The 230,686-nt window shown below is 73.6% G+C and carries 106 protein-coding genes, 2 pseudogenes and 3 riboswitches (1 of these 111 cut by a window edge); of the genes and pseudogenes, 28 read left to right on the top strand and 80 right to left on the bottom strand.

The window, feature by feature from the left end; translation table 11 throughout:
• The 7 genes in view from BAW75_RS00535 to BAW75_RS00505 are tightly spaced (at most 52 nt apart) and all read right to left on the bottom strand, a layout consistent with a single transcriptional unit that may run on beyond the window.
• Nucleotides 1–63, bottom strand: partial view of a sensor histidine kinase gene (locus BAW75_RS00535; RefSeq protein WP_167435505.1) — the 5' end (the start) only. 1,218 nt of this gene lie to the left of the window's left edge; the window shows 63 of its 1,281 coding nt (coding positions 1–63); the start codon lies at nt 61–63; its stop codon lies off the left edge, out of view.
• Nucleotides 63–734 (bottom strand): response regulator transcription factor, encoded by a 672-nt coding sequence (locus BAW75_RS00530; RefSeq protein ID WP_104112254.1) that lies wholly within the window; start codon nt 732–734, stop codon nt 63–65. The genes BAW75_RS00535 and BAW75_RS00530 overlap by 1 nt, the downstream gene beginning before the upstream one ends.
• 52 nt (nt 735–786) lie before the next feature.
• Nucleotides 787–2,055: a cation:proton antiporter gene (locus BAW75_RS00525; protein ID WP_104112253.1), complete on the bottom strand. Its 1,269-nt coding sequence runs from the start codon at nt 2,053–2,055 to the stop codon at nt 787–789.
• Nucleotides 2,052–3,386 (bottom strand): cytochrome P450, encoded by a 1,335-nt coding sequence (locus BAW75_RS00520; RefSeq protein WP_104112331.1) that lies wholly within the window; start codon nt 3,384–3,386, stop codon nt 2,052–2,054. Before BAW75_RS00520 ends, BAW75_RS00525 begins: the two co-directional genes overlap by 4 nt.
• Nucleotides 3,383–4,456, bottom strand: a complete 1,074-nt coding sequence (locus tag BAW75_RS00515) for an alpha-hydroxy acid oxidase (protein ID WP_104112252.1) — start codon at nt 4,454–4,456, stop codon at nt 3,383–3,385. The genes BAW75_RS00520 and BAW75_RS00515 overlap by 4 nt, the downstream gene beginning before the upstream one ends.
• A gap of 1 nt (nt 4,457) precedes the next feature.
• A complete protein-coding gene (locus tag BAW75_RS00510) occupies nt 4,458–6,023 on the bottom strand; it encodes an NAD(P)-binding domain-containing protein (RefSeq protein ID WP_104112251.1) in 1,566 nt (521 codons plus the stop codon).
• A gap of 11 nt (nt 6,024–6,034) precedes the next feature.
• Nucleotides 6,035–7,522, bottom strand: coding sequence for an HAL/PAL/TAL family ammonia-lyase (locus tag BAW75_RS00505; RefSeq protein ID WP_104112250.1), 1,488 nt, complete (start codon nt 7,520–7,522; stop codon nt 6,035–6,037).
• Nucleotides 7,523–7,585: 63 nt separating this feature from the next.
• On the opposite strand from BAW75_RS00505, the gene BAW75_RS00500 reads away from it, so the two are divergent.
• The 3 genes from BAW75_RS00500 (at nt 7,586) to BAW75_RS00490 (ending at nt 12,413) form a co-directional block, all read left to right on the top strand.
• On the top strand, nt 7,586–9,130 hold the full coding sequence (locus BAW75_RS00500; protein WP_104112249.1) for an NAD(P)-binding domain-containing protein: 1,545 nt from the start codon (nt 7,586–7,588) through the stop codon (nt 9,128–9,130).
• Complete coding sequence (locus BAW75_RS00495) at nt 9,120–10,553, top strand: class I adenylate-forming enzyme family protein (RefSeq protein ID WP_104112248.1); 1,434 nt, start codon at nt 9,120–9,122, stop codon at nt 10,551–10,553. Before BAW75_RS00500 ends, BAW75_RS00495 begins: the two co-directional genes overlap by 11 nt.
• Nucleotides 10,554–10,895: 342 nt before the next feature.
• Nucleotides 10,896–12,413 (top strand): copper resistance CopC/CopD family protein, encoded by a 1,518-nt coding sequence (locus BAW75_RS00490; RefSeq protein ID WP_104112247.1) that lies wholly within the window; start codon nt 10,896–10,898, stop codon nt 12,411–12,413.
• A gap of 27 nt (nt 12,414–12,440) precedes the next feature.
• Here the strand turns inward: BAW75_RS00490 and BAW75_RS00485 are convergent, their stop codons facing one another.
• The 7 genes from BAW75_RS00485 to BAW75_RS00455 all read right to left on the bottom strand — a co-directional run bounded on the left by BAW75_RS00485 (nt 12,441) and on the right by BAW75_RS00455 (nt 17,246).
• Nucleotides 12,441–13,364, bottom strand: a complete 924-nt coding sequence (locus tag BAW75_RS00485) for a M56 family metallopeptidase (RefSeq protein ID WP_104112246.1) — start codon at nt 13,362–13,364, stop codon at nt 12,441–12,443.
• Entirely contained in the window at nt 13,361–13,723 is a 363-nt protein-coding gene (locus tag BAW75_RS00480; protein WP_082930889.1) for a BlaI/MecI/CopY family transcriptional regulator, read from the bottom strand. Before BAW75_RS00480 ends, BAW75_RS00485 begins: the two co-directional genes overlap by 4 nt.
• A gap of 87 nt (nt 13,724–13,810) precedes the next feature.
• Nucleotides 13,811–14,470 carry a DUF305 domain-containing protein gene (locus BAW75_RS00475; RefSeq protein ID WP_104112245.1) on the bottom strand — a complete coding sequence of 220 codons (660 nt, stop codon included), beginning with the start codon at nt 14,468–14,470 and terminating at the stop codon, nt 13,811–13,813.
• Nucleotides 14,471–14,546: 76 nt separating this feature from the next.
• Entirely contained in the window at nt 14,547–14,960 is a 414-nt protein-coding gene (locus BAW75_RS00470; RefSeq protein ID WP_104112244.1) for a DUF6153 family protein, read from the bottom strand.
• Between the two features lie 110 nt (nt 14,961–15,070).
• Complete coding sequence (locus tag BAW75_RS00465) at nt 15,071–15,556, bottom strand: DUF3237 domain-containing protein (protein WP_051610848.1); 486 nt, start codon at nt 15,554–15,556, stop codon at nt 15,071–15,073.
• Nucleotides 15,553–16,020, bottom strand: coding sequence for a MarR family winged helix-turn-helix transcriptional regulator (locus BAW75_RS00460; protein ID WP_198033248.1), 468 nt, complete (start codon nt 16,018–16,020; stop codon nt 15,553–15,555). The genes BAW75_RS00465 and BAW75_RS00460 overlap by 4 nt, the downstream gene beginning before the upstream one ends.
• The gene (locus BAW75_RS00455; protein ID WP_244205984.1) at nt 16,017–17,246 is read right to left on the bottom strand and encodes a flavin-dependent oxidoreductase; all 1,230 of its coding nucleotides are present in this window, start codon (nt 17,244–17,246) and stop codon (nt 16,017–16,019) included. Before BAW75_RS00455 ends, BAW75_RS00460 begins: the two co-directional genes overlap by 4 nt.
• Nucleotides 17,247–17,484: 238 nt before the next feature.
• Between BAW75_RS00455 and BAW75_RS00450 the strand changes: the two genes are divergently transcribed.
• The 6 genes from BAW75_RS00450 to BAW75_RS00425 are packed head-to-tail and all read left to right on the top strand — an operon-like array spanning nt 17,485 to nt 25,977.
• Nucleotides 17,485–18,462: an ABC transporter substrate-binding protein gene (locus BAW75_RS00450; protein ID WP_069088323.1), complete on the top strand. Its 978-nt coding sequence runs from the start codon at nt 17,485–17,487 to the stop codon at nt 18,460–18,462.
• Nucleotides 18,463–18,469: 7 nt separating this feature from the next.
• Nucleotides 18,470–19,240 carry an ABC transporter permease gene (locus BAW75_RS00445; RefSeq protein ID WP_104112242.1) on the top strand — a complete coding sequence of 257 codons (771 nt, stop codon included), beginning with the start codon at nt 18,470–18,472 and terminating at the stop codon, nt 19,238–19,240.
• The gene (locus BAW75_RS00440) at nt 19,237–20,052 is read left to right on the top strand and encodes an ABC transporter permease (RefSeq protein ID WP_104112241.1); all 816 of its coding nucleotides are present in this window, start codon (nt 19,237–19,239) and stop codon (nt 20,050–20,052) included. The genes BAW75_RS00445 and BAW75_RS00440 overlap by 4 nt, the downstream gene beginning before the upstream one ends.
• A complete protein-coding gene (locus BAW75_RS00435) occupies nt 20,045–20,863 on the top strand; it encodes an ABC transporter ATP-binding protein (protein ID WP_043322950.1) in 819 nt (272 codons plus the stop codon). Before BAW75_RS00440 ends, BAW75_RS00435 begins: the two co-directional genes overlap by 8 nt.
• A 56-nt stretch (nt 20,864–20,919) precedes the next feature.
• Nucleotides 20,920–23,514 (top strand): bifunctional acetaldehyde-CoA/alcohol dehydrogenase, encoded by a 2,595-nt coding sequence (gene adhE, locus BAW75_RS00430; protein ID WP_244205978.1) that lies wholly within the window; start codon nt 20,920–20,922, stop codon nt 23,512–23,514.
• 33 nt (nt 23,515–23,547) lie between these two features.
• Nucleotides 23,548–25,977: a phosphoketolase family protein gene (locus BAW75_RS00425; protein ID WP_104112239.1), complete on the top strand. Its 2,430-nt coding sequence runs from the start codon at nt 23,548–23,550 to the stop codon at nt 25,975–25,977.
• Nucleotides 25,978–26,042: 65 nt separating this feature from the next.
• Here the strand turns inward: BAW75_RS00425 and BAW75_RS00420 are convergent, their stop codons facing one another.
• On the bottom strand, nt 26,043–28,007 hold the full coding sequence (locus BAW75_RS00420; RefSeq protein WP_104112238.1) for a right-handed parallel beta-helix repeat-containing protein: 1,965 nt from the start codon (nt 28,005–28,007) through the stop codon (nt 26,043–26,045).
• A 27-nt stretch (nt 28,008–28,034) separates the two neighbouring features.
• Nucleotides 28,035–29,699 (bottom strand): CocE/NonD family hydrolase, encoded by a 1,665-nt coding sequence (locus BAW75_RS00415; RefSeq protein ID WP_104112237.1) that lies wholly within the window; start codon nt 29,697–29,699, stop codon nt 28,035–28,037.
• A gap of 80 nt (nt 29,700–29,779) precedes the next feature.
• Between BAW75_RS00415 and BAW75_RS00410 the strand changes: the two genes are divergently transcribed.
• On the top strand, nt 29,780–31,309 hold the full coding sequence (locus tag BAW75_RS00410; RefSeq protein ID WP_104112236.1) for a glycoside hydrolase family 43 protein: 1,530 nt from the start codon (nt 29,780–29,782) through the stop codon (nt 31,307–31,309).
• Between the two features lie 17 nt (nt 31,310–31,326).
• On the opposite strand, the gene BAW75_RS00405 is transcribed toward BAW75_RS00410, so the two are convergent.
• The 4 genes from BAW75_RS00405 to BAW75_RS00390 all read right to left on the bottom strand — a co-directional run bounded on the left by BAW75_RS00405 (nt 31,327) and on the right by BAW75_RS00390 (nt 36,394).
• Nucleotides 31,327–32,196 (bottom strand): carbohydrate ABC transporter permease, encoded by an 870-nt coding sequence (locus tag BAW75_RS00405; protein ID WP_043322941.1) that lies wholly within the window; start codon nt 32,194–32,196, stop codon nt 31,327–31,329.
• Nucleotides 32,193–33,146 (bottom strand): carbohydrate ABC transporter permease, encoded by a 954-nt coding sequence (locus BAW75_RS00400; protein WP_051611455.1) that lies wholly within the window; start codon nt 33,144–33,146, stop codon nt 32,193–32,195. The genes BAW75_RS00405 and BAW75_RS00400 overlap by 4 nt, the downstream gene beginning before the upstream one ends.
• Before the next feature lie 71 nt (nt 33,147–33,217).
• Nucleotides 33,218–34,474, bottom strand: coding sequence for an ABC transporter substrate-binding protein (locus BAW75_RS00395; RefSeq protein ID WP_043322939.1), 1,257 nt, complete (start codon nt 34,472–34,474; stop codon nt 33,218–33,220).
• Between the two features lie 393 nt (nt 34,475–34,867).
• On the bottom strand, nt 34,868–36,394 hold the full coding sequence (locus BAW75_RS00390; protein WP_104112235.1) for an alpha-N-arabinofuranosidase: 1,527 nt from the start codon (nt 36,392–36,394) through the stop codon (nt 34,868–34,870).
• A gap of 155 nt (nt 36,395–36,549) precedes the next feature.
• On the opposite strand from BAW75_RS00390, the gene BAW75_RS00385 reads away from it, so the two are divergent.
• Genes BAW75_RS00385 through BAW75_RS00375 form a run of 3 tightly spaced genes read left to right on the top strand, consistent with a single transcriptional unit; the run spans nt 36,550 to nt 38,803 of the window.
• Nucleotides 36,550–36,945 carry a GntR family transcriptional regulator gene (locus BAW75_RS00385; RefSeq protein WP_043322934.1) on the top strand — a complete coding sequence of 132 codons (396 nt, stop codon included), beginning with the start codon at nt 36,550–36,552 and terminating at the stop codon, nt 36,943–36,945.
• On the top strand, nt 36,942–37,841 hold the full coding sequence (locus tag BAW75_RS00380) for an ABC transporter ATP-binding protein (RefSeq protein ID WP_104112234.1): 900 nt from the start codon (nt 36,942–36,944) through the stop codon (nt 37,839–37,841). Before BAW75_RS00385 ends, BAW75_RS00380 begins: the two co-directional genes overlap by 4 nt.
• Complete coding sequence (locus BAW75_RS00375; RefSeq protein WP_104112233.1) at nt 37,838–38,803, top strand: ABC transporter permease subunit; 966 nt, start codon at nt 37,838–37,840, stop codon at nt 38,801–38,803. Before BAW75_RS00380 ends, BAW75_RS00375 begins: the two co-directional genes overlap by 4 nt.
• Nucleotides 38,804–38,832: 29 nt before the next feature.
• Here BAW75_RS00375 and BAW75_RS00370 read toward each other — a convergent pair whose 3' ends face one another.
• Complete coding sequence (locus tag BAW75_RS00370; RefSeq protein ID WP_043322924.1) at nt 38,833–39,861, bottom strand: acetylxylan esterase; 1,029 nt, start codon at nt 39,859–39,861, stop codon at nt 38,833–38,835.
• A gap of 67 nt (nt 39,862–39,928) precedes the next feature.
• Here BAW75_RS00370 and BAW75_RS00365 point away from each other — a divergent pair, with 67 nt between their 5' ends.
• Genes BAW75_RS00365 through BAW75_RS00340 form a run of 6 tightly spaced genes read left to right on the top strand, consistent with a single transcriptional unit; the run spans nt 39,929 to nt 47,796 of the window.
• Nucleotides 39,929–40,858: an ABC transporter permease gene (locus tag BAW75_RS00365; RefSeq protein ID WP_104112232.1), complete on the top strand. Its 930-nt coding sequence runs from the start codon at nt 39,929–39,931 to the stop codon at nt 40,856–40,858.
• Nucleotides 40,855–41,793: a carbohydrate ABC transporter permease gene (locus tag BAW75_RS00360; protein ID WP_233514679.1), complete on the top strand. Its 939-nt coding sequence runs from the start codon at nt 40,855–40,857 to the stop codon at nt 41,791–41,793. The genes BAW75_RS00365 and BAW75_RS00360 overlap by 4 nt, the downstream gene beginning before the upstream one ends.
• A 42-nt stretch (nt 41,794–41,835) precedes the next feature.
• On the top strand, nt 41,836–43,479 hold the full coding sequence (locus tag BAW75_RS00355; protein WP_104112231.1) for an ABC transporter substrate-binding protein: 1,644 nt from the start codon (nt 41,836–41,838) through the stop codon (nt 43,477–43,479).
• A complete protein-coding gene (locus BAW75_RS00350; RefSeq protein ID WP_104112230.1) occupies nt 43,476–45,002 on the top strand; it encodes a GH39 family glycosyl hydrolase in 1,527 nt (508 codons plus the stop codon). The genes BAW75_RS00355 and BAW75_RS00350 overlap by 4 nt, the downstream gene beginning before the upstream one ends.
• Nucleotides 44,999–45,688: a YesL family protein gene (locus BAW75_RS00345; RefSeq protein ID WP_104112229.1), complete on the top strand. Its 690-nt coding sequence runs from the start codon at nt 44,999–45,001 to the stop codon at nt 45,686–45,688. Before BAW75_RS00350 ends, BAW75_RS00345 begins: the two co-directional genes overlap by 4 nt.
• Entirely contained in the window at nt 45,685–47,796 is a 2,112-nt protein-coding gene (locus BAW75_RS00340) for an alpha-glucuronidase (protein WP_104112228.1), read from the top strand. The genes BAW75_RS00345 and BAW75_RS00340 overlap by 4 nt, the downstream gene beginning before the upstream one ends.
• 10 nt (nt 47,797–47,806) lie before the next feature.
• Here the strand turns inward: BAW75_RS00340 and manD are convergent, their stop codons facing one another.
• From manD to BAW75_RS00325, 4 genes are all read right to left on the bottom strand, one after another.
• Complete coding sequence (manD, locus tag BAW75_RS00335) at nt 47,807–49,015, bottom strand: D-mannonate dehydratase ManD (protein WP_064445464.1); 1,209 nt, start codon at nt 49,013–49,015, stop codon at nt 47,807–47,809.
• An 84-nt stretch (nt 49,016–49,099) separates the two neighbouring features.
• Nucleotides 49,100–49,270 carry a hypothetical protein gene (locus BAW75_RS32190; protein WP_013287071.1) on the bottom strand — a complete coding sequence of 57 codons (171 nt, stop codon included), beginning with the start codon at nt 49,268–49,270 and terminating at the stop codon, nt 49,100–49,102.
• Between the two features lie 129 nt (nt 49,271–49,399).
• Nucleotides 49,400–52,108, bottom strand: a complete 2,709-nt coding sequence (locus tag BAW75_RS00330; RefSeq protein ID WP_104112227.1) for a caspase, EACC1-associated type — start codon at nt 52,106–52,108, stop codon at nt 49,400–49,402.
• Nucleotides 52,095–52,481, bottom strand: a complete 387-nt coding sequence (locus BAW75_RS00325) for an effector-associated constant component EACC1 (protein ID WP_146074780.1) — start codon at nt 52,479–52,481, stop codon at nt 52,095–52,097. The genes BAW75_RS00330 and BAW75_RS00325 overlap by 14 nt, the downstream gene beginning before the upstream one ends.
• A gap of 523 nt (nt 52,482–53,004) precedes the next feature.
• On the opposite strand from BAW75_RS00325, the gene BAW75_RS00320 reads away from it, so the two are divergent.
• On the top strand, nt 53,005–54,507 hold the full coding sequence (locus BAW75_RS00320; protein ID WP_244205975.1) for an RICIN domain-containing protein: 1,503 nt from the start codon (nt 53,005–53,007) through the stop codon (nt 54,505–54,507).
• A gap of 20 nt (nt 54,508–54,527) precedes the next feature.
• Here BAW75_RS00320 and BAW75_RS00315 read toward each other — a convergent pair whose 3' ends face one another.
• From BAW75_RS00315 to BAW75_RS00255, 13 genes are all read right to left on the bottom strand, one after another.
• Complete coding sequence (locus BAW75_RS00315) at nt 54,528–55,382, bottom strand: ECF transporter S component (protein WP_051610840.1); 855 nt, start codon at nt 55,380–55,382, stop codon at nt 54,528–54,530.
• Complete coding sequence (locus BAW75_RS00310) at nt 55,379–57,010, bottom strand: ABC transporter ATP-binding protein (protein WP_104112224.1); 1,632 nt, start codon at nt 57,008–57,010, stop codon at nt 55,379–55,381. The genes BAW75_RS00315 and BAW75_RS00310 overlap by 4 nt, the downstream gene beginning before the upstream one ends.
• Nucleotides 57,007–58,251 carry an energy-coupling factor transporter transmembrane component T family protein gene (locus tag BAW75_RS00305; protein ID WP_104112329.1) on the bottom strand — a complete coding sequence of 415 codons (1,245 nt, stop codon included), beginning with the start codon at nt 58,249–58,251 and terminating at the stop codon, nt 57,007–57,009. The genes BAW75_RS00310 and BAW75_RS00305 overlap by 4 nt, the downstream gene beginning before the upstream one ends.
• Nucleotides 58,244–59,140, bottom strand: coding sequence for a hypothetical protein (locus BAW75_RS00300; RefSeq protein WP_104112223.1), 897 nt, complete (start codon nt 59,138–59,140; stop codon nt 58,244–58,246). Before BAW75_RS00300 ends, BAW75_RS00305 begins: the two co-directional genes overlap by 8 nt.
• Nucleotides 59,137–60,591 carry a prenyltransferase/squalene oxidase repeat-containing protein gene (locus BAW75_RS00295; protein WP_104112222.1) on the bottom strand — a complete coding sequence of 485 codons (1,455 nt, stop codon included), beginning with the start codon at nt 60,589–60,591 and terminating at the stop codon, nt 59,137–59,139. Before BAW75_RS00295 ends, BAW75_RS00300 begins: the two co-directional genes overlap by 4 nt.
• Before the next feature lie 137 nt (nt 60,592–60,728).
• A riboswitch (cobalamin riboswitch) is annotated at nt 60,729–60,844 on the bottom strand.
• Nucleotides 60,845–60,950: 106 nt separating this feature from the next.
• On the bottom strand, nt 60,951–61,403 hold the full coding sequence (locus BAW75_RS00290; protein WP_208635149.1) for a hypothetical protein: 453 nt from the start codon (nt 61,401–61,403) through the stop codon (nt 60,951–60,953).
• A 68-nt stretch (nt 61,404–61,471) separates the two neighbouring features.
• The gene (locus tag BAW75_RS00285; RefSeq protein ID WP_104112220.1) at nt 61,472–62,515 is read right to left on the bottom strand and encodes a peptidase; all 1,044 of its coding nucleotides are present in this window, start codon (nt 62,513–62,515) and stop codon (nt 61,472–61,474) included.
• Between the two features lie 98 nt (nt 62,516–62,613).
• Nucleotides 62,614–62,737: riboswitch (cobalamin riboswitch) on the bottom strand.
• A 213-nt stretch (nt 62,738–62,950) separates the two neighbouring features.
• Nucleotides 62,951–64,111 carry an alkaline phosphatase PhoX gene (locus tag BAW75_RS00280; protein WP_104112219.1) on the bottom strand — a complete coding sequence of 387 codons (1,161 nt, stop codon included), beginning with the start codon at nt 64,109–64,111 and terminating at the stop codon, nt 62,951–62,953.
• A gap of 214 nt (nt 64,112–64,325) precedes the next feature.
• Nucleotides 64,326–65,960, bottom strand: a complete 1,635-nt coding sequence (locus BAW75_RS00275; protein WP_104112218.1) for an Ig-like domain-containing protein — start codon at nt 65,958–65,960, stop codon at nt 64,326–64,328.
• Between the two features lie 120 nt (nt 65,961–66,080).
• Nucleotides 66,081–68,330 carry a 5-methyltetrahydropteroyltriglutamate--homocysteine S-methyltransferase gene (gene metE, locus BAW75_RS00270; RefSeq protein WP_104112217.1) on the bottom strand — a complete coding sequence of 750 codons (2,250 nt, stop codon included), beginning with the start codon at nt 68,328–68,330 and terminating at the stop codon, nt 66,081–66,083.
• Nucleotides 68,331–68,446: 116 nt separating this feature from the next.
• A riboswitch (cobalamin riboswitch) is annotated at nt 68,447–68,665 on the bottom strand.
• Nucleotides 68,666–68,777: 112 nt separating this feature from the next.
• A complete protein-coding gene (locus BAW75_RS00265; RefSeq protein ID WP_104112216.1) occupies nt 68,778–70,370 on the bottom strand; it encodes a beta-1,3-glucanase family protein in 1,593 nt (530 codons plus the stop codon).
• A 102-nt stretch (nt 70,371–70,472) separates the two neighbouring features.
• Nucleotides 70,473–73,013 carry a magnesium-translocating P-type ATPase gene (gene mgtA / locus BAW75_RS00260; RefSeq protein WP_104112215.1) on the bottom strand — a complete coding sequence of 847 codons (2,541 nt, stop codon included), beginning with the start codon at nt 73,011–73,013 and terminating at the stop codon, nt 70,473–70,475.
• A 39-nt stretch (nt 73,014–73,052) separates the two neighbouring features.
• Entirely contained in the window at nt 73,053–73,709 is a 657-nt protein-coding gene (locus tag BAW75_RS00255; protein WP_104112214.1) for a DedA family protein, read from the bottom strand.
• A gap of 119 nt (nt 73,710–73,828) precedes the next feature.
• On the opposite strand from BAW75_RS00255, the gene BAW75_RS00250 reads away from it, so the two are divergent.
• Nucleotides 73,829–76,168, top strand: coding sequence for a lysylphosphatidylglycerol synthase domain-containing protein (locus BAW75_RS00250; RefSeq protein ID WP_104112213.1), 2,340 nt, complete (start codon nt 73,829–73,831; stop codon nt 76,166–76,168).
• 92 nt (nt 76,169–76,260) lie between these two features.
• Here the strand turns inward: BAW75_RS00250 and BAW75_RS00245 are convergent, their stop codons facing one another.
• Together BAW75_RS00245 and BAW75_RS00240 are read right to left on the bottom strand one after the other, a co-directional pair.
• Nucleotides 76,261–77,976: a tetratricopeptide repeat protein gene (locus BAW75_RS00245; protein WP_244205974.1), complete on the bottom strand. Its 1,716-nt coding sequence runs from the start codon at nt 77,974–77,976 to the stop codon at nt 76,261–76,263.
• Between the two features lie 227 nt (nt 77,977–78,203).
• The gene (locus BAW75_RS00240) at nt 78,204–79,361 is read right to left on the bottom strand and encodes an alkane 1-monooxygenase (RefSeq protein WP_104112211.1); all 1,158 of its coding nucleotides are present in this window, start codon (nt 79,359–79,361) and stop codon (nt 78,204–78,206) included.
• 129 nt (nt 79,362–79,490) lie between these two features.
• On the opposite strand from BAW75_RS00240, the gene BAW75_RS00235 reads away from it, so the two are divergent.
• Nucleotides 79,491–80,090 (top strand): TetR/AcrR family transcriptional regulator, encoded by a 600-nt coding sequence (locus BAW75_RS00235; protein WP_064445449.1) that lies wholly within the window; start codon nt 79,491–79,493, stop codon nt 80,088–80,090.
• A gap of 109 nt (nt 80,091–80,199) precedes the next feature.
• On the opposite strand, the gene BAW75_RS00230 is transcribed toward BAW75_RS00235, so the two are convergent.
• The 8 genes from BAW75_RS00230 to BAW75_RS00195 form a co-directional block, all read right to left on the bottom strand.
• A complete protein-coding gene (locus BAW75_RS00230) occupies nt 80,200–80,784 on the bottom strand; it encodes a hypothetical protein (protein ID WP_104112210.1) in 585 nt (194 codons plus the stop codon).
• Between the two features lie 94 nt (nt 80,785–80,878).
• Nucleotides 80,879–81,901, bottom strand: a complete 1,023-nt coding sequence (locus tag BAW75_RS00225) for a lytic polysaccharide monooxygenase auxiliary activity family 9 protein (protein WP_104112209.1) — start codon at nt 81,899–81,901, stop codon at nt 80,879–80,881.
• A 182-nt stretch (nt 81,902–82,083) separates the two neighbouring features.
• Nucleotides 82,084–82,779 (bottom strand): urea ABC transporter ATP-binding subunit UrtE, encoded by a 696-nt coding sequence (gene urtE, locus BAW75_RS00220; protein WP_244205973.1) that lies wholly within the window; start codon nt 82,777–82,779, stop codon nt 82,084–82,086.
• Complete coding sequence (urtD, locus tag BAW75_RS00215) at nt 82,776–83,552, bottom strand: urea ABC transporter ATP-binding protein UrtD (RefSeq protein WP_104112208.1); 777 nt, start codon at nt 83,550–83,552, stop codon at nt 82,776–82,778. Before urtD ends, urtE begins: the two co-directional genes overlap by 4 nt.
• Nucleotides 83,549–84,679: an urea ABC transporter permease subunit UrtC gene (urtC, locus tag BAW75_RS00210; RefSeq protein WP_104112207.1), complete on the bottom strand. Its 1,131-nt coding sequence runs from the start codon at nt 84,677–84,679 to the stop codon at nt 83,549–83,551. The genes urtD and urtC overlap by 4 nt, the downstream gene beginning before the upstream one ends.
• On the bottom strand, nt 84,676–85,563 hold the full coding sequence (gene urtB / locus BAW75_RS00205) for an urea ABC transporter permease subunit UrtB (RefSeq protein ID WP_104112206.1): 888 nt from the start codon (nt 85,561–85,563) through the stop codon (nt 84,676–84,678). The genes urtC and urtB overlap by 4 nt, the downstream gene beginning before the upstream one ends.
• 65 nt (nt 85,564–85,628) lie before the next feature.
• Nucleotides 85,629–86,873, bottom strand: coding sequence for an urea ABC transporter substrate-binding protein (gene urtA, locus BAW75_RS00200; protein WP_104112205.1), 1,245 nt, complete (start codon nt 86,871–86,873; stop codon nt 85,629–85,631).
• A gap of 404 nt (nt 86,874–87,277) precedes the next feature.
• A complete protein-coding gene (locus BAW75_RS00195; RefSeq protein ID WP_043322855.1) occupies nt 87,278–88,360 on the bottom strand; it encodes a substrate-binding domain-containing protein in 1,083 nt (360 codons plus the stop codon).
• 96 nt (nt 88,361–88,456) lie between these two features.
• Between BAW75_RS00195 and BAW75_RS00190 the strand changes: the two genes are divergently transcribed.
• Nucleotides 88,457–88,933, top strand: coding sequence for a MarR family winged helix-turn-helix transcriptional regulator (locus tag BAW75_RS00190; protein WP_064445445.1), 477 nt, complete (start codon nt 88,457–88,459; stop codon nt 88,931–88,933).
• On the opposite strand, the gene BAW75_RS00185 is transcribed toward BAW75_RS00190, so the two are convergent.
• The 6 genes from BAW75_RS00185 to BAW75_RS00160 are packed head-to-tail and all read right to left on the bottom strand — an operon-like array spanning nt 88,920 to nt 93,473.
• Nucleotides 88,920–89,657: an urease accessory protein UreD gene (locus BAW75_RS00185; RefSeq protein WP_064445444.1), complete on the bottom strand. Its 738-nt coding sequence runs from the start codon at nt 89,655–89,657 to the stop codon at nt 88,920–88,922. The two genes, BAW75_RS00190 and BAW75_RS00185, sit on opposite strands and share 14 nt — an antisense overlap.
• Nucleotides 89,657–90,415, bottom strand: coding sequence for an urease accessory protein UreG (gene ureG / locus BAW75_RS00180; protein ID WP_208635141.1), 759 nt, complete (start codon nt 90,413–90,415; stop codon nt 89,657–89,659). Before ureG ends, BAW75_RS00185 begins: the two co-directional genes overlap by 1 nt.
• Complete coding sequence (locus tag BAW75_RS00175; protein ID WP_104112203.1) at nt 90,405–91,094, bottom strand: urease accessory protein UreF; 690 nt, start codon at nt 91,092–91,094, stop codon at nt 90,405–90,407. Before BAW75_RS00175 ends, ureG begins: the two co-directional genes overlap by 11 nt.
• Entirely contained in the window at nt 91,094–92,797 is a 1,704-nt protein-coding gene (locus tag BAW75_RS00170; protein ID WP_104112202.1) for an urease subunit alpha, read from the bottom strand. Before BAW75_RS00170 ends, BAW75_RS00175 begins: the two co-directional genes overlap by 1 nt.
• Nucleotides 92,794–93,174, bottom strand: a complete 381-nt coding sequence (locus tag BAW75_RS00165) for an urease subunit beta (RefSeq protein ID WP_051610833.1) — start codon at nt 93,172–93,174, stop codon at nt 92,794–92,796. Before BAW75_RS00165 ends, BAW75_RS00170 begins: the two co-directional genes overlap by 4 nt.
• Nucleotides 93,171–93,473 (bottom strand): urease subunit gamma, encoded by a 303-nt coding sequence (locus tag BAW75_RS00160; RefSeq protein ID WP_043322840.1) that lies wholly within the window; start codon nt 93,471–93,473, stop codon nt 93,171–93,173. The genes BAW75_RS00165 and BAW75_RS00160 overlap by 4 nt, the downstream gene beginning before the upstream one ends.
• Before the next feature lie 754 nt (nt 93,474–94,227).
• Here BAW75_RS00160 and BAW75_RS00155 point away from each other — a divergent pair.
• Complete coding sequence (locus BAW75_RS00155; protein WP_244205972.1) at nt 94,228–95,865, top strand: lipase family protein; 1,638 nt, start codon at nt 94,228–94,230, stop codon at nt 95,863–95,865.
• Between the two features lie 82 nt (nt 95,866–95,947).
• Here the strand turns inward: BAW75_RS00155 and BAW75_RS00150 are convergent, their stop codons facing one another.
• The 12 genes from BAW75_RS00150 to BAW75_RS00095 form a co-directional block, all read right to left on the bottom strand.
• A complete protein-coding gene (locus BAW75_RS00150; protein WP_146074779.1) occupies nt 95,948–96,334 on the bottom strand; it encodes a DUF7144 family membrane protein in 387 nt (128 codons plus the stop codon).
• Between the two features lie 748 nt (nt 96,335–97,082).
• Nucleotides 97,083–97,619, bottom strand: coding sequence for a phosphatase PAP2 family protein (locus tag BAW75_RS00145; RefSeq protein ID WP_167435504.1), 537 nt, complete (start codon nt 97,617–97,619; stop codon nt 97,083–97,085).
• A gap of 45 nt (nt 97,620–97,664) precedes the next feature.
• Nucleotides 97,665–97,799 carry a hypothetical protein gene (locus BAW75_RS33180; RefSeq protein WP_255361247.1) on the bottom strand — a complete coding sequence of 45 codons (135 nt, stop codon included), beginning with the start codon at nt 97,797–97,799 and terminating at the stop codon, nt 97,665–97,667.
• Nucleotides 97,796–98,650 carry a DMT family transporter gene (locus tag BAW75_RS00135; protein ID WP_146074778.1) on the bottom strand — a complete coding sequence of 285 codons (855 nt, stop codon included), beginning with the start codon at nt 98,648–98,650 and terminating at the stop codon, nt 97,796–97,798. The genes BAW75_RS33180 and BAW75_RS00135 overlap by 4 nt, the downstream gene beginning before the upstream one ends.
• A 40-nt stretch (nt 98,651–98,690) precedes the next feature.
• Entirely contained in the window at nt 98,691–99,812 is a 1,122-nt protein-coding gene (locus BAW75_RS00130; RefSeq protein WP_420914971.1) for an MGDG synthase family glycosyltransferase, read from the bottom strand.
• Nucleotides 99,813–99,953: 141 nt separating this feature from the next.
• The gene (locus BAW75_RS00125) at nt 99,954–102,056 is read right to left on the bottom strand and encodes a hypothetical protein (RefSeq protein ID WP_244205971.1); all 2,103 of its coding nucleotides are present in this window, start codon (nt 102,054–102,056) and stop codon (nt 99,954–99,956) included.
• Between the two features lie 178 nt (nt 102,057–102,234).
• Nucleotides 102,235–102,798, bottom strand: a complete 564-nt coding sequence (locus BAW75_RS00120) for a dihydrofolate reductase family protein (protein ID WP_064445438.1) — start codon at nt 102,796–102,798, stop codon at nt 102,235–102,237.
• Nucleotides 102,799–103,258: 460 nt separating this feature from the next.
• Entirely contained in the window at nt 103,259–103,639 is a 381-nt protein-coding gene (locus BAW75_RS00115; RefSeq protein WP_104112199.1) for a VOC family protein, read from the bottom strand.
• 20 nt (nt 103,640–103,659) lie between these two features.
• Complete coding sequence (locus BAW75_RS00110) at nt 103,660–103,902, bottom strand: DUF5988 family protein (protein WP_104112198.1); 243 nt, start codon at nt 103,900–103,902, stop codon at nt 103,660–103,662.
• A 254-nt stretch (nt 103,903–104,156) separates the two neighbouring features.
• Nucleotides 104,157–104,894 carry an ABC transporter permease gene (locus BAW75_RS00105; RefSeq protein ID WP_043322827.1) on the bottom strand — a complete coding sequence of 246 codons (738 nt, stop codon included), beginning with the start codon at nt 104,892–104,894 and terminating at the stop codon, nt 104,157–104,159.
• Nucleotides 104,891–105,832 (bottom strand): ABC transporter ATP-binding protein, encoded by a 942-nt coding sequence (locus tag BAW75_RS00100; RefSeq protein WP_043322824.1) that lies wholly within the window; start codon nt 105,830–105,832, stop codon nt 104,891–104,893. Before BAW75_RS00100 ends, BAW75_RS00105 begins: the two co-directional genes overlap by 4 nt.
• A gap of 304 nt (nt 105,833–106,136) precedes the next feature.
• A complete protein-coding gene (locus BAW75_RS00095) occupies nt 106,137–106,802 on the bottom strand; it encodes an HAD-IA family hydrolase (RefSeq protein WP_104112197.1) in 666 nt (221 codons plus the stop codon).
• A gap of 197 nt (nt 106,803–106,999) precedes the next feature.
• Between BAW75_RS00095 and BAW75_RS00090 the strand changes: the two genes are divergently transcribed.
• Complete coding sequence (locus BAW75_RS00090) at nt 107,000–108,412, top strand: acyl-CoA synthetase (protein ID WP_104112196.1); 1,413 nt, start codon at nt 107,000–107,002, stop codon at nt 108,410–108,412.
• Here the strand turns inward: BAW75_RS00090 and BAW75_RS00085 are convergent.
• On the bottom strand, nt 108,409–109,071 hold the full coding sequence (locus tag BAW75_RS00085) for a 4'-phosphopantetheinyl transferase family protein (protein ID WP_043322816.1): 663 nt from the start codon (nt 109,069–109,071) through the stop codon (nt 108,409–108,411). The two genes, BAW75_RS00090 and BAW75_RS00085, sit on opposite strands and share 4 nt — an antisense overlap.
• A gap of 156 nt (nt 109,072–109,227) precedes the next feature.
• Between BAW75_RS00085 and BAW75_RS00080 the strand changes: the two genes are divergently transcribed.
• The gene (locus tag BAW75_RS00080) at nt 109,228–109,665 is read left to right on the top strand and encodes a cold-shock protein (RefSeq protein WP_104112195.1); all 438 of its coding nucleotides are present in this window, start codon (nt 109,228–109,230) and stop codon (nt 109,663–109,665) included.
• Between the two features lie 42 nt (nt 109,666–109,707).
• On the opposite strand, the gene BAW75_RS00075 is transcribed toward BAW75_RS00080, so the two are convergent.
• Nucleotides 109,708–111,081 carry an AMP-binding protein gene (locus tag BAW75_RS00075; RefSeq protein ID WP_104112194.1) on the bottom strand — a complete coding sequence of 458 codons (1,374 nt, stop codon included), beginning with the start codon at nt 111,079–111,081 and terminating at the stop codon, nt 109,708–109,710.
• Between the two features lie 1,272 nt (nt 111,082–112,353).
• Here BAW75_RS00075 and BAW75_RS00070 point away from each other — a divergent pair.
• Together BAW75_RS00070 and BAW75_RS33175 are read left to right on the top strand one after the other, a co-directional pair.
• Nucleotides 112,354–115,209: a helix-turn-helix transcriptional regulator gene (locus BAW75_RS00070; protein WP_104112193.1), complete on the top strand. Its 2,856-nt coding sequence runs from the start codon at nt 112,354–112,356 to the stop codon at nt 115,207–115,209.
• 513 nt (nt 115,210–115,722) lie between these two features.
• Complete coding sequence (locus BAW75_RS33175) at nt 115,723–118,545, top strand: helix-turn-helix transcriptional regulator (RefSeq protein ID WP_104112192.1); 2,823 nt, start codon at nt 115,723–115,725, stop codon at nt 118,543–118,545.
• Between the two features lie 109 nt (nt 118,546–118,654).
• Here BAW75_RS33175 and BAW75_RS00060 read toward each other — a convergent pair whose 3' ends face one another.
• From BAW75_RS00060 to BAW75_RS00005, 12 genes and pseudogenes are all read right to left on the bottom strand, one after another.
• A complete protein-coding gene (locus tag BAW75_RS00060) occupies nt 118,655–119,494 on the bottom strand; it encodes an ABC transporter permease (RefSeq protein WP_030498870.1) in 840 nt (279 codons plus the stop codon).
• Nucleotides 119,491–120,543 carry an ABC transporter ATP-binding protein gene (locus BAW75_RS00055; protein WP_104112191.1) on the bottom strand — a complete coding sequence of 351 codons (1,053 nt, stop codon included), beginning with the start codon at nt 120,541–120,543 and terminating at the stop codon, nt 119,491–119,493. Before BAW75_RS00055 ends, BAW75_RS00060 begins: the two co-directional genes overlap by 4 nt.
• A gap of 87 nt (nt 120,544–120,630) precedes the next feature.
• Nucleotides 120,631–126,090: pseudogene (locus BAW75_RS00050) on the bottom strand (type I polyketide synthase); the annotation flags it as partial.
• Nucleotides 126,091–126,115: 25 nt separating this feature from the next.
• Nucleotides 126,116–135,613, bottom strand: coding sequence for a type I polyketide synthase (locus BAW75_RS00045; protein WP_104112189.1), 9,498 nt, complete (start codon nt 135,611–135,613; stop codon nt 126,116–126,118).
• 46 nt (nt 135,614–135,659) lie between these two features.
• A pseudogene (locus BAW75_RS00040) lies at nt 135,660–140,651 on the bottom strand (type I polyketide synthase); the annotation flags it as partial.
• Nucleotides 140,652–140,690: 39 nt separating this feature from the next.
• The gene (locus tag BAW75_RS00035) at nt 140,691–150,923 is read right to left on the bottom strand and encodes a type I polyketide synthase (protein ID WP_479680893.1); all 10,233 of its coding nucleotides are present in this window, start codon (nt 150,921–150,923) and stop codon (nt 140,691–140,693) included.
• A gap of 71 nt (nt 150,924–150,994) precedes the next feature.
• Entirely contained in the window at nt 150,995–165,640 is a 14,646-nt protein-coding gene (locus BAW75_RS00030) for a type I polyketide synthase (RefSeq protein ID WP_104112186.1), read from the bottom strand.
• A gap of 43 nt (nt 165,641–165,683) precedes the next feature.
• Complete coding sequence (locus BAW75_RS00025; RefSeq protein WP_104112185.1) at nt 165,684–175,754, bottom strand: type I polyketide synthase; 10,071 nt, start codon at nt 175,752–175,754, stop codon at nt 165,684–165,686.
• 349 nt (nt 175,755–176,103) lie between these two features.
• Nucleotides 176,104–205,923, bottom strand: a complete 29,820-nt coding sequence (locus BAW75_RS00020) for a type I polyketide synthase (RefSeq protein WP_104112326.1) — start codon at nt 205,921–205,923, stop codon at nt 176,104–176,106.
• Between the two features lie 26 nt (nt 205,924–205,949).
• On the bottom strand, nt 205,950–228,521 hold the full coding sequence (locus BAW75_RS00015) for a type I polyketide synthase (protein ID WP_104112184.1): 22,572 nt from the start codon (nt 228,519–228,521) through the stop codon (nt 205,950–205,952).
• A gap of 325 nt (nt 228,522–228,846) precedes the next feature.
• Nucleotides 228,847–229,695, bottom strand: a complete 849-nt coding sequence (locus tag BAW75_RS00010; protein ID WP_043331321.1) for a metallophosphoesterase family protein — start codon at nt 229,693–229,695, stop codon at nt 228,847–228,849.
• Nucleotides 229,696–229,936: 241 nt separating this feature from the next.
• Nucleotides 229,937–230,686 (bottom strand): acyl carrier protein (locus BAW75_RS00005; RefSeq protein WP_244205969.1); only part of this gene is annotated, 750 nt, incomplete at its 5' end.

Genomic DNA, 230,686 nt, shown 5'->3' with positions numbered 1-230,686 from the left:
GCCGACGAGCAGGCCGATCCGTAGCCGGGCCCGTCTGACGATCGCCTTCTCGACCGCCTCCATCAGAGGGTCCCGAGGCGGTAGCCGAGACCGTGCACGGTGCGTACCACCGCGCGGCCGAGCTTGCGCCGCAGGTAGTAGACGTATGTGTCCACTATCGATGCGCCGGCGGCCTCCTCGAAGACCTTGCGGCGCAGCACGGCTCGCGGATGGACGGCGTTCGGCCGGGCCGCCAGCACCCGCAGCAGCTCGAACTCGCGGGTGGACAGCGCCACCCGGGTGCCGTCGGGCAGCACCGCCTCGCGCGGTCCCAGGTCGAGCCGCCCGGCACCGATGCGCAGCACGTCGGTCGGCTCGGGCCGGCGCCGGCACAGCGCCCGGACCCGGGCGCTCAGTTCGTCGAGGTCGAACGGTTTGACCAGGTAGTCGTCGGCGCCCGCGTCCAGCCCGGCGATCCGGTCGTCGACGGTGCCGAGGGCGGTGAGCATCAGGGTCCGGGCCGGGACCGCCCGGGCGCGCAGGCGGGTGACCAGGTCGAGGCCGTCGAGCGCCGGCAGCATCCGGTCGATGACCATCACGTCGTACGGGCGGGTCAGCCCGAGATGCAGCCCGCGCTGGCCGTCGAAGGCCTGGTCGACCAGGTAACCTTCGTGGCCGAGCGTCTCGGTGAGCATCTCGGTCAGATCCGCGTCGTCCTCGACCAGCAACAGCCGGTTCGATGTTCCGCCCCGCATATGTTAACGATCTCATAGATGGTTGACGATGGAAGGGTCAGTACTTGCCTCTTCAACTATCTGAAACCGCCAGCGCGGGCGTCCGTACGCCGTCGGGCTGCCGCGCCTCCCGGCGCTCGATCCAGCTCAGCGCCGGCGTCGTCATCAGCGTGGTGACAAGCGCGACCAGCACCAGCACGGTGAACAGGGCGGGGCTCACGATGCCCGCCTCCAGCCCGACGTTCAGCGCGATGAGCTGCATCAGGCCACGGGCGTTCATCAGCGCGCCGACCCGCATCGCGACGCTCGACGGCTCACCCCGCAGCCGGGCCGCCGCCCAGCAGGCGCCGAACTTGCCGGCGATCGCCGCCGTCACGCAGGCCAGCGCGAACAACAGCACCGGCGGCGAGGCGAGCAGGCCGAACTCCGTACGCAGGCCCGAGTAGGTGAAGAACAACGGCAGGAAGAGCGTCGCGGCGACCGGTGTGAGCGTGTCCACCACCTTGTCGGTGTTGTCGGTGCGCGGCATCACCACGCCGACCGCGAACGCGCCGAAGACCGCGTACAGCCCGATCTCGTCGGTGTACCAGGCGACCAGGAACAGCAGGGCGACGGTGCCGAGCAGCCGGGCGCGGTCGTTGAGGGCCCGGTGGGTCATCAGCGTGGCGGCGGCCGCACGCCCGCCGAACCAGAGCACCAGCCCGAACAGGACCGCTCCGCCCGCGGTGACGATCGCCGGACCGGCCCGGCCGGACGCGACCGCCAGCACGGCGGCCAGCATGATCCAGGCGACCACGTCGTCGATCGCGCCGCTGGCCAGGGCGAGCGTGCCGTGCCGGGTGCCGGCGTGCCCTTTCTCGGTGATGATCCGGGCCAGCATCGGGAACGCGGTGATGGCCAGGGCGACGCCGACGAACGCGGCCGAGACCCCGAGTGACGTCCCGTCGGCCTGGATCGGCACAACGCCCGCCGTCACCAGCACCAGCAGCGCCCCCAGCAGCAGCGGCGCGGTGACTCCGGCCAGCGAGATCACGCCGGCGGTGCCGGCGAGCCCGGTGACCCGATGGCTGCTGAACGCGTACCCGGCCTGGAACATGAACAGCACCAGGCCGACCTGACCCACGATGTAGAGGACCGGGAGCAGGGGGGCCGGGAACAGGGCGTTCTGCACGTCCGGCAGGAGGAGCCCGAGCAGCGACGGGCCGAGCAGTACGCCGGCGAGCATCTCGCTGACCACGGCGGGCTGGCCCGCCTTGCCGAGCAGCCACGCGACCCCTTTGCAGAAGATCAGGATCACCGTGACCGCGATGAAGAACCGTGGCGCCAGCTCCGTTGGTGTCATCGGACAGCCCTCTCGAAGTAGTCGGTGCACAACCGCTGCCGGCGGGCGTCGACCACCATCCAGGTGCCGAACACCAGTTGCCGGATACTGCGGCCCACGTCGGCCCACCGGTCCCGCGACCGCATCGCGGCCAGCCGCAGCCGCCCCGGCGGGGGGCTCCCGACCGGTGTCAGATACGCCGGGCCCCGGCTGGGCAGCGACCGGGTGTGTGAGACGGAGGAGGTCAGCACGTAGCGGCGCAGCACCTCGCGGGTCGCGGCGCGCATCATCACCGGCGCGACGCCGCGGGCCGGGCAGGCGCGGTTCGCGGTGACCCCGTACGGGATGAAGTGCGCGTCGCCGCGCTTGAGCGTCAGCCACCGGTCCGGGTCGAACCGGTCGTCACCGGCGGCCCCACCGCGGTGGAACGCCAGGTAGTTGAAGAGCAGCACCGTTCCGGCCGGCAGCGACACGCTGGTCGCCACCGTGATCGGCGCCGAGGTGATCCGGTGCGCGACGCCGAAGAGCGGGTGCACCCGCAGCGTCTCGTCGATCACCCGGTCCAGCGCGTCGTCACCGTCGAGTCCGCGCTGCACGTCGGGGTGCGTGGCGAGGGCGAGCAGCACGTGCGCCATCGCCTCGGACATCTGCACCACGGCGGTGTTGAAGAACGCGCCCTGGAGATACCAGGCCGTCTCCTGGGCCCCGACCGGCGGCGGCAGCGTCACCGGGCAGGTGCCCGCCTCGATCCGGTCGCGCAGATACCCGGTCAGCCGCTCGCGCCGCCACATGTGCCGCAGTCCGGTGCACTTCAGCCCGCTGACCACGTCGTCGGCGTTGGCGACGATCAGCGCCCGCGCGTGCGGCGGGCACGCCTCGCCGAAGACGAGCTCGTAGTAGACCTCGGCCCAGACCGGCATCATCAGGTCACGCAGCCGGACGTGGCTGGTCCGGTCGGCCGGCAACCGGTCGAGCACCCGCCGGGTGGCGGCGGTGGCGAGAGCGTCGCAGCGCTCGCGGCGTACCGCGAGCACCCGCCGGGTCGTGGCGGCGACGGTGCGGTAGCGCTCCCCCGGCTCCAGATGTTCCTGGTGCATGTGCGGTCCGGGCGCCAGCCAGTACCAGAACAGGTCCGACAGCCCGGCCCCGCGGCTGCGTCCGTCCGCCGCCGGATCGGCGTACACCCGCTCGAAGTGCTCCATGCCGACGACGGGGCCCGGCACCGGAACGCCTTCGACACCGTTGACTCTGACGAACACCCACTCCCGCAGCCGGACCACGGTGCGGGGCAGCCAGTACGGCACGGTCCACCCGATCCCGGCCAGGACCAGCAGGACGATCAGGGCGCTCATCCGCACGCCACCGTGGCGACCAGGTCGTCGCGCAGGTCGGCCGGCCCGGTGACGCCGGCCAGCGTCAGCGTCCGGTCGAGGTCGGCGTGGAGCAGGTCGAGCACGTGGCGTACCCCGGCGGCGCCGCCCACCGCGAGCCCCCACAGCACCGGGCGGCCGACCAGCACCGCGCTCGCGCCGAGCGCCAGCGCCACCAGGACGTCGGCGCCCCGGCGGACACCGCCGTCGAGCAGCACCGGCAGCCGCCCGCCGACGGCCTCGACCACCGCGGGCAGCGCGTCCAGGGTGGCCAGCGCGCCGTCGAGCTGCCGGCCCCCGTGGTTGGAGACCAGCAGACCGTCGAGACCGTACGAGACGGCCAGCGCCGCGTCCGCCGGATGCAGCACCCCCTTCAGCAGGATCGGCAGCGCGGTGATCTCGCGCAGGCGGGCGATCCGGGTCCAGTCCAGCCCGGCGTCCATCTCGATGTCCCGCACCCGGCCGGTCGCGTCGCGCATGTTCTCGCAGCTCAGCCCGGCCGGCAGGTCGACGAAGCCGTGCCGCAGGTCGCGTTCGCGCCGGCCGAACACGGGCGAGTCGACGGTGACGACCAGAGCGCTGCACCCGGCCGCCTCCGCCCGCCGTACCACCGTTGCGGTGAAGTCGAGGTCCGGCTGCGGGTACAGCTGGAACCAGAGCGGCCCGCCGACGGCGGCGATCTCCTCGACCGGGCGGGTGGCCGCCATGCTGACCACCATGATCGTGCCCGCCTCGGTGGCGGCGCGGGCGGTGGCCACCTCGCCCTCGGGGTGGGCCAGCCGGTGGAACGCGGTCGGCGCGATCAGCACCGGCATCGAGATCCGGCTGCCGAACAGGGAGACCCGCAGGTCGCGCCGGGCGGCGCCGCGCAGGACGCGGGGCACCAGGTAGCGCCGGGCGAAGGCCGCCTCGTTGGCGCGCACCGTACGTTCCTCGCCGGCTCCGCCGGAGAAGAAGTCCCAGTGCACCGGGTCCAGGCGGCCCCGCGCGTCGGCGGCCAGCTCGGCCAGGTTCAGCGCCGGACCGTCCAGCGCCGCGTCGAGCGGGCGCATCTCAGCTCTCGGCACTGCTCAGGCAGCTGTCGACGAACGCGACGAGCGGCGCGACATGGGTCTCCGGCCGGTCCCATCGGTTCTCCAGGTTCTCCGCCAGGTGGTGGGTGGCGACGACCCGGCCCGCCCGGTGATGGCGGACGACCGGATGCAGGTAGGCGGCGTCGTGGGCCTGGCCGGCGACGTCCTGGGCGACCCGGTTGACGGTGACGTCGAACGGGTCCACCTGGTCGTGCTCGGGACCGTACTCCAGGGTGACCACGAAGGCGTGCTCGTAGTCGTGGTCGGGGGTACGCAGGCCGGTGCCGGTGAAGTACTCGACGGGCACCTCCTCGTGGTAGCGCGCGTCGGACCCGGCGACGGTGACCACGTCGGCGAGGAAGCCGAACTGCTGCCACAGCGCGGAGGTGCGGTTGACCCGCGCGACGACGGCGTCGGCGATCAGCTCTCCGGTGGCGTCCAGCTTCTCCGCCGGCCACGGCGTGTCCCCGTACCGCCGTTCCAGGATCCGGTGCAGCGCCCGGACGGCGTACCGGAAACCGTGGATGAAGCCGCTCGTCGAGCGTTTGAAGTCCCGCTCCTGGCTGATCGTGCCCGCGAAGTAGAGGCCGGGCACGTTCACCGACTCCCACTCCGGGGTCTGCGCCGGAAAGCGGTCCCGGATGGCGAGTTGCGGACGGCAGGTGTCGTCGAAGATGGACGCGTCGAAGGCGAACCCGGTGCAGGCGAGCACCCGGTCGTACCGCAGCTCCTTGACCACCTCGTCGGCGCGGGAGAACGAGAAGGTCACAGTGAAGCCGTCGCCGTCGCGCTCGATCCGCTTGACGTCGCCGTCGAGGATCGCGTTCGCCGACTTCAGCTGGTAGGTGTCCAGGAAGTTGTTGTTCACCGCGCGCAGGTGTCCCACGTAGTGCGTGCGCCAGGCCATCCGGATCGAACTCGGCCCGGCCACGTGGATCAGCGTGGTGGTCTCCATCAGGTTGTCCGCGGTCTCGAACGCGGAGTTCCCCTTGCCGATGATCAGCACCTTCTGGTCCAGGTAGTCGCGCGGGTCGACGGACATCTCCGCGTACTGCTCGGCGAGTTCCAGGCCCGGGATCTCCGGCCGGTACGGCTGCGAGACGCCGGTGGCGACGACGAGCCGTCGCGCCCGGAACACCTCCTCCCCCGCCCGGACCTCGAACACCCCGTCGACCTTGCCGACCGACGTCACGCGGCAGCCGTACCGGACACGCGCCCCCGTCTTCGCGGCGAAGTCGGCCAGGTAACGGACCATCACGTCGGCGTCGGGGAAGTACCGCTCGGTGTAGCCGGTGAACCGCAGCGCCGGGTCGTCGCTGAGCAGCGAGTTCCAGTCCAGCCGCAGGTTCAGCTCCGGATCGTCGGAGCCGGTGTGCGGCTTGTTGATGGAGATCAGTTGCCGGTGGCGGGGGAAGGTGGCGAAGAACGCCCCCGGTATTCCCGCCTGTTCCAGGACCAGATAGTCGCGCTTGCCGTCGGCCTCCAGCAGGGCCGCGAGCTGCAGGCCGGCCGGTCCGGCTCCGACGATCAGGTAGTCAAGCGTCATGTGCGTCCACCTCAGGAGAAGGAAACGGAGAAATCGGCGATCACGTCGGCGGCGCGCCGCACGTCGGCGTCCAGCGGCCGGTCCGGGTCGATCGGCGGTACGACAGCGGCCACCGCGGCCAGCGCCTCGGCACAGCCGGGCGCGGTCGGCGCACGCGCGCCGACGTACGCCGCCTGGCGCAGTCCCACCGCGAGCGATCCGACGATCAGGTGCAGCAGCCGGGCCTGGTCCAGCGCCCGCAGCGCGGCCTGGGTGCCGAGCGGGACGACGTCCTGGTTGTGCAGGTTGGTCGGCACGCTCTGCATGCTCGCGGGCATGGTGTCCCGGCGGATCTCGGTGATCAGGGCGGTCGCCGCCAGTTGCACGCCCTGGAGCCCGTGCTGCTGTCCCGGGCCGGCGGCCAGCATCGGCGGCAGGCCGCCGTTGCGGTTCGGGTCGACGAGCAGATCCAGTTGCCGTTCGGCGAGGTTGCCGACCTGCGCCACGACCATCGACAGCACGTCGGCGGCGAACGCGGCCGGCTGCCCGAAGAAGTTGCCGCCGTGCACGACGAGGTCCTCGTCGGGAAAGAACAGCGGGTTGTCGGTCACGCTCGCGAGGTCGGCCCCGACGACGGCGTCGACGTAGCGCAGCGCGTCCTCGGCCGCGCCGAGCAGTTGCGGCGCACACCTGATGCTGTACGGCTCCTGCAACGGGCGCGCCCCGGACGCGACGATCCCGGCGCCGACCCGCCGCATCCGCGCGCCCACGTCGACCGCGCCCGGATGGCCGTACGCGGCCAGCAGCCGGGCGTCGAGGAACTGCGTGTCGCTGCCCAGCAGATCGGCGAGCAGGCAGGTGAGCACCTGGACCGCCCGGTGCGCGCAGCGGGCCGCGTCCAGCGCCCGCGCCGTCGCCGCGGTGGTCAGCGACGTGCCGTTGACCAGGGCGAGCGCGTCCCGCCCGTCCAGCGGCAGCGGTTCCAGGCCGGCCCGCTGCAGCGCCTCGGCCGCCGGTAGCCGTACCCCGTCCAGGTAGGCGTGCCCCCGGCCCCGTAACGCCTGGGCGGCGGCGCCCAGCGGGATCAGGTCACCGCTGGCGCCGACCGAACCCAGCCGGGGCACCGCGGGGACGAACGTGGTCGCGAGCATCGCCGCGAGCGCGTCGATGACGTGCGGGGAGACCCCCGACGCGCCCCGGGCCAGCGACGCCGCCCGCAGCAGCAGAGTCGCGCGGACCACCTCCGGGTCGAGTTCCGGGCCCTGCCCCGCGCCGAGGTGGGCGAGCGTGTTGTCGGCCTGGTCGCGCAGGTCGGCGCGGCCCGCGTACCCGACGAGAGCGCCGAAGCCGGTGGTCGCGCCGTACACCGCGCGGTCGTCGCCGAGCACCGCGGACAGGAAGGTACGGGCGGCCGTGACGCGCTCCCTGGCCTGTGCTCCGACCACGACCTTGACCGGGTCACGGGCGGCACGGAGGTCGGCGATCCGCAGTGGGACATCGAGGTCCACCTCTGTCGTCATGCGATCGCACCCTAGAGACGAATTCTCAGAACGCTCTGAGATCGAGTCGCTACGTTGCGGCGCATGACGGTCGACTATCTGATCATCGGAGCCGGACCGGCCGGGTTGCAGCTCGCTCACCTGCTGGAGCGCGACGGCCGCGACTACCTGGTCCTGGAGGCCGGCCCGGCGCCGGGCACGTTCTTCACCACCTACCCCCGGCACCGGCAACTCATCTCGATCAACAAGGTCTGGACCGGGTCCGACGATCCGGAGTTCAACCTGCGCGCGGACTGGAACTCGCTGCTCACCGACGATCCGGCGCTGCTGTTCAAGAACTACAGCCGCCGGTACTTCCCGGACGCGGCCGACCTGGTGCGCTACCTCGCCGACTTCGCACGCGGCCTCCGGGTCAGGTACGACACCCGGGTCACCCGGATCGCGCGCGACGGCGACCTGTTCACCGTCGACGCCGGCGACGACACCCTCACCGCCCGCCGGGTGGTCGTCGCCACCGGCGTGTCCCAGCTGTACGTCCCGCCGATCGAGGGCGCCGCGCTCGCCGAGCGGTACGACACGGTCAGCGTCGACCCGGACGACTTCACGAACCAGCGCGTCCTCATCATCGGCAAGGGCAACTCGGCCTTCGAGACCGCTGACGCCCTGGTCGAGACGGCCGCTGTCATCCACGTCGCCGGCCCGCACTCGATCAAGCTGGCGTGGCAGTCGCACTACGTCGGGCACCTGCGCGCGGTGAACAACAACTTCCTCGACACGTACCAGCTCAAGTCGCAGAACGCGGTCCTCGACGGCGTCGTCGAGCGGATCGCCCGGCGCGACGACGGCGGCTACCGGATCGACTTCCGGTACGCCCGCACGGTCGAGGCGATCCGGCAGATCGACTACGACCGGGTCATCCTCTGCACCGGATTCCGGTTCGACGCGAGCATCTTCGACCCGTCCGCCCGGCCGCGGCTGGTCATCAACGACCGCTTCCCCGAGCAGACCCCGGCGTACGAGTCGGTGAACATGCCCGGCCTCTACTTCGCCGGCACCCTCACCCAGCAGCGCGACTTCAAGCGCTCGACGAACGGGTTCATCCACGGCTTCCGGTACGGCGTGCGGGCCCTGCACCGGATCCTCGGCGCCCGCCACCACGACACCCCGTGGCCGGCCACGCCGCTGGAACCCACCCCGGAGGCGATCGCCGACGCGGTCATCGCCCGGATCAACCGCACCTCCGCGCTGTGGCAGCAGTTCGCGGTCCTCGGCGACGTCGTCGTCGTCGACGGCGACACCGCGCGCTACCACGAGGAGGTGCCCGTCGCGTACGTGCACGACGGCGGCCTGGGCCCGGAGCCGTTCGCGTTCGTGGTCACCCTGGAGTACGGGCCGGACCACGACCAGGTCGACCCGTTCGACGTCACGGTGCCGCGGATCGCCGAGAACGACGCCGCGCACGCGCACGACGCCAGCTACCTGCACCCGGTCGTCCGGGTCCATCGCGGCGGCCGGGTCGTCGCGACGCACCACCTCGCGGAGAACCTGGAGAACCACTGGAATCTGCCGGACGTGCACCACCAGCCGCTCGTGCTCTTCGTCAAGGGCGTGCTCTCCGATGCCGGCTGAGGTCTGGCCGCAGCCCGTGCTGGACCTGCTCGCCACCGGTGACGACCGGCCGGTCTTCGAGGACGGCGACCAGACCGTGACCACGGCCCAGATGTACCGGCTGGTCCGGCGCATCGCCGCCGGGCTCCGGGCCGCGGGGGCCGGCCCCGGCGTCGGGGTGGCCCTGCGGCTCGGCGTCACCGCGGAGGCGTTCGCGGCGATCATCGCGGCGTTCGCGGTCGGCGCCCGGGTATCCGGAATCCGCCCCGACCTGACACCGGCCCACCGCGCCTGGCAACTCGGCGAGAACACGCTGCTGGTCGACGACGCCCGGGTCGCCGAGTTGGCGGGCACCGCCGACGACGGAAGGCCGCTGATCGCCGCCGGTCGCCCGGACGACGTCGCCCGGATCGTCTGGACCAGCGGCAGCACCGGCAGCCCGAAGGGCTGCGCGCAGACGTACGCGGCGATGAGCGCCGCCTGGGCGCCGTACCCGGACCGGTGGCCCCCGGCGATCGCCGACCTCGCCACCCGGCTCCAGCGTTACCTGGTCTTCGGCTCGCTGAGCAGCCAGGTGATGCTGGAGTACGGCATCCTCACCCTGGCCGCGGGCGGCACCCTCGTCGCGGCCCGGCCCCCGGGCTTCCCCGGCATGATCGCCCGGCACCGGGCGACCGCCAGCGTCATCACCGTGGGCAAGCTGTACCAGCTCGTGCGCGACCAGCGCGCCGATCCGGTCGACCTGAGCAGCCTGCGGGCCCTGCTGGTGTCCGGCTCCCCACTCCCACCGGGCCGGCTGTCCGAGGCGCTCGACGTGCTCGGCCCCGTCGTCTTCCACGGCTACGGCCAGACCGAGACCGGGATGATCACGATGGTGACGCCGGCCGAGATGCTGGCGTCCCCGGCCGCGCTCGCCTCGGTCGGCCGCCCACCGGCGGTGACCGCGCTGTCCATCCGGGACGCCGACGGCCGGCCCGCCACCGAGGGGGAACTGTTCGTGCGGACACCGGCGCAGGCCACCGCCTACTGGGACGACCCGGACGAGACCGCCGACGTGTTCGTCGACGGCTGGGTGCGCACCCGCGACCTGGCCCGGCTGGACGGCGACGGCTACCTGCACCTGCTCGGCCGGATCCGGGACGTCGTCATCGTGCACGCCAACCTGGTGTACGCCGGCCCGATCGAGCGGGTCCTCGCCGCCGATCCCACGGTCGCCGAGGCGTACGTCGTCGGCCGTCCCGACGACGTCACCGGGGAGGCGGTGCACGCGTACGTGGTGCCGGCCGCCGGTCACGACATCGATGCCGGGCGGCTGCGTGCCGTGGTGACGGAGGCGCTGGGCGACTCGTCGGCACCGAAGACGATCCAGGCCATCGAGCGGGTTCCGGTGGCGGCGAGCGGCAAGCCGGACAAGCGCGCCCTGGCGTACCCGACACCCACATGACCTTCACCGGTCGTCACGGTCGGCGCGCTCCTGCTCGGGTACGCGCTGATCGTGCCGTGGATCTACGCGGGAGTGCAGATCTGAGGCCCGGAGCGCGAACACCTACGTGACGCGGTAGGCGGTGTAGCGCACCGGTCGGCCTCGCGGATCGCCGACGCCACGAAGACGCACTGCTCCGTTGACCAGGCCAGCTCTCTACTACCAACTGCTAGTAGTTCCCTTAGGATGGCGACCGCATCAGGTCGGAGCGATGGGCGCCGGCTCCACGCCTCCTCGACGAAGGGATCAGCGGTGCCTTTCCCGGGGCGTCATCGGTCACCGGCGCGCGGCGCGGCACGGTGGATGCTGCTGGTGTGGCTGGCGTGCTGCCCCGCCGTGTTCGTGGTGCTCGGGTTCGCGTCGCCCGCCGCCGCGCACTTCAAGCTGCTCAAGGTCGTACCGGCGGACGGCACGCGCGTGGACGCCGCGGTCGCGGAGATCCGGCTGACGTTCAGCGCCCCCGGCACGCCCACCGCGGCCGGCTTCCGGCTCTCCCGCGAGGGTGCGGCCGTTCCGGTGACCACTCACACCCCCGACGGGGGCCGTACCTGGCTGGTCCACCCCTCCGCCGCGTTGACCGACGGGGAGTTCACGCTGCGCTGGAGCGTGGCCGCCCCGGACGCCCATCCCCTGACCGGCGATGTCACGTTCACCGTGGTCCCGGCCGACGCGCCACCGGGCGCGACGGCCACCCCCCGGCCCACGGCCGGTTCGCACGGGCACACCGGTCACGGTGGACCGGCCGTTCCGTCGGCGTCCCCACCGGCCCATTCCGCTGGGCACGCGGTGGGTCACACGGCTGACGCCGACCAGGGTTCGGTGCGGTTCGTCGGCACGGCGGGGCGGTGGCTGTCCTACGGGGCGATCCTGCTCGGTGTGGGTGGTCTGGTCTTCGCGCTGACCACACTGGTGGGTACGCGCAGCGACATCCGGCTGGTCCAGGTCTGGGTACGCGTCGCCGGGCTGACTGTGGCGGCCGGTGTGGTGCTCGAACTGGCGGCCCTGGCGGCCGTGTTCGGCGGGGGCGGTCTCACCTCGGCGGTCAGCGTACCGGCGCTGACCGCGCTCGGCCGTACGCCGGTGGCCGCCGGGCTGGGCCTGCGGTTCGCCGGTGCGGCCGGGTTGCTCGTGGCCGGTTCCCTGGAAGCGGCGCTGATCCGGGGCCGGCACGCGGTCGGGCGGCATGCCGTGGCGACGGTCGCCGCGATCCCGACCGCCCCTCGTCCCCTGGCCGTGCCGCCCGCCGGTGACGTGAGCGGCGGCGAGGCGCAGCGGATACGCGCGCGAGCGGTCCGGCCGGTGCTCCTCGGTGTCACAGTGGCGCTGCTGCTCGGTTCGTTCCTGTTCGACGGGCACACCGTCACCGCGGGACCGCGGATGATCGTCGTGGCGGCGGACGTCGCGCACACGTTCGCCGCGGCGGTGTGGGTCGGCGGGGTTCTGCTCCTGGCGGCGTTGCTGTTCGGGCGTGCGCGTCTCGGTGTGCCGACGGGCGCCGCCGAGATGGCGGTGCGATTCTCCGTTCCGGCCAGCGCCGCCGTGGCGTTGACGGGTGCCGCAGGCGTCGCACTGACAGTGGCGATCCTGGATCGACCCGGTCACCTGGTGAGCACCGGTTGGGGACGGGTGCTCCTGGTCAAGGTCGCGTTGGTGGCGGTCGTGGCCGTCGTCGGGCTTTACAACAGCAGGCGGGTGGTGCCCCGGCTGGACGACCCCACCCCGGACGGGATGCGTCGCCTGCGCCGCACGGTGCTGGCGGAGGCGGTGTTGATGGTGGCTGTCCTGCTGGCCACCGCGATCCTGGTCAACACCGGCACGTAGGCCGCGACGCCCGGGTGGTCCCGGGGTCTACAGGCAGAACAGGATGCCGGTGACCACACCGGCGCCCAGCGGGGCCGCCAGGGTGGTCGAGGCGAGCACGGCACGGGCGAGCAGGTTACGGCGGTGCGGGCGGCGCCCCTGGAGGCGCTGCAGCCGGATGGCCACATCGGCACCGGCCATCGACAGCGCGGACGGCGGGTGCGGCGCGCCGGCGAAGGTCAGCAGCGCGTCGCGGACGGCGGTCGGGCCGCACTCGCGGACGGCGGCGGCGTCGGCGCGCAGTTCGACGAGCAGGCGCACGGCCGCGGGCGCCTGGCGGGTCAGGGGCAGCCACGGTACGGCGGCGGCGAGCCCTTCCACGGCGGCCACCAGGAGGTGGTGACGCTCCCGCAGGTGTGCCCGCTCATGGCTGAGCACCGCGGCGAGCTGCTCGGCCGGCAGGTCACCGGCGGCGCTGGCCAGCACCGTCAGCCCGCCGGATCCGCCGAGGCTGTAGGCCATCGGGGTCGGATGGGGGATCCACAGCACCGCCGCCTCGCCGCGCTCCGACGGGTCGCCGGCGAGCGTGAGCAGGTCGGCGTGGGCGCGGCGGGCACGGCGGGCGCGCAGCGCCCGGCGGGTGCAGGTCGCCGTGAACCGGGCGAGCAAGGCCAGCAGGAGCAGCGCGCCGGTCGCCCCGACGATCTCGTCGACGGCGGGCGGCCGGCTGGGTTGCGCCCAGTGCCAGCAGATGCGGGCGAGATCGTGCAGCGCCCACTGCCGGGTGCTGCCCGGCGCGAGGAGCATCACGGTGGCGAGGACGAAGGTGGCGAACACCGCGACGATCAGGCCGAGCCAGCCGAGCAGCATCGCGACGGGGTCGGCGACGTGCCGGAAGCACAGCCGCAAGGCGGCGGGGCCACACCAGGCGACCATCGCCGCGCCGGTGACGAGGGCGAGCGCGAGGCTCACTTCCCGGACTCCCGCTCGTCCAGGACCTGCCGCAGGATGTGCAGCTCGCGGTCAGAGGCGGATCGGGCGAAGTGCAGGAGCACCAGGTCGGGGTGGGTGCTCGTCTCGACGACCCGGCGCAGTGTCCGCGCGATGATCTCCTCGCGGGTACCGGCGGCACGGTAGCGGTAGGCCTTGCCGTCCTTCTCCCGTACGGCCCAGCCCTTGCGGTGCAGGTTGTCCAGCACGGTCAGAACCGTCGTGTACGCCAGGACCCGGTCGGTGGTCACCGCGTCGAGGACGTCGCGCACGAGCACGGGCTCGGGCGCACGCCACAGGACGTCCATCACTGCCGATTCGAGTCGGCCCAGTTCCGCCACGCGCTCTCCCTTCGTGCCGGTCAGGGTACGTCAGGTGTCGTGGCGGTGCGGCCGGTCCCGACGCCGGGGCCGGCCGCACCCGGTCGCCTACAGGCGGTCGAGGATCTTCTGCAGGGTCTGCACCTCGGCGGCCTGATCCGAGGCGATCCTGGCGGCCAGCGCCTTGGCCTCGGGGTTGCTCCCGTCGGCCTGTTCGGTCCTGGCCATGTCGATGGCACCCTTGTGGTGGGCGATCATCATCTCGGCGAACATCTTGTCGAAGGCAGCGCCGTTCGCCGCGGCGAGGTCCTTCATCTGCTGTTCGGACAGCATGCCGGGCATCCCCGAGTCCATCCCCGGCATGCCGTGCCCGGGCGTGGCGCTCATGCCGGGCATGTTGTGGTCGCTGGGCAGGTCCGTGGGCTTGCCCCAGGCCGTGAGCCACCCCTTCATGGTGGCGATCTCCGGATCCTGCGCCGCCTTGATCTTCGCGGCCAGGGCCTTCAGGTCGGGGTCGCTCGCGCGCGTCGGGGCCAGGTCGGCCATCGTGACGGCCTGCTGGTGGTGCGGGATCATCATCTGGGCGAACATCACGTCGGCGTCGTTGACGGTGGCGCCGGCCGAGGGCGAGGCGCCCGCCGCGGAACTGCTGCCGGTGCCGTGCGTCATGCCGCCGGTGTCGTCCGCGCCGCCGCAGGCGGCGGTGGCGATCAGGGCGGACAGGGCGACGCCCGTGAGGGCGGCGCGGCGCAGGATGGTCGGTTTCATCAGTACGTGGTCCTTGTCGTGAGGTGTTCCGGAACGGAGTCGTCGGGTCCGGGCGAGACGCCGGACCGTGCTCTCCTCACGTCCGCAGGACCGTTACGGCTCGCAGTCGCAGCCCGATGGCCGGCCGGGGTGGACCCCGGTCCGGGCGGTTCACCCGGGACCAGGGGCCGGTCGGTGTGCCGGTGCCCCGGCGGCGTCGGCGCAACAGGGCCAGGACGCCGAGGACCAGGGCGCCGCCCAGCACCGCCAGGCACACGGTGAACGCGTGCGTCCCGTCGCGGTGCCCGGGCGAGCCGTCCGGTCCGTGTGCGGCGTCAGGCGCGGCGGCGATCTCGTGGGCGGCGCCGGCGTCGTGGCCGGTGCTTCCGTGTGCGGCGCTCGCGTGGGCGGCGTCGGGTCCGGCCGGGTGGCCGAAGGTGTGCATGCCGAACACCCCGAACGCCACGGCGACGAACAACGCCAGCCGCAGCAGGGGGTGAGTGCGTCCCATCCCACCCCCTCCGCAGGCTCGAGCATCTACTACAGGCGCATAGTAGATGGGATAGCACAGGGGCCGGGCACGGGGAGGGCGATCGCGCACAACCCGCCGCCCGGGACCACCTAGGTGACGCGGTAGGCGGTGTAGCGCACCCGGTCGGCCTCGCGGATCGCCGACGCCACGAAGATCGACTGCTCCAGCGCGGCCAGCGCGGGCACCGACGTCTCCAGTCGTACGCCCAGCCGGAAGTAGTACTCGGCGGGGTCGACCGCGTCGCCGCGCAACAACGCCGCGAGGATCTCAGGGCGGCCGCTGCGGACGCCGAACGTCCGGAGGTAGACGTGGCCGCCGTCGGCGGTACGCGCCGAGTAGCGCGTGTCGATCTCGATCGCGCCGTCGGGGCGGACCAGCTGCCAGTCGGCGCCGCCGGGCAGGATGTCGGCGTCGAACAGGCCGGTGACCCGGCCGCCGACGACAGGCACCACGCGCCGGTGGCCCGCGCGGGTCACCCCGTGGTCCTCCAGCGCGCCGAGCCGCACCTCCACGTCGAACGCGGCCTCCAGTCCGGGCACCGCCGGGGCGCTGACCGCGGGTCGACGCGTACTCATGGGGTGTCCTTGGTGTCCGCGAGCGCGTCCCGCAGGCGCTCCAGCGCGGGCACCGCGGCGGCGAGGGCCGCGCGGTCCGCCGCCGACAGGGTGGCCGCGGCGCGGGCGACCAGGTCTCCGCTCGCGAGGTCGAAGCGGTCGAACAGGTCGAGGGCCTTCGGGGTGGCCAGGACGTCGACGTGGCGGTGGTTGCCGGGACGGGGGCGGCGCTCGACCAGGCCGTTGCCCTCCATCGTGGTGAGCAGGTTGCTGACCGTCGAGCGGCTCAGGCGGAGTCGTTCGGCCAGCTCACCGGGGCCGGACACGGTGCCGCGGGGCAGTGCCCGCACAATCTCGATCTGCGCGTCCGGGATCTCCGGCAGGTGCTCGGCGGCCCGGGCGGCGGCGAGCAGCGTGCGGCGCAGCGGTGAGATGACCGAGGCCAGGCGTGCCGCGTCCAGTTCGGCCGATTCGGGGCCGGTCACGGCAGGACACCGGAGAAGACCGTCGGCGTCAGGGAGGCGCGTTCGTTGAGATCGGCGGGCAGGAAGCCGGCCGCCTTCTTGTAGCCGGTGGCGATCTCGGTGAGCTCCTCCGGCGGGATGACGTCGTGGATGTGCGCGAACCCGTCCGGCGCGCGCTCGCGGGCGAGCACCATCACCTGCTCCGGGCCCTGCCGCCGGTTGCTCAGCACGAGCGCGGTGGTCGCCGGCCGCCGGTCCGCCTCGTAGGCGTCCAGCGCCGCCGGGACCGTCGTCGCGGTGGCGAGGTGGAAGGCGAGGGTACGCGCGTCCAGGATCGCCTGCGACGCCCCGTTGGAGCCGTTCGGGTACATCGGGTGTGCCGCGTCTCCGAGCAGTGTCGTGTTCCCGTGGGTCCACGTGTCGATGGGGTCGCGGTCCACCATGGGGTATTCGAGGATCTCGTCGGCGGCGGCCAGCAGTTCCGGCACGTCGAGCCACGGGAAACGCCAGTCCGCGAAGAGCGCGACGACGGGCGCGGGGTCGACGGTCCGGTTCCAGTCCGCGTTGGGCCCGGCGAAGCCGGGGCCGCGCCGCTCGGCCACGACGTTGATCACGCCGGGACCGATCGGGTACGCGACGAACTTCTGCTCCGCGTCCCCCGCCATGATCATGGTTCGCCCGTCCAGGAATCCGGGTGCCCGGGCCGTCCCCCGCCACAGTGTCAGCCCGTTCCAGATCGGCGGCCCTTCGTCGGGCTGATGTTGCCGGCGCAGCGCGGAGTGGATGCCGTCCGCGCCGACGATCAGGTCGGCCGCGACGCTCACCTCTCCCGCTGCCGCGGCGAAGCGTGCGACGCCGTCGTGGACGCCGACGAGCCGGTGCCCGGTGCGCACCACGTCGGCGCCCAGCCGTTCCCGCACCACGGCGAGCAGTTCCATCTGGAACCGGCCGCGGTGCACGGAAAGCTGCGGCCAGCGATATCCGGCGTCCAGTCCGCGCGGCTCGCTCCAGATCTGCTGACCGTGCCGGTTGTAGTAAGCCAGTGTGCCGGGTGCGGCGCCCAGCCTTTCCACGCGTTCTCCGAGACCCAATTCGGTCAGCTCTCGGACGGCGTGCGGAAGCAGATTGATCCCGACGCCGAGTGGGCGCAGCGCGTCGGCGCGCTCATAGACGGCGATGTCACGGAAGCCGGCCCGGTGCAGGCTGAGCGCGGTGGTGAGGCCACCGATACCAGCGCCCACGATCACGATCGCCAAGTCGTCGCCCCCTCCGCCACCGCACAGTTTGGTCACAAAATCGTCGTTCGTCAAGACGCATTGTCATCGAGGTCGGACCGCTTCGGGCGCAATGCGAGTCGCCTTATCAGAATTCTTGACAATCAATCAACTCTGCACGACGCTGATCGACGCGGTCGGATGGTTCACCTCTGTTCGCCGGCCCCCACTCCTCCGGATGCACCAGCGCTTCGCACGGAAGGGCTCGTCCATGAAGAAGGTCACCGCCCTGGCTGTTCTCGCCAGCGTCGCGATCGCCCTGACCGGCTGCACCGACTCCGACGCCACCGACCCGTCCCCCGGGTCCAGCGGCGAGCTGCGCAAGGTCCGCGTGGCGGCACTGCCCATCAGCGAGACCGCCGCGCTGTGGGGCGGCATCAAGGCGGGCATCTTCCGGGAGCAGGGGCTCGACGTGGAGGTGGTGCCCGCACAGGGCGGGGCCCAGGCCATCCCGGCCCTGATCAACGGCGACATCGACTTCGCCATCGGTCAGCCGTTCGGCCCGTTCCGGGCCGACCTGCAGAACCTCGGCGTGGTGATCATCGGCAACTACGCGTCGTCCTACGCCGACGGTGACGACATCAACGCCGTGCTGGCGTCGGCGAAATCCGGCATCACCCGGCCGTCCCAGCTCGCCGGGCGCAAGGTGTCGGTGAACAGCCTGGGTGCCGCCGGCGACGTCACGATCATGGCGGCGGTCGAGAAGGACGGCGGCGACCCCACCAAGGTCAAGTTCGTCGAGGTGGCCTTCCCGGACGCGCCCGCCCAGCTCGCCGCCGGCAACATCGACGCCGCCTGGGTGACCGAGCCGTTCATCACCCAGATGCGCAAGCGCGGCGACGTCCTCGTGGTCGCTCCGTACCAGGCCACCGTCCCCGGACTCACCACCCTGACGACGATCACGTCGAGCAAGCTGAAGGACTCCGACGCCGCCCTGGTCGCGGACTTCTCGGCGGCGATGAAGAAGACGCTCGCCTGGGCCAAGGATCCGGCCAACGAGAAGGATCTGCGCCAGGCCATCAAGGACAACCTCGAACTGCCGGAGGCGGTGGCGGACTCCGTGCGGCTCCCGTCGTTCGGGTGGGAGCTCGACCGGGCCGGCCTGGAGCAACTGGCGACGCTCGCCCAGAAGTACCGCGTGCTCGACCGGCGCCCCGACTTCGACCGCCTCATCCAGCAGCAGCAGTAGCCGGCCGATGCGCAAGATCCTGCTGGGCGCCGTCGGCCTGCTGGGGTTCCTCGTCGTCTGGCAACTGATCCCGGCGCTGGGGCTGGTCGACCCGGACTACCTGCCGTACCCCACCGACGTGTTCGGACGGCTGGCCCAGGAGGTCCGCGACCTGGCGTTCTGGCGTCGGGTCCGGCTCACCATGACGTCGTGGGCGATCGGTCTGACGGTGGCGACGCTCGCGGCGGTCGCGCTGGGCACCGTGGTCGGGATGGTGCCGTTCCTGCGTCGCGCGACCCACACGACAGTCGAGTTCCTGCGACCGGTGCCGTCGGTCGCGCTGATCCCGCTGGCCGTGCTGATGTTCGGCCTGCAGATGCGCGCCGCGCTCGTCATCATCGTCTACGCGGCGTTCTGGCAGGTGTTCGTGCAGGTGATCTACGGCGTCGCCGACGTCGACAGCGTCGCCCGGGACACCGCGCGGAGTTTCGGCCTCACCCGCGCCGAGCGGCTGCGCTACCTCATCCTGCCGACCGCTCTGCCGTACCTGATGACCGGCCTGCGCCTCGGCGCGGCGGTCGCGCTCATCCTGCACGTCACCGCCGAGATGGTGATCGGCAACCCCGGCCTCGGTCGGATGATCGAGCTGTCCCGCTCCGCCGGTGACGCCGTCGGCCTGTACGGCCTCGTCGTGGTCACCGGGATGCTCGGCCTGCTGGTGAACGTCGTGTTCCGCTTCGTCGAACGCCGCTCGCTGGCCTGGCACCAGTCGGTGCTCGCGGACGAGGCGGCCCGATGACCGCCGTCGGCGCGACAAAGGCCCGCCCTCGTGACCTGGGCGTCAGGGTCGCCGAGAACCTCCTGTTCGCGGTCGGCCTTCCGGTCCTGGCCGTGGGCCTCTGGGCGGTCTGGTCCACCCGGTCGACGAGCCGGTTCCTCGTCGGCCCCGGCACGCTCCTCGACGCGTTCCGGCAGACCTGGATCGGCCCGGCGTTCGTCGAGGACGTCCTGCCGAGCGTGTACCGGCTCCTGATCGGCCTGTTCGCGTCGATCCTGCTCGGCGTCGCCGCCGGCGTCGTCATCGGCCGGCTCCGCCCGCTACGCGAGATGCTCGAGCCGCTGCTGGAGTTCTTCCGCGCGATTCCGCCGCCGGTGCTGATCCCGGTCGCGATGCTCCTGCTCGGCATCACCGACACCATGAAGGTCGTCGTCATCACCTCCGGCGCGATCTGGCCGATCCTGCTGAACACGATCGAAGGCGTCCGGTCGACCGACAGCGTGATGCTGGAGACCGCGCGCTCGTTCCGGATCTCGCGGTGGGACCGGCTGTGGCTGCTGATCCTCCCGGCGGCGAGTCCGCGCATCATGACCGGCGTACGGCAGGCGCTCTCGGTGGCCCTGATCCTCATGGTCATCTCGGAGATGTTCGCGTCGTCGGCGGGCCTCGGCTACCGGATCGCCTACTTCCAGCGGAACTACCTCATCGCCGAGATGTGGAGCGGCATCCTCCTGCTCGGCCTCATCGGCGTCTTCCTCGCCGTGGCCTTCGGTGTCGTCGAACGCCGCGTCCTGCGCTGGTACCACGGAATGAAGGAGATCACCCGTGCCTGACGGGACCCCCCTGTTGCGGGTCGAGCACCTGCGGAAGGTCTACGCCTCCGGCCGGGGCGAGGTCGAGGCGATCGGGGATCTCAGCTTCACCATGGATCCCGGTGAGCTGCTGTGCGTCGTCGGTCCCTCCGGCTGCGGCAAGACCACGCTCCTGAAATGCCTCGCCGGACTGCTGCGGCCCACCAGCGGCCTGGTCGAGATGGAGGGCTCGCCGGTGACCGGGCCGAGCCCGGCGATGGCCGTGGTCTTCCAGGAGTACGGCCGCAGCCTCTACCCGTGGCTGACCGTCCGCGGCAACGTGGAGCTTCCGCTCCGCCACAAGAAGCTCTCCCGCGCCGAACGCGCCCGGCTGGTCGCCGACGCCCTCGACGCGGTCGGGCTGCCGCAGTCGGCGCGCAGCCACCCGTGGCAGCTCTCCGGCGGAATGCAGCAACGGGTGGCGATCGCCCGCGCCATCGCGTACCAGCCGGACGTGCTGATCATGGACGAGCCGTTCGCCGCGGTGGACGCGCAGACCCGCGCGGACCTGGAGGACCTCGTCCGCGAACTGCACCTGACCCGGGGGATCTCCACCGTCTTCGTGACGCACGACATCGACGAGTCCGTCTACCTGGGCCAGCGCGTGCTCGTCCTGTCGAACTCACCGACCCGGGTGCAGGAGGACCTGGTGATCGACCTCCCGGCGGAACGCGATCAGCTCACCACCCGGGCCCTGCCCCGGTTCACCGAACTGCGGACCCACGTCTACGAGCAGATCCAGCGGGCCAAGCGCGGGCCGGTGGTCCCGTCCTCGCGGGCCCACCGGCCATAGTCGCATCGATCACCGCGGATCTATGTTCGGGGTGACGACCGATGGAGGGCGGAAGCATGATCGGAACCCTGGTGGAGAACGGTCTCACGGCGTTGGCCGCCTACGACTCCTACGGCCAGGAACAGATCGACGGGATCGTGAAGAAGGCGTCGGTGGCGGCGCTCGGCCGGCACGCCGAACTCGCGATGCTCGCGGTCGAGGAGACCGGTCGCGGCGTGTTCGAGGACAAGGCGGTGAAGAACATCTTCGCCTGCGAACACGTCACCAACCACATGGCCGACGTCCGCACGGTCGGGGTGATCGCTCAGGACGACATCACGGGCATCACCCAGATCGCCGAGCCGGTCGGCGTGGTGGCCGCGGTGACGCCCGTGACGAACCCGACCTCGACCACCATCTTCAAGGCGCTGCTGGCCCTCAAGACCCGCAACCCGGTCATCTTCGCCTTCCACCCGGCGGCGCAACGGTGCAGCCAGGAAGCGGCCCGCACGGTCCGCGACGCCGCCGTCGCCGCCGGTGCGCCGGAGCACTGCATCCAGTGGATCGACGAGCCGTCGGTGGCCGCGACGAACGAACTGATGCGCCATCCCGACGTCTCGGTGGTCCTGGCGACAGGCGGCAACGCCATGGTCCGGGCCGCCTACTCCACCGGCAAACCGGCGCTGGGCGTCGGCGCCGGGAACGTCCCCGCGTACCTGGAGGCGTCGGCCGACGTGGCCCGCGCGGTGAACGACGTGGTGCTGTCCAAGGCGTTCGACAACGGCATGATCTGCGCCTCCGAGCAGGCCGTCATCATCGACGACGCGATCCGGCCGGCCGCCCTCGCCGAGTTCCGGCGACTGCACGCCCACATCGCGACGCCGGAGGAGAAGTCGCTGCTGGAGAAGCTGCTCTTCGGCTCCGGGAAGCTCAACCCGGACGTGGTCGGGCAGCCGGTGACCTGGATCGCCGAACACGCCGGATTCCCGGTCGACCCGGACACCTCGGTCATCCTGGTTCCGGTCGACCGGGTCGGCCCGGCCGAGCCGCTGACCCGGGAGAAGCTCTGCCCGGTGCTCGCCCTGCTGCCCGCCACCGGCCACGACCAGGGATTCGAGTACGCCGAGCAGATGGTCGAGTTCGACGGCCTGGGGCACAGCGCCGTCATCCACACGCGCGACGCCGACCTGGCCGAGGCGTACGGCCGCCGGGTCAAGGCCGTCCGGATCATCTGGAACGCGCCGGCCTCGCAGGGCGGCATCGGCGACATGTACAACGCCTTCCTGCCGTCGCTGACGCTGGGCTGCGGAAGCTACGGCCACAACTCGGTGTCGCACAACGTCACAGCGGTCGACCTCATCAACATCAAGCGGGTGGCCCGGCGGACGAACAACCTGCAGTGGTTCAAGGTGCCGCCGAAGATCTACTTCGAGCCGAACGCGATCCGCTACCTCGCCGACATGCCCGGCGTCCGCCGGGTCACCGTGGTGACCGACCACACCATGACCAGACTGGGGTACGTGGACCGCGTGCTGTCCGTGCTGCACCGCCGCCGCGAGCAGGTCGCCCTGCAGATCATCGACGACGTCGAGCCGGAGCCCAGCGTACAAACGGTCGACCGGGGCGCCGAGTTGATGCGCTCGTTCCGGCCGGACACCATCGTCGCGCTCGGGGGCGGTTCGGCGATGGACGCCGCCAAGGTGATGTGGCTGCGCTACGAGCACCCCGAGGTGGTCTTCGCCGATCTGCGGGAAAAGTTCTTCGACATCCGCAAACGCGCCTTCAAGTTCCCCACCCTCGGCGCGCTGGCCCAGCTCGTCTGCGTTCCGACCACCTCCGGCACCGGAGCCGAGGTCACCCCGTTCGCGGTCATCACCGACACCGATTCCGGCAAGAAGTACCCGCTCGCCGACTACGCGCTCACCCCGAGCGTGGCGATCGTCGACCCGGTCCTGGCCGCCGACCTGCCGGCGGTGGTCACCGCGGACAGCGGCTTCGACGCGCTCACCCACGCCATCGAGTCGTACGTGTCGGTCTACGCCAACGACTTCACCGACGGTCTGGCTCTGCACGCCGTCCGGCTCATCTTCGGCAACCTCGCCCGGGCCGTGCACCAGGGCGCCGCGGACCCGGTGGCCCGCGAGAAGATGCACAACGCCGGCACGATCGCCGGCATGGCGTTCGGCAGCGCCTTCCTCGGCATCGTGCACGCCATGTCGCACACCCTGGGTGCCACGTTCCACGTCGCACACGGGCGCACCAACGCGATCCTGCTCCCGCACGTCATCAGGTACAACGGGACCGTGCCGAGCAAGCTCACCGGCTGGCCCAGGTACGAGACGTACCGGGCGCCGCAGCGCTTCGCCGACATCGCCCGTACCCTCGGGCTGCCCGCGGCCACCGACGCCGAAGCGGTCGAAGCCCTGGCCACGGCGATCGAGCGCCTGCGCGACGAGGTCGGCATCGAGCCGTCGTTCGCGGCCGTCGGGGTGGACGAGCGGGCCTTCCTCGCCGCGCTGCCGCAGCAGGCGCTGAACGCGTACGAGGACCAGTGCGCGCCGGCCAATCCGCGGATGCCGATGCTCGGCGACATGCAGGAACTGATGCGCGCCGCGTACTACGGATCGAGAGGGCCGAAGGTCCCGCGGCTTGCGGTCTGCGGCCCCCGGTGAACGAGCCCGGCTGGGCCTAACCTGGGTCCGGACATGACGAGATCAGTGAAAGGAAGCACGGTGACCGCGGTCGAATCCGAAATCCGTACGCTCGCCGAACTCGACGACACCGAACTCGCCCGTCTGGACGCGTGGTGGCGGGCGAACAACTACCTGACCATCGGGCAGATCTACCTGCAGGGCAACCCGCTGCTGCGCGAGCCGCTGTCGACCGAGCACATCAAGCCGCGCCTGCTCGGCCACTGGGGAACCAGCCCCGGCCTGTCGCTGATCTACGCGCATGTCTCCCGGCTGATCCGGCACACCGGTCAGCAGGCGATCTACCTGGCCGGCCCGGGCCACGGCGGGCCGGCGCTGGTGGCCGCCGGCTATCTGGAGGGCACCTACAGCGAGATCTACCCGGACGTCCGCCAGGACGAGGCCGGGATGCTGCGCCTGTTCCGGCAGTTCTCCAGCCCGGGCGGCATCCCGTCGCACGTGTCGGTGACCACCCCGGGCTCCATCCACGAGGGTGGCGAGCTGGGCTACGTCCTGGTCCACGCGTTCGGCGCGGTGATGGACAACCCGGACCTGCTGGCCATCGCGGTGGTGGGCGACGGCGAGGCCGAGACCGGGCCGCTCGAGGGCTCCTGGAAGGGCGTGTCCTTCCTCAACCCCGAACGCGACGGCGCCGTCCTGCCGATCCTGCACCTCAACGACGCCAAGATCTCCGGTCCCACCGTACTCGGGCGCAAGGACCCCGAGGAGGTACGCCACCTGCTGCGGGGCCACGGCTACGACGTCATCGAGGTCGAGGGCTCCGACCTGCCCGGCATGCACCACCGCTTCGCCGCCGCGCTCGCCGCCGCGTGGACGAGGATCCGCGACATCCAGACCGCCGCCCGTGACGGTTCCTGGGACGGCACCCGCCCGACCTGGCCGCTGATCGTCCTGCGGTCGCCGAAGGGCTGGACCGGCCCGGACACCGTCGACGGGACGCCGGTCACCGGCACGTGGCGCTCGCACCAGGTGCCGCTGTCCGGCGTCAAGGACAACCCGGAGCACCTCGCGCTGCTCGAGCGCTGGCTCAGGTCGTACCGTCCGGAGGAGCTGTTCGATTCCACCGGCGCGCCGGTGGCGCTGATCCGGGACCAGGCCCCCGACGGCGACCTGCGGATGAGCGCCAGCCCGCACGCCAACGGCGGACTGCTGACCCGGGACCTGGACCTGCCGGACTTCCGGTCGTACGCGATCGAGGTGCCCCGGCCGGCGCAGCAGCGGGCCGAGTCCACGCGCAAGCTGGGCGAGATGATCCGCGACATCTACACGCGCAACGCCGACCGGTTCCGGTTGTTCTGTCCGGACGAGACCAACAGCAACCGCCTCGGCAGCGTCTTCGACGTCTCCGACCGTGCCTTCATGGAGCGGGTGACACCGGAGGACGTGGCGATCGGCCGCGACGGCCGGGTGATGGAGGTGCTGAGCGAGCACAACTGCCACGGCTGGCTGGAAGGCTACAACCTGACCGGCCGGCACGGCATGTTCGCCACCTACGAGGCGTTCGCGATGGTCAGCGCCTCGCAGACCGTGCAGCACGGCAAGTGGTTGCAGGAGGCCAAGCACCTGCCCTGGCGGGCGAAGGTGCCGAGCCTCAACGTGCTGCTCACCTCGACGGCGTGGCGCAACGACCACAACGGCTTCTCCCACCAGGGGCCGGGCCTGATCCAGGTGGTGCTCACCCAGCGGGGCGACGTCGCCCGGGTCTACCTGCCGCCGGACGCCAACACCCTGCTGTCGGTGGCCGACCACTGCTTCCGGTCACGGTCGTACATCAACCTGATCGTCATCGACAAGCAGCCGCAGCTGCAGTACCTGTCCATGGACGAGGCGATCGAACACTGCGCCCGCGGCGCGGGGATCTGGGAGTGGGCCGGCACCGACGACGGCACCAGCGATCCCGACATCGTCCTGGCCTGCGCCGGCGACGTCGTCACCATGGAGACGGTCGCGGCGGCGCAGATCCTGCGCGAGCGGCTGCCCGGGCTCAAGGTCCGCGTGGTCAACGTGGTCAACCTGATGACCCTGGTCCGGCCCAAGGACCACCCGCACGGCATGAGCGAGACCCTGTTCACCGAGCTGTTCACCGACGACGTCGACGTGATCTTCTCCTTCCACGGCTACCCCGGCGCGATCCACCAGCTCGTCCACGGCCGCCCGGACGCGGACCGGTTCCGCGTGCGTGGCTTCATCGAGCAGGGCACGACCACCACCCCGTTCGACATGACGGTGCGCAACAAGGCGTCGCGGTACCACCTCGTGATGGACGCCATCAACAACGCCAAGCGCCTCCCGCGCGGCGCCGCCGACCTCAAGGCGTGGTGCCGCAGCCAGCTCGACCGCCACGAGACGTACGTGGTGGAGCACCTGGAGGACATGCCCGAGGTGCGCGACTGGGCCCTCGGCGACTGGGCCGCGCGCGGCTGAGGCAGGCGGAGACGGTGACGCCGCCCGGCGTCACCGTCTCCGTTCGCGTACGGGCGGGTCCGCCGTCAGAGGACGCGCGTGCGGCGCGACCCGGACGCGAGGCCCGCGATCGGGCCGACGACGCCGTTGCGTCCCGGTTGCCGGGGTTCCCCGACCAGGTCGACGCCCATGACGGCCGGGCTGCCGTCCGCCTCCTCGAAATCCGCGTCGGCGCACCGGACCCGTTCCAGATCCCGGCCGGTGACCACACCGACACGGGCCTCGTCGAACGTCTCGGGCAGATCGGTGACGAGCCAGACCGCGTCGCCCTCCGCGACGACCGTCACCGTCGCGGCGCCCAGCACCCATGGCTCACGCTCGCCCGCGAACGGCCGGGCGCCCGCGGCGTAGGCGTTCGCCCGGGCGTACACCGGCTGTTTCACGTCGAGGTACTTCTTCTGGTCGCTGGGCGGCTGCTCGTCCAGGCGGGCCAGGTACTCCGCGAACGACGCGGGATGGCCGTCGTATCCGGCGGTGCCGCCCAGCGGCGTCCCCCGACCCTCCGCACCCGCCGCGTAGGCCGCGCCCGGATCGCCGCCCAGGAAGAGGTTGCCCACGTACCTGTCGTCCCCACCGTAGATCACCGCGTACCCGGCGACCTGCGTGCTGTGCGGCAGGTGGTACGGGGTGGCGCGGTCCAGCACCGGCTCCAGCCGCACCGTGCCGCAGATCAGGTTGTTGACGAAGGCACCGCCCTGGCTGAACAGCTCCAGCGCGGCGGGTGAGCCGAAGATGTTGTGTTCGACCAGGTAGGGGCCGTGGCTGACCTCGACGAAGAGGTCCCGGCAGTTGTCGTGGTAGACGTTGCGGGAGACCCGGGTGCCCTGCGCCTGCCAGTCCAGCCAGGTGCCGAGCGAGCAGTCGTGAATACGGTTGTGCCGGATCACCACGTCGATGGCGGCGTGCAGCTTGATGCCGGCGATCTCGTACCCGTAGAACTCGCGTTTGACGCCGATGCGGTGGATGTGGTTGTCCTCGATGGTGGAGAACGCACACCCGAGGTGACCCACTATCGCGTTCTGGCCGCAGTCGTAGATCGTGTTGCGGCGGATCACGTGCGAGCCGATGTGCTCCCGGTCCCACCCGATCCGGCGGGCCGCGAAGACCGACTCCAGCTGGTACTGGTAGCCCGGCTTGTCGCCGCGCAGAGCGGAGAAGTTCTGCCCGGTGGAGCCCTCCTTCCCGATCGAGATCGCCGAGCACTTGGCGTCGTGGATCACGTTGTCCTCGATGACCCAGCCCTTCGCCCAGCCGGGTCCGATCAGGCCCGGCTGGTCGGCGGTCGGTGGCGCCCACGGGCTGGCCGCGTGCGCCAACTCGAAGCCACGGACGGTGATGTAGTCCAGGTGCGGCTGTTCCGGGTAGAAGACGCTGCGGCGTACGTTGATCTCGACCAGTTCCGTGTTCGGGTCGGCGCCCTGGAAGTTGGCCCAGATCGTCGTCTGTTCACCGACCTCGGCGTACCAGACGAGCCGGGTCTGGTCGGGATCGCCGACCGGACGGGTCACCCCGGTCCAGTCGTCGACGACCTCGGTACGCCGGGGCGGGTCCTCGACCTCCGCGCGGCTCCCCACCTCGAAGAAGCTCAGGCCGTTCAGGTAGACCTCGCCGAGGTGCTTGGGTGGCGTGCCGGTGCGGTGGACGATCCAGTCACCTGTCACCTCCTCGGCGAACGGATTGAACGAGCCGAACAGCGCGTTGTCGACTCGTGCCCGCCACACCGTCCCGCCGAGCGGCTCCCAGCCGGTGACGCGCTCCGATCCCTTGATCACCACGTGCTCGCCGGGCGCGGCCTCGTAGGTGATGCGGCGGGAGTCGCTGAGACCGCCGTGGCGTGGCTTCACCCACTCGCGGTACTCCCCCGCGTGCACCACCACCGTGTCACCGGGCTGGGCGACGCCGGCCGCCCGGTTGATCGTCCGGAACGGCCGCTCGGCGCAGCCGTCGGCGCGATCGGAACCGCTTGTCGCCACATGGAATACGGATGCCATCCGGGGGTCCCTTCTGGAGATGTCTGTTCAGGTCCATACCGGCAGGTCGATCCGGGACGGGTGGTCGCCGCCGTGGGAGATCTCCTGCTCCGCCCGTACCGTTTTGGCCGCGGTGGCGGCCGGCTCGCCGGTGCCGGGATTGCGGGCGTAGCGCGGATGCGCTCCGGAACTGACCTGCACGGCGACGCGGTGGCCGGCGGCGAAGCGGTGGAACGCCGGCCACAGCGGCACCTCCAGCTCGACGAACCCGTCCTCGTCCGGTTGCGGGTCGGTAGTCGCGGTACCGACGCCGCCGACGCGGCGGATCCCGTCGCTCACGCTCATCGAGCGGCCGTCGGGGTGCACGTCGCAGATCCGCACGAACACGTCCGCGCTGGCCGCCGTCGAACGGAACCGGACATGGGCGGTCGGCTCCCCGGCGAGTACGAGCGCGTGCGCCAGCGGTGGACTGCGGAAGACGGCCACGTCCGCGCGGCGTTCGTGGGCGCTGTTGTCGACCGGCCCCGGGGACGGGCCCATGCCGGGGCCGCCGAGCGCGGGCGTGGGCCGGTCGGGATCGTAGGGGTAGCGGGTGCTGCCCGCGCCGGGGACGGCCGGGTCGAGCAGCCCGGAGGGGTGCAGGTGCCACCGCTGCGCCACGGTGCCCGGCGGTGGCCACGCGGGCAGATCGTGCCACTGCTCCGCGCCGGTGAGGAAGGCGCGCACGGGCGCCGGCCGGGTCGTGGGCGCGCCGGCGAAGTGTTCCTTGAGGAACGCGATGGACTCGGTGAGGAACGGGCTCTGCGCGCTGCTGTGGCCCCACGGGCCGATGGTCAGCCGGGGCGGGCGGCCGGCCGCGGCGAGTTGGGCGTAGTTGCGCAGCTGCCAGGGCAGGAAGATGTCGTACCAGCCGGTGGCCATGTACACGGGCGCGGTGACGTCGGGCACCGACGCGGTGTGCGACTGCCGGGTCCAGTAGTCGTCGGTGAGCTTCTCGTGGGCCAGCCAGTCCTGGTACCAGCTGATCGGGTGGCCCGCCGCCGCGGTGTCGCCACCGGACAGCGGCAGCACGTCGAAGGCCGCGGCCAGCTTCCGGTCCGGCCGCCGCGCGAGCCACGCCCGGACCAGGGCGCCGCGCAGGCCCCGCAGGTCCATCCGGCGCGACCAGCCGAGCGAGCCCTCCAGCGAGAACGCGCCGTTGGTCCAGGTGATCGGGCCGAAGTCGGCCATCGTGACGTTCAGGCACAGCGCGTCCGGGGCGTTGCCGGGGTCGTCACGGCACATCCGTCCGGCCACCGCCCACTGGGTGTAGCCGAGGTAGCTCTCCCCGTACGTCGCGACGGTGCCGGTGCACCACTGCTGGCGGCGTACCCACCGGTGGGTGGCGATGCCGTCGCGCTCCTCGTCGAGCTGGGGCCGGAAACTGCCACCGGAGCCACCGGTGCCGCGGCAGCTCTGCACCAGCACCGTGAACCCCGCGCGGGCCAGCGCCGGCGCGTGGGTCAGCGAGCCGTGCCGGCCGTACGGGGAGCGGACGACGATCGTGGGCAACGGCGGTTCCACCACGCCGACCGGCTGGTAGAGGTCGGCGACCAGTTCGACGCCGTCGTCCATCGGCACGCGCAGCCCGCGCCGCACGGTGAAGGTGTACGGGAACTCCGTGGCCGCGTCGCGACGGGGGCGCCGGGACAGGAGGCGGCCGAGAACTGTCATCGCCCACTCGCGGGTTGTCCGATACGGTTCGCGACATCGACACTCGTGGAGGCGTTGTGCCCGTACGAGAAGGAGCGGAAATGGAACCGGAGCCTGCGGACGACGGCTACCGCAACCCGATCCTCCCGGGCTTCTGGCCCGATCCGAGCATCTGCCGCGCCGGTGACGACTACTACCTCGTGTGTTCGAGCTTCGAGTACGCGCCCGGTGTGCCGATCTTCCACAGTCGTGACCTGGTCAGCTGGCGGCAGATCGGCAACGTGCTGGACCGCGCCGATCAGCTCCGTTTGCCGGCCGACACGCTCGCCTCGCGGGGCATCTACGCGCCGACGATCCGCCACCACGACGGCCGGTTCTGGGTCGTCACGACGAACGTCACGCTCGACCGGCACCTGATCGTCACGGCGACCGACCCGGCCGGCCCGTGGTCGGACCCGGTCTACCTGGATCTGCCCCACGTGGACCCGTCGCTGGCGTGGGACGACGACGGCACCTGCTGGATGACGGTGTCCGGGGTCGAGTCGTACCGGATCGACCCGCGTACCGGAGAGGTCCTGGAAGGGCCGGTGCCGATGTGGTCGGGGACGGGCGGCCAGTACCCGGAGGCGCCGCATCTGTACCGGATCGGCGACTGGTGGTACCTGCTCCTCTCGGAGGGCGGCACCCACACCGGCCACGCGGTGAGTGTCGCTCGCGCCCGCTCGCCGCGCGGGCCGTTCCAGCCCGGGCCGGCCAATCCGATCCTGACGCATCGCGGCACCGACCGGCCGGTGCAGGCGACCGGGCACGCCGACATGGTCGACGCGGCCGACGGCAGCTGGTGGATGGTTCTGCTGGGGATCCGGCCGAAGGGCCAGTGGCCGCCCTACCACGTCCTGGGACGGGAGACGTTCCTGGCGCCGGTGCGCTGGGTCGACGGGTGGCCGGTCGTCGACCCGGTCTCGATCGCCAACGGCCCGGATGGGCCGAGCCGGTGGGCCGAGCGGGACGACTTCGACGACGAGCGGCTCGGCCCACAGTGGATCTCTCCCCGTAGCCGGCCCGACTCGGCGTGGTCGTTGACCGACCGGCCCGGCTGGCTGACGCTGCACGCGACCGGCGACAGCCTCGACCGCAGTGGCGCCACCGTCGTCGGCCGCCGCCAGCAGCACCACGACTGCCGGGTCAGCGCCCGCATCGATCCCGGCTCCGGCCGGTCCGGCCTGACGATCAGGATCGACGAGGCCCACCACTACGACCTGGAGCTCGCCCGGGGGCAGGCCCGGGTCGTCGGCCGGGTCGGACCGTTTCGGCAGGTGTTCGGGGAGTGCCCGGTGCCCGCGGGGGCGGTGACCGTGGCGCTGGCCATCCGGACCACCGGCGTGCTGCCCCCGACGGTCACCTCGTCCGGCGACCTGGCGCGGGCGGGCCTCGTCGGCGTCACGGCGGCCGGCAGTGACACGATCAGCTTCGAGGTCGAGACCGGCGACGGCTGGTCGTGCCTGGCGGAGCTCGACGGGCGCTACCTGTCCACCGAGGTCGCCTCCGGGTTCACCGGCCGGGTCATCGGCATGTACGTCACCGAGGGAAGCGCCGGTTTCGACTGGTTCGACTACCGGCCGGCCGGCTGACGGGACCGAGACGGACCTCACCCCTTGAATGCGCCTTCCATGATTCCCTGCACCAGACGGCGTCCGACGAACACGAACAGCACCAGCAGCGGAATGGTGGCCAGGAACGAGCCGGACATGGCCAGCCCCAGGTCGATGTCCCGGTTCTGCTGCAGCGCCTTGATGGCGATCTGGACGGTGTAGTTCTCCGGCGACTTCAGGACGATGAACGGCCACAGGAAATCGTTCCACGCGTAGACGAACGTGAACAGCCCCAGCACGTACGCCGCCGGGCGGACCAGCGGGAACGCGATCCGCCAGAAGATCTGCCAGGTGGTGGCGCCGTCGACACGTGCCGCGGCCATCAGCTCGTCGTCGATGGTGCTGCCGATGTGCTGACGCATCCAGAAGATACCGAACGCGCTGACCAGACCGGGAACGATCACCGCCTGCAGGGTGTCGACCCACTCCAGCTGGGACATGATCAGGTACTGCGGCACCACCGCCAGCTGCGCCGGCACCGTCATGGTCAGCACGACGATGAGGAACAGCGTGTTGCGGCCGGGGAAGGACAGCTTGGCGAAGGCGAACCCGGCCAGCGCGCAGAGCACCGCCTGGCCCACGGCGATCGTGCCGGCGACGATGACGCTGTTGAGCAGGGACTGCACGAACGGCACGATGGTGAAGACAAGCTCCGCCAGGTGCAGGAAGTTGCCGCCGGGTGTGATCGTCGGCGGGAGGGTCGTCGCGGTGGCGGAGTCCGTCGTCGCCACCACGAACATCCAGTAGAGCGGGAAGACGCTGGCGAGCGCCACGAGCGTGAGCAGCGCGTACACCGCGATCGAGACGCGGTTGGCCGAGCGCCGCCGGGTCCGTACGGGCGCGGCTGTCGAGGGTGCGGGCTTCATGGGCGCTCCGAGCGGACGCGGGTGGCCAGCAGATAGTTGAGTCCGGAGAAGGCGACCACGATGACGAAGAGCGCGACGCCGACCGCCGCGCCGTAGCCGAAGTGGAACTGCCCGAAGGACTGCTCGTAGAGGTAGAGGGTGACGGTCTGGCACTGCCGTGCCGCCCCGCACGTGAGCCCGCCCACCGGGTTGGCCAGCAGCGGCTCGGTGAAGACCTGCAACCCGCCGATGGTCGACGTCACGACGGTGAACGCGATGATCGGCCGCAACGACGGGATGCTGATGTGCAGGAACTGTTTCCAGCCGTTCGCGCCGTCGGCGGCGGCGGCCTCGTACAGCTCCCGGGGTACCGACTGCAGCGCGGCGAGGTACAGCAGCGTGTTGTACCCGGTCCAGCGCCAGGCGATCATCGTGGCGATCATGACGTGGCTGCCCCAGAGCGAGGCAGTGAAGTCGATGTGGTCGAAGCCCAGCAGCCCGAGGAACCAGTTGATCATGCCGTAGTCGCGGTCGAACATCTGCGCGAAGACGATGGTCGTGGCCGCGACCGAGGTGACGTAGGGGACGAGCACCGACATCCGGAACAACGCGGCCAGCCGCAGCCGCGCGTGGTTGAGCAGATGCGCCAGGCCGAGCGCCAGGAGCAACTGCGGCACCGTCGACATCACCCAGATGCTGAACGTGTTTCGCAACGCGCCCCAGAAGCGCGGGTCGTGCAGGAGTTCGGTGAAGTTGTCCAGCCCCACGAAACGGTGCTCACCGATGGGATCCCAGTCGAACAGGGAGATGTAGAAGGTGAACAGCAGCGGGAAGAGACCGAAGATCAGGAAGAGCACGAAGAACGGCGCGATGTACGCGTACGGCGCCAGGAACTCCCGTACGCCCTGCTGGATCCGCCGTCTGCGATGGGGCCGCCGGAGGTCCGGCGGGGCCGTGGCCGGGCTGAGCATGGTGGTCAAAGCGTCACCTCCGCGATGGGCGGCAGCCGGGCGGTGCCCGGCTGCCGCACGTCAGCCCTCGGTCATTCGCGTACGGCGTTCTTGACGTTTGTCAGCGCGGTGTCCCAGGCCTTCGCCGGGCTCACCTTGCCCTGTTCGACGCTGGTGAGCGTGTTGAGGAACTCGGTGCCGATCGGGCCGTCCTGCGGGCCGAAGTAGAAGGGCTTGATCCCCAGCACCGACTGGGTGTAGATCTTGCCGATCGGCGCGTTGCTGAAGAACGGGTCGGTCTTTCCGACCAGCTGCGGGTCCGTGTAGACCGACGGCGTGGTGGGCAGCGACCCCTGCATCAGGAAGTGCTCGAGCTGGCCCTTCGGCGACTGCATCTCGGAGATGTAGTTCCACGCCGCTTTCGCGTTCTTGGCGCGCTTGGGGATGGCGAGGAAGCTGCCGCCCCAGTTCCCCGAACCCCCGGGAATGGTGGCGATGTCCCACTTGCCGTTCGTCTCGGGGGCGTTCGTCTTCATCTGGCTGAGCATCCAGGACGGTGAGCACACCACCGCGTAGTCGCCCTTCTTCATGGCCGCGGTCCAGCCGGAGGAGAACGACCCCTGCTTGGCGGAGATGCCCGCCTCGAAGGCCTTCAGCGTCACGTCGAACGCCGCCTTGACCTGCTCGTTGTCGTAGTCGAGCTTGCGGTCGGCGCTGTAGTAGCGCTGGCTGCCCTGGTTGACCGCCTGGAAGAAGACGCTGGTCGGCGTGTTGTCCACGAACGGTTTCCCGGTCTTCTGGACGTACTGCTTACCGACGTTGATGAACTCGTCCCACGTCGGCCAGAGCTTGGCGACCTCGTCCCGGTCGGTGGGCAGGCCGGCTGCCTTGAACAGATCGGTACGGTAGGCGACCGCCAGCCCGCCGACGTCGGTCGGCACCCCGATGATCTTGTTGTCCTTGGTCGTCGCCTGCGACATCACCCAGTCGAGGTAGTTCCCCTTGATGTCGCCGGCGCCCAGCGTGGTGAGGTCGACGAAGTTGTCCGGCGACTGCATGAACTTCGGCAGGTCGTCGGCCTGGATGAGCACCAGGTCGGGCACCTTGCCACCGGCCAGCGCGGCGGTGAGCGCCTGCGCGGTCTCGGTGGTGCTGCCGACCTCGGTGAGCTTGATGCGCACATCGGGGTGCGCCTTGGTGTAGACGTCGACGTCGGCCTTCTGGTTGATGTTGGCAAACGACCAGAACTCGAAGGTCTTCGAGTCGGATTCGCCGTCTGATCCGCCACATCCGCCGAGGAGGAGCGCGGCGGTGGCGATGATGGCTACGGTGCTCCGGACGCGTTTCAACGGCCCTCCATGCGGTAATCGTGCGCGGCGGTGGTCGGGTGACCGCGGCGAATCAGCGCGACGGTCCCTCCGGCGGTGGGCACCGCAGGCGAGGTCGTCGTCTCCGAAACTTATCGAGATATTTACATGCCAGGATTGTGTGCGCTGAGGCTACTAAGTGCCCCGCCATCCGTCAACGACCCCGCTGCCTGCGGTAGCACCGAGCAAGAGGCAGACGTTCCGACCGGCACAGCACCGAAAATTATCGGACCGAGCAGCGCGCCACTGGGCGAACTCGATCGACCGAGGTCACTGGCGATTTCCTGGCCCCAGGCGCCGGAGTGAGGAGAGGAACGCAGGCGTCACCAGACCGCTGTCGTCACGCGGCCGTGCGCGGAGCCGTGTGTCCGGCGGTCAGGCGAGGTCGAGCGCCACCGTGACGTACGCGTGCGGCGGCAGTTCGACCTCCAGGCCACGCGGGTGGTCCGTGACCCCGGCGTGCTCGCGGGGCGCGACGCCCGTGGTCGACGGCGTGTTGTGCGCGTCGAGCGCGTCGGCGGTCAGGACGGTGGCACGGTGGGAGGTGACGTCCCGTCCGCGCAGGTCGAGGACGACTGTCGCCGGACGCCGCGCGTCGAGGTTCGACAGCGAGACCAGCGCCGTGTCGCCGCGCGTCGAGGCGGACGCCGAGAGCGTCGCCAGGTGATCCCCCGCCACCTCGCGCACCGGAACGTCGCCCTTGAAGGTCACCGCGAGCGACGCCGCGTCGTGGTGGGCCCGGTTCATCGCGAACACGTGGTACGAGGGCGTGAGCACCAGCGCGCCCGTCTCCGGGTCGGTGAGAATCATGGCCTGGAGCACGTTCACTGTCTGCGCGATGTTCGCCATCACGACGCGCGCCGCGTGGCGGTGGAACGTGTCGAGGTGCACCGCGGCCACCAGCGCGTCGCGCAGCGTGTTCTGCTGATACAGGAAGCCGGGGTTGGTGCCCGGCTCCACGTCCCACCAGGTGCCCCACTCGTCCACGACGAGGCCGACCTTGCGCTGCGGATCCCAGCGGTCCATGACCGCCTCGTGGCGCGACACCAGCTCCTCGATCCGGATCGCGTTCCGCAGCGCCAGGTACCACCCCTCCTCGTCGAAGCCGGTCGCCGCGCCCTTCGACGACCAGCCCCGGGTCATCGTGTAGTAGTGCAGCGAGACGGCCTGGAACGGCCAGGCGCGGGAGTCCGGTGCCGCGAGGTCGTCGAAGGAGCGCATCAACGTCTCCGTCCAGTGGTAGTCGTCGCTGTTCGCGCCCGCGGCGATCCGGTAGACGGTGTTGTCGCCGTGGTCGCGGACGTAGGTGGCGTACTGGCGGGCCAGCGAGGCGAACTGCTCGACGCGCAGGTTGCCGCCGCAGCCCCACGCCTCGTTGCCCAGTCCCCAGAACGGGACCCGCCAGGGCTCGTCGCGCCCGTTCTCCCGCCGCAGGGCGGCCATCGGAGAGTCGTCGCCGCGGGTCAGGTACTCGACCCACTCGGACATCTCCCGCACGCTGCCCGAGCCGACGTTGCCGGAGACGTACGGATCCGCGCCCAGCAGCTCGCACAGCGCCATGAACTCGTGCGTGCCGAAGGAGTTGTCCTCGACCACGTCGCCCCAGTGCGAGTTGACCATGCGGGGCCGCAGCTCGCGCGGGCCGATCCCGTCGCGCCAGTGGTAGTCGTCGGCGAAGCAGCCGCCCGGCCAGCGCAGGTTCGGGATGCCGATGCGGCGCAGCGCCTCCACCACGTCGAGGCGGATCCCGCCCTCGTTCGGGGTCGCGGAGCCCTCCCCCACCCAGAAGCCGCCGTAGACGCAGCGCCCCAGGTGCTCCGCGAAGTGGCCGTAGACGTGGCGGGAGATGGTGGGGCCGGTCAGGTCGAGGTCAATGACGGCGGTGACGGTGGAGGCGGTCATGGTCGTCCTTGCTGGAAGCGGCCTGCGGGATGCGGCGTCGGCAACGATACAGCCATCGGCGATCATGTCGATCCCCCAGCCGCGGCCAACCCGCCCTTCTTGACCGCCCACCTGCTGCTTTACTACGGTACTAGTAAAACAGCGAAGGGCTACCAGTGTTCGTCTTCCGGCTCGACACCCACTCCGGCGTGCCGCCGTACCTGCAACTCGTCCAGCAGGTTCGCCAGGCGGTGCTGCTGGGCTTCCTCCAACCCGGCGACCGCCTCCCGCTCATCCGCGAGGTGGTCGAGGACCTGGCCATCAACCCGAACACCGTGGCCAAGGCGTACCGGCAGATGGAGCAGGAGAACCTGGTCACCGGCCGGCCCGGCCAGGGCACGTTCGTCACCGAGCAGCAGTCGGCCGCGATGTCGCCGTCGACGTACACGTCGCTGCGCCGCGGCCTGGCGACGTGGCTGCGCCGCGCCTACGAGGCCGGCCTCGACGAGCAGGCGGTCGACGCGCTCTTCACCTCCGTCCACCAGCAGACGAGAAACGAGGACGTGGCGTGACAGACACCGAGATCGCGCTGCGCACCGACGGCGTGGGCAAGCGGTACCGGAAGGGCTGGGCGCTGCGCGACTGCACCCTGACCCTGCCGGCGGGCGGCGTGATCGCCCTGGTCGGGCCGAACGGCGCGGGCAAGACCACGCTGCTGCGCCTGATCGTCGGGCTGCTGGCGCCGAGCACCGGCACCGTCGAGGTCCTCGGCCACGACGTCACCGCCAGCACCCCGCAGACCCTGTCCCGGATCGGGTTCCTGGCCCAGGACCACCCGCTGTACAAGCGCTTCACCGTCGCCGAGATGCTCCGCTTCGGCCGGGCCTGCAACCTCCGCTTCGACCAGGGGCTGGCCGAGCGCCGGCTGGCGAAGCTGGGCATCCCGCTGGACCGCCGGGCCGGCTCGCTCTCCGGCGGGCAGCAGGCCCAGGTCGCGTTGGCCCTGGCCCTGGCGAAACGGCCGGACCTGCTCGTCCTCGACGAGCCGGTGGCCAGCCTCGACCCGCTGGCCCGGCGCGAATTCCTGCAGGTCCTCATGGGCGCGGTGGCCGACGGCGGGGTGACGGTCCTGTTCTCCTCCCACGTCGTGCACGAGCTGGAACGTGTCTGCGACCACCTGGTCGTGCTCAACCACGGCCGGGTCACGCTCACCGGTGACATCGACACCCTCCTCGCCGAGCACCGGCTGCTCGTCGGCCCGCGCACGGCCACCGACCTCGACCGGGCCGGCGCCGTCGTGGAGGCCGTCCACGGCGACCGGCACACCACCCTGCTGGTACGCGACGGCGGCATCCCGGCCGCCCCGGGCTGGCAGGCCCAGCCGGTCGGGCTGGAGGACCTGGTGCTGGCGTACCTGCGCCGGCCGTCCGAGCCGGGCGCCGCGGTCCCGTCGGAGGTGGCGGCATGACGTGGTTGATCTGGCGCCAGCACCGCACCGAGGTCTGCGTCCTCGGTCTGCTCCTCGGCGTGTTCGGCATCGCCCTGCTGGTGCTCGGGACGCAGGCCCACGACCTGTTCCCCGGCGGCCCCGCCCGGTGCGCGGGAACAGCAGGCGCCGGCGAGACGTGCACGGCCGCCTTCCGCCGGCTCGACGAGGAGTACGGATACGTCGAGAACCTCCTCGCGGCCTTCTACCTGGTGCCCGTCGTCATCGGCGCGTTCCTCGGCGCGCCGCTGCTCGCCCGCGAACTGGAGGACGGCACCTGGCAGCTCGCCTGGACCCAGGCCGTGCCGCGGATGCGCTGGCTGGTGGCCAAGCTCGCCGCGCTGGCCGGCGTCACAGTCGCGCTCACCGGCATGTTCACCGCCGTGCTCACCTGGTTCCGTCAGCCGTTCGACGCCTGGGAAGGGCGGTTCCAGTACGACGCCTTCGACCTGGAAGGGCTCGTTCCGCTGGCGTACGCGCTGTTCGCGTTCGGCGTCGCCACCGCCGCGGGGGCGATCCTGCGGCGCAGCCTGCCCGCGTTCGGCGTCGCGTTCGGGGCGTTCCTCGCCGCCCGGATGTCGGTGGCGCTTCTGGCCCGTCCCGCGTACGCCACGCCGCTCACCACCATGGAGCCGGTCCCCGCCGGCGGCACGAAGGGTCAGGCCGGAGCCGGCGTCGCCGACTGGGTGATCGAACGCGGCTACGCGGACGCCGCCGGGCGCAGGCTGAGCTCGACGGAGTACTACGAACTGGAGGACGCGGCCAACCAGGCCGGCACGAACCTCAGCCAGTTCCTGCACGAACGCGGCATCCAGCGGTTCGGGGTCTACCACCCGGCCGACCGGTTCTGGACCTTCCAGCTCATCGAGGCGGCGGTGTTCGTCGCGGTCGCGGCGATCCTGATCGGCGTCGTGGTGTGGCGGGTGCGGCGCCGGGTGATCTAGCGCCCTGCATCGGACATCCGGTGAGTCCGTCAGCCGGCTGCCGTCCCGGCGGAACGCATCACCGCATCCAGCCAGCGCAGCTGCCGCCGGACGTGGACGGCCTCCCCGCCCTCGTGGCCGTTGAACGGGTACGTGTGCATCTCCCGTAGCGGCGCCGCCGATCCGCTCGCGGCGGCGTACTGGTTGTAGGCGGCGAAGCCGGTGCTCGGTGGGCAGACCTCGTCGCGCAGACCGATCCCGAAGTGCGCCGGTGCGGTGGCGCGCCGGGCGAAGCTGACGCCGTCGACGTAGGACAGCGTGCGCCGGACCGGCTCCTCGGCCTCGCGGTGCACCGCGAGGTAGCGGGCGATCTCGCCGTAGGGGGACGCCTCGGTCACTTCGATGGCGCGCTGGATGTCGCACAGGAACGGGGCGGTGACCAGGAGCGCGGCGAGGCCGTCGACGAGGCCCGCCGCCGCGAGCGCGAGTCCACCACCTTGGCTGTTGCCCACCGCGGCGACGCGGGCCGGGTCCACCCCGGGCAGTACGCGGACGGCGTCGATCGCGCGGACCGCGTCGGTGATCAGGCGGCGGTAGTGGTAGTCGTCCGGGGACAGGATCCCCCTCGTGGCGGGGCTGGGCCCGCCGGGAGCGTCGTGCGGGTCCGGGGTGTCACCGCGGCTGTACAGGCCGGCCTGTCCCCGGTTGTCCACCAGCAGGTGGGCGTAACCCGCCACCGGCCAGGTGAGCCGCTCCCCCGGCAGGCCACGGCCGCGCCCGTAGCCGGGGTACTCCACCACTGCCGGCAGCGGCGTGGCTACGCCCGCGGGACGGGTGTACCAGGCCCGCACCGGTTCGCCGGCGAACCCGGCGAACGTCACGTCCCACACGTCGAGCAGCCGCAGGTCGGTGGGTTCGGGGCGGACGTCGACGAGCACCGGGCTGGCCGCGGCGGCGGTGAGGGTGGCCCGCCAGAACCGGTCGAAGTCGGCGGGCTCGACGACAGCCGGCGTGTAGCGGCGGAGCTGGCCGAGGGAGATATCAATCGACGCTCTTGACACGAAGATAACGATACCCATAAATTTCCGAAAGGCTTACGACGTATTACCGGAAACGTTCCGGCCGACGGTCAGGGGGAGGACGAGCTTGGCAGCCCCGACCCCGCGCAGTCGCCGTACGCCCTGGCTGCGGGCCCTGCGCCGGGACTGGCAGCTCTACTCGCTCGCAGTCCTGCCGCTGCTGTTCTTCCTGACGTTCCGCTACCTGCCGATGCTCGGCAACGTGATCGCGTTCCGGCGCTTCCAGCCGGGCGGCAGCCTCTTCGGCGAGTACTGGACCGGGCTGCGGTACTTCCGGTTGTTCTTCACCGACCCGACCTTCTGGAGCGTGTTCACAAACACGCTGGTGCTGGGCGCGCTGACGCTGGTGTTCTGCTTCCCGCTGCCGATCGTGCTCGCGCTGCTGCTCAACGAGGTGCGCAACCGCGCGCTCAAGCGGTTCGTCCAGTCGGTGTCCTACCTGCCGCACTTCCTGTCGATAGTGATCGTGGCCGCCATGGTCCTCCAACTGCTGTCGGTGGACGGCACGGTGAACCAGATGGTGCGTGCCGTGGGCGGCGAGCCGGTGGCGTTCATGCAGCAGGCCGGATGGTTCCGGACGATCTACGTCTCCTCCGAGGTCTGGCAGACCGTCGGCTGGGGCACCATCCTCTACCTCGCCGCGCTCACCACCGTCGACGGCGACCTGTACGAGGCGGCCCGCATCGACGGCGCCAACAGGTGGCGGCAGACCTGGCACGTGACGCTGCCGGGGATCCGGCCGACGATGGTGACGCTGCTGATCCTCAACATCGGCACCTTCATGGCCGTCGGCTTCGAGAAGATCCTGCTGCTGTACAACCCACTCACCTACCCGACGGCGGACGTGATCTCGACCTACCTGTACCGGGTGGGCATCGTCTCCGGGAACCTCAGCTACGCCGCCGCCATCGGCCTGTTCGAGTCCGTGATCGGGCTGACGCTGGTGCTGTCGGCGAACGCGATCTCCCGGCGCACGGTGGGGACGAGCCTGTGGTGAGCACGCAGGCCCGCGCCCAGGCCCGCACACGGAAACCGGTGGCCCGGCCGCGTGGCCCCCGGCCCACCCGCGGCTACCGGGTCTTCCAGGTGGTGAACGCCCTCGTGCTGACCGGCGTCGTGGTGGTGACCCTGTATCCGTTCCTCACCATCGTGGCCCGCTCGCTCAGCGACAACGCGTACATCGTCGCGGGCGAGGTGAACCTCGTGCCGCGGGGGTTCAACCTGACCGCGTACCGGGTGGTGACGTCGGACCCGACGTTCTGGGTCAGCTACCGCAACACCGTCTTCTACACGGTGGTCGCCACGCTCGTCTCCGTCGTGCTGACCACCTGCTACGCGTACGTGCTGTCGAAGAAGCACCTGCGGGGCCGGACCGCGCTGGTCGGGATCGCCGTGTTCACCATGTTCTTCACCGGCGGCCTGATCCCCAACTACGTCCTGGTCACCAGCCTCGGGCTGAAGAACACGGTGTGGGCGATCGCCCTGCCCAACGCGATAAACGTGTTCAACCTGCTGGTGATGAAGGCGTTCTTCGAGAGCCTGCCGGTCGAGCTGGAGGAGGCGGCCGCCGTCGACGGGCTGAACACGTACGGCACGCTGCTGCGGATCGTCCTGCCGCTGTCGAAGGCGATGGTCGCCACGATGGTGCTGTTCTACGCCGTCTCGTTCTGGAACTCGTGGTTCGCCGCGTTCCTCTACATGGACCGGCAGGACCTGCTCCCGGTGACCGTCTATCTGCGCAACCTCATCGCGGGCGCGACCGACGCCACGCAGACCGGCGGCGGCCTCGGCAGCGCCGGCGACGTCGTCCAGTCCGCCGCCACCATCCAGTCCGTGACGATCGTGCTGACGATCCTGCCGATCCTCGCGGTCTATCCCTTCATCCAGCGCTATTTCGTCTCCGGAATCATGCTCGGCGCCGTGAAGGGATAGCCGCCGCCCGCACCACCACCCCACCACCGGAAGGAAGAACCCATGGCCCAGCTGTCCCGGCGCCAGGTACTGCTCGCCAGCGGCGCGGCCGCCGTCGTCGCCCTGGCAGGTTGCGGCGACGACACCCCGGACAAGAAGGACCTCGACCGCAACCGTACGGGCGCGATGGACAAGTACGGCATCGGCGACCAGTTCAAGGCCACCGAGCCGGTCACGTTCTCGATCCTCTACAACAACCACCCGAACTACCCGCTCAAGCCGGAGTGGCTGTTCTGGACCGAGCTGGCCGGGCGGACGAACGTCAAGCTGGACCCGGTCGCCGTGCCGCTGAGCGACTACGAGCAGAAACGCAGCGTGCTGGTCGGCTCCGGTGACGCCCCGATGATCATCCCGAAGACCTACCACCCGCAGGAGAACTCGTACGTCTCCTCCGGCGCCATCCTGCCGGTCAGCGACTACCTCGACCTGATGCCGCACTTCAAGGACAAGATCGAGAAGTGGAAGCTCCAGCCGGAGATGGACACGCTCCGGCAGGAGGACGGCAAGTTCTACCTGCTGCCCGGCCTGCACGAGAAGCCCTGGCAGGACTACACGCTCGCGGTCCGCACCGACGTGCTGGAGCAGCTGAAGATCCCGTCCCCGACCACCTGGGACGAGGTGTACGCCATGCTCAAGGCGATGAAGGCGGCCCACCCGGACGTCATCCCGTTCTCCGACCGGTTCGGCAAGCCCAACCCGGCCGGCAACCTGCTGAACATGCTGGCCCTCGCGCACGGCCTGCCCGGCGCCGGCTGGAACTACCAGCCGACGAGCTGGGACTCCGGGGCCGGGAAGTACGTCTTCACCGGCGCCTCGGACGGCTACCGGCAGGTGGTGGAGTACCTCCACAAGCTGGTCGCCGAGGGGCTGCTCGACCCGGAGACGTTCACCCAGACAGACGACCAGGCCCGGCAGAAGCTCGCCAGCGGCAAGTCCTTCGTGATCAGCACGAACGCGCAGACCCTGGTGAACGACTACCGCCCGGACATCGCGAAGATCAACCCGAACGCCCGGCTCGGCAAGATCCTCTTCCCGGTCGGGCCGGCCGGAGCGGTCAACCCGGCGAGCCGGCTGGAGAACGGCGTGATGATCTCCAGCAAGGCGCGCGACGGCAAGAACTTCGTGGCCATGATGCAGTTCGTCGACTGGCTCTGGTACTCCGACGCCGGCCAGGAGTTCGCCAAGTGGGGCGTCGAGGGAACCACGTACACCAAGGACGGCTCGGGCAAGCGCACCCTCGCCCCGGACGTCAACGTCATCGGCCTCAACCCCAAGGGCACCAAGCATCTGCAGAAGGACTTCGGCTTCTACAACGGCGTCTTCGCCTACGGCGGCAAGCTCGACCTGGTGCAGTCGTTCTTCTCGCCCGAGGAACTGGAGTTCCAGAAGGAGATGAACGCCCGCAAGGCCGCGCCCTGGGTGACGCCGCCACCCGCGCCGCTCAGCGACGAAGAGCGGGAGCAGACGACGCTCTGGGCGACCGCACTGAAGGACCACGTCACCCAGAACACGCTGAAGTTCGCCCTCGGCCAGCGGCCGCTGAGCGAGTGGGACGCCTACGTCTCGGAGCTGAAGGGCAAGAACGCGCAGGCCTACATCGACCTGGTCAACAAGGCGTACGACCGGTACCGCAAGAACCACGGATGACGCGGCTCCTCGTCCCCGACCGGCCTGCCGGCCGGCTGACCGACGCCTGGCGTACCTGCGTGGGCACCGGCCGGTTCGACCTGGCTCTGCGACGTGACTATCAGGACTCGCTGGCGCTGGTGCAGCAGGACATCGGCTTCCGGCACATCCGCGGCCACGGGCTGCTCAGCGACGGCGTCGGCGTGCACCGCCCGTACGAATACCGGGGCGAGCGCCGGGTGCGGCACGCCTTCACCTACGTGGACCAGGTCGTCGACGCCTACCTCGCGCTGGGCATCCGACCCTTCGTGGAGCTGGGGTTCATGCCCTCGGCGCTCGCCTCCGGCGACCAGACCGTGTTCTGGTGGCGGGGAAAGGTGACGCCGCCCCGGTCGTACACCGAATGGGGTGACCTGGTGCGCGCCACGGTGACCCACCTGGTCGACAGGTACGGCCTCGACGAGGTGCGCGGCTGGCCGATCGAGGTGTGGAACGAGCCCAACCTGCCGGCGTTCTGGCAGGGCGCCGACCAGGACGCCTACCACCGCCTGTACGAGGTCTCGGCGCACGCCGTCAAGGACGTCGACGCGGCGCTCCAGGTCGGCGGCCCGGCCCTGTCCCCCGGCGCCGACGAGTGGCTGAAGCCGTTCGCCGAGTTCGTCACCGACCGCGACGTACCCGTCGACTTCGTCAGCCGGCACGCCTACACCTCCGGCCCGGCGCGGCACCTGCCGTTCGGCACCCGGCAGACCCTGGCTCCGGCCACGGAGCTGCTGGAGCAGTTCGCCGCGCCCCGCCGGCACCTGGCCGGCACCGCGCTGGCCGACCACCCGGTGCACATCACCGAGTTCAACTCCTCCTACCGGCCGGACAACCCGATCCACGACACGGCCTTCCACGCCGCCTACCTCGCTCCGGTGCTGGCCGGCGGCGGGTATCTGGTCGACTCCTTCTCCTACTGGACCTTCAGCGACGTGTTCGAGGAGGAGGGGGTGCCGACCGCGCCGCTGCACGGCGGCTTCGGCCTGCTCACCCACCGGCAGATCAAGAAACCCACCTACCATCTGTACGCGTTCATGGCCCGGCTCGGCGACGAGGTGCTCGCGCGCGGGCCGGACCATCTCGTCACCCGGCACCCCGACGGCCGGGTCGCGGTCCTGGCCTGGGCCCCGGTGGACGTGACCGGCCGCGAGCCGGTACCCGAGCGGCACACCCTGTCGCTGTCCGTTCCGATCGGCCCGCCGGGCACCGCGTCGGCGTTCCTGCTCCGCTCGGCAGTGAGTGAGGACGCCGGCAACGCCTTCGCGGCCTGGCGGGAGATGGGCAGCCCGCACTCACCCCGGCCACGGCAGCTCGACGCGTTGCGGGAGGCCGCCGAGCCGGCCCGTACCCATCGGGCAGTGCCGGTCGCGGGCGGGCGGGCGGACCTCGACCTCGTCCTCGCCCGGCACGAGGTGACTCTCGCCGAGCTGACCCCGGTAGTGGACGAGACGCCGCCGTGGTGGGACGACAGGTTGCTCGACCCGCACGAGGACCGACGGTGACCGGCGCGACCGGCGGGCTGCGGGAGTTCGGCGACGGGCCGTTGTCGCGGGCCGCCGCGACGGTCCACACCCTGCTCGTGGTCGAACTGCTGCTCCTGGTGAGCACGCTGCCCGGTCTGGCCGTGCTCGTGCTGCTCGACCGCGACAGCAGCAACCTTCCACTGGTCGCCGCCGCCGCGCTGCCGGTCGGTCCGGCCGTCTCGGCCGCGCTGCACACGCTGCGGCACCAGCGCCCCGACCTGACCGATCTCCGTCCCGCCGCCGCGTTCCGCCGGGCCTACCGGGAGAACCTGGCGGGCGTGCTGCGCGTCTGGGCGCCGACGCTGCTGTGGCTCGCAGTCATCGCGCTCAACCTGGCGAACCTGCCCGCCGCCGCCGTCCCCGGCTGGTGGGCCGTGCCGCTCGTCGTGGTCGGGGCGGGGGTGATCCTGGTCGGGGTCAACGCGCTGGTGATCGTCTCGCTGTTCACCTTCCGCACCCGCGACGTGCTCCGGCTCGCCGTCTACTACGTGGCGCGCAAGCCCGGCGTCACGTTCGGCAACGTCGCGCTGCTGGTCGCCGCCGCCGGCGTCACCGCGGTGTTCTCCGAGGCGGTGCTCGCCCTGCTCGCCGCGCTCCTGGTGCTGGCGCTGCTGCGGATCGGTGCTCCCATGATCGACGACATCCGGGCGGAGTTCACCGCGTGAGCGTCCCGGTCACCGGCCGCTTGTCGGCCGACAGCGGCGAGTCGGCCTGGCACGCCGCCTGGCTCCCGCCCGCGGTCTTCCGCGAACTCGGTTCCCGGCCGGTGCTGGTGCACGGGGACGGGCTCCTGGTCGACACCGTCCTCGACGAGGTGAGCCGGGCCTGCGCCCGCTACGGCGGACGGCTCTGGCACGGGCCACCGTGGCCTGTCGACGCCGACCTGGTGCTGGCCCTGCGCGGCGCCGGCCCGGTGCCGAACGCGGCGGCGGAGGCGGCCCGGCTCGGCGCGACACCGGCGGTGAACGGCACCGGCGACGGCGCGCTCGGCGACGAGGGGTACCTGCTGACGCGGGCGAGCGGCGTGACAGTGGTCCTCGCCGACGCGCCGGCCGGCCTGCTGTACGGGATGTTCCACGTGGTCCGGCTCGGCGCGGCGGCCTTCCACGACGGCCTTCCGGCGAGTCGGCACCGGCCGGCGCTGGACCGGCGCATGCTCGACCACTGGGACAACGTGGCCGTACACCCGGTGTCGGGCCAGGTCGAGCGGGGCTACGCCGGCGGCTCCCTGTTCTGGCGCGACGGCGCCACCCGGCGCGAGCCCGCCCGGCTCCGCGACTACGCCCGCCTGCTCGCCGCCTGCGGCGTCAACGCGATCTGCGTGAACAACGTCAACGTGCACGACACCGAGGCGCTGCTGCTGACCGACCGGCTCGGCGACGTCGCGGAGATCGCCGAGGTGTTCCGCCCGTACGGCATCCGGGTGCATCTGGCGGTGACCTTCGCCGCCCCGGTGGTCCTCGGCGGCCTGCCCACCGCCGATCCGCTGGACGAGCGGGTACGGGACTGGTGGGCCGCCGCCACCCGGCGGGTGTACCGGCGGATTCCCGACTTCGGCGGCTACCTGGTGAAGGCCGACTCCGAGGGCCGGCCCGGCCCCTTCGCGTACGGGCGCGACCACGCCGACGGCGCGAACCTGCTCGCCGAGGCGCTCGCGCCACACGGCGGCGTGGTGCGCTGGCGGGCGTTCGTCTACGACCACCACCAGGACTGGCGGGACCGGTCGACCGACCGCGCCCGGGCCGCCCACGACCACTTCGCGCCGCTGGACGGACGATTCGCCGACAACGTGATCGTCCAGGTGAAGTTCGGCCCGATCGACTTCCAGCCACGCGAACCGGTGTCCCCGGTGCTCGCCGCGATGCCTGCTACCCGGCTGGCGGTGGAGGTGCAGGCGACGCAGGAGTACACCGGCCAGCAGCGGCACGTCTGCTACCTCGGCCCCTGGTGGAGCGAGGTGCTGCGGTTCCGGCCCCGGGGCGCGGCCGGCGACACGATCGCCGACATTGCGGCCGGACGGGCGGGCGCCGGTGGCGGCCTGGTCGCCGTGTCCAACGTGGGCGACGACCCGTTCTGGACCGGGCACCCGCTGGCCCAGGCGAACCTGTACGCCTTCGGCCGGCTCGCCTGGGATCCGCTGCTGGATCCCGGCGCGATCCTCGACGAGTGGATCGACCTGACGTGGCTGCCGGTGACCACCGGCGACCCGGAAGCGCTGCGGCGCACGATGCACGCGATCATGGACGATTCCTGGCGCACCTACGAGCGCTACACCGCCCCGCTCGGCGTCGGGTTCATGGTGCGGCCCGGCCACCACTACGGCCCGGACGTGGACGGCTACGAGTACACCCCGTGGGGCACCTACCACTTCGCCGACCGCGACGGCGTCGGGGTGGACCGGACCCGGGCGACCGGGACCGGCTTCACCGGCCAGTACCCGCCGCCGTGGTCCGAGGTGTACGAGTCCCGCGAACGCTGCCCCGACGAACTGCTGCTGTTCTTCCATCACGTGCCCTACCGGCACGTGCTGCACAGCGGCCGTACCGTGATCCAGCACATCTACGACACGCACTTCGCCGGGGTCGAGGAGGTGATGGCGATGCGGGAGCGGTGGCGGCTCGTCGCCGGGGCGGTCGACCCGGCCGTCCACGACCGGGTCGCCGAGCGCCTCGACGAGCAGCTCCGCAGCGCCGTCGAGTGGCGGGACCAGATCAACACGTACTTCTTCCGCAAGTCCGGGATCCCGGACGCGCACGGTCGCCGCATCCACTGAACCGGCGCGCTCACCAGGGGTGCACGGTGCCGTCCGTCAGCCGGTTCACCGGCAGGTAGGCCGGCGCGTACGGGTAGCGGGCCGCGGCCTGCTCGTCGATGTCCACGCCGAGCCCCGGAGTCTCGGCCGGATGCAGGTAGCCGCCGTCGTAGTGATAGCCGTGCGGGAAAACCTCGTCCGTCGCCTCGGTGTGCCGCATGTACTCCTGCAGACCGAAGTTGGGGATGGCGATGTCCAGGTGCAGCGCGGCGGCCATGCAGACCGGGGAGAGGTCGGTGGCTCCGTGCGAGCCGCTGCGGACGTGGTGCAGCGCGGCGAGGTCGAAGATGCGTCGCAGGTGGGTGATCCCGCCGGCGTGGACCACAGTCGTACGCACGTAGTCGATGAGCTGTTCCCGGATGAGCTGGGCGGCGTCCCAGATGCTGCTGAAGACCTCGCCGACGGCGATCGGCGTGGTGGTGTGCGAGCGGATGAGCCGGAAGCCCTCCTGCAGGTCCGCCGGGACCGGATCCTCCATCCAGGTCAACGCGTACGGCTCCAGGCTCTTGCCGAGCCGCGCCGCCTCGATCGGGGTGAGCCGGTGGTGCACGTCGTGCAGCAGCCGGAGGGTGGGCCCGAACTCCTCTCGGACCCGGGCGAACACGCCCGGCACGTGGGCCAGGTACGCCTCGGTGGACCAGGTCGTCTCGGTCGGCAGTGCAGCGTCGGCGGGCTCGTAGAACATCTTGTCGGCGCTGACGCCGTACGTCCGGGGCAGGCCGGGCACGCCGCACTGCACCCGCACCGCGCGGTAGCCGAGGTCGACGAAACGGGCGACCTCGGTCAGCACCTCGTCGACCGTCTCGCCGTTGGCGTGCCCGTACACGGTCACGCCCTCGCGGGACCGGCCGCCGAGCAACTGGTAGACCGGCAGCCCGGCGACCTTGCCCTTGATGTCCCACAGCGCGGTGTCCACGGCGGCGACGGCGCTCATCGTGACCGGCCCGCGCCGCCAGTACGACCCCTGGTAGAGGTACTGCCAGGTGTCCTCGATCCGGGCCGGGTCCCGCCCGATCAGCAGCGGCACGACGTGGTCGCGCAGGTAGGACGCGACGGCCAGTTCCCGGCCGTTGAGGGTGGCATCACCGACGCCGGTGACTCCGGCGTCGGTCACGACCTTCAGGGTCACGAAGTTCCGGCCGGGGCAGGTCACGATCACCCGGGCGTCGACGATTCTCATCCGGTCTCCCCTGCGGTCCGCGCGCCGGTCACCGCAAGATTATCCACCATCGTCGATCTATCGGGCACCCCGGCGCCGGGCCGGTCAGGCCGGTTCGGGCACACCCCCGGGCTCCCCGTCGTCGGGCATCGGCTCGACCGGCGCCTCGGGCAGCTCACCGGGCGTGTCCGGGAGGAGTTCGCCGGGATCGTCCGGCACGTCCTCACGCGGGTCGATCGGCGGGTACACCTCGGGATCGAGGTCGGGGTTGGTCATCGACCCAGTATCCGACGCCTCCGCCGCGCCCGCCCGCCGAGCGCGACGACGGGCGGCGCTCGCCGGTGTGACACCCGGAGGAGCGGCGCGCTACGCACGATGAAAGGGCTCAATGGATGACCCGGCCTCTCAGGATCGATAGCCACCCATGTGCCGTTTGACTCCAATGCGCCAGCCCCACGGCATTGCGCTGAACAAGGTTTTTCCCCGCACCCCAAGGCAACTGAGCCATTCGGCGGCAACCTCCGCACGAACGACCGTCAACACCTTCACCGCCACGTCGCTCGGAAGAACGACCAGAATCTCACCGATCTCTTCCGGCGACCACATCTGGAGCCACTCGACGATCTCTTCGCCAGGCATGGCGGTCAGCATGCGCGCCGATTCTCGCTCGGGAAGGAGCCGCAACCAACTTACTGCCTGATCCTTCCCGGCGTATTCGATGATCTCCCTGGCCCGCGTAGTCGGGGTTGCCTCCAGAATGCGGGCCGCCAATTCTTGCGAGACGGCGGTCAGCACTTTGACGGCACGATCGGGTGTCGTCGGTCTAATGAGGCTGGCTCCTCGACTCGCCCCCACCAGAGTCACCAGTCCAGCCAATGATGCCGGGTCCAATAATTCGGCAATGGCCCTGTTGTTTGGAATCAGCATAAAGTCCGCGACCACCTTGGCGATCTCTCCGGAAACGATCGGCAGGTTTTCTGCTGACACGAGCGCAGCGACGGTCTCCGGACGGACGGCCACCAGGTACGTTGGAGCCGCCTCGGGGCCGACCTCGTCAAGGAGTTGCGCGAAACTTGCCGGATTCAGCCACTCCAGTATCTTAGCCACTAGTGCGGCGTCATTATCAAGCAGCAGCGACGCCAAACCGCCTCCGTGCCTTTTGCTGCCGACTATCAAGTCGGAAACGGCCTTGGATCTGCCGGTCGACAGGAGCCGACTCAGTACCTCTTTTACGATCTTTTCCTGGTGCAGGATGGCAATGAGCCGGTCGAAGTCGGCACCCTTGCCCCGCTCGCTCAGCAGCGCCAGGAGGTCTGCGGCGACGTGCGGCCGAGGCGAGTGGCCACCGGCAGAATTCAGCATTCTGTTGGCGTCAAGGGGGCGCCCCTCCTCCCGCAGACGCTCGACGAGCGACAGCGTTTCCGCCGCCGACAGGTGGACCGCCGCGCGGGCACACACGTCGCTCGACTCCCGATGGTGACCCGCCTCTCGGAGCAGCCTTGCGAGTGATCCCACTTCCTCCGCCGTCGCGGGGATCCAGTAGCTCAGGAGCATGTTTTCTGCCACCACCGCGTCGAGGACGGCCACGTTGCTGAAGAGTTGCCGGAGCCGGACCGGATCGCCTGCAGCCCCTCGCACGGCAGTCCGGAGCAGGCTGTCCGCCTGGGTCAGTTTTCCTGCCTTACGCATCGCGAAGGCGATCGACGCGACGTCGCTTGGTTCTCTGGAGGCAATCTCCTCCGTCGCACGGGCGTAGAGCCTGAACGCCTCATCCTCCCGGCCTGCCGTGCGGAACGCGTCGCCGAGTTCGACGACGAGGGCCGTCGTGAATCGCGACGCGTTGCGCTCCAGGAGACTGTCGACCTCGCCCTGCAGCCCGGAAGTCCAGAGGGCGGTGATGAGTGCCACAAGGGGTGCCGCGCTGCTGGCCCGACCGACTGCAGCATCGAGCAGATCGGGGATCAAGTCGGACTTTCCGGCTTGTTGGAAGTCGCGGGCCACGGCAGCGATATGGGAACCAGAGGAGTCCGCGAGGTGATGAATCAGCCGCTTGGCCGCGACATGAAGATCCATCTCATGAAAAGCCGACAGCAACGGGGCAAGATCCTGCCTGGACCGCAGGGCCGCCGCCCGCAGCAACCGGTCGACGTCCCCGTGGCATGAGCGCTCGCCGAGCACCGCGACCAGCGCCGCGACCTCTTGGTCCGGCCGTCGAACAGCAAGGGCATCGAGTAGGCGGTCGGCCTGCGCCGACTCACCCTGCTGACGCATCGCCGCCAGGTCCGCAGCCACGGTCGGTGGCGGGGCCCACAGCGCCGCCTCGTGCCCGACAGGAAGCTCCGGCAGACCGGGGTCCGAAACATTTGCCGTTTCAATGGGGGCATCCAAAAATCTGTTACGAGCAAGAACGATCTTGCGTCCTTCATTTCTCGATCGCTGGTGCGGAATAGGAAAGTTCTTTGCTCCCAACTCATTGCGCAAGTGAAAGTACAGCGAGTCGACGTCGATGAGTTCGGGCGCATCGGGCAGGCCCGAGGCGAGGGCACCGATCAGCTCACCAGTGAAGGCGGTGTAGTCGGCGTCAGCCGGGGCCATCGCCGCATCTCTATGCGACGTGGAGGTCATGACGTACGTGCCCTCAATGCGACTCTGTTCGGCGACATGGGCCTGCTCGTCACTCATCGCGTTGATTGCACTTCCACTGTAGCAACAGTCCAGGATGACCACTTTCCGCTCACACCTGGAAGCGTTGATCAGCCTTCGAAGATCGGCATATCGCACCGTCTTGTGGAGGTTCGCGGGATCACCGTCGGGCAGGCACAAATGGAGTTCGGCAGTCCTGCCATCGAGTACACCGTGACCCGCGAAGTAGATCAAGAGGGTGTCCTGCGCAGCCGTCGCTGACCGATGCACCACATCGAGCACCTCGTCCACCGTCTTCGGATCGAGGCAGAGCACACAGTTCTCGGGCGCTATTCCGAGGAGGCTGCTGTCGGTGAAGAGATCCTGCAAAGCGAGCAAGTTGTTCCTCACCGTCGGTAGCGAAGGCATCCGGTTATAGGCAGAAACACCGAGGAGAACGACCCAGGACCGTTGTGCGTCAGGAAGCTTCATCGGTCAGGCCCGGCCCCTCACTCTCAAGTTCCTTCAAGCGCTGCAAGAACTGCTCGATCGGTTCGCGGTAGTCCTTTAGAGAGCGAATTTCGTCCAATTCAATCTCTGCCTTACCAACCCGTAGCCGCGCGCCAGAAACCTGGCGATGTGCCGCCTGACGCCACTGCAGGTAGGCGGTGACCAAACTGACGACGCCGGCGAGTTGGGTCAGCACAACAGTGACAACCTCGCCCGCACCCATACTGCCGACCGCAGGCGGTGCCAGTTCGGCGTGTCCGTAGCGGCGTAGCTGTGGATCGTCGCGCAGCCATGAGGCGAGACTGTTGGCTTCCCAGGCCGATTCCGGTCCCGTCAGACTGATTGCTGCACGCATCGCCATCCTCGCAAATCGGCTTATTCGGGAGCGCCAGCGCTGGCCGCATCAGCCCTCCAAGATCTGTGTCAGGTAAGCCAAGCCGATGCACCTCGGCGTGCACAGTCAGATCTTGGACACACTGGCTGCTTACCGCAGCCGGACACGACCTCGATCTCCCAGCAGCTCGTCCGCGCCGAGATTGGGGCTCCCGATCACATTGGCGGCACAGAGAGGGCAGCGCAGATCTCCCCCAACGCGGGGACAGGAACGAGATCCGTCGATTCCTTGACGCTCCAAATGCGATAGCCAACACTTGTCCGCAACGCGCACTCAACAACCGGATGACATGCGCCCGCCTCGGAGTGACGCGCCGGACATGCTCGGGTGGCACGTCAACTACGCCAACCACGAAGCCCTGGGCTGCGTATGATTTATCCATGTTAGCGTTAACAAGGGTCGCAGGCGGGGAGGACTTGCACCACGGCGGGCAGCAGCGGCCTCGGCGATCAGTCTGATGTCCGAACCCAGGGAGGCCGGATCAGTGATTGACCACTTCTCGGCGCGGAGCACCAGGTCACTACGCCGGCTGCTGATCGTGTTGGTGGCCGCGACGACGGCGATGGTCGGCGGCGGCGTCGTCATGTCGTCGCCCGCCGTCGCCGCCACGAACCAGTTCCGAGGCATGAACTGGGCCGTGCTGGGTGACAACTTCAGCACCGGTCCCCTCGTCGTGCAGGGCCTCAGCTCCTCCGACAGCAACGCGACGGTGCGGGCCAAGGCCAACGCCCTCTACGACGACATGGCTTCCACCATGGGCGTCAACACCGTCCGGCTACCCATCAACACCCACACGGTAGGAACGGCGTGGTGGGAGGCCTACCGGGGCGCCATCGACGCCGCCACCGCCCGCGGTTTCAAGGTCATCCTCGCCTACTGGGAGGACGGCGCCGCCTCCGGCGGCCGGATCACGAACCTCGCCGCGTGGAACGCGATGTGGTCCACGGTGACCAACACGTACGGCTCGAACTCCAACGTCTACTTCGAGCCGATGAACGAGCCCCACGGCTACAGCTCGACGGAGTGGCGCAACGTCGCGGCCAACTGGCTCAGCTACCACTACTCGGCGGTGCCCAGCCGGGTGCTCATCGGGGGCACCGGGTTCAGTCAGGACCTGCGCGACATCTGCAACGACAGCCGATTCGCCTCGACGCTGCTGTCGTTCCACCACTACGCCTTCTTCTACGGCGAGATGACCTACGACGCCTTCCGGAGCCACATCCAGACCCGCCTCGGCAACTGCGCGTCGCGGGCGGTCGCCACCGAGTTCGGCGCACCCATGAACGACGGCCGCAACTACGCCGACGCGAACAGCACCGACAACTTCGTGCGCCACATCCGCGCCATGGCCCAGGTCATGCGCGACAACCGGATGGGCGGCACCTACTGGCCCGCGCTCGGCGGCAAGCCCGGCACCATCGGCTACGACTGGTACTCGATGTACTCGCTCAGCGGTAGCGGCACCGACCTCAACCTGACCGTCCGCAACACCTCCGGCGCCGACCAGATCCGGTACGCCTGGGGCGACACCATCGACGGCGGCCCCACGACGCCCCCGCCGTCGACTGACACGTTCTACCGGATCACCGTGCGACACAGCGGCAAGGCCATGGACGTCCAGCAACCGAACACCGACAACGGCGCGCGCGTCGGCCAGTACACGTACAACGGCAACACGTGGCAACAGTGGCAGTTCCAGGACGCCGGCAACGGCTACTGGCGACTCGTCAGCCGCAACAGCGGAAAGTGCCTCGACGTCGTGAGCGCGTCCACCGCCGACGGCGCCGAACTGATCCAGTACACCTGCGGCACCGGCACCAACCAGCAGTTCCAGATGGTCACAGGCGGCAGCTACTTCCAACTCCGGGCACGGCACAGCGGCAAGTGCGTGGACGTACCGGCCGCATCGACCGCTGACGGTGTGGTCCTCAAGCAGTACGCGTGCAACACCGGCGCCAACCAGCAGTGGTCGCGTACGACCGTCTGACCGACCCTCCGGCCGGCGCCCTACGTCGCCTGCGAGGAGGACTGCGGGATGCCGGTCACCTTCGCCGCGGGCCTGTCGGACGCCGCGGCGAAGGTGACCGGCGCGCCGAACGCGGCCCGCCGGACGGCGCGGCGCAGCGCGGCGAGGACGGCGGGACCGGCGAGGACTATCGCCACGGCGGTGGTGATCGCGCGGCCGGTGTCCCAGCCGAAGGTGGACGTGACGGCGGTGAACAGGGCGAGACGGTGCAGGTTCTCCAGTACGGGGGCGCCGGCGACGTAGGACAGCTGGGTGTCCGCGCCGACGCTGAACGGCCAGAACCACAGGTTCATCAGCAGGCCGTAGCCGTAGGCGGCGAGCATCCCGTACCCGGCCAGGACGGCGACCTCGGCGCGGCCTCGCAGCCGGGCCGGAAGCAGGCCGGCGCCGAGGCCGATCCACGAGGCGCAGAGCATCTGGAACGGCAGCCACGGCCCGACGCCTGCGGTGAGCAGGGCGGAGGCGAACAGCGACGTGGCACCGAGCAGGAACCCGAACCCGGGTCCGAAGACCCGGCCGGCCAGGACGAGCAGGAAGAACACGGTCTCGATGCCCGCGGTCCCCGCACCCAGGGGGCGCAGGGCGGCGTTGACGGCGGCGAGTACGCCGAGCATCGCCAGGGCTTTGCTGTCGATGCCGCCGGAGGTGAGTTCGGCGAGGACGAGCGCCACGAGTACCGGCAGCATGACGATGAAGACCAGCGGCGCCTCGCCGGTGCGGGCGGTGCTCTCCGGGTGTGCGGGGACGAAGAACGGCCAGGTGAAGGTGGCCAGCGCGGCGGCCGAGGCGAGGGTCAGCACCACAGCGGTACGCGGGGCGACCCGCAGCACGCTCATGCCGGTGCCCTGGTCTCGTCGAGCGCGGCGGCGACCTGTTCCACTGTCAGCCAGGGGGCGGGGGCGAGGACCTTGGCCACCTGCGGCGCGAACGCCGGCGAGGCGAGCATGACCTCTGCGGTGGTGCCGTCGGAGACGATCTCCCCTTCGGCCATCACGATCACCCGGTCGGCGAGGGTCGCGACGAGTTCGACGTCGTGGGTGGCGACCACCACGGCTCGGCCGCTGCCGGCCAGCATCCGGGCGACGGCGGTGAACTGCCGCTTGGCATGGTAGTCCAGGCCGCGGGTCGGCTCGTCGAGCAGGACCACCGGCGGAGCGGCGGTGAGCTGCACGGCGAGTGCGAGGGCGAGCCGCTGTCCCTCGGACAGGTCCCGGGGGTGCCGGTCACCGGGCAGTCCGGGGACGAGCTGGTCCACCAGCGCCCGGCAGGTGCCGGCCGGCACGCCGGTCTCCCGGTCGGCCTGGGCGCACTCCGCGTCGACTGTCTCCAGGTAGAGCAGGTCACCGGAGTCCTGCGGGACGAGGCCGACGTGCCGGCGGGCCTGACCGGCCGGCAGGGCCTTCGGGTCGACGGTGCCCTTCGGCCCGGTCACGGCGACGGTGCCGCCGTGGCGTGGGCCGCTGCCCTGCACCGCCCAGAGCAGGCTGGACTTGCCGGATCCGTTGCGGCCCATCAACGCGACGACCCGGCCGGCGCGCAGATCGAGGTCGACGCCGGCCACCGCGACGGTGCCCGGATACCGTACGACGATCTTCCGCGCGGTCAGCGTGGGACCGGTGTCCGCGCCCGCCGGGACCGGCGGCGGCGCCACGCCGGCGAGCCGGTGCCGGAGGTCGGACGCCCGTCGGCGGGCGTCACGGACCGACAACGGCAGCGGTGTCCAGCCGGCGAGGCGACCCAGCTCGATCAGGGGTGGCGCGATGTCGATGTGGGCCAGCCCGGTCGCCGGCGTCCCGTCGTGGACATGGCCGTCGCCGGGGAGGTACAGCAGCCGGTCGGCGTACTGCAGGACGCGCTCCAGCCGGTGCTCGGCCAGCACCACTGTCACTCCGAGGTCGTGCACCAGCCGGGTGACGGTGGCGAGCACGTCCTCCGCGGCGGTGGGGTCCAGCGCGGAGGTGGGTTCGTCGAGCACCAGCACACGGGGGTGCGCCGTGAGCACCGCGCCGATGGCGACCCGCTGTTGCTGACCGCCGGACAGCGTCCGCAGGGGCCGGTCGCGCAGGTCGGCGATGCCGAGCAGGTCCAGCGTCTCCTCCACCCGCTTACGCATCACCGCGGGTGGCAGGGCGAGCTGCTCCATCCCGTACGCCAGTTCCTCCTCGACGGTGTCGGTGACGAAGCCGGCCAACGGGTCCTGGCCGACCACGCCGACGACGTCGGCGAGATCGCGCGGCGGGTGCGTGCGGGTGTCCCTGCCGTCGACGGTGACGGCGCCGTGCAGGGTGCCGCCGGTGAAGTGTGGGACGAGACCGTTGATCGCCCGCAGCAGCGTCGACTTTCCGGCACCGGTACGGCCCGCGACCAGGCAGAGTTCACCTTCCTCGACGCGAAACGTCACATCCCGCAACGGTGGCGGGCCGCCCTCGGCATAGTGGACGGTGACCCGGTCGAAAGTGATCATGGGCGGTCTCCCGGTGTCGATGCCCTCGCGGCGCGCACTCCGTCTGCCGGCACGTCCGTGACGGGGATGGGCCGGTCCACCGCCGGCGGGCGTCCGGCACTTACTGTCGGCGGTGGTGGCGGCGCCAGCCAGGCGGGTGCCGCCGCGACGCCGACGGCGAGAAGCATCAGCGGGGTCAGCTGGGGCCAGGTGAGCGGGCTGACCGGCGGGTAGAGCAGTTCCGGGTCCACCGAGCCGGCGAGCATGGTCAGTGCCGCGGCGGCCACCCCGCAGCCGGCCACGAGCAGCTCGGCCGGGCGCCAGCGGTCCGGTCGGTACCGGCTGCGGCGGACCCGGCGACCGGCCAGCAGCATGCCGGTCACGGCGGCGGTCAGTCCGGCCAGGAGCATCGGCAGCCCCAGGTAGCCGGGTGCGGCGGTGTCGAGCAGCCCGTAGGTGCCGGCGCAGACGCCGACCAGCCCGCCGAGGACGAGCGCCCCGGTGACGGTTCGCTGCCCGGCGGGCACCGCCGCGGTGCGGCCGTAACCACGGGAGTCCATCGCGGCCGCGAGGGCCAGGGACCGGTCCAACGCGTCGGCCAGCACCGGCAGGGCGATCCCGCGCAGCGCCCTCATCCCGCGGGCGGACGCGCCGCGCAGCCGCCGGGCCCGGCGGACCCGTAGCACGCTCTCCACCAGCTGCGGGGCGACCGACAACGCGACCACGACGGCGGTGCCGATCGCGTACAGCGCTCCGGGTACGGCCTTGAGCAGCCGCTTCGGGTTGGCCAGGGCGTTCGCCGCACCGAGGCAGATCAGCATCGTCGCCAGCCGCAGCCCGTCGTAGAAGCCACCGAGGATCTGCTCGGCGGCGACCGGTCCGAACAGGCGGATGCCCGCCGCCCACGCGGGCAGCGGGATCTCCGGCAGCCGGACCAGGATGTGGTCGCCCTGGCCGCCGCCGAACACGATCCGGAACACCACCCGCATCGTGACGATCACCGCGCCGAGCCAGACGTACATGCGGAACGCCAACGCCCACGGCGCGTCGCCCCGGCGGCGCCCCAGCACCCGACCGGCGACGGCGACGAGCAGGGCCAACGGCAGCGGGTTCGTGGTGTGGCTGGCCGCGGTGGCCAGGCCGAGCGCCCACAGCCACCACGCGCCGGGGTGCAGCCCCCGGGGCAGCCACCACATCGGCCACCGGCCCGGCAGACGACGGGCGTCAGCCGGCCGCGCCCCGGTGACCGTGACGTCAGTCATCCGGGTCGGCGGCACGGCGTCGTCGGGCCGCGACCAGCGCGCCGGTGGCGAGCAGGGCGAGCAGAAGCACCCCGGCGATCGTGCCCAGTGGCAGGCCGTCGTCGTCACGGGACGCGGCGACATCCGTCACCACCGGCTCGTCGGAGGAGCCCTGCGGTGCCGTGCCGATGGCAGCGCCCGGCGTCGCCGTCAGGGTCGGCGTACCGGCCGTCGGTGACGTGCCGGCGGAGGTCGGCGGGCCGGCGGAGACCGGCGGGCCGGAGGTGCCGCCCGGCCGGGTGGGCTCGCCGGGCCGGCCACCGGCGACCGGCGGCGGTGCGACGGTTCCTCCCGCCGGTGGTGGCGCCGCCGGCTCACCGCCCGTGGGCGGCGGCGGTGGTGGCGGTAGCGGTGCGGGGCGTTTCGGCGCGACGCCGGGACGGGGCGCGTCGTCGGCGTTACGGTTGAGGGAGAACGACCAGCCCTCGAAGCTGCCGGCCGCCGGCTTGCGGTTGAGCACGCCCTTGTCGCTGTACGTCCAGTTGCCGCCGTTCGGGGCGTGCCAGTACGACCAGTAGGCGCTCGCAGGCGGGGTGTCGACGCACTTCTCCGTCGCAGCCGACGGCTTGCCGTCGATCCGGCAGATGAACCCCTCGCCCCAGCGCAGGGTTCCGGTGATCGGGAAGCCCGCGTTCTTGAGCGCCGCGAGGCCGGTGGCCTGGGTGCCCGGCGCGCACCGCACCACCGTCCCGCCGCCGAGTTCGTTGAAGTCCACCACGACTGTGACCCCGGAGGCGTCCGGGCAGTAGCCGGCCGACCCGGCGGCCACCGCAGGACTGCCCGGTCCGATCGTGGTGCAGGCGGTGACCAGGGCGACGGCCAGCGCGCCACGGGCGGCGCGGAGGCTCATCCCGCCCGCCGTCGGCCGAGCACGAGCAGTGTCACTCCGCCACCGATCAGCAGCAGCGCGATCAGCAGGTAGCTACCGATCGCCGCGCCGGTCGTCGGCAGCCCGCCCGGCCCGGACGCGGCCGGGGTCGTGCTCGGCGGCGCGGCGGTGGCCGGCGCCGCGGTCGTGGGCGCGGGTGTCGCCGCAGGGCTGGTCACGCTCGGCGTCGGGCCGGCGGTGCCGGTCGGTGGAGGCGACGTGGTGAGCGTGGGAGACGCGGAGGGCGTGGACGGCGCGGTGGGCGAGGCCGTGCCGGTCGGGGTGGGAGTCGACGTGGGCGGCGGGTCGAGGCCGATCCGGCCCAGCGGGACCTGGGCCAGCCCGAGCAGGGCCTGCGCGGTGGCCCGGCGCCACTGGTCCCGGTCGGTGTCGGTGATCCCGGCCGCCGAGGCAGCCGTGAATCCGTCGGTGTTGTAGGCGATCGCGCCGGCGTCGGCGGAGGCCGCGCCACCGTTGCCCGCGGTGAGCTGCAGCGCGGCCAGGGCCGTCGCCGCCCGGGCGGCCTCGTCGTCGCGGCCGGCGGCGGCGAGGGCCTGCCCGGCCAGGCCGGTGCTGTTGGAGTTCGCGCCGGTGGTCGGTCCCGAGCCGCCGAAGGAACCATCGGCGTGCTGCTGGGTGACCAGCCAATCGGCGCCCTTGCGGGCGGCGTCGCCGGCGCCCGTGGCGCCGTCCTCGGCGGCGGCCAGCAACGCCTGCACGGCCATCGCGGTCGAGTCGACGTCGAGGGTGGCGCCGGGCTGGTCGTCGCAGGACGGCGACGGCCCGTCGGCGGCGTCCGGGTAGAGCCGGAAGCCGCCCGCCGCGCACTGCTGCCGGATCAGGAAGTCCACCGGATCCTGTGGCAGGTCGCCGCTGCGGGCCAGGCCGAGCACGGCGAAGGACTGGTCGAAGGTGTTGCTGGCGTCCGGGCCGCTGTCGGCGGTGGTACGGCTGGTGATCCGTCCCCGCTGGTGCCCGGCGTCGGCCGTGGCGATCAGTGACAGGGTTTCCGCCCGCAGGTCGTAGCCGCCGAAGTCGGTGGGGTCCGCGTCGGCGGCGGCCGCGGCGTAGAGCAGTTTGGCGGTGGCCCCGCCGTCGGTGAAGCCCTCGATGCCCCAGTCGTCGTAGCTGTTGTAGGACCGTACGTGTGTCGCGACCTGCGCGGTCGCCGCCTGCCGGGTCGGTGCGTCGACGCCGGTGACGGACAGCGCGACCAGGCCGTCGATGGTCAGCCCCCAGTCCTCGGGGGCGAACGGGCCGGGCAGCGCCCCGTCGGTGAACTCGCCGGCCAGCCAGGAGGCGGCGTCGCGGGCGGCGGTGACGTGGGCCGGGGCGGGTGCCGCGACAACGGCCGACGGAGCGCCGGTGATCGCGGCGAGAGCCGTCACCGTGGCTGTACCGAGACCGGTGGTGAGACGCCGGGACAGGGGCATCAGGGGTGCCTTTCGCAGAGCGGTCGGTGAAACCTCCGGAAAGCACCCCGAGAGACGGACACCCCGCTCCGCGTGCTGCGGTGGGCGGGGTGGTCGGACCTCGGCGGCCCGGACTTCACCCTGTAGACCTCGACAGTGGAAGCCGCTCGTCCCGGGCGGGGCATTCCGGCTCGCGAAAGGGACTCTCGCTCACGGTTGCGGGTCAGCGCCGGCTTCGAACCGGCTTCCCCCCACACGGGACGTATGCAGTTGTGCCCGGCGCACCGGGTGCCGACACCGTACCGCCCGGGCGCGCGACGACGCCAGAGCAGCTGCCGGTACCCGGCGCGCCGCTGGTCACACCGTTCGCAGCCGGCGGGTCAGGGAGCGGCGATGCTCGGCGGGGAGCCGGCGCCGAAGGACCAGCCCTCAACGCTGCCCGGCGCGGGGTTGTAGCCGGTCGCCCCCGACGTGCTGTAGGACCAGGAGCCACCGCTGGACGCGTGCCAGTACGACCAGTACGCGGTGGCCGGCGGGGTGTTGACGCACGGCTCGGTCGCGGCGGTGGGCTTGCCGTTGATCCGGCAGACGAAGGCCAGGCCCCAGCGGGCGGTGCCGGTGACGGTGAAGCCGGCGGCCTGAAGCGCGGCCAGGCCGGTGGCCGGATCGCCCGGCGCACAGGCGACCTGTACGCCGCCGCCGAGCGCGGCGAAGTCGACGACCACAGTGACTCCCGAGGTGCCGGCGCAGGCGGCGGCGTGCGCCGACCGGGGCGCGGGTTCGACTGCGGTCAGCGCGACGCCGGCCACGACGGCGGCCAGCAGGCCGGCCATCCAGGTGCGGGCGGTGGGACGGTGACGGAACACGGGTCCTCCTGTGATCGGGTGAGCGGCGAGGCGGTTCACGGGCAGGCGAGCACCGGTGCGCCGGGGTCGGCGCCGGCGGCGGACAGACGGGCGTACCCGATCCCGGTGAGACCGAGGACGGCCTGGGCGGTGGCCCGGGGCGCGGTGGCCGGGTCGAAGCCGCCACCGTCGAAGTCGACGGCGCCCCGGTCGGCGGGCGCCCCGGCGCAGCCGACCTGGAGTCCGGCGAGGAACGCCCGGGACCGCGCCCAGGCCGGCAGCCGGTGACCGTCGCGCAGGGCCTGCGCGGCGAGGCCGGTGCTGTTGGCGTTCGGTGTGCCGGCCGCGTTGGCGAAGCCGCCGTCGGCACGCTGAACGGACACCAGCCAGCGCAGCCCGGCGGCGGCGTCGGCCGGACGGTCCGCGGCGCGCAGCGCCTGCGTCACGAGCGCGGTGGCGTCCACGTCGGACGTGCAGACCGGTTGGGCGGGCAGCAGCGGGTAGCCACCGTCCGGGCACCGGGTGCCGGCCAGCCAGGCGGCCGCCGCCGGAGGCGCCCCGGCCGCCGTACGGTCCAGCGCCAGCAGCGCGAAGGACTGGCTGAACGCGTTGCTGTAGTCGCCGTACGCGGACCGGTCGCTGAACCGGCCGGCCGGCGTCTGCAGCGAACGCAGCCGGGCGATCAGGTCCACCCCGCCGACGTCGGCCGGGTCGCCGCCGCGCACCTGCACGGCGAGGGCGAGCTTGGCGGTCGCGCCCGCGTACGCCTCGGAGACGCCGTCGCCGAGATAGCCGTCGCGGATGTCCGGCCGGGTGACCCAGGCCAGCGCGCCGGCGCCGTGGTCGTCGGCCACGCCGGCGGCGGCGAAGGCGAACACGGCGTCGAGGGTCAGCCCCTGGTCGGGGTAGGCGACACCGTCGAAGACCGCCTCGAAGCGTTCGCCGTCGACGAGTTGCCGGGCGAGCCAGCCGGCGGCGGCCTCCGGGCGGGTGAGGGCGGCGCGCCCGGGGGCGGCGACGGCCGGTGCGGTGAGGGTGAGAGCGGCGAGTACGCCGCAGAGGAGCGCGAGCAGGCGGTGCCGGCTTCGGCGGACGACCATCGGAAGCGCCTTTCCGGCCCGGCGGTCGTCGAAAGCCCGGACGACCGCAGTACGCGGGGCCGTCCGGGACTCCGACCCGTGGGCCACGACGGGTGGGGAGCGGTTGCACGCGTACGACGGGTATTCGGGCTCGCCGCCGCAGAGTTCTCTGGGCGGCCTACCGTTGCGGGCCAGCGCCGGATTTCGACCGGTCTTCCCCCGCACGTACACGCGGTGGTTGAGTTGTCGCGACAGTCTGCTGTGGCCGGTGCGCCGATGTCAATGCGCCAGGAACCGGCCACGTGCCGTGACGGCCGGCGGAATCGGCGGTTTCACACCCCGACGTTGAGAGGCCGTCGTCCCGGCGCGTCCGCGTGGAGCACGCCGGTGAAGGACGCCCGGTGAGGACCGGGCGTCCCTCACCGTGTGGTCACTGCCGGCGGGACCGGGAGCCGGTCAACGGCGGAACGGACCGGTGACGCAGTAGGTGATGCCGCCGGACGACGAGCCGGTCGTGCCGCGTTGCGAGGAGAAGTACAGCCGGTCCCCCGCCGGGGTGAACGCCGGCCCGGTGATCTCCGAACCGCTCTGTCCGGTGATCCGCAGGAAGACCGAGATCTTGTCGTCCGGCGTGATCATGCAGATCTCCATGTTGCCGCCGTCCTCGGCTACGTAGAGGTCACCTGCAGTGGACCCGGTGATGTTGTCGACGCCGGTCAGCGGAGGGGTGCCCGGACTGACCAGGTTGTCGTCGTAGGCGAGCTCGTACGTGCCGGCCGCCAGGTTGACCTGCCACACGCGGTTGTCGCCCTTCGTGGTGAACCAGACGGTGTCGTCCGCGTAGTGACAGCCCTCGCCACCGTTGAACGTCTTCGCGCCGGACACCTGCTGCCGGGTCGGGGTGGGCGAGCCGTCCGGGTCGGGCACCGTGGCCCAGGTGAACGTGCCGGAGGTGGCCGTACCGGCGCGGAGGACCTGGAGGGTTCCGGCGGACAGGTCGCCCCAGGTGGCCGGCACGAAGCGGTAGAACTTGCCGTCGGTCTCGTCCTCGGTCAGGTAGACGACCCGGCGGACCGGGTCGGCCGCGGCCGCCTCATGCTTGAACCGGCCCATCGCGGGACGCGCCACCGCGGTCCCGCCGAGGGGGTACGTCTCGAAGACCCGGCCCAGGGACACCTCCTCGCAGGAGAGCCAGGTGTTCCACGGTGTCTTCCCACCGGCGCAGTTGTTGTTGGTGCCGGAGAGGATCCGCGACGCCCCGACCACGGCGCCGCTGGAGTTGAAGACGAGGCGTGAGGCGCCGCCACCCGCACCGGCCGACACCTCGGAGTTCGACACGTAGATCCAGCCGGTGCCGTTCGGGAACACGGCGCCGCCGTCCGGGGCGTCGTGCCAGGTGTACGACGTCCCCGGCACCGTCCGCCGGGACCGCGCGACGATCGAGCTGGTGAACCCGGCCGGCAGCTGGATGCCGTTGGCGTCGGCTGCCTGAAGCCCGCCGTAGGGCCCCGCCGCGTTCTGTGCCGGGGCTCCGTACGCCGCCGACCACGCCGTGAACGGCAGGGCGACAGCGCCCGCACCGACAACAGTGGCCCGCAACATCGTTCGACGATCCATGGAACCTCCTCCGTAGGTTCCATGGATCCGACCGTGCGGAGCTTACGCACGCCGATCTGTTGGATGAACGTCGATGGACGGCTCGATGTGCGATGTCCCGCCCACGCCGACCCGGTCGAGGGGTCGTACGGGTAGGAGAGGCAGCGGCACCAACCAGCAGTGGGCGCGCGCGGCCGTCTGACCGGCCCTCCGGCCGCGACCTCCCCTCCCCCGGTCACCGGCGCAGGTGGCCGATGCCGTGCTGGTCGAGCCAGGCGACAGTCCGCGGTACGAACGTCGGCGCCCCCGAGCCGGCGCTGACGTCGGTGGCGACCAGCGGCACCTGGGCGGCGACCGGGAGCAGCGTGGACCGCCAGCAGGCCGGCGTGGCGCAGGCCGAGCGGTCGTCGACGCGCCAGGCGGCGGCCACGCTGCGGCCGTCCGGGTCAGCCGGGCGATATTCCAGCCACCGGCTCAGATCGTTGCCGCCGTCGATCCCGGCGGCGAGGACCAGGTCGAACGAGCCCTGGACGCGAAGCAGGCGGATCTGCTCCTGCACGCCGAAGTTCGGCAGACCGGCGCCGGCGCACTCGGATCCGCCGTCGCGCCAGCAGGTCCAGACCGCCGCGGGATCGGTGCCGCCGGCCGCCGGGAAGTCGTACGGCGAGATGTCGAAGACCACTGCGTTGTCGTCGCCGAACACCTCCGCCGCCGCGCTCCAGAACGTGCGGGTGGCGGAGATGTCGCTCTGCTGCAGCGACACGACGGGTGTGATGCCGGCCCCGACGAGCCGGTCGACGTACCGGGCCGCCTCGTCGAGGTAGCCGACCCGGTTCTGCCTGTCGGCAGGGCTGCCGGTGTAGGCGTAGCAGGCGTCGCTCAGCACGACCCGTACCGCGTTGACGCCGCGGGCCCGCAGCGCGCCTACCGACGCGTCGTCGACCGGGCCGTCCCAGTGGATCGGTCCCCATGCGCATTCGCCGGGCGCGGCCGATCGGATGATTCCACGGGGCCGGTACGGCCTCGGACTGGCTGCGACCGTGAGGATGCGGTTGCCGAACGCCTTCAGCGCAGGCGCGTCGCCGGGTGCCTGCGGCGGGAGCACCCGGATGCCGCGGACCTCGGCGCCGGCCTGGGCGCCGCTGCTGTCGTAGGCGGTGGCGGTGAGGCGGGTGCCGCTGTTCGGCGGCACGCCGCGCCAGTCGAACGCGTACGGCGCGGTGGTGTCCACGGCGAGCAGCCTGCCGCGCTCCCGGAACTCGACCCGCTCGATCCGCCGGCCGGGCGCCGCCGTGGCCTCGGCACGGATCGGGATGACGCCCGGCGCGGCGAAGAAGTCATTGGGCAGGGGCGAGGTGAGCGCCACCGACGGCCCGCCCGGCAGTGGGCTGGGCCGCGGGCTCCCCGAGGCCGGCGGCGGCGACGAGCCGGTCGGGTCGGCGCCGTCCCCGTCGCACGGCTGGCCGCTCAACACCCAGTCGGTCGGCTCGGGGTCGGCACCCTGGTAGTTGCCGCCGAACCGCACCGTCACCGAGGCGCCGGTCGGCAGCGTGGATCCCGCCGGCGGACGGAGCATGGTCATCGGATACATCTCGCCGCTGCCCAGCGTGTATCCGTCCGGCAGCCGGTCGAGGCCCATGGTGATCGTCTGACCGTTCGCCTGCCGGAACCGCAGCCACCAGTCGGTGACGGGAGCGCCCAGGTTGGTGACGGTGAGCTCGGCCCAGAAGCCGCTGGACCACTCCCGGGTGATGGTGTAGTCCACCGTGCACGCCGTCGCGGCGTAGGCCGGCCGCAGCGCCATCGTCATGGCCCCGCCGACGACGACCGCGGCTGCTGTAGCCAGCGCGAAGATCCTGCGTCGCATCATGCCCCCGTAACATCGACATACATCACTTCATGCAGCCTCGGCGCTCGGGGCACGGCCTGTCAAGGGCTGAACCGGGCCCGGGCCGGGCGGAACGGCGCGGCGTTCCGCCCGGCCGGCGGCTCAGCGTCCGCGCAGCTCGGCCGCGGCGGCGACCAGGTGCTGGAGGGACGCCTCGACCTCGGGATAGCCGCGCGTCTTGAGGCCGCAGTCGGGGTTCACCCACAGCCGCTCGGCCGGCACCGCGGCCACGGCCCGGCGCAGCGCGCCGACGACCTCGTCGTGGGACGGCACCCGGGGTGAGTGGATGTCCCAGACGCCGGGCCCCACACCCCGGCGGTATCCGATCGCGGCGAGGTCGTCGAGGACCTCCATCCGGGAGCGGGATGCCTCGATGCTCGTGACGTCGGCGTCGAGGGCGTCGATGGCCGTGATCACCTCCCCGAACTCCGAGTAGCACAGGTGGGTGTGGATCTGGGTGTCGTCGGCGACTCCGCAGGTGGCCAGGCGGAACGCCCCGACTGCCCAGTCCAGGTACGCCTTCTGCTCCGCCCTGCGCAGTGGCAGCGTCTCACGCAGCGCCGGCTCGTCGACCTGGATGACCCGGATACCGGCTGCCTCGAGATCACGGCACTCGTCGCGCAGGGCGAGCGCGACCTGGTCCGCGGTGTCTGCCAGTGGCTGGTCGCTGCGGACGAACGACCAGGCCAGGATCGTGACCGGGCCGGTGAGCATGCCCTTGACCGGCCGGTCGGTCAGCGACTGCGCGTAGGTGGACCAGTTGACGGTCATCGGCGCCCTGCGTGCCACGTCGCCGTAGATGACGGGCGGACGCACGCATCGGGAGCCGTAGGACTGGACCCAGCCGTGTTCGGTGGCGGCGAACCCGTCCAGCTGCTCGCCGAAGTACTGGACCATGTCGTTTCGTTCCGGCTCGCCGTGCACGAGCACGTCCAGGCCCAGCCGCTCCTGGAGCCGGACGACGTGCTCGACCTCGGCGCGCATCCGCTGCGTGTAGGCGGCGTCGTCGAGACGCCCGGCCCGGTGCTCGGCACGCGCGCGGCGCAGGTCGTCGGTCTGCGGGAACGATCCGATGGTCGTGGTCGGGAGGGGCGGCAGGTTCAGCCGGGCCTGCTGTGCCGCCGCACGCTCCGGGTACGCGCCGCGCTGCCGATCCGTGGCGCGCAGCGCGGCGAGCCGGCCGCGTACGGTGTCGTCGCGCCAGGCGGCAGGGGTGGGCGGCAGCGGCTCGGGCAGGGACGTGGTGCCGTTGCGCAGCGCGCGGCCGAGCCGGACGACCTCATCGACCTTCTGCCGGGCGAAGGCGAGCCGCTGACGCAGCGCCGGGTCGAGAGCGGTCTCGGCGGACAGGTCCTCCGGCACGTGCAGCAGCGAGCACGAGGTGGACACGGCGACGTGGTCGGCGAGGGCGGTGACGGCGGCACCGGCCGCCACGGCGGCCCGCAGGTCGGTACGCCAGACGTTGCGGCCGTCGACGAGGCCGGCCACGATCGTCTTGCCGCGCAGTGCTCCCGCACCGGCCAGCCGCCGCAGGTTGCCGGGCCCGGCAACCAGATCCACGCCGACCGCTTCGACCGGCGTGTCGAGCAGGGCGGGCAGCGCGTCACCGAGCTCGCCGAAATAGGTGGCGACGAAGATCGCCGGCCGCTGTTCCACCGCGCCGAGCCGGGTGTACGCCTCCCGCAGCGCGTCGATCTCGGTGGCGCTCCGGTCGGCGACGTAGGCGGGTTCGTCCAGCTGCACCCATCGCACGCCCGCCGCGGCGAGGGATCGCAGGATGCCGGCGTACACGTCGACCAGGTCGGTCAGCCGGTCGAACGGTTCGCCGCGGGCCTCGGTGGGCTTGGCCAGCAGCAGGAATGTGGCCGGCCCGACCAGCACCGGCCGGCTGTCGATTCCCAGCTCGCGGGCCTCGCGGTACTCGCGCAGCGCCTTGTCGGGATTCGCCGCGAAGGTGGTGTCGGAGCCGATCTCGGGAACCAGATAGTGGTAGTTGGTGTCGAACCACTTCGTCAGTTCGAGCGCCGGCTCGGCATCGACGCCCCGGGCCATGGCGAAATAGGTGCCGAGGTCGCCGAGGCCGAGACGGGCGAACCGGCGCGGGATCGCGCCGACGGCGACGGCCGTGTCCAGCACGTGGTCGTAGTAGGAGAACGTGTTGGACGGGATCGCGTCCAGGCGCGCGTCGCGCAGCGTCCGCCACACCTTCGCCCGTAGCGCGGCAGAGGTCGCCGCCAACTCCTCGGCGTCGATCCGGCCCGCCCAGTAGGCCTCGACGGCCCTCTTGAGTTGCCGGTTGCCCCCGATACGTGGATAGCCCAGCACGGTGCTCTGACCGAATGCGGTACTCATGGAGATCCCTTCCCTCGAAGCACACGAGGCCGATCGAGGCGGGGAGGGAAGGGGTACAGACGGCGTACCGGCTTCCGCACCGGCCGTCCCGAGCGACCGTCGGCGGCGCGCACCGGACGGTGCGCGCGGTGCGGGCAGGTCTTCGGACTCGCGGGCGCGACCGGATCCACCCGGTCACCTACTGGCCGTCGCTTCCCAGACCTCACGGTCCAGTGCTTCGATGACGGCTGTCGTTCCCACTCACCGCTGCGGGGCAGTCCCGGACTCACACCGGGTTCCCTCTTACGACGCCACACCCTTCACGGGCACGGCGAACCAGCACCGTTGTCCATCGTATGGGGCAGTGAGCCGACGTGGTCGGCGCGTCCGCCCTGCGGGACAGCGAGCCGTCGCGGCGGGTGGCGGGAGCGACTCGTGGTCGGCCCCCGCCCCCCGTCGCAGGGCCGGTCAGCCCTTGCGCCACTTCTGGCCGGCCGTGCCCGTGCAGTCCCAGAGCTGGAGCCTCGCGCCGTCGCTGCCGTTCCGGTCCTTGCTGTCGACGCACTTGTCGGCCTGAAGGTTGACCAGGTCCCCGGCCGAGTTCAGGGTGAACTGCTGGGCGCCGGTGCCGTTGCAGGTGTAGAGCTGCACCACCGCCCCGTTGGCGGTGGACCCGGCGTCGACGTCCATGCACTTGTTGTTCTGGCTCTTCAGCGCCGTGCCGCTGAACGTCCACTTCTGCGCGTTGGTGTTGTTGCAGTTCCACATCTGCAGCGGCGCGCGGTCGACGAAGTTGGAGCTCGGCACGTCGATGCACTTGTTGTTCCAGTTGCTGACCACGGGCACCCCGGTGGTCGGGTTGCCGCCCCCACCGCCGGTGAACGGGCTGAGGATCAGTCCGGCCGAACGGGGGTCGCCGTCGTGCACCAGTGACTCGAATCCGCCGACGTCGTCGAAGGCGAACGCGTACGCCCGGCCGTCGGTCATGTTGGCGTGGATCAGGCGGGCGTACTGGTTGGTGGGGTTGCTGCGGTAGAAGTCGGCGGCGTTCGTGCTGGGCTGGGTGTCGATGGTGCCGAGCGTGCCTCGGTTGAGGGCGGCGCAGAGCGTGCGCGAGATCGGGCCGACCACCTGGTCGTTCGGCGCGGGCAGGTCGCCGTCGCATCCCCAGACGCTGGCCGAGGAGGGCCGGTTGAAGGAGGCGACCACCTGGCCGCTGCCGTTTGTGAAGGTCATGGTGTTGCCCGAGGTACGGCCGTAGTACCGGATGGCCGGCTGGTCGGCGAAGGGCGCCACGGTCAGCGTCTTCGTGGTGTACGCGTTCCACGCGGAGGCGATGTAGGAGTCCAGGTAGGTGGTGCTCAACAGGCCGGCCCCGGCCGCCTTCCCCGGGGCCAGGACGCGCAGCACGGTCCCGTCGGAGCGGGTGTGGACGGTGTTGGCCCAGCCCGGCTGCGCCCGGATGCCGTCGATGACCGCGTTGCGTCCGTTGGCCACCACGTCGCCGGTGCGCTTGGTGACGCCGTTGGCGCCGGTCACCGTGACCGCGTGCGGGATCGCGAACATGTCGACCTGGGAGCTGTTGAGCCACAGCCCGGAGTCGTTGTAGGTGAACTCGCTCCAGTCGAAGAGGATGTCGCGGTTCGCGTCACCGGCCGCCCAGGGCGCGGGCTGCACCAGTCCGTCCGGGGTGAGGAAGAACTTCAGCTTCTGCCCGAGGGCGAAGTAGGCCCGGCCGGAGAAGCCCCGGGGGAACTGGATCGTGGTGCTGCCGCCGTTGCCGGGGCCCGGTATGGAGACGTCCGGCGCGGGCGACGGCGGGATCTGCCCGCCGCTCCACGGCACGAAGGCGCCGCCGGCGGTGACGTAGCCGAGCCGGCCGGAGGAGAGCTGGACGCCGATGACGTAGAGGTAGACCGGGTCGGTGCGACCGGTGGTGTTGGTGACGGTGACGGGTAGCAACGCCGGTCCGACCGCGTGGGCGGGCGTGGCGACGACGGTGCCCGCGAGCCCGGCGAGCAGTGCGGACGCGGCGGCGAGCAGCTTTCTTCGAAGACGCATGGCGACACCTCGCTGGAGACAGGGACGGGAGAGCGCTCTCTCAGCAGGGTCCAATTGTTAATATTGTTTGTCAATAGGCGATCACCGATGGACGCGAGACCGTCACGCGCGGGGCACCGGCCGTGCGGCGGTCGGGTCCGGCGGGACGACGTGCTTGGCGGTCTCGTTGGCGGCGACGTTGACCAGGGTGACCGCGGCGAGGGCCGCCAGCACCACCGGCGGGAGCGCGGCGAGTCCGAGTGGCCCGGACAGTGGGCTGAAGGGCAGCGCGACGGTGACCGTGATGAGCAACAGTCCGGTGCCGGCGAGCGCGGCGGAGGGGCGGCTGCGCAGGAAACTCCGATTGGAGCGCAGCACCAGCAGCGCGATGATCTCGGTGGCGGTGAACTGGACGAACCAGGCGGCGCGGAAGACGTCGGTCGACACGTGCCACCACCAGCGCAGGGCGCCGAGTACGAGGAGGTCCACGGCGATGCTGATCGAGCCGTACACCAGCATGAACCTGCGGATGGTCCGGACGTCGACGGTACGCGGATGCTGGATCTGCTCGGCATCGGCGTGGTCGGTGGACAGGGTGGTGTAGGGGATGTCGGAGAGGAAGTTGAGCAGCAGGACCTGACGGGGCAGCAGCGGCAGGAAGGGCAGCAGGAGCGCGGCGATGCTCATGCTGACGACGTTGCCGAAGGACGCGCTGGTGTTGACCCGGATGTACTTCAAGGTGTTGGTGAACGTGCGGCGGCCCAGGCGGATGCCGTCGGCGATCACGTCGAGGTTCTTGTCGAGCAGCACGATCGCCGCGGCCTGTTTGGCGACGTCGACAGCGGTGTCGACGGAGATGCCGACGTCGGCGGCGTGCAGCGCGGGAGCGTCGTTGATGCCGTCGCCGAGAAACCCGACGACGTCGCCGCGTTGGCGCAGCGCGGTCAGGATGCGTTCCTTCTGCAGCGGGTCCACGTCGGCGAACACGGTGACGTCGGCGATCCGCTCCGGCAACTGGTCGTCGGGGCAGGCGGCGAGGTCGGCGCCGACGAGCGGTTCGCCGGCGAGGTCGACGCTGGCGGCGACGTGCCGGGCGGCGTGCCGGTTGTCGCCGGTGACCAGTCGGACCGTGACGCCCATGTCAGCGAGCCGGCGGATGGCGGCGGCGGCGTCTGCGCGGGGTGGGTCCTGGAAGGCGAGCAGCCCGACCAGCGTCATCTCCCGTTCGTCGGCGACGGCGACGGCGGTGGCGCCGGGCATGGGCCGCACGGCGAGGCCCAGCACCCGGTCACCCTGGTCGCTGAGCGCGGCGAACCGTCGCAGGACCCGCTCGCGTACCTCGTCCAGCGGTACCGTGCCCGCGGCGGTGCGTGCGGTGGCGCAGACGTCGAGCACCGCGCGTAGCGCACCCTTGGTGACCAGGATCGGCTCGTCTCCGTCGCGCACCAGCAGGGACAGGCGCTGGCGGGTGAAGTCGTAGGGCGCCTCGGCGATGCGGGTGCCCGGGTTGGCGGGTGGTTGCCCCCTCATGATCGCCGTGTCGACAGGGTTGGGAAATCCACGCTGGAGGCCGGCGTTGAGCCTCGCGAGCCGGGCCACCTCGGCGTCCGGCTCACCCTCGACCGAGAGGCAGCCGGTGAGGGTGACCGTGCCGGCGGTGAGGGTGCCGGTCTTGTCGGTCAGCAGCACGGTCATGGCGCCGAAGTCCTCGATGACCTCGAGGCGCTTGACGATGACCCGGTGCGCGGCCATCGCACGGGCGCCGGCGGAGAGGCTGACCGCGACGATCGCCGGCAGCATCTGCGGGGTCAGCCCGACGGCGAGGGCGAGCGAGAACAGCAGGGAGTCGATGACCGGGCGGTGCAGCAGCAGGTTGGCGACGAAGATGCCGACCAGCAGCACCACCATGATCCGCACGAGCAGCAGCCCGAAGCGGGTCAGCCCGCGCTGGAAGCCGGTGCTGGCGGGGCGGGAGGCGACCCGGCGGGACACCGCTCCGAAGGTGCTGTCGCGGCCGGTGCGCATCACCACCGCGCGCGCGGTGCCACTGGCCACGTGCGTACCCATCCACAGCGCGTTGCCGCGCGCGGTCAGCTCCGCGTCCGGCGGCGACGGGTCGTCCGACTTGGGTACCGGGAACGACTCGCCGGTAAGCACCGCCTGGTCGACCTGCAGACGTTCCGCCTCAACGATCCGGCAGTCCGCCGGCACGACGTCCCCGGCGCGCAGCACCACGAGGTCGCCGACGACGACCTCCTCGACCGGTACGGACACCTCACGCCCGTCGCGGATCACCTCGGTGTCCACCCGGACCCGGGCCTGCAACGCGTCGACGGCCCGCCCGGCGGCGTGTTCCTGCCAGAAGCCGAGGCCGCCGCTGGCCGCGACGATGGCCAGGATGATGGTGCCGTCGATCAGATCCCCGACGGCCATCGACAGCAGGGTCGCGGCAATCAGGATCAGGATGATCGGGCTGATGAACTGCGACAGCAGGAGCCGCCAGCCCCGCCTGGCGCCCGCGTCGACCCGGTTGGGCCCGTGCTCGCGCAGCAGGGCGGCGGCGTGTTCACCGGTGAGCCCGGCCGTGGAGGCACCGACGGCGGCCACGGCCTGCGGCAGCGGCCCGGCCCAGAACGCCGCGCGCCCGTCTTCTGCTCGCCCCACTGCGCACTCCGCGGTCGCCGGCCACCCCCACGAGTGACGCTACCGATCCGCCCCACCGCGCGCGGGTGATTGGCCTCCCCGCTCACCGTCGGCCGGCTCGCGCCGTGCCCTCTGCCACGCCCGCAGCGCCACGCCGACGCCGATCAGGGCCAGCAGCGCCCACTCCCCGATGCCCAGTTCCCGTTCCAGATAGCGGTAGGAGGCGGCGCCCAGGTAGCCCAGCAGCGCCACGGCCGTCGCCCACACCAGCCCGCCGGCCAGGTTCGCCCGCAGGAACACCGGCCACCGCATCCCACCGGCGCCGGCGATCATGGGAACCACGGCGCGCAGCACCGCCACCCAGCGTCCGATGAGCACCGCCCACGCCCCGCGGCGGGCGACCAGGCGGCGGGCCCGCGCGATGTCGAGGCGCCGGCGCAGCACTCGCGGGGCGCGGGCGAGCACACCCGCGCCGTAGCGGCGGCCGAGGGCGTACCCGGCCTGGTCACCGAGGCAGGCCCCGGCCGCGCCGGCGGCCACCACCGCCCACAGCGGCAGCGCGCCACCGTGGGCCACCAGCCCGCCGATCAGGATCGCTGTCTCACCCGGTACGACCAGCCCGAGCAGCGTCGAGGACTCCAGGGCCGGCAGGACGACCACCAGGGTCAGGACGAGCAGCGGCGGCAGCCCCACGAGCACCGCCAGGATCCTGTCCACCCGATGATTGTCCCCCCGGAGAGTGGCCGGTGAGAGAGAAGCGCCTCCCGCGGGCGGACGAACCGTAGGGTTCGGGTCGACGGCAGGGACGGTGCCGGACGAGGGGCGGCCGAGGACCGGTGGGAGCGCGTACGCATCGCCCGTCGCCGGCGTTGCTGGTCAGCCTGACCGTCTCGGCGTGCCTTCTGGCGGCGCTCAGCGCGGCCGTACGCAGCCACCGGGTGCCTCGCTGGGAGCAGGACCTGTTCACCCTGCTCAACCACCTTCCGGCCGGGCTGACCCCGGTCCTGGTCCTGGTCATGCAGCTCGGCTCGTACCCGGCGGTGTTCGTCGCCGCCGCAGCAGCCGTCATCGCACGCCGCATCGGCGCCGCGTGGACTCTCCTGCTGGCCGGGAATCTGGCGTACTGGCTCGCGACAGCCGTCAAGGCCGCGGTCGCCCGGCAGCGGCCCGCGGCGCTGTTCACCGACGTGGTCCTGCGCGAGACGATCACCGGACGCCTCGGGTACCCGTCGGGACACGTCGCGGTCGCCACCGCCCTGGCGCTCGTCGCCGCGCGGGCCGGCGGCCCCCGATGGCGCCGCGCCGCCTGGGTGGTGATCGGGCTGGTCGCCGTCGCGCGGATCCACGTCGGAGCGCATCTGCCGATCGATGTGGCCGGCGGTGTCCTCGTCGGCTGGCTCGCGGTGTGTCTGACCCGACTCGTGGTCGGCGAGGTCGGGCCGCAACGGTCGGTGCCCGCACTGCGGGCGACGCTGCGGCGGCGCGGGATCGAGGTGGCATGGTTGGCGCCGATCCACGGCGACGCCCGTGGCTCGCAGCCGTGGCAGGCGGTCACCACCGGCGGTCGGCGACTGTTCGTCAAGGTGACCGGTGGCGAGCAACGCGACGCGGACTGGGTCTACAAGCTCTACCGGCGGATGCGCTACCGCCACGTGGCCGACGCGCCGCCGTACCTGAGCGCACGGCAGCAGAGCGAACACGAGACCTGTCTGACCCTGCTCGCCGCGCGTGCCGGCGTGCGGATACCGGCCGTCGTCACGACCGCCGCCGCGCCCGGCGGCGACGCCGTGCTGGTGCAGGAGTTCATCGACGCCGCCCCGCTGGACGCCGTCGTCGGGCCGGTTCCGCTTGCCGCCGTACGCGACGCCTGGGACCAGGTGGCGCGTCTGCACCGGGTGGGCATCGCGCACCGGGACCTGCGGGCCGCGAATGTGCTCGTCGGCCGGGACCACGTCTACCTGGTGGACCTGGGCTTCGGCGCCGACGACGCCTCGGCCGAGCAGCGGGCCCGCGACGTCGTCGAGCTGATGGTCGCCCTGGCCGGCCGGGTCGACCCGGCCGGCGTGGTCGATGCGGCGATCGACCACCTGGGTGTCGCGGCGGTCGCGGACAGCGTGCCGTTCCTGCAACCCGCGGTGCTGTCCCGCGCCGGCCGGACCGCCCTGCGCGCCCGGCCCGGCATGCTCGACAGCCTTCGCCAGGAGATCCTGCGACGCAGCCCGGACCGCGACCGCCCGGCGGCGAAGGTGGTCCGGATCAGCCGCCGCACCGTCCTGGAGCTGCTGGTCCTGGGGTTGGTCGTGCACCTGCTGCTCCCCCAGCTCGGCGAGATCCGCACCGCCCTGGGTCTGATCGTGCACGCCAACCCGGTAGCGGTCGCCGCGACGCTGCTCGGCTCCGCCCTGACCTACCTGCTCAGCGGTCTCGTGCTCCGGTTGGCCACGGCCGGCCGGGTCCCGCTGGGCGAGGCCACCCTGGTGCAGGTGGCCGCGTCGTTCGCCAACCGGCTGGCGCCCGGCAGCCTCGGCGGCGCCGCGCTCAGCCTGCGTTACCTGCACCAGAAGGGACTCGTCGCCGCTGACGCGGGCACCGCCGTGGCCGTCTCCCGCGCCGCCGGCGTGGTGTCCGTCGTGCTGCTGCTGCCGGTGCTGCTGCCGTTCGCACGCCAGCCCGCCCGCATCCTCACCCACGACGCGGCCAGGGCACTGCCGCTGCTACTGGGCGCCCTGGCCGTGCTGCTGGTCCTCGCCGGCGTGCTCGCCGTACCCCGGGTCCGGCGGCGTGGACGCGCCGCGGCCGGCCAGGTCGTGACCGCGCTGCGCGAACTGCGCCACCAGCACGGGCTGCGGTGGCTCGTCGTCGCGTCGACGGCGCTCACCCTCACCTATGGCCTCTGTCTCTACGTCGCGCTGATCGCCGCCGGCCCGGTCCCGCTGGTCCACCTGCCCCCGGTGATCCTGGTCTGCCTCGTCGGCGAGGGTGTCTCGTCCGCCGCGCCCACCCCCGGCGGGCTCGGCGCCACCGAAGCCGCGCTCGTCTCCGGTCTGCTGCTCTACGGAGTGCCACTGGACGCCGCCGTCGCGGGCACCCTGATCTACCGTCTCGCGACGTTCTGGCTCCCGGTACCGCCGGGATATCTGGCCTTCCGGCTCCTGACCCGGCGCCGGCTGCTGTGAACGTCGGCGACGGCGGGCGATCGTGGGCGGGGCCGGAGCGGCAGTGGCGATCCGCGCGTCTTCGGCAGTCTCCCGAGCTACGCCCGGCCGGGTCAGCCGGCCAGCGCCCGGCGACAGCGGGCGAGTTCCGCGCGCAGATCCCGGCGCAGGGCCCGGTCCAGGCCGGGCTGGGCGAGCGCATGGGCGAAGTCGCGGGCCGCCTCGTCCCACCGACCCAGCCGGGTCAGGGCCGTGCCCCGGTTGTAGCGCGGCACGGGGGCCTCCGACAGCGCCACCGCCCGGTTCAGGTCGGCGAGCGCGGCGGCCACGTCGCCGCGCTCGAACCGGGCGGCGGCCCGGTTCGTCCACGCCTCCACCAGCTCGGGGTCCCCGCTCAGGGCCCGGGTGAGCAGTTCGTCGGCCTCGGCGGGCCGGCCGCGCTCGGCGAGAATCAGGCCCAGGGTGCACAGCAACGCGGGCTCGTGCGGAGCGCCGGCCAGCCCGGCCCGTGCGCCGGCCTCGGCGGCGTCGAGCTCGCCGCGCTCCACGTGCAGGTTGACCAGGGCGATCCGGGCGTCGAGGTGCCCGGGTTCGATGGCGAGCACCCGCTCCAGGTCGGCGCGCGCCCGCTCGGGGCGGCCCCGCTCCTGGTGGAGCACGGCCCGGTTGTAGTACGCCTCGGGCAGGTGCGGTCCCAGCCGGATGGCGGCGTCGTAGTCCCTGATCGCGGCCCGGGTCCGGCCCGCCGCCCGGTAGAGGGCGGCGCGGTCCACGTAGTACTCGCAGTTGTCCGGGTCGTGCGCGATCACGGTGTCCAGGTCGGCCAGCGCCCGCGCCGGGTCGCCCAGCGCGAGGTGAACCTGCGCCCGGTTGTGGCGCAGCCGGGCCAGGTCCTGCGGGCGTTCGCCGGGCCCGAGCGCGGCCGTCAGCCGCCCCGCTCCGTCGTCGACGAGCCGCAGCGCCTGGTCGGGCCGGCCGGCCCGGCTGTCCAGCAGCGCCAGGCCCTGCTCGTAGAAGACCGTCGACAACAGCCGCTGGCGTGGGTCGGCCAGCTCGGCGGCGAGGTACAGCGCCCGCTCCAGCCACTGCCGGGCCAGCGCCGGGTCCTGCTCGGCCGCCGGCAGGTGCCGGGCGTGCAGCATGGCGGTGGCGTACGCCGCCGACATCGTGATCTTCGGATCGTCGGTGACGGCCCGCGCCTCGTCGTAGAGGTCGAGCGCCTCGGCGGCCCGGTTCAGGGCCGCCAGGGCGGTGGCCAGGCCGGTGGTGAACGCCCACCAGTGCCGCAGGTCGCCGTCGGGGGTGACCGTCGCCCGCCCGCGCCGGGCGACCCGGGCCGCGTGGTGGTAGTAGCCGCGGGCCAGGCTGTCGCCCAGGGCCCGCCGCAGCGCCTGCGGGGTGCGCCCGTCGGGCGCCGGGTCGGGGGCGCCCTCGTCGCGCAGGTCGAGGCGCACCGGGGAAGGCCCGAGCCGGCGGGCCAGCGCGTCCAGCAGCTCGGTGGTCGTCTCGTCGGCGCTGGCGACGTGATCGAACCGGACGGTCACCGGCCGCCGGAGCGTGCCGGCCCAGGCCGCCACCAGCTCCGCCGCGCCGTAGGCCAGGCAGGCGGTACGGCGGGCGGGGTGGAAGCGGATGGGCTCCTCCTCGGCGGCCGGCCGGGCCGCCGGATCGAGCCGGGGGGCGATCGCGCGCAGTTCGACCGCGTGCCGGGCCGCCAGGCGGGGCCGGTCGGCGGCGACCCGACCCAGAAAGACCGAGACCCCGGCGTACGGCCCGTGGTCGCGGTGGCAGTCGTAACGTTCCGGCCCGCCGGTCACCGCAGGGCCCACCGCCGCAGGGGCGGGCGCCCGGAAGCGCCCGCCGGACCGGCAGTTACCAGCACCACTCGATCCACAGCCGGCGTGCGCCCGACACCAGGCGGAGCGCAGAAGTGCGACGGACGGTCATTCTCCTCATAGGAACCTCCGATGTGATCCACCTCAGGACTGGCCCAGAGCGTAATCCCGGTCGATGTAAATAAGAAGGGTGCTCGCAATTCGCGCCGCAGGGCCGAGGTCTAGTAGCGGCGTCGCAGTCGGGCCTCGGCGCGGGGGTTGCGATTGGCGAGGTTCAGGTCGCCGCCGTAGTGCGCCAGAACCCGCGGGTTCATCACCCGGTACCACAGCGGCGGAACGAGAGCGAGCAACACCATCGAGGCGTAGCCTCCGGGCAGCCGCGGCGAGACGTCGAAGCTGCCCAGCGTCTGGTAGCGGCGCAGCGGGTTGGCGTGGTGGTCGCTGTGGCGTTGCAGCTGGAAGAGGAACACGTTGGTGACGACGCGGTCGCTGTTCCAGCTGTGCCGTGGGTCGACCTTCTCGAAGCGGCCGGTGGCCGTGCGCCGGCGGCACAGTCCGTAATGCTCGAGATAGTTGACCGCTTCCAGCAGCGAGAAGCCGACGATCGCCTGTAGGAGCAGGAAGGGCACGAGCCGCCACCCGAACACCGCGATCAGCAGGGCGAAGAGCACGACGGTCATGAGCCCGGCGTTGAGCAGGTTGTTGCGCAGCGTCCACGGACTCTTGCGCCGCAGCCGGAAGCGGCCGGTCTCCAGCCGCCACGCCGAGATGAGGCTGCCCCAGACCGTACGTGGCCAGAACGAGTAGAAGCTCTCCCCCAGCCTGGCGCTGGCCGGGTCCTCCGGTGTGGCGACACGGACATGGTGTCCGCGGTTGTGCTCGACGTAGAAGTGGCCGTACCCGGTGGGCGCGAGCGCGATCTTCGACATCCACCGCTCGACCGTTTCGCGCTTGTGGCCGAGCTCGTGTGCGGTGTTGATGGCCAGTCCGTTGACGATTCCGATGGTGGCGACCAGGCCGGCGGCGCCGGCGAGACCGAGGCCGCCACGCGTCCAGACCCATGCTCCGAGCAGCAGGGCGGCGTACTGCACCGGCAGGAACAGGAACGTGATCCAGCGGTAGTAACGGACCTCCTGCAACCGCCGGGCGACGTCGTCGGGCGGGTTCTCCCCGTCGTCACCGAGCAGCACGTCGATGACCGGGATGAGTCCGAAGACCACCGCCGGGGTGAGCCACCAGGCAGCGGGTCCCGCGCCGGCCTGCCACAACGCGTACGCCAGGAACGGCAGCACCGGCACGAGAAGAGCCAGTGGCCACAGGTGCTTCTTGCCGTCATGCCAACCGGCGGCGACCGCTGGAGCATCGATCGAGGTCTGCATGTGCCGCCTCCGGAGTGTCGAGCGCTGCGTCGACTGTCACACGGATACCCATGCTTGACAATATCTGGCCCCGCGTAAATTTGGTGGGCATGCAAGGCGCATGTGTCCAGTCGATAGACTCGGCGCACCATGGTCGACCCTCCGCCTTATCGCCACACCGCGCGCCGCCACCTGCGCGACGCGGTCCTCAAGGCCGGCCGCGACCTGGCGATCGACCGCGGCTGGGACGCGGTACGAATGGCCGACGTGGCGGCCCGCGTGGGCGTGAGCAGGCAGACGCTCTACAACGAGTTCACCAACAAGGCCGGACTCGGCGAGGCCATCGCACACCGCGAGATCGACCGGTTCACGGACGGCGTACGGGAGGCGTTGTCCGCACACGGCGGCGACGTGCGGGCCGCCGTCCACGCCGCGGTCACGTTCGTGTTGACGCAGGCCGGCACCGACCCGCTGGTCAAAACCGTCCTCAACAGCGCCCGAGGCACCGACGCCCTGCTCCCCTACCTGACCACCCGCGCCGACCTGGCCCTGGCCGCCGCCGTCACGGTGCTGAGAGAGTGGGCGGGCACGCACCTGCCCCGGGTGCCGGCCGATGACGTCACCGTCGGCGCCGAATCCCTCGCGCGACTGGTCGTCAGCCACATCGTGCTGCCGACCGCGCCCGTCGACACCACCGCCGACACCCTCGCCGATCTGGCACAACGCTTTTTGGACCCGCCGCGGGCGTGAACCGGCGCAACAGCTGCCACAGACGGCGGAAGGAGAGCATCCCCTCCGGTGACGATCTGCTGCCGGCCAGGCCGCTTGCCCGCCGGCGGGTGTCGGCCGTCCGGCGTGGTCAGAGGCCGGCGGCGGCGTCGTACCGGCGTCGCAGGTCGGCCATCTCCGATGCGGGCAACGCCTCCCTGAGCGCCAGTTCCTCGTACTTGTCGGGGAACATCTCCCGTAGCCGGTCGACGAACCTGACGTCGGCGGTCGCCTCGACCACCTGAATGCCGGGAGGTTGGGTGGTCATGTCCATGATCACCGGGCCGACCAGCTTCACCGCCCCGTCCCAGTGGCGCTTCTGTTCGGCGACGCCGCAGAGGTGGAAGCCGTAGACCGTCTCGACGTCGGCCAGTGTGGCGGCCCCGGTGGGCTCGTAACCGTAGACATGGACTCCGCAGACGATCGCCGGCGGCGCCTGCTCTCCGGCCGGCGCCTGTGGGGCGGTGTGCCCGGCGTGCTGATGATCTTTCGGGTCCGCCTGCTCGAGGGTCGTACGCATCCGGGTCAGGATCTCCTGGCGGAGAACTGCCGGGTCCGTCCTCGGGGTGGTCGAGGTGACCAGGGCTGCCACACCGAGCGACGCGGCAAGCAGGCACACCTCGATCCACACGAAGACGCTTCGGTACCAGCCGCCGACGCCTACCCGGGAAATCATTGTCGTTCCTCACCTCGTCGCGGTTCCTGATGCTGGCGCAGGGCCCTGCCGGCGGTGGGGTGGCGCGTGCCGCGCCACCCCACCGCAGACGCTGTTACCGGGCGGTGCAGGTGAGGGTGGGTGCGGAGTTGGTGCCGTTCCAGGAGGCGTTGAAGCCGAAGCTGGTACTGGCGTTGGCGCTCAGGGAACCGTTGTAGGCGACGTTCGACGCGGAGACCGACGAGCCGCTGGAGGTGACCGTCGCGTTCCAGGCGTTGGTGATGCTCTGGCCGTTGGGCCAGGTCCACGCCACAGTCCATCCGGAGATGGCGGCGTTGCCGGCCTGGACGGTGACATCGGCGCCGAAGCCACCGGACCACTCGCTGGTCTTGCGGTAGGTGGCGGTGCAGGCGCCGCTGCCGGCCGGCGGCGCCGTGGTCGGCGGCGGGGTCGTCGGCGGCGGGTTGTTGCCGCCGCCGAAGATCACGTCACTGCAGAGGTAGTACGGCTGGTCGAGGTGGGACGCCTGCCAGATGGTGTAGACGACGTGCCGCCCGGTGCGGTTGCCCGCGTTCACCTGCGCCTCGTAGAGCCCGGTGGTCGGGTAGCTGCCGGTGCGCAGCACCAGTTCGAGGCTGTTCCAGGTGAGGGGCTGGGTGGTCGGGTCGAAACCCTGCTTGGTGATGTAGATCAACATGTAGTCGGCACCGTGCTTGGCGCCGTCGGTCAGCGTCAGCGTGAAGTTGTTCGGCATCGACTTCGCGGTCCACGCGCCGACCGCGTCGAGCGAGGCGTACAGGCCGTTCTGGGTGCGACCACCGCTGCACAGCTGCCCGTCCGGCACGGCGGCCTGGTGGTTGCCGCCGACGTTCTCGCGGTACAGGCCGTTCCAGTTCCACATGGTGTTCGGGTTGGCCTGCCACGCCTGCCAGCACATCGGGTCGGTCTGGGCCATCGTGGGGTTGAGGTGGTCGGAACCCCAGCGCTCGTAACATCCGTAGTTGCGTGACGGCGGGTTGGTGACCGATCCGTGCGCCGAGGCCGGACCGGCCTGGTTGACCACGACCATCGTGAACGAGGCGACGAGAACTGCGGCCGCGGCCAGTCCCAGACGGCGTGCTGTCCGTGAGATTTTCATGATGCTCCAGTGGATGCGCCGACGCCCAGTGGCCCTCGCTGGGTGCCCACCCCGGAGAAGGTGACGCCGATCGATTCAAGCCGCCCACCAGGTGGACGGCACTGCTGCCCAGCAGCGCTTGGCGACTCCCAGCCACGATCTTAGTAAAGACCACCGTCAATGTAAATCGGACCCGTCCCGGATCAGACCGCGAGAGCCGCCCGTACCTCCCGCTCCGCCGTCACTCCCCCGTCGCCGTGCGAGGTGACCCGGCCGGATTCGAGGACGTGATAGCGGTTCGCCACCCGCAGCGCGAACCCGAGATGCTGCTCGACGAGCAGCACGCTGAAGCCGGACTGCCGGGTCAGCTCGACGATCCGCTCCTGGATCTCGGCGACCACCGACGGCTGGATGCCCTCGGTCGGCTCGTCGAGCATGAGCAGCCGGGGCCGGGTGATCAACGCGCGGGCGATGGCGAGTTGCTGACGCTGGCCGCCGGAGAGGAGCCCGGCCCGCCGCCGCAGCAGCGGACGCAGCGCCGGGAACAGATCCAGCGCCTCCGCCGTCGCCACCGCGCCGTCGCGCCGGGCGTCGGCGACGAGGCGCAGGTTCTCCGCCGCCGTCAGGTGCGGGAAGCACTGCTGGCCCTGCGGGACGTACGCCATGCCACGCGCCACCCGCTCGTGCGGCGCGAGACGGGTGACGTCCTCGCCGTCCAGCTCGACGGTGCCGGCGCTCGGGCGCAGCAGGCCCGCCGCGACCCGCAGCAGGGTGCTCTTGCCGGCGCCGTTGTGCCCGAGCACCGCGGCCACCCCGTCGGGCGGGACGGCGAGGTCCACGCCGTGCAGCACCCGGGAACGCCCGTATCCGGCGTGCACCCCACGCAGGGTCAGCATCATGCCTCCAGAGGACTGGGGACCGAACCGGCGTCGACCGGGTGGCCGAGGTAGACCTCCTGCACGCGCGGGTCCGCCTGGACCTGCGCAACCGTGCCCTCGCTGAGCACCCTCCCCGCGTGCAGCACGGTGACGCTGCGCGCGAAACGGCGCAGGAAGTCCATGTCGTGCTCGATCACCACCACCGTGCGATCCCGGCTCACCGTCTCCAGCAGGGCGCCCGTGGCGTCGCGCTCCTCGTGGCTCATCCCGGCGACCGGCTCGTCGAGCAGCAGCAGCCGCGCGTCCTGCACCAGCAGCATGCCGATCTCCAGCCACTGCTTCTGGCCGTGCGCGAGCGTGCCGGCGAGCTGGTCGGCCCGGCCGGCCAGCCCGATGGTCTCCAGCGCGGCGGCCACCTCGTCGGGGATCCCCCGACGGCACCGGGCCAGGGTGGCCCAGCTCCGGCGGGCGCCCGCGGCGATGTCGAGGTTCTGCACGACCGACAGCTCCTCGAAGACCGTCGACGTCTGGAACGTCCGGCCGACGCCGAGCCGGCTGATCCGGTGCACCGGGCGACCCAGCAGCTCCTGGTCGCCGAAGCGCACCGAGCCGGTGGCCCGCACCAGACCGGTGATCGCGTCGACCAGGGTGGTCTTGCCGGCGCCGTTCGGCCCGATCAGGAACCGGATGTCACCGGCGGGCACCTCCAGCGAGACGCCGTCGACGGCGGTGAAGCCGTCGAAGCTGACCCGCACGTCACGGACGGACAGCCCGTCCAGCCGGTCGTCGCTCACTGGTGCACCTCCGCCCGCTCGGCGCGGCGGCGGGCCAGCGCCCACAGCGACGCCAGGCCGCCGGGAAGGAACGCCACCACCACCACGAAGAGCAGACCCTGCAGGTACGTCCAGGTGCCCGGGAAACGTTCGGAGAGGGCGGTACGCGCCCAGGCCACCGCCACCGCGCCGAGCACCGGCCCGAGCAGCGTGGCCCGGCCGCCCACCGCCACACCGATGACGAACTCGATCGACGGGACGATGCCGATGAGGGCGGGCGAGATGATGCCCACCGCCGGCACGAACAGCGCGCCGGCGAGGCCCGCCATACCCGCCGCCACCACGTAGGCGACGAGCTTGACCGACGCCGGGTCGTAGCCGAGGAAGCGGACCCGCTCCTCGCTGTCCCGCACCGCCACCAGCAGTTCCCCGTAGCGGCTGTGGACGATCTGGCGGGCCAGCGCGAGCAGCGCGAGCAGGACGCCGGCGATGATGAAGTAGACCATCCGCTGGTTGACCGGGTCGTCCAGGTCGTAACCGAAGAAGCCCTGGATGTCGGTGAGCCCGTTGGTGCCGCCGGTGGTCCCCTGCTGGCCGATCAACAGGATCACCATGGCGGCGGCGAGCGCCTGGCTGAGGATGGCGAAGTACGCGCCCCGCACCCGGCGGCGGAACACCAGGGAGCCGAGCCCGAACGCGACGGCCATCGGCAGCAGAACCGTGGCCGGCAGCGCGAACCACGGGCTGGCGAACGGCCGCCACCAGACCGGTAGTTCGTCGAGCTGCCCGTACAGCTGCATGAAGTCGGGCATCCCACCGGGACCCGCGTCGGCGAGCTTGAGGTGCATGGCCATCGCGTAGCCGCCCAGGCCGAAGAAGACGCCCTGGCCGAGGGTGAGCATGCCGCCGCGCCCCCAGGCGATGCCGATGCCGACGGCCACCATGGCGACGCACAGGTATTTGGCGAGCAGGGCCAGCCGGAAGTCCGACAGCGCCAGCGGCGCGACGGCGAACAGCAGCGCCGCGCCGAACGCGAACCCCGCGGCCGGGCGCAGCCGGGACCGGCCACCGGGCCGGCTCCCAGGCGCGACGTCGGCCGGGGCCGGTGCGCCGGCGGTGCTCGGCGGCGCGGGTGTCACGGCGGTCATGCGAGGCTCCTGGTCCGCAGGGTGAACAGGCCCTGTGGCCGCCACTGGAGGAACGCGACGATCGCCACGAAGACGATCACCTTGGCGACGCTGAGGGTCGTGAGGTACTCCCCGGTGGCCTGGAGGACCCCGAGGGCGAAGGCGACGATCACGCTGCCCTTGAGCTGACCGATCCCGCCGACCACGACGACCAGGAAGGCGTCGATGATCAGGTTGGTGCCCATGGTCGGGCCGATCGGGCCGAGAAGGGTGAGCGCCACCCCGGCGAGCCCGGCCAGGCCCGAGCCGAGAAAGAAGGTCGTCCGGTCGACCCGCGCGGTGGGGATGCCGGACACCGCGGCGAGGTCGCGGTTCTGCACGACCGCGCGGATCCGGCGCCCGAGCGGGGTGAACCGCAGCGCCAGCGTGAGGGCGGCGACGGCGGCCAGGGCCAGGGCCAGGATGAACAGCCGGTTGTTGGCGACCGTCAGCCCGCCGGGCAGGGCCACGTTGCCGGTGAGCAGGTCCGGCGCGCGGGTCTGCACGTTCGGACTGCCGAAGACGTCCCGGGCGAGCTGTTGCAGCATCAGGGACACGCCCCAGGTGACCAGCAGGGTGTCCAGCGGACGGGCGTAGAGCCGGCGGATCAGCAGGATCTCCAGCAGCACCCCCATCGTGCCGGCGACCACGAACGCCACCGGCAGCGCGACCAGCAGCGACAGGCCGGCGCCGGTGATGCTCTGTTGCAGCACGTACGTGGTGTACGCGCCGGCCATGATGAACTCGCCGTGCGCCATGTTGATGACGTTCATCTGGCCGAAGGTCAGCGCCAGCCCGAGCGCGATGAGCAGCAGCACCGCGCCGATGCTGATGCCGGTGAAGAGTTGACCGAAGAGGACTGTCACGGTGGGTACTCCCGTACTGCTGGTCGAAGCCCCGGGCGGGGCCACCCCGCCCGGGGCCGGCGTCGTCAGCTCAGGCCGCTCGCCCACGGATAGGTCTTCAGGTACGGGTCCGGCGCGATCGGCTTGCCGGAGTTCCACACCTCGGTGATCAGGCCGTCCGCGCCGACCTTGCCGATGCGGGCGGTCTTGGCGATGTGCTGGGTCTTGCCGTCGACGGTGACCAGGCCCTCCGGCGCCTCGAAGGTGATGCCGTCGGAGGCGCCACGGACCTTCTCCACGTCGAACGCGCCGGCCTTCTCGACCATCGCCTTCCACAGGTAGACGCTGACGTAGGCGGCCTCCATCGGGTCGCTCGTCGGCTTGTCCGCGCCGTACTTCGCCTTGTACGCGGCCACGAACTTGCCGTTCGCCGCGCCGGGCGTGGTCTGGTAGTAGTTCCAGGCGGTCAGCTGACCCTCCAGGTACTGGGTGCCGATGCTCTTGACCTCCTCCTCGGCGATGGACACCGACACCACAGGCATCGCGGCGGCGGTGAGCCCGGCCGACTTGTACTCCTTGAAGAACGCCACGTTGCTGTCGCCGTTGAGGGTGTTGAAGACCGCCTTCGCGCCGGACGACCTGACCTTGTTGACGATCGTGCCGAATTCGGTGGACCCGAGCGGCGCGTAATCCTCACCGACCACAGTCATGCCGTTCGCCGCCGCGTACGCCTTGATGATTTTGTTCGCCGTTCGCGGGAAGACGTAGTCGCTGCCGACCAGGTAGACCGATTTCGTTCCCTGGGCCTTGAGGTAGTCGAGCCCGGGGACGATCTGCTGGTTTGTCGTCGCGCCCGTGTAGAAGATGTAGGGCGACTGTTCCAGGCCCTCGTACTGCACCGGGTAGAACAGCAGCGCCTTGTTCTTCTCGAACACCGGCTTGACCGCCTTGCGGCTGGCCGACGTCCAGCACCCGAAAACGGCCGCGACCCGGTCCTCGGAGATCAGCTTCTCGGCCTTCTCCGCGAAGGTGGGCCAGTCCGAGGCGCCGTCCTCCCCGATCGGCTGGATCTTCTTGCCGAGGACGCCGCCGGCCGCATTGATCTCCTCGACGGCGAGCATGATGGAGTCGCGGACGGTGACCTCGCTGATCGCCATGGTGCCGGAGAGCGAGTTGAGCAGGCCCACCTTGACGGTGTCGCCGGAGACGTCGGCGGTGACGCCGGCCGCGCCGCCCTCGTCACTGGTCTTGCTGCCGCACGCGGTCACGGCGACCGCGGCGACGAGGATCATGGCCCCCGCCAGGATGCGGCGGCCCCAAAGAAGTGACATCTAATCTCCCTGCGGTGCGCTCAAGTAGCGAAAGGACGGTCGGTGCGGTCCGGTGGAGTTGGCGATGCCGGGGTCGACGGGTGGACGTCGCCTGTGGTCATCGCATCGGCTATGGGCACGCAAAGCGTTGACCGGCATGATTGCGCGGACGTTTCCCGGTCCTTAATTGACTGTTTCCCGGAAACCCGGAGAGAACGCACGCCGCAACGGCTGACACCGCCCCGTGCGAGGCGGTGCCAGCCGTGATGAATTCGGTGAAGAATTGCGCCACCACAATGGTCGGCGGACAGATTCCGCCGACGGTGGACAGACATTCGCGGTATCCACCCCTGGGGTAGATACTTCACGCAGGAAGTATCTTAGGGCCGGGCCGGGTGGACGTGTCAAGGGCCGGTACCGGGCGGTCAGAGCTGGGCGAGCACTGTGAAGTCGAGACCGTCTGCCTCGGCGAGGTAGATCCGCTGGCGCACGTGCCGTCGACGCAGCTGCAGCCGGCCGCGCGGCCCGTGGTACGCCACCGTGTCGGCAGCCGTCTCGATCGCCCGCACGTCGAGGGTGCGGGCCTGCCCGATCAGCGCGGCGAGCAGCATCACGCCCTCGTAGCAGGACTCCCCCAGGCTGCCCAGCGGCGGCGCCTCCACCCCGAACCGGCGGGCGAACTCGCCGTGGAAGTCGAGGTTCTCCGGCGTCACGAGGCCGGCGAAGAAGCCCGCCGTGCTGTAGAGCCGCCGCGTCGCGCCCGCCCCGCTGGCCAGCAGCATGTTCTCGTCCATCAGGGTACTCAGCCGCAGGCAGCGCTGGTCCATCGCGGCACGCGCGAACGCCCGGTTGAACCGCACCGCGTCCGCGCCGACGAGCAGCATCACCACCGCGTCGGCCTCGCTGCGCTCGATCCGGCGCAACACGTCGTCGAAGTCGTGTGTCTCCAACGGCAGGAACGCCTGCCCCACCACGCGACCACCGCCGCGCAGCGCGTACCGCTGGGCCGCCCGCGCGGTGCGCCGGGGCCACACGTAGTCGTTGCCGACCACGAACCAGCGGCGCGCGCCCTGCTCCCCCGCGAGCAGCCGCATCGCGGGCCACAGCTGGGCGTCCGGCGTCTCGCTGGTCAGATAGACCCCTTCGGTACGTTCACCGCCCTCGTACAGGGCGGTGTAGACGTACGGCACGCGGTGCGCGACCCGGGGCGCGAGCGCCTGCCGCACCGAGGAGATGTGCCAGCCGGTCACGCCCTGCACGGCGCCCACCGACACCAGCGCCTCCACCTGGGCGGCCACCTCGGCCGGCGGTGCGCCACCGTCGACCGGCACCAGCCGCACCTCGCGGCCCAGCACCCCGCCACCGGCGTTGATCTCCTCGACCGCGAGCTGGGCGCAGAGTTCGCAGGTCGGGCCGAACATTCCCGCCGGCCCGCGCATCGGGTACACCAGCGCGATGCTGACCACGGCCCGATCGACTGTGAGCCACGGCGGGGCCGGCGCGGACATGAGCCCATGATTGCCCGGCCGACGTGGGAAAACCATAGCTCTCCATGGAGCGGGACGAGTCGCTACCATGGCAGGGCCACCGGCCCAGGGAGTTCCATGTCAGACGTGCCCGGGGCGCCAGCCGATCTGCTGCGCTCGCTCACCCGCGCCGAACGGCTGCTCTCCCGCCGGTTGGCCGCCGTGCTGGCCGACGACGACCTGACCACCGAGGCGTGGCGGGTGCTCTGCCTGCTCGCCGACGGGCAGGGCCATCCGATGAGCGAAGTGTCCGCCGAGGCGTCGTTGCCGCCGGGGACCCTCACCAAGCTGGTCGACCAGCTCGTCGACCGGAACCTGGTGTTCCGGCGGATCGACCCGCTGGACCGGCGACGCATCCGGGCCCACCTGACCGCCCGAGGCCGCCGCGAGCACGCCCGCCTCGACGAGCGGGTCCGCACCAGCCTCGCCGAGGCGGGCGTACCGGCCGACACCGCCCTGCTCGACCACCTCGCCGACCTGATCGCCCGCCTCGACCCGGCGGCTCGGCGCGATGACGCTGAGACGGCCGGCCTTCGCCTCACTACACCTCGGTGAGCAGCGGCTCGCCTTCGAGGTGGGCGCGCAGCGTGTGCGCGTCGGCAGCGGTGGCGGTCCACAGTGTCGCCGGACCGCCCGCCAGGGGCAGCCGGGCGACGGTGCCCTCGACCGTCGCGGACTCGTGGGGCAGCGACGGGTCCACCACCAGCAGTGACCCGGTGGCCGGCGCGCCGCCGAGCACCGCGGGGCCGGCCCAGCCGGGCGCGCCCGGTCCCACGGCAAGCGACTGGCGCAGCAACGGACGGCCGTCGTAGTCGACCCGGGTGTGCACGACCGCGCTGCCCGGCGCCTCGCCGTACCGGCCGCAGATCACCTCGTCGCGCCACGTCAGCCTCGCCCCGGCGGCCACCTCGACCCGGGACTCGGCGAGGTGGGCGCAGCCGGCCGCGGCGACCAGTTGCTCGGGCAGCCAGTGCAGCGCGCCGCCGTCGCGCACCACGGCACGCACCACCATCCGCGACACGACGCCGGGCCGGCCGGGCAGGGCGACCGAGGCGGCGACGGTGTGCAGCCGCACCGCCGCCCCCGGTCCCACGTCGATCTCCAGCCGCAGGTCGTCGCCGGCGAGCGGGCCGGCCGCCCCGCCGACCACGTACACCGTCACGGCCCGACCGCGCCCGGGCGTCTGCCGCAGCAGCAGCGGTGTCTCACCGCGCAGCTCGGCGAGGACCGTGCCGCCCCGGCCGTCGGCCCGGGCCACCAGCCGGGCGTACGCGCGCATCAGGCCGGGCCGCCCCGCGCGGCGACCGGGTGCAGAGCCGCGTGGTGGGCCAGTTCGTGGCGGATCCAGTCGGCGACCCGTCCCGCCGCCGGGTCGCCGACGATCGACAGGAACACGGTCGGCAGGTCGCCGCGCCGGGCCCGCGCGTCCCGGTCCATGACGGCCAGGTCCGCGCCCACCATGGGGGCCAGGTCGGTCTTGTTGATCACGAGCAGGTCGGCGGACGTCACCCCGGGTCCGCCCTTGCGCGGCACCTTGTCCCCGCCGGCCACGTCGACCACGAATATCTGCCGGTCCACCAGCCCTCTGCTGAACGTGGCGGTCAGGTTGTCCCCGCCGCTCTCGATGAGCACCAGGTCCAGCGGGCCGACCGCCTCGGCCAGCTCGTCCACGGCGTCGAGGTTGGCCCCGATGTCGTCCCGGATGGCGGTGTGCGGGCAGCAACCGGTCTCCACGGCGCGGATCCGGGCCGGGTCCAGCACACCGGCCCGCTTGAGGAAGTCGGCGTCCTCGGTCGTGTAGATGTCGTTTGTGACCACGCCGAGTCGCAGCTCCCCGGCGAACGCCCGGCACAGGGCCGCCACCAGGGCGGTCTTGCCGGACCCGACCGGCCCGCCGATGCCGACGCGCAGCGCCCGGCCGGCTTGGGCCAGCGGCGGATGCGGGTCCACCCCCGGCTCGGGGTGGGTGTGCGGAACGGTCTCGTCGTGCGGGGCAGGATTCCGGTCGGCCTCGGGCGCAACGGTGTCAGGACGCAAAGAGACGCACCTCCCAGGTGGCATGAGCTTCGGCATGGATGTCGGCAAGCGGGGCGGCCGCCGCGGCCGGCCGCTCGGGTGGGTCGTCGGCGGCCCGGGCCGCCGCCGCGGCGATGCCGTCACACCGGCCGGCGAGACCCACAAGCAGGGCCTGGACCCGGTACGGGTCGAGGCCGAGCAGGCGTACCGCCGCACTGGCCGCACCGGTCACCGTCCCGTGGACGGCGACGGTGGCGGTCTCTGCGCGGCTCAGGCCCGCGGCGGCGCAGAGCAGCCCGAGCACCAACGGCTGGTGCGCTCCGCCGGGTGTGGCGGGCAGGTCGTCGAAGGACGCCTCCGGCCAGATGGCCCGGCCCGCGCGCAGCAGGGCCCGTCCCTGGCGGCGGGACACCGTACGCAGCGCCGGCGCCGCCGTCCGGGCGTCCAGCTCCGCGTCGAGCAACGCCAGCGTGGACCCGCGTACGGCGGAACCCGACGTCACCGCCCGGTGCGCCGCCGCTGCGAACGCCGCACCGACCAGCCCGGCGGTGGCCAGCCGGCCGGCCAGGAACGCCTCCAACGTGGCCAGGTCGGTGACCCGGCCGGCGGCGACGGCCGCCTCCAGGCCGCCGGAGTGGGCGTGCGCGCCGGCCGGGAAGCGACCGTCGGCCACCAGCAGGAGCAGGCTCGACGTCGTCATCAGAACAGGAAGTACCGCTGGGCCATCGGCAGGCGTGTCACCGGGTCCGGCTCCACCACCTGACCGTCGATCCGCACGGTGAACGTGTCCGGGTCCACCTCGATCCGGGGCATCGCGTCGTTCTCCGGCAGGTCGGCCTTGCCCCGCGAGCGCACGTCCGCGACGGGCACCACCCGCCGCCGCACGTCCAGGCGCAGCCCGGCGTCGAGGGCGGCCGGCGCGACGAACGCCAGGCTGGTCGCAGCCGCCGCGGCGCCGTATGCCCCGAACATCGGGCGTGGCAGCACCGGCTGCGGCGTCGGGATGGACGCGTTGGCGTCACCCATCTGGGCGTACGAGATCATGCCGCCCTTGAGCACCAGGTGCGGTCGTACGCCGAAGAACGCCGGATCCCACAGCACCAGGTCGGCCAGCTTGCCCGGCTCGACCGAGCCGATCTCCCGGTCCAGCCCGTTCGCCATCGCCGCGCAGATGGTGTACTTCGCCACGTACCGGCGGGCCCGGTGGTTGTCGGCCGCGCCGTCGCCGGGTAGCGCGCCGACCCGCTCCTTCATGACGTGCGCGCTCTGCCAGGTTCGCAGGATCACCTCGCCCACCCGGCCCATCGCCTGCGAGTCGGAGCCGATGATGGAGATCGCGCCGAGGTCGTGCAGCAGGTCCTCGGCGGCCATGGTGGACGGCCGGATGCGGCTCTCGGCGAAGGCCAGGTCCTCCGGCACGGACGGGTTGAGATGGTGGCAGACCATCAGCATGTCCAGGTGCTCGGCCAGGGTGTTGGCGGTGTACGGCCGGGTCGGGTTGGTCGACGACGGCAGCACGTTCGGCTCGCCGGCCACTGTGATGATGTCCGGCGCGTGCCCGCCTCCCGCGCCCTCGGTGTGGTACGAGTGGATGGCCCGGCCGGCGATCGCCCGCAGCGTGTCGGCCACGAAACCGGCCTCGTTGAGGGTGTCGGTGTGAATGGAGACCTGCACCCCGGAGGCGTCCGCCACCCGCAGGCAGGCGTCGATCGCCGCCGGTGTGGTGCCCCAGTCCTCGTGCAGCTTGAAACCGCCCGCGCCGGCGCGCAACTGCTCCCACAGCGCCTCCGGTGAGACGGTGTTGCCCTTGCCGAGCAGCAGCACGTTGACCGGCAGCGTGTCCAGCGCCTCGTGCATGCGGGCCAGGTGCCAGGCGTTCGGGGTGACAGTGGTGGCCCGGGTGCCCTCGGCGGGGCCGGTGCCGCCGCCGACGAGTGTGGTGATGCCGCCGGCGAGCGCCTCGGTGACGATCTCCGGGCAGATGAAGTGCACGTGCGTGTCGACGGCGCCGGCCGTGAGGATCCGGCCGTTCCCGGCGATGACCTCGGTGGCCGGGCCGATGACCAGCTCGGGGTGGACGCCGGGCATGGTGTCCGGGTTGCCGGCCCGGCCCAGCGCCACGATCCGCCCGTCGCGCAGACCCACGTCGGCCTTGACCACCCCCCAGTGGTCGAGCACCACCGCGCCGGTGATGACGGTGTCGAGGGCGCCCTCGGCACGGGTCGCCCGCGACTGGCCCATCGACTCGCGGATCACCTTCCCGCCGCCGAAGACCGCCTCGTCGCCGCCTGCGCAGTGGTCGGTCTCCACCTCGATCAGGAGGCTCGTGTCGGCCAGCCGGATGCGGTCGCCGGTGGTCGGCCCGTACAAATCGATGTAGCGGTCCCGCCGCAGGGCGGTCACCGCGTCGGCCCGTCGGTCGTCGGCGCCCCGCTCGTCGGCGCGTCTGTTCCCGGCGCGGCCGGTGGCGCTTCGTCCAGCGGCCCGGCGCACTCGCCGCGCAGGCCGGGCACGACGCGTGCGCCGCCGAGCGGAACCAGCTCGACGGTGCGGCTCACGCCCGGCTCGAACCGGACCGAGGTGCCCGCCGCAACGGCGAGACGCTGACCCCAGGCGAGCGCCCGATCGAACATCAGGGCCGGGTTGGCCTCGGCGAAGTGGTAGTGCGAGCCGACCTGCACCGGACGGTCGGCCGTGTTGACCACGACCAGAGTGGTCACCGGCCGGCCCACGTTGATCTCGACCGGGCCGGCCGCCGGCAGGATCTCCCCGGGGATCACGGGATCGGGTGGTGCACCGTCACGAGCTTGGTACCGTCCGGGAACGTCGCCTCCACCTGCACCTCCCTCAGCAGCTCGGGGATGCCGTCCTGGACGTCCTCGCGGCCGAGCACGCTCCGGCCGGCCGACATGAGGTCGACCACCGACCGTCCGTCACGGGCCCCTTCGAGAAGGAAAGCGGTGATGATCGCGACGGCTTCGGGATAGTTGAGTCGCAGGCCGCGCTCGCGGCGGCGGCGAGCGACGTCGGCCGCGACGTGGACGAGCAGGCGGTCCTGCTCGTGCGGGCTGAGGAACACGGGATTCTCCGGTGGGGTCGGCGTGGCCCGCTCGCCGTCGGCTCCGCGTGGAGCCGCGCCGGGCAGGACCACCCGGAGTACGAGCTGGAGTCACACGACCGCCGCGACGCCGCCTACGGGTGGCCCGGGACTCCACCATCCCGGCCCGCTCGACGGGCACCCGGCGGTGTCGGTCGGATGCGGACCGCACCGCCCACCGCTTGAGCAGACCGTAGAGGATCGCCACCGGCGGGGGCAACAGTGTGCTCGGTGTGAGGGATCGAGCCCTGCCGGTGTCCGGGTCGGATGGCACGCCAGGGACGCCCGCAGTACCCCATTCGCGAGCTGACGCGGGCGCACGTCGGGGAAGCCGTCGTCGGGTATTCCTGCAACTGTGGTGCGAAGACGAGGAGATCCGACGGCAGGCGGTGCTCGAACGCGCTGCCGCGATGCGTCGCCGAACTTCGTCCCTACGTCGAGGACGCAGGTGCAGCCGCCGCGGCCGGCGGCGTCGATGTCGGACAGGTTTCCGGAGGGTGAGGGCCCGCCCGGTGGTGGGTAGCCGGCGCGGTGCGCGGATGTCGACTCGCTGACAAGGGTCCGAACCCGCTCCCAGAAGGGCAGCCGGCGGCGCCAGCAACGCGACCTTCGCGGTCCGGCCATCCCGGCAGGCGCGGCGGTGCTGTTCCTATCGGGTACGGGCTTGCGGGATACGCCGCCCTTTGGGCGTGGTGTGCGGAAATCTTCATGCAGAGGCAACGGCAAGGGAGGCAGCGTGCTGGTCGCGGACCGCAGACTGGTGGGCCTGCTGCTGCTGACCGCGGTGTCTCCGACGGTCGAGGCCGTCGTCTTGGTCTCGCTGGGTTTCGTCGCGGCGCGGGGCCTCGCGCCGCAGGCGGCGGCGGTGTGGCCGTACGACACCTACCACGACCTGCGGTGGCTGTATGTCTATCACGACTCGTGGCCGTCGTTCGTGTTCTGGCTCAGTTTGCTGGTGGTGGCCCGAGGGCTCTTCCACACGCTGCTGGTGATGTTGGCATGGCCGGCTGAGGTGCCTCGGCCACCGGCGCGGTGGCTGTTGAAACGGAATGTCGGGCTCGCCGCGTTGGTGGCGGTCTTCGTCGCCCCGTGGGCCTTGATCTCGGTGGCCGCGTCGGTGGTGGCGCTGTCCTGGGTCCTGCTGGCCTCCCTGGTGCCGTTGTTCCTGCTGGCGCCATTCCTGCAACGGGCAGCCGTGGTGGGGCCGTGGTGGCGAGGCCTGCCGTCGATCTCGCTGGTGGGATGGTCGATGCTCAACTTCGTGGTGCTGACCGTGGCCGGCGCGTTGTGCTGGAGTCTGCCGGGCTGGTGGTCGGTGCCGGTGGCCGCCGTGGCCGGGGTGGTCAACGGGCTGCTGTGGAACCGGACGGTCCGTACCGCGCTGATCAATCCATCGACACGGTGGGTGAGGGTGCCGGCGACTCCCGTCGCGGCGGTTCTCGCCCTTGCGGTGCCGTTGCTCATCCCGCCGATGGTGGATGCCGTGCCGGACAAGAGCCTGCGGGCCGAGGCGGTGGTCCTCGACCACCCGCTGCCGCCCGACGTGCCGCAGGCAGTCATCGTCCTCGCAGGTTACGGGTCGTCGTACGGGGGCGAGCAACCTCTCGACAATCGTGTCGAGAGGTTCTCCTACCGGGGGTTGAGCCGGGACGGCACACCCCTGCCCTACCGGCCGCACGACACCACGATCTCGGTGGCGGACAGCGTGGGACTCCTCGACGCACAGGTGCGACGACTACACCAGCGCACCGGCCGGCCGATCGCCCTGATCGGGGAAAGCGAAGGCGCGATCGTCGCCCGAACCTACCTTCAGCAGCGAGCGCACCCCGCCGTCGACACGCTGGCCATGTTCAGTCCCCTGATCAACGCGGGTCGCGCCTACTACCCGCCCCCGCGCGAGAACCACGGCTGGGGCGTGGCGACGGGATCGCAGCTTCGAATCGTGTTCGGCGTGATGCGTCTGTTCGGTGGCCCGCATGCCGGGCCCGACGAACCGTTCATCCGCTCCCTGGTCGACGACGCGCCGTTCTACCGTAACCAACTCATGTGTCCGGTGCCCGGGATCCGGATGGTCGCCTTCATTCCCACCACCACGGCCGCAGAGGCGCCACCCGGCGACTACAGCGGGATCCCCGTCTTCCAGATGCCCGGCGTACACGGGGGTCTTCTCAACCGCAGCCTGGTCGAAGACCGGCTCCTGACCTTCCTCTCCGGCGAACCGATCCAGCAGGAACGCGAGGAGTACCCACTCCTGCAACGTCTCGGCGCCGCCTGGCAGGCCCCGCCCCTGCCCATCGCGGCCAACCCGGCCTGGTCCGCGTTCCGGCAACCCGATCCCGCCTTCACGGGGAAGGTGTGTCGGCCAACCGACTGATCCGTCCTCGTTGGTCGCCGGCCCACCGCGGAGCCGGCCGCTCGCCTTGCCAAGGCGTGCGGGTACCGTCGCCCGGACGCTCTCAAGCCACAGCGCGAGATCGATTGATGATCAGTAAGCGGGCGGCAGCCAGTGCCAGTCCGAGCACCAGCACCGTGCGGATCGGGTGATAGGTGAGGAAGAACAGGTGGAGCCCGACGAAGATCACCACCGCGGCCAGAGCCAGGGACGTCGACCAACGGCGGCGGAGCGGTCCGAGGGCTCCGGCCAGCGCCGTGAACACCCCGACGGCCAGATGCAGCCAAGCCCAGCCGGTAAGGTCGTGCTCGTGCACGGCACCGTCAGCAACCGAGACGTAGCGGGTGCCGCTCAGGTCGGCCGCACCAGCTACCGCGTCGAAGATCCCGGCCAGGCCCAGCAGGACAGCCGCCAGCCGTAGGCCCCTGTCGCTTGCGTTCCCGTCGGCCACCACACCCTCCGTAGGAACTCGCCCCTGCTGGCGGAGCGTCGATGTGGCGGGCAGACACCCATTCGGGCCCTTGCTGCGCCTGCCCCGCCCTCCGATCTTTGCCGAAACGAGCCGATCCCAGACACCGAAGCGGGAGCGTCACCGCTGCGGGTGACCTCCGGCGGGCCGAGAACGGTCGGTGCGTGACCACATGCACCGGCCGTGCAGGCGTGCAGGGCGACCCGTGCACCCGAACAACCAGCTCGTCAGCGAGCTGCCGATCAGGAATCCGCAGTCCGGTACCTGCCGCAACAGGCACCACGTGTACGAGCGCGGGCACGGCATCAAGCGGATGAGCCACCCGGCGGTCGGACCGAGCATGCTGACGAGGCGCCATGCCGGGCACCCCGGACCAGACGCTGTTCCTCTGCGCCACCGACCCCGGCGTCCCGGCCCACGGCAACCTCCGTCTGCTGGGTCCCCTGACCGCCCAGGCCAAGCGGACGCCTCGTAGGGCCCAACGGGCAGCCCGCTCCCCGAGGCACAGCCACCGCCCCCGCACCTCGCCTACGGGGGCGACGGCCATGGCAGGGGCGTCACAAGCAGAGCGCCCAACGCATGGTCTGCCTCGCGGCAGCCCGGCATGAGGCACGTCCTGGGACATACGCCGGTCATCACGGGTGACGGCCTCGTCGTTACCGAAGGCTTCACGCGGTGGCGCCTCGTGAATGTGATGATCGGAGCCAGGGTCCGGCTGACTGGTGCCCCGCTATGTTCGTCGACTCGGTGCGCCGAGTCGACGCCGGCGGTGGCCCGCCAGGCTGACGGCCACGACGGCGAGGCCGGCGATGACTGCCGCGGCGAGGATGTCGCCTGGGTAGTGCACGCCGACCCAGACGCGGGCGACCCCGACGACAAGCGCCGCTCCGGCCAGTACCACGCCCCACCGGCGGCTCAGGAAGGCGTAAGCGCCGAACGCCAGCGCGAACGCGGCGGTGGCGTGGTCGCTGGGCAGCGAAACTCCCGCACCGTGAGGGATCAGCTGGTGCACGTGATGACTCTGGAACGGGCGCTGCTGACTGTTCGAATGCGCCAGGACGGTGGCTGCGGCAAAGGCGAGGACCAGGGCGGCGCCGAGCTCGACGACCGGGCGTGTTCGTCGGCGGCGCAGTGTCACCACGGCAAGCAATGCGGTGACTGCGAAGATCAGATACAGCAGCCTGGTCGCGGCGAACTCCATGACGTCGTCGATACCGTCGATGCGTCCGGCGTGATCGTTGATGAGTTCGAACAGGCGGTAGTTCACCATGTCATCCTGCCGACTCGGTGGCGGGACCTCGGGGAGATCGGGTTATCCGCGGCGTTCCGGCCGGCGAAGCAGCCCGTCGGCGACCAGTTCGATGGTCACCGCGACGGCGACCGCCTCGACGGGTGTGCCGACGCCGAGCAGCACGCCCACGAAGGCACCGGGAAGGGTGACGGTCACCGTCGGCGGTGTTCGACCGATCCCGCCGAGCAGGCGGAAGCAGCGAGCCACACGCCGCCGCCGACCGTGACGGCCGCCAGGACAAGGCCGACGATACGGATGGGCTCGTCGGAGAGTGTTTCCCGGAAGACGGTGATGGCGACGAGAACGCTGACGACGGGGTCGGTGAGCGTGAGAGCTGTCAGGGGTGCGGCGAGGCGACCGTGCTGGAAGGCGGCCTGATTCAGGATCAGCCCGATGGCGACGGCCACTATCAGCGCCGCGGATCGCCAGCTGACCACGGCGGACAGCAGGGAGCCCGGGGAGCCGCCGGCGAGGTCCTTGACCAGCGCCGCCGCGAAGCTGTACGCGACGCCGCTGGCCACGCCCAGCGCCCGGCCCCGCGCGGCGCCATGGCGGCGGCGCGCGGCCAGGACGCAGGCCGTAATGGCCGCCACCGCGCAGCTCATGGCGACCGTCCAGGCCGTCGGCGCAGGGCGGGTCACGCCGGCGCGGACGTCGGCGAGAAGCAGGAACGCGGTCAGGCCCACCACCCCCACCGCAACCGCGAGCAGGTCCCGGCGCGCGACGCGCTGGCCGGCGATGACGGCCTCGATCAGCACTGCCATGAACAGCCCGCTGGCCATGATGGGTTGCACGACCGCGAGCGCGCCGGAACGCAACGCGAGCACCTGGAAGACGACTCCGGCCGTGTCCGGGATCCAGCCGGAAAGCCACAGGCGGTTGCGGAACAGCCGCAGCAACAGCCGCGGGTCGAGCGCTGCGAAGCGCGGCTGCTGGGCCGCGGCGCGCTGATGCAGCGCGGCGGACAGCGCGAAGCTGAAGGCCCCGGCCAGCGCGTAAAAGATCATGGCTGGGTGCAGGAGCGGTCCGCGGGTGAGCGCCGGGACGTCACCGCGGGTTCCCATCCACTCCGGCCCCGGACCGTAGGGTCGCGGACACGATCGCGGCCATGTCGTCGGCGCTGGTGAACGCCGGCAGGGCGGAAGCCGCTGTGCGGGTCAACTCCTGGCACAGGTCGGCGGGGTTTCGGACGTAGGTGGTCAGGCCTGCGCCGGCGAGCACCTGCGCATTGGCTCGGCCGTGGCCGGGAAGCGGGCGATAGGTGATGGTGGGCAGACCCGCGGCCAGTGCCTGCTGGCAGGTGAGGCCACCAGCGTTCTCCACGATCAGGTCCACCGCCTGCATGAGGGTGGGCATGTCGTCGACCCAGCCCATGACGTGCCCGGGAAAGCCGGCCAGGCGCCGGCGCAGGCTGTCGTTTCGTCCGCATACCACCACCGGTGTGACACAGCCGGCGGCCAGCACCTCCCTGGCGGTACGGGCCACGTCGCCGGCACCCCAGGACCCGGCGACGATGAGCGCTAGTCTTCCCTTTTCGGGCAGCGTGAACTGGGCGCGGGCGGCGCGTCTGGTGGCATCCGTCGGTGGCCGGTAGCGGGCGGGTACAAGCGGGTCGACGAGTCGGACGTCCGGTGCGCCACGAACAGCGGCTTGCTGCTGGGTGGCCTCGTGGATCACGCAGTAGGTGTCGACGCCGGTCGCCATCCAGGTCGGGTGGATGACGAAGTCGGTGACATAGGTGACGACCGGTGTGCTCAGCCTCCCGCTGTGGCGCAGCGGGCCGAGGACCTGGTTGGCGAACGGGAACGTCGACACGACCAGGCGGGTGTCCGGCGGCATTTGCATCAGCATCCGCCGGCGGGCCGACCGTAAGGCGGACCTGATCATAGCCACCAGCGGTGGCGAACGGTCGGTGATCGTGAACAAGGCGTCGTAGCTGAGCGGGCACCAGCGCAACAGCGACCGGTAACCTTCGCGGATCATCCCGTGCAGGGGCTTGGGCAGGGACGTGAAGAAGTTGAGGTGGTGCACCTCGACGCCGTCGAGGGCGAGCCGGGCAGCCAGTTCAGCGGCGGCAGCGTCGTGGCCCGCGCCGATGTCGGCCGACACCACGACGATCCCTCCGCCGCCACACCGGCGATCCGGTGCAGGCCACGTTCCGGGAGGGATCCGGGCATGAGGATGCTCCCGCCACCCGTTGTTCACGGGCGCGGGTACCCGCTGTCACCGTCGTCACACCTGACCACCGACGCGGCCTGGGCGACTCCCCCCGTGGTCGTCCAGGCCGCGCCCCGAACCTGACCTCACCACCTACGGCGCACGGCCACGGATCCTCCCGACGAGGAGCCTGACAGCGTCCTGGTACTCCGGTTGCGTGTGATACGGCCAGTGGCGTTCCACCGCGGGCGGAACGGTGTCCGTCGGCTCCACGGTGACACCGCGGGGATCGCGCAGCCGCACGTCGACAGTTGCGGCCTCCCGAGGTACGCCAGGCGTGAGGTCGGGATGGTCGAAGATCGGCGCGCCGATCGGGTCGGTATCACGCCACAGGTTGCGCCACCGCCAGTCGATCCGCTCACCGAGCTCGCACAGCACCCGTTCGCCGAGGTAGGCCGGGTAGAGGCGGGCATAGATCCGGTACAGGGGGCTGCCGTGGGTCAGCAACGCGATCCGTGGCAGAGTCTCGGATGGCAGGTGCAGGACGGTGGCGGCGGCCAGTACCGAGCCGTGGCTGTGCCCGGAGATCACCACGGGCCCATGCGCGGCCAGTGCGCAGACCCGCCGCGTCAGTTCGGGCACGGCCCGCGCCGCGTAGCAGGGCGGTGCGAACGGGTGCACCGTCCGGGGCCAGAACGTGCCCAGATCCCACAACACGCCGACGAGCCGGCGGGTCTCCGGCGACCGGTACGCGCGGTAGGCCAGGATCAGCAGTCCGACGACGATGAGGCTGATGATCCAGATACCGATGTCGGTGACATATGCGGTGAGCACGGCGAGCACGTCGTGGCGCCGATTGAGGCGGGCGGCGAGTTGTGTGGGGCCGATCCCGACGAGGTCGAGCGCCACGGTGGCGAGCCCGAGTGAGGAGACCACGAAGAACGCGACCAGGGTCGGCCCGAGTTCCTCGGTGACGAAGGAGCGGGCGACCGTGTCGCGGACCGCGGCCAGCCGCGGCGCCGCCGAAGCGGGCGCGTCGGGGTAGTCCCGCTCGACCACGCGTCGCGCGTACGCCCGACGACGGCGCCGGGCGGCGGGCAGGGTGAGGGCAATCGCCGCGGTGACGACAAGCAACGCGGCCAGCCCGGCGAGCGCGGCCCACCAGTACGCCACCGGTGGTTCCAGTGGGCCCAGCGCAGGTGGGCTGGGCCGGATCGGGTCGGGGATGCGGCCCCGGTCGAGATGGTCGGCGGTGCGGAACACCAACGTGGTGGTGTAGGCGGAGGTGACCGTGACCGACATCGCCGCCACCAGCGGCGTGCCGAGTCCGCGCAGCAGCGCGCGCGAGCCGGCCGGCCGGGTGCGCTGCCGCGCCAGCGTCACCGCGGCGATCAGGACCAGCAGCAGTCCCTGCGCGGTGACCAAGCCGGCGGCCGCGCCCTCGTAGCCGGGCATCTGCCCGACCACCACCGGCACCTCCCGTCGGGACACGGCGTATCCGAGACTCGACACGGTGGCCACCGCGACGAGGATCCACAGCAGGCGTCGCAGCGGGCCGGCCCACCTCACGCTCACTGTCACCAGCAGCAGCGCCGCGCAGAACAGCACGAGTCCGCCGGTGAGGCCGAGCAGCGCGACGGCTACGCCGTTCCACCGATCGTGTGACACCGCGACGACCAGGCTGACGTAAACAGTGCCGGCGCCCAGCCCGACATGGATCTGACGCAGCCACGACGTCATCCGCTCGTCGTGCCAGATCCCCGGTGCGGCTAGGCTCCCGGTCGACTCCAGCAGCCGCTCGTGTGGCGGGGTGGCCTCGAAGCCTTCGAAGGCACGCGCCGAGCGCGCGCCGACGGCCCAGAACACCCGCAACGCCAGCAGCGGCACCAATGCCAGCACCGCCAGGCGCGGGCCCATCGGCAACGCCGCCAGCCAGGACAGGTACGGCCGCCCCTGCCGGCACTCCACGTACGGCACGCACTGCCAGCCGGGCAGGTTCATGCTCACCCCGACCAGCGCGAGCGTGAACGCCACGGTCAGCGACCCGGCGAGCAGGCGACACAACCCGCCGAGCAGGCCGAACCGGTCCGCCAGGGTGGGGCGCAGCCAGACCGCGAGGTTGCCCAGCATGAACGGCAACAGCAGCAGCATGGACGCCGTCCGCACCACGATCGGATGATCGACGATGGTCTCCGCCGACGCGCCGGAGACCCCGTGAACACGCAGCTCGACAGCCTCGTCACCGGGCGCGCTCACCAGGACAGCGTCACAGAAGCTGCCACGGTGCCGCTGCCGAACACCGAACACCGAGAGCGGGGATTGAGCCGCGCCCGGGATGCGTTCACCGGAGTGGGTGATGGTCGACCTCATCCGGTCGGATCAGCCGTCAGCGCCCCACCTTCACGCAAGCGCAGGCGATCGGACGGGCCGTCGTTCACTGCCCGACAGGGCGGTAGCGGAGGTGTACGACGCCGTTTCGGAATCGGCGCTCGTCGAGGAGTTCGAGGTCGACGCGCATGCCGGTCGGCAGGCCCGGCTTACCCCCGCCGACGACCACGGGCCAGACGAACAGCTGGCACTCGTCGACCAGCCCGGCCTCAAGAGCCTGCGCCGCGAGGTTTGCACCTCCAACGGTGAGATCGCTGCCGGCCGTGGCCTTCAGTTCGCGTACCGCGGCGGGGTCGAAGCGGCGTTCGAGCCGGGTGTCGGCGGTCGACACCGCGGCGAGGGTCGTGGAGTACACGACCTTTCCCGCTGCCTGCCAGGCGCTTGCGAAGTCGGCCATGAGGTCGGACTGCGCGGCCAGAGCGGCGTCGGTTTCCCAGACGGCCATCGCCTCGTACAGCCGCCGTCCGTAGAGGAACGTGCCCACGGACCGCAGGAGATCGGTGTAGACGACGAACACCTCGTCGTCCATCGGCAACCAGGCGAACGCGCCGCGTTCGTCCTCCATGTAGCCGTCGAGCGACACGTTGTTCACATAGATCAGCTTGGCCATGCCTTACCTCTCGATGGTCAACCGCAACAGCCTGGACGCACGGGCGCATCACCCAGCAGCCTCGTGGGCTGCCCCGCTCATTGACTACGAACACCCCTGCCCAGATCCGACACCTCCGGCCGACACCAACAGCGAACGGTGCACGCCCACCGCCGCGTGTGCCGGCCGGGGCGACCGCCGGGCGGCTGCGTACGCTGGTGGCGGAGGCGCTGAGGGAACCGTCGGCCCGGCAGACGATCAGGTGATCGTCGCCCCCGCCGGCGGCCCGCGTACGACTCAGGACCTGACGGCGGAAGCCGGACTGTCGGCGGGACCGCCGCGCGGCTGACCAGGAGACCGGAGGAGCGCCCAGGCGCCACGCACCGCGCGGACTCCGGCGACGTCCCGCCGGACAGGCCGCGGGAACCCGCGCCGTACGCACGGGTTCCCGCGGCCTGTCCCGGGTCCGCCGGGACTCGCCCTACCCCGCCCGCTGCGGGCCGACGACGGTCCAGCAGAGGCCCGCGGGGTCGCGCAACGTGACCTGGTGCGACGGGGCAGCCGGCGGCTCGACATGGGCGCCCGCGGCCACCGCCCGCCGCAGCACCGACTCGGGGTCCGTCCGCTCGATGGTCAACACCTCGTCACGGTCTGCGGCCACCGACGGGTCGCCCGCCTCCCACCACTCGCTCACGATCAGGCGATGACCGCCGACGGCCAGTTCCGCGTGCACGACATGCCCGTCGAGCAGGCACTCCCGTTGGATGGCCACGGCGTCGAAGACGTCCGTGTAGAAGGCGATCGCCTCGCTCGTGTCGCTGACCGTCAGGTGCGGTCCCGTCCGCTGGTCCTGTGCCCGCATGAGACTGCTGCGTCCCTTCGCTACTCGGCGATCCGGGTCCGGCCGGTCCAGCGGAAGACCACCGGCTCGACCGTCGCGGCGGCGGCGCCCCGCTCGAAGTGCTCGTACCCGCCGTAGTACAGGATCTTGATCTTCTTCTCGGCCCTGGACACCCGCCGGCTGCGCAGATCGGCCGGCAGGCCGGCCGGGCCGCCCTCCAGGACGACATCGATGACGCCGGCGGCGTCCCGGGCGACCGGATCAGCTTGCGAAACGTCCTTCATGGCACGACCTCCGTCGCATTCCGCACACCCCACGAGCCGCCGCAGGGGCGACGCGGTTCGGTCCACACAGGTCCAACGACACCCGTTGCCGGGTGAACGGACGCTCCGCGGTCGAACGTCCTTGTCCGGTGAGCGGCCACCCGTTCAGCTCCGAACGTAGTGCAGATCACATTTCGTGAGCACCCTTAGCGCACCCCTAGAAACGGCCCTGGGCAGCGACGATGCCGGCGGACCAGCCCGGTCGGGAGGCGGGCTCACTCCCAGCGGAAGAACCGCGTCGCCCCCAGGGCGGCGACGGCGGCCGTGACGGCCAGGGCGATCAGCTGCGGCAGCTCGGGGTCGGCCCCCGCCCACGCCGCGCCGATGGTGTCGACGGTCGCGCCGAGCGGCGAGTAGTCCGCCACGGCCGCCAGGGCACCCGGCATCCGGTCGCGGGGCAGCCAGGCGCCGGCCAGGAAGAGCAGCGGGAAGAACAGCGCGGGGCCGATCGACTGTGCCGCCCGGGCCGACGGCGCCAGCGCCGCGATCAGCAGGCCGACGGCGAACAGGCACGCGACCCCGAGGAGGAAGGCCAGTACGAACCCGGGCAGGTTGGCCGGCGCCGGCTGGTCCAGCAGGAACCGCACGGCGATCGAGGTGACCACCGCACCGAGCACGCCCATCACGAGGTTGACCACGACCTGGGCGACCAGCAGCAGCGCGGGCTGCACCGGGGTGGTCGCCAGACGGCGCAGGATCCGGCGTTCCCGGTAGATGCCCAGCGCCATCGGCAGGGTGAAGAGCGCGAGCATGCCGATGGTGAGAGCCAGCGCGAGCGACGGCAGGAACGTCTGCTCGGCGTGCTGGCCGGTGTCGGCGGCGGTACCGGCACGCTGCGGCAGGCCGAAGACGAGCATCAGGCCGATCGGCAGGGCGAAGACGAAGAACAACGACACGGGCTCCCGGAGGAACAGCTTCGTCTCGACGGCGATCAGCTTGGACAGGGCGCTCACGACGACCTCCCGTCGGTCGGGGACTGCGCGGCGGCCCGGCCGCCGCGGCCGGTCAGGGCGACGAAGGCGTCGTCGAGGGTGGGCTGCTCGACCCGCAGGTCCGTGTAGGTCGTCCCGCGCCCGTTGAGCACTGCCAGGACCGACTGGAGCACGTCCTTCGTGCCGGTCACCGTCACCTCCGCCCCGTAGCGGCTGACCCCGGTCACGTCGGGCGCGGCGAGCAGCAGGGCGTCCTCGACCGGCTCCGCCGGGCGGAAGTGCACCCGGTGCTCGCTGCCGACCCGGGCGAGCAGGCCAGCGGGGCTGTCGATGGCCACCATCCGCCCCTTGTCGATGATCGCGATCCGGTCACAGAGTCGTTGCGCCTCCTCCATGAAGTGGGTGACCAGCACGACGGTGACGCCGCGGTCGCGAATCCGCTCGACGAGATCCCAGGTGTCCCGGCGGCCCTGCGGGTCGAGGCCCGTGGTCAGCTCGTCGAGGATGGCGATCTCCGGCCTGCCCACCAGCGCCAGGGCCACCGACAGCCGCTGCTTCTGCCCGCCGGAGAGCTTCTGGAAGTAGGTGTTGCGCTGCTCGGCCAGGCCGAGGTCGGTCAGCAGCTCGTCGATGTCGGCCCGGTTGCGGTAGAAGGACCGGTACAGGTCCAGCGCCTCCCGCACCCGCACCTTGTCCGGCAGCTGGCTCTCCTGGAGCTGGGCGCCGACGCGCTGGCGCACCTCGGTGCGGTCGCGCACCGGGTCCAGCCCGAACACCCGGACGGTCCCGCCGTCGGGACGGCGCAACCCCTGCACGCATTCCACAGTGGTCGTCTTGCCGGCGCCGTTCGGGCCGAGGACGCCGAAGATCTCGCCCTGCTCGACGGTGAAGGAAACGTCGTCGACCGCGACCTTCTCGCCGTACCGCTTCTGCAGATGATCGACCTCGATGACCGGCATCCGGGATGGTCCTCCTTCATGTGCGGTTTGCCGCCGGGAAGGGCGGACCACTCGGCTGATCGCGGCGTCGGTCCGCGGCAACGGGCCGGAGCCGGGCCGACCGACGCCCGACATCATCCGCGCAACCGATGCCCCGATCAACTGATCAGGTGACGAATCGGGGGTGTCGAGGCGGGAAACCATCCTCCACAGGGGTACCGCCCGGCGACAGGGGTGTCGCCCGGTCACGCCAGGTGTCCGGGCGTCCCGTCCGGGCGGGCGGCGGCTCCGGGCGGCTTCCCGCCCACGGATCCGGTGTGGCTCGTCACCGCCGTGCCGGGCAGAGCGGCAGCAGCTCGTCGAGCCGGGTCAGAACGACGTCCGGGCCGGCCGCGCGCAGCGTCTCCTCGTCGGACTCGCCCCACAGCGCGGCCACCGCCGCCACCCCGGCCGCCCGCGCGCTGGCCAGGTCGCTGGGCGCGTCGCCGACCATCAGCGCCTCCTCCGGCCGGGCCCCGAGCAGGTGCAGCGCCCGCCGTACGATATCGGGCGCGGGCTTCGGGCGGGGCACCTCGTCCGAGCCCACCACGTGGTCGACGAGCGGCAACAGGTCGAGCCGGCCGAGCAGGTCCCGGGCGCGTACACCGCTGCGGCCGGTGGCCACGGCGAGCCCGATCCCCCGCCGACGCAGGGTGCGCAGCAGCTCCGCCGCGCCGACGACCGGGCTGACCCGGTGTGCAAGGCGGTTGCTCTGCCGCACGAACGGCTCGGCGAGCGCCGCCGGCAGACCCATCAGCTCCAGCACCTCCGGCAGGTACCGGCCCGGGTGGCGGCAGTACTCGTCGACCGGGGCCAGGCCGTCGCCGACCACCTCGGCGTAGGCGAGGGCGAACGCCTCTCTGGCCACGGCGAGGCTGTCGACCAGCACCCCGTCGAGGTCGAACACCACCGCCCGGACACCGTCGGGTGCCGCCGTCGCCCTCGCGACCATCGATGTCACCTCCCCGCCCGCACGACCGCCACGGCCGGTAGGGGTGGCAGGCCGCGGAGACCCCCGACTACGGTCAGGACCGTTCTCCCGGCCCACCGGCGGCGCACTCGCCCGCCCGGATCCGGCGGTACCCCACGACCCTACCGGCGTCGCGGCCCCCGGCAGGGCTCGGACCGGGCCGCTGAGAGGATCGCACCATGCCGCTGCTGGGCTGGCTGACGAAGACAACCGACGGGCACCCGGACGCGATCCGGGTCGGCGGCCGGGCGGCGTCCTGGGTGGAGCTTCGCCGCCTTGCCACGGCGGTGGCCGACGAGCTGCGCGGCGTCGACCGGGTGGCGATCGAGGCCACCGCCACCCTGGAGACCGTGGTCGGCGTGGTGGGCGCGCTGACGGCCGGGGTTGCGGTCGTGCCGATCCCGCCGGACGCCGGGCCGATGGAGCGCGATCACATCCTGCGCGACTCGGACGCGACGGCGCTGCTGGCCCCGGCCGGCGCGGAACGCACCGTCGGTGACGCCGGCCGGCCCGTCGTACCCGTCGACCTGACCCGCCGGTCGGACACCGTCCACCCCGAGCCGGATCCGGCCTGCACCGCGGTGATCCTCTACACCAGCGGCACCACCGGCGCCCCGAAGGGCGCCGTGATCTCCCGCCGCGCGATCGCCGCCTGCCTCGACGGGCTGGCCGACGCCTGGGCATGGACGCCGGACGACCTGCTGGTGCACGGCCTGCCGCTGTTCCACGTGCACGGGCTGGTGCTCGGCGTGCTCGGACCACTGCGGCTGGGCGGCCGGCTGCACCACGTGGGCCGCCCCCGCCCCGACCGGTACGCCGCCGCCAACGGCACGATGTACTTCGGGGTGCCGACGGTGTGGTCCCGAATCGCCGCCGACCCGGACGCGGCCCGGGCGCTACGTCCGGCGCGGCTGCTGGTCTCGGGCAGCGCGGCGCTGCCGGCGGCGGTCTTCGCCGACCTCGCCACCCTCACCGGTCACCGGGTCGTCGAGCGGTACGGGATGACCGAGACCCTGATCACTGTGAGCGCCCGGACGGACGGCCCACGCCGGCCCGGCACCGTCGGGCTGGCGCTGCCCGGGGTCCGTACGCGGCTGGTCGGCGACGACGGCACCCCGCTCCCGGCCGACGGGGCGACGATGGGCGAGCTTCAGGTCACCGGCCCCACGCTGTTCGACGGCTACCTCAACCGTCCGGACGCCGACGCGGCGAGCCGTACCCCGGACGGTTGGTTCCGCACCGGGGACGTCGCCACCGTCGACCCGGACGGCTGGCACCGGATCGTCGGCCGGGCGTCGACCGACCTGATCAAGAGCGGCGGCTACCGGATCGGCGCCGGGGAGGTGGAGGACGCCCTGCTGACTCACCCGGGGGTCCGTGAGGCAGCCGTGGTGGGCACACCGCACCCCGACCTCGGTCAGCAGGTCACCGCGTACGTGGTGGGCGACGGGGTGGGCGAGGCCGAGCTGATCGACTTCGTGGCCCGGCACCTTTCGGCGCACAAGCGACCACGCGAGGTGCGCCTGGTCGACGCCCTGCCCCGCAACGCCCTGGGCAAGGTGCAGAAGACGCGGCTCAGCGCCGACGGTTAGGACGCGACCGCCGGGATGCTGATCGCGGTGACCACCAGTCCCCGCTCGACCAGGAACCTGCCCGCGAACGCCCGCACCTCGGCCCCGCCGAGCACCGGACCGGGCACCAGCAGCCGGGCCTCGAACGTGCCGGCCGGGTCGAACACGATGTCCGCCTCGGAGAAGTCCAGCCACTGGCCGGTGAGCGGGAACCACGCCTTGTACACCGCCTCCTTGGCGCTGAACAACAGGCGGTCCCAGCAGACGGCGGGGCGGACCGCGCCCAGCGTGACGGTGCGCGACCGTTCGGCCGGCAGGGCGATCGCTCCGAGCACCCCGTCGGGCAGCGGGGCGTGCGGCTCGGCGTCCACCCCGAGGCTGGCGAACGCCGCCGTACGGCCGACGACCGCCGCCCGGTAGCCATCGCAGTGCGTCATACTGCCGACCACGCCGTCGGGCCAGAGCGGGGCACCGCGTGCGCCGGAGACGATCGGCGCCGGGGCGAGGCCCAGCTCGCCGAGAGCCAGCCGGGCGCAGTGCCGCACGGTGGTGAACTCCCGGCGTCGTTTCTCCACCGACCGTGCCACCAGCGCCTCCTCCTCGGGGAACAGGGTCACGCCGGCGGGATCGGTGAAGGACTCGGACACCGCCACGGTGGAGGGCAGGATCTGCTCGATCACGTTGGCCGATGGTAGGCGCTGCGGCACCCCTCGCCGCGGCGGGCCTCGGCGACAGGTGCACCATAGGGGTCGGGTACGGGTGCCGGCCTGCACGGGACAGGTGCCACTCTGAGCGCCGTCCCGGTCCTGCGGGCGGGGCACCTGGATTTGGGGCGGATGGACGCGGGAATGGCGATGCTCACTGGCAAAGTGGTGCGGTTCGACGAGGTGCGGGGCTACGGATTCATCGCCCCGGACGACGGCAGCGACGACGTGTTCGTGCACGCGAACATGCTCGACGGCGACAAGTGGGCGCTGACGCCCGGCGTCCCGGTCGAGTACGACGCGGTGGAGACCGAGCGCGGGCCCAAGGCCGTGCTGGTGCGGGTGTCCGGCGTCACGGTCGGCGGCGGGCGCAGCAGGGACAGCGGGCAGGCCGCGGGCGGCGCGGAGGACGACGAGGGCCTGTGCGACGTCCTCTCCGAGCGGGCCTTCTCCGCGGAGACCACCGAGGCGCTGGTGACCTCCGTGTCGGACCTGACCGGAGCGCAGATCGTGGCGGTACGTGCGAGGATGCTGGAGCTGGCCCGGCGGCACGGCTGGGTGGAGGGCTGACCGTGGCGGGGGCGGGTCACCGCTGCCCCCTGTCCGGCCGGCTCAGCCGCCGGCGATCAGCAGGGACTTCCTGATCCGCCCGAAGGCGCTGCGCGGCAACTCGTCGACGAAGTGCACCCGCCGGGGGCGCTGGCCTGCCGAGAGGTACCGGCCGACGTGGTCGATGAGCACCTGCGCGGTCACCCCCTCGGCGACGACGTAGGCGGTGACCTGCTCGCCGAACGCGTGGTGCGGCGTGCCGACGACGGCGGCGTCGCGCACGCCGGGGTGGCTCAGCAACGCCTCCTCGATCTGCCCGGCGGGCATCCGCCGGCCCCGGCTGTGCACCACGTCGAGCCCGCGTCGCCCGATGATCCGGTACGTGCCGTCGGGGGCCACGCTGGCCAGGTCCCCGGTGGCGTGCCAGCGACCGGCGGCGAGGCTCCGCCCGCCGACGTACCCGCTGAACAGCATCGGCCCGCAGACGCTCAGCTCGCCCGCCGACTGGCCGTCGGCCGGCACCGGCCGGTCCTCGCGGTCCAGCACGCGCGTCTCGACGCCGGGCAGGGGGGTGCCGACAGCGCCCGGCACCGTACGGTCGCCGGGGCGCCCGGTCAGCGCGACGAGCGTCTCGGTGGTGCCGTAGGCCTGCACCGGCCGGTGCGAGGTGAGCAGTCGGAGCCGTTCGGCCACGGCGCGGGCCAGCGGGCCGTCCGCGGAAACGAGGATCCGCGCCGCGGACAGCGGCCGGGCCCGGTGGCCGTCCAGCGCTATCTTCGCCCACTGGTCGGGCGACGCCAGGTGCACGGAGCCGACCGGCCCGGTGCCGGCGTGGTCGAGGTGGACGAAACGGCTGCCGGCCCGCAGCCGGCCGAGCAGGCCGACGACCAGACCGTACGCCCGGAACAGCGGGGTGCCCTGGACGACCACGTCCTCCTCGCTCCAGTGCCACGCACGGGCCAGAAGGTCGAGGTCGGCGGCGATGGCGCGGCGCGAGATGCGCACCCCTCGTGGCGGCCCTGATGCGCCACCTGTGTAGAGGATGACGGCGTCGCTGCCCGGGGCGGGCTCGGGATGCCGCGTCGAGGCGTGTTCTCGCAGGTCGACCGGGATCGTGGACAGGCCGTCGGCCCCGGACGGGGCACGGCCGAGGATCACCGTCGCTCCGGACTGCCGCAGGATACGGCGGCGTTCGCGTTCGTCGGCGCCGGGAGGCAGCGGTACGAGCGGCGCCCCGGCGAGGAGGGCGCCGAGCATTCCGACCACCGCTTCCAGCGTCGGTGTGCCGTCGACCGCGACCGCGGTCGCGCCCCTGATCCGATCAGCGACGGCGGTGACGCAGCCCAGCAGGGCCTCGCTGGAGAGGGCTTCTCCGGCCACCGTGACCGCGTCGGCCCGATCCGCACCGAATCCACGCAGCACCGGCAGCAGCGTCATCTCCGCTATCCCCTGCGCGGGGCCGCAACGAGTCGCGGCGGCAGCTGGGACATCACGACGGCCACAGAACCCTTCAGGTCTCGGGCCTGCACGGCCCCATGTCCGGCTATCCAGACGGTGGAGACCGGGTGCCCCGAAATTAGGGCCGGGCTATCGTCGGGCACAACCCCTAGCCGCCGAGTCCGAATCCCCCTGTCCGGGCCTACTGGCCAGCTAGGACCGAATCCCGGCCGTCCTGACACAACGGCCGACCCGAGCGCTCACTCCGGCTCGGCGAACAATGCAGAGGCCGCATTTGTCCTCAGCGAGCGAAAATCGACCGTAAAACGTCCTCCTCGATGCCCGACAGCTCGCCGTCACGGCTTTATCGCATTGACGTGTGCCGCATGAGATCAGCCTTCGGGCCGGATGGGACCGCAGGCCTCCGCAACCAACGGGACACTCGGATTCATAATTCTTTTTCATACATAATCGCAGAATCTCCCAAACGTCCGAATCGTGGCCCGCCGACGCACACCAAGCCTCGACCGCCGGCAGGGCCGGACAGGCATCGATCGCAGTTCCGGCATCAATGCCTTACATCGCAACAATCGAGCGCCTCCGGCAATTGCCGGAGCCCCGACCGGACCCCACGGCCCCGCCCCGGGGGCGGACGACACCTCCACAGCAGCTTCCGGCACCACGCCCGCCCGCGCCGGGATCGGCACGGGCGGGGTCACGAACGCCGAGTTCAACGACGATGACGCCCAGCTCGACGCCTCCGCACGCCGCGACCGCGGCAGCTTCGAACCTTGCGGCGAGAGCGACCGGTAACGCCCGGACGTCGGATTAGCACGGAAGAGCCCATTCGCCAATCAGCAGGCGGGCCGAATAAGCGGAACCATCGGCTCAGGAGAGCGCTCTGTCACGGTACGGGACCAGCCGGCGACTTTCCGTCGCCACCCCCGGTCGGGTCACCCGAGACAAGTAACCCATGTTTGCCCATCCTTTACACAACTCGGCTTGCCGCCCAATTGCCCAACTGCCATACTCCCACCATCAAGCAGGTCGATAGGAAGTGTCGACCCCGAGAGAGCTGGGGAATTATCGCCGACGCACACGGGAACACGGCTCGCAGCAGCCAACCGGTCAAGTCGGTCGATGGCGCACCGGCAAGGCTCGACACCAGTCGATCCTTGCCGATAATGGAATGGGTCAAGAATTGCCGGTCTCCAATTTGGTCGAGCTGTCGGGCCGCACCGGGCACCCGGCCCTCCCCCGGAGGGGGCGGTGATGGAGCTGACCGAGCGTTCGAGCCAGCTCGGCCTGCTGGAGCGCCGACTCGCAGACCTGCTCCGCGGCGGCACCTCGCCGACCGACCGGCCGGTGACCGTGCTGACCGGCCCGGTCGGCTCCGGCAAGACCGCGCTCTCACAGGCCTTCGCCCGGCGCGCCTGCGACGCCGGAGCACGGGTCATCGGCGCGAGCGCCTCCCGCGCGGAGCGCAGCGTACCGCTGGAGGTCGTCCGGCAGCTCGTCCGCGCGGTGCCGTCGTGCGCCGCGGACGCCCCCGACATCCGGGCCCGCCTCGCCCGACTGCTGGACGCGGGTGCCCTCGCATGGAGCGACGCCGATCCGGCGGACGCGGAGAACGCCCGGCTCACCGCCGCCATCGGGCGCGCCCTGCTCGAACTGACCTCGCGGGGGCCGCTGGTCATCGTGGTGGACGACATCCACCACGCGGACGTGCCGTCGCTGCGCTGTCTCGATTACGTGGCCCGGCGGCTCTCCGGCCTATCCGTGCTGATGGTCCTGACGGAGGCGCCACGCACCCGGCCGTGGCAGGCGGACGTGCACGCCGAGATGCTGCAACCGGCGAAGCTGCACCGCATCCGCCTGCCGCTGCTCACCGCCGAGGGGACGTTCCAGCTGCTCGCCCAGCGGCTCGACATCCCGCTCGCCCGCAGCATCGCCGAGGAGAGCCACCGGATCAGCGGCGGGAATCCGCTCCTGGTGCACGCGCTCGCCGATGACCAGGCAGCCGCGCCACGGTCCGCCGGCGCCCCGGCGGTCGGCGAGTCGTTCCGGGAGGCCGTGCTGAGCTGCCTGTACCGCTGCGACCGCCTGGTGCTCAACGCCGCCCGGGTGCTCGCCGTGACCGGCGAGCCGCTGCACGGCAGCCTGCTGCCGCATCTCGTCGACGCCCGGTTGCACCCCGCGCTGGGCGCTGTCGACAAGTCGACCAGCGCGGGGCTGATCGACGAACAGGGGTTGCGCCATCCGGCGGTGACCCAGGCCGTGATCGACGGGATGACCGCCGAGGAACGCGTACGGCTGCATCTGGGAGCAGCCCGCCTGCTGCACGACGACGGCGCGCCCCCGGCCCGGATCGCGCCGCACCTGGTGGACATCGGCGAGCTGGCCGAACCCTGGATGGCGCAGACCCTGCTGGACGCCGGCGAGCAGGCGCTGCTCGACGGCGAGGTGGAGACCGCCCTGCGGTACCTGCGCCGGGCGCACCGCAGTGGCGTCGGCGAGTGTCTGCGGGCGCGGATCCGCTCCGCGCTGGCGCGCGCCGAGTGGCGACTCGACCCGCAGGCCACGATCCCCCACCTGGTCAGCGTCGCCACCGCCATCCGGGCCGGGCACCTCGGCAGCCAACAGGCCGCCGGTCCCATCCAGTACCTCCTCTGGCACGGTGAGATCGACAAGGCCGTCGACCTGGTCAGGCACCTCAGCGAGCGGTCGGATCCCGCAGATCCGCAGTCCGTGGCCGAGCTGCTCATCATCACCGGCTGGATCTCGACGCTCTATCCCGGGGTCATGGTCGACCGGCCCGCGCCCGCCGTGGCCGCGCGGGATCCGCTCACGCTGGCCCGGGTAAAGCACGGGCTCAGCGGAGTCATCCTGCTGTCCGGCGTGCTGGCCCGGGGTGACGCGGGCGTGGTCGAGAAGGCCGAGCGGACACTGTCGACCACCGGGCCGGACGACGAACCGCACATGTGGAGGGTCATCTGCGCCCTCATCGCCATGATCTACGCCGACCAGCTCGACCTGGCCGACGACTGGTGCGACCGGCTGGACCGCCACCTCGCCACCCCGCACCACCCCACCCCCTCGGCCACGCTCACCGCCCTGCGGGCCGCCGTCGCCGGCCGGCTCGGCGACCTCCCCCGCGCCGGCAAGCTGGCCGACGAGGCACTGGGGCAGCTCTCGCCGAAAGGCTGGGGGGTGGTGATCGGGATACCTCTCGCCGTCCGGATACGGGCCCTGACCTATATGGACCAGCTCGACACGGCGGCCGCCTGCCTTCAGGTGCCGGTGCCGCCGGCGATCTTCGAGACCCCGCTCGGGCTGCACTACCTGCACGCCCGCGGGACGCACGCCCTCGCCGCGGGAAGCCCCGAGGCCGCGCTGGCCGACTTCCAGCTCTGCGGGCAGCTGATGCAGCGGTGGCAGCTGGACTTCTCGGGCCTGGTGCCGTGGCGCACCGAGTCGGCTCGGGCACTGCTCCGGATGGGCCGCCGTCTGCAGGCGCGCAAGCTGGTGCGCGACGAGTTGGCCCGGCTGCGGCCCGTCCATGTCCGGTACCGGGCCGCGGCCCTGCGGGTTCTGGCCGCGACCGAGGAGGGACAGGAACGGATCCCGCACCTGCGCAGCGCCGTACGGCTGCTGCGGCAGTGCGGCGACCGGATGGAACTGGCGCACAACCTTGCCGACCTCGGTCACGCCTACGAGCAGGCCGGCGACCGGCGGCAGGCCCGCGCCGCGACCCGGTCGGCCCGGGCTCTCGCGGAGGAGTGCGGCATCCCGACGTTGTGGCCCAGCGCCCTGTCCACCAGCGACGGCGCCACCGGCAGCCGGGCGGATGCGGCGGTCCTGGTCCAGGGCCTGACGGACACCGAATCCAGGATGGCCACCCTGGCCGCCCAGGGTCACACCAATCGTGAGATCGCCGAGAAGCTCTTCCTGACGGTCAGCGCGATCGAACAGCGGATGACGCGCATCTACCGGAAGCTGGACGTCAACTCGCGCGGCGAACTCGCCGGACGGCTGCGGTTCGACCGCTCCGGCACGACGGTGCTGGATCCGCTGACGCGGGGCACGGACCCCCCGGGCGGCCGTCCGTCCGGCCCTCGGCCGCGCTGATCCCGGTCGGGCTTCCGCACGGAACAGCCGACGGGCGTCACGCGACCGTCACCCTCGCCGACCGTCGCGAAGAGTTCGCTCACCACCACTGTGGGTATCATCGGCGTGCGCCGGGAGTCGCGGTGTGGCACCATCGAGCCGTACGCCCCGGCACCAGCCGCTCACCGGCGTGTCGCCTCCCCCGGGCCGATCGGCTCCAACACCCATCACCCCGAACCGCGCAACCCCTAAATGCCTTCCGGGGCCCGCAGGTTTGGATGCGAAACGATGGGGTCTCACGCCCGTTGTCGCACCATCATGCCGGTGCCAGACTCGCCTCGACACGCGGACCGTACGGCGAGAAGACCGGTCCGACGAAGGATTTCAGGTCCACCCGGCGTGGCCGCCCGGCGCGCTCCACCCCTACCCGTCGAGACGCGGGCGGAGGGGCGGCTGTCTCCGGCAGGGGTGGCGGTGTCGGGCCGCACCGGCGTTTCCAGGCCCGCGCCGCGTACAAGGAGGGCTTACGCGCAGGTGTTGGTTCAGCAAGAGGAACAGATCACCCGTCTGCGGCGCGTGTTCCACGCGTGCGAAGAGCAGCAGCGCGGACACGTCGCGCTGGTCACCGGTGCCGTGGGCAGCGGCAAGACCAGTCTGCTGGAGTCGTTCGGCGAGTGGACGGCCGGCTCCCGCGGGCAGGTGATGAGCGCGACCGGCTCGCGGGCGGAGCGCGGTCTCCACCTGGGAGTCGTCGGGCAGCTGTTCCACAGTGCACGACTCGCCCCGGAGGCCGCCGCCCACGTCGGGAAGCTGCTGCGCGACGCCACCTCCGCGGTGCCGTTGCCCGAAGTCGGCGGCGAGGCGTCCGACGTAGACCGGGCCTGGGCACCCCTGCTGCACGGCCTCTTCACCACCCTGATCGACCTGACGGCCAACGGGCCCCTGGTCCTCCTCGTCGACGACGTGCACCACGCGGACCCGGCCTCGCTGCACTGCCTGCTCTACGTGACCCGGCGGCTGCGCCACGCCCGGATCATGGTCGTGTTCGCGGAGGCGTCGACGCTGCGCCCGCCGCACCAGCTGTTCCGCGCCGAGCTGCTCAGCCAGCCGCACTTCTCCCGGATCGGCCTGCCACCACTGACCGTCGACGCCGTCGCCCGGCTGGTCGAGGGCGCCGTCGACGACGCCGACACCCGCAGGACCGCGGAACACTACGTACGGATGACCGGAGGCAATCCACTGCTCACCCGGGCGCTGCTCGACGAACGGGCCGGTGGCGGGGGCAGCGACCACGACCTTCCGTCCGTCGGTGACGCGTTCGACCAGGCCGTCCTCGGGTGTCTCTACCGCCACGAGCCCGGGGTACGCCGGGTGGCCCAGGCGCTCGCCGTGCTCGACCGGCCCGCGTCGGCCGAACTGCTCGGCCACCTCCTCGACGTGATGCCCGCGACCACGGTCCCGGCGGTGCGGGTGTTGCGTACCTCGGGTCTGATGGAGTCCGACCAGCTACGCCACTCGCGTATCCTGCACTCGATCCTCGCTGACATGTCGGCCGACGAGCGGCGCGCCCTGCACCAGCGGGCCGCCGAGGTGCTGCACGACCGCGGCGCCGAGGCGAGCGTGGTAGCCGAGCACCTCGTGGCCGCCGGTGCGACGGTGGCCGGCTGGCGGGTGCCGGTGCTCCAGGACGCCGCCGGTCACGCGCTCTCGTCCGGCCGGCCCGACGTCGCGGCGGCCTGCCTGCGGCTGCTCGCGCTCGCGCCGGTGGACGAGCGGCAACGCACCGCCACCACCGAGATGCTGGTGAATGCCCGCTGGCAGCTCAACCCGTTGACGGTGAACGGGCAGCTGACGGAGCTGGTGCAGACGGCGCGCGCCGCCGGCTGGTCCACCGATGCGAGCCTCTCCGCCGTGCCGTACCTGCTCTGGCAGGGCCGCGTCGACGAGGCTGCCGAGGCCGTCAGCGGCTTCTCGGCGGACGAGGAGCAGGCTCCGGCCACCCCGCCCGGCCGCCTGCGGATCATGCAGCTTCTGGTCTCCCTCTCCCACCCGGACCACCTGGCGAGCGTACGGCAGACGCCGGCCACCTGGAGCCGCGCGGCCGGCGCCCCGACCACCGTCAGCCCGCTCCTGCAGGCGGTCACGGTGCTCGGCACCGCGCTGACGCCGACCGCCGACAACGACACGGCGCCGACCGCCGAGCAGATCCTGCAGCGCCACCACACGGACGACGGCGCCCTCGGCCTGCTGACCGCGCCCCTGCTGGCGCTGCTCTGGGCCGGCCGGTCGGACCGGGCCGTGGTCTGGGGCGACGTGCTGCTCGACCGGCCGGTGGTTCAGCACGCGCCGGGCTGGCGGGCGGTGATCCGGGCGATCCGGGCGGAGGCGGCCCTGCGCGTCGGCGATCTGCCCGGTGCCGAGCACCACGCCCGCGCGGCCCTGGAGGACATGCCAGCCCCCGCCTGGGGAGTGGCGATCGCCGGACCGCTGTCCACCCTGATCGCGTCCGCGACGGAGTCGGGCCGGTTCGCCGAGGCCGACCGGTGGCTGGCCCACCCGACCCCGCCCGGCATCTTCCGCACCCCATTGGGCCTGCACTACCTGGCCGCACGCGGCCGGCACCACCTGGCCGTACGCCGGCCGCACGCCGCCACCACCGACCTGCGGCGCTGCGGCGAGCTGATGCGCACGTGGGGGATCGACGCGGCCGGACTGGTGCCGTGGCGGCTGGAGCTGGCCCGGGTGCAGCTCAGCGTCGGCAACAAGACGCAGGCCATGCAGCTCCTGCAGGAGCAACTGCGGGTGCCGCACGGGGTCGACGACCGGACCCGGGGCCGTACGCTGCGCCTGCTCGCCACCACCGCCGCCCAGGACCACCGGCGCAAGCTGCTCTCCGAGGCGGTCAGCCTGCTCCAGTCCAGCGGCGACCGGTTGGAGCTCGTCCGCGCCCTCGGCGACACCGGTCAGACGCTACAGCGCGCCGGAGACTCCGCCCGCGCCCGGCTGCTCGTCCGCCGCGCCTACCAGCTCGCGCAGGACTGCGGGGCGTCGGTGCTGGCTCAGCGGCTGATCCGCCGGGAACCGGGCAGTGGACTGCCGGCGTACCCGGCCGCCGCCGAACTCCAGGAACCGGACGACGGGCTGAGCGACGCCGAGCGGCGCGTTGCCGCGCTGGCCGCACACGGCCACACCAACCGCCAGATCTCCAGCAAGCTCTTCATCACGGTGAGCACTGTCGAGCAGCACCTGACCCGGGTCTACCGCAAGCTCGACGTGAAGCGCCGGACCGACCTGCCGTCCCGGCTCGTCGTGTACGCCGAGACGCTGGCCGACGAGACACAGAGCGCCACGTCCTGACGGCTGTCGCAGGGGCGCGGTGACCACCGGCCCCCTGCGACACAGGGCGAAAGCGAGGGCCCGAACCGCAGGTGCGGTTCGGGCCCTCGGCGGACCGCGTCCCGGGCGGTCAGTCCATGGCGCGACGCATGAAGCCACGCATGCCGATCGCCGAGAACGCCACGAAGACCCCGGTGAGGACACACATGCACAGCCAGAGCGGCAGCGACTCGACCCCCGGCGGGCCGACGAGCGACCGGGTCGCCTCGCTGATGTAGGTCAGCGGGTTCAGCGAACAGATCACCTGGTACCAGCGCAGCGAGTCCAGGCCGAGCAGCGGGAACTGGGTGGCACCGGTGAACATGATCGGGGTCATCACCACGGTGAACATGATCTGGATGTGCTGCGTGGGCACCAGGGTGCCGAAGGCGAGACCGACCGCCGCGCCGACCAGCGCGCCGATCGCCAACACCCCGACCACCTTGAGCACCACCGCCCAGGGCCAGGTGACGCCGAGCATGAGCATGCCGACCGGGATCAGCACCACACCGGCGATCAGGCCACGGATGCCCCCGAAAACGATCTTCTCCAGCGCCACCAGCGGGGTCGCCATAGGCGCCAGGAGGCGGTCCTCGATCTCCCGGGTGAAGGAGAAGTCCATCATCATCGGCAGCGCGGTGTTCTCCAGGCCGATCAGGAAGGCGTTCAGCGCGATGACGCCGGGCAGCAGCACGTTGGAGAAGTCGTCGCTGGCGTAGCCCAGGTCGCTGAGCACCTTGCCGAAGATCAGCAGCATGAACAGCGGCTGGATGAAGACCTGGAGCAGGAAGCCGACCAGCTCCCGGCCGGTGACGAACAGGTCCCGCGAGAGCACCGCGCGGAAGGTGGCGAGCTGGTCCAGCGCGCGCACCGGCGGCGGCGCCGCGGGCGGTGACGGCGCGGACGGGGGGGCGGGGGCGGTGACGCTCACCGAAGTTCCCTTCCGGTCAGGTGGATGAAGACATCTTCCAGACTGGGCTGGCCGATGTTGAGGTCACGAACCTCGCAACCCAGGTCGGCGAGGATCTTCATCGCCATCGGGATGGCGTTGGCCGGCTGACCGCTGGTGTAGACCCGGAAGGACAGGGGGGCGTCCGAGTCGGCGGGCGCGTCCGGGACCGGGGCGGGCGTCGGCATCGCCGGCATGCCGGGAAACGCCGGCGCGGCGACGGGCACCTTGGCGGTCATCTTGAAGTGTTCCACCCGCTCCACGTCGGGGATCGCATCGAGCGCGGCCCGCACCTCCTCGGCGGAGGCGCCGGGGGTCACCACGAGGGTCAGGGTGCTGCTGCCCGGCAGCGTACGGGTCAGCGCGGACGGCGTGTCCATGGTGAGCAGCTTGCCGTGGTCGACGATGCCGACCCGGTCGCAGAGCTTCTCCGCCTCGTCCATGTCGTGTGTGGTGACCACCACTGTCACGCCGTCCCGTTTCAGCTCGGCGATCCGGTCGTGCACGAAGAGCCGGGACTGCGGGTCGAGGCCCGCCGACGGCTCGTCGAGGAAGAGCACCCGGGGCGAGTGCATCAGCGCGCGGGCGATCATCGTCCGCTGGGCGAGGCCGCCTGACAGGAAGTCGGTGCGGTGGTTCGCGAAGTCCTTGAGCCCCATCTGGTCCAGCAACTCGTCGGCCCGCCGGATGCGCTGCGCCCGGGGCACCCGGTGGTAGGCCGCGTGGAACAGCAGGTTCTGCCGGACGGTCAGCGCCCGGTCCAGGTTCACCCGCTGCGGTACGACCGCCAGCAACTGCCGGGCGGCGGCGGGCGAGCCGATCACGTCCGCGCCGCACACCCGGGCCCGGCCCGAGGTGGCCCGCACCCGTGTGGTCAGCACCCCGATCGTCGTCGTCTTGCCCGCACCGTTCGGCCCGAGCAGGCCGAAGACCTCACCGGCGGCGACGGAGAAACTCAGCCCGTCCACCGCCGGTGGCATGTTGGGCTGGTACCGCTTGACCAGCTCCGTGACCACCACTGCTTCGTCCACGTCGTCATGCTCCGTCCTGGAACGTCGGTCCGATAGATGTATGTGCGCCGATAGGGGGCGCTAGGGGCACGCCAGGGGCGGAACCGGTCACAGGCCCCGCGCGGCCAGCCAGCGCTGGACCGTGCCGGCGAGTTCCGGCCCCCGGTCGGCGACCATGCTGAAGTGGTCGCCAGCCGCGTCAACAGCCTCGTGCGGGTAGGGCCAGCGCGACCGCCAGCCGTCCGGTTCGCCGTCCCACTCCCCCAGCGGCTCGGTGGCCCGCACCAGCAGGGTCGCCGCCGCCATCTCGGTCGGCTGCCAGTCCAGGAACAGCGGCAGGTAGCCCGCCCACGCCGTCGTCCGCCAGTCGTCCATCGGCGTGTACGCGGTGTCCCGGTCGATCATCCCGTCGAGAAGCTGCGGCACCCACCCGCCGAGCACCTCGCTGTCGGCCGGGTAGGTGTCCATGAGCACCACCGCGTCCGGCGGGCGGCCCTGGCGTTCCAGCTCCCCGGCGAGCAGGTTGGCCACCATCGCACCACCGGAGTGACCGGCCACCACGAACGGGCCGGCACCGACGGTACGCAGCACCGTGTCGGCGTGCACCCGCAGCAGCGCGTCGAGGTCGGCGGGAAGCTCCTCGCCCACGCCGAACCCGGGGTTGGGCAGGGCCCACACGTCACGTACGCCCCGGAAGCCGGCGGCCAGCCGGGCGTACTCGTGCGCGCCGGAGAGCAGCGACATCGTGCAGCAGCACACCAACTGCGCCCGGGCGCCGCCCTCGGCCAGCCGGAGGATACCGGCCGGGCGGGTGAGCTGCGCCGGCTCGCGGAAGCGGGGGCGGAACTGGGCGAGTTTGACCAGCAGTTCGGCATACCCGGCCGGGTCCTCGCGCGCCTTCGGCTGGTTGAACAACCCGCCGAGCAGTCCGCCGCCGGCACTCTCCCCGGCAGGTCCACCGGCGTCGTCCGCGCCGAGGAGCTGGCCGAGCAGGTGAACGGCCAGCGCCGTAGGGGTGGGGTGGTCGAAGAGCAGGGTCGCCGACAGCTCCACCGCGGTCTCCTGGCGCAGCGCGTCGCGCAGTTCCAGTGCGGTCAGCGAGTCGAAGCCGAGTTCCAGGAAGTCCCGGTCGGCCTCGACCGCGTTGGGCGAGGCGTGCCCGAGGACGGTGGCCACCCGCGCCCGGACCAGGTCCAGCAGGATCCGGTGCCGGTCGCCGGCCGGAACGCCGGCCAGCCGCTCGCGCAGCGCGCGGGCGGGATCGGTCGCGGCGTCGCCGGCCCCCGGCTCCGCGCCGGCCGTCGCCTCGGGCACGCCGCGCAGTAGCGCGCTGGGCCGTACGGCGGTGAAGGCCGGCACGAACGCGGGCCAGTCGAGGTCGGCCACGGCCAGTTGGTCGTCGCCGCGGACCAGAGCCTGCCCCAGCGCGGACAGGGCCACGTCGGCGGACAGCGGCCGGACCCCCCGGCGGCGCAACTGCGCCGCGTCGGTGATCTCGTCCGCCCAGGGCACCCACGCGACGACGGTGGCCGGGCGGCCGGCGGCACGCCAGCCCGCGGCCAGCGCCGCCAGCCCGGCGCCCACGGCGGCGGCGACCGCCGCTCCCCCGCTGCCCCAGACGGCGGCCGTCGAGGCGAAGACGACGAACTCGTCGACCGGCAGGCCGGCGCAGGCCCGGCCGAGCAGTTCCACGGCGGCGGTACGGGCGGCCACGGCGTCGGCCAGCTCGTGCGGGTCCAGCACCGCCACCGGGTCGCCGGCCCCGTCGGAGTCGGCGACGTGCAGGACGCAGCGGATCTCGCTGCCGGTGGCGGCCAGCCGGTCCAGCACCTCGGGCAGCCCGTCCAGGTCGCCGACGGCGGTGACTGTGACGTCCGGGCCGGGCGGGTCGGCATCCGCCACCGGCCCCACGAGGACGAGGTGCGACGCGCCGCGCTCGGCGAGCCAGCGCAGCAGGTGCGGGGTACGCACCTGCGCGGACCCGTGCACCAGGACCGCGCCGCGGGGCCGCCAGTCCGTATCGGTGGCGCCGGCCGGGGCCCGGCGGCGCCGCCGGGCGTACACCCCGCCGGCGCGTACCGCCACCTGGTCCTCGTCGCCGCCGGACGCGACGACCCGGGCGAGCGCGGCGAGCGCGACGTCGTCCGGCTCCGCCGGCAGGTCGACCAGCCCGCCCCACACGCGCGGCTGCTCCAGCGCCAGCACCCGGCCCAGGCCCCAGAGGTACGCCCCGGCCACGCCGGGAGCGGCGTCGTGCGCGTCGACGGCCACCGCGCCCCGGGTCACGGTCCACATCGGCGTACCGTTCCCCGCAGCGGCGAGGGCCCGCACCAGCGCGGCCGTCCCGGCGAGCGCGCCGGTTCCCGCGCCGGCCGCCGGGTCCTCCGCCGCCAGCAGCGAGACCACGACCGACCAGCTGCCGTCGGCGAGCGAGGCCCGGGCGACGGCGTCCAGGTCGTCTCCGACCGTGACCAGCGTCGGCTCCAGGCCCTCGGCGCGCAGCACGGTGAGCACCGCGGTGGCGTCGGTGCCGGCCCCGGCCACCAGCAGGCATCGGCCGGTCGGCGTGGTACGGGCCGGGGACAGGTCGACGCGTTCCCAGTCGGCGCGGTAGCGCAGCCCGTCCAGCTCCGATCCGCGACGCCGCCGGTCCCGGTAGGAGGCGAGGGCGGGCAGCACGTCGGCGAGCGCGTCCTGCCGGTCGGCGGGCAGGCCGAGCTCGGCGGCCAGCTCGGCCGGTCGTCCCTGCGCCACGGCCGCCCAGAACTCCTCGTCCTCTCCGGTCGCGGCGGGCGGGACGAGATCCACTGTGGGCGGGTCCGGCCAGAAACGCTCGCGGTGGAAGGCGTAGGTGGGCAGCTCGACGCGCGCGGCGTCGCTGCCGTCGAAGGGAGCCGCCCAGTCGACCCCGGCACCGCGCAGGTCGACCGCGGCCAGCGCGCCGAGCAGCGTGGTCGCCTCCGGCTGGTCCCGGCGGGCGAGCGGCACGAAGGCCGCCGGTTCCATGTCGGGCAGGCACTCCCGGGCCAGCACGGTCAGGGCGCTGTCGGGGCCGAGTTCCACGAAGGTTCCGACGCCGCCGGCGGCGAGGGTGGCGACGCCCGCGTGGAAACGGACGGTGTCCCGGACGTGGTCGACCCAGTAGCCCGGGTCCGTGGCCTGGGCGGCGGTGAGCGGCTCGCCGGTGCGGTCGGAGACGATCGGAAGGTTCGGCGGGTGCCACGCGACCTTCTCCGCGACGATCCGGAAGTCGGCCAGCATGGCGTCCATCCGGGCGGAGTGGAAGGCGTGGCTGACCCGCAGCCGACGGGACCGCCGGTCCTCGGCGGACAGCCGCCGCCCCGCCGCGAGCACGGCCTCCTCGTCGCCGGAGAGCACCACCGACCGGGGGCCGTTCACGGCGGCCAGGGACACCCGCTCGTCGAGCAGCGGGACCACCTCCGCCTCGGACGCCTGCACCGCCAGCATCGCCCCGCCGGGCGGCAACTGCTGCATGAGCCGGGCCCGGGCGGCCACCAGGGTCGCCGCGTCGGCCAGCGACAGCACCCCGGCGACGTGTGCCGCGGCCAGCTCGCCGACCGAGTGGCCGAGCAGGAACTGCGGGCGTAGCCCCCAGGCGGTGACCAGCCGGTATGCGGCGACCTCGTAGGCGAACAGCGCCGGCTGGGTGAACTCGGTACGGTCCAGCAGATCCGCGCCGGGCGAGTCGGCCTCGGCGAAGACCACCTCCCGCAGCGGCCGGCTCAAGTGCCGGTTCAGCTCCCCGGCCACCTCGTCGAAGGCGGCGGCGAAGACCGGGAACCGGCGGCACAGCTCGGCGCCCATGCCGAGGCGCTGGGCACCCTGCCCGGTGAAGAGGAACGCGACCTTGCCGGCCGGGCGGGCCACGCCTCGCACCACGCCGGGGGTGTCGCGCTCCTCGGCGACCGCGTGCAGGCCGGCCCGCAGCGCGTCGCGGTCCCCGCCGATCACCGCTGCCCGGTACGGCAGGGCCGCCCGGGTGGTGACCAGCGAGTACGCCACGTCGGCGGGGGTCAGGTCGGGGTGATCGGCCAGATGCGCCAGCAGCCGCCGCGCCTGCCCGGCCAGGGCCGGTGCGGAGCGGGCCGAGACGATCCACGGTACCGGCGGGGCGGGCGTACCGGCCGGCCGGACGTCGTCGGTGTCCGGGGCGGCGGCCTGCTCGATGACGACGTGTGCGTTGGTGCCGCTGATGCCGAACGCGGAGACCGCGGCCCGGCGTGGCTGCCCGGTCTCCGGCCATGGCTGCGGGCCGGTCAGCAGGGACACCGCCCCGGCCGACCAGTCGACGTGCGGGGTGGGCTCGTCCACGTGCAGCGTGGGCGGCAGCACCCCGTGCCGCATCGCCAGCACCATCTTCATCACCCCGGCCACACCCGCCGCCGCCTGCGTGTGCCCGATGTTCGACTTCACCGAGCCGAGCCACAACGGCCGCTCCGCGGACCGACCCTGCCCATACGTGGCGATCAGGGCCTGCGCCTCGATCGGGTCACCCAACGTGGTGCCCGTACCGTGCGCCTCGACGACATCCACCTGGTCGGCACCCAGCCCCGCGTTCGCCAGAGCCTGCCGGATCACCCGGCGCTGCGACGGGCCGTTCGGAGCGGTCAGCCCGCTGCTCGCACCGTCCTGGTTGACGGCGCTGCCGCGCAGCACGGCGAGGACCGGGTGGCCGTTGCGGCGGGCGTCGGAGAGCCGCTCGACGAGCAGCATGCCGGCCCCCTCAGACCAGCCGGTGCCGTCGGCGGCGGCGGCGAACGACTTGCACCGGCCGTCGGTGGACAGGCCCCGCTGCCGGGAGAACTCCACGAAGACGGTCGGGGTGGCCATCACCGACACCCCGCCGACCAGCGCCATCGTGCATTCGCCCAGCCGCAGCGCCTGGCAGGCGAGATGCAGCGCGACCAGCGACGAGCTGCACGCGGTGTCCACGGTGACCGCCGGCCCCTCCAGCCCGAGAGCGTAGGAGATCCGGCCGCTCGCCACGGCTGCGGCGCTGCCGGTGCCGAGGTAGCCCTCGACGCCGTCGGTGATCCCGGTGAGCAGGGCCGCGTAGTCACCCTGGCTGCTGGTGGCCGCGTAGACACCGGTGGGCGCGCCGCGCAGCCGGGTGGGGTCGATGCCGGCCCGCTCGAACGCCTCCCAGGCGGTCTCCAGCAGCAGCCGCTGCTGCGGGTCCATGGCGAGGGCCTCGCGGGGACTGATGCCGAAGAACGCCGGGTCGAAGTCCCCGGCGGAGTAGAGGAACCCGCCCTCACGCACGTACGACGTGCCCCGGCTGTCGGGGTCGGGGTCCGGGTCGTAGAGCGCGCCCAGGTTCCAGCCCCGGTCGTCCGGGAACGCCGACATCGCGTCGCCGCCGGCGGCCACCAGGTCCCACAGTTGCTCGGGTGACCCGACACCGCCGGGGAACCGGCAGCTCATGCCGATGATCGCCACCGGTTCGCTGAGCGCGGCGGTGAGCTGCTGGTTCTGCTGCTTGAGCTTCTGGTTGTCGAGCAGGGACGCACGCAGCGCGCCGACGACCTCGTCCAGGGAAACATTCATCGGGCGCTCCTCAGGGCCGGCCGGGTCACGAGTCGGAGCCTTCCAGGGCCATCCGGACCAGGCCGGCGACGTCGAGTTCGCGGATCTGGGTCTCGGGTGCGGACGGCGTGACCGGGGCAGCGGACGCCACGGCCGGCGTGCCGGCACTCGTACGGGCCAGCTGGAGCAGCTGGGCGAGCAGGCCCGCCTGCCGCAGCTCGTCGAGCGGGATCGCGGCGAGGGCCCGGCGCACGGACTCCTCGTCGCCGCCGTCGCCGTCGTCCCCCGCAGCGCCCGCGAAGAGCTGCTCGTACAGGTGGCCGGCCAGGCCGTCCGGGGTGGGGTAGTCGAAGACGACGGTGGTGGGCAGGTCGTGCCCGGTCGCCGCGGTGAGCAGGTTGCGCAGTTCCACCGCCGTGAGCGAGTCGAAGCCGAGGTCCAGGAAGCCCCGGTCGGTCTCGATCGCGTCGGCGGAGGGGTGGCCGAGCACCTTCGCCGCGTCGACCCGCTCCATCTCCAGCAGTGCGGCCCGCCGCTCGTCGTCCGGCAGCGCCCGCAGCCCGGCGAGCAGGTCACGGGCGCCGGGCGCGACCGCCTCCGGCGCCTCGGCGGGGGCGGCGGCCAGCCCGCGTACGGCCGGCAGGTCGGCCAGCAGCGGACTGGGCCGCAGCGAGGTGAACAGCGGCTGGAAGGTGGCCCAGTCGACGTCGGCGACGGTGACGCAGCTGTCGCCGACCGCCAGGGCGTGCCGCAGCCCGGCCATCGCCACGCCGGGCGGCATCATCTGGAGGCCGCGGCGGCGCAGTTGCTCCGCCGCACCCTCGGTGTACATGCCCGACTCGGTCCACGGTCCCCAGGCGATGGAGGTGGCCGCCCGGCCCTGGCCGCGTCGCCGCTCGGCGAGCGCGTCCAGGTAGGCGTTACCGGCCGCGTACGCGCCCTGTCCGCCGCTGCCCCACACCGCCGCGATGGACGAGAAGAGCACGAACGCGTCCAGTTCGGCGTCGCCGAGCAGCTCGTCGAGGTGTTCGGCGCCGCAGACCTTCGGGGCGATGACGTACGCCAGGTCCTCCAGGGTGGTGTCGGCCAGCGGCACCACCTCGCTGACCCCCGCGGCGTGCACCACCGCGCGCAGCGGCGGCCCCTCCCGCCGGAGATCGGCCAGGAGGTCGGTCACGGCGGCGCGGTCGGCGGCGTCGCAGCGGACCACCCGGCAGTCCACGCCGAGCCCGGCCAGCTCGGAGATCAGCTCGGCGGCGCCCGGGGTGCCGGTCCCCCGCCGGCTGGTCAGCACCACCCGTTGCGCGCCCTCGGCGGCCACCCAGCGGGCCACGTGCCCACCGAGCGCACCGGCGCCGCCGGTGATCAGCACCGTGCCCCGGGGCTGCCACGGCGTGAGCTCCCCGTCGGTGGTGGTGGCCGGTACGAGCCGCCGCACCAGCACCCCGGACTCGCGGACGGCGAGCTGGTCCTCCACGCCGCCGCCGGTGAGGATGCCGCCGAGACGCATCGCCGTCCACGGCTCCAGGTCAGTGGGCAGGTCGACCAGCCCGGCCCAGCGGGCGGGCTGCTCCAGCGCGGCCACCCGGCCCAGGCCCCACAGCATCGCCTGCCGCGGGTTGGCCGGGGCGTCGCCGTCGCCGAGGCCGACGGCGCCCTGGGTGACGCACCAGAGCCGGACCGAGGCGTCGTGGTCGACGAGCTGCTGGAGCAGGTGCACGGTCGCGGCGAGACCGCGCGGCAGCGCCGGGTGCTCGGCGTGCGGGGCGTCGTCCAGGCCGAGGAAGGACAGGATCGACAGCGGCCCGTCGCCCGCGCCGAGCGCCTCGGTGAGCACGTCGGCGAACCCGCCGCACAGCTCCTCGGAGTCGGCGGCGGTGTCCACGGGCACGATGCTCACCTCGGCACCCAGGGCCCAGGTGCAGGAGTGCAGGTCGGGGTCGTCGGCCCGGTCGGCGGGCAGCAGCACCAGCCACCGGCCGGGGTCCTGCTCCTGCGAGGTCTCCGCGATGGGCTCCCAGACCGCCCGGTAGCGGGTGCCGTCGACCAGGGCCTGCTCCCGGCCGCGCCGGCGCCACGCCGACAGGGCGGGCAGCACGGTGCCGAACGGCTGGTCGCGGTGCACGTCGAGGTCGCGGGCCAGCGACTCCAGGTCCTCGGCCTCGACCGCGGCCCAGAAGCGGCGCTCGACCTCGGTGGCCTCGTCGGCGGCCACGAGGGCGGCCCACGGCGGCGGCTCCGGCCAGTAGCGCTGCCGGTCGAACGCGTAGGTGGGCAGCTCGACCCGCTGGGCGCCGGTACCGGCGTAGACGGCGGACCAGTCCGGGGAGACGCCGTGGGTGTGCAGCGCGGCGAGCGCGCGCAGCAGGGTGCTCGGCTCGGCGCGGTCCCGGCGCAGGGCGGGCACCACCAGCGGGGCCCGGCCGCCGGCCGGGGCATCGGCCAGGACGGCCTGGGCGAGGGCGGTGAGCACCCCGTCCGGGCCGATCTCGACGTAGCCGGTGACGTTGCGCTCGCGCAGTGCCACGACGGCGTCGGCGAAGCGTACCGCCTCGCGGGCGTGGCGCACCCAGTAGCCGGGCGCGCCGATCTCCGCCGCGTCGACCGGCGCGCCGGTGACGGTGGAGACCATCGGGATGCTCGGAGCCGCGTACCGTAGCCGTCCGGCGACGGCGGCGAGGTCGTCGAGCACCGGATCCATCAGCGGACTGTGGAACGCGTGGCTGACCGCCAGGCGCCGGACCCGGACACCCCGGGCGGCCCACTGGGCGGCCAGTTCCTCGACGGCGTCGCCGGCCCCGGAGACCACGACCGCGGCGGGGCCGTTGACGGCCGCGACGGAGACCCGGTCGGCCCGCTCACCGAGCGTGGCGGTCACCTCGGCCTCGGTGGCGGCGACGGCGAGCATCGCCCCCCCGGCCGGCAGCGCCTGCATCAGCCGGCCCCGGGCGGCGACCAGCTCGGCGGCGTCGGCCAGGGAGAGCACACCGGCGGCGTGGGCGGCCGCGATCTCGCCGATCGAGTGCCCGGCGACGGCGTCGGGGCGGACCCCCCACGCCTCGAACAGCCGGAACAGCGCCACCTCCACGGCGAACAGCGCCGGCTGGGTGAATTCGGTGCGGTCCAGCGCCTCGGCCTCATGCGTGCCGGGCTCGGCGAAGAGCAGTGGCCTGAGCGGGCGGGGCAGGTGCGCGTCGAGGGCGGCGCAGGCCTCGTCCAGGGCGGCGGCGAAGACGGGGAACGCCTCGGCCAGCTCGCGACCCATCCCGGCCCGCTGGGCGCCCTGCCCCGAGAACAGGTACGCCACCTTCGGCCGGGGCACCGCCACGCCGGTGACCACCAGCGGCGCGTCCTCGCCGGCGCCGAGGGCGCGCAGCCCGGCGCCCAGCGCGATCCGGTCGGTGGCCAGCACGACGGCCCGGTGTTCCAGGGCGGCCCGGGCGACGGCCGACGACCAGCCGACGTCGACCGTACGTGGCGCCTCCAGCCCGGTGAGCTGCTCGGACCAGCGCTGCGCCTGGGCGGCGAGCGCGAGCCCCGAACGGCCCGACAGCAGCACCGGCACCACCGGCAGCCGCGCCGGGTCACCGGTCGGCTGCTCGGCTTCGACCGGCTCCGGGGCCTGCTCCAGGATGGTGTGCGCGTTGGTGCCGCTGATGCCGAACGAGGAGACGGCGGCGCGGCGCGGGTGGTCGGTGACCGGCCAGGGGCGGCCCTCGCGGAGCAGTTCGACCGCACCGACGCTCCAGTCCACCTGGTCGGTCGGCTCGTCCACGTGCAGGGTCTGCGGCAGGTAGCCGTGCCGCAGCGCCAGCACCATCTTGATGATCCCGGCGACACCGGCGGCGGCCTGGGTGTGACCGATGTTCGACTTGATCGAGCCGAGCCAGAGCGGCTGCTCGGCGGGCCGCTCCCGGCCGTACGTGGCGAGCAGGGCCTGCGCCTCGATCGGGTCGCCGAGCTTCGTGCCGGTGCCGTGCGCCTCGACGGCGTCCACGTCGGCCGGGGCGAGGCCGGCGTTGGCGAGCGCCTGCCGGATCACCCGCTGCTGCGACGGCCCGTTCGGGGCGGTGAGGCCGTTGGAAGCGCCGTCCTGGTTGACGGCGCTGCCCCGGATGACCGCGAGCACCGGGTGACCGTTGCGGCGGGCGTCGGAGAGCCGCTCGACGAGCAGCAGGCCGAGGCCCTCGCCCCAGCCGGTGCCGTCGGCGGCGGAGGCGAACGCCTTGACCCGGCTGTCCGGGGCGAGGCCCCGCTGCCGGCTGAAGCCGACGAACACCCCGGGGGTGGACATGACGGTGACGCCGCCGACCAGGGCGAGTGAGCACTCCGAGCGGCGCAGCGCCTGGCAGGCCCAGTGCAGCGCGACCAGCGACGACGAGCAGGCGGTGTCGACCGAGACGGCGGGGCCCTCCAGCCCGAGGGTGTACGACACCCGGCCCGACAGGACGCTGCCGGCGTTGCCGGTCATCAGGTGCCCCTCGGCGCCCTCGGCGCTGAACATCAGGTTGCGGTAGTCCTGGTAGTTGGTGCCGACGAATACGCCGGTGGCGCTGCCGCGCAGCGTGTGCGGGTCGATCCCGGCCCGCTCGACCGCCTCCCAGGACGCCTCCAGCAGCAGCCGCTGCTGCGGGTCCATGGCGAGGGCCTCGCGGGGGCTGATGCCGAAGAAGCCGGCGTCGAAGTCGGTGGCGCCGGTGACGAAGCCGCCCTCACGGGCGTAGCTGGTGCCCTCCTTCTCCGGATCGGAGTCGAAGAGCCGGTCCAGGTCCCAGCCCCGGTCGGTGGGGAACTCCCCGATGGCGTCGCCGCCGGCGGCGAGGAGCTGCCACAGTTGCTCCGGGGTGTCCGCCCCACCGGGCAGGCGGCAGCTCATCGCCACGATGGCGATCGGGTCGTCGTCCTCGGCCGCGGCGGCCGGGGCGGGGGTGGTCGCGTCGGGGACGATCCCGGTGAGCAGTTCGCCGAGGTGCGCGGCGAGCACCGTCGGGTTCGGATAGTCGAAGGCGAGCGTCGCGGGCAGCCGCAGGTCGGTGGCGGCGGCCAGGAAGTTGCGCATGTCGACTGCCGTCAGCGAATCCAGGCCGAGGTCGCGGAAGGGCTGGGTGGCCGGGATGTCGTCGGCGGCGCCGTAGCCGAGGGCCGTCGCCGCGCACTGCCGCACCAGCTCCAGCAGTGTCGCGGTGCGCTCCCCCGGCGCGAGCGCGGCGAGCCGCCGGGCGAGGGCCGACGGTACGCCCGTCTCCTCCTCGGCGGCCTCCTGCTGCCCGGCCGGCTGCGTCGCCTCCTGGGCCTCGGCGAGGTCGCCGATCAGCGGGCTGGGCCGCACCAGGGTGAACGCGGGGGCGAAACGGGCCCAGTCGATGTCGGCGACGACTGTGGTGGGCTCGTCGCGGCGCAGCGCCCGGGCGAGGGCCTCGACGGCCAGTTCCGGGTCCATGCCGATCATGCCGCCCCGGCGCAGCCGTTCCTGGGCGCGTTCGTTCTCGGCGGGCAGGCCGACCCCGCGCCAGGCGCCCCAGGCCACCGAGAGGGCCGGCAGTCCCTCGGCCCGGCGCCGCTCGGCGAGGGCGTCGAGGAAGGCGTTGGCCGCCCCGTACGCGCCCTGCCCGGCGTTGCCGGTGGTTCCGGCCACCGAGGAGAAGAGCACGAAGGCGTCCAGGTCGAGGTCGCGGGTCAGCTCGTCCAGGTGCAGCGCGGCGACGCACTTCGACGCGGCGACGGTGTGCAGGCGCTGCGCGGTGACGGTGTCGACGATGCCGTCGTCGAGGACGGCGGCGGTGTGCAGCACGGCGCTCAGCGGGGCGTCGGCGGGGACGGCGGCGAGCAGGTCGGCCACCTGTGCCCGGTCGGCGACGTCGCAGCGGGCCACTGTGACCCGTACGCCGAGACCGGTCAGCTCCGCCTCCAGCTCGGCGGCGCCCGGGGCGTCCGGGCCGCGCCGGCTGGCCAGCAGGACGTGCGCGGCGCCGGAGCGGCCCGCCCAGCGGGCCAGATGCCCGCCCAGTCCGCCGGTGCCACCGGTGATCAGCACGGTGCCGCGCATCCGCCGGGTGTCGTCCGCGTCGCCGGACTCGACCGGCTCGGGTTCGGTGATCCGGGTGAGGCGGCGGACGAAGACGCCGGAGGCGCGGACGGCGAGCTGGTCCTCGCCCCGGCCGGACTGCTCCGCGCCGTCGTCGCCGAAGGCGTCTTCGCCACCGCTGGCGCCGAGCGCCGCGCAGAGCAGCGCGCCGGCCTGCGCGTCGAGCACGTCGGGCAGGTCGAGCAGGCCGCCCCAGCGGGCGGGGTGTTCCAGGGCGACGGCGCGGCCGAGCCCCCAGACGGAGGCGGCGGCGGGGCGCGGCGCCGGGTCGTCGGCGCAGGCCACGACGGCTCCCCGGGTGGCGCACCACAGCGGCGCCTCGACGCCGAGCAGCCCGAGCGCCTGCACCAGCAGGGCGGTGCCCGAGACGGCCAGCGAGGTGGCCGGGTGCTCCGGGTGCGCCCGCTCGTCCAGACCCAGCAGCGAGAGCACGGCGACGGGTCCGTCCGGGCCGGTGAGCGCGGCGCTCAGCCGCTCGGCCAGCGCCGCCGGGTCGTGTGTGACGTCCAGCTCCACCGGGACGACGTCCGCGCCGAAGTTGCCGAGGGCCGACAGCACGTCGGTGACCAGCGGGTCGTCGCCCAGCGCCGCGGGCACCGGCACGAGCCAGGTGCCGGCGAGCCAGGTCAGCGGCAGGTCGGGCAGGGCCCGCCAGGTGACCCGGTAGCGCCAGCGGTCGATGTCCGGGGCGGCGTCGGCCGCGGTGAGGAAGAGCGGCGGCGCGGGCCAGTACCGGTGGTGGTCGAAGGCGTACGTGGGCAGGTCGACGGTGGCCGCGGCGGGCAGCACCCTCGTCAGGTCGACGGGCAGGCCGACGGCGTACGCGGTGGCGAGGTTGGTCAGCAGCCGGGTCGCGTCGTCGTCACCACGACGCAGACTGCCGATGGTGTGCCCGCTCGCGCCGGTGTCGTCGAGGATCGCGGTGACCGGCATCGTCAGCACCGGATGCGGGCTGATCTCGACGAACGTGGTGTGCCCGGCAGCCACAGCCGTCCGCACGGCCGCGTCGAAGAGCACAGTCTGCCGCAGGTTGTCGTACCAGTAGTCAGCGGTCATCACCGCCGGATCCACCCAGTCCCCGGTGAGAGTGGACACGAGCCGGGTGTGACCGGCCCGCGGACTGACACCGGCCAGGTCCGCCCGAAGCTGCTCGGCGACCTCCTGCACCGCGGGCGAATGCGACGCGTAGTCCACGGGGATCAGCCGGGCACGAACACCCTCGGCCCCGCACGCCTGGACAAGGCCGGCGACGTGCTCCGGCGGACCCGACACCACGACGGTGGACGGGCCGTTGACCGCCGCGACCCCGACACCCGGGAACGCGGGCAGCCGCTCGGCCACCGCCTCGGCCGACAGGTCCACCGACGCCATCGTCCCGGTACCCCGCAGCACCGCCAGCGCACGCGACCGCAACGCCACCGTCCGCGCCGCGTCCTCCAGGCTCAGAATGCCCGCCACGCACGCCGCGCCGATCTCACCCTGCGAGTGACCGATCACCGCGTCCGGGGCCACACCCGCCGCACGCCACACCGCTGCCAGAGCGACACCGACGGCCCACAGCACCGGCTGCACCACCTCGACCCGGTCCAGCCACGACTCGTCCTCGCCCGTGAGCACCGACACGAGATCCACATCGAGATACGGCGCCAACGCCCGCCGGCACTCCGCCAGACACTCGTCGAACACCGGCGTACGACCCACCAGCCCCGCCGCCATCCGCGCCGACTGCGCGCCCTGACCCGGAAACACGAAGACCGGACCCGCACCCGGACTCGACGCCACCCCCGTGACCACGTTCCCCGCCGGCTGACCGGCAGCGAAGGCATCCAGCCCGGCAAGCAACCCCTCGACGGACGACCCGACGACAACGACGCGATGATCGAACGCCGACCGGGTAGCCGCCAACGACCAGCCCACCTCCACCGGATCGATCCCACCCCGCTCACGCACGTGCCGCGCGAGCCGGGCAACCTGACCGGCCAACGCCGTCCCCGACCGCGCCGACACCGGCCAGGCCACCACATCCGAAGCGACCAACCCCGCCCCACGCCCACCCGCACCCGACTCGACCGGCTCAGCCGACTGCTCGATGATCACGTGAGCGTTGGTGCCGGAGATGCCGAACGAGGAGACGGCGCCCCGGCGTACCCGGCCCGTCTCGGGCCACGGGCGTGCCTCCGTCACCAGTTCGACCGCGCCGGCGCGCCAGTCGACGTGCGGCGACGGCGCGTCGACGTGCAGCGTCGCCGGCACGAGGCCGTGCCGGATGGCGAGCACCAGCTTGATCACGCCGGCCACGCCCGCGGCGGCCTGGGCATGGCCGATGTTCGACTTCACCGAGCCGAGCAGCAGTGGCGGTGCCTCGTCACGGTCCTGCCCGTACGTGGCGATGAGCGCCTGCGCCTCGATCGGGTCGCCCAGCCTGGTGCCGGTGCCGTGCGCCTCCACCACGTCGACGTCGGCGGTGGAGAGCCGGGCGGAGGTGAGGGCCTGGCTGATGACCCGCTGCTGGGCCGGCCCGTTGGGCGCGGTCAGCCCGTTCGACGCGCCGTCCTGGTTGACGGCGGTGCCGCGGACCACAGCCAGGACGCGGTGGCCGTTGCGGCGGGCGTCCGACAGCCGCTCGACCAGCAGCCAGCCGACCCCCTCGGAGAACCCGGCACCGTCGGCGGCGGCGGCGAACGACCGGCAGCGCCCGTCGGTGGAGAGTGCGCGCTGCCGGCTGGATCCGATGTAGAGGCCCGGGGTGGCCATCACGGTCACCCCGCCGGCCAGCGCCAGGTCGCACTCCCCCGCCCGCAGCGCCTGCACGGCGAGGTGCAGCGCCACCAGCGACGACGAGCAGGCCGTGTCGATGGATACGGCCGGTCCTTCGAGCCCGAGGGCGTACGACACCCGGCCCGACGCGACGGCCGCCGCGCCCCCGGTCATCGAGTGCCCTTCGTCGCCGTCGGGCGACATCATCAGCAGGGTGCCGTAGTCCTGCCCGTTGGTGCCGACGAACACCCCGGTCCGGCTGCCGCGCAGCGAGGCGGGGTCGATGCCGGCGGCCTCGACCGCCTCCCAGGAGGTCTCCAGCAGCAGCCGCTGCTGGGGGTCCATGGTCAGCGCCTCGCGCGGCGAGATGCCGAAGAAGGCGGAGTCGAAGTCGCCGGCCCCGTCGACGAACCCGCCCTCCCGGGCGTACGAGGTGCCCGGGTGGTCGGGGTCGGGGTGGTAGAGGCGCTCCAGGTCCCAGCCCCGGTCGTCGGGGAAGGGCGCGACGGCGTCCCGGCCGTCCCGCAACAGCTCCCACAGGTCGTCGGGGTTGCGCACCCCGCCCGGCAACCGGCAGCTCATCGCCACGATCGCCACCGGCTCCAGTTCCTGGGACTGGGCCTCGCTGAGTCGGCGGCGGGTGTCGTGGAGATCAGCCATGACCCGCTTGAGGTAGTCGCGGAGCTTGTCTTCGTTGGCCATCGGAGTGCCGCTTCCTCGAAAGAGACGGGAGAGAGCTGGAGCTGGGTCAGGAGATGCCGAGGTCCTTGTCCACCATCGCGAACAGTTCGTCGTCGGTGGCGGCGCCGGCGTGCCGGCCGATGTCGGCGCCACCGCTGTCCTGGCCGAGCCGGGAGAGCATCGCCTGCAGGCGTACGGTGGCCCGCACCCGGGCCGCCTCGTCCCGGGCGACCACGTCGAGGCCCTCGGCGATCCGGTCCAGATCGTCGAGGAGCGCGTTCGGGGTGACCACGTCGTCGTGGGCGACCTCGGCGTAGAGGTACTCCGCCAAGGTCGTCGGGGTCGGGTAGTCGAAGACCAGGGTGACCGGGAGGGCCACGGCGGTGGCCGCGCCGAGCCGGTTACGCAGCTCGACGGCGGTGACGGAGTCGAAGCCCAGCTCCCGGAACGCCCGATGCTCGTCCACGGAGTCGGCGGACGGGTAGTTGAGCACGGCGGCGACCTGGCCACGGACCAGGTCGAGCAGCACGGCGAACCGCTCGGCGGCGGGCAGCCCGGCGAGCCGCTCCCGCAACGACTCCGGGCCGTCGCCGACCTCCACGCTGTCCATCGCCTCGGCGGCGGCGAGCCGCCGCACGTCCGGCAGGTCGCTGATCAGCGGACCGGGCCGGGTGGCGGTGAACGCGACGGAGAACCGTTCCCAGGCGATGTCGGCGATGGTGAGGAACGCCTCGCCGTGGTCCACGGCCTGGTGCAGCGCGGTGATCGCCGCCTCCGGGGTCATCTCGGGTACGCCGTGGCGGTGCAGCAGCTCGCCGAGCGGCCCGTCGGCCATGCCGCCGCCGGCCCACGCCCCCCAGGCGACGGAGGTGGCGGTGAGGCCGAGGCCCCGGCGGTGCTGGGCGAGCGCGTCGAGGAACGCGTTGCTCGGGGCGTAGTTGCCGACGCCGGAGGCGGCCACGCTGCCGGCGAAGGACGAGAACATGACGAACGCGGACAGCTCGTGGTCGAGGGTCAGCTCGTGCAGGTTGTACGCGACGTCGACCTTGGCCCGCAGCACCCGTTCGATCTGCTCGGGCCGGATGTCGTTGATCATGGCGTCGTCGAGGACCGCGGAGGCGTGCACGACCGCGGTGAGCGGGTACTCGGCGGGGATCGCCTCGATCAGCTCGGCCAGGGCGTCGCGGTCGGAGGCGTCGCACTCGACCACTGTGGCCTGGGCGCCCAGCGCGGTGAGGTCGTCGACGAGCTGCTGCGCGCCGGGCGCGGCCATGCCCCGCCGGCTGACGACGACGATGTTCTCCACACCGCTGCGGGCCAGCCAGCGGGCGGCGTGCCCACCGAGCGCGCCGGTGCCGCCGGTGACGAGCCCCGTGCCGTACGGCTGCCACGGGTTGGCGGGCTGACTGTCGCCGAGCGGGACGCGGGTGAGCCGGCGGGCGAGCAGGCCGCTCGGGCGTACCGCGATCTGGTCCTCGTCCCCGGCGGTGGTGAGGGCCGCGACCAGCAGGTCGGCACAGCGGTCCTCCACGGCCTCGGGCAGGTCCACGAGGCCGCCCCAGCGCTGCGGGTGCTCCAGCGCGGCGACCCGGCCGAAGCCCCAGACCAGCGACTGCGCCGGGGCGCGCAGCAGGTCGGCCATGCCTACCGACGCGGCGCCGGAGGTGACGCTCCACATCGGCGCGCGCAGGCCGATGTCGCCGAGGGCCTGGAAGAGCGCGACGGTGGCGGCGAAGCCGCCGGGCACGGAGGGGTACAGCGGGTGGGCCAGCTGGTCGAAGGCGAGCAGCGAGACCACGCCGGCGACGTCGGCGGTGGCGTCGCCGCCCGGTCCGGCGGCGAGCGCCTCCTGCAGCAGCTTGCCGAACTGGTCGCGGTCGACGTCGGGCGTGGAGACGGCCACCGGCACGAGCGTCGCGCCGGCCGCCGCGATCGCCTCGACGCAGGCGTCCTGCCAGGGCTCGATGATGTCGCCGGTCGGCATGACCACGACCCAGGTGCCGTCCATGCCCCGGTTGGCGACGCCGGTCAGGGGCTTCCAGGTGTCCTGGTAGCGCCAACTGTCGATGTCGGCCTGCCGGCGCCGCTGCCGGCGCCAGGAGGTGAGCATCGGCAGGGCCGGCAGCAGCGCGTCGAGAACCTCGTGTGCCGGGGTCTCCTCGGTGGCGATGGTCTCGGCGAGCGCCGTGACGTCCCCGCTCTCGACGGCGGCCCAGAAGCCCGCGTCGCCCGGGTCGCCGCTCATGCCCGACAGCAGGGTCTCCAGGTCGGGCCCGCCGCTGCCGTCGAGCCAGAACCGCTGGTGGTCGAAGGCGTACGTGGGCAGCGGCGCGACCTCGGTCTCGGCGAGGACGTCCGCCAGGTCGACGGGCAGGCCGACGGCGTACGCGGTGGCGAGGTTGGTCAGCAGCCGGGTCGCGTCGTCGTCGCCCCGGCGCAGGCTGCCGATGGTGTGCCCGCTCGCGCCGGTGTCGTCGAGGATCGCGGTGACCGGCATCGTCAGCACCGGGTGCGGGCTGATCTCGACGAACGTGGTGTGCCCGGCGGCGACCGCCGTACGGACCGCGGCGTCGAACTGCACGGTCTGCCGCAGGTTGTCGTACCAGTGCTCCGCGCCCATGGTGAGCGGGTCGGCCCACTCGCCCGTGAGGGTGGAGACCAGCCGGGTGTGGCCGGCCCGCGGGGTGACGCCGGCCAGGTCCGCGCGGAGCTGCTCGGCCACCTGCCGCACGGCCTCGGAGTGCGACGCGTAGTCCACGGGGATCAGCCGGGCGCGGACGCCCTGCGCCTGGCACGCCTGCACGAGGTCGGCCACGGGCTGCGGCGGGCCGGACACCACGACGGTGGACGGCCCGTTGACGGCCGCGACTCCGACGCCCGGGAACTCCCCCAGGCGCTCGGTGACCGCGTCGGCGGACAGGTCGATCGACGCCATCGTCCCGGTCCCCCGCAGCACCGTCAGCGCCCGCGACCGCAACGCCACTGCCTTCGCGGCGTCCTCCAGGCTCAGGATCCCGGCGACACAGGCCGCGCCGATCTCGCCCTGGGAGTGACCGATCACCGCGTCCGGGACGACGCCCGCCGCGCGCCACACGGCCGCCAGGGCGATGCCGACGGCCCACAGCACCGGCTGCACGACCTCGACCCGCTCCAGCCACGACTCGTCGTCACCGGTCAACACCGCGACGAGGTCCACGTCGAGGTACGGCGCCAGGGCCCGCTGGCACTCGGCCAGCTTCGCGTCGAACACCGGCGTACGACCGACGAGCCCGGCCGCCATCCGCGCCGACTGCGCCCCCTGACCCGGGAACACGAAGACGGGACCTGCGCCGGCGCTGGTGACCGTACCGGTGACGAGGTTCCCCGCCGGCTGGCCGGCGGCGAGGGCGTCCAGCCCGGCCAGCAGCTCGTCGGCGGTCGACCCGACGACGGCGGCACGGTGGTCGAACGTCGAGCGGGTGGTGGCCAGCGACCAGCCGACCGCCGCCGGATCGATCTCGCCGCGCCTGCGCAGGAAGTCCGCGAGCCGGGCCGCCTGCGCGCCCAGGGCGGTCCTCGACCGGGCCGACACCGGCCAGAGGCTCACGTCCGAGGCGACCAGGCCCGGCCGGCGCGCGGGCTCGACGGCGCCGGTCCCGTCCGCCTGCCCGCCGTCGACGGTCGCCGCCTCGGCGACGCGCGGGCGGTACTCCTCCAGGATGACGTGGGCGTTGGTGCCGCTGACCCCGAAGGAGGAGACGCCGCCGCGGCGGGGGCGGTCCAGTTCCGGCCACGGCTTGGACTCGGTGAGCAGGGAGACCGCCCCGGCCGTCCAGTCCACGTGCGGGGACGGCTCGTCGATGTGCAGGGTCTCCGGCATGACGCCGTTACGCAGCGCCATCACCATCTTGACCAGCCCGGCGACGCCGGCGGCGCTCTGGGTGTGGCCGATGTTCGACTTCACCGAGCCCAGCCACAGCGGACGGTCGGCCGGGCGGTCCTGCCCGTACGTGGCGATGAGCGCCTGCGCCTCGATCGGGTCGCCGAGGGTGGTGCCGGTGCCGTGCGCCTCGACCATGTCGACGTCGGCGGAGCCGAGCCGGGCGTTGGCGAGGGCCTGGCGGATGACCCGCTGCTGAGAGGGGCCGTTGGGGGCGGTGAGCCCGTTGGAGGCGCCGTCCTGGTTGAGGGCGCTGCCCCGGATCACGGCGAGGACCGGGTGGCCGTTGCGTTCGGCGTCGGCCAGCCGCTCCACGACGAGCACGCCGCCGCCCTCGCCCCAGCCGGTGCCGTCCGCGCCGGCCGCGAAGGCCCGGCACCGGCCGTCGACGGACATGCCGCGCTGCCGGGAGAAGACGACGAACACGCCGGGGGTGACCATGACGGTGACGCCACCGGCGATGGCCAGGTCGCACTCGCCGCGGCGCAGGGCGTTCACGGCGAGGTGCAGGGCCACCAGCGAGGAGGAGCAGGCGGTGTCCACGGTGACGGCCGGGCCGTTGAGGCCGAGGGTGAACGAGATCCGGCCGGACGCCACGCTCGTGGTGTTGCCGGTGCCGATGTACATGTCGACGCCCTCGGGCACGTTCGGCAGACCCATGCCGTAGTTCGAGGTGCTCAGCCCGACGAAGACACCGGTGGAGCTGCCGCGCAGCGACAGCGGGTCGATGCCGGCCCGCTCGACTGCCTCCCAGGACGTCTCCAGCAGCAGCCGCTGCTGTGGGTCCATGGCGAGGGCCTCACGCGGCGAGATCCCGAACAGGGACGGGTCGAAGTCACCGGCGCCGTCGAGGAACCCGCCGATGCGGGTGTAGCTCTTGCCCGGCTTGTTCGGGTCGGGGTCATAGAGCGCCTCCAGGTCCCAGCCCCGGTCGTCCGGGAACTCGGTGAGCGCGTCCCGGCCGTCGGCGACAAGCTCCCACAGGTCCTCCGGCGACCGCACGCCACCCGGGAAGCGGCAGCTCATCGAGACGATGGCCAGCGGCTCCTGGTCGCGGGCCTCGACGGTCTGCAGCTTGCGCTTGGTGTCGTGCAGGTCGGCTGTCACCCGCTTCAGGAAGTACCGCAGCTTGTCGTCGCTCATCGGGTGGCCCCTGCCTCGGTCCGAAGGTTGGTCATCTCAGGAGATTCCAAACTCTTTGCTGATGAAGTCGAAGATCTCGTCGTCGCTGGCCGAGTCGAGGTCTGGCCGGTCCGGTTCGACGGCGGGCCCGGCCGCCAGGTCGGACGCCTTGGCGAGCAGGTCCTGCATCCGGGCGGTGAACCGGGCGCGGGCCGCCGGGTCGAGCGGGATGGCGGTGAGCAGGCTCTCCACCGTGTCGATGCCCTGGAAGAGCGGCTGGGTGGAGGGCGCCGCGTCGGCGGCGATCTCGCTCGTCAGCTTCTCGGCGAGCGCCGTCGGCGTCGGGTAGTCGAACACGAGCGTCGCCGGCAGCCGCAGGCCGGACAGGCTGTTGAGCCGGTTGCGCAGGTCGACGGCGGTGAGCGAGTCGAAGCCCAGGTCGGTGAAGAGCCGGTTCGGGTCGACCGCGTCCGAGCCGGCGTGGCCGAGGACGGCGGCGATGTTCGCGCGTACCACGTCGAGCACCACCTTGAGCCGCTCCGGGGCGGCCAGTCCGGCGAGCCGCCGGCCGAGCTGCACCCCGCCGGAGCGGGCACCGGTGGCGTCCATGGAGCGTCGCAGCGGCACCCGGACCAGGGCCCGGAGCATGGGCGCGAGGGTGCCGGTCTCCGCCTGCCCGCGGAGCGTCCCGACGTCCAGGCGCATCGGCAGGACGGTTGCCGCGTCGAGCCGCCACGCGGCGTCGAAGAGATCCAGCGCCTGTTCGGTGGCCAGGCCGGTGGCGCCCTGCTCGGCCATCCGCCGCACGTCGTCGCCGCCGAGGTGGCCCGTCATGCCGCTGGCCTGCGCCCACAGGCCCCAGGCGAGCGAGATGCCGGCGAGCCCGCGTGCCCGGCGGTGCGCCGCGAGGGCGTCGAGGAAGGCGTTCGACGCCGCGTAGTTGGACTGGCCGGCGCTGCCCAGCGTGGCCGCCGCCGACGAGAACAGGACGAAGGCCGCGAGGTTCGCGTCGGCCGTGAGGCGGTGCAGGTGCCAGGCGGCGTCGATCTTCGGCACGGCGACCGCGTCCACCCGTTCGGGGGTCATCGACTCCAGCACGCCGTCGTCGAGGACGCCGGCGGCGTGCACCACGGCGGTGAGCGGGTGCGCTGCCGGCACCCCGGCCAGCAGCGCCGACAGGGCCTCGGGGTCGGCGGCCCCGTAGGCCGCGACGGTCACCTCCGTACCGGTGCCGGCGAGTTCGTCGACCAGGTCGCCGATCCCCTCGGCCGCCGCGCCGCGCCGCCCGGCCAGCAGCAGGTGCCGTACGCCGTGGCTGGTGGCGAGGTGGCGGGCCAGGATGCGGCCCAGCACGCCCGTGCCGCCGGTGATCAGCACGGTGCCGGCCGGGTCGATCCCGCCGGGCAGCGGCTCGACACCGGCCGGAACCCGGCCGAGCCGTGGGGTGCGGACCTGCCCGTCGCGCACGGCGAGCTGCGGCTCGCCGGAGGCGATGGCGGCGGCCAGCGCGGCGGCGCTGTCCGGGGCGTCGTCGAGGTCGACGAGCTGGCACCGGCCCGGGTGTTCGAGCTGGGCGGCACGCAGCAGGCCCCAGACCGGGGCCTGGCACAGGTTCACCTGCTCCTGCTCCCCCGCCGCGACCGCGTCCCGGGTGACGAGCACCAGCCGCGAGTCGGCGAACCGGTCGTCGGCGAGCCAGGTCCGCAACGCGGCGAGCGTACGGTGCGTGGCGGCGCGCGCCTGCGCGGCGAGCTCCGGGTCCGACGGGTTCCCGGCGTCGCCGACCGGGACGATCACCAGCTCGGGCGCCGGCTCACCCCCGGCGAGCAGGTCGCCGAGGGTGTCGAGCCCGACGTCGGTACGCACCCGGGCACCGGCCGCCTCGCAGGCCGCGCTGAGCACCAGGTCGTCGCCGAGCGCCACCCAGCGGATGGCCGCCGGCACGGGGCCGGTGGGCACCGGCAGCACGGGCCAGTCCACCTGGAACAGCGACTCGTGCCGGCCGGAGCGGGCCGCGCCGAGGGAGTCCCCGGAGACACGGCGCATGATCAGCGAGTCGACGTGCAGCACCGGGGCGCCGGTGGCGTCGGCCACCTGGAAGGAGACGCCGACCTCGCCGGCCGCGGCGACGCGCACGCGCAGGGCGGTGGCCCCGGCGGCGAGCAGGGAGACCCCGGTCCAGGCGAACGGCAGGCGGGGCACGCCGGCGTCGGCGCCGTCGCCCATCCGGCCGAGGAAGCCGCCGATCGACATGGCCTGCAGCGCGCCGTCGAGCAGCGCCGGGTGCACGCCGAAGCGGCCGGCCTCGGCGTGGTGGCCGGCGGGCAGCTCGACCTCGGCGAAGACCTCGTCGTCGCGGATCCACGCGGCACGCAGACCCCGGAACGCCGGCCCGTACCCGAAGACGGTCGCCTCGATGCCGGAGTAGAAGTCGTCGGACTCGACGCGCGTCGCGCCGGGCGGCGGCCACACCCCCAGGTCGAAGGCGGGCGCGGCGTCGGCCGGCTGCGGGCCGAGCAGGCCGGTGGCGTGGCAGGTCCAGGCGACGTCGGCGAGGATCTCGTCGGAGCCGTCCCGGTAGGGCCGGGAGTGGAGCTGGACGGTGCGCCGCCCGTCGTCGTCGCGGTCGCCGACCGTCAGCTGCACCTGGAGCGCGCCGAGTTCGGGCAGGACGAGCGGGGCGAGCAGCGTCAGCTCCTCCACCGTCGGGCAGCCGGCCTGCGCACCGGCGTATGTGGCGAGTTCCACGAAGGCGGTGCCGGGCAGCAGGATGTTGTCCATCACCCGGTGCTCGCCGAGCCACGGGTGGGTACGCACCGACAGCCGCCCGGTGAAGACCATCCGCTCGCTGTCGGGGAACGTCAGCGTGGCGCTGAGCAGCGGGTGCCCGGCGTCCTGGAGACCGGCGGAGCTGACGTCCTGCGCCCGGTGCGCCGGCGGCTCGACCCAGTACCGCTGGTGGTCGAAGGCGTACGTGGGCAGGGCGACAGGGTCGGTCCCGGCCAGGACGGCCGTCAGGTCGACGGGCAGGCCGATCGTGTGGGCGGTCGCGAGGTTCGTCAGCAGCCGCGTCGGGTCGTCGTCACCGCGGCGCAGGCTGCCCAGCGTGTGCCCGGTGACGCCCGCATCGTCCAGGATCGCCGTCACCGGCATCGTCAGCACCGGATGGGGGCTGATCTCCACGAACGTCGTGTGACCCGCCTCGACCGCCACCCGCACGGCGGCCTCGAACTGGACGGTCTGCCGCAGGTTGTCGTACCAGTAACCGGCGTCCATCGAGGACGGGTCCACCCAGTCCCCCGTCAACGTCGAGACGAGCCGAGTGTGCCCCGGCTGCGGGCTCACGTCGGCCAGGTCCGCGCGCAACCGCTCCGCCACCTCCTGCACCGCCGCCGAGTGCGACGCGTAGTCCACCGGAATCAACCGCGCCCGCACCCCGTCGGCCTGACACGCCGCCACCAGATCCGCAACCGGCTGCGGCGGACCCGACACCACCACCGTCGACGGACCGTTCACCGCCGCCACCCCGACACCCGGGAACGCCGGCAGCCACTCAGCCACCGCCTCCGCCGACAGGTCCACCGACGCCATCGTCCCGGTACCCCGCAGCACCGTCAGCGCCCGCGACCGCAACGCCACAGCCTTCGCCGCGTCCTCCAGGGAGAGAATCCCCGCCACACACGCCGCACCGATCTCACCCTGCGAGTGACCGACCACCGCCGCCGGGGTGACCCCCGCGTGCTGCCACACCGCCGCCAGCGCCACACCCACAGCCCACAGCACCGGCTGCACGACCTCCACCCGCGCCAGCCACGACTCGTCGTCACCCGTCAACACCGACACCAGATCGACGTCCAGGTACGGGGCCAGGACCCGCTGACACTCCGCCAGACTCGCGTCGAACACCGGCGCACGACCCACCAGACCCGCCGCCATCCGCGCCGACTGCGCACCCTGACCCGGGAACACGAACACCGCACCCGCGCCATGCGACAGAGCCGCCGCCGCGACCACGTTGCCGGCCGGCGCACCAGCCGCCAGAGCGTCCAGCCCCGCCAGCAACTCCTCCGCGCTCGACCCGACCACGACCGCCCGCTGGTCGAACGTCGACCGGGTCGTCGCCAGGGACCAGCCCACCGCCGCCGCGTCCACCTCGCCGTGCTCGCGCACGTACTCCGCCAGGCGAGCCGCCTGGCCGGTCAGGGCACCCTTCGACCGTCCCGACAGCGGCCACACCACGACGTCGGAGGCCACGAGCCCGGGGCTCTGCTCGGCCGGAGCGGCAGCCACGGCCTGCGGCTCGTCGGCCTGCTCGATGATCACGTGGGCGTTGGTGCCGGACATGCCGAACGACGACACCGCCGCCCGGCGCGGCCGGTCCACCACCGGCCAGGGCCGCGACTGCGTGGCCAGTTCCACCGCGCCGGAGGTCCAGTCGATGTGCGGCGACGGCTCGTCCACGTGCAGCGTCGCGGGGACCACGCCCTCGCGCATCGCCAGCACCATCTTGATCACACCGGCGACGCCCGAGGCGGCCTGCGTGTGGCCGATGTTGGACTTGATCGAGCCGAGCAGCAGCGGCTCGCCGCCCTCGCGGCCCTGGCCGTAGGTGGCCAGCAGGGCCTGCGCCTCGATCGGGTCACCGAGCGTCGTGCCCGTGCCGTGCGCCTCGACCACGTCGACATCCGCGCTGCCCAGCCGGGCGCCCGCGAGGGCCTGGCGGATCACCCGCTGCTGCGACGGGCCGTTCGGGGCGGTCAGCCCGTTCGAGGCGCCGTCCTGGTTGACCGCCGACCCACGCACCACCGCCAGGACCCGGTGCCCGTTGCGCCGCGCGTCCGACAGCCGCTCCACCAGCAGCACGCCCACACCCTCGCCCCAGCCCGTGCCGTCCGCAGCCGCCGCGAACGCCTTGCACCGGCCGTCGGCCGCCAGGCCCCGCTGCCGGGAGAACTCGAAGAAGGTGCCGGGGGTGGCCATGACCGTGACGCCGCCGGCGAGGGCGAGGTCGCACTCGCCACGCCGCAGCGACTGCACCGCCAGGTGCAACGCCACAAGCGACGACGAACACGCCGTGTCCACCGACACCGCCGGCCCCTCCAACCCCAACGCGTACGCCACCCGGCCCGACACCACACTCGCGGCGTTGCCCGTGGCCCCGAACCCTTCGGCCTGCTCCCCCGCAGCCATCAGCAGGGCCCCATAGTCCTGACCATTCGTGCCCACGAACACCCCTGTTCGCGAACCCCGCAGAACCCCAGGCGCAACCCCTGCCCGCTCGACCGCCTCCCACGAAACCTCCAGCAGCAACCGCTGCTGCGGATCCATCGCCGCCGCCTCGCGCGGCGAGATCCCGAAGAAACCGGGATCGAACTCGCCCGCCCCGTGCAGGAAGCCGCCCTTGTCGGCGTACGTGGTGCCGGGGTTGGCCGGATCGGGGTCGTAGAGCCGGTCGAGGTCCCAGCCCCGGTCGGTCGGGAAGTCGCCGATCGCGTCGACGCCGTCGGCGACGAGGCGCCACAGCCGTTCGGGGCCGTCGACGCCGCCGGGGTAGCGGCAGGCCATGGCGACGATGGCCACCGGCTCGTCGTCGCCCACGGCGGCCGGGACGGCGACGGGAGCCGCCCCGGCGTCGGCGCCGAAGAGGCCGGCGAGCAGGAAGCGGGACAGCACCACCGGGGTGGGGTGGTCGAAGACCAGGGTGGTGGGCAGCGCCTGCCCGGTGGCGGCGACGAGCCGGTTGCGCAGCTCCACGGCGGTCAGCGAGTCGAAGCCGAGGTCGCGGAACGCGGTGGTCGCGCCCACGGCGGCAGCCCCGCCGGCGTGGCCGAGCACGTCGGCGGCGAGTTCGCGGACCAGGTCGGCGACGGTCTCCTCGCGGCGGGCCGGGGTCAGCGCGGCGAGGCGCCGGCGCAGCGTCGCCGCGGGGCCGTCGTCGCCGTCGTCGGCCGCGGCGCCGCCGTCGAGGGCGGCCCGCGCCTCCGGTACGCCCTCCAGCAGCGGCCGGCGGCGCGCGGAGGCGTACGCGGGGGCGAACCGGGTCCAGTCCACGTCGGCCACCGTCACTGTGACGTCGTCGTGGTCGAGGGCCTGCTGCAACGCGGCCATGGCGACGGCCGGGTCCATGGCGGGCAGGCCCCGGCGGCGCAGGTTGCGCTCGGCGTCGGCGGCGTGCATGCCGCCGTCGGACCAGGGGCCCCAGGCGATGGCGGTGCCGGCCCGGCCGTCGGCGCGCCGCCGCCGCACCAGCGCGTCCAGGTAGGCGTTGCCGGCCGCGTACCCGGCCTGCCCGCCACTGCCCCAGGTGGCGGCGATGGACGAGTAGACGACGAAGGCGTCCAGCTCCCGGTCGGCGAGCAGGTCGGCGAGGTGGGTGGCCCCGGCGGTCTTGCCGACTGTCACCTCGGCCAGCTCGGCGGGGGTGACCTCGGCCAGCGGGGTGGCCTGCGCGACGCCGGCGGTGTGCACGACGGTGCGCACCGGCGGGCCGTCGGCCTCGACCCGGTCGAGCAGGTCGGCGAGGGCGGCCCGGTCGGCGATGTCGCAGGCGGCGACGGTGACCCGGGCCCCGAGGCCGGCCAGCTCGGCCTCCAACTCGGCGGCGCCGGGGGCGTCGGGTCCGCGCCGGCTGACCAGCACGACGTGCTCGGCTCCGGCGGCGGCGAGCCAGCGGGCGGCGCGCGCGCCGAGCCCGCCGGTGCCGCCGGTGACCAGGGCGGTGCCGGTGGGCGTGAACCGGCGCGCCGGCGGACGGTCGCCGAGGGCGGCGCGGACGAGGCGGCGGGCGAAGACGCCGGGGCCGCGCACGGCGAGCTGGTCCTCGCCGGTCGAGCCGGTGAGGATCGCGGCGAGCCGGAAGGCGGCCCGGTCGTCGGGGTCGGACGGCAGGTCGACCAGGCCGCCCCAGCGGTGCGGCGCCTCGACGCCGACGACCCGGCCGAGGCCCCAGATCGCGGCCTGCGCCGGGTCGGCGAGCCGGTCGTACGAGGCGGCGGCGACCGCGCCCCGGGTGACCAGCCACAGCGGCGCTGCCACGCCGGCGTCGCCGAGCGCCTGCACGAGGGCGAGGGTGGCGGTCAGGCCGGGCAGGACGGTGCCGTCGGCGGTGCGTGGTTCCCCGGCGAGCAGGGACACGACGCCGGCGGGCTCGGCGCCGGCGAGGGCCGCCGCGAGGCCGGCCCGGTCGGCGTCCGGCTCCACCGTCAGCGGCAGCACGTCGGCGCCGGCGCCGGTCAGCGCGGCCCGGACGGCCCGCGCCGCCGGGTCGTCGGCGTCGTCGGCGGGCAGCGCCAGCAGCCAGGTGCCGGCCAGCCGGGCGGGGGCGGGCTCGGGGGCCACCTGCCATTCCTCCCGGTACCGCCAGCCGTCGAGGACCGAGTGTTCCTGCCGCTGCCGCCGCCAGTCGGCGAGGACGGGCAGCAGGGTACGCAGCGACTCGGCGGCGGCGGTGTCGGTGACGGCGAGGGTGTCGCGCAGCGCGTCGAGGTCGGCGCGTTCGACGGCCGCCCAGAACCGGCGGTCGAGCGCGCCGGCCCCGCCCGTCGTGGTGTCGTCGGCGGGCGCCTCGGCCGGCACCCAGTAGTGCTGCCGCTCGAACGGGTAGGTGGGCAGGTCGACGAGCCGGCCGGGCCGGCCGGCGAGGACGTCCGCCCAGTGCGGCGGCGTGCCGGCGACGTGCAGTTGGGAGAGGGCGGCGAGCAGGGCACGGCGGTCCGGGCGGTCCCGGCGCAGCACCGGCACCACCACGGCGGAGGCGGCGTCGGTCTCGATCCCGGCGAGGGTCTCCTGGACGCTGGCGGTGAGCACGGCGTCCGGCCCGACCTCCACGAAGGTGCCGACGCCGTGGGCGCGCAGGGCGCGTACGCCGTCGGCGAAGCGGACCGCCTCCCGGACGTGGCGCACCCAGTAGCCGGGGTCGGTGAGCTGCGCCGGGTCGGCCAGCTCGCCGGTCACGTTGGACACCACCGGCAGGGTGGGGGCGCGCAGGTCGAGGCGGGCGGCGACGGCAGCGAACTCGGCGAGCATCGGCTCCATCAGCGGGCTGTGGAAGGCGTGGCTGACCCGCAGCCGCCGCACCTTCACCCCCCGGCCGGTCCAGAGTTCCGCCAGCTCGTCGACGGCCGCCGCGTCGCCGGAGACGACGACGGCGTCGGGGCCGTTGACGGCGGCGACGGCGACCCGGCCGGTCAGCGCGGCGATCGACTCGGCGACCCGGGCCTCGTCGGCGGCCACGGCGAGCATCGCGCCGCCGGTGGGCAGGTCCTGCATGAGCCGCCCCCGGGCGGCGACGAGGGCGCACGCGTCGTCGAGGCTGAGCACGCCGGCCACGTGGGCGGCGGTCAGCTCGCCGACGGAATGCCCGGCGACCATGTCGGGGGCCAGGCCCCAGGAGCCGAGCAGCCGGTGCAGCGCCACCTCGACGGCGAACAGCGCGGCCTGGGTGAAGACGGTCTGGTCGAGCAGGTCGGCCTCGGCGGTGCCGGGCTCGGCGAACAGCAGCGGCTTCAGCGGCCGGGGCAGCCGGTGGTCGAGGTGGCCGCAGACCTCGTCGAGCGCCTCCGCGAAGACCGGGTACGCCTCGTACAGCTCCCGGCCCATGCCGGCGCGCTGGGCGCCCTGGCCGGAGAACAGGAACGCGACCCCGCCGCGTTCGGCGGCGGCGCCGGTGACCAGCCCGGGGGCGGGCCGGTCGTCGGCGAGGGCGTGCAGCGCGGCGAGCAGGCCGTCGCGGTCGTCGGCGAGCACGACCGCCCGGTGCTCCAGGGGCGAGCGGGAGACCGCCGAGGTCCAGGCGACGTCGGCCGGGCGCAGGTGCGCGTCGTCGGCGACGTAGGCCGACCAGCGCTCGGCCTGGCGGCGCAGCGCGGTGCGGGTGCGGCCGGTGAGCAGCACCGGCGCGGGCGCGGGCGGCACCGGGTGGTCCGCCTCGACGTCGGCCGGTTCGGGCTGTTCGAGGATGAGGTGGGTGTTGGTGCCGCTCATCCCGAACGACGAGACGGCGGCCCGGCGCGGCCGGTCCACGGCCGGCCACGGCGTGGCCTCGGTGACGAGGGTGACCGCGCCGGCGGCCCAGTCCACGTGCGGGGTGGGCTCGTCGACGTGCAGGGTGGCCGGCACGACGCCGTGCCGCATCGCCAGCACCATCTTGATCACACCGGCGATGCCGGCGGCGGCCTGGGTGTGCCCGATGTTGGACTTGATCGAGCCGAGCAGCAGCGGCGCGGCGTCGCCCCGCTCCCGGCCGTACGTGGCGAGCAGCGCCTGAGCTTCGATCGGATCGCCGAGGGTGGTGCCGGTGCCGTGCGCCTCCACCACGTCGACCAGGTCGGGGGTGAGCTTCGCGCCGGCCAGTGCCTGCCGGATGACCCGCTGCTGGGACGGGCCGTTGGGGGCGGTGAGGCCGTTCGACGCGCCGTCGGAGTTGACCGCCGAGCTGCGGATGACGCCGAGCACGGGGTGGCCGTTGCGGCGGGCGTCGCTGAGCCGTTCCAGCAGCAGCATGCCGACGCCCTCGGACCAGCCGGTGCCGTCGGCGGAGGCGGCGAACGACTTGCACCGGCCGTCGGCGGCGAGGCCGCGCTGCCGGGAGAACTCGACGAACGGGCCGGGGGTGGCCAGCACGGTCGCCCCGCCGGCCAGGGCGAGGCCGCACTCGCGCTGGCGCAGCGCCTGGCAGGCGAGATGGATGGCGACCGACGCCGACGAGCAGGCGGTGTCCACGGTGACCGACGGGCCTTCGAGGCCGAACGTGTACGCCAGCCGACCGGACACGACACTGGCGGCGGTGCCGGTCAGCACGTACCCCTCGACGCCGGGCGCCCGGTGCAGCACGGCGGCGTAGTCCTGCCCGGAGGTGCCCACGAAGACGCCGGAGCGGCTGCCACGCAGCGACAGCGGGGCGATGCCGGCGCGTTCGAACAGCTCCCAGGTGACCTCCAGCAGCAGCCGCTGCTGCGGGTCCATGGCGACCGCCTCACGCGGCGAGATGCCGAAGAGCGCGGCGTCGAACTGCCCCGCGTCGCGCAGGAACCCGCCGGCGGTGGTGTACGAGGTGCCGGCGTTGTCCGGGTCGGCGTGGTAGAGCCGGTCCAGGTCCCAGCCGCGGTCGGTGGGAAAGTCGCCGATGGCGTCCCCGCCGGACGAGACGAACTCCCAGAGCTCCTCCGGCGAGCTGATGCCGCCCGGGTAGCGGCAGCTCATCGCCACGATCGCCACCGGCTCGGACTCCTCGGCGGTGACCTCGCGCAGCCGTTGGCGGGTCTGCTGCAGCTCGGCGACGACGCGCGTCAGGTATTCGCGCAGCCGATCTTCGTCCGCCATGACATCTCGCTTTCTCGTGACACCACAGATCCCCGGGCGGCTCAGGAGAGCCCGAGGTCCTGGTCGATGAGGTCGAACAGCTCCTGGTTGCTGGCCGCCCGCAGCCGGCCGGCCACCTCGGCGGTGTCCTCCCGGCGTTCCTCGGCGGCGCCGAGCCGTTCGAGCAGGCTGTGCAGGCGCATCGTGATCCGCACCCGGCCGATGTCGTCCGGGTCGCGCAGCGCGAGGGCGCCCTCCAACTGGTCCAGCTCCGCGAGGGTGGGTAGCGCCTCCACCGACGCTTCGTCGAGCAGTTCGGCCCGCAGGTGCTCGGCCAGCGCCTGCGGGGTCGGGTGGTCGAACACCACCGAGCTGGGCAGGCTGAGCCCGGTCGAGCGGGCCAGCCGGCCCCGCAGCTCCACGGCGGTGAGCGAGTCGAAGCCGAGGTCCCGGAAGGGCCGCCCGGCCTCCACGGCGTACGGGCTGTCGTGGCCGATGACCTCGCCCGCGGCGGTGCGGATGAGATCGACCAGCAGCCGTGCCTGTTCGGCCTGCGACAACTCGCCGAGCCGCTTGCGCAGTTCGCCGGCGACCTGGTCGCCGTCCTCGGCGTCGGCGCGCGCCGCCGCGGCCTGGGCGGCCACCTCGGCGATCTCGCTGATCAGCGGCCGGGGCCGGGCGGAGGCGAACACCGGCGCGAAGCGTTCCCAGTCGATGTCGGCGACGGTGAGGGCGGTGTCGTCGCCGTCGAGGCCGGCGCGCAGGGCGGCCATCGCCGGTTCCCGGTCGAGCAGGGACACCCCGCGCCGGCTCATGGCCGCCGCGTGCGCGTCGGTCACCATGCCGCCGCCGGCCCACGGTCCCCAGTTCACCGAGAGGTGCCGGGCCCGCCCGGCCGGCCGGGACTGCGCCCAGGCGTCCAGGAAGGCGTTGCCGGCGGCGTACGCCCCGTGGTCGCCGACGCCCCAGACGGCCGCGATGGAGGAGAAGTGCACGACCAGGTCGAGCGCCTCCGGGTCGAGGAACTCGTCGAGGTGCCGCGCGCCGGCGATCTTGCCGGAGACGACGTCGGCGAGTTCCGCCTCGGTCACGGCGGCGACCGGGTTGAGCCGGCCCACCCCGGCGGCGTGCACCACGGCGTGCACGGTCTCACCGTCGGCGCGCAGGCCACGGACCAGGTCGGCGACCGCGTCCCGGTCGGCCAGGTCGCAGGCCAGCACCCGCGCCTCGGCACCGAGGGCGGCCAGTTCCGCCACCGCATCGTCCGCGCCGGGGGCCGCCGCGCCACGCCGGCTGACCAGCAGCAGCCGCCGCGCGCCGTGCCGGGCGAACCAGCCGGCGGCGTACCGGCCGACGGCGCCGGTGCCGCCGGTGACCAGGACGGTGCCCGGCGCCTGCCAGCCGGCCGGCGCCTCGGCGCGGGGCGCGCGCTCCAGCCGCCGCAGGTACGTCCCGGAGTCACGCACCGCGAGCTGGTCCTCGTCGCCGGCGGCGGTGAGGGCCGCCAGGACTCCCTCGGCGGCGGCGGTGTCCAGGGTGGCGGGCAGGTCCAGCAGGCCCCCCCAGTGCCGGGGGTGTTCCAGCGCGGTCACCAGGCCGAGGCCCCACGTGGTGGCCTGGGCGGGGTGGGCTACGGGGTCGTCGGCGCCGGTGGCCACGGCCTGCCGGGTGAGCAGCCACAGCGGCACCGGTGGCAGGGCGTCCGTGACCGCCTGCACCAGGGCCAGGTTCGCGGTCAGGCCCAGCGGCACGGCCGAGCGGTCGGGGTGCGCCCGCTCGTCGAGGGCGAGCAGCGACACGATCCGGGTGGGCGCCGCGGCGGCGAGCTGCCCGGCGAGCGTGCTCCGGTCGCTCGTCGCCGGGTCGACGGCGAGCTGCCGCACGGTGCCGCCCCGCGCGGTGAGCAGTTCGGCGAGCCGGTCGACGACCGGCTGGTCCGTACCGCTGTGCACCAGGGTCCACGTGCCGTCGACGGCACCCGCGACGAGAGCCCGCGGGCGCCAGGTGATCCGGTAGCGCCAGCCGCCGGCGAGGGTGTCCTCCTGCTGCCGGCGCCGCCACCGGTCCAGCTCCGGCAGCACCACCCGCAGCGGCCGGTCCGCGTCGAGGCCGAGCCGGCCGGCGAGCGCGTCGCCGTCGCCGGACGCCACGGCCCGCCAGAACGCCGAGTCGACGTCGTCGTGCGCGGCGGCGGGGGTGTGGGTCGCCGCCGCGTCGAGGGTCGGCCAGAACCGCTGGTGGGCGAACGCGTACGTGGGCAGGTCCACCGGCGCGGCGGCGCCGGGCAGCAGTGCCGGGAAGCGTACGGGCACGCCGTGGCAGTACAGCCGGGCCACCGCGCCGAGCAGGGTGGCCACCTCGTCCTGGCCGGGCCGCTGCACGCCGGTCACGACGACCGGCGCGTCCACCGGCAGCGCGTCGGCGGTCAGTGCGGTCAGCACGGTGTCCGGCCCGATCTCCAGGAACCGGGTCACCCCGTGGGAGTGCAGGTGGGTGACGGTGTCGGCGAAGCGGACCGCCTCGCGGACGTGCCGGACCCAGTAGTCGGGGTTGCAGAGCTGCTCGGGGTCGACGACCGTGCCGGTCAGGTTCGACACCAGCGGCACCGTCGGCGGGGCGTACGACAGGGTCGCCGCGACGGCCGCGAACTCGGCGAGCATGGGCTCCATCAGCGGGCTGTGGAAGGCGTGGCTGACCCGCAGCCGCTTGGTGCGTACGCCGAGGTCGGCGAAGTGGGCGGCCAGTTCGGTCAGCACGTCCTCGGCGCCGGCGACGACGACGGCGGCCGGCCCGTTGACGGCGGCGACGGCGGGCTGTCCCGGCGTGCCGGACAGGGCCCGCAGCACGTCGACCTCGGGCGCGGCGACGGCGAGCATCCCGCCGCCGGGTGGCAGGGCCTGCATCAGGCGCCCCCGGTTGACGACGAGCGCGCAGGCGTCGGCCAGGTCGAGCACTCCGGCGACGTGGGCCGCGCTGATCTCCCCGACCGAGTGCCCGGCCACGAAGTCGGGCCGGATCCCCCAGTGTTCGAGCAGCCGGAACAGCGCCACCTCGACGGCGAAGAGCCCGGCCTGGGTGAAGACGGTCTGGTCGAGCAGGTCGGCCTCGGCGGTGCCGGGCTCGGCGAACAGCACCGCGCGCAGCGGCCGCGGCAGGTACGCGTCCAGGTGCTGGCACGCCTCGTCGAGGGTCGCCGCGAAGACGGGGAACGTCTCCCACAGGCGTCGGCCCATCCCGGCGTGCTGCGCGCCCTGGCCGGAGAAGAGCGCCGCCAGCGCGCCGCCGGGCTCGGCGGCGCCCCGGGTGAGCCCGGGGTGGTCCTGCCCGGCGGCCAGGGCCCGCAGGCCGGCGAGGGCGGCGTCGGCGTCGGCGGCGAGCAGCACCGCGCGGTGCCGCAGCGGGGACCGTCCGGTGGCCAGTGCCCGGGCCGCGTCGGCCGCGGGCGTTCCGCTGCCCGGCAGCCAGTCGGCCAGCCGGGCCGCCTGCGCCCGCAGGCTGTCGGCGGTGTCTGCCGATACGACCCACGGCAGCAGCGGCGTCCCGTCGGCGGCGCCGGGCGTGCCGCGGCTGGAGCTGGTCGTGGGCGCGTCGGCGCCGGCCGGACGGGGGGCGGCGGTGTCGGCCGAGGGCGTGGCGGGCGCCTGTTCGAGGATCACGTGCACGTTGGTGCCGCTGACCCCGAACGACGACACGCCGGCGCGGCGCGGCCGGTCCACGTCCGGCCACGGCTGCGCCTCGGTCAGCAGCGCGACGGCACCGGACGACCAGTCCACGTGCGGCGACGGCTCGTCCACGTGCAGGGTGGGCGGCAGCAGGTCGTGCTGGAGGGCCAGCACCATCTTGATCACGCCGGAGACGCCGGCGGCGGCCTGGGTGTGGCCGATGTTCGACTTCACGGAGCCGAGCCAGAGCGGCCGGTCGGCGGGGCGCTCCCGCCCGTACGTGGCCAGCAGGGCCTGCGCCTCGATCGGGTCGCCGAGCCGGGTGCCGGTGCCGTGCCCGTCGACGGCGTCCACGTCGGCGGCGCTCAGCCGCGCGTTGGCCAGCGCCTGGTTGATCACCCGCTCCTGCGCGGGCCCGTTGGGGGCGGTCAGGCCGTTGCTGGCGCCGTCCTGGTTCATCGCCGAGCCGCGCACGACGGCGAGGATCCGCCGGCCGTCGCGCTGGGCGTCGGAGAGCCGCTGCAACATCACCAAGCCGACGCCCTCGCCCCAGCCGGTGCCGTCGGCGGCCCCGGCGAACGACTTGCACCGGCCGTCGAGGGCGAGGCCCCGTTGCCGGGCGAACTCCAGGAACGGGCCGGGGGTGGCCATCACCGTCACGCCGCCGGCAACCGCGACGTCGCACTCGCCCTGCCGCAGGGACTGGCAGGCCAGGTGCAGCGCCACCAGCGACGACGAGCAGGCGGTGTCGACGCTGACGGCGGGCCCCTGCAACCCGAAGTGGTACGCCAGCCGACCGCTGATGACGGCGGCGACGTTGCCGGTGGCCTGGTAGCCCTCGGTCTCGACCCGGGCGGCCATCAGCAGCGTCGCGTAGTCCTGGCCGTTGGTGCCGACGAAGACGCCGGTGTTGGTCTCCCGCATGTCGGCGGGTGCGGTGCCGGCCCGCTCGAACAGCTCCCAGGCGCTCTCCAGCAGCACCCGTTGCTGCGGGTCCATCACCATCGCCTCACGCGGGGAGATGCCGAACAGGGCGGCGTCGAAGCCGGCGGCGTCGGTGAGGAAGCCGCCCTCGCGCACGTACGAGGTGCCGGGCCGGTCGGGATCGGGGTCGTAGATGGCTGCCAGGTCCCAGCCCCGGTCGGTCGGGAACTCCGCTATGCCGTCGCGTCCCTCGGCGACGAGTCGCCACAGGTCCTCGGGGCCGGCGACGCCGCCGGGGTAGCGGCAGCTCATCGAGACGATGGCGATCGGCTCGTCCAGCGCGGTGGCGGCCCGCACGGGATCGGTCGCCGGGGTGTCGTCGCCCGCGAGCCTGCCCGCCAGGTGCTCGGCGAGGGCGTCGGGCGTCGGGCGGTCGAACACCAGGGTCGCCGGCAGGTTCAGTCCCACCGCCTCGGCGAGGCGGTTGCGCATCTCGACGGCGCTGAGCGAGTCGAAGCCGATCTCCCGGAACGACCGGTCCGCCGCCAGCGCCTGCGGCGAGGACAGGCGCAGCACCGCCGCCGCGTGGACGCGTACGAGGTCGAGCAGGACCCGACGGCGTTCCGGTGCGGCGAGGCCGGCCAGCCGGCCGCGGAGCGGGGACGCCGCGTCGGGCGTGCCGCCGTCGCGCTGCCCGGCCGCGAGCAGCCGGGCCACCTCGGGGATGTCGGCGATCAGCGGCCGGGGGCGGGCCAGCGTGTAGGTCTGCAGGAACCGGTCCCAGGCGATGTCCGCCACGGTGAGCGTGGTGTCGCCGTGGTCGAGCGCCTCGGCCAGGACGGAGACCGCGAGGTCGGGGCGCATGGCCCGGACGCCCGAGCGGAACATCTGGTCGGCGGCGCCCTCGGCGTCGACCATGCCGCCGCCGTCCCAGGCACCCCAGGCGACGGCGGTGGCGGCCCGTCCGCGCCGTCGCCGGTCCTCGGCGAGCGCGTCGAGGAAGGCGTTGGCGGCGGCGTAGCCGCCCTGGTGCCCGCCGCCCCAGACGCCCGCGCCGGAGGAGAAGAGCACGAACGCCGACAGTTCGTCGCCGCACGCCTCGTCGAGGTTGACCGCGCCGGCCACCTTGGCCCGCAGGGCGTCGGCGAGGTCGGCGACGTCGGTGGCCGCGACGGGCGCGGCGTGGGCGACGCCGGCGGTGTGGAACACGGCCCCGATGTGGGTGCCCTGCCCGGCGAGCCGCTCGACGAGGGCCCGTACGGCGGCCGGGTCGGCGACGTCGCAGGCGGCCACGGTGACTGTGGCGCCGGCGGCGCGCAGTTCGTCGGCCAGCTCGTCGGCGCCGGGCGTGGCGGGGCCCTGGCGGCCGGTCAGCACCAGCTCACCCACGCCCTCGCGGGCCAGCCAGCGCGCCACCTGGGCCCCGATGGACCCGAGGCCGCCGGTGACCAGGACGGCGCCGCTGGCGGGACGCCAGTCCTGCGTCGCGGTGCGCTCGGCGCGGGCGCGGACCAGTCGCCGGGCGAACACCCCGGAGGGGCGCAGCGCCAGCTGGTCCTCCGCGTCGACGCCGGCCAGCACCGCCACGAGCCGGGCCCGGTCCCGGGGGTCCAGCTCGGCGGGCAGGTCCAGCAGTCCGCCCCAGCGGTCCGGGTGCTCCAGGGCGACCACCCGGCCGAGCCCCCAGAGCATCGCCTGGCGGGGGCGGTCGAGCTGGTCGGCGCGGCCGGTCGAGACCGCGCCGGCGGTGGCGCACCACAGCGGGGCGGTGACGCCGGTGTCGCCGAGGGCCTGGACCAGGGCGTACGTGGCGGCGAGACCCGCCGGGACGACCGGGTGGGCCGGGTGCGGCGCGTCGTCCAGGCCGAGCAGGGAGAGCACCCCGGCGACGGGCCCGCCGGTACGCGCCAGCCGCTCGGCCAGCACCGGCCGGCCCGTCTCCGGCACGTCGATCCGGACGACCTCGGCCCCGCCCTCGCCCAGCGTCCGGGCGACGCCGTCGACCAGGGGGTGCTCGGCTTCGGCGGCCGGCACGACCAGCAGCCACGTACCGGCGAGGGTGGCCTCCGGCGCGACGGCCAGCGGCTTCCAGGTCACCCGGTAGCGCCACGAGTCCACGGTGGACTCGTCGCGGCGGCGCCGGCGCCAGGAGGAGAGCAGCGGCAGCGCGGGGTCGAGGGAGCTGACCGTGGCCTCGTCGATGCGCATGGCGGCGGCCAGCGCAGACGCGTCGGCGCGTTCCACGGCCTCCCAGAAGCGCCGGTCCGCCTCGTCGGTGCCGGCGGGGGCGGGGACGGTCACCGCCGTCGGCTGCGGCCAGTAGCGCCGGCGCTGGAAGGCGTACGTGGGCAGCGGGGGCGGCGGGCCGGTGGGGGCGCCCAGGATCGCCGTCCAGTCGACGGGCACGCCGTGCACGTGCAGTCCGGCGAGGACCGTCAGCATGCGCTGCCAGCCGCCGGCCATGGTGTCGTCGGCGGCCACCACGACGGCGTCGTCGGCCCGCGCGCTCTCGCGGATGCCGGCGGCGAGCACGGTCGCCGGGGCAGCCTCGAGGAGAACCCGGTGGCCCTGGTCGAGCAGGGCGCGTACGGCCGGTTCGGCGTCGGCGTCGGTGGTCAGGTCCCGATACCACCGGGCGGCGTCGAGGCCGTCGGTGTCGACCGGGCCGCCGGTCGTCGCCGAGTACAGCGGCACGTCGGCCGCCCGAAGGGTGATCCCGGCCAGCGCGTCCGGGCCGTCCTCCGCCGGGCTGGCGAGGGCGATCGTCCTCGCCGCGTCCTCCAGCGACAGCGCGCCGGCCACGCAGGCGGCCGCGAGCGCGCCGTGAGCGTGCCCGAGCACGGCGGCGGGTCGTACGCCGAGGGAGCGCCACCAGCGTCCCAGCGAGACGGCCACGGCCCACCGGACGGCCGGCGCCACCCCGGGGTCGGCCGGGGTGGGAGCGCCGTCCGCGCCGCGCAGCACGGCGGCGAGCGACCAGTCCACGTGGGGGGCGAGGGCCGCCTCGCAGGCGGCGATCGCGGTGGCGAACTCCGGTGCCCGGTCCAGCAGCTCGACGGTCGCGGCGGGCCACGGGTCGCCGTGGCCGGGGAAGACGAGGACCGGGTCGGCGGCGCGCGCCGCGACGCCGGTGACGGCGGCGGTGGCCTCGCCGAGGTGGAACGACTCCAGGGCCCGCGTCAGGTCGACGGTGTCGCGGCCGAGGACGACGGCGCGGTGGTCGAACGTGGCCCGGGTGGTGACCAGGGCGTGCGCGACGTCGGCCGGCGCCAGCTCCGGGTGTGCCGCGAGGTGCGCCTTCAGCCGGGCCGCCTGGTCGCGCAGCGCCGGGGCGTCCACGGCGGAGAGCACGAGGGGTACGACGTCGGCGCGCGGCCGGTCGGTGGGCCGCGCGCCGACCGTCTCGGCGGGCGGCTGCTCGATGATGACGTGCGCGTTCGTGCCGGAGATCCCGAACGACGACACCGCCGCCCGACGCGGCCGGTCCACGGCCGGCCAGGGGGTGGGCTCGGTGGCGAGTGCGACCGCCCCGGCGGTCCAGTCGACGTGCGGGGAGGGCTCGTCCACGTGCAGGGTCGGCGGGACGAGGCCGTGCCGCATCGCCATGACCATCTTGATCACACCAGCCACACCGGCGGCGGCCTGCGTGTGCCCGATGTTCGACTTCACCGACCCCAACAGCAGCGGCCGGTCGACGGGACGCTCCTGCCCGTACGTGGCCAGCAGGGCCTGCGCCTCGATCGGATCACCCAGCGTCGTGCCGGTGCCGTGCGCCTCGACGGCGTCCACGTCGGCCGGGGTCAGGCGGGCGTTCGCGAGGGCTTGGTGGATCACGCGCTGCTGCGACGGGCCGTTCGGGGCGGTGAGCCCGTTCGACGCGCCGTCCTGGTTGACGGCCGTGCCGCGCAGGACGGCGTGGATACGCCGGCCCTCCCGCTGCGCGTCGGAGAGTCGTTGCACGAGCAGCACGCCGACGCCCTCGGACCAGCCCGTGCCGTCGGCCGACGCGGCGAACGACTTGCAGCGGCCGTCCTGCGACAGACCCCGCTGCCGGGAGAACTCGACGAACGTGCCGGGCGTGGCCATCACCGTCACACCACCGGCCAACGCCAGATCACACTCACCCGACCGCAGCGCCTGCGCCGCGAGGTGCAGCGCCACCAGCGACGACGAGCACGCGGTGTCGACGGTGACCGCCGGGCCTTCGAGTCCGAACGTGTAGGCGACCCGGCCGGACAGGACGCTGCCGGAGTTGCCGGTGCCGACGTAGCCCTCGACCTCGTCGGCAAGCTCCATCAGCTGGGAGGCGTAGTCGTGGTACATGACGCCGGCGAAGACACCGGTCCGGCTGCCCCGCAGCCGCTGCGGGTCCAGCCCGGCCGACTCGAACGTCTCCCACGACGCCTCCAGCAGCAGCCGCTGCTGGGGGTCCATGGCGAGGGCCTCGCGGGGCGAGATGCCGAAGAAGGCGGGGTCGAACGCGCCGGCGTCGTACAGGAAACCGCCGTGGCGGGTGTACGACGTGCCGGGGTGGTCGGGGTCGGGGTCGAACAGGCTCTCCAGGTCCCACCCGCGGTCGGTGGGGAACTCCCCGATCCCCTCCCCGCCGGCGGCCAGCAGCGCCCACAGCTGGTCGGGCGTCTCGACGCCGCCCGGGTAGCGGCAGGCCATGCCCACGATCGCGAGCGGCTCGTCGGCGCGGGTGGTGGTCCGCGCGCCCGGCGCGGCGGGGCGACCTGCGGCGCCGGCAAGTTCGGCGTGCACATGGGCGGTGAGCGCCTGCGGCGTCGGGTAGTCGAACACGAGCGTCGAGGGCAGCCGCAGGCCGGTGGCCGCGTTCACGCGGTTACGCAGGTCGACGGCGGTCAGCGAGTCGAAGCCCAGCTCGCGGAACGCCCGGTCGGCGGGCACGGCTTCCGCCCCGCCGTGCCCGAGCACCTGCGCGACGAGGCCGCGTACCAGTACGTCGAGCTGGGCGCGCGCCTCGTCGGCGGTCAGGCCGCCGATGCGGGTCGCCCAGGTGGTGCCCTGTCCCGCCTGGCGGCGGGTCGTGGTCGTACCGACCAGGTTACGAAGCATCGGCGGCACCAGGCCGGCGCCGGCGGCGGCCCGGAGGGCGGCCAGGTCGATCACGGCGGGCACCAGGGCCGGCCGGCCGGCGGTCAGGGCGGCGTCGAACAGCCGCAGCCCGGTCTCGGCGCTCATCGCGGTGATGCCGCCCCGGGTCGATCGCGCCCGGTCCGCCTCGTCGAGGGACGCGGCCATGCCGGGGGTGTCCCACATGCCCCAGGCGAGGCTGACGGCAGGCAACCCGAGCTGCCGCCGGTGGACCGCAAGCCCGTCGAGGAACGCGTTGCCCGCCGCGTACGCCGACTGACCCGGCGAACCCAACACACCCGCCACCGACGAGAACACCACGAACAAGTCGAGATCCAGCGACGCCGTCGCCTCGTGCAACAACCAACCCGCCGACACCTTCGGCGCCAACACCCTTGCCAGACGCTCCTCGGTGACCCGCTCGATCACCCCGTCGTCCAGGACACCAGCGGTGTGCACCACACCCGCCAGCCGGCCACCGGCGGAAACCTCACCGACCAGCCCGAACACCTGGTCCCGGTCCGTCACGTCGCAGGCGACCACCCGCACCGACGCACCCAGCGCGGACAACCGCTCCGACAACTCACCCGCACCCGCAGCTGCCGGACCACGCCGCGACACCAGCACGAGAGACCGCACGCCGTGCACCGACACCAGATGCTCCGCCACCAGCGCGCCCAACGCGCCCGTAGCGCCGGTCACCAGCACGGCGCCGTCACCCACCACGGCACCGTCCGCCGACGAGGACGCTACCGCGCGCACCAGACGCGGCACGAACACCTCAGCCGAGCGCACCGCGACCTGACCACCGAACGTCACCGGCTCGTCGGCCACGGAACTCAGCACAGCCAGCAGCCCGGCGTCCGCGTCACCGTCGACGTCCGCCAGCACGATGCGGCCCGGGTGCTCCGACTGCGCCGAGCGCAGCAGACCCCAGACCGCCGCTGCGGCCAGGTCGGTGACCCGGTCTCCGTCCCCGATCGACACCGCACCCCGGGTCACCACGACCAACCGCGACTCCGCCAGCGCGTCCGCCGCCAGCCAGGACCGCACCGTCGCCAGCACCTGCGACGTCGCCGCCCGCACCGACTCGGGGCCGTTGTCGACGGCGGCGGGCATCTCACCGGGGACCGAAGCAGGTTCCGTCTCGGCGTGCAGGGCCCGGCGCAGGCCACCCGCCGGCACCAGCAACAGACGCGGCGCCACACCCGACGCCACGGCGACCGCCTCGACGTCGGCGTACACCGGCAGCTCAGCGACGGCCGGCAGGCCGGCGGCGGGCGAGCCGAGCAGCGCCCACCCGGAGGCGTCCCCGGCCGGGGCGACCTCCTGGGCCTGCCAGGCGACCTCGAACAGCGACCGGGCCGACGCGTCCGGGGACGCCGACACCCCGGTCAGCTCGCGCAGGGCGAGGGTGTCCACCGACACCACGGCCGCGCCCGACTCGTCGCACGCGACCAGGCGCACCGCCGAATCGTTGCGGGTCAACCGCACCCGCAGCACCCGCGCACCCGAGGCCCACACCTGCACACCCTCGAACGCGAACGGCACCCGCGCCCCGCCCGAGCCCTCCGAGCCGGACAGCAGCCCGATCGGGTGCAGCGCGGCGTCCAGCAGCGCCGGGTGCACGCCGAACCCCGCGGCGTCACCGGCCACCTCGTCCGGCAACACCACCTCGGCGAACACCTCGTCACCGCACGCCCACACCCGGCGCAGCCCCCGGAACACCGGCCCGTACGACAGGCCGCGCTCGGCCAGGGCCGGATACCAGCCCGCCACGTCCACCTCGACACCGTCGACCGGCGGCCACTCCCCCACGCCCGGCTCGTCGGCCGACGCCGGCTCCAGCACACCCTCCGCGTGCGAAACCCACTCCGCCTCGGGATCACCCTCGGGCTGCGAGTGCACGGCCACCACACGCACGCCCGCCTCGTCGGCCGCGCCGACGCGTACCTGCACCCGCACCGCACCCACCCGCGGCAACACCAACGGCGCGGCCACGGTCAACTCCCGCACCCGCGACGCACCCACCTCGTCACCCGCCCGCACCGCCAACTCCACCAGAGCAGCGCCCGGCACGATCACCGCGCCGGAGACGACGTGGTCGGCGAGCCACGCGTGCGTCGATGTCGAGAGACGGCCGGTCAGCACCACCATGTCCTCGCCGGCCACGGAGACCGCCGCGCCGAGCAGCGGGTGCCCGGCCGCGCCGAGGCCGGCACCGGAGACGTCCGTCCAGCGGCCCGCCGGCTCCAGCCAGTAGCGCTGGTGCTCGAAGGCGTACGTCGGCAGGTCGACGTGCCGGCCGCCGGCCCGGTCGAGCAGGCCCGCCCAGCCGACGGCGCGGCCGTGCACGTGCAGCGACGCGAGGGCCTCCAGGAGGGCCTGCGGCTCAGGCCGGTCGTGGCGCGACACCGGCACCAGCAGGGGCGCCGGCTCGTCCTCCGCGCGCTCGGCGAGGCAGTTCTGCGTCATGGCGGTGAGGACGCCGTTCGGTCCCACCTCCAGGTAGGTGTCGACCTCCTCGGCGCGCAGGCAGTCGACGGCGTCGGCGAAGCGAACGGTGCCGCGTACGTGGCGCACCCAGTAGCCCGGGTCGCAGAGCTGGTCGGCGTCGGCGACGCGGCCGGTCAGGTTCGACACCACCGGGATCGTCGGCGGCCGGAACGTCAGTCCCTCGGCGACGGCCGCGAACTCGGCCAGCATCGGGTCCATCCGGGCGCTGTGGAAGGCGTGGCTCACCCGCAGGCGGCGGGTCTGCACACCCCGCTCGGACCACACCCGCTGCACCTCGTCGAGCGCCTCGACGGCGCCCGCGACCACCACGGCGGCGGGGCCGTTCACGGCGGCCACGTCCAGCCGGCCGGTCAGCCCCGCCAGGGAGGCGGCCACCGCGGCCTCGTCGGCGGCCACGGCGAGCATGCCGCCGCCCGCCGGCAGGGCCTGCATGAGCCTGCCCCGCGCGGCGACCAGCGCGCACGCGTCGGCCAGGGAGAGCACGCCCGCCACGTGCGCCGCCGCGATCTCGCCGATGGAGTGCCCGGCCACCAGGTCCGGCACCACACCGAACGACTCCACCAGGCGGAACAACGCCACCTCGACCGCGAACAGGCCCGCCTGGGTGAACACCGTCTGATCCAGCAACCCCGCCTCAGCGGAACCCGCCTCAGCGAACAGCACCTCCCGCAACGGACGCGGCAGCAGCGGATCCAGGTGACCGCACACCTCGTCCAACGCGGCGGCGAACACCGGGAACGCCGCGTACAACCCGCGACCCATGCCGGGGCGCTGCGCGCCCTGGCCGGAGAAGAGGAAGGCCACCCGGCCACGCGGGGCCGACGCGCCGGTGGTGACGGCGCCGGTCGGCTCGCCCGCGGCGAGGGCCCGCAGCCCGGCGAGCAGGTCGTCCGCGTCGCCGGCCAGGACGACCGCGCGGTGTTCGAGCCCCGCGCGGCTGACCGAGGAGACCGCGACGTCCACCGGACGTGGGGCGTCGACGCGGGCGAGGTGGTCGGCCCAGCGGCCGGCCTGCCCCGCGAGCGCCTCGGGCGTACGGGCGGAGAGGAACACCGGGGCGAGCGGGAGCGCGACCGGCGCGTCGACGGCGGAGGGTGCCTCGTCGGTGGACGGGGCGTCGTCGCCGGGCGCCTCCTCCAGGATGACGTGCGCGTTCGTACCGCTGATGCCGAAGGACGACACGGCGGCCCGGCGCGGCCGGTCGGTGGCCGACCACGCGCGCGCCTCGGTCAGCAGCGAGACCTGCCCGGCGGACCAGTCGATGTGCGGGGACGGCTCGTCGACGTGCAGGGTGGCGGGCATGGTGCGGTGGCGGATCGCCTCGATCATCTTGATCAGGCCGGCGGCGCCCGCGGCGGCCTGGGTGTGACCCAGGTTCGACTTGACCGAGCCCAGCCAGAGCGGCCCGCCGTCGCCCCGGTCCTGCCCGTACGTGGCCAGCAGCGCCTGCGCCTCGATGGGGTCGCCGAGGGTGGTGCCGGTACCGTGCGCCTCGACCACGTCGACGTCGGCCGGCGAGAGCCGGGCGTTGGCGAGGGCCTGCCGGATCACCCGCTCCTGCGACGGGCCGTTGGGGGCGGTGAGTCCGCTGCTGGCGCCGTCCTGGTTGACCGCGCTGCCCCGGACGACGGCGAGGATGCGCCGGCCGTCGCGGCGGGCGTCGGAGAGCCGTTGCAGGAGCAGCACGCCGACGCCTTCGGACCAGCCGGTGCCGTCGGCGGCGGCGGCGAACGACTTGCACCGGCCGTCGGAGGCCAGGCCCCGCTGGCGGGAGAAGTCGGCGAACGTGCCCGGGGTGGACATGACCGTCACACCGCCGGCGAGCGCGAAGTCGCAGTCCCGCTGGCGCAGCGCCTGCGTCGCGAGGTGCACGGCGACCAGCGACGACGAGCATGCCGTGTCCACAGTGACGGCCGGGCCCTCCAGCCCGAAGGTGTACGCCACCCGGCCGGACACCACGCTGCCGGAGTTGCCGGTGCCGATGTAGCCCTCGACGCCGTCGGGCAGGTCCAGCACCCGCGAGGCGTAGTCGTGGTACATGACCCCGGCGAAGACGCCGGTCCGGCTGCCACGCAGCGCCTGCGGGTCGATGCCGGCGTGCTCGAACGCCTCCCAGGAGGTCTCCAGCAGCAGCCGCTGGTGCGGGTCCATCGCCAGGGCCTCGCGGGGGCTGATGCCGAAGAAGCCCGGGTCGAACTGTGGCGCGTCGTAGAGGAAGCCGCCCTGGTTGCTGGTCGACGTGCCCGGGTTGTCCGGGTCGACGTTGAAGAGCCGCTCCAGGTCCCAGCCCCGGTCGGTCGGGAAGTCGCCCACCCCGTCGCCGCCCCGGTCGACGAGGTCCCACAGCTCGGCCGGGCTGGACACCCCGCCCGGGAACCGGCACGCCATGCCGATGACGGCCATCGGCTCGCGGTCCTTGGCCTCCACCTCGCGTACCCGCCGGCGCGCGTCGCGCAGGTCGGCAGTGGCACGCCGGAGGTAGTCGAGGAACTCTGCCTCAGTGGGCATCGGGCCACTCCGTATCGGGGTTCGAGGTGTGCGACATGCCGGATCAGGCCGAGCCGAACTCTTCGTCCAGCAGGCTGAAGATCTCCTCGGCGGAGGCCGACTCGAGGCTGGTGCCCTCGTCGGCGGCGGAGTCCGCACCGGCCTCGGTGTAGGTCCACAGGGAGAGCAGTTCGCGCAACCGGACGCCGACGGCGGCCCGGTCGGTGTCGCCGGTGGACACCGCGCGCATGGCGTGCTCCAGCTTGTTCAGCTCGCCGAGCACCGTCAGCGCGGACGTGCTGCGCTCCGCCAGCAGCGCGCCGCGCAGGTACTCGACGAGCGCGGCCGTGGTCGGCCGGTCGTAGATCAGCGTGGAGGGCAGCCGCAGGCCGGTGGCCGCGTTCAGCCGGTTGCGGAACTCGACAGCGGTCAGCGAGTCGAAGCCCAGCTCGACGAAGCCGCGCTCGGCGTCGATCGAGCGGATCGACGCGTAGCCGAGGACGGCGGCGGCGTGGGTCCGCACCAGGTCGGAGAGCACCTGGTCGCGGTCGGCCTCCGCCGTGGCGGCGAGGGTCTCCCGCAGCGCCTCGGCCGGGTTCCGCTCGGCGGCCCGGGCCGCGCCGGTCGCCGCCGGCCGCACCAGCGACCGCAGCACCGGCGGCACCGCCGCCGGCCCGTGCCGGCCGATCAACGCGAGGTCCAGGTCGACCGGTACGACCACCGGCTCGGCGAAGCGCAGGGCCTCGCTGAACAGGTCCATGCCCTCCTCGGCGCCGAGCGGCACGAAGCCGCCCCGGTTCATCCGGGCCTCGTCGACGTGCCCGGTCTGCCCGTCGCCGGTGTCGTTGACCCACGGGCCCCAGGCCAGCGAGAGCGCCGGGAGTCCCCGGTCGTGCCGGTGCTGGGCGAGGGCGTCGAGGAAGCAGTTCGCCGCCGCGTGGTTGGCCTGCCCGGGGCCGCCGAAGAGGCCGGCCGCCGAGGAGAAGAGCACGAACGCGGCCAGGTCCAGCTTCTCGGTCAGCTCGTGCAGGTGCCAGGCCGCGTCGACCTTGGGTCGCAGCACGGTGTCGAAGCGCTCCGGGGTGAGCGCCGGCAGGACACCGTCGTCGAGCACCCCGGCGGCGTGCACCACGCCGGTCAGTGGCAGGTCGGCGGGGAGCTGGTCGACCAGCAGGGCGAGCGCCTCGCGGTCGGTGACGTCGCAGGCGGCCACCCGGACGGTGGCGCCCAGTCCGGCCAGCTCGTCGACCAGCGCGGCGACGCCCGGGGCGTCCGCTCCGCTGCGGCTGACCAGCAGCAGGTGCCGTACGTCGTGCCGGGTGACGAGCCGGGCGCGCACGAGCCGCCCGAGCAGGCCGGTCGCCCCGGTCACCAGGACGGTGCCGGCGGCCAGGTCGGGGCCGGACGCCTCGGCCGGGGGCGGCCCGAGGCGGGTCAGCCGGGGCACCCGGAGCTGCCCGGCGCGTACGGCGAGCTGGGGTTCGCCCGTGGCGAGGGCGGCCGGCAGCAGCGCGGCGGCCGGGGCGTCGTCGTCGACGTCGAGGAGCACGATCCGGTCGGGGTTCTCCGACTGGGCGGAGCGCAGCAGGCCCCAGGCGGTGGCGGCCGGCACGTCGGCGATCCGCTCGTCCGGGTCGACCCGGACCGCGCCGCGGGTGACCACCACCAGCCGGGCGGCGGTCAGGGCCTCCTCGGCGAGCCACTGCTGGGCCAGTGCGAGCATCCGGTGGGCGACCCGGTGCGCCTGGGCGGCCGGGTACGGCTCGTCGGCGGCGGCTCCGGCGCAGGTCACCACCACCGCGTCGGGCGCGGCGGCGCCGGCGCGTACGTCGGCGACCAGCGTCGACAGGTCCGGGTACCGGTCGGCGCCGGACCAGTCGGCGCCGAGGACGACCAGCCGGGAGGCGGTGTCCGCGCGGCCGGTGGTGGGGGCGAGCCAGTCGAGGCGGTGCAGGGACCGGCTGGCGGAGCGGCGGGCGGCGCTGAGCTGCTCGCCGGAGATGGGCCGCAGGACCAGACCGTCGACGGAGGCGACCGGGGTCGCGCCCGTGTCGGTGACGGTCAGGGCCACGGAGCCGGCGTCGGTGGCGGTGAGCCGGATCCGCAGCTCGCGGGCACGGGTGGGCCGGATGGTGACGCCCGACCAGGTGAACGGCAGGCCCGGGCGGATGCCGGGGCCGCCCTCGGTGCCCGACGCGCCGCCGGCGGGGTCGCCGTCCGGGTCGTCGGCCGTGGCGCTGGCGCCGATGGCGTGCAGCGCCGCGTCCATCAGGGCCGGGTGCACCGAGAACGCCGTGGTGTCGGTGGACGCGTCGGCGTCCAGGGCGACCTCGGCGAGGATGTCCGGGCCCGAGCGCCAGGCGGCACGCAGCGCCCGGAAGGTGGGGCCGTAGTGGTAGCCCTGGGCGGCGAGCCGGGCGTAGAGCCCGTCGAGGGCGATCGGCTCGGCGTCGGCCGGCGGCCACACGGCGGCCGGCGCGGGGTCCGGGTCGGCGGTGTCGGCGAGTTGCCCGGAGGCGTGCCGCTGCCAGGGCCGGGAACCGTCGGCCGCGGTGTCGTCGTCGCGCCGGGTGTGGATGGCGACGGGCCGGTGCCCGGTCTCGTCCGGCGGGCCGACGCGTACCCGCAGGTCGATTCCTCCCTCGGTGGGGATCGCCAGGGGCGCCTCCAGGTTCAGCTCGGCGACGGTCGCCGCGCCGGCCTGCCGGCCGGTCCAGGACGCGAGCTCCACCAGGGCCGTCCCGGGCAGCAGCACCGTGCCCAGCACGGCGTGGTCGGCGAGCCAGGGGTGGGTGGTGAGGGTGATCCGGCCGGTGAACAGCAGGCCCTCGTCGCCGGGCAGGTCGGCCACCGCGCTGAGCAGCGGGTGGTCCACCACGTCGAGGCCCACGGCGGGCAGGACGGAGCGGTGCGCGCCGGTGCGCTCCAGCCAGTAGCGGTGCCGGTCGAAGGCGTACGTGGGCAGGTCGACCGGTTCGGACTCGGGCAGCAGCCGGCGGTGCTCCACCGGCAGGCCGAGGGCGTGCGCGGTGGCGAGGCCGGTCAGCAGCCGGGTGGCGGCGTCGGCCGAGCCGCCGAGGGTGTCCAGGACGTGTCCGGGGGTGCCGGCGGCGTCGAGCGCGGCGGCGATCCCGGCAGCCAGTGCCGGCTCCGGCGAGACCTCCACGAAGGTCAGGTGTCCGGCCGCGACGGCGGCACGCAGGGCGGCGTCGAGCCGCTCCGGCCCCCCGTCCCCGGCGCCGGGGACGGCCGGGTCGGTGCCCGGGGTGGCCGGGTCGGTCCAGTGGTCGACGCCGAGGCCCGCCGCGTCGGCCCAGTCCCCGGTGACAGTGGAGGCCAGCCGGGCGGTCCCGGGCTGCGGCGCGAGCCCCGCCAGGGCGGCGCGGAGGCCGTCGTGGTCCAGGCCGCCGGCGGCGGCGCGGGCCCGCATCGCCACCGTGCGGGCGGCGTCGGGCAGGGACAGCAGGCCCGCCACGTACGCGGCCACGACCTCGCCGTCGCCGGTGCCGACGACAGCGGCGGGGGTGACACCGGCGTGCCGCCAGACGGCGGCGAGTGCCACGCCGACGGCGAACCGGACGGGCCGGGCCAGCTCCGGCCGGTCGACCCAGGCAGCGTCCGCGCCGGTGAGCAGGGCGGCCGGATCGACGTCGACCCAGGGCGCGAGGGCCTGCCGGCACTCGGCGAGGGTGTCGTCGAAGACCGGGCAGCGGCCCACCAGTTCGGCCACCGCGCCCGCCGGGGCGGCACCCGGGAAGACGAACACCGGTCCGGCGCCGTGGTTGGCGACGGTGCCGGTCACGACGTTGCCGGCCGGGGTGCCGGCGGCGAGCGCGTCCAGGCCGGCCAGCAGCTCGCCGGGGGTCGCGCCGAGCACGGCGGCGCGCCGGTCGAACGCCGAGCGGGTCGCGGCGAGCGACCAGCCGACCGCCGCCGGGGCGAGGCCGGGGTGCGCGCGCAGATGCCGGGCCAGCCGGGACGCCTGCGCGGCCAGGGCCGAGGCGGAGCGGGCCGAGACGGGCCAGGCCACCACGTCGGCGGTGAGCAGCCCGGCGGGGCGTTCCCCCGCCGCAGCGGCTGGCGGCGCCATCGGCGCGTCGGCCGCCTCGGCGCCGGCGGGCGCGTCGGCGGGCAGCTCGACGACCACGTGGGCGTTCGTGCCGGAGATACCGAACGAGGAGACCGCCGCGCGGCGGGGCCGGTCGGCGGCCGGCCACGGCCGGGACCGGGTCACCAGCTCCACGTCGCCGGCCGACCAGTCGATGTGCGGCGACGGCTCGTCCACGTGCAGCGTCGCCGGTACGGTGCCCTCCCGCATCGCCAGCACCATCTTGATCACGCCGGCCACACCGGCGGCGGCCTGCGCGTGGCCCATGTTCGACTTGACCGAGCCCAGCAGCAGCGGGCCGGCGTCGCCCCGGTCCTGCCCGTACGTCGCCAGCAGCGCCTGCGCCTCGATCGGGTCACCGAGGACGGTGCCGGTACCGTGCGCCTCGACGACGTCCACGTCGGTGACCGCCAGCCCGGCGCCGGCCAGCGCCTGCCGGATCACCCGCTGCTGGGAGGGGCCGTTGGGGGCGGTCAGCCCGTTCGACGCGCCGTCGGAGTTGACGGCGGAGCCGCGTACCACGGCGAGGACGCGGCGGCCCTGCCGCCGGGCGTCGGAGAGCCGCTGCACGAGCAGCATGCCGACGCCCTCGGACCAGCCGGTGCCGTCCGCCGTCGCGGCGAAGGACTTGCACCGCCCGTCGGAGGCGAGTCCGCCCTGGCGGGAGAACTCCTGGAACGCCGTCGGGGTGGCCATCACGGCCACGCCGCCGGCCAGCGCCAGGTCGCACTCGCCGCGCCGCAGCGCCGCCCCGGCGAGGTGCAGCGCCACCAGGGACGAGGAGCAGGCCGTGTCGACGGTGACGGCGGGGCCCTCCAGCCCGAGGGCGTACGCGACCCGGCCGGAGATGACGCTGTGCGCGGCGCCCGTCATCAGATAGCCCTCGACGCCCTCGGGCACCTCGGTCAGCCCCGTGCCGTAGCCGGAGGTGGAGGCGCCCACGAAGACGCCCGTACGGGTGCCCCGCAGCGACGCCGGGTCCACCCCGGCCCGCTCCAGCGCCTCCCAGGACGTCTCCAGGGTGAGCCGCTGCTGCGGGTCCATGGCGAGGGCCTCGCGGGGCGAGATCTCGAAGAACGCGGGGTCGAAGTCCGCCACGTCGTGGAGGAAGCCGCCCGCCGGCGGGTGCGTCCCCTCGGCCGGCTCGGGGATCTCCCAGCCCCGGTCGGTGGGGAACGGCGAGATGGCGTCCACGCCGTCGGCGACCAGCCGCCAGAACGCCTCCGGCCCGTCGACGCCCCCGGGGTAGCGGCAGGCCATGCCGACGATCGCGACGGGCTCGTCGGCGTCGACGACGACGGCCTGCGGGGCGTCGGCCGGGGCGGCGCCGGAGACCAGCTCGCGCAGGTGCGCGGCCAGCTCGGCGGGGGTCGGGTAGTCGAAGACCAGCGTGGTGGGCAGCCGCAGGCCGGTGGCCGCGTTCAGCCGCCCCCGGAAGTCCACGGCGGTCAGCGAGTCGAAGCCGAGGTCCTTGAACGGGCGCCCGCGCAGCTCGTCGGGGGTGGCGTGGCCCAGCACCGCCGCGGTCTGCTCGTTGACCAGCCGCAGCAGCTCCCGCTCCTGCTCCGCCGCCGGGAGCGCCGCGAGGTGGCGCAGCGGCGCCGCGACCCCGTCCGCCGGCGCGGCGGCCTCCTCCTGCGCGACGAGCGCCCGCACCTGCGGCAGGTCACCGAGGAACGGGCTGGGCCGGGCCACCGTGAACGCGGGGTGGAACCGGCTCCAGTCGACGTCGGCGACGGTCACGCAGGGCGTGGGCCGCCGCAGCGCCCGGTCGAGGGCGACGAGCGCCTTCTCCGGATCGACGGGCGGCAGGCCCATCCGGTTGAGCTGCTCGGTGGCGACGTTCTCGGCGGCCATGCCGTGCGCGCCGCCCCAGGCCGTCCAGGAGACGGCGGTGGCCGGCCGGCCCCGGTCGCGCCGGTTGACGGCCAGGGCGTCCAGCAGGGAGTTGCCGGCGCCGTACGCGCACTGCCCGGCGCTGCCCCACACGCCGGAGATGGAGGAGAACATGACGAACGCGGCGAGGTCGCGCTCGGCGAGGCAGGCGTCGAGGTGCAGGGCGCCGAGTACCTTGCCCGCGACGACGTGGGAGAACTCGTCGAGGGTGGTGTCGGTGATCGGGGTGAGCTGGTCGGTCCCGGCGGCGTGCACGACCGCCGTCAGGTCGGGCAGCGAGCCGACCAGGTCCGCCACGGACCGCCGGTCGGTGACGTCGCAGGTGGCGGCGGTGACCCGCCCGTCGGCGCCGTACCGGTCGAGCAGGTCCGCCACGGCGGGGGCGGCGGCGCCCCGGCGGCTGGCCAGGACCACGCGCCCGGCGCCCCGGTCGAGCAGCCAGCGGGTGACGTGGCCGCCGAGGGCGCCGGTGCCGCCGGTGACCAGGACGGCGCCGGACCACCAGTCACCGGCCGGGTTCTCGTCGGTCGGCGGCGGGGCCGGGGCGAGCCTGCGGGCCCAGGTGCCACCGGGGCGCACGGCCACCTGGTCCTCGCCGCCGTGGCCGGCCAGCACGGCGGCGAGCCGCCGGGTGGTGGCGGCGTCGACGGTGGCCGGCACGTCGACCAGGCCGCCCCAGCGGTGCGGTTGCTCGACAGCCGCCGCGCGACCGAGGCCCCAGACCTCGGTCTGCAGCGGGTGCGTGACCCGGTCGCCCGGGGCCGCCGCCACCGCGCCGCTGGTGACGCACCACAGCGGCGCCACCAGGTCCAGGTCGGTCATCGCCTGGACGAGGGCGAGGGTGCCGGCGGCGGCGAGGGTCACGCCGGGGTGCTCGGGCAGCAGCCGGTCCTGGCCGGCGACGACGGCGAGCACGCCGTCGACAGCGCGGCCGCCGGTCAGCACCCGGAGCCGGGCGGCGAGCGCCGCGCGGTCCAGGTCCGCGGCGCCGACGCGCAGCACCAGCGGCTCGGCGTCGCCGAAGAGCCCGGCCAGGCCGTCGGCCCACGCCGGCGCGTCCTCGGCGGGCAGCACGACCAGCCAGCGGCCCGCCGGGGCGTCGCCGTCCCCGACCGGCACAGGCTGCCAGCTCACCTGGTACGACCAGCCGTCCACGAGGGAGCGTTCCCGCCGGGACCGGCGCCAGGAGGACAGCACGGGCAGGGCCGGCAGCAGCGCCCGCACCTGCTCGTCGTCGTCGCCCAGCTCGCCGCGCAGCGTGTCGACGTCCGCCTGCTCCAGGGCGGCCCAGAACTCGTCGTCGCCGTCGGCGGAGGCGGTGTCGGGGCCGGCGGGCGGCGGCTCGGGCCAGAAGCGCTGGCGGTGGAAGGCGTACCCGGGCAGCGGCACCCGCGCGGTCTCGGCGCCCGCGTACAGCCGCGTCCAGGCGACCTCCACCCCGCCGACGTGCAGCTCGGCGAGGGCGGTGAGCGCCGACGTGGGCTCGGGGCGGTCGCGGCGCAGCAGCGCCACGGCGGCGGTCTCGTCGTCGGCCAGGACGTCGCGGGCCAGCGCGGTGAGCACCCCGCTGGGGCCGACCTCCAGGAACGTACGCACGCCCAGGGCCCGCAGCTGCTCGACGCCGTCGGCGAAGCGGACCGCCTCCCGCACGTGCCGCACCCAGTACTCGGCGGTGCGGATCTCGTCGGCGTCGGCGACGGCGCCGGTCAGGTTCGACACGATCGGCAGCGCCGGCGGCTGCAGCTCCAGCCGGCGCACCACGGCGGCGAACTCGGCGAGCATCGGTTCCATCAGCGGGCTGTGGAAGGCGTGGCTGACCCGCAGCGGCCTGGTACGTACGCCCTGGTCGGCCCAGCGGCGTTCGAGTTCCTCGACGGCCTCGGCGGCGCCGGAGACGACGACGGCGGTGGGCCCGTTGACGGCGGCCACGGCGACGGCGTCCTCGACGCCGGCCAGGGCGGCTCGGACGGCGTCGGCGGGGAGCTGGACGGCCAGCATCGCGCCGCCGGCCGGCAGGGCCTGCATCAGCCGGCCCCGGGCGGCCACCAGCGTGGCGGCGTCGGGAAGCGACAGCACACCGGCCGCGTGTGCGGCGGAGAGCTCGCCGATCGAGTGGCCGAGCAGCACGTCCGGGACGATCCCCCAGCTCTCCAGGAGCCGGAACAGCGCGACCTCGACGGCGAACAGGCCGGCCTGGGTGTAGAGGGTCTGGTTGAGCAGCCCGGCCGCCTCGTCGCCCTCGGGCGCGAAGAGCACCGGGGCGAGCGGGCGGGGCAGGTGCCGGTCCAGCTCGGCGCAGACCTCGGTCAGCGCCCGGTCGAAGACGGGGAACGCGGCGGCCAGCTCGCGGCCCATGCCGCTGCGCTGCGCGCCCTGGCCGGAGAAGAGGAACGCGAGCTGGCCGCCGCGCGGGCCCGCACCGGTGACCAGGCCCGGGGCGTCGCCGCCCGCGGCCAGCGCGCGCAGGGCGGCGGTCAGGTCGGCGCGGTCGCCGGCGAGCAGCACGGCGCGGTGCTCGAGGCCGGCCCGGGTGCTCGCCGACGACCAGCCGACATCGGTCAGCCGCGGCTCGGGGCGCTCGTCGAGCCAGTCGGCCCAGCGGGTGGCCTGCGCGGTCAGGGACGCGGCGTCGCGGGCGGAGACCAGCACCGGCACCAGGCCGGCACCGTCGACCGGGGCGGTGACGGGCGCGGTGACCGGGTCGGTCGCGGCGGCGGGGCCGTCCGGGGTGTCCGCCGGGTCGGCGGCGGGCGCCTCCTCGATGATCACGTGGGCGTTGGTGCCGCTCATGCCGAAGGAGGAGATGCCCGCGCGGCGGGGCTGTTCCCCGGCGGGCCACGGCTGCGGCTCGGTCGCCAGCGACACCGCGCCGGCCGTCCAGTCCACGTTGGGCGTCGGCTCGTCGACGTGCAGGGTGGCGGGCACGGTGTCGTGCCGCAACGCCATCACCATCTTGATCACGCCGGCCACGCCGGCGGCGGCCTGGGTGTGGCCGATGTTCGACTTCACCGAGCCGAGCCAGAGCGGCCGGTCGGCCGGCCGGCCCTGCCCGTACGTCGACAGCAGCGCCTGCGCCTCGATCGGGTCGCCGAGGGTGGTGCCGGTGCCGTGCGCCTCCACCACGTCGACCTGCTCGGGCGCGAGCCGGGCGCTGGCCAGCGCCTGGAGCACGACCCGCTGCTGGGACGGGCCGTTGGGGGCGGTCAGACCGTTGCTCGCGCCGTCCTGATTGACCGCGCTGCCGCGTACGACAGCGAGGACGGGGTGGCCGTTGCGGCGGGCGTCGGAGAGCCGCTCGACGAGCAGAAGGCCGGCCCCCTCGCCCCAGGCGGTGCCGTCGGCGGCGGCCGCGAACGACTTGACCCGGCCGTCCATGGCCAGGCCACGCTGGCGGCTGAAGCCGATGAAGGCGGACGGGGTGGACATGACGGTGGCCCCACCGGCCAGTGCCAGGGTGCACTCGCCCTGCCGCAGCGCCTGGCAGGCCAGGTGCAGCGCGACCAGCGACGACGAGCAGGCGGTGTCGACGGTGACGGCGGGGCCCTCGATGCCGAGCGCGTACGAGATCCGGCCGGACACGACGCTGGCCGCGGTGCCGGTGAGGATGTAGCCCTCGGTGCCGGGCGGCGGCTGCTGGAGCAGCCCCACATAGTCCTGGCCGGTGGTGCTGGCGAACACTCCGACCTGGTGGCCGCGCAGCGTCGAGGGGTCGATGCCGGCGTGCTCGAACGCCTCCCACGACGTCTCCAGCAGCAGCCGCTGCTGGGGGTCCATGGCCAGCGCCTCGCGCGGCGAGATGCCGAAGAACGCGGCGTCGAACTCGGTGGCGGAGTCGACGAAGCCGCCCTCGGCCACGTACGACGTGCCGGGGTGGTCGGGGTCCGGGTGGAACAGCCGGGCCAGGTCCCAGCCGCGGTCGGCGGGGAACGCGGAGTAGGCGTCGCGGCGGGAGTCGACGAGCTCCCACAGTTCCTCGGGCGAGGCCACCCCGCCCGGGAAGCGGCAGGCCATGCCGACGATGGCGATCGGCTCGCGGTTGGCCGCCTCAAGCTCGCCGAGCTTCCTCCGGGTCTGGTGAAGGTCCGCCGTCACCCATTTCAGGTACTCCCGGAGCGTATCTTCAGTCGCCATTGACGCCACCTCTTCGGGTCGGAGAGAAACAGCGACCCAATACCGTCCACGGACGCCACAAGCCGCGAAGATCCAAACCCATTCAGCCGACCACGAATTGCCAGACAAAATGGCGTTTCAGCCCCCCACCAGGTCTTACGCGCCGGACGAAAGGTAATTGTCGCCGGACGGCGGTCACAACCCCTAGCGTGCCCCTACGGGTGCCCCTAGGTGGCGGGGGCGCAGGCTGGGCCGACCCGCCCCGCGACCGGTGTGGCGCACCGCCCTCGCGGGGTGCGGCCGGGCGGGTGCGCGGACCCGCCCGGCCCAGCGTGTCACGACCGTCGACAACGGTCGTACGACACCATTCCTAGATCCCCGGCAAATTGCCGCCGGGGCCACCCAGCTCGCGGTGGATGAAATCGAAGATCTCGGCATCGGTGGCGTCGTCGAGGGTGTGCGTGGCCGATTTCTCCTCGACGGGACCACGGTCGTCGCCCCACCGGGCGACGAACGCCTGCAGCTGCACCAGCAGCTTCTGCCGGGTCAGCCGGTCCGGCGCGTCGGCCGCGAAGACACCGTCGAGCCGTTCCAGCTCGGCGAGCAGCGGGGCCGCCGCGGCGGCGCCGTCCTCCGCGAGCCGGTCGCGCAGGTGCCGGGCGAGGGCCGCCGGCGTGGGGTAGTCGAACACCACGGCGGCGGGCAGTTGGACGCCGGTGGCGGCGCGGAGCCGGTTGCGCAGCTCCACGGCCGTCATCGAGTCGAACCCGACCTCGCGGAACGCCCGGTCGGGCTCCAGCCCCGCGTCCCCGCCGTGGCCGAGCACGGTCGCCGCCAGGCCGCCCACGAGGTCGACGAGGACGCCTTCGCGTTCGGCGGGGCTCAGCGGCCGCAGCCGCTCCCGCAGCGCGGTCGCCGCCTCGTCGTCCGCCGGCTGGCGCTCGTCGTCGGCGGGCATCGCCGCGCCCGCCTCCGGGACCCCCGTCAGCAGCGGGCACGGCCGCATCGACGCGAACGTCGGCACGAACCGGTCCCAGCGCACGTCGGCGACGATCAGCCCCGCCTCCGCCCGCAGCGCCTGACCGAACGCCTCGAGGGCCAGCTCCGGGGGCAGCCCCGGCAGGCCCCGCCGACGCAGCTGCGCCTGCTCGGGCGACTCGGGGTCGTCGCTCCACGGGCCCCACGCCACGGCGGTGGCCGCCAGTCCCCCGTGCCGCCGGTTCGCCGCGAGCGCGTGCAGCAGCGCATCGCCGGCGGACTGGCCGGCCCGGCCGCCCGCGCCCCACACCCCCGTGGTCGAGGTGCACAGCACGAACGCGTCGAGCGGGCGGTGCGCCAGCTCGTCGGCGTACCTGGGGACGTCGCCGACGGTGGCGGCCAGGTCGGCGGCCAGGCCGGCGAGGGTCAGCTCGGCGAGCGGCACCGAGCCGGTCTCGGCCGGGACGTGCACGAGCGCGGTCACCGACCGTTCCTCGGCGGCGAGCTGCTCCATCAGGTCGCCGAGCTTGCCCGTGGCCGGCTCGGCCAGCGGGAGCACCTCGGCGCCGTGGCGTCCCAGCCAGTCGGTGGTGTGCCGGGCGAGGGCGCCGGTCCCGCCGGTGAGCAGGACGGTTCCGTTCGGCCGGTAGCCGTCGCCCGCCGCCGGCAGCCCGGTGTCGCGGACCAGCCGCCGGGTGTGCACGCCGTCCTCCCGGACGGCGAGCTGGTCCTCACCGTCGACGTTGACCAGCGCCCCGACCAGGGCCGCGTACGCCGCCTCGGCCGGGCCCGCCGGCAGGTCGACGACTCCGCCGACGTGCCGGGGGTGTTCCAGCGCGGCGACGAGGCCGAGGCCCCACGTGGTGGCCTGCGCCGGGTGCGCGACCGCTTCCCCGTCGACGGCGACGGCGCCGGTGGTGGCCAGCCACAGCGGTACGGCCGGGCCGGAGCGGCCGGTGTGCGCCTGCACCAGCAGCAGGTTCGCCGCCAGGCCGGTCGGCAGTGCGGTCTGCTCCGGGTGCGGCGCCTCGTCCAACGCCAGCAGGGACAGCAGCGCCGTCGGCTGGTGCGCGGCGGCGAGCCGGTCGAGGTCGGCGGCCAGACCGTCGCGGGTGGCGGTGGCCGGGTCGACGGTCAGCAGGTGCACCGCCGCGGCGCCGGCCGTGAGGGTGGCGAGCACCCGGTCGGTGACCTGGTGCGGCGGGGCCACGACCAGCCACGTGCCCGGGTCGGCGCCGGTCAGCGCCCGGCGTTCCCAGGTGACCCGGTACCGCCAGCCGGCCAGGGTACCGTCGAGCTGCTGGCGACGCCGCCACGACTCCAGTTCCGGCAGCAGCTCGCGCATCGGCTGGTCCGGGTCGAGGCCGAGGCGGAGAAGGTCGCCGTCGGTGACGGCCCGCCAGAACGCATCGTCGACCGGGTCGGCGACCGGTGCCGGCGACGTGTCGAGGGTCGGCCAGTATCGCTGCGGCCGGAACGCGTACGTCGGCAGCTCGGGCAGTAGGCGGGGATCCGGGCGGGGACCGGCCAGCGCGGCGAGCACCGCCGCCCAGTCGACGTCCCGCCCGGTGCCGTCCACGACGGCCAGCGCGGCGAGCAGGGCGGCCGGCTCGTCGGCGCCGGCGCGCAGCGCCGCCACGGCAGTGCCGTCCTCGTCGCCGGGCAGCAGGCCGGCGGTCATCGCCGTCAGCACCGCCTGCGGTCCGAGCTCCAGGAAGGTGTCCACGCCCGCGTCGCGCAGCGCGGCGATCCCGTCGGCGTACCGGACGGCCTCGCGGACGTGGCGCACCCAGTAGGCGGGCGTACGGATCTCGTCGGGCTCGGCGAGCCGCCCGGTCAGGTTCGACACGATCGGCAGCAGCGGCGCGGCGAACGCCAGTCCGTCGAGGACGGCCCGGAACTCGGCCAGCATCGGCTCCATCAGCGGGCTGTGGAAGGCGTGGCTGACCCGCAGCCGGCGGGTGCGCACCCCGCGTTCCCGCCAGAGCCGCTCCAGCCCGTCGAGGGAGTCGACGGCCCCGGCGAGCACCACGGCGGTGGGGCCGTTGACGGCGGCGACGCCGACCCGGTCACCCAGCCCGGCCAGGGACTCGACGACGGCCGCCTCGTCGGCGGCGACGGCGAGCATCCCGCCCCCGGCGGGCAGGGCCTGCATGAGCCTTCCCCGGGCGGCCACCAGCGTGGCGGCGTCGGCGAGGGACAGCACGCCGGCGACGTGCGCGGCGGTGATCTCGCCGATGGAGTGCCCGGCGACGTGCCCGGGCACCACCCCGAACGACTCGACCAGCCGGAACAGGGCCACCTCCAGCGCGAACAGCCCCGCCTGGGTGAAGACCGTCTCGTCGAGCAGCGCCGCCTCGGCGCTGCCTTCGGCCGCGAACAGCACCGGCTTCAGCGGCTGCGGCAGCTGGTGGTCCAGGGCCGCGCAGACCTCGTCGAGGGCCGCCGCGAAGACGGGGAACGTGTCGTACAGCTGGCGGCCGGTGCCGGGGCGCTGGGCGCCCTGGCCGGAGAACTGGACGGCGAGGCCGCCGGCGCGTCGCCGGGCGGTGACCACCGCTGGGTGCTCCTCCCCGGCGGCCAGGGCGCGCAGCGCGCCCAGCCGGGTCTCCCGGTCGGCGGCGATCACGGTGGCCCGCCGGCCGAGGTGTGCGCGGCCGTCGGCGAGCGCCCAGGCGACCAGGCCGGCCGGGTCGTCGCCGGTCGCGACGTGGTCAGCCAGCCTCCCGGCCTGCTCGCGCAGGGCGGGCAGATCGGCGGCGGAGACCGGCCACGGCAGGGCCACGGCGCGGTGGTCGCGTCGCGCTTCGCCGTGCCCCGCGGTCACGTCGAACGTTGCGGTGTCGGCGGCGGCGACCGGCGCCGGGGCCTCCTCGATGATCACGTGGGCGTTGGTGCCGCTGATGCCGAACGAGGAGACGCCGGCCCGGCGGGGTCCGTCCGTGGCGGCCCACGGTCGTGCTTCGGTGAGCAGCGCCAGCGTGCCGGAGGACCAGTCGACGTGCGGGGTCGGCGCGTCGACGTGCAGGGTCTTCGGCAGCACCTCGTGTTGCAGGGCCAGCACGATCTTCATCAGGCTCGCCGCGCCCGCCGCGGCCTGGGTGTGGCCGATGTTCGACTTCACCGACCCGAGCCACAGCGGCCGCTCGGCGGTTCGGTCCCTGCCGTACGTGGCCAGCAGCGCCTGCGCCTCGATCGGGTCGCCGAGGGTGGTGCCGGTGCCGTGTGCCTCGACGACGTCCACGTCTGCGGGGGTGAGGCCGGCGTTGTCCAGCGCGTGCCGGATGACCCGCTGCTGGGCGGGTCCGTTCGGGGCGGTGAGGCCGTTGCTCGCGCCGTCGGAGTTGACGGCGCTGCCCCGTACGACGGCGAGGATCCGGTTGCCGTCGCGCTGGGCGTCGGAGAGCCGCTGGAGCAGCAGGACGCCGACGCCCTCGCCCCAGCCCGTGCCGTCGGCGGCCTCGGCGAACGCCTTGACCCGCCCGTCGGCCGCGAGGCCGCGCTGCCGGGAGAACTCCAAAAACGCGCCCGGGGTCGACATCACCGTGACGCCGCCGGCGAGGGCGAGGTCGCACTCGCCGCTGCGCAGCGCCTGCGCGGCCAGGTGCAGCGCCACCAGCGACGACGAGCAGGCCGTGTCGACGGTGACCGCCGGGCCGTGCAGCCCGAACGAGTATGCCAGGCGGCCCGAGACCACCGACGCGCCGTTGCCGGTCGCCTGGTAGCCCTCCACCTGCGAGCGGGCGCCCAGCAGCAGCGTGGCGTAGTCCTGCCCGTTGGTGCCCATGAAGACGCCGGTGGCGGAGCCGCGTACCCGGTGCGGGTCGATGCCGGCGCGTTCGAAGACCTCCCAGGTGGTGTGCAGCAGCAGCCGCTGCTGCGGGTCCATGGCGAGGGCCTCGCGCGGGTTGATCCCGAAGAACGCGGCGTCGAAGCCGACGACGTCGTGCAGGAAGCCGCCGCTGCGGGTGTAGCTGGTGCCGACCCGCTCCGGGTCGCTGTCGAACAGGCCGTCGAGGTCCCAGCCCCGGTCGGCCGGCATCGGCGTGACCGCGTCCACCCCCTCGGCCAGCAGGCGCCACAGCTCCTGCGGCGACGACACGCCGCCCGGGAAGCGGCAGGCCATGGAGACGATCGCGATCGGCTCGTCGGACGCCGGCCGGGCAGAGGCCACGCCGCCGGTGACCGGGCCGCCGTCCGCGCCGACGACGATTTCGGTACGCAGGAAGCGGGCGAGTTCCGCCGCGGACGGGTGGTCGAAGACGACTGTCGACGGCAGGGTCAGGCCGGTGACCCGGCCCAGCCGGTCCCGCAGTTGCACGGCGGCGAGGGAGTCGAAGCCCAGTTCCCGGAACGCCCGGCCGGCGGGCACCTGGTCGGTGGTGGGGTGGCCGCGCACGGCCGCCGCCTCCGCGCGGACGAGGTCGACCAGCAGCGCCTCCTGGCCGGTCGCCGGCAGCGTGGCGAGCCGGTTGCGCAGCCCGTCGGTGGCCGCGGCGCTCTCCGGCCGCTGCGGCTCTTCGGCGACGGCGGGGGCGACCCGGTCGAAGAGGTGGCTCGGCCGTGCGGCGGTGAACGCCGTGACGAACCGGGACCAGTCGACGTCCACGATCACCGGGGCCGCCTCGGGGGCGTTCACCCAGCGGCCGAGCGCCGCGACGGCGGCGTCGGGCGCGAGCGGGCTGAACCCGCGGCGGCGCAGGCCGTCGGCGGTCTCCCCGGCGGCCATGCCGTCCTCCGCCCACGGGCCGTACGCCAGCGCGGTGGCGGGCAGGCCCTTCGCCCGGCGGGCTGCGACGAGGGTGTCGAGCAGGGCGTTGCCGGCCGCGTAGCCGGCCTGCCCGCCGCCGCCCCAGACACCGGCGACCGAGGAGAAGACCACGAACGCGTCGAGGTCGCGACCCCGGCAGGCGGCGTCGAGGTGCAGGGCGCCGAGCACCTTGCCGGCCAGGGTGTCCGACAGCTCGCCGTCGGTCACCTCGTACGCCGGGGTGGTGCCGCCGGACGCTCCGGCGGTGTGCACGACGGCGGTCAGCTCCGGCAGGTCCGCCACGAGGGCGTCGACGGCGGCCCGGTCGGTGACGTCGCACGCCACGACCCGCACCGCACCCAACTCGGCCACCAGCTCCGCCACACCCGGCGCCCCCGGACCCCGCCGCGAGGCGAGGACCACCTCACCGGCCCCGTTCGCCAGCAACCAGCGGGCCACGTGCCGACCCAACGCTCCCGTACCACCGGTCACCAGCACCGTCCCGGCGGGCCGCCAACCTGACCCGGCGGGCGGCGCGGCCGGCACCAGCCGCCGGCCGAAGATGCCGCTGCGCCGGACGGCCACCTGGTCCAGGGTGCCGTCGGCGAGGACCGCGACGAGCCCGGCGCGGGCGCCGCGGTCGGCGCGGGCGGGCAGGTCGACCAGGCCGCCCCAGCGGTCCGGCTGTTCGAGGGCGACGACCCGGCCCAGGCCCCAGGCCAGGGCCGCCCAGACGTCGTCGACCCGTTCGCCGGCCGTGACGGGCATCGCGGTCCGACTGAGCGCCCACACCCGTCCGGCCAGGCCGGTGTCGGTGAGCGCCCGGACGAGGGTGAGCAGGGCGGCCGTGCCAGCGGGCAACGCCGGCGTGTGCGCCGGGGGCCGGTCCTGGCGGGGCAGGACGCAGAGCACCCCGGCCCAGCCGTCCCCGCTGATCCGGCGCAGCCGCTCGCCCAGGTCGGCGCGGTCGAGGGTGGACGACACGGTGAGCGTGTCCACCCGGGCGCCGGCCTGGGTGAGGGTCTTCGCCACGCCCGCGTCGGCGCCGCTGTCGACGGTGACGATCAGCCACCGCCCGGACAGCCTGGTCTTCGGGTTCGGCCGGACCGGCTCCCACCCGATCCGGTACGACCACCCGTCCAACGCGGTGTCCCGGGACCGGTGACGACGCCAGCGCGAGAGGACCGGCAGGGCCGGGCCGAGCGTGTCCAGGGCGTCGGGGTCGTCGCCGAGTTCGGCGGCGAGGGCGGCCAGGTCGCCACGCTCGACGGCGGTCCAGAACTCGACGTCGCCGCCGTCCGGGGCGGCCCGCTTCTCGGCCGTGCCCTCGGGCCAGTAGCGCTGGTGCTGGAAGGCGTACGTGGGCAGGTCGACGCGGCGCGCGCCGGTCTCGGCGAACCACTGCGTCCAGGTCACCGGCACGCCGTGCACGTGCAACTCGGCCAGGGCGTGCAGCAACGCCTGCACCTCCGGACGGTCCCGGCGCTGCACAGCCACCGCCAGCACACCGTCGTCGTCAGGCAGCACGTCGGCGGTCATCGCGGTCAGGACGCTCTGCGGCCCGACCTCCAGGAACGTGTCCACACCGGCAGCCCGCAGAGCGGCGATCCCGTCGGCGTAGCGCACCGCCTCGCGCACATGCCGCACCCAATACTCCGGCATGCGGATCTCATCGCCGGCCAGGGCCCCGGTCACGTTGGACACCACCGGCAGCAGCGGCGTGGCAAAGGTGAGGCCGTGCAGGACCGCGCGGAACTCGTCGAGCATCGGCTCCATCAACGGGCTGTGGAACGCGTGGCTCACCGTCAGCCGGCGAGTGCGCACGCCCCGGTCGCGCCAGTGCCGCTCCACCTCGTCGAGGGCCTCGACGGCACCGGACACCACCACTGCGGTGGGTCCGTTGACCGCAGCGACGCCCACCCGGTCGGTGAGCCCGGCGATCGACTCGACCACCGCAGCCTCGTCGGCGGCCACGGCCAGCATGCCGCCGCCCGTGGGCAGCGCCTGCATCAACCGACCCCGCGCGGCGACGAGCTGACACGCGTCGGCCAGGGACAACACGCCCGCGACATGCGCCGCGGTCACCTCACCGATCGAGTGACCGGCCAGCATGTCCGGCACGATCCCGAACGACTCCACCAGACGGAACAGCGCCACCTCGACCGCGAACAACCCGGCCTGCGTGAACACCGTCTGATCCAGCAACTCCGCCTCGGCGGAACCCGCCTCAGCGAACAGCACCTCCCGCAACGGACGCGGCAACAACGGATCCAGGTGCCCGCACACCTCGTCCAACGCGGCGGCGAACACCGGGAACCCGGCGTACAACTCCCGACCCATCCCCGCACGCTGCGCACCTTGGCCGGAGAAGAGCAGCGCGAGCTGGCCGCGTACGGCGGTGGAGCCGGTCACGACGGTCCCGGAGGGCTCGCCCGCATCGAGGGCTCGAAGCGCGGTGAGCAGGTCGTTGCCGTCGGAAACCACGGCGACGGCGCGCTGTTCCAGCGCGGGCCGGGTGGTGACGGAGGACCAGGCCACGTCCAGCGGACGCGGGGCCGCGTCGGCGGCGAGCCAGCGCGCCCACCGGCCCGCTTGGCCGGCCAGGGCCGCGTCGGAGCGCGCGGAGAGCAGCACCGGTACGACCGGCGGCACGTCGCGGGCGACGATCTCGCCCTCGATCGTCTCGGCGGGCGGCTGCTCGACGATCACATGCGCGTTCGTGCCGGAGATCCCGAACGACGACACCGCCGCCCGACGCGGCCGGTCCACGGCCGGCCACGGGGTGGGCTCGGTCGCGAGGGCCACCGCCCCGGCCGTCCAGTCGATGTGTGGGGACGGCTCGTCCACGTGCAGGGTCGGCGGGACGACGCCGTGGCGCATCGCCATGACCATCTTGATCACACCGGCGACACCGGCGGCGGCCTGCGTGTGCCCGATGTTCGACTTGACCGAGCCGAGCCACAACGGCTCCCGCCCCTGCCGGTCCTGCCCGTACGTGGCCAGGACGGCCTGCGCCTCGATCGGGTCACCCAGCGTCGTGCCGGTGCCGTGCGCCTCCACGGCGTCCACGTCGGCCGCAGTGAGCCGCGCGTTCGCGAGGGCCTGCCGGATCACCCGCTGCTGCGACGGACCGTTCGGCGCGGTCAGCCCGTTCGACGCACCGTCCTGGTTCACGGCCGTGCCCCGCACCACGGCGTAGATCTTCCGGCCCTCGCGCTGGGCGTCGGAGAGCCGCTGCACCAGCAGCACGCCGACGCCCTCGGACCAGCCGGTGCCGTCGGCCGACGCCGCGAACGACTTGCAGCGACCATCCTGCGACAGGCCGCGCTGCCGGGAGAACTCGATGAACGTGCCCGGCGTCGCCATCACCGTCACACCACCGGCCAACGCCAGATCACACTCGCCGGAACGCAACGCCTGCGCGGCGAGATGCAGCGCCACCAGCGACGACGAGCACGCCGTGTCCACGGTGACAGCCGGGCCCTCCAACCCGAAGGTGTAGGCGACCCGACCGGACAGCACGCTGCCGGAGGTGCCGGTCCCGACGTAGCCCTCCACCTCGGTCGGCAGGTCCATGAGCCGGGAGGCGTAGTCGTGGTACATGACACCGGCGAACACACCCGTCCGGCTGCCCCGCAACCGCTGCGGATCAAGCCCCGCCGACTCGAACGACTCCCACGACGCCTCCAACAGCAACCGCTGCTGCGGATCCATCGCGAGCGCCTCGCGCGGCGAGATCCCGAAGAAACCGGGGTCGAACTCTGCCGCGCCGTACAGGAAACCGCCGTGGCGCGTGTACGACGTACCGCTGCGGTTCGGGTCCGGGTCGAAGAGCGACTCCAGGTCCCAGCCGCGATCCGCCGGGAACTCCCCGATCCCCTCACCGCCGCCGGCCAGCAACTCCCACAGTTCGTCGGGGGATTCCACCCCGCCCGGGTAACGGCAGGCCATGCCCACGATCGCGATCGGCTCGTCGGCGCCGACGACCGTGCCGGCGACCTGTGCGCCGGCCGACGCGCTGACGCCGGCCAGCTCCGACCACAGGTGGTCGGCGAGCACGGCCGGGGTCGGATAGTCGAACACCAGCGTCGAGGCCAGCCGCAGCCCGGTGGCCGCGTTCAACCGGTTACGCAGGTCCACCGCCGTCAGCGAGTCGAAGCCCAGCTCCCGGAACGCCCGGTCCGCCGGCACCGACTCCGCACCACCGTGCCCCAACACCTGCGCGACCAGGCCCCGCACCAGCACGTCGATCTGGGCGCGGCCCTCGTCCTCGGTGAGCCCGGCGAGCCGGTCGGCCCAGTCGCCAGCGCCCTGCCCCGCCTGGCGGCGGGTGCCGGTCACGCCGATCAGGGTGCGCAGCACGGCCGGCACGGGGCCGCCGGAGGCCGCCGCCCGGAGCGCGGGCACGTCGATCACGGCCGGTACGAGGGCCGGACGGTCGGCACGCAGGGCGGCGTCGAAGAGTTCCAGCCCGACCTCGGCGCTCATCGGCGTCAGACCCGCCCGCGCCGAACGCGCCCGATCCGCCTCCTCGATCGAGGCGGCCATGCCGGCGGTGTCCCACATGCCCCACGCGAGACTGACGGCCGGCAGACCCAACTGCCGCCGGTGGACCGCAAGCCCGTCGAGGAAGGCGTTGCCCGCCGCGTACGCCGACTGACCGGGCGAGCCGAGCACACCCGCCACCGACGAGAACACCACGAACAGATCCAGATCCAGACCCGCCGTCGCCTCGTGCAGGAACCAACCCGCCGACACCTTCGGCGCCAACACCCCGGCCAGCCGCGCCGCCGTCAGCCCCTCCACGACACCGTCGTCCAGGACGCCGGCGGTGTGCACGACACCCGCCAGCCGACCCTCGGCGGTGACCTCGGCAACCAAAGCGCCGACCTGGTCCCGGTCGGTCACGTCACAGGCGGCGATCCGCACCGACGCGCCCAGCGCGGACAGCCGCTCCGACAGCTCGCCCGCACCGGCGGCTTCCGGACCGCGCCGCGACACGAGCACCAGCGACCGCACGCCGTGCACCGACACCAGGTGCTCCGCGACCAGCGCCCCGAGCGCACCCGTACCGCCGGTCACCAGCACCGCGCCGTCACCCAGGCTGGGCGTCTGTGCGGCCGTGATGCCGGCCCGGACCAGGCGCGGCGAGTACACCGCGCCCTCGCGGACGGCGAGCTGGCCGCCGGTCGTGGCCGGTTCCCGCAGGACGCCGTCCAGCAGGGCAACCAGCGCGGCGTCCAGGTCGCCGTCGACGTCCGCGAGGACCATGCGGCCCGGGTGCTCCGACTGCGCCGAACGCAGCAGACCCCACACCGCCGCGCTCGCCAGGTCGGTCACCCGGTCGCCGTCGCCGATCGACACCGCGCCCCGGGTCACGACCACGAGCCGCGAGTCCGCCAGGGCGTCCGCCGCGAGCCAGGACTGCACCGTCGCCAGCACGTCCGAGGTCACTGCCCGGACCGACTCCGGCGTCGCCGCGCCGGGCGCGGGGAACACCGGCAGCAGCAGCGTCCGGGGGACGGGCTCCTCCCCCGTGACCGTCGCCACGTCGGCGTACGTGGGCATTCCTACCGGTGCCGGCAGCTCCAGGCCGCCGGTCACCAGCGCCCATCCGGAAAGCTCCCCGGCGGGTGCGGTCTGCACGGCCGGCCACCGCAGCTCGAACAGCGACCGCGAGGCCACGCCCGGCGCGGCCGCGCCGGTCAGCTCTCGCAGGACGAGGGAGTCCATCGACACGACCGGCGCGCCCACCTCGTCGTACGCGGCCAGCCGCAGTCCGGAGCCGTCGCGGGTCAGGCGCACCCGCAGCGTCCCCGCGCCTGCGGCGTGGACCTGCACGCCCTCGAAGGCGAACGGCACCCGTGGTCCGCTCGATTCCTCGCCACCGAGCAGCAGCCCGATCGGGTGCAGGGCGGCGTCCAGCAGCGCCGGGTGCACGCCGAATCCGGCGCTCTCCGTGGCGGCGGCCTCCGGCAGGGCCACCTCGGCGAACAGTTCGTCGCGGCCGACCCAGGCGCGCTGGAGTCCCTGGAAGACCGGCCCGTACGCCAGGCCGTGCTCCGCCAGCGTCGCGTACCACCCCGCGAGGTCCACCTCCGACGTCGGGGCGGGGGGCCAGGTGATCGTGTCGGGCTCGTCGGCGGTGGACGCCTCCAGCACACCCTCCGCGTGCCGGGTCCAGCCCGCCTCGGGATCGTCGTCGGGGCGGGAGTAGACGGCGACGGGACGCTGCGGCGACTCCGACGTGGACACCCGCACCTGAATGCGTACGCCGCCGGATTCGGGGAGCACCAGCGGGGCGGCCATGGTCAGCTCACGCAGCCGGGAGAGGCCCACCTCGTCGCCGGCCCGTACGGCCAGCTCGACCAGGGCCGTGCCGGGTACGAGCGTCAGCCCGGAGACCGTGTGGTCGGCCAGCCACGGGTGCGTGGTCAGGGAGAGCCGGCCGGTCAGCACCATCTCGTCGTCGCCGGCCAGGTCCACTGTCGCGCCGAGCAGCGGGTGCCCGGTGCGGCCGAGTCCGGCCCCGGACACGTCGCCCGTACGCGCCCGGCCGGCGGTGGGCCAGTAGCGCTGGTGCTGGAAGGCGTACGTGGGCAGGTCGACGCGGCGCGCGCCGGTCTCGGCGAACCACTGCGTCCAGGTCACCGGCATCCCGTGCACGTGCAGCTCCGCCAGGGCGTGCAGCAGCGCGTGCGCCTCCGGACGGTCCCGGCGCTGCACAGCCACCGCCAGCACACCGTCGTCGTCGGGCAGCACGTCGGCGGTCATCGCGGTCAGGACGCTCTGCGGCCCGACCTCCAGGAACGTGTCCACCCCGGCAGCCCGCAGAGCGGCGATCCCATCGGCGTAGCGCACCGCCTCGCGCACATGCCGCACCCAATACTCCGGCGTGCAGATCTCGCCTGCGTCGGCCAGGGCACCCGTCACGTTCGACACCACCGGCAACAACGGCGCAGCAAACGTGAGGCCATGCAGGACCGCGCGGAAATCGGCCAGCATCGGCTCCATCAACGGACTGTGGAACGCATGGCTCACCGTCAGCCGGCGCGTACGCACGCCCCGATCCCGCCAGACCCGCTCCACCTCGTCCAGGGCCTCGACGGCACCCGACACCACCACTGCTGCGGGGCCGTTGACGGCCGCGACACCGACCCGGCCGGTCAGCCCGACGATCGACTCCGCCACCGCCGCCTCATCGGCGGCAACGGCCAGCATCCCGCCACCGGTCGGCAGCGCCTGCATCAACCGACCCCGCGCGGCGACGAGCTGACACGCGTCGGCCAGGGACAACACGCCCGCGACATGCGCCGCGGTCACCTCACCGATCGAGTGACCAGCCAGCATGTCCGGCACGACCCCGAACGACTCCACCAGACGGAACAACGCCACCTCGACCGCGAACAACCCGGCCTGCGTGAACACCGTCTGATCCAGCAACTCCGCCTCGGCGGAACCCTCCGACGCGAACAGCACGTCCTTGAGCGGACGCGGCAGCAACGGATCGAGCTGCGCACACACCTCGTCCAGCGCGGCGGCGAACACCGGGAACCCGGCGTACAGCTCCCGGCCCATCCCGGCACGCTGCGCGCCCTGGCCGGAGAAGAGCAGCGCGATCTGGCCGCGCTGGCCGGTGGCGCCGGAGACGACCGTACCGGTGGGGTCGCCGTCGGCGAGGCCGGTCAACGCCGCGACCAGGTCGTCCCGGTCGGCGGCGGTGACGACCGCCCGGTGTTCCAGCGCGGGCCGGGTGGTGACGGAGGACCAGGCCACGTCCAGCGGACGCGGGGCCTCGTCGGCGGTCAGCCAGCGCGCCCACCGGCCCGCCTGCGCCGACAGCGCGGCGGCATCGCGGGCCGACAGCAGCACCGGCACGACCGGCGGCACGTCGCGGGCGACGACCTCACCCTCGATCGTCTCAACCGGCGGCTGCTCGATGATCACATGCGCGTTCGTGCCGGAGATCCCGAACGACGACACCGCCGCCCGACGCGGCCGGTCCACGGCCGGCCACGGGGTGGGCTCGGTGGCCAGGGCCACCGCCCCCGCCGACCAGTCGACATGCGGCGACGCCTCGTCCACGTGCAGCGTCGCCGGCACCAGACCGTGCCGCATCGCCATGACCATCTTGATCACACCGGCCACACCGGCAGCCGCCTGCGTGTGCCCGATGTTCGACTTCACCGACCCCAACAGCAACGGCCGATCCTGCGGACGCTCCTGCCCGTACGTCGCCAGCAGAGCCTGCGCCTCGATCGGGTCACCCAGCGTCGTGCCCGTGCCGTGCGCCTCCACGGCATCCACGTCCGCCGGGGACAGGCGCGCGTTCGCCAGCGCCTGCCGGATCACCCGCTGCTGCGACGGACCGTTCGGCGCGGTCAGCCCGTTCGACGCGCCGTCCTGGTTCACGGCCGTGCCACGTACCACCGCCAGCACGCGGTGCCCGTTGCGCCGCGCGTCCGACAGCCGTTCCACGAGCAGCACGCCGACGCCCTCGGACCAGCCGGTGCCGTCGGCGGACGCCGCGAACGACTTGCAGCGGCCGTCGGCCGACAGGCCGCGCTGCCGGGAGAACTCGATGAACGTCCCCGGCGTCGCCATCACCGTCACACCACCGGCCAACGCCAGATCACACTCGCCGGAACGCAACGCCTGCGCGGCGAGGTGCAGCGCGACGAGGCTGGAAGAACAAGCGGTGTCGACGGTGACCGCCGGGCCCTCGAGCCCGAAGGTGTAGGCGACCCGACCGGACAGCACGCTGCCCGACGTGCCCGTGCCGACGAAGCCCTCGGCGTCCGGCGGCAGGTCCATCAGGCGGGAGGCGTAGTCGTGGTACATGACACCGGCGAACACACCCGTCCGGCTGCCCCGCAACCGCTGCGGATCAAGCCCCGCCGACTCGAACGACTCCCACGACGCCTCCAACAGCAACCGCTGCTGCGGATCCATCGCCAGGGCCTCACGCGGCGAAATACCGAAGAAGCCCGGGTCGAACTCCGCCGCCCGGTACAGGAAACCACCATGGCGCGTGTACGACGTACCGCTGTGCTCCGGGTCCGGGTCGAACAGGCTCTCCAGGTCCCAGCCGCGATCGGTGGGGAACTCCGAGATCCCGTCGCCGCCGCCGGCCAGCAACGCCCACATCTGGTCGGGACTGTCGACGCCACCGGGGTAGCGGCAGGCCATGCCCACGATCGCGATCGGCTCGTCGGTGCCGGCGGTGAGCACCGCCGTCTGGCGGGCGGTGATCTGCCCGGAGACCTGCTCGTGCAGGTGGTCGGCGAGCACGGCCGGGGTCGGATAGTCGAACACCAGCGTCGAGGCCAGCCGCAGCCCCGTGGCCGCGTTCAACCGGTTACGCAGGTCCACCGCCGTCAGCGAGTCGAAGCCCAGCTCCCGGAACGCCCGGTCCGCCGGCACCGACTCCGCACCACCGTGCCCCAACACCTGCGCGACCAGACCGCGCACCAGCACGTCGATCTGGGCGCGTGCCTCGTCGGGCGCCAGGCCCGCGAGCTGGTTGGCCCAGTCGCCGCTCCGCGCGGCCCGTCGCCGGGCCGCCGTCGACCCGATCAGGGTACGCAGCACGGCCGGCGCCGGGCCGGCGCCGAGCGCTGCGCGCATCGCCGGTACGTCGATCACAGCCGGCACCAACGCCGGCCGCTCCGCCACCAGGGCGGCGTCGAACAGCTCCAACCCGATCTCGGCGCTCATCGGCGTCAGACCCGCCCGCGCGGACCGCGCCCGGTCCGCCTCGTCGATCGAGGCGGCCATGCCTGCCGTGTCCCACATCCCCCACGCCAGACTCACCGCAGGCAACCCGAGCTGCCGCCGGTGGACCGCAAGCCCGTCGAGGAACGCGTTGCCCGCCGCATACGCCGACTGACCCGGCGAACCCAACACACCCGCCACCGACGAGAACACCACGAACAAGTCGAGATCCAGCGCCGCCGTCGCCTCATGCAGGAACCAACCCGCCGAAACCTTCGGCGCCAACACCCCGGCCAGCCGCGCCGCCGTCAGCCCCTCCACGACACCGTCATCCAAGACACCAGCGGTGTGCACCACACCCGCCAGCCGACCCCCGGCGGAAACCTCCGCCACCAGCCCGAACACCTGGTCCCGGTCCGTCACGTCACAGGCAACGACCCGCACCGACGCACCCAGCGCCGACAGCCGCTCCGACAACTCGCCCGCACCGGCGGCTTCCGGACCGCGCCGCGACACCAGCACCAGCGACCGCACACCATGCGCCGACACCAGATGCTCCGCCACCAACGCCCCGAGCGCACCCGTACCACCGGTCACCAGCACCGCACCGTCACCCACAACCGGCGTCTCCACCGACACCGCAGCGACCGCACGCACCAGGCGCGGCACGAACACCTCACCCGCACGCACCGCGACCTGACCACCGAACGCCACCGGCTCGTCGGCCACTGTGGTCAGCACACCCAGCAGCCCGGCGTCCACGTCGACGTCGACGTCCGCCAGCACGATGCGACCCGGGTGCTCCGACTGCGCCGACCGCAGCAGACCCCACACCGCCGCACCGGCCAGGTCGGACACCCGGTCGTCCGCCGCCACCGACACCGCGCCCCGGGTCACCACCACCAGCCGCGACTCCGCCAGCGCGTCCGCCGCCAGCCAGGACCGCACGGTCGCCAGCACGGCCGTGGTCGCCGCGCGTACCGCGTCGGGGACCGCGCTCTCCGCCGCGTCGAGCGGCAGCAGCAGCGCCTTCGGTGCGACCGTCCGGCCGGCGTCGACGGCCGCGACGAGCGCCTCGACGTCGCCGTACGCCGGCAGGTCGGCGGTTGCCGGCGAGCCGACCAGCGCCCAGCCGGAGAGGTCTCCGGCGGCGGCGATCTCCTCGGCCTGCCAGGTGAGTTCGAACATCGCGCGGGCCGCCGCGCCTGCCGCGGTCACGCCGGTCAGCTCGCGCAGGGCGAGGGAGTCGACCGAGACCACTGCCGCGCCCGACTCGTCGCACGCGACCAGACGCACCGCCGAGCCCGTACGCGACAGCCGGACCCGCAGCACCCGCGCGCCCGAGGCATACACCTGCACACCCTCGAACGCGAACGGCACCCGCGGCCCACCCGGACCCTCCGCACCCACCAGCAGTCCGATCGGATGCAGCGCCGCATCCAGCAGCGCCGGGTGCACACCGAAGCGCGCCGCCTCCGTCGCCACCTCATCCGGCAACGCCACCTCGGCGAACACCTCGTCGCCGCCCGTCCACACCCGGCGCAGCCCCCGGAACACCGGCCCGTACGCCAGGCCACGCTCCGCAAGCACCGGATACCAGCCCGCCACGTCCACCTCGGACGCACCGACCGGCGGCCACTCCCCCACGCCCGGCTCGTCGGCCGACGCCGGCTCCAGCACGCCCTCCGCATGCCGCACCCAGTCAGCCTCCGGATCACCCTCGGACTGCGAGTGCACCGCCACGACTCGGGTGCCGGTCTCGTCGGCCGCGCCGACGCGTACCTGCACCCGCACCGCGCCGGACTCCGGCAGCACCAGCGGCGCGGACACGGTCAGCTCCCGCACCCGCGACGCACCCACCTCGTCACCCGCCCGCACCGCCAACTCCACCAGGGCAGCGCCCGGCACGATCACCGCGCCGGAGACGACGTGGTCGGCGAGCCACGCGTGCGTCGACGTCGACAGGCGGCCGGTCAGCACCACCATGTCCTCGCCGGCCACGGAGACCGCCGCGCCGAGCAGCGGGTGCCCGGCGACGCCGAGGCCCGCCCCGGACACGTCGGCGATACGCGTCTGGCCCGCGCCGAGCCAGTACCGCTGGTGCTGGAAGGCGTACGTGGGCAGGTCGACCCGGGCGGCGCCGGCGTCGGTGAACCACTGCGTCCAGGTCACCGGGACACCGTGGACGTGCAGGTCGGCGAGGGCGTGCAGCAGTGCCTGCGGGGCGGGCCGGTCCCGACGCTGGACGGCCACCGCCAGCGCGTCATCGGCGAGCAGGTCGGCGTTCATGGCGGTCAGGACGCTCTGCGGGCCGATCTCCAGGAAGGTGTCGACCCCGGTGGCCCGCAGGGCGGCGATGCCGTCGGCGTAGCGGACGGCCTCCCGCACGTGCCGCACCCAGTACTCGGCACGGGTGATCTCCTGCGGGTCGGCGAGCGCGCCGGTCAGGTTCGACACCACCGGCAGCAGCGGCGCCCGGAACGCCAGCCCCGCCAGGACGGCGCGGAACTCGTCGAGCATCGGCTCCATCAGCGGGCTGTGGAACGCGTGACTTACCACCAGCCGGCGCGTACGCACGCCCCGCTCCCGCCAGACCCGCTCCACCTCGTCCAGGGCCTCGACGGCACCGGAGACGACGACGGCGGCAGGCCCGTTGACGGCCGCGATACCGACCCGGTCGGTCAGCCTCGCGATCGACTCCACCACCGCCGCCTCGTCGGCGGCCACCGCCAGCATCCCGCCACCGGCCGGCAACGCCTGCATCAACCGACCCCGCGCGGCCACGAGAACGCACGCGTCGGCCAGGGACAACACCCCGGCCACATGCGCAGCCGTCACCTCACCGATCGAATGACCAGCCACCACATCGGGAACAACCCCGAACGACTCCACCAGACGGAACAGCGCCACCTCGACCGCGAACAACCCGGCCTGCGTGAACACCGTCTGATCCAGCAACCCCGCCTCGGCGGACCCCGACGACGCGAACAGCACCTCCCGCAACGGACGCGGCAGCAACGGATCGAGCTGCGCACACACCTCGTCCAACGCGACGGCGAACACCGGGAACAGGGCGGACAACTCCCGGCCCATCCCGGCACGCTGCGCACCCTGGCCGGAGAAGAGCACGGCCAGCTGCGTACGCGTCGTGCCGGTCCCCGTTGCCACGGCGGCGGCCGGCTCACCGGCGGCGAGCGCCCGCAGCCCGGCCAGCAGTTCGTCCCGGCCCGTCGCGGTGACCACCGCACGGTGCTCCAGCACGGCCCGGCTGACTGTCGACGACCAGCCGACGTCGGCGGGGCGCAGTTTCTCGTCGTCGGCGATCCAGCGGGCCCAGCGGTCGGCCTGCGCCGCGACGGCGGCCTCGGAGCGGGCCGAGAGCAGCACGGGCGTCGGCAGCGACCCGGCGGCGGGCGTCGGCGCGTGCTCGCCCCGGGTGGGCTCCGCTTCGGCGGGGGGCTGCTCGATGATCACGTGCGCGTTGGTGCCGCTGACGCCGAACGACGAGATCGCGGCGCGACGGGGCCGGCCCGCCGCGGGCCAGTCGCGGGCCTCGGTGAGCAGGGAGACCGCCCCGGCGCTCCACTCGATGTGCGGGGACGGCTCGTCGACGTGCAGCGTCGACGGCAGCACCCCGTGCCGCATCGCCATGATCATCTTGATGATGCCGGCCGCCCCGGCGGCGGCCTGGGTGTGGCCGATGTTCGACTTGATCGAGCCCAGCCACAGCGGCCGGTCGGCGGGCCGGTCCTGCCCGTACGTCGCCAGCAGGGCCTGCGCCTCGATCGGGTCACCCAGGGTCGTGCCGGTGCCGTGCGCCTCGACGGCGTCCACGTCGGCCGTGGTCAGCCGGGCGTTCGCCAGGGCCTGCCGGATGACCCGCTGCTGCGACGGGCCGTTGGGGGCCGTCAGCCCGTTCGACGCGCCGTCCTGGTTCACGGCGCTGCCCCGTACCACCGCCAGGATCCGCCGGCCCTCCCGCTGCGCGTCGGAGAGTCGTTGCACCAGCAGCACGCCGACGCCCTCGGACCAGCCCGTGCCGTCCGCCGACGCCGCGAACGACTTGCAGCGACCGTCCTGCGACAGGCCCCGCTGGCGGGAGAACTCGATGAACGTGCCCGGCGTCGCCATCACCGTCACGCCACCGGCCAGGGCGAGATCGCACTCGCCGCCGCGCAGTGCCTGCACCGCGAGGTGCAACGCGACCAGCGACGACGAGCACGCCGTGTCGACAGTGACCGCCGGGCCTTCGAGGCCGAAGGTGTACGCGACCCGGCCGGACAGCACGCTGCCGGAGGTGCCGGTGCCGAGGTAGCCGCCCACGCCCTCGGGCAGGTCCTGCACGCCGGAGGCATAGTCGTGGTACATGAGCCCGGCGAAGACGCCGGTCCGGCTGCCACGTAGCCGCGACGGGTCGAGGCCGGCCGACTCGAACGTCTCCCAGGACGCCTCCAGCAGCAGTCGCTGCTGCGGGTCCATGGCGATCGCCTCGCGCGGCGAGATGCCGAAGAAGTCCGGGTCGAACTCGGCGGCCCCGTACAGGAAGCCACCGTGGCGGGTGTACGACGTCCCGGGGTTGTCCGGGTCGGGGTGGAAGAGCCGGTCGAGGTCCCAGCCCCGGTCGGTGGGGAACTCGCCGATACCGTCGGCGCCGGCGGCGACCAGGTCCCACAGCTGCTGCGGGTTCGTCACGCCGCCCGGGTAGCGGCAGGCCATGCCCACGATGGCGATCGGCTCGTCGACGTTTGTCGCCCGCACGGCCCGCTGCTGCTCGGCGACCTGGCCGGACAGCTGCTCGTACAGGTGCTCCGACAGGGCAGCGGGGGTCGGGTAGTCGAAGACGAGCGTCGACGTGAGCCGCAGTCCGCTCGCGCTGTTGATCCGGTTGCGCAGCTCGACGGCGGTCAGCGAGTCGAAGCCCAGTTCCCGGAACGCCCGGTCCGCCGGCACCGCCTCGGCGCCGCCGTGGCCGAGCACCTGCGCGATCATCCCGCGCACCAGCAGGGCCACCTGCGTACGCGCCTCCTGCGGGTCGAGGCCGGCCAGCCGGTCGGCCCACGCGCCGGTGCCGGAGCGGCGACGCTTCGCTGCCGGTCCCACCAGGCCCCGCAGCATCACCGGCACCCGGCCGGCGGCGGTCCGTGCCCGCATGGCGGGCAGGTCGACAACGGCCGGCACCAGCGCCGCGCCGCCGTGGGTCAGGGCGGCGTCCCACAGCCCGAGCCCGACCGGGGCGGTCATCGGGACCAGACCGGCCCGGGTCACCCGCGCCCGGTCGGTGTCGTTGATCGACGCGGCCATGCCGTCGGTGTCCCACATGCCCCACGCGAGGCTGACGGCGGGCAGCCCGCGCTGCGCCCGCAGCACGGCGAGGGCGTCCAGGAAGGCGTTGCCGGCCGCGTACGCGGCCTGGCCGGGAGAGCCGAGCACCCCGGCGACGGAGGAGAAGAGCACGAACAGGTCGAGGTCCAGCTCGGCGGTCGCCTCGTGCAGCCACCAGCCCGCCGTGACCTTCGGGGCCAGCACGTCCGCCAGCCGGTCGGCGGTGATCCCGCTGACGATGCCGTCGTCGAGGACGCCGGCGGTGTGGACCACCCCGGCCAGGCGGTCGTCGGCGGTGATGGACCGGACCAGCTCGCCGACGCGCTCACGGTCGGTCACGTCCGTGGCGACCACGCGGGCGGTCGCGCCCAGCGCGGCCAGCCGCCGCACCAGCTCGTCGGCTCCGGGGGCCGCCGGGCCCTGCCGGGACGCCAGCACCAGCGAACGCACGCCGTAGGCGGTGACGAGGTGTTCGGACACCAGGGCGCCCAGCGATCCGGTGCCGCCGGTGACGAGGACGGTTCCCCCGCCGAGGGTCGCCGGGGTCCGCGCGGCGCCCGTGGCGCGGACCAGCCGCGGCAGGTACGCCGTACCCGAACGCACCGCGACCTGCCCGCCGAGGTCGGGGTCGTCGGCGGCTGCGGCGAGCAGGGCCAGCAGGTCGGCGTCCAGGTCGGCGCCGGGTTCCAGGTCGGCCAGCACGAGCCGGCCGGGGTGCTCCGACTGGGCCGAGCGCAGCAGGCCCCAGACCGCCGCCCCCGCCAGGTCGCTGACGCGGTCGTCGGCGCCGGTGGTCACGGCGCCGCGGGTCACGACGACCAGCCGCGAGTCCGCCAGCGGCTCGGCCGCCAGCCACGCCTGCACCGCGCCGAGGACGTCCGTCGTGGCGGAGCGCACCGCGTCGGGCACGTCCGTCCCGGAGGTCGCCGGGGTGACGGGTAGCAGCAGCGCCGCCGGGGCGGTGCCGTCCGTCGCCGCCGTGGTCAGAGCGGCGACGTCGGTGTACGCCGGGAGCTGCGGCGCGCCGTCGAGCGGGCGGTCACCGAGCACGGCCCAGCCGTACGCGCCGTCGGGCGCGGCGATCTGCTCGGGCTGCCAGGAGACCTCGAACAGGGATCGGTACGCCTCGTCCGGCGCGGCCGCCAGGCCGGTCATCTCGCGCAGTGCCAGCGAGTCCACCGACACCACGGGCACGCCCGTCTCGTCGGCGGCGACCAGCCGCACCGAGTTGCCGGAGGCGGTGAGGCGGACCCGGAGCGTCCGGGCGCCGACGGCGTGGACCTGCACACCCTCGAACGCGAACGGCACCCGGGGACCGCCGCCCGACTGGTCGGCGGGCAGCAGCCCGACGGGGTGCAGGGCGGCGTCCAGCAACGCCGGGTGCACCCCGAAGCCCGCCGGGTCACCGGTGACCTCGTCGGGGAGGGCGACCTCGGCGAACACCTCGCCGTCGGCGGTCCACGCCCGGCGCAGGCCCCGGAAGACCGGCCCGTACGCGAGCCCGTGCTCGGCGACCGTCGCGTACCAGCCGGTGACGTCCACCTCGGACGCGCCGGGTGGCGGCCAGGCGCCCGGGGTGGGCTCGTCGGCAGTGGGGACGCCGACGAGGCCGTCGGCGTGCCGGGTCCAGCCCGACTCGGAGTCGTCCTCGGGCTGGGAGTGCACGGTCACCGAGCGACTGCCGGTCCCATCGACGGGACCGACCCGGACCTGGACCCGTACTCCGCCGCCGGTGGCGGGCAGCACGAGCGGGGCGAGGACGGTCAGCTCGCGGACGCGGGACGCGCCGACCTCGTCGCCCGCGCGGACGACGAGGTCCACCAGCGCGGTGCCCGGCACCACCACGGCGCCGGAGACGACGTGGTCGGCGAGCCACGGGTGCGTCGACACCGACAGCCGGCCGGTCAGCACCACCATGTCCTCGCCGGCGACCGACACCGCCGCACCGAGCAGCGGGTGCCGCGCCACGCCGAGGCCGGCCCCGGAGACGTCGGCGGACTGGCCGGTGGGCGGCAGCCAGTACCGCTCCCGCTGGAAGGCGTACGTGGGCAGGTCGACCCGCCGTGCGCCGGTGTCGGCGAACCACTGCGTCCAGGTCACCGGCATCCCGTGCACGTGCAACTCGGCCAGGGCGTGCAGCAACGCCTGCACCTCCGGACGGTCCCGGCGCTGCACAGCCACCGCCAGCACACCGTCGTCGTCAGGCAGCACGTCGGCGGTCATCGCGGTCAGGACGCTCTGCGGCCCGACCTCCAGGAACGTGTCCACACCGGCAGCCCGCAGAGCGGCGATCCCGTCGGCGAACCGCACGGCCTCGCGCACGTGCCGCACCCAGTAGTCGGCCGTGCGGATCTCGTCGCCGGCCAGGGCCCCGGTCACGTTCGACACGACCGGCAGCAGCGGCGTGGCAAACGTGAGGCCGTGCAGGACCGCGCGGAACTCGGCCAGCATCGGCTCCATCAACGGACTGTGGAACGCGTGGCTCACCGTCAGCCGGCGAGTGCGCACGCCCCGCTCCCGCCAGACCCGCTCCACCTCGTCGAGGGCCTCGACGGCACCGGACACCACCGCTGCGGTGGGTCCGTTGACCGCAGCGATACCCAGCCGATCGGTCATCCCGGCGAGAGACTCCGCCACCGCAGCCTCATCAGCGGCCACCGCCAGCATCCCGCCGCCCGTGGGCAGCGCCTGCATCAACCGGCCCCGCGCGGCGACGAGCTGACACGCGTCGGCCAGGGACAACACGCCCGCGACATGCGCCGCGGTCACCTCACCGATCGAATGACCGGCCAGCATGTCGGGAACGATCCCGAACGACTCCACCAGGCGGAACAACGCCACCTCGACCGCGAACAACCCGGCCTGCGTGAACACCGTCTGGTCCAGCAACTCCGCCTCAGCACTACCCGCCTCAGCGAACAGCACCTCCCGCAGCGGACGCGGCAACAACGGATCCAGGTGCCCGCACACCTCGTCCAACGCGACGGCGAACACCGGGAACAGGGCCGACAACTCCCGACCCATCCCCGCACGCTGCGCACCCTGACCCGAGAACAACAGCGCCAACTGGCCGCGCTGGCCGCCCGGGCCGGTGAGCACGCCGGCCGAGACCTCGCCCGCCGACACGGCTTCGAGGCCCGCCAGCAGTTCGTCCCGGCTCGCCCCGCACACGACGGCCCGGTGCTCCAGTACGGAACGCGACGCCACCGACGACCACGCCACGTCGAGCGGGCGCGGGGCCCCGGTGCCGCCGAGCCACTGCGCCCAGCGGCCAGCCTGTGCCGACAGCCCGGCCGCGTCGCGGGCCGACAGCAGCAGCGGCAGCACCGCCGGCACCCGGGACGGCTCGTCACCGGTGACCGGCTCGTCGCCGTCGGCCGGCTCGTCCGCGTCGGTCGGCGTGGGCGGCTGCTCCAGGATCAGGTGCACGTTCGTACCGCTGATGCCGAACGACGACACGGCGGCCCGGCGGGGCCGGTCCACCGCCGGCCAGGGGCGCGCCTCGGTGAGCAGGGAGACCGCGCCGGCGGACCAGTCCACGTGGGGGGTCGGCTCGTCGAGGTGCAGGGTCCGTGGGAGCAGGCCGTACCGCATCGCCTGCACCATTTTGATCATGCCGGCGACGCCGGCGGCGGCCTGGCTGTGGCCGATGTTCGACTTGATCGAGCCGAGCAGCAGCGGCCGGTCGGCAGGGCGGCCCTGGCCGTACGTGGCCAGCAGGGCCTGCGCCTCGATCGGGTCGCCGAGGACGGTGCCGGTGCCGTGCGCCTCGACGGCGTCCACGTCGGCCGTGGTCAGTCGGGCGTTCGCGAGGGCCTGCCGGATCACCCGCTGCTGGGCCGGCCCGTTGGGGGCGGTGAGACCGTTGGACGCGCCGTCCTGGTTGACGGCGCTGCCGGCGAGCACGGCGAGCACCTGGCGGCCCTGCCGCCGGGCGTCGGAGAGGCGCTGGACGAGCAGCACGCCGACGCCCTCCGACCAGCCGGTGCCGTCGGCGTCGGCGGCGAAGGACTTGCAGCGCCCGTCCGGGGCGAGGCCGCCCTGGCGGGAGAACTCGACGAAGGCGCCGGGCGTCACCATGACGGTGACGCCGCCTGCCAGCGCCATGTCGCATTCGCCGCCGCGCAGCGCCTGGGCGGCCAGGTGCACAGCCACCAGCGAGGACGAGCAGGCGGTGTCGACCGTCACCGCCGGGCCCTCCAGCCCGAAGGTGTACGACACCCGGCCCGAGATGACGCTGTGCGCGCCGCCGGTGAGCTGGTAGCCGGCCAGCTCGGCCGGGGTGTCGGTGGTGCCGTAGCCCGACGGGGAGGCGCCCACGAAGACGCCGGTACGGCTGCCGCGCAGCTCCTCCGGGTCGATGCCGGCCTGCTCCATGGCCTCCCAGGACGCCTCCAGCAGCAGCCGCTGCTGCGGGTCCATGGCGACGGCCTCGCGCGGCGAGATGCCGAAGAAGCCCGGGTCGAATGTGGTGGCGCCGTCGACGAAGCCGCCCTCGCGGGTGTGTGAGACGGGTTGCCCGTCGGCGTCGACGGCCAGCAGCCGGCCCATGTCCCAGTGGCGGTCGTCGGGGAAGCCGCTGATGCCGTCGCGCCCGGTGGCGACCAGCTCCCACAGGTCGTCCGGGTTGGCCACGCCGCCCGGGTAGCGGCAGCTCATGCCGACGATGACGATCGGGTCGTCGTCGACCGGCCCGGCGGGGCCCCAGGCGGTGACGGTCTCGACCTCGTGCAGGCGCAGCGTCGCCGACAGGTGGTCGGCGAGGGCGGCCGGGTTCGGGTAGTCGAAGACCAGGGTGGTGGGCAGGGTGAGGCCGGTGGCGGCGCCGAGCCGGTTGCGCAGCTCGACGGCGGTCAGCGAGTCGAAGCCGAGTTCCTTGAACGCCCGGTTGGCCTTGACCAGTTCGGTGCCGGAGTGGCCGAGCACGGCGGCGGTGTGCGTGCGTACGAGCTCGGTCAGGTGGCGGTCCTGCTCGGCGCGGGGCAGCGTCAGCAGGTGCTGCCGCAGCCCGCCGCCGACGGTGCCCTCCGGTTCCGCGTCGACCACGCGCAGGGCGTCGCGCGCCTCGGCGATGTCGTCGAGCAGGGGGCGGGCGCGGGCGGCGGCGAACGCGGGGGTGAACAGGGACCAGTCGACGTCCGCCACGGTCACCGCCGGCCCGGCCCGGCCGACGGCGCTGCGCAGCGCGTACACGGCCTGGGCCGGCGACATGGGGCTGAGGCCACGGCGGGCCAGCAGTTCCTGCCCCTCGCCACTGGCCATGCCGCCGTCGGCCCAGGGGCCCCACGCCACGGCGGTGGCGGTCAGGCCGCGGGCGCGGCGCCGCTCGGCGAGGGCGTCGAGGAAGGCGTTGCCGGCGGCGTACGCGGCCTGGCCGCCGCTGCCCCAGATGCCGGCGATCGAGGAGAACAGCACGAACGCGTCGAGCGGTCGGTCGCCCAGCAGCTCGTCCAGGTGCACGGCGCCGGCGATCTTGCCGTCGAGCACCCCGGCCAGGCCGGCGAGGTCGGTGTCGACGAGCATGTTCAGCTGGCCCACCCCGGCGGCGTGCACCACCGCGGTCAGGGGCGCCGGGTCGGCGTCGACGTCGCGCAGCAGCGCCTCGACGCGGGCGCGGTCGGCCATGTCGGCGGCGACCAGGCTCACCCGGGCGCCGAGCGCGGTCAGTTCGTCGCGCAGCTCGGCCGCCCCGGGGGCGTGCTCGCCGCGGCGGCTGGTCAGCACGAGGTGCTCGGCGCCGTTGGCCGCCGCCCAGCGGGCCACGTGCGCGCCGAGCGCCCCGGTGCCGCCGGTGACGAGGACGGTGCCGGACGGCTGCCAGCGGTCGACGGTGCCGACGGCCGCCGGCGTGGCGCGCACCAGGCGCCGCACGAAGACGCCGGAGGGCCGCACGGCAACCTGGTCCTCGTGGCCGCCCGCGGTCAGGACGCCCACCGCGTGGTCCCAGTCGTCGCGCCCGGGCGCGTCCGGCAGGTCGACCAGGCCGCCCCAGAGCTGCGGGTGTTCCAGCCCGGCGACCCGGGCCAGGCCCCACAGCCCGCCCTGGGCGACGCTGCGCACCGGGTCGGTGTCGCCGGTGCCGACAGCGCCCCGCGTGAGCATCCACAGTGGTGCCGCGACGTCGGCGGCGTGCAGGGCCTGCACCAGCGTCATCGTGGCGGACCTGCCGAGCGGCACCGCCGGCTGGCCGGGGTGGGGTCGCTCCAGCAGGCCCAGCAGGGAGACGATCCCGGTGAACGGGGTGTCCCCCACGGCGCCGGCCAGCCGCGACGTCACCTCGTCGCGCTCGGCGAGCGGGTCCACCGCCAGCCGGTACACCTCGCCGCCGGCGGCGCTCAGCGCCCCCGCGAGCGCCCCGGCCCACTCGGTCGTGGCGGCGTCGTCGGCGGGCTCCACGAGCAGCCAGCGTCCCGGCGGGGTGAGCGGTGCGGGGACGGTGGTCCGCTTCCACACCACCCGGTACGACCAGCTGTCGACTACGGCGTCCCGCAGCCGCGCCTTGCGCCAGGACGACAGGACCGGCAGGGCCGGGGCCAGGACGCCCGCCCCGTCGGTGCCGAACTGCGCGGCGAGGGCCGCCACGTCGGAGCGCTCGACGGCCGACCAGAACTCGACGTCCACCACGTCCGGGCTGACCGGGCCGGTGGCCGAGGCCGGCATCTGCTCGGGCCAGTAGCGCTGCCGCTGGAACGCGTACGTGGGCAGGGCGACCGGGGTCGCTCCGGCGCCGGCGTAGAGGGCCGCCCAGTCGACGGGTACCCCGTTGACGTGCAGCTCGGAGAGGCCGGCGAGCAGGGCCCGCGCCTCGGGGCGGTCGGCGCGCTGCGCGGCGACGGCCAGCACCCCGTCGTCGGCGGGCAGGATGTCGCCGACCATCGCGGTCAGGACGCTGCGCGGGCCGATCTCCAGGAACGTGTCCACCCCGGCGGCGCGCAGCGCGGCGACCCCGTCGGCGAAACGCACAGCCTCCCGCACGTGCCGCACCCAGTAGTCGGGACTACGGATCTCGTCGACGTCAGCCGGCGCACCGGTCACGTTCGACACGACCGGCAACGCCGGCGCCTCGAACGTCAACCCCTCCAGGACCACCCGGAACTCGTCCAGCATCGGCTCCATCAACGGACTGTGGAACGCATGACTCACCGACAACCGGCGCGTACGCACACCCCGCCCACGCCAGACCCGCTCCACCTCGTCGAGCGCCTCCACCGCACCGGAGACCACCACCGACGTCGGCCCGTTGACAGCCGCGACCCCCACACCGGTCAAGCCGTCCAGCGTCGCCAGCACATCGGCCTCGGCCGCCGCAACGGCCACCATCCCACCACCGGCCGGCAACGCCTGCATCAACCGGCCCCGCGCCGCCACCAACACACACGCATCCGCCAGCGACAACACCCCCGCCACATGCGCGGCCGTGACCTCGCCGATCGAGTGACCGCCGACCAGGTCAGGGGCGACGCCGAACGACTCCACCAGGCGGAACAACGCCACCTCGACCGCGAACAGACCCGCCTGCGTGAACACCGTCCGGTCCAGCAGCTCCGCCTCGGCGGAACCCTCGGCTGCGAACAGCACCTCCTTGAGCGGGCGCGGCAACAGCGCGTCGAGCTGTGCGCACACCTCGTCCAGCGCGGCGGCGAAAACCGGGAACTCCGCGTACAACTCCCGGCCCATGCCGGCACGCTGCGCGCCTTGACCGGAGAAGAGCACCGCGAGCGGACCCCGGTCGGCGGCCTGCCCGGCGACCAGCGCGCCGGACGGCTGCCCGGCGGCCAGGGCACGCAGCCCGGCCAGCAGCTCCTCACGGCCGGTCGCGGAGACCACGGCCCGGTGCTCCAGCGCGGAGCGCGACACGACCGACGACCAGCCGACGTCCACGGTGCGGAGGGCCTCGTCGTCCTCCAGCCACCGGGCCCAGCGACCCGCCTGCGCGCTGAGCGCTGCCTCGGAGCGGGCGGAGAGCAGCACGGGCACCGCCGGCAGGGCGACGGTGGGGGCCGGCCCGGTGTCGGCGGGGTCGGCGGCGTCCGGGGCGGGCGGTTCCTCGATGATGGTGTGCGCGTTCGTGCCGGAGATCCCGAACGACGACACGGCCGCCCGGCGGGGACGGTCGGTCGCGGGCCACGGCGTCGCCTCGGTCACCAGCGACACCTCGCCGGCCGACCAGTCCACCTTCGGCGTCGGCTCGTCGACGTGCAGGGTGGACGGCACGAGCCCGTGCCGCATCGCCATCACCATCTTGATCACACCGGCCACGCCGGCGGCCGACTGGCTGTGGCCGATGTTCGACTTGATCGAGCCGAGCAGCAGCGGCCGGTCGGCAGGGCGGCCCTGGCCGTACGTGGCCAGCAGGGCCTGCGCCTCGATCGGGTCACCGAGGACGGTGCCGGTGCCGTGCGCCTCGACGGCGTCCACGTCGGCCGTGGTCAGCCGCGCGTTCGCGAGGGCCTGCCGGATCACCCGCTGCTGGGCCGGCCCGTTGGGGGCGGTGAGACCGTTGGACGCGCCGTCCTGGTTGACGGCGCTGCCGCGGATCACGGCGAGGACCGGGTGTCCCTTGCGCTGCGCGTCCGACAGCCGCTCCACCAGCAGCATGCCGACGCCCTCGGACCAGCCGGTGCCGTCGGCGGCGGCGGCGAACGACTTGCAGCGGCCGTCGGGGGCGAGCCCCCGCTGCCGGGAGAAGCCCACGAACGGGCCGGGGGTGGCCATGACGCACACCCCGCCGGCCAGGGCCAGGTCGAAGTCGCCCTGCCGCAGCGCCTGGCACGCCAGGTGCAGGGCGACCAGCGACGACGAGCAGGCGGTGTCCACGGTGACCGCGGGGCCCTCCAGGCCGAGGGCGTACGCGATCCGCCCGGAGACGACGCTGGTGGCCGTACCGGTCAGCAGGTAGCCCTCGTCGGCGCCCTCGGCCTCGCTCTGCGGGCCCATGCCGTAGCCGTTGGCGGCGGTGCCGACGAAGACGCCGACCTTCTGCCCCCGCATCGAGGCGGGCGCGACGCCGGCGTGCTCGAACGCCTCCCACGACGTCTCCAGCAGCAGCCGCTGCTGGGGGTCCATCGCCACGGCCTCGCGCGGCGAGATGCCGAAGAACTCCGCGTCGAAGTCGGCCGCGTCGTAGAGGAAGCCGCCCTCGCGGGTGGTGGAGCGGCCGGCCCGGTCGGCGTCCGGGTCGTACAGGTTGTCCAGGTCCCAGCCCCGGTCCGTCGGGAAGCCGCCGATCGCGTCGCCGCCGGAGGCCACCAGGTCCCAGAGCTGCTCGGGGCTGGCGACGCCACCCGGATAGCGGCAGGACATCGCGACGATGGCGATCGGCTCCCTGGCGGCGGCGGTCAGCTGCTGGTTGAGCTGACGGAGGCGGCCCGTCTCCTTGAGCGACGCGCGAAGCGCCTCGACGACCTTGTCTGCGGACGTAGACATCATGAGCTCCGTACTGGGGACAACGGTCAGGAATCGGTTCCGTCAAGCGCCAGCCTGACGAGGGCGTCGGTGTCGAGGTCGTCGAGGTCCAGGTCCTCGTCGGTGGACTCGTCACCGTCGTCGCCGTCGGTGTCGGCGAGGTTGAGCAGCAGGTCCAGCAGCCCGGCCTCACGGAGGCGGGCCAGCGGGATCGCCGCGAGCGTCTGCCGGACGGCCGCCTCCGCCGGGTCGCCGTCGTCCGCCTGCGCCGCCTCGGGCAGCAGGCCGTCGAGCAGGTTCTCGGCGAGCACGGCCGGGTTCGGGTAGTCGAAGACGAGGGTCGCGGGCAGCGACAGGCCGGTGACGCCGGTCAGTCGGTTGCGCAGCTCGACCGCCGTCAGCGAGTCGAATCCGAGCTCCTTGAACGCCCGCTGCGGCTTGACCCGGTCCGTTCCCGCGTGGCCGAGCACGGCCGAGGCGTGGGTGCGGACCAGGTCGACCAGGTGCCGGACCCGCTCGGGGCGGGGCAGGGTGAGCAGGTGCTCCCGCAGGGCGTCGGCGGCGCCGCCGGGCTGCTGCTCCACGGCGTGGGCGTGCAGCGCCTCCCGGGCCTCGGCGATGTCGTCGAGCAGCGGCCGGGGGCGGGCCGAGGCGTACGCCGGGGCGAAGACCGCCCAGTCGACGTCCACCACGGTCAGCGCCGCCCTGGGCAGGCCGGCGGCGTACCGCATGGCGTGCACGGCGTCGGCCGGCGCCATGGCGGTCAGGCCGCGCCGGGCCAGCATCTGCTGGGCTTCGCCGGTGGCCATGCCGCCGTCGGCCCACGGTCCCCAGGCCACGGACGTCGCCGCCAGGCCCCGGCCGCGCCGCTGCTCGGCGAGCGCGTCCAGGAAGGCGTTGCCGGCGGCGTACGCGGACTGCCCGCCGCTGCCCCACACCCCGGCGATGGAGGAGAAGAGCACGAACGCGTCCAGCGGCCGGTCGCCGAGCAGGGCGTCCAGGTGCAGCGCGCCGGCCACCTTGCCGTCGAGCACGCCCGCGAACGCGGCCAGGTCGGTGTCGGCGATCAGCCCGGACTCGCCGGCGCCCGCCGCGTGCACCACGGCCGTCAGCGGCGCCGGATCCTCGTCGAGGCGGGCAAGCAGCGCCGCCACCTGGTCGCGATCGGCGACGTCGCAAGCGACGACCGACGCCCGTACGCTCTGGGCGATCAGCTCCTCGCGCAGCTCCACGGCCCCCGGGGCGTCCCCGCCGCGGCGGCTGGTCAGCACGACGTGCTCCGCCCCGTTGGCCGCCGCCCAGCGGGCCAGGTACGCGGCCAGCGCGCCCGTGCCGCCGGTGACGAGCACGGTGCCGGACGGCCGCCACCGCTGCGCCGTGTCGGGGGCGGCGGGCGCCGAGCGGACCAGGCGACGGACGAACACCCCGGAGGGGCGTACGGCAAGCTGGTCCTCGTCGCCGGCGCCGGTCACCACCCGCGCCAGCCGGTCCCAGGCCGTCGCGTCGGCCTGCTCGGGCAGATCCACCAGCCCGCCCCACAGGTGGGGGTGTTCCAGGCCCGCCACGAGCCCCAGGCCCCAGAGCCCGCTCTGGACGGCAGCGTGCACGGTGTCCCCGTCGCCGGTGCTGACCGCGCCCTGCGTCAGGCACCACAGCCGGGTCGTCGCCCCGGTGTCGTGCAGCGCCTGGAGCAGCAGCAGCGTGGCGGCCGTCCCGACCGGCACGGCCGGGTGGGCGGGGTGCGGCTGATCGCGGAGGCCGAGCAGGGAGAGCACGCCGGTGACGGGACCGTCGGCCAGCGCGTCGCCCAGCCGCCGGGCGAGGCCCGCCCGGTCGGTGCCGGCCGGGTCGACGGTGAGCCGGACCACGTCGGCGCCGACCTCGGCGAGGGCCTTGGTGACCGCCTCCGCCCGGGTGCCGTCCGCCAGGTCGTCCTGCGCCGTCACGAGCAGCCAGGCGCCGGGCCGCGCCGGGCCGGCGGTGATGTCGGCGCGCTTCCATCCGACGCGGTACGACCATGCGTCCAGGACGGCCCGCTGCGTGCGCGCCCGGTGCCAGGTCGACAGGACCGGCAGCGCCGGGGTGAGGGCGTCCAGGGCGGCGCCGTCGTCGCCGAACTGGGCGGCGAGGGCGCTCAGGTCGCCGCGTTCGACGGCCTTCCAGAAGTCGGCGTCGCCGCCGTCGGTCGCCGTCTGCCGCGGCCGGTTCGCCGGCTCGGGCCAGTACCGCTCCCGCTGGAAGGCGTACGTGGGCAGGTCCACCCGCCGCGCGCCGCTCTCGGCGAACCACTGCGCCCAGGTCACCGGCATCCCGTGCACGTGCAACTCCGCCAGGGCGTGCAGCAACGCCTGCACCTCCGGACGGTCCCGGCGCTGCACAGCCACCGCCAGCACGGCCTCGTCATCGGGCAGCAGGTCGGCGGTCATCGCGGTCAGGACGCTCTGCGGGCCGACCTCCAGGAACGTGTCCACCCCGGCAGCCCGCAGAGCGGCGATCCCGTCGGCGAAGCGCACCGCCTCGCGCACATGCCGCACCCAATACTCCGGCGTGCAGATCTCGCCTGCGTCGGCCAGGGCCCCGGTCACGTTCGACACCACCGGCAACAACGGCGTGGCAAAGGTGAGGCCGTGCAGGACCGCGCGGAACTCGGCCAGCATCGGCTCCATCAACGGACTGTGGAACGCATGGCTCACCGTCAGCCGGCGGGTCCGCACACCCCGCTCCCGCCAAACCCGCTCCACCTCATCCAGGGCCCCGACGGCACCCGACACCGCCACAGCGGCGGGCCCGTTAACCGCCGCGATACCGAGACGGTCGGTCAGCCCGGCGAGAGACTCCACCACCGCCGCCTCGTCGGCGGCCACCGCCAGCATCCCGCCACCGGCCGGCAACGCCTGCATCAACCGACCCCGCGCGGCCACGAGGACGCACGCGTCGGCCAGGGACAACACCCCGGCCACATGCGCAGCCGTCACCTCACCGATCGAGTGACCAGCCAGCATGTCCGGCACGATCCCGAACGACTCCACCAGACGGAACAACGCCACCTCGACCGCGAACAACCCCGCCTGCGTGAACACCGTCTGATCCAGCAACCCCGCCTCAGCAGAACCCGCCTCAGCGAACAGCACCTCCCGCAACGGACGCGGCAACAACGGATCCAGGTGCCCACACACCTCGTCCAACGCGACGGCGAACACCGGGAACAGAGCAGACAACTCCCGACCCATCCCCGCACGCTGCGCACCCTGACCCGAGAACAACAGCGCCAACTGGCCGCGCGCGGCGGCAGAACCGGTCACGACGGCCCCCGACGGCTCGCCGGCCGCCACTGCCGCGAGACCCGCCAGCAGCTCGTCCCGGCTCGCCCCGGACACCACCGCCCGGTGCTCCAACGCCGACCGCGACGCCACCGACGACCACGCCACATCCACGCCGCGTGGGGCCTCGTCCACGGCGAGCCACCGCGCCCACCGGCCCGCCTGGCCGGCGAGTGCCGCGGCGTCGCGGGCCGACAGCAGCACCGGCACCACCGGCACCTCGCGGACGACGACCTCCCCCTCAACCACCTCGGCAGGCGGCTGCTCGATGATCACGTGCGCGTTCGTGCCGGAAATCCCGAACGACGACACCCCCGCCCGACGCGGCCGACCCACCCGCGGCCACGGCACCGCCTCGGTCGCCAGAGCGACCGCCCCGGCCGACCAATCGACGTGCGGGGACGCCTCATCCACATGCAGCGTCGCAGGGACGACGCCGTGCCGCATCGCCAACACCATCTTGATCACACCAGCCACACCCGCAGCCGCCTGCGCATGCCCGATGTTCGACTTCACCGACCCGAGCAGCAGCGGCCGATCCTGCGGACGCTCCTGCCCGTACGTCGCCAACAACGCCTGCGCCTCGATCGGGTCACCCAGCGTCGTACCCGTACCGTGCGCCTCCACCACATCCACCTCGGCGGTGGTGAGCCGCGCGTTCGCCAGGGCCTGCCGGATCACCCGCTGCTGCGACGGACCGTTCGGCGCCGTCAAGCCGTTCGACGCACCGTCCTGGTTCACGGCGCTGCCCCGCACCACCGCCAGGATCCGCCGGCCCTCCCGCTGCGCGTCGGAGAGCCGTTGCACCAGCAGCACACCCACACCCTCGGACCAGCCCGTACCGTCCGCCGACGCCGCGAACGACCTGCACCGGCCGTCGGCCGACAGACCACGCTGCCGCGAGAACTCCACGAACGTGCCGGGCGTCGCCATCACCGTCACACCACCGGCCAACGCCAAATCACACTCACCCGACCGCAACGCCTGCACCGCGAGGTGCAACGCCACCAGCGACGACGAGCACGCCGTGTCGACAGTGACCGCCGGGCCTTCGAGGCCGAACGTGTACGCGACCCGGCCGGACAGCACGCTGCCCGAGTTGCCGGTGCCGATGTAGCCCTCGACCTCGGGCGTCTCCATCAGGCGCGTCGAGTAGTCGTGGTAGATGACGCCCGCGAAGACACCGGTCCGGCTGCCCCGCAGGCCGGACGGGTCCAGGCCCGCCGACTCGAACGTCTCCCAGGACGCCTCCAGCAGCAGCCGGTGCTGCGGGTCCATGGCGAGGGCCTCGCGCGGCGAGACACCGAAGAAGCCGGGGTCGAACTCCGCCGCGCCGTACAGGAAGCCGCCGTGGCGGGTGTACGAGGTGCCGGCGTGGTCGGGGTCCGGGTCGTACAGCGACTCCAGGTCCCAGCCCCGGTCGGCCGGGAACTCCCCGATGCCCTCCCCACCGGTGCTGACCAGCTTCCACAGCTCGTCGGGAGACTCCACCCCGCCGGGGTAGCGGCAGGCCATGCCGACGATCGCGATCGCCTCGTCGGCGTCGCCGGTCGCCGCCTCGTCGGTCGTGACGGCGCCGGGCCGGGTGCCGGCGAGTTCCGCGTACACGTGGGCCGCCAGGACCTGCGGGGACGGATGGTCGAACACCAGGGTCGAGGTGAGGCGCAGGCCGGTCGCGCCGTTCACCCGGTTGCGCAGCTCGACGGCGGTCAGCGAGTCGAAGCCCAGGTCCTTGAACGCCCGGTCGGCCGGCACCGCCTCGGCGCCGCCGTGCCCGAGGACCTGCGCGACCAGGCCCCGGATCAGCTGGTCGACCTGCGCGAGGCCGTCCTCTGCGCTGAGGCCGGTGAGGCGGTCGGCCCAGCCGCCGGGGGCGCCCTGGCCGGCACGGCGGCGGGTCGTCGCCACGTCGACCAGGTTGCGCAGCATCGGCGGTACGACCTCGCCGGCTGCTGCCGCCCGCAGCGCGGGTACGTCGATCGCGGCCGGCACCAGCGCCGCCCGCTGTGCCCCCACGGCGGCGTCGAAGAGTTCCAGGCCGGTGCGGGCGTTCATCGGTCGGAGTCCGGCGCGTGTCGTACGGGCCCGGTCGTTGCCGCCGATCGACGCGGCCATGCCGGGGGTGTCCCACATGCCCCACGCCAGACTCACCGCAGGCAACCCGAGCTGCCGCCGGTGGACCGCAAGCCCGTCGAGGAACGCGTTACCCGCCGCGTACGCCGACTGACCCGGCGAACCCAGCACACCCGCCACCGACGAGAACACCACGAACAAGTCGAGACCCAGACCCGCCGTCGCCTCGTGCAGGAACCAACCCGCCGACACCTTCGGCGCCAACACCCTTGCCAGACGCTCCTCGGTGACCCGCTCGATCACCCCGTCATCCAGGACACCGGCGGTGTGCACCACACCCGCCAGCCGACCCCCGGCAACGACCTCCGCCACCAGACCGAACACCTGGTCCCGGTCCGTCACGTCACAGGCCACCACCCGCACCGACGCACCCAGCGCCGACAACCGCTCCGACAGCTCGCCCGCACCGGCGGCTTCCGGACCACGCCGCGACACCAGCACCAGCGACCGCACACCATGCGCCGACACCAGATGCTCCGCCACCAACGCCCCGAGCGCACCCGTACCACCGGTCACCAGCACCGCACCCTCACCCACGACCGGCGTCTCCACCGACACCGGGGCGACCGCACGCACCAGACGCGGCACGAACACCGCGCCCGCACGCACCGCGACCTGACCGCCGGCCGGGTCCGCGGCGAAGCGGGCCAGGACGCCCAGCGTGCCGGGGTTGATCGCGTCGTCGACGTCGGCCAGGACGATGCGACCGGGGTGCTCGGACTGCGCGGAGCGCAGCAGGCCCCACACGGCCGCGGCGGCCAGGTCGCTCACCCGGTCCCCGTCGCGGACGGCCAGCGCGCCCCGGGTCACCACCACGAGCTTCGAGTCGGCCAGCGCGTCGACGGCCAGCCACTCCTGCACCAGGCCCAGCACGTCGGCGGTGACAGTGCGTACGGCCTCCGCCGGGTCGCCGTCGTCGGCGGGCGACGCGGCCGGCGTGAAGAGCAGCAGGCGCGGCGGGGCGATGCCGGCGTCGATGGCGGCGCGCAGCTGCCGGATCGTCTCGGCGGAGGGGCCACCGGGGACGCCCGGCAGGGCCGGCCCGCCCAGCACCGCCCAGCCCGACGCGTCGTCGACCGGGTCGGCCTCCTCGGCCTGCCAGGCCACCTCGAACAGGGAGCGCGACGCCGCGTTCGGGGCGGCCACCCCGGTCAGCTCCCGCAGGACGAGGGAGTCCACCGACACCACCGGCGCGCCCGCCTCGTCGCGGGCGGTCAGCCGCACCGCGGAGCCGTTGCGGGTCAACCGCACCCGCAGCAGCCTCGCGCCGGAGGCGTGCACCTGTACGCCCTCGAAGGCGAAGGGCACGCGCGGCCCGCCCGTCTCCTCGGCGCCGGGCAGCAGCCCGATCGGGTGCAGGGCGGCGTCCAGCAGCGCCGGGTGCACGCCGAAGCGAGCCGCCTCCGCCGCCGCGTCGTCCGGCAGGACCACCTCGGCGAAGACGTCGTCCTCGCCGGTCCACACCCGGCGCAGCCCCTGGAACGCCGGCCCGTACGACAGGCCGTGTTCGAGGAGCGCCGGGTACCAGCCGGTCAGGTCCACCTCGGTGGCGCCGGCGGGCGGCCAGGCGGTCGGCTGCGGTTCGTCGGCCGTGGCCGGTTCCAGCACGCCCTCCGCGTGCCGGGTCCAGCCCGCCTCGGGGTCGTCGTCGGGGCGGGAGTAGACGGCGACGGGGCGCTGCGGCGAATCCGACGCGGACACCCGCACCTGGATCCGTACGGCGCCGGACCCGGGGAGCACCAGCGGCACGAGCACCGTCAGGTCCCGCAGCCGCGGCAGGTCCGCCTCGTCGCCGGCGCGGACGGCAAGCTCCACGAGGGCCGTGCCCGGGACCAGCGGCACGCCGGAGACGACGTGGTCGGCCAGCCAGGGGTGGGTGGTCGGGGAGATCCGGCCGGTCAGCACGATCTCGTCGTCGCCGGCCAGGTCCACGGCCGCGCCGAGCAGACCGTGCTCGGCCACGCCGAGGCCGGCGCCGCTGACGTCGCCGGCGCGCAGCCGGCCCACGGCCGGCCAGAAGCGCTGCCGCTGGAACGGGTACGTCGGCAGGTCGACCGGGCGGGTTCCGGCCGGCAGGAGGGCGGTCCAGGTGATCGGCGTGCCGTGCGCGTACAGCTCCGCAAGCGCGTGGACCAGCGACGCCGGCTCGGGTCGGCCGGGGCGCAGGGTCGCCACGACCGCCGCCGCGTCGTCGTCCGGCAGGCAGGCGCCCACCATGCCGGCGAGCACCGCGTCGGGGCCCAGTTCGAGGAAGGTACGGACGTTGCGCTCGCGCAGGCTCGCGATCCCGTCGGCGAAGCGGACGGTCTCGCGTACGTGGCGGACCCAGTAGTCGGGGGTGCCGATCTCGTCGGGGTCGGCGACCTGCCCGGTCAGGTTCGACACGATCGGCAGGACGGGCCAGTGGAACGTCAGCCCGTCGAGCGTCTGCCGGAACTCGGCCAGCATCGGCTCCATGAGCGGGCTGTGGAACGCGTGGCTGACGGTGAGCCGGCGCGTACGCACACCCCGGTCCTTCCAGGCCCGCTCCACCTCGTCGAGGGCCTCGGCGGCGACGGCGGCCACCACGGCGGTGGGGCCGTTCACGGCGGCGACGCCGACCCGGTCGGCGAACGGGACGATCGACTCGGCCACCGCGGCCTCGTCGGCGGCCACGGCGAGCATGCCACCGCCCGCCGGCAGGACCTGCATGAGCCTGCCCCGCGCGGCGACCAGCGCACACGCGTCGGCCAGGGAGAGCACGCCCGCCACATGCGCCGCCGCGATCTCGCCGATGGAGTGCCCGGCCACCAGATCCGGCACCACACCGAACGACTCCACCAGGCGGAACAACGCCACCTCGACCGCGAACAACCCCGCCTGGGTGAACACCGTCTGATCCAGCAACCCCGCCCCGGGCGTGCCCTCCGACGCGAACAGCACCCCCCGCAACGGACGCGGCAACAACGGATCCAGGTGACCACACACCTCGTCCAACGCGGCAGCGAACACCGGGAACGCCCCGTACAACCCACGACCCATACCGGCGCGCTGCGCGCCCTGGCCGGAGAAGAGGACGGCGGTGCGGCCGCGGCGGGCGATCCCCCGCACGACGGCGGCCGAGGGCTCGTCGTCGGCCAGCGCACCGAGGGCGGCGAGCAGCCCGGCGCGGTCGGCGGGCAGCAGCACGGCGCGGTGCTCGAAGGCGCTGCGGGCGGTGGCGAGGGCCCGGCCCACGTCGGCGATGGTCAGGTCCGGCTCGCCGTCGACGAGGGTCCGCAGCCGGCGCGCCTGCTCGTGCAGGGCGGCGGCGTCGCGGGCCGACAGGACGCAGGCGACGAGGTCGCCCGGGACGCCCGTGGCGGGGGCGGCCTGCGCCGGGGCGGGCTCGGGGGCCTGCTCGACGACGGTGTGTGCGTTGGTGCCGCTGATGCCGAACGACGACACCGCCGCGCGGCGGGGCCGGTCGACGGCGGGCCACGGCCGGGCCTCGGTGAGCAGCGCGACCGACCCGGCCGTCCAGTCGATGTGCGGGGACGGCTTCTCGGCGTGCAGGGTCGGCGGCAACACGCCGTGCCGCATCGCCAGCACCATCTTGATCACACCGGCGACGCCGGCCGCCGCCTGGGCGTGGCCGATGTTCGACTTGACCGACCCCAGCCACAGCGGACGGTCCTGCGGTCGGCCCTGCCCGTACGTGGCCAGCAGCGCCTGCGCCTCGATCGGGTCGCCGAGAGCGGTGCCGGTGCCGTGCGCCTCGACGGCGTCCACATCGGTGGTGGCGAGCCGGGCGTTGGCGAGCGCCTGCCGGATCACCCGCTGCTGGGCGGGGCCGTTCGGCGCGGTCAGACCGCTGCTGGCGCCGTCCTGGTTGACGGCGCTGCCGCGCACGACGGCGAGCACGCGGTGACCGTTGCGCTGCGCGTCGGAGAGGCGCTCCAGCAGGAGCATGCCGACGCCCTCGGCGAAACCGGTGCCGTCGGCGCCGGCGCCGAACGCCTTGCACCGCCCGTCGGGCGACAGGCCGCGCTGCCGGGAGAACTCGGTGAGCATGCCGGGGGTGGACATGACGCTCACCCCGCCGGCGAGGGCGAGGCGGCACTCGTCCTGCCGCAGCGCCTGGGTGGCCAGGTGCAGCGCCACCAGCGACGACGAGCAGGCGGTGTCGACGGTGACGGCAGGGCCCTCCAGGCCGAACAGGTACGAGATGCGGCCGGAGGCGACGCTGCCGGCGCTGCCGTTGCCGACGTGGCCGTCCAGTTCGTCGGTGCCGCCGGCGGCCTGGGAGGCGTAGTCGTGGTAGATCAGGCCGACGTAGACGCCGGTGCTGCTGCCCCGCGCCGAGTGGGGGTCGATCCCGGCCCGCTCGAAGGCCTCCCAGGAGGTCTCCAGCAGCAGCCGCTGCTGTGGGTCCATCGCCAGGGCCTCGCGGGGCGAGATCCCGAAGAAGGCGGCGTCGAACTGGGCGGCGTCGTGGAGGAAGCCACCCTGCCGTGGTACGGCGCCCGGGTCCTGGCCGTCGGCGCGCAGGTCGTCGAGGTTCCAGCCCCGGTCCGTGGGGAAGGGCGAGATGACGTCGGCGCCGGCGGTGACCACGTCCCAGAGCTGCTCGGGGGTCTGCACGTCGCCGGGGAACCGGCAGGCCATGCCGATGATGGCGATCGGCTCGTCGAGGGCGGCGGCGGTGCCGACCGCGGCGGGCCGGTCCACGACTGCCGCGCCGCCGAGCTCCCGGTCCAGGAACTCGGCGAGCACCACCGGGGTCGGGTAGTCGAACGCCACGGTGGCGGGCAGCCGCAGGCCGGTGGCGGCGGAGAGCCGGTTGCGCAGTTCCACCGAGGTGAGCGAGTCGAAGCCCAGTTCCTTGAAGGCGCGCTGGGCGTCGACGGTCTCCGCCGAGCGGTGCCCGAGCACTGCCGCCACGCCGGCGGCCACCAGGTCGAGCAGGTGGGAGCGCCGCTCCGCCGGGCCGAGCGTCGCCAGCCGGTCGCGTACGGAGGCGGTGTCCGCGAGGCCGCGACCCACCGCGCGCCGGGCCGGGCCTCCCGCACGGACCACGTCCCGCAGCAGGCTGGGCACGTTCTGGCCGGTCGCCCGCGACGCCGGCGGCAGGTTCATGAGGACGAGGTGCGCCGCGCCGCGTTGTCGCGCCAGCTCGTACAGCGCCACGCCCTGCCGGTCGGTCAACGGGGCGCTGGTGGCGCGGATCGCCTTGCGGTGCTCGTTGCCGCCCAGGTGGGCGGTCATGGCGCTGCTGGTCGCCCACAGCCCCCAGGCGAGGCTGGTGGCGGGCAGCCCCTGCTCACGCCGGTGCCGGGCGAGGGCGTCGAGGAACGCGTTCGCGGCCGCGTAGTTGCCCTGCCCGGGCGAGCCGAGGGTGGCCGCCACCGACGAGAACAGCACGAACGCCGACAGGTCCAGGTGCCGCGTGGCCTCGTGCAACGCCCACCCGGCGTTCACCTTCGGCGCCAGCACCGTACGCAGGGCGGACTCGTCCAGCGAACCGATGGTCGCGTCGGCGATCACCCCGGCGGTGTGCACCACGGCGGTCAGCGGGTGCGCCGGGTCCACCAGTTCCAGCAGCCGGGTCACCTGCACGGGGTCGGTCACGTCGGCGGTGCCGGCGGTGACCCGGGCGCCCGCGCGGGTCAGCTCGTCGACCAGCTCCCGGTAGTGCTCGGGGCCACGGCGGGAGGCCAGCAGCAGGTGCCGGGCCTGGCCGGTGGCGACGAGGTGCCGGGCGAACACGCCGGCGAGGGCGCCGCCGGCGCCGGTGACGAGCACGGTGCCGTCCGGGTCGGCGGGGGCGGGCACCCGCAGGACGACCTTGCCGATGTGCCGGGCCTGGCTGATGTGGCGCAGCGCCTGCCGGGCCTGGCGTACGTCCCACGCCCGTAGCGGCAGCGGGCGCAGCGCGCCGCGTGCGAACAGGTCGAGCAGCTCGGTGAGCATCTCCCCGATGCGCCGGTGCCCGGCCTCGTTGAGGTCGAACGCGCGGTAGGTGACGCCCGGGTGGCCGGCGGCGACGGTTTCGGCGTCGCGTACGTCGGCCTTGCCCATCTCCACGAACCGGCCACCGCGCGGCAGCAGCCGCAGCGACGCGTCCACGAACTCACCGGCGAGGGCGTCGAGCACCACGTCGACGCCGGCACCGCCGGTGGCCGCGCCGAAGGTCTGCTCGAACTCGGTGGTCCGCGACGACGCGATCCGCTCCTCGGCCACCCCGAGTTCCCGCAGCACGCCCCACTTGCCGGGGCTGGCGGTGGCGTGGACCGTCGCGCCCCAGTGCCGGGCGAGCTGGATGGCGGCCATGCCGACGCCACCGGCGCCGTTGTGGATCAGCACCGACTCGCCGGACCGCAGCCCGGCGAGGTCCCGCAGCGCGTAGTACGCGGTCAGGAACACCACCGGCACGGAGGCGGCCTGCGCGAACGACCAGCCGGCGGGGATCTTCGCCACGAGGTCGCGGGTGGCGATCACCTCGGGGGCGAAGGCCGGCTCGAACATGCCGAGCACCCGGTCGCCGGGGGCCAGGTCGGTCACGCCGGGGCCGACCTCGACCACGACGCCCGCGCCCTCGCTGCCCATCACGGCCGCCGGATCCGGGTACATGCCCAGGCCGATCAGCACGTCGCGGAAGTTCACGCCGGCCGCGCGCACCGCGATGCGCACCTGGCCCGTGTCCAGGGCGGCGGCGGCGGCGGGCACCATGCCGACGCCGTCGAGGGTGCCGGGGCTGACCGCCCCGACCCGCCACAGTCCGTCCGGCGGGACGAGTTCGTCGGCGGCCTGGCCGGCGGGCCGGCCCAGGCGGGGCGTGCGCACCTCGTTGCCGCGTACGGCCACCTGGCCGCCGGTCGGCGAGGGGTTCTCGGCGACGGCGGCGAGCACGGCGAGGGTGGCCGGGGTGAGGTCCCCGTCGACGTCGGCGAGGACGATCCGCCCCGGGTGCTCGGACTGCGCCGAGCGCAGCAGACCCCAGACCGCAGCGCCGGGCAGGTCCCGCACCGCGTCCGCCGGGGTGGCGGCCACCGCCGCCCGGGTCAGCACCACGAGCGTGGTGTCGGCCAGCGCCTCACTGTCCAGCCAGGAGTGCAGCACGGCCAGGACGCGGGCGGTGGCCGTACGGACTTCGTCGGGCAGGTCGCCGTCCGGGCTGCCGGCGGGCACGGGGACCACGAGCGCGCGGGGCGCCTCGACCGTACCGGCCGAGACCGCCGCGGTCAGCTCGCCGACGGTCGGGAACACCGGCGTGACGAGGTCCGCCGGGGCGGGTCCGTCGCCGAGCAGCACCCAGCCGGAGACGTCCCGCGCCGGAGTGACCGTCTCGGCCTGCCACGTCACCTCGAACATCGACCGCTCCGCGGCCTCCGCGCCGGTGGCGTCGGTCATCTCCCGCAGGGCGAGCGACTCGACCGACACCACGGGCACGCCGGACTCGTCCCCGGCCACCAGCCGCACGCGCGAGCCCGCCCGGGTCAGCCGCACCCGCAGCGTCCGGGCGCCGGAGGCGTGCACCTGCACGCCCTCGAACGCGAACGGCACACGCGGTCCGCCGGAGCGCTCGGCCAGCAGCAGCCCGACGGGGTGCAGGGCGGCGTCCAGCAGCGCCGGGTGCACGGCGAAGCCGCCGGCGTCGCCGGCCGCCTCGTCCGGCAGGGTCACCTCGGCGTACGCCTCGTCGCCGGCGGTCCACAGCCGCCGCAGGCCCCGGAACGCCGGTCCGTAGGCCAGGCCGCGCTCCGCGAGCGCCGGGTACCAGCCGGCGAGGTCCACCTCGGTGCCTCCGGCCGGCGGCCAGGAGCCCAGCGCCGGCTCGTCGGTGGCCTGCTCCAGCAGACCGTCGGCGTGCCGCGTCCAGGGGTCCTCGGGGTCGCCGTCGGGCTGCGAGTGCACCGCCACGCTCCGGGTTCCGGAGCCGTCGGCCGCGCCGACGCGCACCTGCACGCGGATCGCGCCCGGGTTCGGCAGCACCAGCGGCGCGGCGACGGTCAGTTCCCGCACCCGGGAGGCGCCGACCTCGTCGCCGGCGCGCACCGCGAGCTCGACGAGGGCCGTGCCCGGCAGCACCACGGCGCCGCCGACCACGTGGTCGGCGAGCCACGGGTGCGTGGACGCCGACAGCCGGCCGGTCAGCACGACCTCGTCGTCGCCGGCGAGGCGCACCGCCGCGCCGAGCAGCCCGTGCCCGGCCGCGCCCAGCCCCGCGCCCGACACGTCGCCGGTGGCGGAGCGGTCGAGCACCGGCCAGAACCGGTCCCGCTGGAAGGCGTACGTGGGCAGGTCGACAGGGGTGGCGCCGGAGCCGGCGAAGACGCGCGACCAGTCGACGGGCACGCCGGCGACGTGCAGCTCGCCGAGGTTGGCCAGTAGCTGACGCGGCCCGTGCCCGTCGCGGCGCAGCGAGCCCACCACCACGCCGCCGTCGGCCTTCCGGTCGAGCGCGTCCTGCACGGCGATCTTGAGTACGGGGTGCGGGCTGACCTCGACGAACGTCCGGAAGCCCCGCTCGATCAGCTGGTCCACGACCGGCGCGAGCCGGACCGGCTCCCGCAGGTTGCGGTACCAGTAGTCGGCGTCGAGCCCGGCGGTGTCGATCGGCTCGCCGGTGACTGTGGAGTGGAAGGGCACGGTGCTGGAGCGGGGGTCCACGGTGCCGAATCGGGCGATCACCTCGTCGCGGATCGGGTCGACGTGGCCGCTGTGCGCCGCGAAGTCGACGGCGATCTGCCGGGCGCGGACGTCGCGCTCGGCACAGTGCGCGAGCAGTTCGGCGACCGACGCCGAGTCGCCGGCGACCACTGTCACGGCGGCGCCGTTGAGGGCGGCGACGGAGAGGCTGCCCCGCCACGGCGCGATGAGCCGCTCGGTGTCGGCGGCCGGGAGCGGCACGGAGACCATGCCGCCGCGACCCGCGATCGACAGCAGGCCGTGGCTGCGCGCCACGACGAGCCGCGCGGCTTCGGCGAGGGTCAACGCGCCGGCGACGCAGGCCGCGGCGAGTTCCCCCTGCGAATGCCCGATGACGGCGGCCGGTTCGACGCCGCACGCGCGCCAGAGATGCGCGAGGGACACCATGACGGAGAAGAGCGCGGGCTGGACCACGTCCACCCGGTCCAGGGGCGGCGCGCCGGGCGCCTGCCGCAGCACGTCCCCCAGGTTCCAGTCGACCAGCCGGGACAGCTCCTCGGCGCACTCGTCCATCCGCTGCCGGAAGACCGGCGAGGTCTCCATCAGGTCCAGCGCCATCGAAGTCCACTGGGAGCCCTGGCCGGGGAAGACGAAGACGACCTTCGACGCGGCGTCCACGCCCGCCGGGGAGGTGTCGCCGTCGGCGAGGGCGGCCAGCCGGGCGAGCGCGTCGTCCCGGCCGGTGGCCACGACGACCGCGCGGTACGGGTGGTGCGCCCGCTGGGTGGCCAGGGAGAAGCCGAGGTCCCGCGGGTCGAGGTCGGCGTCGCCGGCGAGCCGTTCGCCGAGGCGGGCAGCCTGTGCCCGGAGCGCGCGGGGGCTTCTGCCGGAGACCGGCAGGGGTACGGCGGCGGGCCCGACCAGGCCGGGAACGTGCCCCGCCGGCACGGGCGTCGGGGCCGGCTCGCCGGGTGCCTGCTCGATGACGGTGTGCGCGTTGGTGCCGCTGATGCCGAACGACGACACGGCGGCCCGGCGGGGCCGGTCGACGGCGGGCCACGGCCGGGCCTCGGTGAGCAGGGCGACGGCTCCGGCACTCCAGTCGACGTGGGGCGAGGGCTCGTCCACGTGCAGGGTCGGCGGCAGCACGCCGTGCCGCATCGCCAGCACCATCTTGATCACGCCGGCCACCCCGGCCGCTGCCTGGGAGTGGCCGATGTTCGACTTGATCGAGCCGAGCCAGAGCGGCTCGCCGGCGGCACGGTCCTGGCCGTAGGTGGCCAGGACCGCCTGCGCCTCGATCGGGTCGCCGAGGATGGTGCCGGTGCCGTGCGCCTCGACCGCGTCCACGTCGGCCGGGGCGAGCCGCGCGTTCTCCAGGGCCTGGCGGATGACCCGCTGCTGCGACGGGCCGTTCGGCGCGGTCAGCCCGTTGGACGCGCCGTCCTGGTTCACGGCGGAGCCGCGCAGCACGGCGAGCACCCGGTGCCCGTTGCGCCGGGCGTCGGAGAGGCGCTCCACGAGCAGCATGCCGACGCCCTCGGACCAGCCGGTGCCGTCCGCGCCGGCGGCGAACGCCTTGCACCGCCCGTCCGGGGCGAGGCCGCCCTGCCGGGAGAACTCGGAGAACATGCCGGGCTGCGCCATCAGCGCCACCCCGCCGGCCAGGGCCATGTCGCACTCGCCGCCGCGCAGCGCCTGGGCGGCGAGGTGCAGCGCCACCAGCGACGAGGAGCAGGCGGTGTCGACGGTGACCGCCGGGCCTTCGAGGCCGAACATGTAGGCGACCCGCCCGGAGGCGACGCTGCCCGCCGTGCCGGTCAGCAGGTGCCCCTCGAGGCCGTCCAGGTAGTCGCGTCCGCTGGTGGCGTAGCCGGATGAGGCGGCGCCGACGAAGACGCCGGTGGCGGTGCCGCTGAGGGTGGCGGGGTCGATGCGGGCGTACTCGAAGCTCTCCCAGGCGGTCTCCAGCAGCAGCCGCTGCTGCGGGTCCATGGCGAGGGCCTCACGGGGGCTGATGTTGAAGAAGCCGGCGTCGAAGTCGGCCGCGTCGTAGAGGAAGCCGCCCTGGTGGGTGACGGTGCCGCCGGCCTGGTCGCCGTCCGTGCCGTACAGCCGGTCGAGGTCCCAGCCGCGGTCCGCCGGGAACTCGCCGATGGCGTCGGCCCCGGAGGTGACGAGCTGCCACAGCTGCTCGGGGGTGGCGACGCCGCCGGGGTAGCGGCAGGCCATGCCGATGATGGCAATCGGCTCGTCGGCGTCGGCGGTGACGACCGTACGGACGGTGGCGCCGGCTCCCGTGGCCGGGCCGAGCTGCGCGAACAGGTGCTCGGCCAGCCGGGCCGGGGTGGGATGGTCGAAGGCCAGCGTGGCGGTCAGCCGCAGCCCGGTGGCCGCACCGAGGCGGTTGCGCAGTTCCACCGAGGTCAGCGAGTCGAAGCCCAGATCCTTGAAGGCGCGGGCGGCGGGGACCGCCTGTGCCGAGGCGTGCCCCAGCACCGTGGCGGCCTGGCCGCAGACCAGGTCGACGAGCGCCTGCCGGGCGTCCGCCTCGGACAGGCCGTCGAGCCGCTCCCGCCACGACGCCCCGGCACTCGGCCGATCGGTGGCGGTGCGGCGCCGGCCGCCGCCGCGCAGCAGGTGCCGCATCAGCGGCGGTACGCCGCTCGCCTCGCCGGTGACGTGGAGGCGGGCCGCGACGAGCACCGGCCGGGCCGCCGGCAGGGCGGCGTCGAAGAGTTCGACGCCCTCGGCCGGGGAGAGCCGGCTCATCCCGGCGCGCCGCAGCCGCTGCTGGTCGTCACCGTCGAGGTGGGCGGTCATCGTGCTGTCGGTGGCCCACATGCCCCAGGCGAGGCTGGTGGCGGGCAGCCCCTGCTGCCGGCGGTGCTGGGCGAGGGCGTCGAGGAACGCGTTCGCCGCCGCGTAGTTGCCCTGCCCCGGCGAACCGAGGGTGGCCGCCACCGACGAGAACAGCACGAATGCCGACAGGTCCAGGTGCCGCGTGGCCTCGTGCAACGCCCACCCGGCGTCCACCTTCGGCGCCAGCACCGTACGCAGGGCGGACTCGTCCAGCGAACCGATGGTCGCGTCGGCGATCACCCCGGCGGTGTGCACCACGGCGGTCAGCGGGTACGCCGGGTCGATCCCGGCGACCAGCTCGGTGACCTGCGCGGGGTCGCTGACGTCGACGGCCGCGGCGGTGACGTCGGCGCCCGCGTCGCTCAGTTCCCGGACCAGGGTGGCGTACGCGTCGTCCCGGCCGGGTGCGCGGCGGGAGGCCAGCAGCAGGCGGCGGGCCTGGCCGGTGGCGACGAGGTGCCGCGCGAGCACGCCGGCCAGGGTTCCGGCCGCGCCGGTGAGCAGCACGGTGCCGTCGGGGTCGGCGGGCGCGGGGATGCGCAGCACCACCTTGCCGACGTGGCGGGCCTGGCTGACGTGCCGCAGCGCCTGCCGGGCCTGACGCACGTCCCACACCCGTACGGGCAGCGGACGCAGCGCGCCCCGCGCGAAGAGGTCGAGGATCTCGGTGAGCATCTCGCCGATGCGGGTGCTGCCCGCCTCGTTCAGGTCGAACGCGCGGTACGCCACGCCCGGGTGGTCGGCGGCGACCGCCTCCGGGTCGCGTACGTCGGCCTTGCCCATCTCCACGAACCGGCCACCGCGCGGCAGCAGCCGCAGCGACGCGTCCACGAACTCACCGGCCAACGCGTCGAGCACCACGTCGACGCCGGCACCGCCGGTGGCCGCGCCGAAGGTCTGCTCGAACTCGGTGGTCCGCGACGACGCGATTCGCTCCCCGGCCACCCCCAGGCCCCGCAGCACACCCCACTTGCCGGGGCTCGCCGTCGCGTGGACGGTGGCGCCGAGGTGGTGGGCGAGCTGGATGGCGGCCATGCCGACGCCACCGGCGCCGTTGTGGATCAGCACCGACTCGCCGGACCGCAGCCCGGCGAGGTCCCGCAGCGCGTAGTACGCCGTCAGGAAGACCAGGGGGACGGACGCCGCCTGGGTGAAGGACCAGCCGGCGGGCATCTTGGCGATGCGCCGGCGATGGGCGACGGCCTGCGGGCTGAACCCGAGTTCGAACATGCCCATCACCCGGTCGCCGGGCACCAGGTCGGTCACGCCGGGGCCGACCTCGACCACGACGCCCGCGCCCTCGCTGCCCATCACGGCCGCCGGATCCGGGTACATGCCCAGGCCGATCAGCACGTCGCGGAAGTTCACGCCGGCCGCGCGCACGGCGATGCGCACCTGGCCCTCGCCCAGCTCCGCGGGCGTGGCCGGCACCGGCGCGATCCCGTCCAGGGTGCCGCCGGTGACGGGGGCGAGGTGCCACGGGCCGGACGGCGGGGTCAGTTCGTCGCCCACCGGCCGCGCCAGCCTCGGCACGAGGGTGCGCTCGCCGCGCACCGCGAGCTGGCCGCCGGAGACCGACGGGTCGACGGCGGCCCCGGCCAGCACGGCGAGGGTCGCGGGGGTCAGTTCGCCCTCGACGTCGGCGAGGACGATCCGCCCCGGGTGCTCCGACTGCGCCGAGCGCAGCAGGCCCCAGACGGCGGCGGCGGCGAGGTCGGTGACCTGGTCGTCGTCCCCGCTGGCCACCGCGCCCCGGGTCACCACCACGAGCTTCGTGTCGGCCAGCGGCTCGGCGGCGAGCCAGGACCGCAGCACGTCCAGCACACCGCTGGTGGCCGCCCGCACGGCCTCCGGCACGGGGACGCCGGGATCGCCGGCGGGCACCGTCAGCAGCACCTGCCGGGCCGTGGCCCCGTCCGCCGCCAGGGTCGCCACGTCCGCGAAGACCGGCACCTCCGGCAGCGCGTCCGGTGCCGGCCGGCCCAGCACCGCCCACCCCGGAAGGTCGTCGACGCTCTCGATCTGCTCGGCCTGCCAGGTCACCTCGTACAGCGACCGGGCGGCACCGCCCCGGGTCGCCGTCGCGGTCATCTCCCGCAGCACGAGCGAGTCCACCGAGACCACCGGCGCGCCCGAGCCGTCGCAGGCGACCAGCCGCACCCCGGAGCCGTCCCGGGTCAGCCGCACCCGCAGCGTCCGGGCGCCCGAGGCGTGCACCTGCACGCCCTCGAACGCGAACGGCACGCGCGGCCCGCCCGTGGCCTCGGCCTCGAGCAGCAGCGCCACCGGGTGCAGCGCGGCGTCCAGCAGCGCCGGGTGCACCCCGAACGCGCCCGCCTCGCCGGCCGCCCCGTCCGGCAGCGTCACCTCGGCGTACGCCCCACCGTCGGCCGTCCAGGCCCGCCGTACGCCCTGGAACACCGGCCCGTACGACAGGCCGTGCTCGGCCAGCGCCGGATACCAGCCGATCAGGTCCACCTCGGTCGCGCCCGCCGGCGGCCACTCGCCGAGCCCCGGCTCGTCGGCCGACACCGGTTCGAGCAGGCCGTCGGCGTGCCGCACCCAGTCGGTGTCGTCGTCCTCCTCGGGCTGGGAGTACACGGACACCGTCCGGACGGCGGCGTCGTCGGCAGCGCCGACGCGCACCTGCACGCGTACCGCCCCGGAGTCGGGCAGCACCAGCGGCGCCGCCACGGTCAGCTCCCGTACCCGCGACGTGCCCACCTCGTCGCCGGCGCGGACCGCCAGCTCCACCAGGGCGGTGCCCGGCACCACCACGTTGCCGCCGACCACGTGGTCGGCCAGCCACGGGTGCGTCGACGTCGACAGCCGGCCGGTCAGCACCACCTCGTCGTCGCCGGCGAGCCGCACCGCCGCGCCGAGCAGCGGGTGCCCCGCGACGCCGAGGCCGGCGCCCGACACGTCGCCGACCCGCCACGGCAGCACCTCGGGCCAGAACCGCTCCCGCTGGAAGGCGTACGTGGGCAGGTCGACCCGGGCGGCGCCGGTGTCGGCGAACCACTCCCGCCAGGACACCGGCAACCCGTGCACGTGCAGCTCGGCGAGGGCGTGCAGCAGCGCCTGCGCCTCGGGCCGGTCCCGGCGCTGGGCTGCGACGGCGAGCACGTCGTCGTCGGGCAGCACGTCGGTCGTCATCGCGGTCAGTACGCTCTGCGGGCCGACCTCCAGGAAGGTGTCGACCCCGGCGTCGCGCAGCGCGGCGAGCCCGTCGGCGTAGCGGACCGCCTCGCGGACGTGCCGTACCCAGTAGTCGGCGGTGCGGATCTCGTCGGCGTCGGCGAGCGCACCGGTCAGGTTCGACACGATCGGCAGCGTGGGGGCGGCGAGGTCCAGCCGCTCGACGATGCCGCGGAAGCGCTCCAGCACCGGCTCCATCAGCGGGCTGTGGAACGCGTGACTGACGGCCAGCCGGCGGGTACGCACACCCCGGTCGCGCCAGACGCGCTCCACCTCGTCGAGGGCGTCGACGGCGCCGGAGACCACGACGGAGGTCGGGCCGTTGACGGCCGCGATGCCGACCCGGTCGGTCAGCCCGGCGATCGACTCCGTCACGGCCGCCTCGTCGGCGGCCACGGCGAGCATGCCGCCGCCGTCGGGCAGCGACTGCATGAGCCGGCCCCGCGCCGCCACCAGCAGGCAGGCGTCCTGGAGGGACAGCACCCCGGCCACGTGCGCGGCGGCGATCTCACCGATCGAGTGCCCGCCCACGAAGTCCGGCACCACGCCGAACGACTCCACGAGGCGGAACAGCGCCACCTCGACGGCGAAGAGCCCGGCCTGGGTGAACGCGGTCTGGTCCAGCAGCTCCGCCTCGGCGGAGCCCTCCGGCGCGAACAGCACCTCCTTGAGCGGGCGCGGCAGCACCCGGTCGAGATGCCCGCACGCCTCGTCGAGGGCGGCGGCGAAGACGGGGAACTCGGCGTACAGCTCGCGGCCCATGCCGGCGCGCTGCGCGCCCTGGCCGGAGAAGAGCACCGCCAGGGGACCGCGGTCCCCGGCCTGGCCCGTGACCACGGTGCCCGACGGCGCGCCCGCCGCCAGGGACTCCAGGCCCGCCAGCAGACCCGCACGGTCCCCGGCGAGCACCACCGCACGCCGGTCGAGCGTCGAGCGGGACACCACCGACGACCAGGCCAGATCGAGCGGGCGCGGCTCCTCGTCGTCGCTGAGCCAACGGGCCAGCCGGTCCGCCTGCGCGGCGAGCGCGGCCGGCTGCGCGGCGGAGAGCAGCATGGGCACGACGGCGGGACGGCGGGACGGGGTGGCGTGGTCGCCGGCCGGGTCGGGGGCCGGCGCCTGCTCCAGGATCAGGTGGGCGTTCGTGCCGCTCATGCCGAAGGACGACACGCCCGCCCTGCGGACGTGCTCGCCGCCGGCCCACGGGCGCGCCTCGTCGAGCAGGGCCACGGCGCCGGTCGACCAGTCGACGTGCGGTGAGGGCCGGTCCACGTGCAGGGTGGGCGGCAGCACGCCGTGCCGCATCGCCATCACCATCTTGATGACGCCGCCGGCGCCGGCCGCGGCCTGCGGGTGGCCGATGTTCGACTTCAGCGAGCCCAGCCACAGCGGGCGGTCGGCGGTGCGGCCCTGCCCGTACGTGGCCAGCAGCGCCTGCGCCTCGATCGGGTCGCCGAGCCGGGTGCCCGTGCCGTGCGCCTCGACGGCGTCCACGTCGGACGGACTGAGCCGGGCGTTCTCCAGCGCCTGCCGGATCACCCGCTGCTGCGCGGGGCCGTTGGGGGCGGTCAGCCCGCTGCTGGCGCCGTCCTGGTTGACGGCGCTGCCCCGGATCACCGCCAGGACGGGGTGCCCGTTGCGCCGGGCGTCGGAGAGCTTCTCGACGAGCAACATGGCGACGCCCTCGGACCAGCCGGTCCCGTCGGCGTCGGCGGAGAACGCCTTGCACCGCCCGTCGGAGGCGAGCCCCCGCTGGCGGGAGAACTCGACGAAGGCGCCCGGCGTGGCCAGCACGGTGACGCCGCCGGCCACGGCGAGGGAGCACTCACCGTCGCGCAGGGCCTGACCGGCGAGGTGCAGGGCGACCAGCGACGAGGAGCAGGCGGTGTCGATGGTGACGGCCGGCCCCTCCAGCCCGAAGGAGTACGCCAGCCGGCCGGACATGACGCTCGCGGCGGTGCCGGTGAGGACGTAGCCCTCCGTGCCCTCGGGCAGTTGCCGCAGCACGGACGTGTAGTCCTGCCCCGCGGTGCCGACGAACACCCCGGTACGGCTGCCCCGCACCGACGCGGCGTCGATGCCGGCCCGCTCGAAGACCTCCCAGGTCACCTCGAGCAGGAGGCGCTGCTGCGGGTCCATGGCCAGCGCCTCGCGCGGCGAGATCCCGAACAGGGTCGGGTCGAACAGACCCGCGTCGCGCAGGAAGCCACCCCGGTTGCTGTACGTGGTGCCGGGGTGGTCGGGGTCGGGGTCGTAGAGCCGGTCGAGGTCCCAGCCCCGGTCGTCGGGGAACGCGCCGGTGGCGTCCACCCCGCCGGCGACGACGTCCCAGAGGTCTTCAGGTGAGGCGACGCCACCGGGGAAACGGCAGGCCATGCCGACGATCGCGATCGGCTCGGCGTCCTCGTCCTCCAGCTCGGTCAGGCGCCGACGCGCCAGGCGGAGCTCGGAGGTCACCCACTTCAGGTGTTCGAGGAGCTTGTCTTCGTCCGCCATGACCCACCCGCCCAGAGCTTGCTATCGATCGGAATCTGCCGATTCGTTGACCACACCACCGCCGGCGGGCCGGCTTCGTGCACAGGTGGGTGCAGACGCGGCCGTTCGGCTCACGAAACCCACACCTGTTCCTGATTCCGGTCGTCGTGCCTGCTCAGGCGCCCGCCACGCCGGACAGTCCCGCCGACACACGCCCGCCACCGTGACTGGACGGTACTGAGCGCCCAACACCCGCCCAACCCCTAGAGAACCCCTGATCGACCGGCCCGCGGGCGGCGTCCCGGCAGGCTCCGGGAGCGGCGGTGACCAGCGCCACGAGGGCCATTCAGGCGGCCGACGGCAGGATGCGGCGCAGCCGGCCGGGGGGCGTCGACCGGCGGCGCCACTCCCGCGGGTAGCCGACCGAGACCTCTTCGAACCGGACCCCGTCGTACCAGGTGGTGCGCGGGATGTGCAGGTGACCGTAGACGGCGACGCGGGCGTCGAAGCGGACGTGCCAGTCGGCAGTGGTCTCGGTGCCGCACCACTGGGCGAACTCCGGGTACCGCAGGATCCGGGTGGGCTCGCGTACGAGCGGGAAGTGGTTGACCAGGACGGTGGGCAGCCCGCCGCGCTCGGCGGTGAGCCGGCGCTCCGTCAGGGCCAGCCGCGCCCGGCACCAGGCGTCCCGCGTCGGGTACGGGTCCGGGTGCAGCAGGATCTCGTCGGTGCAGACCACGCCGACCTCGTGGGCCCGTGCCAGGGCCTGCTCCTTCGTGTACGTCCCCGGGGGCCGGAAGGTGTAGTCGTAGAGCAGGAACAGCGGCGCGATCAGGACCGGGTCGTCGCCCTGCGGGTCCCAGACGGGGTACGGGTCCTCCGGAGTCACCACCCCGAGCCCCCGGCACAGCTCCACCAGGTGCTGGTAGCGCGCGTCCCCCCGCAGCTGGATCGGGTCCTCGCGGGGAGTCCACAGCTCGTGGTTGCCGGGGGCCCAGATGACCTTGGCGAAGCGGCGGCTGAGGAGTCCCAGCGCCCACTCGATGTCGCCGACGAACTCCCCGACGTCGCCGGCGACGACGAGCCAGTCGCCGTCGCGCTCCGGCCTCAGCCGCTCGACGATGGCCTTGTTCTCCGCGTGCACCACGTGCAGGTCGCTGATGGCGAGCAGTTGAGGCAAGCCGGATCCGGCCATGCGGACCTCCCGTCCATCCGGGGTACCGCACGCACCCACATCCGTACCGCTCGCCGCCGGTGGGCAGGGCGAGACGGCCTGGCGTGCTCCGACCCTACGGAGCCGGATCCACACCGGCACACCCCTAGACAGGCTTCGTGGACCCCTAAGGGCGCGTCTGCCCGACGGCGCCGGCCAGGCGTCCGGCGCCGTCGGGTGCCCCTTTCCCCGGCCCGTCCCGCCCGGGTCGGGCAGTGTCCGCTCAGGACTTGCCGAACTCCCGCTGGATGATGTCGAAGAGCTCGTCCCGGCTGGCCGACTCCAACTCCTCGGCGGCGGCCGGCGCCGGTGCGGTGGCGGCGGGTCGGCCCCGCCACCGGGTCAGCAGGTCCTCCAGCCGACCGACGACCGCGTCGTCGACCTGGTCGCCCGGCAGCCCGCCGAGGAGCTTGTCGAGGCGTTCGATCTCGGCCACGATCGGCAACGCCGGCTGCTCGGGCGCCAACTCGGCTCGCAGGTGACCGGCGAGCGCGTTCGGGGTGGGATGGTCGAAGACGAGGGTGGCGGGCAGTCCGATGCCCGTTGCGGCGGTCAGCCGGTTGCGCAGCTCGACTGCGGTGAGCGAGTCGAAGCCCAGTTCGAGGAAGCCGCGGGCGGGCCTGATCCCGCTCGGCGTGGCGTGTCCCAGCACCGCCGCGTCGGTGCCGCGGACCAGGTCGAGCAGGATGCGGTCGCGCTCCGGCCCGGAGGCGGCGGCGAGCCGCTCGCGCAGCGCCGACGCCGCGCCGCGGTCCTCGCCCTTCGGCGCCTCCTCGGCCGGTGCGGGCTGTGCTGCTTCGGGGATGTCGGTGAACAACCGGGACGGACGCAACGCCGTGAACGACGGCACAAACCGATCCCACCGCACATCCGCCACCACCACCTGCCCCTCACCACCATCCAACACCCCCTGCAACGCCGCCACCGCCAACTCCGGAGCCATCCCCGGCAAACCACGCCGACTCAACTGCTC

Source organism: Micromonospora chalcea, from assembly GCF_002926165.1.
Classification (GTDB): Bacteria; Actinomycetota; Actinomycetes; order Mycobacteriales; family Micromonosporaceae; genus Micromonospora; species Micromonospora chalcea.
The sequence above is the reverse complement of the archived record's forward strand: the minus strand, read 5'-3'. Positions and strand labels throughout refer to the sequence as shown.

What these genes read in the sequence shown, in the direction of transcription:
- BAW75_RS00405 (WP_043322941.1), bottom strand. Translation starts at nt 32,196, where the DNA reads ATGAAGCCCGCACCCTCGACAGCCGCGCCCGTACGGACCCGGCGGCGC.
- BAW75_RS00025 (WP_104112185.1), bottom strand. Translation starts at nt 175,754, where the DNA reads ATGGCGACTGAAGATACGCTCCGGGAGTACCTGAAATGGGTGACGGCG.
- BAW75_RS00315 (WP_051610840.1), bottom strand. Translation starts at nt 55,382, where the DNA reads ATGAGCGTGCTGCGGGTCGCCCCGCGTACCGCTGTGGTGCTGACCCTC.
- BAW75_RS00470 (WP_104112244.1), bottom strand. Translation starts at nt 14,960, where the DNA reads ATGGGACGCACTCACCCCCTGCTGCGGCTGGCGTTGTTCGTCGCCGTG.
- BAW75_RS00020 (WP_104112326.1), bottom strand. Translation starts at nt 205,923, where the DNA reads ATGTCTACGTCCGCAGACAAGGTCGTCGAGGCGCTTCGCGCGTCGCTC.
- BAW75_RS00490 (WP_104112247.1), top strand. Translation starts at nt 10,896, where the DNA reads ATGCTGCTGGTGTGGCTGGCGTGCTGCCCCGCCGTGTTCGTGGTGCTC.
- urtA (WP_104112205.1), bottom strand. Translation starts at nt 86,873, where the DNA reads ATGTCACTTCTTTGGGGCCGCCGCATCCTGGCGGGGGCCATGATCCTC.
- BAW75_RS00095 (WP_104112197.1), bottom strand. Translation starts at nt 106,802, where the DNA reads ATGGTCGCGAGGGCGACGGCGGCACCCGACGGTGTCCGGGCGGTGGTG.
- BAW75_RS00465 (WP_051610848.1), bottom strand. Translation starts at nt 15,556, where the DNA reads ATGAGTACGCGTCGACCCGCGGTCAGCGCCCCGGCGGTGCCCGGACTG.
- BAW75_RS00275 (WP_104112218.1), bottom strand. Translation starts at nt 65,960, where the DNA reads ATGATGCGACGCAGGATCTTCGCGCTGGCTACAGCAGCCGCGGTCGTC.
- BAW75_RS00185 (WP_064445444.1), bottom strand. Translation starts at nt 89,657, where the DNA reads ATGCGCGCGTACGCCCGGCTGGTGGCCCGGGCCGACGGCCGGGGCGGC.
- BAW75_RS00390 (WP_104112235.1), bottom strand. Translation starts at nt 36,394, where the DNA reads ATGACCGCCTCCACCGTCACCGCCGTCATTGACCTCGACCTGACCGGC.
- BAW75_RS00520 (WP_104112331.1), bottom strand. Translation starts at nt 3,386, where the DNA reads ATGAGCGCCCTGATCGTCCTGCTGGTCCTGGCCGGGATCGGGTGGACC.
- BAW75_RS00415 (WP_104112237.1), bottom strand. Translation starts at nt 29,699, where the DNA reads ATGACAGTTCTCGGCCGCCTCCTGTCCCGGCGCCCCCGTCGCGACGCG.
- BAW75_RS00240 (WP_104112211.1), bottom strand. Translation starts at nt 79,361, where the DNA reads ATGCAGACCTCGATCGATGCTCCAGCGGTCGCCGCCGGTTGGCATGAC.
- BAW75_RS00400 (WP_051611455.1), bottom strand. Translation starts at nt 33,146, where the DNA reads ATGCTCAGCCCGGCCACGGCCCCGCCGGACCTCCGGCGGCCCCATCGC.
- BAW75_RS00030 (WP_104112186.1), bottom strand. Translation starts at nt 165,640, where the DNA reads ATGCCCACTGAGGCAGAGTTCCTCGACTACCTCCGGCGTGCCACTGCC.
- BAW75_RS00440 (WP_104112241.1), top strand. Translation starts at nt 19,237, where the DNA reads ATGACCGCCGTCGGCGCGACAAAGGCCCGCCCTCGTGACCTGGGCGTC.
- BAW75_RS00010 (WP_043331321.1), bottom strand. Translation starts at nt 229,695, where the DNA reads ATGGCCGGATCCGGCTTGCCTCAACTGCTCGCCATCAGCGACCTGCAC.
- BAW75_RS00410 (WP_104112236.1), top strand. Translation starts at nt 29,780, where the DNA reads ATGGAACCGGAGCCTGCGGACGACGGCTACCGCAACCCGATCCTCCCG.
- BAW75_RS00230 (WP_104112210.1), bottom strand. Translation starts at nt 80,784, where the DNA reads ATGATTTCCCGGGTAGGCGTCGGCGGCTGGTACCGAAGCGTCTTCGTG.
- BAW75_RS00100 (WP_043322824.1), bottom strand. Translation starts at nt 105,832, where the DNA reads ATGCCGGTCATCGAGGTCGATCATCTGCAGAAGCGGTACGGCGAGAAG.
- BAW75_RS00330 (WP_104112227.1), bottom strand. Translation starts at nt 52,108, where the DNA reads ATGAAGCTTCCTGACGCACAACGGTCCTGGGTCGTTCTCCTCGGTGTT.
- BAW75_RS00285 (WP_104112220.1), bottom strand. Translation starts at nt 62,515, where the DNA reads ATGGTCGTCCGCCGAAGCCGGCACCGCCTGCTCGCGCTCCTCTGCGGC.
- BAW75_RS00115 (WP_104112199.1), bottom strand. Translation starts at nt 103,639, where the DNA reads ATGCGGGCACAGGACCAGCGGACGGGACCGCACCTGACGGTCAGCGAC.
- urtE (WP_244205973.1), bottom strand. Translation starts at nt 82,779, where the DNA reads ATGATGCTGACCCTGCGTGGGGTGCACGCCGGATACGGGCGTTCCCGG.
- BAW75_RS00530 (WP_104112254.1), bottom strand. Translation starts at nt 734, where the DNA reads ATGCGGGGCGGAACATCGAACCGGCTGTTGCTGGTCGAGGACGACGCG.
- BAW75_RS00110 (WP_104112198.1), bottom strand. Translation starts at nt 103,902, where the DNA reads ATGAAGGACGTTTCGCAAGCTGATCCGGTCGCCCGGGACGCCGCCGGC.
- BAW75_RS00120 (WP_064445438.1), bottom strand. Translation starts at nt 102,798, where the DNA reads ATGGCCAAGCTGATCTATGTGAACAACGTGTCGCTCGACGGCTACATG.
- BAW75_RS00135 (WP_146074778.1), bottom strand. Translation starts at nt 98,650, where the DNA reads ATGATCTTTTACGCGCTGGCCGGGGCCTTCAGCTTCGCGCTGTCCGCC.
- BAW75_RS00015 (WP_104112184.1), bottom strand. Translation starts at nt 228,521, where the DNA reads ATGGCGGACGAAGACAAGCTCCTCGAACACCTGAAGTGGGTGACCTCC.
- BAW75_RS00280 (WP_104112219.1), bottom strand. Translation starts at nt 64,111, where the DNA reads ATGGATCGTCGAACGATGTTGCGGGCCACTGTTGTCGGTGCGGGCGCT.
- BAW75_RS00325 (WP_146074780.1), bottom strand. Translation starts at nt 52,481, where the DNA reads ATGCGTGCAGCAATCAGTCTGACGGGACCGGAATCGGCCTGGGAAGCC.
- BAW75_RS00305 (WP_104112329.1), bottom strand. Translation starts at nt 58,251, where the DNA reads ATGACTGACGTCACGGTCACCGGGGCGCGGCCGGCTGACGCCCGTCGT.
- BAW75_RS00350 (WP_104112230.1), top strand. Translation starts at nt 43,476, where the DNA reads ATGACGCGGCTCCTCGTCCCCGACCGGCCTGCCGGCCGGCTGACCGAC.
- manD (WP_064445464.1), bottom strand. Translation starts at nt 49,015, where the DNA reads ATGAGAATCGTCGACGCCCGGGTGATCGTGACCTGCCCCGGCCGGAAC.
- BAW75_RS00310 (WP_104112224.1), bottom strand. Translation starts at nt 57,010, where the DNA reads ATGATCACTTTCGACCGGGTCACCGTCCACTATGCCGAGGGCGGCCCG.
- BAW75_RS00525 (WP_104112253.1), bottom strand. Translation starts at nt 2,055, where the DNA reads ATGACACCAACGGAGCTGGCGCCACGGTTCTTCATCGCGGTCACGGTG.
- BAW75_RS00175 (WP_104112203.1), bottom strand. Translation starts at nt 91,094, where the DNA reads ATGACGACGTCGAGCCTGCTCCTGCTGGTGGCCGACGGTCGCTTCCCG.
- BAW75_RS00450 (WP_069088323.1), top strand. Translation starts at nt 17,485, where the DNA reads ATGAAGAAGGTCACCGCCCTGGCTGTTCTCGCCAGCGTCGCGATCGCC.
- BAW75_RS00515 (WP_104112252.1), bottom strand. Translation starts at nt 4,456, where the DNA reads ATGCGCCCGCTCGACGCGGCGCTGGACGGTCCGGCGCTGAACCTGGCC.
- BAW75_RS00300 (WP_104112223.1), bottom strand. Translation starts at nt 59,140, where the DNA reads ATGAGCCTCCGCGCCGCCCGTGGCGCGCTGGCCGTCGCCCTGGTCACC.
- BAW75_RS00295 (WP_104112222.1), bottom strand. Translation starts at nt 60,591, where the DNA reads ATGCCCCTGTCCCGGCGTCTCACCACCGGTCTCGGTACAGCCACGGTG.
- BAW75_RS00070 (WP_104112193.1), top strand. Translation starts at nt 112,354, where the DNA reads ATGGAGCTGACCGAGCGTTCGAGCCAGCTCGGCCTGCTGGAGCGCCGA.
- BAW75_RS00500 (WP_104112249.1), top strand. Translation starts at nt 7,586, where the DNA reads ATGACGGTCGACTATCTGATCATCGGAGCCGGACCGGCCGGGTTGCAG.
- BAW75_RS00355 (WP_104112231.1), top strand. Translation starts at nt 41,836, where the DNA reads ATGGCCCAGCTGTCCCGGCGCCAGGTACTGCTCGCCAGCGGCGCGGCC.
- BAW75_RS00475 (WP_104112245.1), bottom strand. Translation starts at nt 14,470, where the DNA reads ATGAAACCGACCATCCTGCGCCGCGCCGCCCTCACGGGCGTCGCCCTG.
- BAW75_RS00510 (WP_104112251.1), bottom strand. Translation starts at nt 6,023, where the DNA reads ATGACGCTTGACTACCTGATCGTCGGAGCCGGACCGGCCGGCCTGCAG.
- BAW75_RS00375 (WP_104112233.1), top strand. Translation starts at nt 37,838, where the DNA reads ATGACGTGGTTGATCTGGCGCCAGCACCGCACCGAGGTCTGCGTCCTC.
- BAW75_RS00225 (WP_104112209.1), bottom strand. Translation starts at nt 81,901, where the DNA reads ATGAAAATCTCACGGACAGCACGCCGTCTGGGACTGGCCGCGGCCGCA.
- BAW75_RS00495 (WP_104112248.1), top strand. Translation starts at nt 9,120, where the DNA reads ATGCCGGCTGAGGTCTGGCCGCAGCCCGTGCTGGACCTGCTCGCCACC.
- BAW75_RS00190 (WP_064445445.1), top strand. Translation starts at nt 88,457, where the DNA reads ATGTCAGACGTGCCCGGGGCGCCAGCCGATCTGCTGCGCTCGCTCACC.
- BAW75_RS00195 (WP_043322855.1), bottom strand. Translation starts at nt 88,360, where the DNA reads ATGTCCGCGCCGGCCCCGCCGTGGCTCACAGTCGATCGGGCCGTGGTC.
- metE (WP_104112217.1), bottom strand. Translation starts at nt 68,330, where the DNA reads ATGAGTACCGCATTCGGTCAGAGCACCGTGCTGGGCTATCCACGTATC.
- BAW75_RS00290 (WP_208635149.1), bottom strand. Translation starts at nt 61,403, where the DNA reads ATGGCCGGCCTGCTGGCCGCCGTCGTGGCCGGCGTCGCGCTGACCGCA.
- BAW75_RS00370 (WP_043322924.1), bottom strand. Translation starts at nt 39,861, where the DNA reads ATGGGTATCGTTATCTTCGTGTCAAGAGCGTCGATTGATATCTCCCTC.
- urtC (WP_104112207.1), bottom strand. Translation starts at nt 84,679, where the DNA reads ATGACCGCCGTGACACCCGCGCCGCCGAGCACCGCCGGCGCACCGGCC.
- BAW75_RS00420 (WP_104112238.1), bottom strand. Translation starts at nt 28,007, where the DNA reads ATGGCATCCGTATTCCATGTGGCGACAAGCGGTTCCGATCGCGCCGAC.
- BAW75_RS00045 (WP_104112189.1), bottom strand. Translation starts at nt 135,613, where the DNA reads ATGGCCAACGAAGACAAGCTCCGCGACTACCTCAAGCGGGTCATGGCT.
- BAW75_RS00425 (WP_104112239.1), top strand. Translation starts at nt 23,548, where the DNA reads ATGACGAGATCAGTGAAAGGAAGCACGGTGACCGCGGTCGAATCCGAA.
- BAW75_RS00505 (WP_104112250.1), bottom strand. Translation starts at nt 7,522, where the DNA reads ATGACGACAGAGGTGGACCTCGATGTCCCACTGCGGATCGCCGACCTC.
- BAW75_RS00445 (WP_104112242.1), top strand. Translation starts at nt 18,470, where the DNA reads ATGCGCAAGATCCTGCTGGGCGCCGTCGGCCTGCTGGGGTTCCTCGTC.
- BAW75_RS00075 (WP_104112194.1), bottom strand. Translation starts at nt 111,081, where the DNA reads ATGACGCTGCTGCCGGTGCTGCGTGGATTCGGTGCGGATCGGGCCGAC.
- adhE (WP_244205978.1), top strand. Translation starts at nt 20,920, where the DNA reads ATGATCGGAACCCTGGTGGAGAACGGTCTCACGGCGTTGGCCGCCTAC.
- BAW75_RS00090 (WP_104112196.1), top strand. Translation starts at nt 107,000, where the DNA reads ATGCCGCTGCTGGGCTGGCTGACGAAGACAACCGACGGGCACCCGGAC.
- BAW75_RS00235 (WP_064445449.1), top strand. Translation starts at nt 79,491, where the DNA reads ATGGTCGACCCTCCGCCTTATCGCCACACCGCGCGCCGCCACCTGCGC.
- BAW75_RS00080 (WP_104112195.1), top strand. Translation starts at nt 109,228, where the DNA reads ATGGACGCGGGAATGGCGATGCTCACTGGCAAAGTGGTGCGGTTCGAC.
- BAW75_RS00265 (WP_104112216.1), bottom strand. Translation starts at nt 70,370, where the DNA reads ATGCGTCTTCGAAGAAAGCTGCTCGCCGCCGCGTCCGCACTGCTCGCC.
- BAW75_RS32190 (WP_013287071.1), bottom strand. Translation starts at nt 49,270, where the DNA reads ATGACCAACCCCGACCTCGATCCCGAGGTGTACCCGCCGATCGACCCG.